Source organism: Nocardia arthritidis, from assembly GCF_011801145.1.
GTDB lineage: Bacteria > Actinomycetota > Actinomycetes > Mycobacteriales > Mycobacteriaceae > Nocardia > Nocardia arthritidis_A.
In genome coordinates, this window is record NZ_CP046172.1 from 7231731 (window position 1) to 7458160 (window position 226430).

Below are 226430 nucleotides of genomic sequence, written 5' to 3' on the forward strand. Positions count from 1 at the left end.
AACCCCTATTGCCGACCCGGGCGGGTGTACATGAGTCACCGCGATATCCCTTCGATACGTCCTTACCGCTCGGCAACGGCTTCATCATCGAGTCACCGGCGAAGGCAAAGGGCCCATGGCCACTCCCCTTTCGAGGTGCGGCACCGAAATCCGCGCCGGACTCGGCGGTCCGGCGTATGAGTTTGGCATACATCTAGCAATCTTGTACTTCACCGTACCAGATGAATGGATCGCGCCACACCCTCATGCCGCACCGACCACGCGGACGCCGATAGCCCACAGTGTTCGGTACGCTCGAATACCGAATCAGGGGCACGGCCAGACCCTGTCCAGTTCGAGCGCTGAGCGAAAGGGGTTGCCGACGTGGGTTCGCCGCCTCGACCTACGAAATCGGAGCGTGTGTATCAGGGCCTCAGCCATCACGACAGGGTGAATGAACGTCGGCGCCGCATGCTCGACGCCGGCATTCAACTGTTCGGCGACCGTGGGTTCACCGCGGTATCGATCACCGATATCTGTGGGCGGGCGCGGGTGTCGCGGCGGTCGTTCTACGAAGAGTTCGCCGGTCTGGATCGGCTGCTGATGTCGATCGTCGACGAGAAGGACATGATCGCGGTCGAGCGCGTCGCCGCGAGTCTGGCGGCCTCGACGGGTGAGCATATCCAGACGCGCGCGGCACGGGCATTCGAAGCCTTCCTGTCCGCGACATGTCCGGACCGGCTCACCGCACGGGTCTGCTTCGTCGAAGTCGTCCGAGTCGCGGATACGGTCGAGGCATGGCGGCGCGAGCGCCGCCGCCGCCTCGCGGCCCTCCTGGTCTTCGAGGCGGAATCCGCCGCACAACGCGGCGAGATCGCGCCCGGCTCATACGAATTCGCCGCGATCACGGTGGTCGGGGCAGTGACCTACGCAATCCAGGAGTGGACCGAATCGGCGCCCATCTACGGCGAATTCACCGATATGTCGATCGCACGCCTAGCCGAGCGGCTAGCCCAGATCTTCCTCGCCTGCGTGAATTCGGCCGCCACACAGCCATAGCGACCGGCCGACCCTCGGGCCGCGACCGGTATCCGGCGAGGACGCACGCCACAACCTACGAGATCCCGCCGGCGTCGGAATCCTTGTCCGGCACCGCGTTCGCGGGCTCGAAGAACAGGCGTTTGCTCAAAGTGGTTCGCACCGGCGAGCGTTCGATAGCCTCAGTGGGTGCCGCGGTGGCCGAGTCGGTCAAGGCTCGAGCAAACCATTGCGCCGCAATAGAATCCGCCTGTGCGCCCCGGCTCTCTGGTCCGGGACCGCACGATCAACGCGCGGGAATGTTCACCGCGATTTCCCCGCCGAGGTGATAGCCCTCGGCCAGACGCAGCTTGTCGCCGCTCCAAAACCGGCCCGGGTCATACCAATTCGGACGCTTTTCCGGCAGCAAACCCATGGCCTGATACGTCATGGCGACGATCTCCGCGCAGTACGCGTTCTCCAGACCGGCGGCGGATTCGCGCGGCCGCTTCGGCAGCGGCACCCGGCCCCGCAACCACCTGCCCGCCAGCGCGCTGGTGGACGGAAAGGGCATGCCGTCCAGCCGGGCCACCATCCGCAGCGCGGCATCCTCCATCTCGCGGGTCACCGGCCGATCGAGCTGGCGAAGCCATGCCTGCTGGCCGTACTCGTTGGCCCAGCGCATGGCCGCGGCCCGCAGATCGTGCAGCTGAGCGCCACGATGGTGATTGCCCGACCAGATATCCGGCAGCGCCCGGCCGAGTTCGGCATGCCAGATCAGAGCCGGTAGGTCATCGATGACCATCGCCATGCCGACGTGGTTGACCGGGCTGTTGGTCAACCCTCGAATCGCGCGGTCGGCGCCGGAATGCCCACGGAACAGCCATAAGTCACCCGTCCGCGTGAGCTCCACCGCTTCAGCCAATCCGATACTCGAGGACGCGTCACGTGGCACGGCGACTAGCCTAGGCGTATGCGCTGGTGGAAGGTACTCGGCTTGGCGGGGGCCGCGGGTGTCGCGGCGACCGGTGTGATCATCGTGCGTTCCGAACGCAAACGCCGCGCCTACACCCCGGACCAGATTCGAGACCGGCTACACGCCCGCCTCGGCGAGCAACCCGACCCCGGCACATCCGACGGCGACCGCTGATCCGACCCGCGATCAGCCGACAGCAGGACCGAGCGGTGATCAGCCGACGAGTTCCGCAGCGACGCGTGGCTCCTTGTGCGCGTTCGAATCCTGGCCTTCCTGCCAGCAATCGCGGATCAGCGCGGAGTGGCCATCCAGCAGCCCACGACCGAAACCCCGGAACACCTCGACAATATCCCCGAACACCGCTCGCACACCCGTCATATATCAACCATCGTTCGGGATACTGGGCGGTGTTTCAGAGGATCCTGAGCTAACCCTCTGAATCGTCCGGGTCGGCTGGGCCACCGCCGCGAATGGACCAGAGCAGGCCCTCGAGCTCATCGGGTTTCACCAGCACATCGCGCGCCTTGGAACCCTCACTCGGCCCGACGACGCCGCGGGTCTCCATGAGATCCATCAGGCGGCCCGCCTTGGCGAAGCCGACCCGCAGCTTGCGCTGCAACATCGACGTCGAACCGAATTGCGAGGTGACGACGAGCTCGACGGCCTGCACGAAGACGTCCAGATCGTCGCCGATATCCGGATCGATATCCTTCGCCTCGCCCGCCTTCGCGGTGGTGACGCCCTCCTGATACTCGGGTTCGGCCTGATTCTTGCTGAATTCGACGACGGCGTGGATCTCCTCGTCGGAGATGAACGCGCCCTGCAATCGGGTGGGCTTGTTGGCGCCCATGGGCAGGAACAGGCCATCGCCCATGCCGATCAGCTTCTCCGCGCCCGGCTGATCCAGGATGACCCGGGAGTCGGTCAGCGAGGAGGTGGCGAAGGCCAGCCGGGACGGCACGTTCGTCTTGATCAGACCGGTGACCACGTCCACCGACGGACGCTGGGTGGCCAGCACCAGGTGAATGCCCGCGGCCCTGGCCTTCTGGGTGATGCGCACGATCGCGTCCTCGACATCGCGCGGCGCGGTCATCATCAGGTCGGCGAGTTCGTCGACGATGGCCAGGATGTACGGGTAGGGCCGGTACACCCGTTCGCTGCCCAACGGGGCGGTGATCGCGCCGGATTTCACCTTCTTGTTGAAGTCGTCGATATGCCGGACCTTGTTGGCCTGCATGTCCTGATAGCGCTGCTCCATCTCCTCCACCAGCCAGGCCAGCGCGGCGGCCGCCTTCTTCGGCTGGGTGATGATCGGCGTGATCAGGTGCGGAATGCCCTCGTACGGTGTGAGTTCCACCATCTTCGGGTCGATCAGGATCATCCTGACCTCGTCCGGGGTGGCCCGCTGCAGCAGCGAAACCAGCATGGAATTCACGAAACTCGACTTACCGGAGCCGGTGGAACCGGCCACCAGCAGATGCGGCATCTTGGCCAGATTGGCCGCGAGGAAATCGCCCTCGATATTCTTGCCGAGCCCGATCACCAAGGGGTGGTGGTCGTTTCGGGTCGACGGGGATTTCAGCACATCGGCCAGCCGCACCAGCTCGCGGTCGGCATTGGGTACCTCGATGCCGACCGCGGATTTGCCCGGGATCGGTGCGAGCAGCCGAACGTTCTCCGTCGCAACGGCATACGCGATATTGCGGGCCAGCGCGGTGATCTTCTCCACCTTCACGCCCGGCCCGAGCTCCACCTCGTAGCGGGTGACCGTCGGGCCGCGGACGAAGCCGGTGACCGCCGCGTCGATCTTGAACTGCACCAGCACCTCGGTGATCGCCTCGATCATCGATTCGTTTGCGGCGCTGCGTTTCTTGGGCGGATCGCCATCGGTGAGCAGGGACAGCGGCGGCAGCGTGTAATCGCCCTCCACCACCCGCTCCGGCACGAATTCGAGCTGCTTCGGCGGCGGCGGGGTCTGATCCTTGACCTCGACCTTGGGCTGGCGCTTCTTCGGCTTGGGCGGCGCGGGCGGCTCCTCCTCGGCCTCGGTGCCGAAATTCTGGGCGGTGGCAATGGTTTTCGCGTCCCGCAGCGGCGGCTCGCCGATGATCTCGGTGACCGCGTCCGGATCGCCGTATTCGTCGGCCGGATAGTTCTCGGCCGGGGTGCCGCGCCGCCGCGACCGCTTGCGATGCACCGGGAAGCCGTCGGCGTCGTAGTTGGCCGGATCGTAATCGCCGTCGTAATCGCCGTATTCGTCGCCGCCGCTGCCGGTGCCGAAGTATTCGCGCAGCCGGGCAGGCACCTCACGCACCGTGGTGCCGGTGAGCAGCAGCACGCCGAAGGCGATGGCCAGCAACAGGATCGGCACCGACAGCCAGGCGGTGAGGCCGTCGGTCAACGGGCCGCCGACCACGAAACCGACGAAACCCGCCGCGCGCGAACGACCGTGCGCGTCGGTGGGCGTGCCCGCGGCGATATGCCAGAGCCCGAGCATGGGCAGGCCGACCAGCAGCCCGCCGAGCACCAGGCGCGGCCGGATCTCCGGATGCGGTTCGGTGCGCATCAGGATGACCGCGATGGCCGTGGCGACGAACGGCAAACCGGCCGAGGCCGAACCGGATACGGCCCGGATCGCCTCCTCCACCCAATGGCCGACCGGCCCACCCGCCGACAGCCACACCGCGGCGGCGATCACGGCGCTGAGCGCGATCAGGCCGAGTGCGATGCCGTCGCGGCGGTGGCCGTGCTCGATATCACCCGCCTTGCTCAACGTCCGCGTGGTCGCGCCGACGCCGCGCGCGAGCATGAGCCAGCCGTTGCTGACGCCGCGGCCGAATACGGCCAGCGGCGCGGTGTTCGACCGACGACGCGCCGGTCGGCGCACCGGAGCGGTGCGGCCGCGCGACGCGCCGGAACGCGCGGTGCCGGAACGGGACCGTGCCGCAGTGGTCCGCCCCCGCGCCGATCCCGCCCGCGCACGTGTGGTGGTGCTGCGGGACTTACCTGCCATGGCAATCAGGCTAGCGGCAAACGCCCCATAGAGACCATCCGCAACACAGGTATCGCCCGTCCCAGCGGGCGAAACCGGGCGGGATGCCCAGGTCGGAGACGATACCGGCCGCCACGCCGCACGGACGGCGTTTCGCCGTGTCGCGGGCGCGCCGCGGCGGCGATCCGTCAGACCGAGCGATCGAAGCGGGCCAGCGCCTCGACGGCGGCCGGTTCCCCGGTGATCTCGACGCGGACCTCGCCGCGCCCCATCGAGTACAGCGTCAGCTCCGAGGCCGGGGCCCGAAGCGTCACCGTCGCACCGGATTTCGCGCCGACACGGAGCTCGGACCCATCCGGCGTCACCAGCGCGACCCGCACCGGCGCCTTCCGGTAGCCGAACGATGCGGTGCGCCGCAACATATTCCACAGCTGCCGCTCATCGGCGACGGGCAGCACGCGTGGCTCCCAACCCGGTGCGCCACGACGCACATCCTCGTGATGTACGAAGTACTCGACGGAGTTCACCAGCGCGTCGACCGGACGCAGCGGCGACCACCACGGCGGCCCGGTGCGCACCAGCTCCAGCAGCTGCTGAAACGGCCTGCGGGCGTACGCGGTCCGCACCGCCTCCAGATATCCGGCCAGCGCGGGCACCATGACGCCGGGTGCGGCGTCGGGGCGGCGTTCGCGAACCACCAAGTGCGCGGCCAGATCTCGGACCAGCCAGGTTCCGCAGAGCGTCGGCGCGTCGGGCCCGGCGGCCGCCATCGTCGCCACCAATGCCTGACGTTCCCGCTGGGCCAGCGTCCGTTGTCCCGGAGTCACACGCTGAACATACCGATCATCCGCGTCACACGGGAGGTACGAAACAGGTTCAGCGCGCGCAGTTTCCCCGCAGGAGCTCCCCTGCCCGCGTGAGATCGCGCTCGATACCGGGCGATCCGGTGCATACCTTGGTGAACCAGGCATCGACCCTGGCCAGATCGTCGGCGGTCAGCACGCCGCCGTCGGTCGCCTTCGCGACATAGCCGTTGATGGTATTGACCATCGAACGATGGGTGCGCGTGCGCTGGCGATACCGGTCGGCCACGGTGGAATCGAAAGTTTCGCCCCAGAAGACGATTCCGTCGTTGCTGTGCATACCGCCGTGCAGATCACCGGCGACCGCGGCGAGCCGCTCCGGCAGCGATGCGTCGGGATCGGGCCGCCTGCGCCGCATGGCGGCGCGAACCTCGCCAAGAATGTCCAGCAACCTTGTCACATCCGGATCCGATAGGCCCGCCAGCCGATCGAACCGCCCGATGACGACGCCGACCTCGTCCAAACAGGCTGGCCAATCCCAGCCGTCCCCCGCTACCGGCGCCGCGCCTAAACCGGCAATAACCTTGTCGTACATAAAGATTCGCTGCAGGTATGCGTACAGCACCACCAAACCGTTGAGTTGCGCCTTGCCTTCCACCGGACGAGACTATCCAGCGGGCGCGCCGGTCGGAGGCCGATTCCGGAATGCCCGATTCGCCCGGAACCGCCACACACACCCGAATATCCGGGGTGGCGTTTGCTGGACCGGCTCTGTACCTTGACTACTCGGTCCATCAGGGTCGTGGACCTGTCAATACAGAGGGGAGTCCTTCCTTTGCGGAAATTCGTCACCGGTGCGGCCGCCATGGTAGCCGCGGCAGGCGCCACGCTGGCCGTCAGCGCGCCGCAGGCCAATGCGGCCGGCTACTACTACGGTGCCATCGCCATCTCGTACTCCACCGGTTACATCGGCTACTCGTACGACTACGCGGATTCGGGGACCGCGCAGTCGCGGGCGGTCAGCCAGTGCGGCCAGGCCGATTGCCAGGCCGTCGAATGGTTCGCCAACGGCTGCGGCGCGGTCGCCTACTCGCGCAGCACCGGCACCTGGAGCTGGGGCTATGCGGCCTCCAGGATCGGCGCGCAGAACAAAGCGCTGTCGTACAACAACGGCGGCGCCGCCATCGTGCACTGGAACTGCACGTCCAACCACGGCTGAGCTGGGATCGAGAGGAATTTTCGTGAAACACCGTACTTTCCGCACGGCCGTGGCCGTGGTGCTCGGCGCGGCCGCGCTCTGCTTCGGCGCCGCGTGCAGCACCTCCGACAACTCGGCGACGACCACGAGCTCGGCCAAGCCGTCCGGCGCGGGCGATGTCCAGGGCGGCTCCGACAAGGGTGACAAGGCCACCGGCGTCGCGCCGACCACGCCCGCCCCGCCGAACCTGGACACGCCGACCGTCCAGGAACTCAACGATCGCATCTCCAAGGCCTTCGATCCGTCGATCGGTAACAAGGAGAAGATCTCCTGGATCCAGGCCGCGGAACAGGATCCGTACCTGGTGCAAAACCTGGTAGAGGCGGCGAAGAAGAACAAGGTGAAGGTCACCGTCACCAAGGTCAACCCGCCGCAGGACGGCAAGCTGAAGGCCGACGCCGATGTCACCATCGACGGCAAGCCGCTGGAGGGCGGTTCGTTCATCGAATTCATCGCCGAGGGCAAGGAATGGAAGGTCTCGCACGTGTTCGCCTGCAACATCGTGAAGACCGCGAAGATCGAGTCCGCCGCCTGCCAGGAGTGAGCCGCTGACCGAAAAGCCGCTGGGAGATCTTGTCTCCCAGCGGCTTTCGTTTGCCTAGGCCCACCCGTCGCCCGACCACCACCCCCCACCGAATCGCTCCGCGATGCTAGACGCCTATCACAGTGGGCACGATCATCGGCCTGCGCCGGTAGGTCTCGGCCACCCAGCGACCGACGACGCGGCGCACGCCCTGCGCGATCCGGTGCGTATCGGTGACGCCCTCGGTGGCCAGCCGCAGCAGTTCGGCCTCCACGAGCTCGGCGGCCTCGGTGAGCGCCGTCGGATCGTCGGAGAAGCCGCGACCGTTCACCTCCGGCGTGCTCACCGCCTTACCCGTCGTCTCATCGATGGCGACGGTGATCGCGATGAAACCGCCCTCGCCGAGCACCAACCGGTCCGACAGCGTCGACTCGCCGACATCGCCCACCGAGAGCCCGTCGACGTACACATGCCCGACCGGCACCCGGCCGACGATCGATGCGATGCCGTCGACCAGGTCGACGACCACACCGTCCTCGGCGAGCACCACCCGCTCCTCGGGCACACCGGTGGCGACGGCCAGCGCCGCATTCGCGCGCAGATGCCGCCATTCGCCGTGCACCGGCATGGCATTGGTGGGCCGAACCGCGTTGTACAGGTACAGCAGTTCGCCCGCGGACGCGTGACCGGAGACGTGCACCTTGGCATTCTGCTGCGTTATCACCGTCGCCCCGAGCCGGGCCAGACCGTTGACCACCGCGAACACCGAATTCTCGTTGCCGGGAATCAGCGAGGAGGCCAGCACGACCAGATCGTCGGCGCGGATATTGATCTGGCGGTGGTCACCGCGCGCCATCCTGGACAGCGCCGACAGCGGCTCGCCCTGCGAACCCGTCGAGATCAGCACCAGCCGGTCGCCCGGCAGCGTCGCGGCGACGTCCAGATCCACGACCACGCCGTCGGGCACCGTCAGATAGCCGAGGTCCTGGGCGATCTGCATATTGCGGACCATCGAGCGGCCGACGAAACACACTCTGCGCCCGTACTTCTGGGCCACGTCGACCACCTGCTGGATGCGATGCACGTGGCTGGCGAACGAGGCGACGATCACCCGGTTGCGCGCCTTGCCGATGACGTTGTCCAGCACACCGCCGATCTCCCGCTCCGGCGTCACGAAACCGGGCACCTCGGCATTGGTGGAGTCGACCAGGAACAGGTCGACGCCCTCGTCACCCAGCCGGGAGAAGCCGGCCAGGTCGGTGAGCCGCCCGTCCAGCGGCAGCTGGTCGAGCTTGATGTCACCGGTATGCAGTGCGACACCGGCCGGGGTGCGGATGGCCACCGCGATGGCGTCCGGAATGGAGTGGTTGACCGCGAAGTATTCGCATTCGAACGGACCGTGCTCGGTCTTCTGGCCCTCGATCACCTCGATGAGCTTCGGCTGCTGGCGGTGCTCCCGGCATTTCGCCGCGACCAGCGCGAGGGTGAACTTGGCGCCGACCACCGGGATATCGCCGCGCATGCGCAGCAGGAACGGCACCGCGCCGATGTGATCCTCGTGACCGTGCGTCAGCACGATGGCCTGTACATCGGCCATCCGGTCCTCGATGGCCCGGAAGTCGGGCAGGATCAGGTCGACACCCGGCTGCTGATCCTCCGGGAACAGTACGCCGCAGTCGACGATGAGCAGTTTGCCGCCGTATTCGAAAACGGTCATATTGCGGCCGATTTCGCCGATACCGCCGAGCGCGAATACGCGCAGGCCGTTCTTGGGCAGCGGCGGCGGTGCGCCGAGCCGATCCTGCGGGGCCACCGCGGCCCGCGAATCCTGCTGCGCCACCGGCTGTTCGGCGCGCCGACCGGGCTGGCGGCCGCGCCCCCTGCGCGACTGCCCGTTCCCCTGCTGGGCCGAATCACCGCTCGGCGCGGACATTTTCGGTTCGGCGGCCTTGGCCTTCGACCTGGTCTTCCTGGGTTCGGTCCGCTGCGCGGGCTTATCGGGCGTCGCCTGTTCGGCATGCATCGCGGCCTCGGCATGCGGTGCGGCGGCGGCCTTTTCGGCCTGCGCGGCCCGCTCGAAGCGCTCCGTCTGCGGCGCGGGCGGACCGGCGGTGCGGGTCGCGGTCCGGCGCGGCCTGCGCGCCACTAGCTCACCATTGTCGCTCACGCGCTCACCTCCGCCGCGGCCAGATCCGCGGCCAGCGCATCGAGTTGTTCGGATGTCGGCATGAGTTGCGGCAGGCGGGGCTCGCCCACCTCGACGCCGAGCAGGCGCAGTCCGGCCTTGCTCAACGCGACACCGCCCAGGCGCGCCATCGCGGCGTTCAGCGGCAGCATGCTCGCGTTGATCTCCCGGGCGCGAACCACATCGCCCGCGATGTACGCCGCGTGCAGCGCCCGCAGCCGCTCGGGCACGAGATGTCCGATGACGCTGATGAATCCGGCCGCGCCGACCGACAGCCACGGCAGGTTGAGCCCGTCGTCACCGGAATAGAAGGTCAGGTCGGTGTCATGAATAAGGCCCGCACCCGCGTTCAGGTCGCCCTTGGCGTCCTTCACCGCGACGATGCGCGGATGTTCGGCCAGGCGGCGCAGCGTTTCGGTGGCGATCGGAATCACCGAGCGCGGCGGGATGTCGTAGAGGGTGACCGGCAGGTCGGTGGCATCGGCGACCGTGGTGAAGTGCGCGAACAAACCCTCTTGGGTGGGGCGCGAGTAATAGGGCGTCACCACGAGCAAACCGTGGGCGCCCGCGCGCTGGGCGTTGCGGGCCAGCTCGACGGAGTGCGCGGTGTCGTAGGTGCCCGCGCCCGCGATCACGGTGGCGCGCTTGCCGACCGCGTCGACCACGGCGTGCAGCAGATCGAACTTCTCCGAATCGGTGGTCGTCGGCGATTCTCCGGTGGTGCCCGAGATCGCCAGCAGATCGACGCCGCGATCGACCAGGCGCGCCGCGAGCGCGACGCCACGGTCGACATCGAGCTTGCCCTCGGCCGTATACGGGGTCACCATCGCGACACCCACCGTGCCTGACGCGCGCAGCCTAGTCTGCGTCGAATCACCGATCGTCATGGTCGGAAAGGCTACCCGGTCGTCGGATCCGTCTCGACACGCGGCGGTTGCTTCGGCTATTGCTTCGACGGCACCTTGACATCAAGACTTTCCTTGAATGACATCAACTATGACGTCACACTGGTGTCATGGATCTGAGCAAATACACCGACCGCCTACGCGCGGATCTGGAGTCGGCCGCGGCCCTCGGCGATGAGAAGACGCAGGCCACGGCCGCCGCCCTGGCCGCGGCCACGGAGAGTTCGGCGCGGTTGGTGCTGCTCGCCGCGCTGTCCGAACTGGCCGCCGAGATCAGCGGCGCCCTCGACGATCACACCGTCCGCGTCGCACTCGACGGGACCGATGCGATCGTCGACGTGCGCGAGACCAAGGCCACCTCGGCCGACGACCACCCGAGCTTCGAGGAGATGACCGGCGATATCAGCCGGGTGACGCTGCGCCTGGTGGAGCAGCTCAAGGCGCGCGCCGAGGAGGCGGCGGCGCAGAGCGGGCAGTCGCTCAATTCGTGGCTGTCCGGCGCGGTGAACGGTGCGCTGCGCGAACAGATGCGGCGCAACTTTCCCCGCGACAACTGAATCGGCGACCGTCCGTCTCAGCGGCTGAATACGCTGTACCGCAACGCTTTTCGAGCAGACACGCTACGCTTCGTGCGTATTCCGCCGTCCCACAACGCCTTCGAACGGATTCACACCAGCCGAACGGATTTCACAGCAGCGCAGCGAGATCCCCGCGCTCGCCGACGACGATCTCGTCCAGCTCCAGCCAATCCGCCAGCTCGCGCAGCGCGCCGTTCAGCGCCTCGGCCGTCCGCGGCGTGCACCGGCCGGGCTCGGCGAACGCGCCCGGGACCAACAACCGGCCGGTGGCGCGCTCGGCGCGCAGGTCGACTCGGCCGACGAGTTCACCGTCCAGCAGGAACGGAAATACGTAATATCCGTGCACCCGTTTGGGTTCCGGCGTGTAGATCTCGATCCGGTAGTGGAAGTCGAAGATGCGCTCGGTGCGCGGGCGGAAGAAGATCAGCGGATCGAACGGGCACAGCAGCGCCGCACCCTCGATCCGGCGCGGGGTCGCCGCACCGGCGCGCAGGTAGGCGGGCTTATCCCAGCCGTCCACCGTGACCGGGATGAGCTCGCCCGCGTCGACCAGGTCGGCGATGGCGGGCTCGGTCTGCGAGCGGTGCAGGCGGTAGTAGTCGCGCAGATCGGCCTCGGTGCCGACGCCGTGCGCGGTGGCCGCGCGCAGCACCAGCTCGCGCACCGCATCGTCCTCGGATACCTTGCGGGACAAGATATCCGGTGGGATCACCCGCTCGACCAGATCGTAGTGCCGCGCGAAGCCGACCCGCTTGTCCACCGAGAGCGCGCCGTAGGCGAACATCGCCTCGCAAATCACTTTGGTATCGCTGCGATTCCACCACGAACCCTTCGGGCGCGGCCGGTCCAGCTCCAGATGCTTCTCCACCTCGCCCGCGGTGCACGCGCCGAATTCGGCGATCACCTCGAGAATGTCCTTGCCCAGTGAGGGATTTCGGTCGAGCACCGATTGCACACCGCCCCCGCCCCAGCGACCGTGCTCGTAGCGCGCCATCCGCCAGCGCAGCAGCGGCCAGTCCTCGACCGGGATCAGCGCCGCCTCATGCGCCCAGTACTCGACCAGTTTGCGTGGGCGGCGGGCGCCATCGCGCCACGACGCCGCGTCCAGGATCTCGCGATCGTAGGCACCGATCCTGCTGAACACCGGCGCGTAGTGCGCCCGCACCACCGCCGACACCGAATCCAATTGCAGCAGTTGGGTTCTGCCCAAAACATCCATGACCGCCCGCCGGGTCGCGGCCGCGGGTCTGCGCCGCCCGAACCCCTGCGCGGCCAACGCGGTCCGTCGCGCGGCCGCCGCACTCATCACTCGCATCCCAGCAACGATGCCACGGGCCACCGACAAGGCTTGGCTTGTCCGCCTCCCCGGGTATTCAGGCCAGACTCAGGTGCCGCGAGACCTGCGTTGGCGGCCGACGGTATGGCTGTCGGTGAGTTGGCCCGTCCCCGGTGAGTTACCCATGTACTCACGAAATCAGTTGCCCTGTCGCGATCGCAGTGCGTTCGTTCTGTACCGATCGCACTAGGTGGATACGGTGACCGCGCCCGCCGCGTCGATTTCGGTGCGACGATCCTGTTCCGGCGAGTTCGCCAGCACGGTGGCCAGGATGCGCCTGCCCACCGGCAGCACCCGGATGGTGACCGAACCCGTATTGGCGGCGTCGAGTTCATGGGTCGCCGCCTCGATCACCTGCTGGCGCACCCAGCGCGGCACTCCGGCGAAACCGCCGTCGTCGAGCAGCACCACCTCGACGCCGCGCGAGCGCGCGCCGCGGGCGGCACTGTTCAGCTCGTCGCACACCAGTTGCGGGGCCCGCAGCCCGTCGCGGAGTTCGGCCTCCAGCAGCCGGCACTGCTCGCGCTCGGCCGGGCTGAGTTCGGCGCCGTCGGCGATCCGCTCCAGAATCGGGCGGGCCACCTTGTCCAGCCGGGCCAGCTGCCGATCGCGCTCACCCTGCTCGGCGGCCATGGTCGCCTCCGCGGCGGCCCGCATGGTCGCCTCCTCGCGCAGCAGCCGCAGCTGACGCTGCGTCGGCCGCATGATCGCCGCGAACAGCGAGATACCCGTCACCGTGACGAGCGGAACGACCGACCCGACAAGCAATCCCGGCCGGGTGCCGCCCACCAGGCTCACCGCCAGGATCACCGCCGCGACACCGCCGACGCCGACCCACGCCGCGCCGACCCGGCCGCGCAGCACGAGCACCGCGAGCACATAGGAGGACGCGAAGGCCGTCCACACCTGCCTCGACGTCGAATGATCGATCGCCGCGGTGGTCAGTGCCGTCGCGACCGGCGCCGACGTCATTACGAAAATCGTTGCGGGCCAAGGCAATGGATCGATCGGAAGCACCAGCACCAACACCCCGGCCAGCGCGAGCAGCCCGAGCGCGGCCACCGCGAGCACCAGCGGCGATTCGGCGAAATTGCGAACCATGTACAGCGCGATGGTCGCCTCGAGCATCAAGAGGAACAGCCAGGCCGATCGGTCCCGCAATCCGAGCAGATCGCGCAGCCCGAATTCGCTGTCGCCCTCACCCATCACTGCCCCACACCAAGGTCACGGTGGTGCCCTCGCCGGGCGCCGACTCCACGAAACCCGCACCGCCCGCGAGCTGACGCATCCGTCCGAGAATGCTCACCGAGATGCCGAGCCGGTCGGCCGGCACCTGGCTCAGATCGAAACCCGCACCGTCATCCCGGAATACGACCCGGATACCGCCCGCGCTCACCGTCACGGTGACGCTGCGCTGCACATGACGTCCCGCCACCGTGGCGTGGCGCAGGCTGTTGCGCACCGCCTCGGCCAGTGCGGCCGCGATCGCCCCCGCCGCGGATACCGGCAATCGGAGATCGTCGAAGCCCGCCCAGCGGCGCGCGGCGAAGCGGATACCCGGATTCACCTCCAACACGGCCGAGCGCAGGAAACCGATCGCCGATTGGGCGTCGAGCCGATCGGGTTCGATATCGCCGACCCGGCATTCGTCGAGTTGTTCGAGGGTCCGCTCGGCCTGCTTGCGCAGCACCGGCGATTCCGTACCCGCCCGCGACGCGTCCAACAGCGTGGACAGCACCGCGTCGTGGATCAGCGCTGCGAAACGCGCGCGCTCGCGATCCCTGGCGGCCGCGCCCGCCGCCGCTGCCGCCCGCCTACTCTCCAACGCGGACTCCCGGTCGACCCGGGCCGCGGCCGCCCTGGCATAGATGGCGCACCACAGGAACAGGGCGGCCAACCCGATCGCCCTGCTGAAATCGCCGACCAGCGACCAGCCCGAACCACCTTGCGTCACAAACTTGTTCGCCATGGTGACCAGTCCGGCGCCGAACACCAGATATGCGACGGCGACCCGCGGCGGCCAGGCCAGCGCCGCCATCAGCACGCCGAGCGCGAATACCCGGTACAGCCAGACGTAATGGGTGCCCGGCATCGGCTGGATATACGCGAACGGGATCAGGGCGATCGCGATCAGGAAGCCGACGGCCGCGGCGCGGACCGCCGCCGAGATCACCCGCCTGCTCATACCCACCGAAACCACCGCGACCACCGGGCACAGCCCGAACGCCAGCGCCATGGTCAACACGGTCCAACCGATCGAGATACCCCGGCTATCGCTCAGGATTTCCGGCAATTCGACCACGGCGGCCAACATGCCGCCGATGCCGATCGCCAGGCCCATCCGCCGCTCGATGCGGTCGGAGGCCGCCTCGGAAATATTGTCCTCGGACACCACCGCGTCACCCTGCCGGTTCATGCGGAATCGGTCGAGCAGCGCGGTTTGGGTGACGGTGGTGTCCAGCAGGCTGGACACGCTCATGCGTAATCCTCTCGGCCTGCCCCCGGCCCCGTCGTCATCATGCTCACCCGCGCGGATGCCGCTCGGGAACCGGCAGCCAGCCATCCTCCACCGCCCGCTTGTACAGGTCGGTCTTGGTCGGAGCCGGGCGACCGGCGTCGGCGTACTTCTGCCGGATCCGCCCGAGATAGTCGTTCACGGTCTGTTCGGAAAGACCGGTCAACCGCGCCACCCGGGATGCCTTCTCACCGGAGGCATAGAGCGTCAGCACCTCTTCCTGACGCGGGCTCAAACCCACGTCGGACAGCTGCGGATCGCCATCGATGGCGGCAGCCCAGTCGGTGGTCACCACCTGCTCGCCGGAGGCCGCGCGGCGCACCGCCGCGACCACCGTCGGCACATCCTCGGACTTGCGGACCACGCCGAGCACGCCGGCCCTGGCCGCCGAGCGCACCAGGAACGCGTTATCCGCGCCGGTGAACACCAGCACCTCGATACCGCGATCGCGCAGCGCGCGCACATTGTCCTCGGGCGATGACCCATCGGCCAACCGCAGATCGAGTACGACCAGATCCAGCTGCGGTTCGCCCTCCGCCGCGGCAAGTAATTCCGGCACGGTGCCCGCGGTCAAGACCAGATTCAAGTCCGACTCCGGCGCCAACATCGCGGCCAGCCCAATCGCGACGGATTCGTGGTCTTCCACCAATCCGATCCGGCGTGGGGTGCCCTCGCCCCCTTCGGCCCTCGTCACCTCGACTCTCCAATCCCGAGCTACTCGGTTCACATCCCCACCGGAACACTGTTCGTGTCAGTATGCCGGTTGGCCACTCGACGTGGTCAGACACCAATATTTGGGGGGACGTGTCAACTGTTGTCGCACCCGTCCCGCGACCCGGCATCGTATAACAGCAATCCGATGGAATTGCGGCGACGATACCCTCACGACATCAACTGTGCGGCCACCGATGCGCCGAGCTCCCAACATTTTTCGAGATCCGGCTTGGCCGGCGGCCCCGAGACCAGCACCGGCGCCGCGGTCTTTTCCCATCCGAGCCCGGTGGTGATGCTCGCCACCGCCCGCTCCGCACCCTCGGTCCCCTCATTGCCGTGCAAATAGAAACCGAACGGACGGCCGCGCGTCGAATCCAGACACGGGTAATAGAACGTGTCGAACGCATGCTTGAGCGCACCCGAGATATAACCCAGATTCGCCGGACTGCCGAGTAAATACCCGTCGGCCGCCAACACGTCGACGGCGGTTACCGCGAGCGCCGCCCGCCGCACCACCTCGACACCCTCGATCTCCGGATCGGTCGCACCGGCCACCACCGCCTCGAACATCGCCTGCATATGCGGCGACGGGGTGTGATGGATGAGCAGCAGTCGGGCCACGAAGTCGAGGGTAGTCCGCGCGGCTCATTCGAATTCGACGGAGATGGCGGCGCGTTCGGCTACCAGTTCGGCGCGCACCAGTTCCAGCAGCTGGGCGAGGCGGGTGGCCCAGAATTTCGAGCCGAGGGTGTCGTTCGAGATGATCTTCGCGTCACCGGTCGCGATCAGCTTTTCGGCCAGGTTCGGGTAGCGCTGGAATTTGGCGCGCAGCAGTCCGGCCATGACGGCGTGCCTGGCCTCGGGCCAATGCGGGCGTCGCGGCACATCCTGCGCTAATTTCTCTGCCTCGTAAGGGTTTTCAGTGTCGGAGATGCGCGAACGGATATCGTCGTCATCGATGCTGAGCGCCCAGTACGCGTGCGTCACCGACGGATAGGTCAGCCCGTCGACCATGATGGGTGCGGGGTAGGAGTTCTGCAGCACCTCCCAACCCGGGTCCGATGGCCAGCCGCTGCGATAGACCGTGCCGCGGATCGTAATCGGCTGTGCGAGCGGCTCATCCGGGCCGTCGGCGGGCGTCCACCGCGCCCACTCCTCGGTGATGCGTTCGGCTGCGGCGAAGTATTCGACGGCTCGTTCGCGGTCGGATTCGTTATCGGAGAACAGCGCCCGCAACGGGGCGTCCTTGCAGTCCATATCGCCCAGCGCGTAGAGCCGCAGATGCTCCGGAATCGCCTCGTACGCCGCACGCACCCGCATCCGGTTCGGCTCGGTCCGGTCCGCGATGTAGGCGTGCGCCGCCGCCAAACAGCGTTCGGTCGAGTCCGGGCGGCCGTTGAGCCGGTCGATCTCGTCGGCGACCTCGCCGATCAGCGCGGCCTCGTCCACCCACATCGCCGGTTCGGTCAGCCGCCAACTCGCCAGATGGTGGGCGCTGACCCGTGCGCCTTCGGGCAGGCTGGTCGCGACCCAGCCGGAACGCACCTTCGCCGTGAACTCGTCCAGGTTGACCAGCTCCCAGCAATCGATCATGCCGTCCGCGTAGATCTTCAGGTCGGCCAGGAAATATGTGTCACCGTTGCGGATGAACACATGCCGCCACGTCCCCTCGATGCGCTGCCCGTCGACATCCCGGTAGGTCCGGTTGAATCGCCCCATGCCGCGCAGCGTAGCGGGTGCCGCGGCGACGGCGGCGCGGGACACCGAATCGGCTGTGCGGCAACGAATCCGGCGCGGATTCAGCGCTTGCGTTCGACGCGTTCCAGTTCGACGGCGCGGCGCATGGCGGCCCGGGCGCGGGTACGGTCGCCCGCGTAGTCGTAGGCGCGGGCCACCCGGTAGGAGTTGCGCCAGTTGTGCGGGTCGGCCTCCCATTCCTGTTTGACCTGTTCGAACAGTTCGTCGGCGGCCGCGCGTTCGATGCGGCCGGACGGGCGGCGGGGCAGTTCGGAGACGTCGAGCTCCAGGCCCTCGTCGGCGATGCGGCGGGCCAGGTGCTGATGGGCGAGTGCCGCCCGCACACTGGTGGCCACCACCCAGATGCCGATGAAGGGCAGGATCAGGATGCCGATGCCGAGCAGGATCGATACGGCATCGCCATACCCGAAGAGCTCGAACGCTTTTCGGCCGAGCCTGATGAAGTAGTACCCGAGCACCACCACCAGCACCGCGATGAAGGCGACGATCCGCACGACCTGACCGTTGTTCGACCGCGTGCGATCCGCTTCGGCGTTCACAGGTCCAGCAGCGGGTCGAGCCCGACGGTGAGGCCGGGACGGTCGGCGATCCGGCGCACGCCGAGCAGGACTCCGGGCACGAAAGAGGTGCGGTCGATGGAATCGTGCCGGATGGTGAGGGTTTCGCCCTGGGTGCCGAACAGCACCTCCTGATGTGCGACCAGCCCGGCCAGCCGAATCGAGTGCACCCGGACACCGTCGACGTCGGCGCCGCGCGCACCCTCGAGCTCGGTGGTGGTGGCGTCGGGGCTGCGGCCCACACCCGCGCGGTCCCGGGCGGCGGCGATCAATCCCGCCGTCCGGTAGGCGGTGCCGGAGGGCGCATCGGCCTTGTTCGGATGGTGCAGCTCGATGACCTCGACGGATTCGAAGAATCGGCGGCCTGTTCGGCGAAGCGCATGGACAGCACGGCGCCGATGGCGAAGTTGGGTGCGATGAGCACACCGGCCCGCGGGCGGCCCGCCAGCCAGCCGCGCACCTCGTCGAGCCGGGCCGCATCGAATCCGGTGGTGCCGACGACGGCGTGAATTCCGTTCTCCACCAGGAATTTCAGATTGCCCATCACCACATCCGGATGGGTGAAATCGACGACGACCTCGGTGCCGGCCGCGGTGAACGTCTCCAGCGCATCGTCCTTGTCGACGGTGGCGACCAACTCCAGATCGGGGGCCGCCTCGACCGCCGCACAGATGGTCTGGCCGACTTTGCCGCGTGCTCCGAGCACTCCGACCCGAATGGTCACCGCACCTCCCAAGTTCCGCTATCCGATGAGGTCAGCCTAATGGGCACTGTCGGCGAAGCCGTCCGCAGACCCACATCGCCTGACTGGCTCCCGCTCGCTCCACGGACGAACGGGAGCCAGCCCGCCATGACCGATCGCCTCCGGTCGCACCGAACCTATTCGTCGGACCACGGGCACAGCACCCGAACTCCGGTCGGCCCGAAATGTTTCACATTCCGGGTAACGACCTCCAGCCCATACGATTCGGCCGTGGCCGCGATCAGCGCATCGGCCGCGTCCATCCTGTCGCGGTTTCTCTCGGTACGCGCGACCATGCGACCCCAGGCCTGCGCGACCACCGCATCGACCGGGAGTATTCGATCCCGGAACCGCACGGTCAGCGAATCCGTCAGCCAGTCCACCAACCGCTGTTTCTTGGCCGAATCGGGCAGCATCTCAATGCCTTTGCGGATCTCCCCGAGGCTGATCACGCTCAAATGCAATCGATCTTCGTCGGCCAGATGCAGCCACCGGATCAGCCCGCGATTCGGGCGTGGCTTCGTCCACTCCGATACCGTGCAGGTGTCGAGCAGATAATTCTTCACAGTTCGACGTCGCTGAAGTCGACTTCACGCGGATCGAGTTCGATACGCGTGATCTCGATGTCGACGCCACGCAGTGGCGACGAGGCAAGGAACTCCGCGAAACTCCCTTCCCGTGCCGACTTCTGCCGCCATTCGTCGACCGGTACGACGACAGCCACCTCACGTCCATGCTTGCTGATCACCTGCGGCCCCTCCCTTTCCACTCTGTCGATCAACTCGGAGAACCTTGCCTTGGCCTCGGCGAGCGGCCACGCGATATCGATCTCGACCCGCTGCTCACTGTCATTCCGTTTGCGCGCCATCGTAACCGCCCATTCGACCACTTTGACCACTCTGGTCAATTCAAGATAACAGCTCCGCCGCCGTAGTGCTAGCGCATATTCGCGGCCATCCGCTCCAGCGTCCGCACCGTCGCGACGTACTGCTCGTCGGTCAGCCCTTTCATCAGGTCGGCACGGCGCCGCTCGTTCAGACCGAGCATCCGCCGATGGGTATCGCGGCCCGTGTCGGTCAGCTCGAGCAGACCCGCCCGCTCGACCACCCAATCGCGGCGGATCAGCTCGGCGAGTTCGGCATCCCATTCGCCCGGTTCGGTCCAGAACGGCGTGAGCCCGTCGCGTACCTCGGCCGCCGGATGCGGGCCGTCGGCCAACGAATTCAGCATCTGCCAGTGCCTGCGGATGAGCCCGCCGGCGGCCATATCCGCCTCGAAGCGGGCGTTGATCAGCCGATCGAGTTCCTTGAGCCAGTACCCGATCGGGCGCAGTTCGGTCATGATGTCCACCAATCCATGTAAAATGACAACTAAATGTAGTTTTACATGAATGTGGAGACAGATGGAAGATCAGGACGCGGTCGCCGCGGCGGTCGAGCGGGCGATGGTGCGAATCCGGCGGCGTCAGACCCGGGGCGCACTCGCCGCGCGCTCCCCCGTTCCGGTAGCCGTATTCGGTGTGCTCGACGCGGTGGCAGCGGCCGAGGAGGCCACCGTCGGAACGCTCGCACCGGCACTGGGCGTGGATCAGCCGCGCGCGAGCCGCCTTGTCGCCCAGGCCGTTTCGGAAAACCTGCTGGAGCGGGTCGCGGACCGGCACGACGGCAGGCGGGCCGTGCTGCGACTCACCGCCGATGGACGCGCGCTGGTGGACGCGGCCCGCGCCGGCCGCCGCCGCGCGATGGCCGCGGCGATGTCGGACTGGACCGACCGCGAGCGTGCCGAATTCGCAAGGCTCCTGGTGCGTTTCGTAGACGCGATGGATGCGCCCGATGCTCAGCCGAAGACGATCACCTGACGCAGCGCGTGCCCGGCCGCGAGTTCGTCCATGGCGCGGTTGATTTCGTCGAGGCCGATATGCGCCGAGACCAGTCGCTCCACCGGCAGCCTGCCCTCCCGCCACATCCGGACGTACTCCGGAATGTCCCGGGACGGAACGGCCGAACCCAGGTAGCTGCCGACGATCGAACGTCCCTGCGCCACCAGGGCCAGCGGCGAAATGCTGGCCCGCGCGTCGGGTGCGGGCAGCCCGACGGTGACCGTCGTGCCGCCGGGAGCCGTTGCGGCGACCGCGGTTTCGAACGCACGGACGTTGCCCGCCGCCTCGACCACCACCTCGGCCTGTACGCCCAGCTCCGCCACCTCGGCCGGGGTGTGCGCGGCGCTCGCGCCGAGTTCCTTTGCCAGCGCCAGCTTTTCCGGCACGGTGTCAACCGCGATCACCTCCTTGGCGCGCAGCGACAGCGCCACCAGCACCGCCGCCATCCCCACGCCGCCGAGCCCGACCACCATGATCCGGTCCGCAGGCCCCGGTTTCGCCGAATTCAGCAGTGCCCCACCGCCGGTCAGCACCGCACAGCCGAGGACGGCGGCCACCTGGGGCGGCACGTCGGCGGCCACCGGCACTACCGAGCGCCGATCGACGACCGCATGCGTCGCGAACGCCGAAACACCCAGGTGGTGTTGGATTTCCGCGCCGTCCCGCCGCAATCGCCGTCCGCCGCCGAGCAGTTCACCCGCATTGTTCGCGATACTGCCCGGCCCGCACGGGGTCCGGCCGTCGCTGGCACAGCCCGCGCATTCCCCGCAGCGCGGCAGGAAGGTCATCACCACGCGCTGACCGACCGTGAGATCGGACGGGCCCGGTCCGATCTGCTCGACGATGCCCGCCGCCTCATGCCCGAGCAGCATCGGCACCGGGCGCACCCGATTGCCGTCCACCACAGACAGATCCGAATGGCACAGCCCGGCCGCCTCGATCCGGACCAGCAGCTCACCGGGGCCCGGCGCGGCCAGGTCCACATCGCACACGGTGATCGGCGCCGATTCGGCGAACGGCGCGGGCGCCGCGATCCGCTCCAGGACCGCACCACGAATCCTCATGCCCCGACGCTACCGCGCCGGGCGGCTCGGCACCGGCCCAACTCCCCCGGATCGACTTGTCCGATTCCGCCATCGCCGACTAGGCTCGAATGACGTGGCGGTGCTCCCGTTGGCCGACTTGTACCGGTCCGGGGTCGGGGCCGTCACGATTCGAGGAGATATTTCCCTGTCTGTACAGTTCAATCACACCATTGTCGGATGCAGTGACAACCGGGTGACCGCCGAATTCTGGGCGGATATGCTTGGTTTGACGATCGGTAAGCCATGGGGGCCGTTCATTCCGATCCCCACGGCCAATGGCGTCACCTTCGATTTCGCGAATGTGCCGCCGCACATCACCGAAATCCAGCCCCAGCACTACGCATTCCTGATCTCGGAGGCCGAATTCGATGCGGCCTACGCCAAGATCCAGCGCTATCAGCTGGATCATTGGGCCGATCCCCGGCAGCAGGGCGTGAACCAGATCAATCACAACGACGGCGGCCGCGGCGTCTACTTTCTCGACCCCAACGGCCACTTCATGGAATTGATCACGGTGCCGTACGGCGGCTGGCCCGAATAATGACAATGGGGCGGCGCGACATAGCGCCGCCCCTGCTCAGCGTCTCAGTTCGGTCGGGGTCGGCGGCCATGGATTGGGTTTGACCGCGGTGGGTTTGCGAATCGGATTGTCATCCCAGTCGAAATGGGTGCCGACCCAGGCCTTCGGCCGGTCGAAGCGGATCTCCCCGGCGGCGAATCTGGTGTGCTCGAAGGAGATCTCCCCGAAGAAGTCCGCCTCGGTGAAGTCCACCGAGCGGCCGCCGAGCACCGTTCTGGCGAAGGTCAGGCTGCCGTGGAATTCGGCCTTGCGAAAGTCCGTCTCCCTGGATCCCTTGCCGCGCAGCCGGTTCGGTGCGCCGAACCGGGCCTCGTCGAAGGTGATCATGCCCGCGTAGAACTGGGCGCCCGCGAAAACGACCTGGCCGCCGTTGAATTCGGCACTGTGGAAGGTGACGTGCTCACCGTCCAGGGTGGCCCGCTCGAAACAGGTGCGATCGGCCCGGAACTTGGCTTCCAGGAAGGCGGTTCGCGGGCCGGCGAATCGGGCGCCGAGGAAGGAGGTGCGCGGACCACGGAAGACGCACTTCTCGAAGGAGGCCGAGCTCTCGAACACGGCCTCGTCGAAGGTCGTTCCGAGCGCCTGGATTTCGACCTTCTCGGCGCGAGCGCTGCCGAACAGCGCATTGTCGAAGGTCACCGCGCCGTCCCGGAACACCGCGCCGCGGAATGTGGTGTGCGACCCCTCGAACGTCGTGTATTCGAAGGAGGTGGGCCCGAGGAACCGGCAACCGGTGAAGTGGGTGTGCCGCCCGGCGAACACCGCGGACTGGAATTCGGCCTTCTCCAGCACCGCTCCGGTGAAGTCGAAGTCGCAGTGCGACCACGAAATATCCGCGGATCGCCGCAGATGGGCGGCGATCACGCGGACTATGGTCCGGCGCACCTCATGGTCGTTCTGCCGGTATTGATAGACCCGCTCGACCGAACCATCCTCATCCGGGCGCGATTCCTTGCGCGACACCAGATGATTCGCCCCGTCGTCGGGCTCGTAGGGCAGCCGCAGATAGCCGCACAGCACGTCGATGCACTGCTGACGACGGCCGGGTGCGGAGAATTCGTCGGCGACCCCGGCCATCGCGAACACCCCGGCGACACGCACCGCGACATCGGTATCGCCGAGTTGTTTGGCCGCGGCGCCGAACAACTCGGCGAAACGTCCACGTTCCAAATCGCGTTGGCGGCGGTACGCGACCACCAGGGCGACCGCGCCGCCGACACCGGCCGCCACCGATAGCGCGATCTTCGTCAGGTCGACCTGATTCGGCGTCTCGGCCTTCGCGCCGAATGCCCACCACAACAACCACCAGGTGAGTGCGGCGATGCCGAGCCCGCCGACCACCACGGTGACCACCGCGAGCAGGAGTGCCGCGCGGTGCAAGCGATCGCCCAACCTCCCCCATGTCATGAGCGCATAGTAGCCGGATTGTCGCTCGCGGCGGACAAGATCGACGGACCTCGATATCACAAACCAACCGGATGGTCCTTTATGTCACATTTGTTGTGCCGCTTGAGATTTGGAACCTTGTCCAGTTGAACCGAGGTCCAACACCATCTCGACCTGAACCATCGCCGCGTCCCGCTCCATCGCCTCGCGCCGCCCGGTGCGCCGGAAGCCGTTGCGCAGGTACACCCGCTCGGCGGGTTCGTTGCCGTCGAGCACCCACAGCATCACCTGTCCGTACCCACCGTCACGCGCCCAGTCGAGCACCGCGCGCACCAACTCGTCGGCGGTGCCCTTGCCCCGCGCCACCGGATCCACCCACATCGAAACCAATTCCGGCAGTTCGCCGTCCAGTTTGCCGCCGGCGAGGCCGACCGGAACGTCGTCCAGCCACGCCCCGAACAGCACCGACTCGGTGAGCTTGGCCTGCCACTGTAATTCGGTGCGCAGCGCCGCTTGGTCGTAGGTCAGCCGGGCCGAGTACGGCGCCACGCGTAGACACTCCAATAGCAAATCCCGGTATGTCCGCCAATCGGATTCCGTCAATCGCCGCACCATGATCATGAACGCATCGTCCGCCTCCCGACGCGCCGGGCGCAATGTCAATTCCGAACATCCTGTGCCGCAACGCATCAGCGATGGCGAACCCGACGCGGCATTCGACGACAAGATCACTCGGGCCACGCCGAGTTGGACCGCCGCGGCACGACAACATCGAAAGGCAACGCCGACATCCGGGGCCGAGCGAGCGAAAACGGGTGGCGCACCGCGGTATTCACCACCCGGCCGACATCACCCGACGGCAGCCTGGCGTTTCTGCCGCACGCCCATACCGGCGGCGAGCAGGCAGGCGATCGCGACCAGCACCACGAACCACGGAAAGACGCGGCTCAACCCCCAGGTGGTGGCGGCCCAGCCCGCGGCGATCGTGGGCAGCGCCATCGCCGAATACGCGAGCAGATAGTAGGCCGACATGGTCTCGCCCCGCTTGTGCTGCGGCACCACATCGGCGAGGTGCCGCAGCGATCCGCCGAACCCGAGTCCGAAGGTGGCGCCGAGCACAATGCCCGCCGCCAGCACCGCGACCCAGTTGTGCGTCGCCAGCGCGGGCACGGTGGCCAGCAGGGCGATCGCCATTCCGGCGTCACCGAGGATGGCGGCCCACCGCGCGGGCACACCGGTGGCGAAGTACTGCACCGTCGCACCCGCGGTCGCGGTCGACGCCACGACCGCGCCGCCGAACACCAGATTGTGGATGCCGGTCTGCTGCGCGGCCAGCGACGGGTACAGCGAGAGCAACACCCCGAGCACCGACCAGGCCGCCATCACACCGATCGCGGCGAACCAGAAATCGCTGCGAATCTCTTGCGGCACGGCCGGTTTCGCGATGGTGATGCGGCCGCTGACCCGCGCGGTGTGCGGTTCGCGCAGCACGAGCACGCCGACGCCGATGAGCAGGCACAGCACGGTGATCACCAGATACGGCGTGCGCAGCGGATGCGGCACGTACTGGGCCAGCAGGGCCGAACCCAGGATCGCGACGGCCATACCGACATTGAAGGCCACACCGCTCAACTGTCCGGACCGCGCGCCGTGCCGCGGGCGCAGATCGAGCAGCGCCGCGGCGCCCGCGACCACTGTCGCGCCGACCGCCAAACCGTGTAATGCCCTGGCCAGCAACAGCATTGCCACCGACTGCGCGAACACGAAGACAATCAGACCGACGACCATGATGCCGAAGGAGCCGAGCAGCACCGGCTTGCGGCCGACGACGTCGGAGATCCGGCCGGAGACCAGCACCGCGACCAGCGCGGCGACGGCGTAGACGGCGAAGACGAAGGTGGTGGTGAGCGGCGAGAAATGCCACTCGCGTTGATAAAGACCGTAGAGCGGCGCGGGTGCACCGGATACGCCGAGGGCAACGCCGCTCGCGGCCAGGATCAGTGCATAGGCCCACGGTTGCGAAGTCCGTTCCTCGGCAGGTGCCGCGGTCGTCGCTACCATCGAAGCTCCCATCAGGTAAGTTTGATGCTGATCGAACCTCATCGACCCTACAGCCGGTACGATGATCATCAAACCCCTGAGTGAGGTAGATCATGATGGACGCCACATCGACAACACCGGATCAGGCAGCGCCGCTCCAAGAAGGCCCCGCACCTGTCGGCCCGGTTTCGGTGGTGCTCGGCGCGCTACAGGACCCGGTTCGCCTGGAGATGGTGCGTCGGCTCAGCAACGCGGGCACGCCCATGCGCTGCGCCACGCTCTACGACACCATCAACAAATCCACCGCCACCCACCATTTCAAAATCCTGCGCGAGGCGGGGGTGACCGAAAAACTCCTCATCGAAGGCCACACCCATATGCGCCTGCGCACCGCGGAGCTGGAATCCGCGCTCCCCGGACTGATCCCCTCGGTCGTCGAGGCGGCCAACCGCGCCGCGCCGGACACGGTCTAGCCCCCGGTCGGGGGCAACGCGAACGACCTCGGCAATTCGGGCAGTGGATACCGGCTCGCGGCGACCGCCGGATCGTCCCCGATTTCGGCGATCAAATGGCCCGCGCTCCAACGGAATCCGAGCACGACCAGCCCGAGCACCACCGCGAGGGTCACGACGTGCGCGACCGGCCTGACCCAGTCGCCCCAATCCAGAAAGCCGATTATCAGCATCTCCACCAGCATCGTCGCGCCCGCAACACAGCAGATCGCGACGAATGCCCAGAACGCCGCCGGTTCACGCGACCAATGCCGCAGTGCCGCAAGCAGACCCGTCAGCACCAGGCCGAGGCCCAGCGCCAGCCCGAGCCCGTCGAAGGCGTACTCGTACGCCGCATCGCGATCGTCCTCGTCACCGCGGCGGCGCAGCCAGGCCAGCATCAGCAGCAGATGCGCCACCGCCGCGCCGAGCGCACCGATGACCAACAGCAGATAACCGCCGATGACGAGCGTCGACGACCGCAGCGCGACCGCGCCCAGATCCATGATCAGGCTCGCGAACACCGTGACCGCCAACCCGAGCACCGCCGCGGGCCGCCGCACCCTGGCCCACAGATATCCGGGCGGCAATTGCGGGCGCAGCCGCCGGAACACCCGGAACCACGCCACCGGAATGATCCAGAACAGCACCGGCGTCATGAATCGCAGTACGGACGGGCCGAACCACATCGAAAGCACGGCGACCGCGGCGGCGTAGAACCAGGCCCAGGCCACCAGGCGAAGCAGTGCGCGCCAAAGGATTTCGGCAAGTAGCAGGCGCGCCGTCCGGTCGCCGGGGCGGGTGCCGAGCAGGCCGCGCAGGGTCGCGACCGCCTTGCCGCGACCGCCGAATTCGGAACTCTCGAACTCCATCCGCGCCTGCATTCGCAGCAGTCCGGCATTGGTCGGATCCACTGCGAGACCAGCGGCAATGAGCCGTTCCACCGCAGGACGGTCGCGCAACCGCCGATAGGTTTCGGCGGCGTGCGCGAGAGTGGGCACATAACCGGGTGACCGCTCCACCGCTCGCTCCAGCAGCGAACGCGCCTCGGCCCGCGTTGCATCGGTCGCGGGCGCATTGACCAGCAGCCGAGCCAGGACGAGCAGGCCCCGGCCGTCACCGTCGAGCGCCACCGCGATCCTGGCGTGCCGCAACGCATCTCGATGATCGCGCCGCGCATCGTAGGCCAAGGCCGCCGTCAGGTGGGCGTCCACCGATCGCGGATTCGCGGTGATGGCCATACCCGCGTAGCGCAGCGCGTCGTCGTACCGTTCGAGCTGGTAGACGATATCGGCGAGCCGCTCGAGCAACCGCGGCTCATTCGGCGCGGCGACCAGCGCCTCGCCGAGGATCCGGTGCGCCTCCTCCAGGCGGCCCAATTCCTCGGCGATCCGCGCCCGACCGATGACCGGTTCGATGTCCAACATGCCGACCCCCAATCATGTTGACCCGCAATATCTTTCGCGGAAACTAGCCGCCGTCGACCAACTTCCGCACTGCCGCGGGCAGCTCCCTGGTGCGCCGGTACGGCCCGGTGACCGAGGCCGCGAACGGCCGCGCCAGCAGCGTGCGCGCCACGGCCGTGACCTCCTCGGTGGTCACCGCATCGATCCGGCTCAGCGTCTCCGAGACGGTGCGATGATTGCCGTAGCTGAGTTCGCTGCGACCGATCCGGTTCATCCGGGACGCCGAATCCTCCAGTCCCAGCACCAGTCCGCCGCGCAGCGAACCCTTGGCCCTGGCGCATTCGGCGTCGGTGATCCCGTTGGCGGCAACCTCTTCCAGCACGCCGCGCGCCAAACCGGCCACCTTACCGAGATTTTCGGGCTGGCAGCCGATGTAGACGGAGAACGCGCCGGTATCGGAGAAGGTGTCGACGCTCGAGTACACCGAATACGCCAGCCCCCGCTCCTCCCGGATCCGCTGGAACAGACGCGAGCTCAGCCCACCGCCCACCACGGTGTTCAAAACCGAAAGGGGCCAACGACGTTCACCCTCGTGCCGACCGAATGCCCGCACCCCGAACGCCAGATGCGCCTGCTCGCTGTCGCGGTGACTCCAGTGCAATTCCGGCACGCTGTGCGGGCGGAACCGGCCCTCCCGGCGCGGCGCCGGTTCGGTGGCGGGTTCCAGCCGGTCGGCGAACGCGCGATACACCAGCTCCACGGTGTGATCGTGTTCGACATTGCCCGCCACCGCGACCACCATCCGGTCCGGCCGGTACCGGCGCTGATGGAATCCGCGCAGCTGGGCGGCGCTCATCGATTCGATGGATTCGATCGAACCGATCACCGGGCGCCCGATCGGATGATCGCCGAACAGCGCGGTCAGGAACGCGTCACCGACCAGATCCTCGGGATCGTCGTCGCGCATGGCGATCTCCTCGAGCACCACCTGGCGTTCGACCGCGACATCCTCGGACCGGCACAGCCCGCGCAACACCACATCGGTGACGAGATCGACTGCCAGCGGCAGATCCTCATCGAGGACATGCGCGTAATAGCAGGTCTGCTCCTTCGCGGTGAACGCGTTGAGCTCCCCGCCGACGGCATCCATGGCCTGCGCGATATCCAGCGCGGATCGCGTCGGCGTCGCCTTGAAGAGCAGATGCTCCAGGAAGTGCGCCGCACCCGCGACGGTACGGCCCTCGTCGCGCGAGCCGACCCCGACCCAGACCCCGATCGATGCCGAACGCACGCCGGGCACATGCTCGGTCACCACCCGTAATCCCCCGGGTAGCACCGTGCGCCGGATGCCGGCGTCGATGGCGCGCGCGTCGTCGGTTCGCAGCTTCTTCAGTTGCTGCTGCCTCGCGGAACGCTCCGGTGCGGAACGGTGGTCGGGCGACGGGAGGGCCGAACCCCCCTGCCCACCACGGAGCAGAGGGGTTGCCGTCTTCTTCTTCGTCACAGAGACAAGTACTACTCGGTCCCGGCCGCCGCCGCATCGACAGTTTCGGCTTCGGTACCTTCGTCGGCGTTTTCGTCGACCGGCACCAGCGAGATCTTGCCGCGGTTATCGATATCGGCGATCTCGACGCGCAGTTTGTCGCCGACGTTCACCACATCCTCGACCTTGGCGACGCGTTTGCCGTTGCCCAGCTTCGAGATATGCACCAGACCGTCGCGGCCCGGCAGCAGCGAGACGAACGCGCCGAAGGCGGTGGTCTTGACGACCGTGCCGAGGAAGCGCTCGCCGACCTTCGGCAGCTGCGGGTTCGCGATGGCGTTGATCTGATCGATCGCCGCCTGCGCCGACGGGCCGTCGGTCGCGCCGATGTAGACGGTGCCGTCGTCCTCGATGGAGATGTTGGCGCCGGTCTCCTCGGTGATCTGGTTGATCACCTTGCCCTTCGGGCCGATCACCTCGCCGATCTTGTCCACCGGAATCTTGATCGCGGTGACGCGCGGCGCGTACGGGCTCATCTCGTCCGGGGTGGCGATGGCCTCGGCCATCACGTCCAGGATGGTGGTGCGCGCGTCGTGCGCCTGGCTCAGCGCACCGGCCAGCACCTGCGAGGGGATGCCGTCCAGCTTGGTGTCCAGCTGCAGCGCGGTGACGAACTCACGGGTGCCCGCGACCTTGAAATCCATGTCGCCGAAGGCATCTTCGGCGCCGAGGATATCGGTGAGCGCGACGTAGCGGACCTCGTCCTCACCCTTGTCGTTGGTGACGGTGTCGGACACCAGACCCATCGCGATACCCGCGACCGGCGCCTTCAGCGGAACACCGGCGTTCAGCAGCGACAGGGTGGAGGCGCACACCGAACCCATCGAGGTGGAACCGTTGGAGCCCAACGCCTCCGAGACCTGACGGATCGCGTACGGGAATTCCTCCTGGCTCGGCAGCACCGGCATCAGCGCCCGCTCGGCCAGTGCGCCGTGGCCGATCTCACGGCGCTTCGGCGAACCGACCCGGCCGGTCTCACCGGTCGAGAAGGGCGGGAAGTTGTAGTGGTGCATGTAGCGCTTGCTGGTCTCCGGGCCGAGCGAGTCGACCTGCTGGGCCATCTTCACCATATCCAGCGTCGTAATGCCGAGGATCTGGGTCTCGCCGCGCTCGAACAGCGCCGAGCCGTGCGCCCGCGGCACCACGGCGACCTCGGCCGACAGCGCGCGGATATCCGCCAGGCCGCGGCCGTCGATGCGGAAGCCGTCGGTCAGGATCCGCTGGCGCACAAGCTTTTTGGTGACCGAGCGGAACGCCGCGCCGATCTCCTTCTCCCGGCCGGTGAAATCCTCGGCCAGGCTGGACAGCACGTCGAGCTTGATCTCGTCGATCTTCTCCTCGCGCTCCTGCTTGGCCGCGATGCTCAGCGCCTCGGCCAGCGGACGCTTCGCGGTGCCCTCGACGGCGGCGTAGACATCCTGCTCGTACGGCAGGAAGACCGGGAACTCCTCGGTCGGCTTGGCGGCCAGCTCGGCCAGATCCTGCTGGGCGCGGCACAGCCGGGCGATGAACGGCTTTGCGGCCTCGAGGCCCTGTGCCACAACGGCTTCCGTCGGCGCCTGCGCGCCGCCGTCGATCAGTTCGATGACCTTCTCGGTGGCCTCGGCCTCGACCATCATGATCGCGACGTCACCGGACTCGACGACGCGGCCCGCGACCACCATGTCGAAGACGGCGCCCTCGAGCTGCTCGACGGTCGGGAACGCCACCCACTGGCCCTCGATCAGCGCGACGCGCACGCCGCCGACCGGGCCGGAGAACGGCAGACCCGCGATCTGGGTGGACGCGGACGCGGCGTTGATCGCCACCACGTCGTACAGATCCTTCGGGTCGAGGCTCATCACCGTGACGACGACCTGGATCTCGTTGCGCAAGCCGTCGACGAAGGACGGGCGCAGCGGGCGGTCGATCAGGCGGCAGGTCAGGATCGCGTCGGTGGACGGGCGGCCCTCGCGGCGGAAGAACGAACCGGGGATGCGGCCCGCGGCGTACATCCGCTCCTCGACATCGACCGTCAGCGGGAAGAAATCGAACTGATCTTTCGGGGACTTGCCCGCGGTGGTCGCGGACAGCAGCATGGTCTCGTCGTCGAGGTAGGCGACAACGGAACCGGCGGCCTGCTTGGCCAGCCGACCGGTCTCGAACCGCACGGTGCGAGTGCCGTAGGTCCCGTTGTCGATCAGCGCGACGGATTCGAATACGCCTGGTTCGACCTCGATGGCCGTGGACTTGCGTTCAGTTGTTTCGGACATTCTCTCTTCTCAACCTCTCGTCTTCGCCGGCTCGAGCGCGGGTGGGCGCGATCCGGCTGTCGTCAGCCGTACCTGGGACGGGCGCGCGGCAAGGATGTTTGCGACGCGCACACCCGGCCGAATCCCCTTGGATACGGCGACGCGGAGGCGGTCATCGATCGAAGCCCGCCGGCGGACGATCCCTGCCGAAAGGCCACTACCGAAGACCGACGCCACGCGGCGCGGGTGCATACGGCTGTGCAATGTTGTCGTGCAAATGGGGCCTATAACCCCTCATACACAAATAGCCAACGGGGAGATTGTACGTCTCCCCGTCGGCTGGCTTGCCGACTACCTCCGGCAGTCGTGTGTCGAGCCGCTCAGCGGCGCAGACCCAAGCGCTCGATCAGCGAACGGTAGCGCTCGATGTCCTTGTCCTGCAGGTACTTCGAGAGCCGCTTGCGACGACCGATCAGCGCCATCAGACCGTGGCGGGTGTGGTGGTCGTGCTTGTGCTTCTTGAGGTGCTCGGTGATGTCGGCGATCCGCTTGGACAGCAGCGCGATCTGCGCCTCCGGCGAACCGGTGTCCTTCTCGTGCAGGCCGTACTCGGCCAGAATCGTCGACTTCTGCTCGGTGGTCAGCGCCACGTGGCATCCACTCCTATTTCCCAGTTCCGCGCTCGGAAACCCCGGCATCCGGGGCGGGCGCCACCGCGGACCGCAGCAAACCCGAGGATCCACCTTACCGGACCCCCGCCCAACACCCCGAATCCGGGTCGCGCGTATCCGCTGTGCTCAGTGGCCTTCCGCGGCCTGCAACATCTTTCGGGCGGTTTCCACGTCGCGACCCATGGTCACGATCAGCTCGTCGACCGACTCGAATTTGCGCTGGCCGCGGACGTGTTCGACGAAATCGACGGCGACGTGTTGGCCGTAGAGGTCGGCTTCGCCGTCGAGAACATAGGCCTCGACGGTGCGGGCCCGGCCGGAGAAGGTGGGGTTGGTGCCGACCGAGATCGCCGCCATCGCACGCTCACCGGGGGTGACGGTGCCGATGGTCGGCCCGGGACCGAGCACGGTGAACCATCCGGCGTAGACGCCGTCGGCGGGGACCGCCGCATGCATCGGCGGCGCCACGTTCGCGGTGGGATAGCCGAGCTGGCGGCCACGGCCGTCACCGTGCACGACCACACCCTCGACCCGATGCGGTCGGCCGAGCGCCTCGGCGGCCGCGGCCATATCCCCCGCGTCGACGCAGGCGCGGATATAGGTGGAGGAGAAGGTCACCGCGTGTTCGCCGACCAGCTTCACCCCGTCGACCTCGAAGCCGAACCGGGCGCCGAGCTCACGCATGGTGGCGACGGTGCCCGCGGCCTTCTTGCCGAAGGTGAAGTTGTCGCCGACCACCACCTCGGCCACGTGCAGCCGCTCGACCAGCAGATCGTGCACGTACCGGGCCGGTGTCAGCTTCATGAATTCCTGGGTGAACGGCATGACGCAGAACACGTCGACGCCGAGTTCCTCGACCAGTTCGGCGCGGCGGGTCAGCGTGCTCAGCTGCGCCGGATGTGAACCGGGCCGCACCACCTCCATCGGGTGCGGATCGAAGGTCATCAGCACCGACGGAACACCCCGCGCCGCCGCCGATTTCACGGCCCGGCTGATCAGCTGCGCGTGACCGCGGTGAACGCCGTCGAATACGCCGATCGTGAGAACACACCGACCCCAATCCGCGGGCACCTCGTCGAGACTTCGCCATCTCTGCACAGTGGCGAGCCTAATGGGCGCAGCCGTCGGAGACGACTTCAGACCGCGCCGGGCCGAGCTCCTGTGCCGAGCCGCACATGCCGAAGGCACCCAACGCTTCCCGACCGTAAACCGGAGGTGAAACCCTGGTTCGGCTCGCGGCGGGATGTGTGAATCGGGCCAGGTGTGCCTAAGCTCGAGTACGTGCCCGGTAAACGAGACATCGCAACCCGACGCGAGCTGGAGACCGCGCCGGGCAGCACCGCGACGATAGCTCCGCTCTCCTCGGTCGCCCAGGATTATCTGAAGGTGATCTGGACCGCTCAGGAATGGTCGCAGGAAAAGGTGTCGACCAAACTGCTCGCCGAACGCATCGGCGTATCCGCCTCCACCGTCTCCGAGGCCGTCCGCAAACTCGCTGACCAGGGCCTGGTCGAGCACGCCCGCTACGGCTCGATCACCCTCACCGAGGGCGGCCGCCGTGCCGCCGTCGCCATGGTGCGCAGGCATCGGCTGCTGGAGACCTTCCTGGTCAACGAGCTCGGCTACGGCTGGGACGAGGTGCACGACGAGGCCGAGGTGCTGGAGCACGCGGTCTCCGAACTGCTCATGGCCCGCATCGACGCCAAACTCGGCTACCCGGACCGAGATCCGCACGGCGACCCGATCCCTTCGGTGGACGGCGCGGTGCCGACCCCGCCCGCCCGGCAACTCAGCGATTTCGGCGCGGGCGAATCCGGAAGAGTGGCAAGGATTTCCGACTCCGATCCGGATATGCTGCGCTACTTCGACTCGGTCGGTATCGCATTGGACACCGCCATCGCCGTGGTAGAGCGGCGCGATTTCGCCGGAACCATCGCGATCAGGATCGGCCAGTCGGAGACGGCCACGGATCTGGGTCGTCCTGCCGCGGAAGCGATCTGGCTCACCGTCTAGGGCGACAACGATTTATCGTGCAGCACAACACCGTTCGCATTTACTGGAGGTCGAGGTGCTGACGATCGGGCAGCTGGCCGCGCACGCCGGCGTCACGGTGCGCGCGGTCCGGCACTATCACCAGCGCGGGCTGCTACCCGAGCCGGACCGCGACGCCTCCGGCTATCGCCGCTACGACGCGCAGGCCGTCGTCGATCTGATTCGCATCAAGACGCTGGCCGAGGCCGGAGTTCCGTTGGCGCGCATCGAGGAACTGCTCGGCGCGGGACCGGAGGATTTCGCCGCCGCGGTCGCGCGGATCGATGCCGCACTGCGCGGGAAGATCCGCCAGCTCACCGATCATCGCCGCAAGATCGCCGAATTGACCGGTGGCGAAAGGCTTTTCCTGCCCGCCGAGGTGGTCGACATCCTCGATCGCGAACGCGCGCTGGGCATCGGTGAGCGAATGATCAGGATGGAGCGCGACGGGTGGATCATGCTGGTCGCGCTGGCCTCCGACGAACTTCCGCATTGGATCGCGGAAAAGCATGCGGCACTGGATGATCCCGATTTCGTTCGAATCCAGCGCAGGCTCGGCGACGCGCTCGACTGGCGGCCGGGCGATCCGCGGCTCGCCGCGCTGGCCGACGAGATCATCGCCTGGCATTCGCGCACCCGGCCGGACGCGGTGGAGCGATCGCCGCTCGGCAGCCTGCCGACCTCGTACGTCGGCACGACGCCCGCCTGGCAGCGGCTGCTCGAACTGGTCGGCCGACGGCAGCGCGCCAAGATCGGATAATCCTGCGCCGCAGGGTGTTTCAGCAGTTCATGAAGTACTGCCGCAGCTGGGTAGGCGCGCCGTCCGCACCGGCTCGGCTCCAACAGATGTTGTGCGCCATGAACGCGTAGGTCTGCCAGCCCTCGATCGGGTCGCGCCGGATGATCCGCCGGGTGTCGCCGACCGGATCCCAACTGATCATCGCCCAATTTCCGTCGCAGTCGGTGACGGTGGCCCACGCGGTGTCGAAAACACCGACGATGCCGAGGTCGTGCGCGATGATCTGGGCGGTGCAGAACTGGGTGGCGGTCTCGCTGGCTTTGGCCACCGTCGCGACAACGGGCGGGGACAGATCCGATCCGGGCAGATCCGATGCGCGGGTCGGTAGCCCGATCGCGCATGCCGCCATCAGTGCCGCGACAGCGAATCCCGCTGCCGCACGGACCAATCCGCGTATACCCATCGCCGCCTGGCCTCCACCGCCTTCGTATCGACCCGCTACCCGAGCGAGCCAATACCTTACTCGGAATATCCGAGATATCCAGGATTCGGTTAACGAAACGCGCAGGTGAGTCGCGGCGGCGGATCAGGACGCGGTCGAAAGCCGGGACGGCGCGCGCGATCCGGCCTCCTCCACCGGGCCGGACAGCCAGAAGAACAGCGGCGGCAGCACGACCTCGCTGGCCGTCAACAGGTATACGAACCAGTGCGGTGAACCGTGTACCGCGAGCGAGATGAAACGTCCGACGGCGCCGAGCGCGAGGATCCCGGACAACCAGCGGATGGCCGGTATCGCGATCGGCGTCTGCCGTGCGGCCCAGATATAGGCACCGCCGTAGCCGACGAAGATGGCGCCGAAGAACCGGCTCTGACTGTCGGCGGCGACGCCGGAGAAGTTCATGCCGGGTACCGCGGCATCGCCGAGCGCCATATGGAGGAACCCGATGCCGACGCACGAGACGCCCATCGCCATCGCCAAACCCTTCAGCCATTTCCGTTTCAGCATGCGATCCCCTCCGTCTTAGTAGACGTAAATCTACTAAGACGCTACGGCGTGTAGTAGATGCGCGTCAACTAGTGTTTCCGGAATGACCCGCCGCCGCCTCACCCCCGACGAACGCCGCCGCCTCCTCGTGGCGGCGGGCACCAGGCTCTTCGCCGAGCGCAGCTACGACGCGGTGCTGATGGACGATGTCGCGTCGGCGGCGGGGGTCTCCCGCGCCCTGCTCTATCGGCATTTCCCGAGCAAACGCGATCTTTTCATCGCGGTGTACGAGCAGGCCGCCGAACAATTGCTGGTCGACACCCCGCTCGACACGAAAAGGCCGCTGGCCGAACAACTTTCCGACGGGCTCGACGCGCACTTCGACTATTTCGAGGCGAATGCGCACGCCGTGCTCGCGGCCAACAAGGTGCTGGCGAGCGATCCGACGGTGCAGGGCATCATCGCCGGTGAGCTCGGCGAACTCCGGCGCAGGCTGCTGGACGTCATGGGCGTCGAGGGGCGGACGCGGGAGGTGGTGTCGGGCATCGTGGCGAGTTGGCTGATCTTCGTCCGGGTGCTCTGCGTCGACTGGCTGGAGCACCACACGTACACCCGTGACGAGATGCGCGCGATCTGCCTCGAGGCATTACTCGGCGCGCTGCGGCCGATCCTCGGGCCGGTGCCGCCGCCGACCGGGAATCGCGGCTGATTCACCGAATGGCATGAGGGCGCGGCTCAGAGGTTGGCCGGACGCACCACCATCACCGACGACGCCCGCTTGCCGCTCTCCCGCAGCAGCGCGATCGCCCGCCCCTCGGGATCGAAGGCCGCGTAAACCCCCGGTATCCCAACGGGTTCCAGCCAGCGCCCGTTGCGCAGGTCGTCCGCCTGCGCCGCGGTGACCTCCCGGGCGGTGAACGCGACGCGCACCGCGGCATCGATATCGAGGCCGAGCAGCGGATCGCCCGCCTCGGCGGCCGCCGCCAATTCGTCGAGCGTGCGCGCGTGTTCGAGGGTGAACGGCCCGACCCTGGTGCGGCGCAACGCCGTCAGATGTCCGCCGACGCCGAGCCCGGCCCCGAGATCGCGGGCGAGCGCCCGGATATACGTGCCGGACGAGCATTCGACCACGACATCCAGGTCGACGAAATCCGAAACATCCCGGCGGGCAAGCACATCGAACCGGGATACGGTCACCGGCCGCGCGGCGAGCTGCACCTCCTCACCGGCCCGATGCCTGGCGTACGCGCGCTCCCCGTTCACCTTGATCGCGCTCACCGTCGCGGGCACCTGCTCGATATCGCCGGTGAGTTTCCCGATATGCGCGGCGATTTCGTCGTCGGTGAGATGGGTGGCCGGTTCGGTCGCGAGCACCTCGCCCTCGGCGTCATCGGTATTCGTCGCCTGGCCGAGCCGGATGGTCGCGGTGTACGCCTTGGTGGTCAACGTCAGCAGACCGAGTAGTTTGGTCGCCCGCTCCACGCCGAGCACCAGCACCCCGGTCGCCATCGGATCGAGGGTGCCCGCATGCCCGACCTTTTTGGTGCGCAACAACTTCCGGCACTTCGCCACGACATCGTGGCTGGTCCACCCGCCGTCCTTGTCGACGACGAGCAGCCCGCCGAGGCCGAGTGCCTGCCGCTCGGCCATCAGCCGTGCACGATCGCGGTCAGGATGAGCCCGTCGGTGATCAGCCAGCGGCCATCGAACGAAATCAGCGGAGCCCCACCATCATTCACCCCACCAGGGACCAGGATTCGGCTGTGGAAGGTGCCGGAGCCGAAACCCGGTGCGCTCTCGGCGATCTCGAAGGTGATGTGCGCGTCCTCGAAGCCGAGCCAGCGCGTGGTGAGCGGCCACCATGCTTTGAAGGTGGCCTCCTTGGCGCAGAACAGCAAACGGTCGAGATGCAGGCCGGATGTGTTGGTGCGCAACCACTCCCGCTCAGGCGGCAGACTCACCGAATCCAGCACGCCCTCCGGCAGCTCGCCGTGCGGTTCGGCGTCGATTCCGATGGACCGGAATCGCAGCCGGTGGGCCAGCGCCGCCGCCCGGTAGCCATCGCAGTGGGTGAGGCTGCCGACGATGCCGCGCGGCCACACCGGCGCGCCCCGCTCGCCCTTGCCGATCGCCACCGGCGGCTCACCGAGCTCCTCCAGCGCGAGCCGGGCACAGTGCCTGGCGCCGATGAAATCTCGGCGCCGCTTCTCCACCGACTTCGCGATGAGATGTTCCTCGGCCGGATGCGGTTTCAGATCCTCCGGATAGTCCAGCAGCTCGGCCGACGCGACACCCGCGGGCAGAATTCTCTCGATCACCTTGTCCGCCTCCCCGTACCGGTCGACACTCGCACGTCAACGGCAGTGGCGGGGTCGATGACGCCGGGACCCGACGAGTCACCCATCCACTCACCAACCATCCATGCCCAGGTCGACGCCAGCATCCGTCACCGACAGCCACTTGCCATCCAGTCACCTTAAAGGCGCGGCAGATCCAGGACCAACGGCACCCCCGGCATAGTGCCGGACAGTGCAATACCGTCGTTGGTTGTCTCCGGCGCATCGGCGGTAAGCCGCTGAGGTCTTCGACAGCGCCCATCAGGCGAAGTCGGTGGCGGGTTCGGTCGCATAGTGGCTCATCACTTCGATATTCACCTGCGGTGTCAGTTCCCCGCCGTCGACGATCACGTCCTGTAGGTCGCGGAAGTACCGCACATACAGGTCGGGTGTGAAGGTGCTGAGCATGACGGCCGGTTCGCCAGTGACGCCACTTCGGGCGCGCCGCCGCCCGGCTGCATATGAGCCAACCGCCGCTGAGCCGCGCCATCCGGCAACTGGAATCGGAGGTCGGCGCGGCCCTTTTCGACCGATCGCCCACCGGTGTCGGTCTCACCCGGGTCGGGGCGGTGCTGCTCGACGAGGCACGGGCACTGCTTGAGCAGGCCGACCGCGTCAGCACGCGGGTCGCGGCCGCGGCCGGAAACGCGAACCTCACCATCGGCATCCTGGGTGACGCCACCGACCCCGGCATCGCCAGGCTGGCCGCCGCCTACCGCCATCGACATCCCGAGGTCGAGATCCGCATCCGCGATACCGATCTCACCGACCCCACCTGCGGGGTGAAGGCCGGACTGGTCGACGTCGCCGTCACCCGCGCACCGTTCAACCACACCGCCCTGACCGTGCGCGAACTGCGCGCGGACCCGGTCGGGGCGGTGCTGCGCGCCGACGATCCGCTGGCCCGCCGCGACCACCTGAAGCTGGCCGACCTGGCCGGGCGTCGCTGGTTCCAATTCCCCGACGGCACCGACCCCATCTGGCAGACCTACTGGAACGGCGGCGAGCCGCGAGAAGGCCCGATAGTTCGGGTCGTTCAGGAATGCGTGCAGGCCGTGCTCTGGAACGGCACCGTCGGCATCACTCCCCTCGGGCACACCGTGCCCGAGGGATTGGCCACGGTCCCGCTGATCGATATGGCGCCGAGCAGGGTGGTGGTGGTTTGGAACGAGGGCGACACCAACCCGTTGATCCGGTCGTTCGCGCAAGTGGCGGCGGCCGCATACCGCGATTCCCCACCTCGGCGGTGAACGCGCCGGTCAGGCGGATCCGAGGCCGCGCCGCTGCTGGGCGCGGCTGCGCATTTCCGCCGCGGCGGCCTCCATCTCCGGCGTGACCTTGAAATGCCCGCCCCACGAATTCAGCGAACCCGGCGGGTAGTCCGGCGTCGGCAGGATCTGGCGCAGCAGCCGGTCCGGCAGCCCGCGGCGCTGCCATTCGCGCGGATAGCCGAGGGACACCTCCTCGAACCGGACGCCGTCGTAATAGGAGGTGCGCGGAATGTGCAGATGACCGTAGACCGAGCACACCACGTTGTAGCTGGTGTGCCAGTCCGCGGTCAGATCAGTCCCGCACCACATGGCGAACTCCGGGTAGAACAGCACGTCGGTGGGCTGGCGGACCAGCGGGAAGTGGTTGATCAGCACCAGCGGCGCATCGGCGGGCAGCGCGTCCAGCTTGCGCTGGGTGTACTGCACCCTGGCGTGGCACCAGGCGTCACGGGTCAGATACGGGTCGGGGGTGAGCAAGTATTCGTCGGTGGCGACCACATTGCGCTCCCGCGCGATGGCCAACCCCTCGGCCTTGGTGGTGGCGCCCTCCGGCAGGAACGAATAGTCGTAGAGCAGGAACATCGGCACCAACGTCACCGGCCTGCCGAACTCCTCCGCGCCCACGCCCGTCCACTCGGGAAAGGGGTCCTCGGGCGTGAGCACGTCGAGGTCGCGGCACATCGACACCAGATAGTCGTAGCGGGCGGCGCCGTGTATCTGCACCGGATCCTTCGCGGTGGTCCACAGCTCGTGGTTGCCCGGCACCCAGATCACCTTGGCGAAGCGGCTGCGCAGCAACTCCAGCGCCCACCTGATGTCGTCGGTCTTCTCCCCCACATCACCGGCGACGATGAGCCAGTCCTCCGGCGAGTCCGCTCGGATCTGCTCGACGACCGGTCGATTCCCCTGGTGCCCGACATGAATGTCGCTCACCGCCATCAACTTGGGTATCACCAGATCTACCTTGGCACATCAACCCCACCGCCCGCAGACCACCCTGCGTCGGTCCATCTCGAATTACCGCCGAATCGCCCGGCAAAGGCGGCTATACCGCGTGGACCCGAGGCACTCGCGAAGACCAAGTCGCCTGCGGTACTTAGGATTCCGGTGTGAATACCGTGTACCGCACCTGGGATTGGCCCGCCGACGCCGCCCGTCTGGCCGAGCGGTTGGTGGCCGACCTGCCCGCACTGGAGTTGGATTTCATACCCATATCGCTGGAGCGACTGGAAGCCGAACTCCTGCGCCGGTTTTCCGACCCCGCCCAGCTGACCGCGCCCGAGGCGCGAACCTGGTACGAAGGGGCTTCCGCCTACTTCGGCGAGGTGATGGTCCGCGGCTGGGGCAAATGGGGATGGTCCACGGAATGGGACGATACCGATCCGCCGGAGGTGATGCCGCCCGAGGAGACGGACCTCGAACCCCTGTCGCCGTGGGAGGCGGTGCTTCGGGCAGTCAGTTCGCGCACGGGCGACGAGCTCATCACGGTCTGGTGCAGGTGGGATGACGCGATGATGGATTGGGTGGCCGAGTCGGTCGAGGATGCGGACTGGGAGCCCTATCAGGACGCGGACTGACGCCGCCCGAGGGCTCACGCACTGTGCGCCGGGATTTCCGCGCCCGCGCGCGCCCAGCGGCCCGAAAGTGCGCGGGCGATAACCGCTATCAACCGCAGCAGCATGAATCCGGCCAAGCCGCACCAGATTCCGGCGATGCCCCAGTCGAAGGCGAGGGCGAACCAGGTGAGCGGGAGGAAGCCGACAAGCGCCGAGCCCACGGTGATATTGCGCAGGTAGGCCGCGTCACCGGCGCCGAGCAGCACCCCGTCGAGCGCGAAGACGACGCCGCCCACCGGAATCAGCACCACGAAGAACCACCAGACCACGTACACGCGGTCGAGCACGGCCGGATCGGCGGTGAACAGATGCGGGATGAGCGACACACCGGCCGCGCAGCCGAGCGCGAGCACCACCGCGAAGAACAGTGACCAGCCGGTGACCCGGCGGGCCAGGCGGCGCGCCCCCGGCGCGTCGCCCGCGCCGAGGGTTGCCCCCACCAGGGTCTGGGCCGCGATCGCCAACGAGTCCAGCATCAGCGTGAGGAAATACCAGAGCTGGATCATCAACTGATGCGCCGCGACGGAGGCCGCGCCGAACCGGGATGCGACGGCCGCCGCGGAAATGGTGCAGGCCTGGAAGGCGAGGCTGCGCACGATCAGATCTCGCCCGAGCACCAGCTGCGCCCGTATCACCGTCCACCGCGGCGCGAGCGGGATACGTTGTCGCACAAGAGCGTTCAAGAACAGCGCGGCCATCACCAGCTGGCCCGCCAGATTCGCGACCGCGGACCCGGACAGGCCGAGCCGGGGCACGCCGAGCAGCCCGTGCACCAGCACCGGGCACAGCACACCCGAAACCGCAAGTCCGGCAACCACATACAGCAGCGGCGCCCTGGTCTGCTGGATGCCGCGCAGCCACCCGTTGCCCGCCATCGAGATCAGGATCAGCGGCACGCCGAACAGCGCGATCCGCGCCCAGGTCAGGGCCTGTGCCGCGATATCGCCGCCGCCGGCGATCGCATCGATCAACGGCACCGCGAACAACTGGATCACCGCGAGGATCAGCAGCCCGACACCGATCGCGATCCAGGTCGCCTGTACGCCCTCCGCGACGGCCCCGCGCTCATCGCCCGCGCCGTGCCTGCGCGCCGACCGCGCCGTCGTCCCGTACGACAGGAACGTCAGCTGCGAACTCGACTGCGCCAGAATCACTCCGCCCACCGATAACCCGGCCAGCGGCAGCGCGCCCAGCCGACCGACCACCGCCAGATCGAACAGCAGATAGATCGGCTCGGCGACCAGCACCCCGAGCGTCGGCAACGCGAGCGCGAGCAGACGCCGCGGCCCCGCATCGGCGGCACCCTGCAAGGTCGCCTCGCTCACGACGCCTCCTTGCCAGCGCTCATAGCTCCCCTATGTATGGCGCGCGGCACGGATGGCTCATCGGCAAGCTCACTCATTGCTCCCCCTCGCCAGCGCTCACCCACACCATGCGCGACGCGTACACCGCCCGGCAGCTCGTCATCATCAAGTACGTACCTCCACCACAGCGGATCATCCGATCATCACAATGGCATGCCGGGCCGACAACTGGCGCGAGATTTCACACCGGCGAATAGGATTGGCGCGCGTCATCTTCGGCAAGCGCCGCCTCATGGCTTGCTTCCCGCCACCACAGCCCGGCCACGAACGCGATCGCCGCGGAAGGTGGGTCCTCGGCGCGGTAAGTGCGGTGGCCGAAGCCGTGAGCCGCGCGAATCAGGCGAGCGCCGCCACCAGCGCGGCGACGAGCTGCTCCGGCTCCCCATAAGCCGTATATCCGGCCGCGAACCGATGACCGCCGCCGCCGAGCCCGGCCGCGACCGTCGCGACATCGACGCCGTCGTGCGCGCCCGGCTCGCTGTCGCGCGAGCGCAACGACACCGTCCAGCGGCCGGGTACGGTGCGGGATTCCTTGAACACCGCGGCGATTCCGGCCTCGGCGGTGGTGCGCACGATATCGATGACGCTCTCCACCTCCTCCGAATGCAACTCCCCGGCATCGGCCCGGCGCACGAACGCGTACACCAGTCCGACACCGCACACCCCCGGTTCGAGCCGGGCGCTGCCGAGCACCCTGGACAGCATGGTCAGCCAGCCGAACGGGTGGGTGTCGAGCAGGGCGCGCGCGATCTCCGCGCCGTCGATGCCGGTGGCCAGTAACCGTTCCGCCAACCGATGCGTGCCGGGCCGCACCCAACGGAACGACCCGGTGTCGGTGACGAGTCCGGCGTAAAGGCAGTGCGCCACTTCGGAATCGATCGGCACATCCCAGGCGTCGAGCAGCCGCACGATCAGGCTCGTGGTGGACTCCGCGGCCGGGTCCACCATGTTGACGGTGCCGAATCGGGTATTGGATCGATGGTGGTCGATCACCAAAGTCGTTGCGGCGCCGTCGATCCGGTCGGCGAGCGCACCCAGCCGGTTCACTCCGCCGCAGTCGACCGCGACGAGCACGTCCACCGTGCGCGGAACATCAACGGGCGCAACGATATGCGTGACACCGGGCAGGGTGCGCATCGAAAACGGCAGATCGGCGGGTTCGGCGAACGACACCCACACCGGAACTCCGCGCCGATGCAGCACCAGCGCCAGCGCCAGCCCGCTACCGACGGTATCGGCGTCGGGTTGTACGTGGCAGACGACGGTGACCGACCGCGCGGCCGTGAGCGCCGCGACCGCGGCCGTCACCTCAGCCGGATCGAGCTCGCCGACCTCGGACATCGCGGCCTCCTTCCAACGGCGCACCGTCAGCAACTCTAGGCCTGCCCGTCATCCGACCACCACCCCATCGAATCGCTCCGCTACGGAGTCGGGTCACTCCTCGTCGGGGCGCTCGACCTTATACGGGTCCGCCTCGCCCGCATGCGTCGCCGTCGCCGCCACCCGGGCCACCGCATCGTCGGAGGCGCGGGCACGGGCCAGCAACTCCTCCATCTGACGCGCCGCGTCCGGCACCGTGTCGAGCACGAAGGACAGCGTCGGGGTGAATTTCACGCCGGTTCCCGCGCCCACCTTGGACCGCAGCACGCCGGTGGCCTTGGCCAGGCCCGCGGCGGCCGCCGGATAGTCCGGTTCGGCGTCGACGGTCTCGCCCATCACCGTGTAGTAGATGGTGGCCTCCCGCAGATCCCCGGTGACCTTCGCATCGGTGATCGTCACGAAACGCAGCCGCGGATCCTTGATCTCGTATTCGATCGCGGTGGCCACGATCGAGGAAATCCGCTTGGCGAGTCGGCGTGCCCTGGCTTGATCCACCATGGCCTTGCCCTCCTCCTTCTCATGCCCTAGCTAATCTTCGGGTCCGAAGATCCGGCGGCGTACTGCCAGCAACTGTAACTCCGGACGTGCGGCGACGTGCCGTTCGCATCTGTCGAGTACCTCGGTCAGATGTTCCATACCGGAACTGACCATCGCCACTCCCAGCAACGACCGCCGATGCAGATCGTGTTCCCCGCCCTCGGCCGCACTCACCCCGAAGCGCTGCAATTCGGCCAACACCGGCCGGATCAGCGAACGCTTCTGCTTGAGCGAGTGCACATCACCGAGCAAAATATCGAATTCGAGTGCGCCCAAATACATTTCCCCACCTCCACGACTCGGATTGCGGACATCCGAGCTCGGCAGGTCCGTTCATCCGGGCGCAACACCCGGATGAACGGACCACACGAACTCGGCGCCTACCGCCCGCGACTAGTCGCGCGGCTTCTCGCGCAGCTCGTACGCCTCGACGACGTCGCCTTCCTTGATGTCGTTGTAGGTCAACGTCATACCGCATTCGTAGCCCTCGCGGACCTCGGTGGCGTCGTCCTTCTCCCGGCGCAGCGAGGCGATCGTCACGGTCTCGGCGATCACCACGTTGTCGCGCAGCAACCGCGCCTTGGCGTTGCGCTTGACGCTGCCCGAGAGCACCATGCAGCCGGCGATATTGCCGAACTTCGAGGAGCGGAAGATCTGCCTGATCTCGGCGCGACCCAGCTCGACCTCTTCGTAGATCGGCTTGAGCATGCCCTTGAGGGCCTTCTCGATCTCGTCGATGGCCTGGTAGATCACCGAGTAGTAGCGGATGTCCACGCCCTCGCGGTTGGCCAGCTCGTTCGCCTTGCCCTCGGCCCGCACGTTGAACCCGATGATGATCGCGTTCGACGCCGACGCCAGGTTGACGTTGGTCTCGGTGACACCACCGACACCCCGGTCGATCACCCGCAGGCGCACCTCGTCGCCGACCTGGATACCCATCAGGGCCTCTTCGAGGGCCTCGACGGTACCCGAGTTGTCGCCCTTGAGGATCAGGTTCAGCTCCGAAGTCTCCTTCAGTGCGGCATCCAGATCTTCCAGGCTGACCCGCTTGCGGCTGCGCGCGGCCATCGCGTTGCGCTTACGCGCGCTGCGGCGGTCGGCGATCTGGCGGGCGATCCGGTCCTCGTCGACGACGAGCAGGTTGTCACCGGCGCCCGGCACCGACGTGAAGCCGATGACCTGGACCGGCCGCGACGGCAGTGCCGCCTCGACGTCGTCGCCGTACTCGTCGACCATGCGGCGAACGCGACCGTAGGCGTCGCCCGCCACGATCGAATCGCCGACGCGCAGCGTGCCGCGCTGGATGAGCACGGTCGCCACCGGACCACGGCCGCGGTCGAGGTGCGCCTCGATGGCGACACCCTGTGCGTCCATATCCGGGTTGGCGCGCAGGTCGAGTGCGGCGTCCGCGGTCAGGATCACGGCCTCGAGCAGCTGCTCGATATTCGTGCCCTGCTTGGCGGAGATGTCGACGAACATGGTGTCGCCGCCGTACTCCTCCGCGATCAGGCCGTACTCGGTGAGCTGCTGCCGGATCTTCTGCGGGTTCGCACCCTCCTTGTCGATCTTGTTGACCGCCACCACGATCGGCACGTCGGCTGCCTGCGCGTGGTTGATCGCCTCCACCGTCTGCGGCATGACGCCGTCGTCGGCGGCGACCACCAGGATCGCGATATCGGTGGCCTTCGCACCGCGGGCACGCATGGCGGTGAACGCCTCGTGACCCGGGGTGTCGATGAAGGTGATGAGCCGGTCCTCGGCGTTGACGTGGGTCAACACCTGGTAGGCGCCGATGTGCTGGGTGATGCCGCCGGCCTCGCCCTCGCGGACGTTGGCCTTGCGGATGGTGTCCAGCAGTCGGGTCTTACCGTGGTCGACGTGACCCATGACGGTCACCACCGGCGGGCGGACCTGCAGGTCCTCCTCGCCGCCCGCGTCCTCGCCGTAGGTCAGGTCGAACGATTCGAGCAGCTCGCGGTCCTCGTCCTCCGGGCTGACCACGTGCACGACGTAGTTCATCTCGCTGCCGAGCAGCTCCAGGGTCTCGTCGTTCACCGACTGGGTCGCGGTGACCATCTCACCCAGGTTGAACAGCGCCTGCACCAGGGCGGCCGGGTTCGCGTCGATCTTCTCCGCGAAATCGGACAGCGATGCGCCGCGGGCGAGCCGGATGATCTCGCCGTTGCCGCGCGGCAGCCGAACGCCGCCGACGGCGGGCGCCTGCATCGAGTCGTACTCTTGCCGCTTCTGCCGCTTCGACTTGCGACCGCGCCGGGGGGCGCCACCGGGACGACCGAACGCGCCTGCCGCGCCACCGCGACCGCCGGGACCACCCGGACGACCGCCGCCACCGCCACCGGGACGGCCACGGAAACCACCGGCGGCACCGCCACCGGCACCGGGTGCGCCGGTTCCGGCTCCGGCGGGTGCGCCGCCACCGCCGCGGTAGTTACCACCACCGCCGCCACCGGGACGACCGCCGCCACCGGGGCCGCCGCCGGGACGTCCGGGACGACCCGCGCCGGCGGGACCCGGACGCGGCGAACGCGCGGGCATGGCACCGGGGTTCGGCCGCGGCGGCATCGAACCCGGGCTCGGGCGCGGACCACCCGGACGCGGGCCGCGATCGCCGCCCTGCGCGGCCGCCGGACGCGGACCACCCTGGCCGGGGCCGGGGCGCGGACCGCCCTGGGCCGGGCCCGGACGCGGGCCGCCCTGCGGGGCCGGGCGCGGCGCGGGACGCCGCTCCTGCTCGGGCGCGGAAGTGAAGGGATTGTTGCCGACGCGCGGGGTCTTCGGACCCGGCTTCGGGCCGCCACCGGGACGCGGGCCACCTTGCTGCTGCTGACCGGGACGCTGCTGCTGACCGGGACGCGGACCACCGGGGGTCGGGCGCGGACCGGCGGGCGCCGGAGTGGCCTTGGCCGCGGGCGCGGCGGGGGCCGGAGCCGGTGCGGGGGTGGCAGGTGCGGCGGGCGCGGCGGGCTTGGCCACCGGGCCGGGCTTCACGGCCGGACCCGGCTTCGCGGATTCGGCCGGACGCGGTGCGGGCGCGGCGGTCTCCCGCGGGGCCGGAGCCGCCGGGGCCGGGGTAGCGGCCTGCGCGGGCACCGGGGTGCGGGGACCCGGCCGCGGACCGTTCGCGGCGGGTTTCGCGGCCGGTCGGGCCGCGGAGGGTCCGGGGCGCGCCCCGGATTTGGTGCCGTTCGACGGCGCGGATTTGGTCGCGAACGACTCACGCAGCCGACGGGCGACGGGTGCCTCCACCGTCGACGACGCCGACTTCACGAACTCGCCCTGCTCCTTGAGCGTTGCGAGTAGTTCTTTGCTCGTGACACCGAGTTCTTTGGCCAACTCGTGCACGCGGGCCTTGCCTGCCACTGCTCTCCTCACTGAGAGGTCGAGCGCGACAGCCCGTCTGCAGGGGACGGGTGGCCCGCACGACCTCGGGTTATCTCCGATGGACGTTCATCGTTGGTACTTCACGGTGTGCTCATGAGTGCTCGTGCCTGTTCTCGAGGTAACGCTCCAGGGCCGAGATATCCAGATGTCCGGACACTCGTAGTGCTCTGCCGAAGGCTCGGCGCCGTTCTGCCGTGCTCAGACAAGCCGAAAGGGGGTGCAACCAGGCACCCCGTCCGGGAAGTCTGCGCCGCGGATCGGGAACGATCGCGACGACGTGTGCACCGTCTCCGGTCTCACGCTCCTGCGCCACGATCCGCAACAGATCGGCGGCCAACTCGCGTTTCCGGCATCCGATACAGGTTCGAATCGGAGACGCGTGCTGAACCTGTGACCACTCTACCGCTGCCCCGGTCGGAACGCCGAACCCGTCCCCCGAGGAAGTTACCAACCTGTCATCCGCGGCGGCCGTACCACGGGATTTGCGGTCGCCCCGAGGGTTTCGGTGATCATCCGCCACCGGTGGTACGGCACGAGTCAGGTTCAACTGCGATGAGCCTCCGTCCGCACACTGCCGCCCATATCCGGCGCGGCGTCGCTGCGGATATCGATCCGCCAGCCGGTGAGCCGCGCGGCGAGCCGGGCGTTCTGGCCCTCCTTGCCGATGGCCAGCGACAACTGGAAATCCGGGACGACCACCCTGGCGGCGCGCGCCTCGGCGTCGACGATCGTCACCGAGACAACCTTCGACGGGGACAGCGCATTCCCAACGAAGGTGGCCGGATCGTCGGCGTAATCGATGATGTCGATCTTCTCCCCCGCCAACTCGCTCATCACGTTGCGCACACGCTGGCCCATCGGCCCGATGCACGCGCCCTTGGCGTTGACGCCGGACACCGTGCTGCGCACCGCGATCTTGGACCGGTGCCCGGCCTCGCGGGCCACCGCGACGATCTCGACCGAGCCGTCGGCGATCTCCGGCACCTCCAGCGCGAACAGGCGGCGCACCAGATTCGGGTGGGTGCGCGAGAGGGTGATCTGCGGACCGCGCGGACCGCGCGAAACCCCGACCACGTAGCACTTGATCCGGTCGCCGTGCTCGTAGGTCTCCCCCGGCACCTGCTCGGCCGGCGGGATCAGGCCCTCGGTGCCGTGTAGCTCGCTGCCGATCCGGACGACGACGGTGCCTCTGGCGTTGGCGCGCGCGTCGCGCTGCACGACACCGCCGACGATATCGCCCTCGTGGGTGGAGAATTCGCCGAACGATTTCTCGTTCTCGGCGTCACGCAGCCGCTGTAGGACGACCTGGCGGGCGGTGGTCGCGGCGATCCGACCGAAACCCTCCGGGGTGTCGTCCCATTCGGAGATCACGTTGCCGTCGGCGTCCAGCTCGCGGGCCATCACCCGCACGACACCGGACTTCTGATTGATATCGATGCGCGCGTTGGGCTGATGGCCCTCGGTGTGGCGATACGCGGTGAGCAGCGCCGACTCGATCGCGGAGATCACCGTCTCGATCGAGATCCCCTTATCGGCGACGATCGCGCGCAGGGCTTCGATTTCGATGTTCATTCCACGATCCCTTCGGTCGAATCGAACGCTGTCAATGCTTCGGATAGTGCCTCGTCGTCTTCGTCTTCCAGACCCGGCCGCGGCCGACCGGGAACCACTCCGCCCGCGAGTTCCAGTTCGCGGGCGCCGGGCGGGGCGAACTCGACCTGGACGACGGCCTCGGCGATATCCGCCAGCGGTACCGTCACCCGGCGCGGGTTCTGCTTGCCGCCGAGCACCAGTGCCACCGAGCCCTCGGCGCACGCACCGATCCTGGCGTCGAATCGGTCCTTCATTCCGGGGTCGGGTGCTGCCACGCCGGGACGCAGGGTGATTCGTGCCTTGCGGCCCTGTGCACGGCGCCAGTGCCGATCCGCGGTGAGCGGACGATCGATACCGGGGGTGGTGACTTCGAGGAGGTAGGGCGTTTCACCGAAATCGCCCGCGTCGTCGAGCGCGTCCGAGAGCTCGTTGCTCAGTACGGCAATGGTATCCAGATTCGAACCGGTGTCGCTGTCGACGGTGACCTTCACCCGAGCTTGCGCGCCCGCATTCTTTCCGGCCGTCGAGATCTCGACGCCCTCGAGGTCGAATCCTCGGCGTGCGACGAGTCCAGCAACGAGCTGGCTCACCCTTTCCTCGGTCGGCATCGGCATGTGGGGCGGCTCCTGGTTCAGTTGTGACGCGGCGGGAAAATTCTCTACCGAAGGTCTAGCGTAACGCGCCCAGAGAGTGTAAAGGACCAGCGGGCAGCCCATCCGCGCGCCACGACGGTGCCGCGGCACCGCGCGGGCGGCGGCGCGGACGCCGGTCCGAGGCCGGTCGGCGAATCTGGCACGATGGTCCCGTGCCCATCCGCCTCACCACGCCGTCGGCCGCCCCGTATATTTCCGGCATCCTTCTCGATACACCGAATCGGCGCAGCGTGCTACGACTGTTCGGCGGAACGACGGCAGGTTTGCTCGCGCTGGGCGCGGCGTCCGGATGCGCCAGGGAGGATCCGGTGCACGATCCGGATCCGCTTGCCGCACAAGAGGTTCTGGCCCGCGCCGACGCCGATGCGGCGAAGGCGGCGATCGCGCTGGCCCCGCAGCGCACGGCCGCGCTCACCACCATCGCCGCCGAGCGGTCCGCGCACGCCGACGCCCTGCGCGCCGAAATCGACCGCGTCATCGGGGTTTACGGCGACGGCACCATTCCGGTGCACCGGACCAGGTCGATGGAGCCCGGCTCGACCGGCGGCGCGAGCGCATCGGAAACTTCCGGTACGCCGGTACCAGCTTCCCCACCGCCGAGCGTCGACGCTCTGCGCGATCGGCTGAACCGGGCCCGGCAGTCCGCAGCCGACCTGGCCCGCACCCAGACCGGCTACCGGGCCGGGCTGCTCGCCTCGATCAGCGCGGCCTGCGCGGCCCAGGCGGGGGTGCTGCTCGCATGACCGACGCGGAGAACCAGGCGCTGCTCGCGGCGCTGCACGCGGAATACGCGGCGATATACGCCTACGGCATGGTGTCCGCGTACGCCTCCCGGGAGCGCGTCAGGTTGATCGCGCAGAGCGCGGCCGCGCACCGAGCCCGCCGGGACAGCACCATCGATGCGCTGAAGGCCGCCGGTGTCACCGTCCCGCCGCCGGATGCCGCCTACACCATGCCTTTTCCGGTGAACGATCCGATTCCGGCCGCGAAACTCGCCGTCGCGATCGAGCAGGACGGCGCCGTCGCATGGCGCGGGGTCGTCACCGCGGCCGAATCGGAATCGGTGCGGCGCAATGGAATCGACGCACTCACCGACTGCGCGGTGCGGCTGGCCACCTGGCAGGCGATTCTCGGAACGAACCCGCCGACAACGGCTTTCCCCGGTAAGGCGTAGCGCCGTCTGCCATCCGCACCGGGTGCTTTGTCCTGCCCCGGCCAGGCACGGCATCGCCCCCCATGTCTGACCGGAGCCACGAGGGTCGACGGCTTCCCCGGCACGAACGCAGTGCCGCCCGCTGTCCCGCGCCGGAACCGCGAGGCCCCACGGCTTCCCCAGCACGGGCAGAGCGCCGCCCGTCATCCTGTGGCGTGCCAGGACGACGGGCGTGCGTCCGGCTTTACGGACGCATTTCGTATGCGCCGTCGTAGGATTCGACGCGCGACCACACGCGGTCGAAGCGGCCGCGGTCCGCGGCGGGACCGCGCAGCGCGGCGATGGCCCAATCCCGTTGTGCGGCAGTGGCGGACGGCTTGCCGTACAGGGTGGTCGCGTAACCGTTGAAATCGCGGACCTGGAAGTCGAAGATCTGGTCGATCAGATCGCGGTCCAGTCCGGTGATCGCCGCCTGTTCCAGGATCAGCTGGCCGTACACCACCAGCGAGAACAGGTGGCCGATGGTGAGCATGAAATCGAGGTCCAGCTGCTGTTCGGCATCGGGCGCCGCGGTGGCGAGCAGCGTGCGCAGCGCCTGGGCCTGTTCGTAGAAGCGGGCGACATTCGGTATGTCCGAATGCTTTTCGTACACCGGAGCCCAGTCGGCGAACTGCACCTTGCCCGCGCCGCGAGCCGGGCCCTGCCGCCAGAAGAATTCGTCGTCGGCAGCGTCGCGCCGGGTGCCGATCTCCGGGTAGTCCTTCGGGTTGAACAGGTAGTTCGGCATGAACTTCAGGATCTGCCCGACGTTGACGTGCACCGTGCCCTCCAGCCGGGGCAGGGTGTTGATCAACCGCTGCACCTCGGCGAAGTAGGTGTTCTTCTCGAATCCCTTGGCGGCCAGCACATCCAGCAGCAGCGTCATGACCGTCTCACCCTCGGAGGTGACCTTCGACTTGGTCATCGGGTTGAACAGCAGGTAGCGCCGGTCCTCCAGGCTCGCGCTGCGGAAGTAGTCGACGGCGCGATCGCTGAACAGCTTCATCGCGACGGTGCGCGCGTACGCGTCCACGAAATTGGTTCGCACGTGCGGGAAGTCGGTGACCCGCTTGCCGTACAGGATCCGGTTGTGCGCGTGGGTGATCGCCTCGTAGAAGGAGTGCTCCACCATGCCGATGCCGCCGTGGCACAGGTTGAACTTGCCGACATTGACGGTGTTCAGCGCGGCCGAGAAGGCCTCGGGGCCGGTGTGCAGGATGTCCTCGGCGCGTACCGGGTAGTCCTCCAGCCGGAAGGTGCTGACGTACATCTGCTGATGCACGACATTTCCGAGCAGATGGTAGTTCTCGTGCCTGCTGTCCGCGGCGAACCACACATAGCCGTCGGCGCCTTCGATATCGGCCCGGCGGGAGAACACCGAAACCATGCTCGCCACATTGCCGTTGCCGATGTAGTACTTGGATCCGTTGGCGCGGAACAGGATTCCGGCCTCGGCGTCGGCACTGCCCGGTTCCGTCGGGGTGAGCACCAGGTCGGTGTTGTAGATATCGGCGCCGTGTGTCTGCTCGGACAGGCCGAACGCCATCACCTCGCCCGCGGCCAGGTCGGCGGCGGCGCGCTTCTTGGCGGTGGCGTTATCGCTCTGCCAGATCGGGCCGAGGCCGAGGATGGTCACCTGTTCGGCGTACCAGTACGCCAACCCGTAGAAGCCGAAGATCTCCGACAGCGCCGCATTGCGGGCGGCGTCCCAGCGCCGGTTCGGATCGCCGTCGGCGTGCGCGGCGGGGGTCAGGAAGGTCGCGAACAGCCGCTCCTTCTTGACGAAATCGAGGAAGTCCGCGGTCCAGACCGCATCCGCGTCGTCGGCGAGCAGCCGCACCTTGCCGCGCGACTCGAACCACTCGATGGTGGCCCGCAGCAGCCGCCGCGTCTCGGCGTCGAAGTGCTGCGGGTCGTAGGTGTTCGGATTGAACAACAGCGCGTCGGTGCTTGTCATGACGGTTAACTTACCAGCGAGTAATAGCAGCACCAGCCCCATCTACCGATGCGTGACCAGCAAATCTCGCCTACGGAACCGTAGGTGACACGGTCGGTCTCACCCGGGGGTCTTTTGTTTCACTGAATCAAATGATATGTTTGTTTCATGGAAGCAAATAAAGATCAGGTATCCCGCCTGGTACGCGCCACCTCCCGCTTCGCGGAGGCATACCGGCAGGGCACCGCCCGCGCATTCGACCCGGTGCGGGTCGGCGTGCTGCGGCTGGCCGCCGAATCCGGCCCACTGCGCGCCGGTGAGATCGCGGAGCAGTTGGATGCGCTCCCCTCCTCGATCACCCGGCATGTCCAAGCACTGGTCGAATCCGAACTGGTGTCGGCGGCCCCCGATCCCAACGACCGGCGCGTCGTGCTGGTCGAGGCCACCGACGCGGGTCGCGCCGAACTCCAGAAATTCCAGGATGTGGGCAATCAGGTGTATGCCGAGGTGATCGCCGACTGGTCCGCCGAGGATGTGGAAACCCTAACCCGCCTGCTCGACCGGATGATCGATTCCTGGTCCGCCGTGGGCTCTTCCCGGCAGCAACAGGCAAACAAACGTCACTCCCGCCAATTCGGCTGGAGCCGAATCTAATTCAGCGATTACGAAGGAAAAACCATGCCTACCAACGAACCACTGAAGGTCATCGTCGCCGGCGGCGGCATCGGCGGACTCGCGCTGGCCAACGGCCTGCGCCGCGCCGGTGTCCAGGTCTCGGTCCACGAACGGGATACCCTGCGCACCGACCGACTCCAGGGCTTCCGCATCCACATCAGCCCGCACGGCAGCCGTGCGCTCGCCGAACTGCTCTCGCCCGAGATGTATTCGACCTTCGTCGCCTCATCGGGCAAGGGCGGCAACGGACTCGGCTTCATGACCGAACAGCTGAAGACACTGTTGCAGGTCGATCCGGAAGAGCCGGACGAGAATCCGGCCGGCGGTGGGCATTTCGGCATCAGCCGGATCACGCTGCGACAGATCCTGCTCGCCGAACTCGGCGATACGGTGCGCTACGACAGCATGTTCGAGCGCTACGAGCGGCTGCCGGACGGCCGCGTGGTGGCCCACTTCGCCGATGGCGGTTCGGAAATCGGCGATGTGCTGGTCGGTGCGGACGGTGGCACCTCGCGGGTGCGGGCGCAGTATCTGCCGTACGCACAGCGGGTCGAGACCGGAATCGTCGCAATCGCGGGGAAATACGCGCTCACCCCGGAATCGCGCGAGCGGCTCGACGCCCGGCTGCTGGCCAACCCGACGAGCATCATGCCGCCGAGCGGTTGCGGAATGTTCATCGCACCACACGAATTCGACATTCCGGCGCGAGCCGGAATCGGCGAAACCGAGGCCGGCGCCGAGCCCGGTCTGCTGTTCGACAACACCCAGCCGTACATCTTCTGGGCGTACGCGGCCAAACGCGAGCGCTACGGCGTCGACCTGGATGCGCTGCGCAGCGCCGAACTGCACGAGCTGGCGGGCGGGATGACTGCGGACTGGGCACCGGAGCTGCGCTTCCTGATCCGCGCGTCGGACAGTGACGCGACGACTCTCATCCCGATCAAGACCTCCGTCCCGATCGAGCCGTGGCAGACCACCAATATCACCCTGCTCGGCGACGCGATCCACAGCATGACCCCGTTCCGCGGGATCGGCGCGAATACCGCACTGCGCGACGCGCGGCTGTTGTGCCGCAACCTCATCGCCGCCGACCGGCGCGAACTCGCCCTGCTGGACGGTATTCGCGACTACGAACGCCAGATGATCGACTACGGGTTCCAGGCCGTGCGCGACTCGCTGACCGCCGCCAACCAGACCGTCTCCGACAGCCGATTCGGCCGCCATGCGGGCAAGGTCTTCTTCCGCACGGCGAACGCGATACCGGCGATAAAGCGAAAGATATTCGCGGACTTGGACATCGAATGATCCGAAACGCATCGCGGCCCCGACGGCGCACCGTCGAGGCCGCGACGGTTCAGCCGCGGATCTTCGCGACGACCGCCTCGACCGCGGTTTCGGCAGGAATCTCCACGCTCTCACCGCTGAAACGATCGCGCAGTTCCACCTTGCCCTCCGCCCAGCCGCGGCCGATCACCAGAACCCAAGGCATACCGAGCAATTCGGCATCCTTGAACTTGACGCCCGGCGAGGCGGTGCGGTCGTCGAACAGCACGTCGAGGCCCTGGGCGTCCAGCCCGGCCACGACCTGCTCGGCGCCGGCGCGGGCGGCGTCGTCCTTGTTCGCGATCACCACGTGCACGTCGTATGGCGCGATCTCGGACGGCCAGCGCAGACCCTTCTCGTCGTGCTGCTGCTCGGCGACCACCGCGACCATGCGCGAGACGCCGATTCCGTAGGAACCCATGATCAGGCGGACCGGCTTGCCGTTCTCGCCGAGCACGTCCACCTCGAAGGCGTCGGTGTACTTGTAGCCGAGCTGGAAGATGTGGCCGATCTCGATGCCGCGCGCCGCGACCAGCACCCCGCGCCCGTCCGGCGACGGATCGCCGTCGCGGACCTCGGCGGCCTCGATGGTGCCGTCGGGGGTGAAGTCGCGACCGGCGACCAGTCCGACGACGTGCTTGCCGGGGGCGTCCGCGCCGGTGATCCAGGCGGTGCCGGTGCCGACCCTCGGGTCGACCAGATAGCGAATACCGTTGTCCTGCAATGCCTTCGGGCCGATGTAACCCTTCACCAGGAATGGGTTCGCGGCGAAATCCGCCTCGGTGAGCAGATCCACCTCGGCCGGTTCGACGGCGGCGCCGAGCCGCTTGTCGTCCACCTCGCGGTCGCCGGGGACGCCGATGCCGAGGATTTCGGTCTTGCCGTCCGGGTACCGCAGCTTCACCATCACGTTCTTCAACGTGTCGGCCGCGGTCACCGGGCGATCCAGCACACCGGCCGCATTCGCCCAGTCGACCAGGGTCGCGATGGTCGGGGTGTCGGGGGTGTCGTGCACGACGGCCGCGGGCAGGCCGTCGACCGGCCGCGGTTCGGGCGCGGGGGTGACGACGGCCTCCACATTCGCGGCGTAACCGGATTCGCGGCAGATGACATAGGTGTCCTCGCCGACCGGGCTGTCGGCCAGGAATTCCTCGGAGGCACTGCCGCCCATCGCGCCCGCGGTGGCCGCCACGATGACGTATTTGACGCCGAGCCGGTCGAAGATGCGCTGGTAGGCCTCGCGGTGCGCGTTGTAGCTCGCCTTCAGGCCGTCCTCGTCCAGATCGAAGGAGTACGAATCCTTCATGATGAACTCGCGGCCGCGCAGGATGCCCGCGCGCGGACGGCCTTCGTCGCGGTACTTGGTCTGGATCTGGTACAGGATGACCGGAAGGTCCTTGTACGAGTTGTATTCGCCCTTGACGGTGAGCGCGAACAACTCCTCGTGGGTGGGGCCGAGCAGATAGTCGGCGCCCTTGCGGTCCTGCAGCCGGAACAGCGTGTCGCCGTATTCGGTCCACCGGTTGGTGGTCTCGTACGGTTCGCGCGGCAGCAGCGCCGGCAGCGAGATCTCCTGCGCGCCGATCGCGTTCATCTCCGACCGAACGACATCCTCGACCTTGCGCAATACCCGCAACCCCAGCGGCAGCCACGAGTAGACGCCCGGGGCGACGCGGCGGACATATCCGGCGCGGACGAGGAGTTTGTGGCTGGGCACCTCTGCGTCGGCGGGATCGTCACGCAGGGTACGCAGGAACAGTCGGGAGAGGCGGGTGATCACGACAGCACAGGGTAGTCGCTGGCCGGAGGGTGTTCGCAACGCATTACCGTATTCGCTCGTGCTGGTGTTGCTGCCTCCCTCAGAAACCAAGTCCGACGGTGGTTCCGGCGCGCCGCTGGATCTGGCCGCGCTGACGATGCCGCAGCTCACGGGCGTGCGCGAGCGACTCATCGACGAGTTGGCCAAGCTGGCCGCCGAACCGGACACCGCGCGGACGGTGCTGGGTCTCGGCAAGGGGGCTGATGCCGAGATAGCCAGGAACGCCGCACTGCGCACCTCGCCGACCCGGCCCGCACTGGAGCGCTACACCGGCGTGCTCTACGACGCACTGGACGCGAAATCGTTCACCAAGGCGCAGCGGGCAAAGGCGCTGGCCCGGCTCGGTATCGGTTCGGCGCTGTTCGGCGCGGTACGGGCGGGCGATCCGATTCCGGCCTACCGGCTCTCCGGCGGCACGAAACTGCCCGGGCAGCCGACACTTTCGGCGATCTGGCGGGATTCGCTCGCCGACGCGCTGGTCGCCGAGGCCGACGGCGACCTGGTGATCGACCTGCGGTCGGGCAGCTATCAGCAGCTGGGCCGGGTGCCGGGCGCGATCACCGCGAACGTGCTCACCGAACATCCGGACGGCAGCCGGACCGTGGTGAGCCACTTCAACAAACATCACAAGGGCCTGCTGGCCAGGGCACTGGTGCTGACCAGGGCGGAGCCGGGCGATATCAGGGCGGTCGCGCAGGTGGCGCGCAAGGCCGGGTTGCGCGCCGAAATCGCCGGGCCGGCCGAACTGCTGATCATCACCTGATCCGGGGCCCGAAATCGGCTCCCCCACACAACCTTTGATCAATACCGTATCCGACAGTATTCTGCCGCGGTGGGCTTCTACGACTACCGGTGCATGATCAGCGGCGTCAGTCTGAAGGGCGCGGATGCGGTAGCCGTCGCGGTGCACCCCGCCGAAAACGGTTACCGGCCGCTGAGTCTCGGTGTCACCGGCCAGTACGACCGCTTCGGATCCGTCGACGGCGTGCTGGAGGACCGCGGCACCGAGGTGCTCGCCGAATACTTCCTGGCCCGGCTGCGCGACGGGCGCTTCGCGGTGGACCCCAGCTGGATCGGGTTGTCCCGCACCAACGAACGACTACATATCGAGGACCTCTTCCAGTCCTTCGAACGCAACTACGGTGCGCTGGAGACGGTGGACGCCGCGGTCGCGACCCTGGACGGGACGCCGATCTTCCTCGCCCTCATCGCCCGCGCCGTATGGGACGCGTTCGCCGAATCCGATGCCGAGGCCGCGGAAGACGATCTGACACAGGTCTTCCGAAGCTCGCCGATCGCCACCGAAATCTACGGTCCGCACCGGGCGGATCTCGCGCCGCAGCTGCGGCGGCTACGCACCGTCGACGAATTCCTCACCGCCAACGGGCTGCACTGGGCGCCGGAGTGCGATCCGAACCAGCGCTATGCCGAAAAGCCCGGCACCCAACATTTCTCGGACGATCTGCGGGGATTCCTGGAGCAGGCCGAACTCGATTACGCCGAGGTGCCGGTGATGCGGCGAGCGCTCGCCGCCTATGCGGAATCGATTCGGGACCTGCTCGACGACGAGTGACCGTGTTGCGCGCCGACCTGGCTGTCAGCTCCACGCGCGAGTGGGGCGGCCGGATTCGTAGCGGTCGAGACCGGCGCTGAACTCCCCCGTTTCGAGAGTGTCGGTGCCGTGCCGGAATTCGTTGAGCAGCGCGTCGTCGAGGTCGCGCGACCACTGCTGATAGCTGGAGAGGCGGTCGCTGCGCAGCGCCGCCTGCGGCCGGGCGGCGATGCCCGCGGCGAGTTCGCGTGCGGCGGCGAGGGTTTCGCCGGGTGCGGTGAGCCGGTTCGCGATGCCCATCCGCTCGGCCTCCGCACCGCTGACGCCGCGGCCGGTGAGGATGAGATCCAGCGCGTGCGAGTGGCCGATGAGCCTTGCGATGCGCACCGTCCCGCCGTCCATGAGGGGTATTCCCCAACGGCGGCAATAGATTCCGAAAACGGCGTCCTGGGCGGCCACCCGCAGATCGCACCAGGCGGCCAATTCGAATCCACCCGCGACGGCATGTCCTTCGACGGCGGCGATCACGGGTTTGCCGAGCAGCAGGCGGGTCGGCCCGACCGGACCGTCGCCGTGCGCCGCGATCCGGCTGAAGCGTTCGGGATCGCGCATGGCCTGCAGATCCGCGCCCGCGCAGAAGGTTTCGCCCGCGCCGGTGAGCACCGCGACCGACAGTTCCGGATCGGCGTCGAAGCGGCGGAAGGCGTCGGCAAGTTCGGTCGCGGTCGGCCGGTCGATGGCGTTGGCGACCTCGGGCCGGTTGATGGTGATGACGACTATCGGGCCGTCGGTCTCGTATTCGATCGGCATGAACATTCCTTCGGATGTGTTGGTTGATCAGCGGAAGTTATTGCGGCAGAGCGCGTTCGATAATGGCGGCGGTGTCGGTGCCGGATGGCAGCGTGCCGTAGGCCAGGCCGCGGTCGGGGCCGAGCCGCCCCGCGCAGAAGGCGTCGGCGACGGCGGGAATCGAATACCGCACCAGCAGGCTCGCGTAGAAGGCCAGCGCCAGATCCTCGACCAGTCGCCGTGCCTCGGCTGCGGGTGTCGCGCCGTGCAGTACGGCCGCCGCGCGGGTCGCGGTGCGCTCGAGGTGGTCGTCGAGGAGCCGGTTGCCGCCGCGGGCCGCCGCGCATTCGCCGAGGAACGCGTCCAGCGTTTCCGGGTTCTTCCCGATGCCGCGCAGCACGTCGAGCGCGGTCACGTTGCCGGAGCCCTCCCAGATGGCGTGCACCGAGGCATCGCGCAACAGCCTTGCCAGACCGAATGATTCGCTGTACCCGTTACCGCCCAGGCACTGCATGGCCTCGGCGATGTGACCGGTCACCCGGCCGCACCCCCAGTACTTGATGATCGAGGTGGCCAAGCGGCGCAGCGGGGAGCCGAAATCGTCGTACATCGCGGCGAGCCGCAGCATGCCTGCCGTGGCGGCTTCCGACTCGATGGCCAGATCGGCCAGCACATTCGCCATCGCGGGTTGGTCGACGAGCCGCTGTCCGAAGGCGCGGCGGCGACGGCAGTAGTCGATGGCCGTCGCAACGGCGGCGCGCATCTCCGGCGCGACGGCCGGACCCAACCGGGCGTACCCGAGGTTGTGCACCAGCGGCGCCATACCCTGGCCCGGCGTGCCGACCAACCACGCTCGCGCACCGCGGAATTCGACTTCGGCGGTGGGCAGCGACCTGGTGCCGAGCTTGTCCTTCAACCGGATCGGTCGTACACCGGGGCCGCGCTCGACGAGGAAGCACGACAGTCCATCGGATGTCTGGGCGAGCGTCAGGAAGATATCCGCCATCGGCGCCGAGACGAACCATTTGTGGCCGTGCAGTTCCCACGCGCCGTCACCGCGGTCTACGGCGGTGGTCAGCGTCGCGCGCAGGTCCGAGCCGCCCTGCTTCTCGGTATATGCCTGTCCCGCAAGGGCATTGCGGCCCGGTCTCGGGTCGGTGAGCCGAGGAACCCACAGCGCCGCGAGTTCCGGAGCGAAACGCTCCAGCACCGGAACGGCCGCGAGCGTCATGATCACCGGACACAGCACACCGGTATTCACCTGTCCCCAAACGTATCCCAGCGCATTGCGGACGACGAAGGCGCCCGCCCTTCGCTCCCGCCAAGGCAGCGAAGGCATTTCGTGCTCGACCGCGGTGTCCAGCAGCCAGGACCACGACGGATCGCATTCGATGTGATCGATCCGGCCGCCGTCGCGATCCAGACTGTGCAGCCGTGGCGCGTTGCGTTCGGCGCGTGCGGCGTGTTCGGCCGTCTGTTCGGCGGCGGCGATGCGGGCCAGCCGCTCCACCCGCGGCAGGCCCCACGGCGCGTGGCGGGCCAGCCCCTCGCGCAGCGCGACATCAAGTTCCAGCGGATTATCTTCGGCGGCAACAGTTACGACGGATACGGCAGCGCGGGTCACGGCGCACCTCCCTGTGGCGAGTGATGTACATCATCCGAACACAAAAAGTGATGTGACGTCAATTCTTTTTTGTCTAGACTCCCCGTCATGGAGACTGTGGTGCATGGACACTGTCGCGGCACCGTCGACGAGTAAGGGTCAGGCCACCCGCGAGCGCCTGCTCGCGGCGGCCCGCGCCGAGGCGGTCGAATCCGGCGGACATATCGAGGTGGCCGCCGTCGCCGCGCGCGCGGGCGTGGTGCCCAGCCTGATCAACCGCTATTTCCGGTCCAAGCCCGGCCTGGTCTGCGCGCTGGTCGACGAATTCTTCGACCGATTCGAGACCGAGGTGCTGCGGCTCGACCTGGACGCGACCGGCACCTGGGCCGAGCACGAATACGCGCGCCTGATCAAGGGCGTCGAATTCAATTACGCCGATCCGTTCGCGGTGGTGCTCTACGGACAGCTCACCCGCGATCCGCTGGTGGCACAGACCGAAACGGCACGCATCGAGGCGATCATCCGCGGCACCGCGGCCGGTATCCGCCGGGCCCAGCGCCGCGGCGAACTTCCGGCGCGAATCGATGCGGAACTGGCCGGCGCCGCCATGTTCGGCGCCATGCGCCAGGTGATGGTCGCCGCCCTGCGACGCACGCCGCCACCCTCCCCCACCGCCGTCGTCGACATCCTGTGGCCACAGGTGGCGGCGTCGGTCGGGCTCGCCGCCGCGGCCCGGAATCCCTTGAACGACAAGTGACTCAGGTGGTCGGCTCGGCCAGTTCGCCCGCCAGATTCACCCTGGCCCGCGCCTCGAACCGAGCACGGCCGGTTGCGGTCCGGAACAGCGTCGGCGCGGCGGCGAGCGCGCGCAGTATTTCGGCCCGGCCCAGCCGGAACGCCTCGTCCGGAACTTGCGCGTACTCCGCGCGGACGGCCGCGGTGTACGCCGCGTAATCGGCCGGGCTCGCGGCGAGGATCGCCAGATCCGCGTCGCACAACACATTTCCGTTGCGATCACCCGGCTCCGGCGCGTGCTTCGCGGTCAGCCGGACGAGGCGGCCCACCTCCGCGATCAAGCCCTTTGCGACACCGATGGATTCGAGCGCCGACTCGGCCAGCTCGGCGCTGCGTTCCTCGTTGTCGGGACGGCCGATCTCGTAGATCGCGTCGTGGAAGTAGGCGGCGAATCGCACCGCGTCCAGATCGTCCGCGTCGGCGGCCAGCTCATCGATGACGTGCAGCATCGCGGACAGATGCTCGACCGTGTGGTACCGCCGATGCGGCTCCTGATACCGCCGCACCAAATCGGCTCCCACCGACCATGTTTCGGGCCCGGCCAGGTCGGTCCACCGTTCGAGCAGATGCTCCGCGGTCGTACTCATTCGCCCAGTCTCGCGAACGGTCCCGCCGCGGGCAATACTGCGCGACCGCGTCGTTGGGCACAGCGCGATTCAGCAGCGCAGCCACAGCACCGAGACGGTGGGATCGGTGGGGCGCGAGTTGGCGCGCGGGCGCGGGCGGACGCCGGGAAGGCGGATCCACCGTGGGCGAACGATTCTCATCATCCGAACTCCGAGACGACGGACGACATGTGCTGTGTCCAGCGGATTTCGGCCGCGGATGCGGCCTGGGAATACGATAGCCGACGTCGCGGCCGGATCGTGCCCGATCCACCGGCGATCAAACCTCGAATCGACGTGATGTCTCTCACATTCCGCGCCCGATTCGAATATCGGAATACCTGCACGACAATGATATTCGTGGCCGTCGAACCGAATTCGCCAATCATTCAACTATTTCACTCAGGTTTGTCTCAGTCTCGATTGCTTTCCTCGATTCCGGCGCCGCAAAGTGTGAGCGCGACAGATCACAAAGGTGCGATTTGCCTGCCATGCACAATGTTTCCCGAAAAACCGCATTGCGAATTACCGCGGCCTCGATGGCGGCGGCGGCCCTGGTCGGACCCGCCGTCGTCGCGACGGCCGGACCGGCCCTAGCGGCAAACGATCCCGGCGTCAGCGAGCAGCGACGTCTTGTCGCGGATGAGTACGACAAAGGCGGATACGACCGTTGGGGCTACGACCGGAACGGTTACAACAAATCCGGCTACGACCGATCCGGCTACGACCGGCAGGGTTATGACAAGGACGGCTACAACAAATCGGGTTATAACCAATCCGGTTTCAACCGTTCCGGCTATGACAAGAATGGGTTCGACAGATTCGGAAATGACAAGGACGGTTACGACAGGTCCGGCTACAAGTCGGGCTACGACAAGAACGGTTACGACCGCCGCGGCTATGACAAGGACGGTTACGACCGGTACGGCTTCAACAGCGCCGGGTACAACCGGTGGGGCTACGACCGAAAGGGCTTCGACCGCAACGGATTCGATCGCGCCGGCTTCGACCGCAACGGCCTCGACCGCAACGGCGATCCGCGCCCGGCGCCCGCGCCGCCCAAGCCGCTGCCCGAGCCGGTCGAACAGTTCCTGCGCCAGCTCCCGCCGCCGGTCGAGCAGGCGGTGCGCCCGCCGGTGACCGCCATCTTCCAGCTGCTGCCGTAGACGTTTGCGGGCCTGCCCTTTCAATGGATGAAAAGGGCAGGCCCGCAGCCGATCACGCGAGTCCTACAGTCTGTCGGCGACCGTCGGCGTGGTCGCGATCAGATCGCGGATGAGCAGCGCCGCGTGCAGCGAGGTGCGCGACTCGCCGTCCTCCAGGTCGACATCGAGGATGCGTTCGATGCGGGCGAGCCGGTCGTACAGCGTCGGCCTGCTGATGTTCAGCCGGCGCGCGAGTTCGGTCTTATTGCCCGCCAGATCCAGGAATTGGCGCAGCGTGCGCGTCAGGTCGGCCGAATGCCGGATGTCATAGCGCAGCAGCGCGCTCAGCTCGGTTTCGGCGAACCGCTGCACGCCCGGTTCGTTGCGGATCAGCGAGAGCAGCCCGCGCAGCCGCACATCGCCGCTGCGGTAGAACGGCCGGTTCGCGGCCATGGAGAGCGCCACCTCCGCGACGTGCGCGGCGTGCGCGAGCTCACGTGCGGTGTCGAGTAGCGAATCCGATTCCGCCCCAACGCCTATCACCACCCGGTGCACCCCGTCGACGCGGCGCGCCTCGCCGGTGATGGCATTGCACACGCCCCGCAGCTGCGCATCCGGTTCGGGGCCGCGCGCGACGGCGAGGATCATGCTCACCCGGTCGCCGTGTTCGGCCGCGATCAGCGCCGTCGCCTTGGCCAGTCCGAGCCCGTGCGTCACCGCGTCCAGGATGCCCGCGCTGCGCCGCTGCGCGGCCACCGGATCCGATTCGGCAAGGGCCGCAACGTGTATCGCGAGCGGTACATAGGCGGCGCGGCGGGCGAGGCCGAGCGCGGCGGCCCTGGCCTGTGCCTCGCGTTCGTCGAGCACCCGGCCGTTGACCATATCGTCGATCAGGCCGGTCTGGGCCCGGCGATGCAGGCCGAACCGGTCCCGGTCGATCATCCGGTGCAGGGTGAGCGTCTGCGCGGCTCGTTCCAGCACCATCCTGGCGCGCGGTGTCGGCACCCGATGCGAGCGCAGGATCAGCCTGCCCCACGGCTGGGTGTGCGGGCCGACCGCGACCACGTCGTCGGCGGTATCGGGCAACAAGCGCGAGGTGGTCTCCCAGTTGTCCAGGACGGCCGAGGCGGTGGTGTGTTTGACGGTCAGCGCGAGCACCCGGTGCGCCAGATCCTCCAATACGACCGGCGCGTCGAGCATGCCCGCCGCCGTCTTCACGATTTCGCTCAGCGAGGCCCGGCGCACGCTGAGTTCGGTGAAGGTCTCGTGTACGGTGCGGGCGAATTCCAGCTCCGCGTACTGGTCGGCGACGATCATCCGGTGCACCGCCTCGGTGATCTCGACGAAGCGGGTCACCCGGTGCAGCGCGATGACCGGAAGTCCGAGCGCGTCGGCGGTTTTCGCGACAATGGGCGGCAATTCCGGGACGAACGAACCCAGTTCGACGACCAGCCCCGAAACATCCGCCGCCGCAAGAGCGTTCAGATAGTCGACGGTGGCGGCGTCACCGTGCGCGAGCGCCTGGCCGGTGGTGAGCACGAGTTCGCCGCCCACCAGCAGCTCGGCCACCGCGGGCAGATCGATGACGTGCACCCAGCGCACCGGACGGTCCAGCGCGCCGCCGCCGACCACCTCGGGCCGCGCGGCGCGCACCACCGGCATCGCCAACACGTCGGCAACGGAGGGCACCACCCGACGAATCGTAATACGAAACTCGAAATCGCATACAAATCGTCGATGCTCCGAGCATGCTCGATGCGGAAGAGTCGAGGTCGGTGGCGGCACCTGCCGACGAAGCGAATCGAGGAGATATGCAGACAATCGCGCATTGGATCGACGGCAAGGCGTTCGCGGGCGCGGGTGAGGGCACGCTGCCGGTGACGAATCCGGCCACCGGCGTGGTCACCGGGCAGCTGCGACTGGCCACCGCCGAGGATGTGCGGGCCGCGATCGCGTCGGCCGCCGCGGCCTTTCCGGAATGGCGCGACACCTCGCTGGCCCGGCGCACCCAAATCCTGTTCCGTTTCCGCGAGCTGCTCAACGCCCGCAAGGAGGAGCTGGCCGCGCTCATCACCGCCGAGCACGGCAAGGTACTCAACGATGCGCTCGGCGAGGTGACCCGCGGCCTCGAGGTGGTCGAATTCGCCTGCGGCATACCGCATCTGGTGAAGGGCAGCTTCACCGAGAACGCCTCGACCAAGGTGGACATCTTCAATATCCGCCAGCCGCTCGGCCCGGTCGCGATCATCTCGCCGTTCAATTTCCCGGCCATGGTGCCGATGTGGTTCTTCCCGCTCGCCATCGCCGCGGGCAATACCGTGGTGCTCAAGCCGAGCGAGAAGGATCCGTCGGCCTCGCTGTGGCTTGCCGAGCTGTGGCACGAGGCCGGGCTGCCCGCCGGCGTATTCAACGTGGTGCAGGGCGACAAGGTCGCGGTGGACGAACTGCTGGACAATCCGGGCGTCAAGGCCGTGTCGTTCGTCGGCTCGACCCCGATCGCGAAGTACGTCTACCAGCGCGGCACCGCGGCGGGCAAGCGGGTGCAGGCGCTCGGCGGCGCGAAGAACCACATGGTCGTGCTGCCCGACGCGGACCTGGACCTGGCCGCCGACGCCGCGGTGAACGCGGGCTTCGGTTCGGCGGGCGAGCGCTGCATGGCGATCAGCGTGGTGGTCGCGGTCGGCTCGATCGGCGACGAACTGGTCGCGAAGATCAAGGAGCGCGCGCTTACCGTCAAGACCGGCGACGGCACCCGCGGCACCGATATGGGCCCGTTGGTAACCCAGGCGCATCGCGACAAGGTCGCCGCGTACGTGGCGGCGGGCGAATCCGAGGGCGCCACCGTGGTACTCGACGGGCGCGGTATCGAAGCCGATGGCGCGAAGGACGGATTCTGGCTCGGCCCAACGATTCTCGACAACGTCGGCACGCAGATGAGCGTGTACACCGACGAAATCTTCGGCCCGGTACTCTCGGTGGTGCGAGTTGACAGCTATGACGACGCGCTGACTATGATCAACGCCAACCCCTACGGCAACGGCACCGCTATCTTCACCAACGACGGCGGCGCGGCCCGGCGCTTCCACAACGAGGTCGAGGTCGGCATGGTCGGCATCAACGTGCCGATCCCGGTTCCGATGGCCTACTACAGCTTCGGCGGGTGGAAGAACTCCCTCTTCGGCGATACGCACGCACACGGCATCGAAGGTGTGCACTTCTTCACCCGGGCCAAGGCGGTCACCAGCCGCTGGCTCGATCCCAGCCACGGAGGTTTGGAACTGGGCTTCCCGCAGAACAAATAGCAGACAAAGGATTTCGTTATGACGCTCCCGAACGGTCTGACGCAGGAGCAGGCCAGGCAGGAGGCGGCCCGCGCCTACGAGCTGGACCGCCTGCACGTATTCCACTCGTGGTCGGCGCAGCAGCGGCTGACCCCCATGACCATCACCGCAGCGCAGGGCTGCTACGTGTGGGACGGGGACGGGAACCGCCTGCTGGATTTCTCCTCGCAGATGGTGAATACCAATATCGGCCACCAGCATCCGAAAGTGGTTGCGGCCGTTCAGGAGCAGGCGGCGAAGCTGTGCACGGTCGCCCCGCAGCACGCCAACGGCGCGCGCTCCGAGGCGGCCCGGCTCATCGCCGAGCGCACGCCGGGCGAGCTGAACCGGATCTTCTTCACCAACGGCGGGGCCGACGCGGTGGAGCACGCGGTGCGAATGGCGCGGCTGCACACCGGCCGGTACAAGGTGCTCACCAGGTACCGCTCGTACCACGGCGGCACCGACACCGCGATCAACCTGACCGGTGATCCGCGGCGCTGGCCGAACGATCACGGCAACAGCGGCGCCGTGCACTTCTTCGGACCGTTCCTGTACCGCTCGCAATTCCACGCCACCGACGAAACCGAGGAAACCGCAAGGGCTTTGGCGCACCTCGAACAGACCATCCTGTTCGAGGGGCCGTCGACCATCGCGGCGATCGTGCTGGAATCGGTGCCCGGCACGGCCGGAATCATGGTGCCCCCACCGGGATATCTCGCCGGCGTGCGCGAACTGTGCGACCGGTTCGGCATCGTCTTCATCGCCGACGAGGTGATGGCCGGATTCGGCCGCACCGGAAAGTGGTTCGCCATCGAGCACGCCGATGGCGTCGTCCCGGATCTGCTCACCTTCGCCAAGGGAGTGAACTCCGGCTACGTACCGCTCGGCGGTGTCGCGATCGGCCCGGCCATCGCCGCCACCTTCGACGAGCGCCCCTACCCGGGCGGCCTCACCTACTCCGGCCATCCGCTGGCCACGGCCGCCGCCGTCGCCACCATCACCGCCATGCGCGACGAGCGCATCGTGGAGAACGCCGCCGATATCGGCGCCCGCGTCCTCGGCCCCGGCCTACGCGAACTCGCCGACCGCCACCCGAGCATCGGCGAGGTCCGCGGCCTCGGCGTCTTCTGGGCCCTGGAACTGGTGCGCGACAAGTCAACTCGCGAACCCCTCGCCCCGTACGGCGGCACCAGCCCAGCCATGACCGAGGTCACGGCCGCCGCCCGCCAAGCGGGCCTCCTCCTGTTCGTCAACTTCAATCGAATCCACGTAGTACCCCCATGCACCATCGACGAAGCCGAGGTCAAGGAGGGTCTGGCCATCCTCGACCAGGCCCTGACCATCGCCGACCGGCACACCGTCTGAGCGACGGTTCGTGATCGCCGGGCGCGGGCACACCGGCCCGTCGTGGTCTCGAGCACAGTGGCTGTCGGGTGTTGCGGCGCGGGAATAGTGTTGAGGCCGACGGCATCGGTGCCGGGCGAAGCCGTTGGACACTACTCGACCGGCGTTCTGCTGGGGGCCATCATGGCAGATCCTCGTCTCAGGGCCGGTGATGACGATCGGGCCGATACGTGTGCGGTGCTCGACAAGGCTTATGCCGCAGGGCAACTCGATATCAACGAGCACGAAACGCGGGTTCGGCAAGCCATCTCGGCGGCCACGGTCGGCGATTTGGCGGCGCTGGTCGCCGATCTGCGGGTACCGGAGCAGACACCGCCGCCTCGGCGCGGTATGCGGCGAGCCGTGCTGGCAACGGTGGCCGCCGGACTGGTGGTGGTGTCGAGCGTTGTGATCGGCTTTATGGCGGGCCGGGATTCGCGGCCGAGCCCACCCGCGGGTCCGGTGGGAATCGATGCGCGCATCGAGTTTCCGGTCCACGCATCGACGCCGCGTCTGGATACGGTCGACGGGCTTACTGCGCTGATTGCCGCTGCGCGTGGCGAATTCGGCCACACCATCGTCACACGCCTGGTCGTATTGCCGGATAAAGCCGATCTGTCGGTGTCCGCGGCCCGGAGTCGGATCCATATCGCGAGTGAATACGCCTACGCCGGTGGCCATTTCGGGCTGACCATCCGCGGTGTCGGAGCCGTGGACGGTCCCGAAGTCGACATCTCGCGAATCGATCTGCCCAAGATCGTCGAACTGCTGGCGCAGGCGCCGAAAACGCTCGACATCGCCGACCCGAACGCCGTGTGGTTCGAGGTTTCGGGAGCGGGCGGCGGGACGGTGACCATCCGCGCGACGAACGTGCACGGCAAGGCAGGCGCCATCGATTTCGGCCTGGATGGGACGCCGAAACGCTAGTTATGGCCGGGCACACGGCAGCGCTCGATCTCGTTCTCCGGCACGCGATCGATGCGGTACCTGGCGTATTCCAGCGACTTCTGGATGTTGCGCCGGAATCGGTCCGGGGTCAGCGGGGCGCGGGTCGCGTCCAGCAGGTCGCGGGTTTGCGGGCAGGTCATGGCGGTTCGGATCCGAGTCACCCAGCCCTCGTCCAGGAACCACGGCATCCACGGATGCCGGTCCACCATGCCCGCATCGACGACCGCCCAGTCCGAATCCAGATTCTTGTCGTGGCCGATGCGGGCATCCGGGAATCGAAACGTATGTGCGGCAAGCGGATACGCCAGACCCACCGGATCGATGACGCGAACGTCGAGCGGCATATTCATCCCGATCATGCCGAGGTTCACGTAGAACACGGTGTGTCCGGCGCCACCGTCCGGGACCGGCCGCGGTGGCGGGACGATATGCCAGTTCGTGAAGGTCGGCGAGTTGATCAGCAGGCCGCCGTTCGGGCTCGCGGCGATATCGCGGACCATGGCGCGCATCCGCGGATAGTCGAGGTAATCCTCGGCGCGAATCGGGTGCGCGCGGCCGGTGTTCTGGATGTAATAGAGTCGCTCGTCCGCTATACCGGCGGAACTGATCCTGCTGCCGGTCTCGATCGCGGTCGTATCGGCCGCGAACAGCGCCCACCCGGCGGTCGCGACCAGGGCCGCCGACATTATCAGCCGGGTTCGACGCGAATCCGCCTGGGCGGCAGAAGGTTTCAGCGGCAGCATCATGACGGGCAGCAGCAGGCAGAACAGCGGCGGCAGCAGCGTTCGGCCGTGCATGAAATCTCCGCCGACGCGAATCTCGTAGCCGGTCAACAGAACACCGCTACCGACCATGAGGGCGACCACCGCGGCCGGAGTCCGGAGCCACCCGCCGACCCGAGCCGGTTTCCGATCGAATCCGGCGGACCGCACCGCGACGATCGCCGCGACACCCAGTACGACGAGCGGAACCCAAAGCCAGTACGGCCCGACCAGATTCCACAGGTAGCCGAACCCCTGCCGCCATTTCGCACCGGCCGCATCCTTGGCGACGGCCGTATTCGGATACGGCAGACCGTAGTAGCCCATGCGCCAGATCTGATACGCGACCGGCGCCAGGCCCGCCACCACAACGATCAACGCTCGGAACGGCCACGCCCGCAACCGGATCCCCGTGGGCGGCGCGCAACAGATCATGAGCAGCGCGAGCGCGCCGACCACTGTCAGCTCCGGCCGGATCAGCGGCGCCAGACCCGCGACGAAGGACAAACCGAAAACACCTGCCGTGCCCGCCTTTTCGGTCCTACTCCAGCGGATCAGCAACCACCACAGCACCGCAAGCCAGCAGATGACCAGGCCGGATTCCAGCCCCGATGTGGCGTAGTCGCGGGCCGGCGGCACCGCGATATAGACGAGAGCGCCTGCGGGCAACAGCAATTGGGCCCCGCCGACACCCCACAACCGGGCCGCGCCCAGCATCGCGAAGACAATGGCCGTCACCGACAGCGTCAGCGCGACGCCGAGCGCGACGTACTCCAGTCGCGCCCCGGTCAGCCAGCCGAAGAACCAGATGAGGTAGGTCCAGGCCGTGCTGGTGTTGACCTCGACGCGCTCACCGGCATTGAAGACCGGCCCATTGCCCGCCAACAGGTTTCGCACCGTCCGTAGCACGGTCAGACCGTCATCGGCGATCCAGCGCCGTGCCCAGCCGCCGATCGCGAAAAGGGCCGCGGTGATTACGATTCCGCTGACGAAGGTTATGCGCGATCTCTTCGATACACCCGAAAGTTCGTTTACCGCAACAATTTCGGGCGAGATTGTCAGTGTCACCTAAGCGGGCCGAACACCAGCCGGAAGCCGAAGGATACGCCGAGCGCCATCCGGCCGCCCGCAAAGGTAACTCATGGGTTCTCCCGATCATTCTGGTACGGGCGAACCATACCGCGCGGCGCCGGTGCGACCACACCCCACAATCTTCGGGGCCGGATTCACCGGATCGGGAATCGGATCCGGCCGGAGTTTGTTCCGTGGAGGATGACCACCACCACAGCCGTGCTATCCGATGAGCTGAAGAAGTATCTGGACGAGAACAACGTGTTCGCGACCGCCGCGACCATCGGGCCGGACGGGCACCCGCATCTCACCGTCATCTGGCTGGAACGCGACGGCGACGAGCTGGTGTACTCCACCACCGTCACGCGTCAGCAGGCCAAGAACATCGCGCGCGACCCGCGGGTCACGGTGATGATCGCCCCGCCGGACAACCCCTACGCCTATGCCGAGATCCGGGGCACGGTCACCATCACCCCGGACCCGGAGAAGACACTGCCGAACAAGCTTTCGCTGAAGTACACCGGCAAGCCGTACCTCGAATTCAATCCGGCCTCGGTGGACGATTCCGACCGGATCATCGTGCGCGTCACCCCACGCAAGGTCACCGGTCGGCTCTAGCCCGGCAGCCGTTCGGCTACGGTGCGCTGAACGCGTCGAGTTCGGCTGCGGCGGGACCACTGACCGGAGCCCGCCGCCACCACCAACCGTCCAGCGTCTCGGGCAGATCGGCGAGCCGGATGAGCCGCCGGCGCGGATCCTCGACGGTGAACGAGCGATACAGGTCGTCCCATCGCACCAACCACCGCTCGACCGCCTGCCGCAATGGTTCGGGCGCGGAGTCGACCACCGCGGCTATTCGATCGCGCGTACGCAATGTCCCGACGACATCGTGCGCACCCCACGCCTGTGGGGCGTCGGCGGGCAGATCGCGGTCCGCATCCAGCTTCGACACCTTCTGTGCCCACGCGGCCAGCAGGCGATCGAGCGATATCTCCGAACCGGGGCGGTATCGGTAGGTGACGGAAGCCAGTTCGCGTCGCTCCTCCTCGCTGAAAGAGCCCAGCAGTTCGTCGTTCGACGACGGCATCACGACCACCCTTTACATCCGGTATGAGGTGCTGCGCAACGGATTACCTCGATTCACGATAACGCGGATCCCGTTGTATTCGTATTTCCAGGAATTCTGCCAAGTTCCGTCATCATTCTTCAGCTGCTCGGGTTTGGCATGGCGCAGGGCGTCCTCGATTTCCTGTTCGGAGGGCCGGTCGTCGTAGACCTCGCCCGCTCCGGTGTGCTGGTGGGTCAACTGCGCGAGTTCGTCGATCGGGAATCCGGTATCGAGGACATCATCCGGATCGTTCGCGTGTTCCTCGGCGCTCTTGACCTCCTCCTTGGACGGTCCCGATGTCCGTTCCTTGTCGTCGCCCGCGTCGGCGATCGCGATCGCCAACGCCGCGATGGCAGCGAGCGATGTCGTCGTGAAATTGCGCAGCTCGGGAACATTGTTGAACACCGTTGCCACCGCCGCCGCGCCCGCACCGACCGCGGCTACGGCCGCGACGATACGGATGAACCGGCAGGTATTCCATACTGTGCGAATCGCATTCAGGCAGTTGGCAATTGCCGCCGCAACTGTTCCGGCGGCCGCCGCGTCGCTGCCGCCGAAGGTGACGACGGTCAGGGCGAGCCCGACGACCACACTGGCCCCGATCACTATCTCCGCGGTCTCGATCGCCGACTTGATACCGCCGCGCATCTCGCCGAGCGAGGAATGGTAGTCGGCAACCGGTGTGGAAATGGCGGTGGCGGCCTGTGCGACCCGATCACTACCGGTGCGCAATGTGTGCAAATGGTCGACGATCTGCCGATGATTGGGATCGCCGCCGCGCTCGAAGATGGCGGTGATGGCGTCGATGCGGCCGCTGGCGCCGGTGATCGTCGGATGAGCGGCGAACGTCTTCCACGCGTTGCTGCCACTCGATAATCGGCCCATATCCCCGTTCGGCAACTTTCCGAAGTCCGCGACAACCCGCGTGACGAGTTCGTTGATATTGGAATCGATACCGTTGCCGTGATTGCCTTTTGCCGTAGGCGGTGCCGCCATGTCGGAGTCGTAGAGGGTTTCGGATACCGTCGGCCGCTGCGGCGCCGGTTTGGATTAGCATCCGCCGGTTGGTCTCGATCGCCGTGCCGTATCGTCCGTGCTGGTCACGGGCGGCCTTGCTCATATCGGCCACACCTTCGGCGAATTCCCTTGCCCCGGTGGCCCATTCGCGATGTGCGCCGGCGTATGCGCCGGCGCCGATACCGCGCCAGATGCCCGGCAGCTTGTTCACCTCGCCCTCGAGCTGGTCGACGTGCTCGTGCACGAATTCGGACAATCCCTTCAGGCGGGCGACGATATCGTCCAACTGGTCGAGGTCGACCTTGAATTTCGAGCTCATAGCCGCAACTCTGTGAACGGCATCGCGTTGCCGTGGTCATCGCCGCGATAGTTGTCGGCGCTCACACCCAACTTCTCGGCGATGCTCCGCAACGCGTGCACCATATGCTCGCCGCCCTCGCGAGTTTCGCGCCAACCGGTGGCGAATTCGTTTGCCGCGTCACCGGTCCAGCCGTCCGACAGCATCTCGCCCACCGCGCCCGCCGCCGAATCCAGTGCGGTACGCAATGTTTCGGCGATGCCGAATACCTTGCGGCCGTACGCGAGCACCTCGTCCGGAACGACGAAGACCTCGCGTTCACCCCCTGTGCCAGCCATGAATCGACGCTATCGCCGCGACGAGCGATCGGGGATGACAACAATCAGCCCTTGTCAGCCCTGCTGGGCCTCCTCCTGGGCGTGATGCGCCTCGGCCAGTTGGTCGGGGGTGTAGCGCAGGGTGAGCACGATGAAGCCGAGGATGATCGCCGCCATCGCGCAGAACAGCAGGACCAGGGTGTAGCCGTCGCCGAGTGCGGCGAGTTCGGTGGGGTCCAGTTCGCTCACCTTGCGGTCCGTATGGCCGCCGAGTGAGAGCGTGCGCGATGCGGCGACAGGCGTGAGGATGCCGATGGCCAGCGGGGTACCCAGATTCAACAGCATCTGCCCCACCGCCGAGAGCGGGCCGACCTCCGAGACCGGCACCCCGACGAGCAGGCACAGCGGCCCGATCACGATGACGAAACCGATGCCGAATCCGATGGCGACCAACAGCACCAGCAGGGTCGGATACCGCACGCTGCCGTCCAGCGTCGAACCGAACAGCAAGCCGCCGGTGATGATCGCGGCGGCCGACGCCAGAATCCAGCGCGGTTGAATCCACAGCGCCGCCTTGGTCGCGACGCCGGTGCCGATCCCGGCGCCGATGGTGAACGGCAGACAGGCCAGACCCGCCACCATCGGGGTGTACCCGATGACGTTCTGCAGGAACAGCGCGACGAAGTAGGTCATCGCACCGAGCACCCCGGATCCGAGGAACAGCGCGATGAAGGTCGCGACCCGGTCCCGGTTGTCGAACAGCGACCACGGCAGCAGTGGACTGTCGACGTACCGCTCGGCGATCACGAAGACGATCAACAGCACCAACCCGCCGACCAGCGAACCGATGATGACGGGGCTGCGCCAGCCCAGTTCCGGTCCCTCGGTGGCGCCGAAGACGATCGCCGCGCAGGCGAGGGTGCCGAGCACCGCACCGGTCACGTCGAGCGAAACCCGATGGTGGGCCGTATCCCTGAGTTTGAAGATCGCGCCGAGGATGATCAGCGCGCCGATCGGCACATTGATCCAGAAGATCCAGCGCCAGTCCACCTCGGTGAGCGCACCGCCGATCACCAGCCCGCCCACCGATCCGATACCCGCCATCGAACCGAAGATCGCGATGGCCTGGTTGCGCGCGGGCCCCGGCGCGAATGTGCTGACCACCAACGCCATCGCGGTCGGCGCGGCGATTGCGGCGCCGGTGCCCTGCACCGCACGCGCGCCGATGAGCATCGCCTCGTTCTGCGCCAAACCGCAAGCCAGCGAGGCGAAGGTGAAGAGGGTGACGCCGAGGATCAGCATTCGCTTGCGGCCGAACGCATCCCCGAGCCTGCCGCCGAGCAGCAGCAACCCGGCGAAGGTCAGACCGTACGCGGTGACCATCCAGGCGCTTCCGGAGCTGGACAGACCCATTTCCGCCTGTAGTCGGGGCAGCGCCAGGATGACGACGCTGCCGTCGAGCACCACCATCAGCTGCAGCCCGCTCAACACCAGAATGGCGAGCCCGAAGGCCCGCTGCTTCATCGGATGCTCCGGCTGCTCAACCGATTTCCGGAACGATGGGACGGCGAAGCCGACGGCGGGAATGGGAACCGTCGACAGGTTCTCCACGGTGCGGGGCGAATGCTCCACGGTGCGGGGCGAATGCTCCACCTTGCGGGGCGGGCGGATGGGGCGGGTCGACACAGAGAGCCACTGTAATTGATGACGCGCATGGGTCGACGCCGCGACGCCGCGCCGACAGCCCGCGCCGAACCGCGGTTCGGCACGCTGACCAGCGCTTCCCGGTGCATCGCCAAGAGGTTACCGCTCGGTCGGATCGGCGGAGAAGCCCGCCGTCGGACCGATCACCACGATGGCGGGCGGGCGGATGCCCTCGGTGCGCACCCGCGCGGCGACGGTCGCCAGGTCCGCGCGCAACACCCGCTGGGTGCGCAGCGTGCCCTCCTGGATGACGGTGGCCGGCGTGTCGGCGGGCCGCCCGCCGTCGAGCAGCGCGGCGGCGAACTGTTCGATCCGCTCCACCGCCATCATCAGCACCAGCGTGCCGCGCAGCCGGGCCAACGCGGGCCAATCGACGAGCGAATCCGGATGATCCGGCGCGACATGCCCACTCACCACCACGAATTCGTGGGTCACGCCGCGATGGGTCACCGGGATGCCCGCCGCCGCGGGTACCGCGATGGGGCTGGTGATGCCGGGCACCACCGTCACCGGGACACCGGCCGCGACGCACGCCTCGACCTCCTCGTAGCCGCGCCCGAAGACGTACGGGTCGCCGCCCTTGAGCCGCACCACGAATTTGCCCGCCTTCGCGCCCTCGACGAGCGCGGTGTTGATCGCCTCCTGCGCCATGGCCCGGCCGTAGGGGATCTTCGCCGCATCGATCACCTCGACGTCGGGGCCCAGTTCGGCGAGCAGTTCCGGCGGCGCGAGCCGGTCTGCCACAACGAGATTCGCCCTGGCCAGCAGTCTGCGGCCGCGCACGGTGATCAGGTCCGGATCGCCGGGGCCGCCGCCGACCAGCGCGACGCCGGGGGCGACCGGTGTCGAATCATCGCTCACCACACCGGATTGCAGCGCCTCCAGCAGCGCGTTGCGCACCGCGGCGGACCTGCGATGCTGGCCGCCGGCCAGCACGCCGAGGGTCATGCCGTCGTACCGGGCCGTCGCCGGGGTGACGGCGGTGCCGAGCCGGGCGGTATCGGCGCGCACGCAGAAGATGCGGCGGCGGGTGGCCTCGGCGACGACGGCCGCGTTGGTGTCCGGCTCGTCGGTGCAGGCGATCGCGTACCAGGCGCCGTCGAGGTCGCCGTCGGCGTAGGCGCGCAGCGTCAGCGTCAGTTGACCGGAGGTGGCCATCCCCTCGACCGCGGGCGTCGCCTCGCGGCTGATCACCTCGACGTCCGCGCCCGATGCGATCAGCAGGCCGAGCCTGCGCTGGGCGACGGTGCCGCCGCCGACCACGACGACGCGACGCCCGTTGAGATCGAGCCCGACCAGGTAGTTGGGGTCGCCGGTGGTGGGATCTGACGTGTTCTGCACAGCTGACGAGATTACGGTCCCGCTGTTCAGCGCCGGTACGGCACGTCCTGAACCCAGTGGAATCCGCGCGCTACCAGGGGGTAGCGGTTCAGGTCCACCTGGTCGAGCGTCATGCGCACCGGGCGGCCGGAGATCTGCCCGTCCAGCACCAGTTTGCCGTCCTCGGGCCGCTCGTACCGGAAGGTGCCGATCTTGAAGATGCCGGTGACGTCACCGGTGAAGACCACGGTTTGCTTATCGGGGTCGACGGTTGCGGGGAACCAGACCAGGGATTCGTCCATCCGCTGCACCGTCACCCCGTCGGCCGCGTCGAAGATGATGCGGCGCAGGCGCTGCGGGCCGAGGCTGGCATCGCCGTACTCGTGCGGCGGCGAGTTGTCGTCCACCAGCGCGGGCATCTCCTGGCCCGCCGTGGTGAATTCGGTGACATTCCAGATGCCGTACAGCGGCGACCGCGCCTGGGCGCTGCCGTAGTGATGCCAGGCATCCCAGCTCTGATAGACCTGATCACCGATCAGGAACAGGGCGAGCACCGTATAACCCACCGCGAAGATCCGCTTGCCGAGGCGGCCGGTGAACAGCGGCGTCGCCGGCTCCGCGGGCACCGCGCGGCCGAGCAAAACCCTTGTGATACGGCCGATTTGGGGTGCGACCAGCACCAGCGAGAGCAGCACCAGCTGACCCGAGTAGAGCTTCACCGGCACGTCGAAGCTCAGGTTCAGCAGGAAGATCTGCAGCGTCGCGACGAAGGAGAGCAGCGCGCCCGCGGTGACCGTCCACGGCAGGAACAGCAGCGCCGCCGCCGCCAATTCCGCTACGCCCAAAGCGATCTCGTAGGGTTCCGAGGCGGCGGTCTGCGACCACAGCGCGCCCATCGGGCTCATATCGCCGAACGGCTCGACGAGCCGCTGCAACTCGAACACCATCTGCGACGGCATCACCTTCACCGTGCCGTACAGCACCAGCGCCAGCCCGAGCGCGAAACGCAGTATCAGCCGGAACCATTCGTGTAGTCGCGGGTAGGCGGGCCGGCGCCGGTCCAGCACCGACCACACCGCGGCGACGACCGCCGCGACCACCAGCCAGGTGAACGCGGAGACCCAGAACACTTGGGTGTCACCGCTGCCCGTACCCACATAGTTGATCTTCTCGATGCCGAACAGCGCGCTGCCGAACCAGTTCGTCAGCGCGGGCAACTGCCACCAGTCCTGCACGTCGGCCACCGTGCGCAGCGGTACGTGCAACGCCTTCAGCAGGGCGATCGCCAACCATCCCGCGGCCAAACCGATTCCGAGGTAGACGAATACGAACCGGAACAGCACCCGCGTCACCGGATGCCAAGTCCGCGTTGCGATTTCCGGCATCTCCCGCATGTCTTCCCGAATCTCCTCGGCCACGGCCTGCGCCACGACTCCCACCCTTCATAAACACCCGGCAATCGCGTGGACCTTAGATGAGCCGCCGGAAATCGGGGAACCCCGGAAAAATGGTGCCCCGATAGTCCCTCCCCCGGACTTCATGGGCGGATCATGGCCCTGTACTCGGCATTTCTATACTTCGCGAATGAATCGCTGGAGCGGTGCGGCACTGGCCGCGGTGGTAACGATCACGCTGACGCTCGCCGGTACGGCCATCGGCCCGAATGTGGCGCAAGCCGCACCGCCCCCGTATGTGCCGACCGGACCACTCGAGGCGAAGTACCTGCAACCCGGCCCGTTCGGCGTCACCGAGCGGATCGGCTTCGGCTGCTGCGATGCGACCGGCGCGAAATACGACATCTGGTATCCGGCCGAACTCGGCGACTCCCGCCATCCGATCATTTTGTGGGGCAACGGAACCAATGCGGTGCCCACCCAATATGCCTACCTGCTGCGGCATTTGGCGTCGTGGGGATTCGTCGTCATCGGAACGGAGAACACGAATACCGGATCCGGGGCCGAGATCCGCGACTCGCTCGATTTCCTGCTGCGCACCGCCGACGATCCGGCCGACCCGCTGCACGACCGGCTCGACCGCGATGCCGTCGGCGCGATGGGGCATTCGCAGGGCGCGGCGGGCGTGCTGAACGCGCTGCGCGATGCGGGCGGCGCCATCAAAACCGCTGTGCCGGTGGAGGTTCCGGCGCAGCTGTGGTGCTCGTCGCCGATCCGGTGTGCCGATCCGCGCACGCTGGGAGCCGGATCGGTATTCCTGGTGAACGGGTCGGCCGACGGCGTCATCTCGCCTTCGTGGCAAGGGATTCCGTGGCAGGCGACCGGACTGCAATCGAATCAGGCCTATTACGAATCGATTCCGGCGTCGTCGCCGAAGGTGTGGGCGACGCTGAACGGTCCGAATCACAACGACGTACAGGGACAACCCGATTGCGCGCAGGCCTCGAGGCCGTGCACCACCGGCGTGTACGGGTACCTGGGGTTCCCGACGGCTTGGTTCCTGGCCGAACTCGGCGGCGACGCGCAGGCGCGGGCGGCCTTCGCGCCGGGCGGCGAACTGTTCACGCCGTCACCGAACTGGAGCAACCAGGTGAGCACCGTGCGCTGACCCGCGATAGGGTCTGATCAGCTCGAATCGCCGCCGGCACGAGGATGGTGAACCGATGGACGACACCGGCCTGCTGGATATCGCCTACGAGGAGGCCCTGCTCGGGCTCGCCGAGGGCGGCATACCGATCGGCGCGGCGCTGTTCGCCGCCGACGGGACGCTGCTCGGGCGCGGCCACAATCGCCGGGTGCAGTCCGGCGATCCCAGCGTGCACGCCGAAACCGATGCCTTCCGCGCCGCGGGCCGCCGCCGCGACTACCGCTCGACCATCATGGTCACCACGCTCTCGCCGTGCTGGTACTGCAGTGGTCTGGTGCGTCAGTTCGGGATCGGCGCCGTCCTCGTCGGCGAGGCGGAAACCTTCTACGGCGGTCACGATTGGCTCGCCGAACACGGCGTGCGGGTCACCGTGTTGAACGACCGGCGCTGTATCGATCTGATGAGCAAGTTCATCGCCGACCAACCGGCGCTGTGGTTCGAGGATATCGGCGTCTCCGACTGAAATACGCTGCGCGAGAGGAGCATTCGATGAATGCGATAGCCTCGATCGACCTGGACCGCTGGCGCGCGGGCGGATCCGGCGCCAGCGCCGAGGCGGACGCCGTCGACGCCGGGCTGCGGCAGGCCGGATTCCTGCTGGTGTACGGGCACGGCATCGCACCGGAACTGCCCGCCGCCGTCCGCGCCGCCACCCGCCGATTCTTCGCGCTGCCGGACGCGGTGAAGCAGCGCTACGCGGTCACCGTCGGCGGGCGCGGCTGGATCGGCCCGGGCAAGGAGGCCAACGGCTACGCCGAGGGCACCGCGACGCCGCCGGATCTGAAGGAGACCTTCGCCGTGGGCGCCGATACCGCCACCGGCGACCGCGGTGTCGACGAGCTGTGGTTCCTGCCCAACGTCTGGCCCGCCGAGGTGCCCGAACTGCGCGACCTGCTCACCGCGTACACGGCGGCCGTTCGTGCGCTGTCGGATGAGCTGCTCGCGCTGTGTGCGGCCGCACTTCGCCTGCCCGACAACCCTTTTCGTGACCTGGCCGCCCGGCCGACCTGGACCTGCAACGTGAACCACTATCCGCCGCTCACGGCGGTCGGCGCGCCCGAGCCCGGCCAGTTCCGCATCGGCCCGCACACCGATTTCGGTACCGTCACCGTGCTGGATCGCGAGCCGGGCGCGGGCGGGTTGCAGATCTACACAGAGTCCGGCGGCTGGGCCGACGCGCCGTACGATCCGGCCGCGCTCACCGTGAACATCGGTGACCTGCTTGCCTATTGGAGCGGCCACCGCTGGCTGTCCGGACGGCACCGGGTGCTGCCGCCGCAGGCGCACGCACCCGACGAGGATCTGGTGTCGCTGATCTACTTCTACGAATTGGATCACGACGCGGTCGTCACCCCGCTGGATCCGCCGCTCGGCCGGGTGCGCGGGCTGCCGCCGGTGATATCCGCGCAGTTCCTGCGCACCAGACTGGACGCGATCACCATCGGCTGATCACCGGAAGTAGGGATACTCCTGCCGCCAGTGGAATCCGCGTGCGCGCAGCGGAAAGCTGTTCGGATCAATCCGCCGCAGGCTCATCGTCACCCGGTGGCCCCGCAGCTCGCCGTCGAGCCGCAGGAGATCGGGCATCGGGCGCTCGAAAGTGAAGTGCGCCAATGGCGTAGGCGCCGCACCCGGCTGCTGCGGGAACATCACCATATCTATGCGGTTGGCATCGACGGCGGCCAGCACCGGAACGCCGCTCGAATCCATCCGCTGGATCGTCGCGTTCTGCTTATCGAAAATGACTCGCTGCCAACGGTTCTCATCCGTCGTCAGGGGCGGCGCCGGGGTGCCGTCGACGACGAATTCGGTGACGTCCCAGATTCCGTACAGCGCGGGCTCCGGCGCGCCGGGACCGCTGTCCCACCGTTGCAAGCCCAGCAGGATGCCGGAGGTGAGCAGCCAAATCCCCAGCGCCGCCTGCAGCAGTACCGCGATCCGGTTGCCGCGCGCGCTCGACAGCGGCGGGCGGGCGGGAGCCGGACCTGGCGTCCGATTCAACACCAGTACGTCGAACAGCCTGCGCGCGTGCGGCGCGAGCAGAATCAGGCAGAGCAGCACCAGGTGTCCGGAGATGATCTTCGCCGACACATCGTATGTCATATCGATGACGAAAACCTGGGTGCTGCACACCAATCCGAGCATGGCGCCGACCAGCGCGGTCCTCGGCAGGAAAAGCAGCAGACCGGCCGTCAATTCGGCGGTGCCCAAGAGGATTTCGTACGGCTGCGAGACCCCGATCTGATTCCACAGCACGGCCATCGGGCTGAACTGACCGTACGGCTGGACCAATCGGGCCAGCGGCGGTGGCGGCATCTGCGTCGGAATCACCTTGGCCAGCCCATACGCCAGGAACTGACCGGCCAGACAGAGGCGCAGAAACAGCAGCAGCCACGTATGCGCGCGGATATACGCGCCGCGCCGCCGGTCCAGCGCCGTCCATCCGATCGTGCCCACCAGTGCGACGCTCAGTATGAGCAACAGCAGCACCCAGAAGTAGGTCTGGTCGCCGCTGATCGAATCCTCGTGCGCGACAACGTCTATGCCGAACACCTGCGAACCGATCCAGGAAATGACCGGTTTCAGCAGCAGGGCCTGTGTGTACGACGCCGAGGTCGGGAACAGCTTGCCGAGCCTGCCGAGGAATTCGAAGACCAGGTCGGGATAGATCAGACAGAAAAGCCCGAAATACAGGAAGGTGAACCGGAACGCGATGCGCGTCAGCGGATTCCAGTGCGCGGTCGGTACATCCGCTTACGGTGGCCGATCCGTTCCTTCGGTGGATGCCATATCGGCCACGCTCATCGACGCCCTCGCTCTCGACCCCGTTCCGTTTCGGGGACAGTACTCGATTCAGGGCGTCCGGACCCTGTCCCACATGCCCTTTGGGCACCCCGCACCGGCCGCGCTCCGGTGCGAGGTGCGCATAAGGCATGCGGGACAGGACTACTCCTCCGCGTTGTGGATCCAGTGGAAACCTGGGCCTTTCAGCGGGAGGGAATTCAGGTCGAACTGCCGGAGGGCAATCGTGACCGGATGGCCGTTCAGGTCACCGTGCAGTGTCAGTCGGTCCGGCGCCGGACGGTCGAAGGTCAGGTCCGCGAGCTTGTGCGGCTGAACGTTCGAGGTTCGGGGTAGGTTCGATAGCGCCACGGTGTGCGCCTCGGTATCGACGGCGGCGCGCAACGGTACGAACGAATCATCCATGCGCTGGAACGCGGCGAAGTTCTCGATATCGAAAACCAGTCGCCGCCAACGACTCTCGTCCGTTACCAGCGGCGGGACGTCATGACCGTCGATGCTGAAATCGGTGACGTTCCAGATGCCGTACAGCGCCGGTTTCGGCGTCCGGAGGCCACCTTCGTACAGGTTCTTCCACTCGGCCTGCGCGAAACCGGCCGCGATCCAGATACCGAGTGCGACCTGCACCACCGCGGCTATCCGGTTCGCTCGCCGCCCCGAGAACAGTCGCGGTTGCGTCGCGGGCTCGGACGGACGTTCCAGCACAAGGATATTCGCCAATCGCCGGGCCTGCGGGGCCAACAGCACGAGCGAGAGCAGCAGCATGTGAAAGGACAGGATCTTGACCGGAACGTCGAAGGTCATGTTCAGGATCCACACCTGCGCCATGCTCACCATGCCGAGCAGCGCACCCGCGGTCGCGGTACGGGGCAGGAAGAGCAACAGTCCGGCGGTCACTTCGGCCGCGCCCAACAGACTTTGATACACCGGCACGGAACCGACCTGATTCCACAGCACGCCCGTCAGGTGCTGCTCACCATACGGCGACAGCAACGTGGTCAACGGCGGATACGGCATCTGGATCGGGATCAGTTTGGCGAAACCGTACAGGAGCAGCTGGCCGCCGAGGCACAACCGCAGGAAGGTCAGAAACCAGCCGTGCAAACGGGCGTACTCGGTGCGCCGCCGATCCAGCAGCGTCCACACCGCCGTGACGATAACGGCGGCGACCAGGATGTCGAAGACGAACACCCAAATGGCGGCTTGATCACCACTGCCGTTGAAGCGCAGCACGACGTCGGCCCCGAAAACCGTGCGGCCGACCCATTCGGTGACCGGTTCGAGGGTTTTCATCTGCCAGATGGTCAGATCCATCGGCAGCCACTGCGTCGCGATTCCGGCGAACGCGAAGAGAATCTGCGCGAAAAGCACGCAGAACAGGCCGAAATAGGCGAAGGTGAACCGGAACGCGATCCGGGTCAAGGGATTCCAGGTCGGGCGCGAGACCGCCTCCGGCGAAGCCTCCGTCGCATCGATATCTTCCGTGACCGTACTCACGACCGACACCTCATCATCCGCGAGACCCGCAACGTTCGGGCGAAATAGTCGAAGCACACGAAATCAGCTTCCACCGATCCGACGAGCCGCGAATCGGCCGGAGGATTGACGTCGCCTACCCATGAGGTCGTACGTGCTGGCACCACCGTGGTGCCTACGTACTAGCTCGAGTTCCCACATTTTGGGGGGTGCGCCGCGCGGCACCACCCCGGCTGCGCGGCGCCAACAGCCGCCGCTGCGGTAGCGGCGACATCATCGACTGTTGTTGCGAGACATCGCAGTAGCACAATGCCCCGATTCATCTGCGGAGGAAACTAGAACGCGTTACAGTCACGGCAGGGCTAACGTGCCAGAAGGAGATGTAATGGCCGACGATTCCGACCCGTCACAGCGGCGGCAACTCACCACGAGCGACCGCGATCTCGACGTCCTCGCCGACGATCTGGCCCGCTGGCTCGACTCGCGGGTCTCGGCCGACCATCCGCCGAAGATCTCGGCGCTGTCCCGGCCGCAGTCCGGCGGGATGTCGAGTTCGTCGGTGCTGTTCGACGCCGAATGGAGCGTGGACGGGCGGCTCGAGAGCGGCTCGTTCGTCGCCAGGATGGCGCCGGAGGCGGATGACTTCCCGGTCTTCGAAACCTACGATCTGGCAAGACAATACAAGGTGATGGCCGGGGTCGCCGAGGCCTGCGACGTGCCGATGCCGGAACTGTGCTGGCTGGAGACCGACGAAAACCCGCTCGGCACACCGTTTCTGGTGATGCGACGGGTGGACGGCCGAGTGCCCGCCGACAATCCGCCCTACGTCTTCTTCGGCTGGCTGTTCGACGCGACACCCGAGGAACGGGCCCGGCTCACCGCCGAGACCGTCGCGGTGCTCGCGAAGATCCACGCGATACCCGATCCGGCGGCCCGCTTCCCGATGCTCGCGGGCCCCGGCCAGGCGCTGCGCAAACATGTCGAGGCGCAGCGCGCCTGGTACCGGTGGGCGCTGGCCGCCGACGGCTATCGAATCCCGTTGATAGAGCGGACATTCGACTGGCTGGACGCGCACTGGCCCGCCGATCCGGGGCCGGACGTGCTGAGCTGGGGCGATTCCCGGCCCGGCAATATCATCTACCGTGAATTCGAGCCCGCCGCGATCCTGGACTGGGAGATGGCCGCGCTCGGCCCGCGCGAACTCGATATCGCCTGGCTCATCTTCATTCACCGCTTCTTCCAGGACATCGCGACCCGCTTCGACCAGCCGGGCCTGCCCGACTTCCTGCGCCGCGCCGATGTCGTCGCGAAATACGAAGAGCTGACCGGATATACGGTGCGCGACCTGGACTGGTACCTGGTCTACGCGGCGCTGCGGCACGCCATCGTGATGGCCAGGGTCAAGCGCAGGATGATCCATTTCGGCGAGGACACCGACGTACCCGACCGCGACGACTATGTGATGCACCGGGCGAGCCTGGAGGCACTGCTCGACGGAACCTACGAATGGGACTGAATATGCCTGCGCCACTTGACGAATACCCGATCCACCAGACCCCGCTGACCATGGCCCGGGTGGCCTCCAGCGACCGGAACTTCTACGACCGCAGCTATTTCAACGCACACGACCGCGACGGCGGCACTTTCCTCATCACCGGGCTCGGGGTGTATCCGAATCTCGGCGTCACCGATGCGTACGCGACCGTTCGGCGCGGCGACGTCCAGCGTTCGGTGCGGTTCTCCGACGCGCTCGGCGACCGCTCGCTCGAACAGCGGGTGGGCGGGTACCGGATCGAGGTCATCGAGGCGCTGCAACGGATTCGGGTGATCTGCGAACACGAGGATCTGTCCTTCGACCTCACCTGGACCGGGGCCTTCCCCGCCGTTCAGGAGCAGCCGCATCTCATCCTGGCGGGCAACCGGCCCATCATCGATGCCAGCCGCTTCGCCCAAGTCGGTTCCTGGGCGGGAACTTTGACCGTGGATGGTGCGGATTTCACCGTCGACCCCGCGGTGTGGACCGGAACCCGGGACCGATCGTGGGGCATCCGCCCGGTCGGCGAGGGCGAACCGGCGGGCCGCGCGGCGAGCGAGGGGTCCGGCGGCTTCTGGTGGCTCTATACCCCGCTGCGCTTCGAGGAATTCGCGATCATCGTCATCGTGCAGGAGGAGCCGGACGGCAGGCGCACGCTCAACGACGCGACCAGGATCTGGCCCGACGGCCGCACCGAACAGCTCGGCTGGCCCCGCGTGCACATCAAATATCGTTCCGGCACAAGGATTCCCACCGGCGCGCGGCTGGAACTCAGCACCCCCGACGGCAAACCGCTCGAGGTGGAGATCACCGCGGGCACCGGCGTCCCGCTGCACATCGGCTGCGGCTACGGCGGCGATCCGGACTGGCTGCACGGCCAATGGAAGGGCCGCGACTGGACCTCCAGCACCCGCTACGACCTCACCGACCCGGCCATCGCCGCCCGAATCCCCTACGGCGTCATCGATCACGTCGCCAGCGCCCGGTGCGGCTCGGCCGAGGGCTGGGGCCTCTTCGAACACGCCAGCCTCGGCCGCCACGACCCCACCGGCTTCGCCGACTGGGGTTCGGTCGCACCCTGATTCCGGTGGCCCGGCGCGGATCTCGCCGGGCCACCCCGGACCTCTTGGTTATGGTCAATACGACCAATAACTGATAGGCTGCGCCGAACACGAAGCGACCAAGGGGGAGGTTCATATGCTGGTCGAGTTGGCGGTCGGCGACGCGTACGGTGCCGGTTTCGAGTACGCCGACCCGGAATTCGTTGCGCGGCATAACAATCTGACGCATTACGTACAACACCCGACCCACCTGACCGTGCTGCCCGGTTCATATACCGACGACACCCAGATGACTCTCGCAGTCGCGGAACTGCTCGCTTCGGGCGAGCCATGGACCGAGGAGCGGCTGGCGGACCACTTCGTACGGGTCTACCACCGCGATCGGCGCGACGGATACGCCAGCGGCTTCCAACGCTTCCTCGACACGGTGCACAGCGGCGCGGAGTTCCTGCGGCGGATCCGGCCGGACAGCGACAAAAGCGGCGCCGCAATGCGATCCGCGCCGATCGGGCTGCTGCCGACCGTAGCCGACGTCCTGCATCACGCGCGCGTCCAAGCCCGGATCACGCACGACACACCCGACGGAATAGCCGCGGCCCAGGCGGCCGCGCTGGCCGTGCACTACTGCCATCGGCAGCTCGGTCCGGTCGCCGGGGTCGCGGACTGGGTGGGCGCGCAGCTCGGCGAGCGCTGGACGCAACCGTGGCGCGGTAAGGTCGGGTCGAAGGGGTGGATGAGTGTCCGGGCCGCGCTCACGGCCCTCACCAAAGGCGGTGATCTGAGCGAAATCCTGCGCACCAGTGTTGCTTTCACCGGCGATGTGGACACGGTTGCGACCATCGCGCTCGGCGCCGCGGCGCGCTCGCCCGAGATCGCCCAGAATCTACCGGAGGGGTTGGTCGCCGGTTTGGAGAACGGGACGTACGGCCGGGATTACCTGCGTGAGTTGGAAACCCGGTTGCTCGCGGCACTCGGTTGAGCCCCGGCACGGGATCGTCGGCCCGGTGCTCTAGGTTCGGGGTATGTCCAAGCTCCGGCGGCGGGTGGCCGAGGCCGCGGAAGCGGCGCTGGCTCAACGGAAGTATGTTTGCGCGATCGATGTGTTCACCGGGATCCGGTGGCTGCACTCCAGCGATGTCGACCGATGGCGGCAGGGGCGGGTGGATTCGCTGGAGCGGGTGGCCGCGGTGGACGGGCGCAAACTGCGCGACGCCGCCGACCTACTCGGCGACTGGGCGCGCGAACAAGGACTGACGCCGAGCGAAACGGCCTACCTGTCCGGCGGGCGCGATCGGCTGGCACTCAAATTCCTTGATGATCAGGACGATTCGGTATTCCGGATCCACTGGCTGTCACCCGAGCTGAGCCCGGCCCGGCGCAAGCAGTTGATCGAGCGGCAGAACAAGGCGCCCGATCTGGTCGTCATCGCCGCGGTCGAGCCGTGGACCTGCACCGAATGCTCCGAAACCGGCGCGTACCTGATCACCTCGACCGCCGGGCCGCTCTGCCTGACCTGCGCCGACCTGGACCACCTCGAATTCCTGCCCGCCGGCGACGCGGCGCTGAGCCGCCGGGCCAAGAAGGAAAGCACCCTCGCGGCGATCGTCGTCCAATTCAACCGGCGGCGGCGCAGGCACGAGCGGCTCGGCATCCTCGTCGAGGAACAGGCGCTGGCCAGGGCCGAGGAACTGTGCCTCGCCGATGAGGAGGCGCGGCTGCGCCGCCGGGAACGCGACCGGGTGCGCCGCGCCGAACAGGATGTCGAATTCGCCGGGCAGATGGCGGCCGAGATCCGGCGGCTGTTCCCGCGCTGTCCCGCCGACCGCGCCACCCGGATCGCCGAACACGCGGCGCTGCGCGGCAGTGGGCGGGTCGGCCGCAGCGCCGCCGCCAAAGTACTTGCGGCAGAGGCGGTTACCCTCGCGGTTATCGCCTCGGTGCGCCATCTCGACACCGAATACGACCGGCTGCTGATGCAGGGCGTACCGCGGATGGAGGCGCGCGCCGCCATCCGCGCCGACCTCGATCGCGTACTCGACTCGTGGCGCGCCTGATCGGTACCGCGTCGACAAACGATCGAATCCGCTTACGCCGGTGTGAATTCGAGATAGGCGAGCGGCATGTCGAGCTGTTCGCTCGCCCGTTCCAGACCGCGCTCCACCATCCGCATCGGCGCACTCCAATTCGCCGCGATCACCGCGTCGGCCGCCGCGGCCTCGGCTTCGGACAGCAGGCGGCCGAGGGCTGCGACGGCCGCACCTTTCGGCTTGCCGCGAAAGTCGCACGGCACCAACACCACCCGCGGATCGGCGCGCAGGCGACGGACCTTCGCCGAACCCAGCTCGGTCCGCATGTAGATCTTTCCGTCGGCGATACCGAAATTCATCGGCGATGGCATCGCCGCACCCGACCGCCGGAAGGTGATCAACAGGCACTGCCGCGTCGATCCGAACCCGGCGAAATCCCGGCCGGTGGGCGGATAATCCGCGACATCGAAAGCCCGGCGATCCCGGATCAGATCGGTCAAACGGTATGTCGCCCTGGCGATTCGCACGCTCCGGCGTTCCTGTTGCGCCATCAACCCCTCCCGATCCGGCGGACAGCCTACGACGACCGTAACGACGCTCGACCGGCCCGCGCATCCGCCCGGGGTAGGAATCATCACCGGTTACAGCTCGAGCTCGACATCGCTGACGGGTAGGCGACGCGGGAATGTGTATGGCCGAATCTCGTTCACCCGCGAGCCGCCTCGGCTTTGATCCGCTCGAACTGCTCCCCCATCCGCTCGGCCAGCGCCTGTGCGGCCGACAGCGGACGGACCATGACCATGAAGTCGTCGATCCTGCCGTCCGCGTCGAAGTGCAGGAAGTCGCAGCCGGTCAACTGCTTGCCATCGACCGTCGCCTCGAATACGAAGGCGTGGTCGCGCCCGTCGGCGATCTCCCGTACGTAGCGGAAGTCCTCGAACACGTCGATGACGGCACGCAGTATGGCCGCGGTGATCGCCTTGCCCGGGTACGGCTTGAACGCGACGGGACTGGTGAACACCACCTCATCGGCCAGCAACGCTTCGATCGCGGCATGGTCGCGGGCCTCGACGGCCGCTCGGAAGGGATGCATATCCGGCCTTTCATACCCAATTTGTCGACTGCTGTTCGATCAACATATCCGCACACCAACGTGTTACCCGCCCAGGGAATTGCTGGGAGCGGGTGGTGGCGTTTCGTGATTACAGTCCAGATCGTGGTGCATAGCAAGGAAAAGCCGACGTCGTTTCGAGCGTCGTCCCGCATCCATGTGTTCATGGTTGTCGCGGGTGTGGTGGCGGTCATCGCGCTCGTTCTGCTCCAGGTGAGCATGCCCGGTCCGCCGGTACCGGTGTCCGGCATCGCCGTGGGTGTGTTCGTGGCGCTGGTCGGCTCGTCCTATCTGCTCGACCGTTCGCCCGATGTGCTGGTCGATGACAACGCCGTGACGGTTCGGCCGTTCGGTCGAATTCCCTGGGAAGCGATATCGCGGGTGCATCTGGTCAGGGTGGGGGTACCCGCCGACCGGACGCGGTATCTGGCGATCGAGTTGGCCGGACGCACGCCGAAGCTCGACGAAAGGCGTTGGCCCCGAATGATTTATGGCCCGATCAACAGATTGACGACGGGTCATCGCATCTGCGTGTCGGAACGCTTGGTGCGTCCGGTGTCGCTGGACGACATCGTGTCCGAACTGCAGCGCCGACGCCCGGATCTGGTCGTCATCAGATCCGAACGGGGCTGGCTTCGCTGGATCCTGTGGTTCCTCTAGCTCGTCGATCATCCGCGCGCCGTCTGGCGTGTCGGTCGGCCGCACCCGCGCGGCGTCCCCGGTGTGACCTGGGTCTCGGGTAGCCTGCCCTGGATCGAAGCCGGGCCGTCGGCGGTCCGGTCGGCACAGCGAAAGGCGGGCACTTTTGAGCGGATTCACGTTTTCGCGCGGCGCGGCCGGTGCCGTGCTGGCGGCGGCATGTCTGGGAGCTCCGATCGCATCGGCGCCGCAGGCCGCGGCGGCGACCGCACCGCGGATCACCGTCGCCATGGCCGGTTCGGCGCTCGGCGCGGCCGGTACCGCGTCGGTCGGCTGCGCGCAGACCGTTGTCGCGACATTGCAGCGGCCCGACGGTTCCCCCGTCAACAACGGCAAGATCGACTTCTTCAGCCACCTCGCCGGGATCAGCGGCAATTTCGTCGGCACCGCGCCGGTGTCGGGCGGCACCGCGCATATGGTGTGGGCGCCCGATATCGCGGGCAGCCACGTCATCAGCGCCATCTACTACGACGGTGACCCGGATATGCAGCAGGCCGTCGGGTCCGTCGTCGTCAACGCGCTGAACCTCGGCGGTATTTGCCTGTAGCGCAACGTTATCCGGCGGGCCGGGTCGCGTTTTCCAGCGACCCGGCCCGCCGACGCTCAATCGCCGGGATCGAGCCGGACGCAGCGCGCCGTCGCCACCGTGACACCGTCGACGACACGTTTGGCGGTCAGCAGCGGACCACCGCCCGCCAGTAGCGCGGCCGCTTCCGCGACACTTCCGGTGCCGACGGCCGAACCTACCCGCTCGGACGGATTGGGCACCGGGACAGCTGCCATTTCCGCCGCGCTGTATCGCAGCACCGGAACACCGAAATACGCTGCCGCGTCGCATATTCCGGGCTCCTCCGCCCGCCGGTCGATCGTCGCGATGACAGCGACCACGCCATCACCCGCTACCTCTCGAATCGCACCGATGATGCGATCTGCCGAGACTCCCGCACGCAGCCCCAGCCCTACCGCGAGCTCGATTCGCCTTGGCGGCAAGGAGTCCGGGTCAGACACCGCCCCGACCCGGGGAGACCGGCCCGATCCGCGTTCAACGCCCGTCATCTCACGATCGAATCGTCTCGGGCCATCGATCCGCGGATCGTCGAGTTCACGACGGGCTCGCTCGATGGTCGGCACTGTGCGATGGTGAGACGGAACGATTGTCGGTGAGGTCCGGACCGTTCGGCGGCCGAACCGGCGAGGATCGGATCAGGCATCAGCGCGGGCGGCGTCGTAGGTGGCAGCCGCGGCGACGAAACGCATTGTCGCCTCCGGATTTCCGGCTGGGTGTGTGTGCAGGTAAGAGGCGTGCACCCGATGCACGAGCGCGCCCTCGCGGATGCGTTCGGAGCCCGAATGCCAGCCCCAAGCCTGGGCATCCGCGCCGGAGTCGATCAGCCGCGTGCGATGGAATTCGTGGCCACGCACCCGTTCACCAGCCCGCCACAGCGGAGAATCGGCCAGAGCGACGGCCTCTCGGTAACCGAGGGTGAGCCTGGGACCGAATTCTGCTGCGGCATCGACGATTCCGGCCATCGGATGGCTGTCCAGGGTGCGGGTCAGATAGAGCAGCCCCGCACACTCGGCATGGACGGGCATACCGCGCCGGGCCTGCTCCGCCACCTGGGTGAGCAGGCGCGTGTTCGCGGAGAGCTCGGCCGCGTGTTCCTCGGGGAATCCACCGGGCAGCACCAAACCCGCCGTATCACTGGGCAATTCATCGTGCAGCGGATCGAAGACAACAACCCGCGCGCCCGCCGCGACCAGCAGTTCGCGATGCTCCGCATAGCCGAAGGTGAAGGCGCGCCCGCCTGCCATCGCAATAGTCGGCGCGAAATCCGCTGCGGGTCCCGCCCCGGTCAGCGCCCGATCACCGTGGCCGGATTCGCCGCTACCGCGCCGCATAGCGGTCAGGTCGGCAACGCCGGATCCACGCGCACCGCACCATACTGCGACCGGATCGGTCGGACCATGGCCGCCACCACGCCGTTCAGCGTTCAGGTCGGTCGTGTCGAATTCCGCACCATCGCGCCGAATTACAGCCGAGCCGGATCCGGCCGAATAGCCATGCCGCGTGCCCGTGCGATCTCCGAGGGCGTGCAGCTCAGACTCCGGATCCCAGCTCTGCCCTTCGGCGGCAGATTCGGCCAAGGTCGCGACTGTGGCCAGATCCACATGCGCCGCAACGAGTTCCGTCATCGCATCGACCGCGGCGGTCGCGGCGGTACCGTGTTCCACGGCCGGGATGAGTCCGAGATGCCTTGACGGAACCTCCAATTCGCTCATTCGCGGCAGCGAGCCGAGCACCGGCAGTCCGACGCGGTCGCAGGCGGCACGCAACACCTGTTCGTGTCGCTCGCTGCCTACCCGGTTCAGGATCACCCCGCCGAGCCGGACGGAACTGTCGAAGGTCACGAACCCGTGCAGCAGCGCCGCCAGGCTCTGGCTGTGCCCGCGCGCGTCGACCACCAACACGACGGGCGCGCCGAGCAGCCCGGCGACCTGCGCCGTCGACCCCTCGGCCACCGGACCAGCGACATTTTCGTCGATGCGCCCGTCGAACAGACCCATCACGCCCTCGACGACGGCGATATCGCAGCCGTGCGCCCCGTGCCGGTACAGCGGAACCACCCGTTCGGCGCCGACCAGCACCGGATCGAGATTGCGTCCGGGACGCCCGGCCGCGAGACCGTGGTAGCCGGGATCGATGTAGTCCGGCCCCACCTTGAACGGCGCGACCCGGTGCCCGGCCCGCCGCAGCGCCCCGATCAACCCGGTCGCCACCGTGGTCTTCCCGCTGCCGGACGCGGGCGCGGCGATCACGACCGCCGGAACCGTCACGGCCGCAACCCCGTTGGCGTATCGCCACCCGGTGAGCGGGTCACCACTCGGTGCCCTGTCGGCGCGCACACGACCGTCCGCTTTCCGCCGCCGGAACCCGACCGCATGCGCGGGTCACCACTCGATACCCCGCTGCCCCTTGCGCCCGGCATCCATCGGGTGTTTGACCTTGGTCATCTCGGTGACCAGATCGGCCACATCCAAAAGTGCCTGTGGCGCATCGCGTCCCGTGATGACGACGTGCTGGTTACCCGGCCGGTCGCGCAGTGTCTCGACGACCTCGGCCACCTCGACCCAGCCCCATTTCAACGGGTAGGTGAACTCGTCGAGCACATAGAAGCGGTGCTGTTCGGCGGCGAGCCTGCGGGAGATCTCGCGCCATCCGGCGAGTGCGGCGGCGGCATGGTCCTCGTCGGTGCCCTGCTTACGCGTCCACGACCAACCCTCGCCCATCTTGTGCCACTCCACCGGGCCGCCCGCGCCGGTTTCCGCGTGCAGCCGCCCGAGGGTGCGAAATGCCGCCTCCTCCCCCACCTTCCATTTCGCGCTCTTCACGAATTGGAAGACCGCGACATCGAAGCCCTGGTTCCAGGCGCGCAGCGCCATCCCGAACGCGGCCGTCGACTTGCCCTTGCCCGGCCCGGTATGCACGGCGAGCACCGGCTGATTGCGCCGCTGCCGCGTGGTCAACCCGTCGTCCGGGACCGTCTCCGGCACTCCTTTAGGCATCGAAACTCCTTGTCCCCGCGCACCATTGCGCTGCATCTTCCCCGTCGACGAACCCCGCCGTCCCTGGTGCGACCCCGAGCCGACCGACTGAGTTCACAACCAGCCGGATCGAGTAACCACCCAATAGACTCACGCGGCCCGGTCCGCGAAAAGCGTTGCCTGCCCGGCGGATCCGGTGCGGACCAGATCGGCGACGGTATCGCCGGTCAACTCCGTCAGGCGCAGGTAGTCGCCGCGCAGGTCGCGGGCGAGGTCGGCGGCGAGACCGAGGCGGATCATGCCGCGTTCGCAGTCGACCACGATGGAGGTGACGCCGTCACGCGCGAGCAAACCCGCCGCGGCCCGAGCGCGCGGCACCGGATCGGCTCCTCCGGTAGCGCGACCGTCGGTGAGCAGCACCAGCATCGGGCGTCGGCGCGGATCGCGCACCCGCTCGCGGTGCACCACCTCACGCGCCTTCAGCAGTCCGGCGGCCAACGGCGTCTTGCCGCCGGTGCGCATACCCGACAGCCTGCGCACCGCGATATCCACCGAAGACGTCGGCGGCAGCGCCAATTCGGCCGTCGCGCCGCGCACCGTGATGACGGCGACCTTGTCTCGGCGCTGGTAGGCGTCGCGCAGCAGCGCGACCACCGCGCCGGTCACCGCCGAGAGCCGGTCGCGGGCCGCCATCGAACCCGAGGCGTCGACCACGAAGACGATCAGATTCCCTTCGCGCCCTTCGCGATACGCGCCGCGCAGATCCTCGGCGGTCAGTTCGAGCGGCCCGCCGAGCCTGCCGCGTGCCCGCTGATGCGGCGCGGCGGCGAATACGGTGCCGAGCAGATGCAGACCGGAACCGGCGTCGGTACTGGAGCGTACGACCCGGCCGTTGCGTGTCTGCGCCCGCGACCGACGGCCCGGTGCGCCTTCGCCGACACCGGGCACCTGCCAGCGGGGCGCGGCCACCGGCGCGGATTTCGCTGCCCCAGTACGACTTTCGCGAGAACGCCCACGCGGGCCGTCGGGTCCGCGATCGTCCGGGCCATCGTCATCGGGGCCGTCGGGCGGAGTACCGGGCCCACGGTCGTCCGGGCCATTGCCCTCGGGACCATCGGGCGGAGAATCGGGTCCGCGATCATCGGGGCCATTTCGCTCGGGACCATCGGGCGGCGAATCGGGTCCGCGATTATCCGGGCCATCGGACCCGTCGGATCCCAGGTCGTCGGGCGCGTCGGCCCCGTCGTCAGCATGAGGTCTCGAATCATCTCGAGGCTCAGCGGAATCCGGCGTGGAAGCCCGCTCCGCCTCGGCCGCCGCATCGCGCATCGCCTCGTCGAGCTGTTCCTCACTGATGCCCGGCTCGTCGAACGGATCGCGCCTGCGCCGGTGCGGCAGCGCCAATTCCGCCGCCACCCGCACATCGTCCTCGGTGACCCGGTCGCCGCCGCGCCATGCGGCATGCGCGGTCGCCGCCCGAGCCACCACCAGGTCGGCCCGCATGCCGTCGACGTCGAAGGACGCGCACAGCGCCGCGATCCTGCGTAGCTCCACATCGTCGAGCAGCACACCGGCCAACCGGGCTCGCGCGATCAGAATGCGTTCGGCGACTTCGTGATCCGCGGCGGCATAGCGTTCGGCGAAGCCGAACGGATCGGCCTCGTAGTCCAGTCGCGCGCGCACCACCGCGACGCGCACGTCGACATCGCGCGACGCGGCGACGTCGACGGTGAGCCCGAATCGGTCCAGCAGCTGCGGCCGCAGTTCGCCCTCTTCCGGATTCATGGTGCCCACCAGCACGAATCGCGCCGGATGCGAATGCGAGACACCATCGCGTTCGACGTGCACCCGGCCCATCGCGGCCGCGTCGAGCAGCACGTCCACCAGATGGTCGTGCAGCAGATTCACCTCGTCGACGTACAGCACGCCGTGATGTGCGGCCGCCAGCAATCCGGGCCGGAACGCCTGCTCCCCGTCGCGCAGCACCCGCTCGAGATCCAGCGAGCCGACCACCCGGTCCTCGGTGGCGCCGACCGGCAGTTCGACCAGCCGCGCGGGCCGCGCCCCCGCCTCGTCCACCACCGGCGGCAGCAGCTGGGCCAGCGCCCGCACCACCGTCGACTTGGCCGTCCCCTTCTCCCCGCGCACCAGCACCCCGCCGATCCCGGGATGCACCGCGCACAAAATCAGCGCCAGCTGCAACCGCTCCTGCCCGACCACCGCCGAGAACGGGAATCCGGGTTCACCGTCGGCGCGCATGCGGGCCGAATCCGATTGCGTCAGGTCGATAGAAGCGGACACGCCCCAACTCTATGCGTGCGCCGACGGCGGAGCCCACAGCGCCCCGTCACCAGGCGACCATCGCGTTCGATTCAAGCGACGGTGACAGCGTCGAAGCGGCTCGCCGCCGCCCGACTTGTCATCCGGCCCGACTCGAATACGCTGTGCCCGTGCGCGATCTGGGGTTGGGGTTCGGCTATTTGGTACGCGGCCAGCGGTGGGTGGCGAACCACGGCCGCTGGTTCGGGTTCGGGCTGCTGCCCGGTTTGCTCGCGCTGGTGCTCTATATCGCCGCGCTGGTCGGATTGGCTTACGGCGCGGACGATTTCGTCACCTGGGCGACGCCCTTCGCGAATCACTGGTCCGCCAGTGGGCTGTTCCGCGGCTTCCTGGCCGTACTGCTGTGGATTCTGGCCCTGTTCCTGGCGATCATCACCTTCACCGCGGTGACGCTGGTGCTCGGCCAGCCGTTCTACGAGGCCCTTTCCGAACACGTCGACAAATCCCTCGACGGCGCGGCGCCCGAATCGGGCCTGTCGGTCTGGCGGGAATTGTGGATCGGGATCCGCGACGGCATCCGCGTCGTCGTCCGTGCGGCCGTCTGGGGTGTGCTGCTCTTCGTCGCCGGCTTCCTGCCGGTCGTCGGTCAGACGGTGGTCCCGCTGCTCGGCCTCGGCGTCACCGGATTCTTCCTCACCCAGGAACTCACCGCGGTGGCGATGCTGCGCAGGCGCGTCGAATTGCGCGAACAGCTGACCCTGCTGCGATCACGACGAATGCTGGTGTGGGGCTTCGGGATTCCGCTCGCCGCGGTATTCCTGGTGCCGTTCGTCGCGGTACTGCTGATGCCCGGCGCCGTCGCCGGGGCCACCATGCTGGCCCGCGAGCTGACCGGCGGGCGCGAATATGTCCCCACGCACCCCGCATCGGGTGCGTGAGGAGTCGGCTCAGCCCTTGCGCATCGGCGTGTGCATGATGCCGTCGTCGTCGAATTCCTCGCCGTCGACCTTGAACCCGTGCTTGGCGTACATATCCGTCAGGTAGGACTGCGCGCTCAAACGCACTGTGGCCGAACCGACTTCGGCCAGCGCCGCCTTCACCAGCCGGGTGGTGTACCCGTGCCCGCGATACGGGGCCGCGGTGCACAGCCGACCGATCCGGTAGGTCTTCACACCGTTTTCGCGCTCCTCCAGCAACCGGAGGGTCGCGACGACCTCACCCTCGTCGTCGAGCCAGAAGTGCCTGGTCCGCGGCAGTAGGTCGAATCCGTCCAACTCCGGATACGCACACTTCTGCTCGACGACGAACACCTCGACGCGAAGTTTCAACAGCTGGTAGAGGGTGGCGGTATCGAGATCCTCGGCCCACGACCGTTTGAGAGCAACCGTTGACATCATCGCGTCTTGGTACCACACCTACGCGTTTGCCGCGACCCCCGCAGGTCCTGGCGTGTTGACCTTCACATCGGTCAGATTCAGCGCCTTGGAGGTCCACTCCCAGACCTCGTGGAACAGCGGCTGATTCTCCGAGAGCTTCACGCCGAGCGAGGGCACCATCTCCTTCAGCTTCGGCGTCCACTGCGCGTACTCGCGCGGGAAGCAGCGCTGCAGCACATCCATCATCGCGCTGACGCAGGTGGAGGCGCCCGGGGAGGCCCCGAGCAGTCCGGCGATGGTGCCGTCCTCGGCCGCGATCACGGCCGTACCGAGCTCGAGCACGCCGCCGATGCCCTTGCGGCGGATGATCTGCACCCGCTGGCCCGCGGTGATCAGCTCCCAGTCGTGGCCGTCGGCCCGCGGCACGAATTCGCCCATCGAGTAGACCTTGCCCGACTCCGACTTGAGCAGCTCGCTCACCAGGTACTTGACCAGGCTCATCTCGGTGAGGCCGACGCCGAGCATCGGCGAAACATTGCCCGGCCGAACCGATTTGAACAGATCGGAGTTCTTGCCGTCCTTGAGGAACTTCGGCGTCCAGCCCGCGTACGGGCCGAACAGCAGACCGGGACGGCCGTTGATGACACGAGTATCGAGGTGCGGCACCGACATCGGGGGCGCACCCACCGCGGCCTTGCCGTAGACCTTCGCGTTGTGCTGGGTGGTCAGCTCCGGGTTCGTGCAGCGCAGGAACTGGCCGCTCACCGGGAAGCCGCCGAACCCGGCGATCTCCTTGATACCGGACTTCTGCAGCAGCGGCAGCGCGCCGCCGCCCGCGCCGACGAAGACGAATTTGCTTCGGAGCGTACGGATTTGACGGGTGCGGGTGTTGCGCACCTTGACCAGCCAGCTGCCGTCGGACTGCTTGGTCAGGTTGCGCACCTCGTTGCCGAAGGCCAGCTCGGCGCCGCTGGCGCCGAGGTAGGCGAGCAGTTCCTTGGTGAGCGAACCGAAGTCGATATCGGTGCCGTAGTCGGTCCAGTTCAGCGCGACCGGATCGGAGAAGTCGCGACCGCGCGCCATCAGCGGTAGTCGCCGCGTGAACTCGGCCGGGTCGTCGATGTACTCCATACCCTCGAACAGCGGATGCCGCGACAGCGCCTCGTAACGCTTGCGCAGATACTGCACGTCGTCGGCGCCGTGCACGAAGCTGACGTGCGGAATCGGGTTGATGAACCCGGACGGGTCGCCGAGCACGCCGTTCTGCACCGCGTAGGCCCAGAACTGCCGGGACACCTGGAACCGCTCGTTGATATCGATCGCCTTGGACACATCGACCGAGCCGTCCGGCTTCTGCGGGCTGTAGTTCAGCTCGCAGAGCGCGGAGTGCCCGGTGCCCGCGTTGTTCCACGGGTCGCTGCTCTCCGGCGCGGCGGCGTCGAGCCGCTCGAACAGCGTGATCGACCAATCCGGCTGCAGCTGACGCAGCAGCGCGCCGAGTGTGGCACTCATGATGCCTGCACCGATGAGTACTACGTCGGTCTTTTCAGTCTGGGCAGCGTTCGGCACGGGTAGATCGACTTCCTTGTCTCCGCGCACCACCGGCGGGTGGCGCGCATGGCACGGGCGCTATGTGGTTGTGGGCTGTTTCCGCGACGCGGCGGGAGTAGGTTACCCACCGTTCACCTAAGGCCAATTGTGCACCTCACCGCTTGCAACCCCCGCAACGAACCGGCCGAATGTGACATAGATACCTTCGGCAACGAGTGAGACGCACAACCTTCAAACCCCTCCGTACGTCGCCTAGATTGGTGCTTGTGACGAACGAAACCGCGCTCGGCGTGTCGGATATCACGGGCGCACAGTGGCAACCCGATGTCCTCGGCACGGAGTACCAGCAGCGCACGATTCCGCTCGGCCCGGATCCGGACGGCGAGGGCGAGGCGGTAGCCACCCTCGTTCGCTATACCCCGCCGCAGCGGGTGGAAACCGAGGCGAGCGCCGTGCTGTACCTGCACGGTTTCACCGATTACTTCTTCCAGCAGCATCTGGCCGAACATTTCGCAGCGCGCGGGCACCGGTTCTACGCGCTGGATCTGCGCAAATGCGGCCGCTCCCGGCGGGAGGGCCAGACCCCGCACTATGTCAGCGATCTGGCGCTGTACGACGTCGAGCTGAATGCGGCACTGGATATCGTCCGGGCGGAGACCGGCGGCGAGGTGCTGGTGGTCGCGCATTCCACCGGTGGACTGGTGGCCGCGCTGTGGCTGGACCGGCTGAACCGGGCGCGCGGGACCGTGGCCGCGGGCGTCACCGGCCTGGTGCTGAACAGTCCCTGGTTCGATCTGCAGGGGCCCGCGTACTACCGATCCGTCGGCACGCCGATCATCAAGGCGCTCGGGCGTTTTCGCGCGAGGTTCGCGCTACCGGGCGCCGAGATCACCAGTTACGGCGACAGCCTGCACAACAGCGTCGCGGGTGAATGGGACTACAACCTGGATTGGAAACCGCTACAAGGGTTTCCGGTGCGCTTCGGCTGGCTGCGGGCGATCCGCAACGGGCACGCGCAACTGCACCGGGGGCTCGATATCGGTGTGCCCGCACTCATTCTGCGTTCGCGGATAACGACTTTCGCGCGCAAGTACGGTCCGGCCGTCGACGTCGCCGACGCGGTGCTCGATGTCCGGCAGATCCAGCGCTGGTCGGGCTGCCTCGGCGACCGCACGAATATCGTGCCGATCGACGGCGCCCGCCACGACGTGTTCCTATCCGCGGCCGCGCCGCTGGCGCAGGCCTTCACCGAGCTGGACAACTGGCTCGACTGGCTGGCCGGATACCGCTCACCAGAGGCTGGTGCGTAACACGATCTCGGTGGCCAGTTCGTGGTCGGCCTCGGTGGCCACATTGTCGACGTCGACCTGCACCACCCGGAATTCGCCGTAGACATTGCGCCCCGAGGCGTCCGCGATCGCCCGCGACAAACCCTTGGTGACCAGCATCGTCGTCGGCAACTCGACCGGACGGCAGGTCGGGTCCAGCACGATCCCGTCGGCGCCGGGCAGGGCCGGATGGCCGCGATCGGCCACGACCAGGCTCACGAAGCGACCCATCCCGCCCGCGGCCACCTGCCAGGCCAGCGTCGCGCCCGCGCCGCGCCCCGCGACGTTCACCCACGGCACCTTCAGCTCGTCCAGGATGGCGTGCACTCCGGCCTGGTCCAGGCCGTCCAGCGATTCGACCGCGATGGTGCGCAGGTCGGAATTGTGCAGTCGGGCGCAGACCCGGTCGTAGACGTCCACCGGATCCCCCGCGCCGGGCAGCAGCAGGACGGTATGCCGGGACTCCGGCCCATCGACCCGCACGGTCCAGGTCCGGTCACCGACCGTGATCCGCCGAGAATTCATGCCGTAGAACGCTACACGCCGGAGCTGAATCCGGCGTTTGGAACCGATGCACGTGTACGACCGACGGCGAAGACCCGAATAGTGAGCCCGACGCGTGGCGACATCCGTCACGAGGTTCGAATCACGGTGCCGGTCAGTGGATTCCGAGATATCGGCCGAGCGCGTCATCGAGTTCGGCCATGCAGTCGCGAGTGAGGTTGCCCACCTGCTCTTTCAGATAGTCGGTATCAATGGTGCGGATCTGATCGACCAGCAACCGTGTCTCCCGGCCGTCGATCTCGACCAACGGCCGATACACCGAGCCGCCCGCAGAAGTGGAAGTGGGGACGATCGTCACCGTCGATCCGAGCCAGTCCGACGGGCTGACCAGCACACCGAGGCGTCGGCCACGCTGTTCGTGCCCACGCTTGGCCTCCCCCAAGTCGACCTTGTAGACCGCGCCACGGACCAACATCTACCACGCCTCCGGCTCGTCGTTGAGGTCCTCGTCCCGCAGGCGGTCGGCGTCGGCCTGCGCCTGCTGTAGCCATTCCTGCCGGTCCAATAGGCGCAGGGCGCGACGAATCACGTCGGTGGTGTTCTCGTCGCCGCGACGGGCGCGGTCGATGATGCGCTCGTCGTCGGCACTGGGACGGAAGGTGATCGTTGCGGCCATACGACAAGTGTATGACACATGTAAGACATCTGCTAGGCGCTGAGCAGCGCCCGTGCAACGTCCACCCGGACGGCTTCGGCTCGTCAGAACCGGCTGGTCGATAGGCCGGGCAGGTCGGGGGTTGGGCCGTCGGTGATCAGGCGTTCCACCTGGGCGAGGTCCAGGTGTTGTTCGAGGAGGTCGGCCAGCAGGTCCAGTTGGGCGGTGCGGATGGCGGCGACCGAGATGTCGGCGGCGATGGTGAAGCCGGTGCGGCCCGCGCGGGCCGCTACCTCGCGCAGCCAGGCGCGGCGGAAATCGTCGGATTCCAGTAGGCCGTGTAGGTGGGTGCCCCAGATGGCGGCGCGCACACTGCCTTCCGGGGCGCCGTCGACGGTCAGCCAGGCGGGGTCGGCGTTGCGCGAGACTCGGCCGTGGTGGATTTCGTAGCCGTGCAAGGGGATTCCGGATGCGGCATGGTGTCCGGCGCTGCGCCGCAACACCTTCGGCTCGGCGAATTCGATATCCAGGTCGAGCAGGCCCAATCCGGGCACCGCGCCCGCACCGGATTCGACCGGGTCGACGATGTGTGTGCCGAGCATCTGATAGCCGCCGCAGATGCCGAGTATCGGCCCGCCCGCGGCGGCGCGTGCGGCGAGCGCGTCGGCTATTCCGTTGCGGCGCAACCATTCCAGATCCGACACGGTGGCCTTGCTGCCCGGCAGCACCACCAGGTCGGCGTCGGCGAGACGGGACGGCTCGGCCACCCAGCGGACGGCGACACCCGGCTCACAGGCCAGCGCCTCGACATCGGTCGAGTTGGAGATGCGGGGCAGCCGGACGGCGGCGACGGTGAGCCACTCGGTTCCGGCGGGTGGCCGGGGACGGCCGACCGGGGCGTCCGCGTCGACGCCGAGCGAATCCTCGGCATCGAGCCACAGCTCGTCCGCGTACGGGAGCACACCGAGCGTCGGACGGCCGGTGAGCTCGGCGAGCCGGTCCAGCCCGGGCCGCAGCAGCTCGGGATCGCCCCGGAACTTGTTCACGATGAAGCCGCAAATCAATTGCTGGTCTTCGGGTTCCAGGATCGCGAGGGTGCCGAACAGGTGGGCGAGCACCCCGCCGCGATCGATATCGCCGACGACGAGCACCGGGAGCCCGGCCGAGCGCGCCAACCCCATATTCGCCAGATCGGTTGCGCGCAGGTTGATTTCGGCGGGTGAACCGGCGCCCTCGCAGATCACCACATCGAATTCGGCGCGCAGCGCGGCCAATTCGGCATCGACGAGAGCGCGCAGCTCGCGCCGGTGCCGGAAATAGTCACGCGCGCCGACCGTGTCGACCGCCCGGCCGCGCACCACCAGTTGCGAGCGCCGGTCGCTGCCCGGCTTGAGCAGCACCGGATTGAACCGCACGCTCGGCTCCAGCCCGCACGCCCGCGCCTGCAACGCCTGCGCCCGGCCGATCTCGCCGCCGTCGAGGGTGACCACCGAATTGTTGGACATATTCTGCGCCTTGAACGGCGCCACCCGAATACCCTTGCGCGCCAACAGACGACAGAGCCCGGCCACCACCACGCTTTTCCCGGCGTCGGAGGTGGTCCCGGCGACCAGCAGCGCACCCCTCACGGAAGCGTGAGGATCTCGGCCCCCGTTTCGGTGACAACGAGTGTGTGCTCGAACTGAGCCGTCCACTTGCGATCCTTGGTGACCACGGTCCAGCCGTCGTCCCAGATCTCGTAGTCGATGCCGCCGAGGTTGATCATCGGCTCGATGGTGAAGGTCATGCCGGGTTCGATGATCGATTCGATCGCGGGCTGGTCGTAGTGCAGGATGACCAGGCCGCTGTGGAAGGTCGGCCCGACACCGTGCCCGGTGAAGTCGCGCACGACGCCGTAACCGAACCGGTTCGCGTACGACTCGATCACCCGGCCGATGACGTTCAGCGCCCGGCCCGGCCGCACCGCCTTGATGGCCCGCATCGTGGCCTCCTCGGTGCGCTCGATGAGCAGCCGCACCTCCTCGTCGACCTCGCCGGCCAGGAAGGTCTTGTTGGTGTCGCCGTGCACGCCGTTTATATAGGCGGTGACGTCGATATTGACGATGTCACCGTCCTCGATCACGGTGGAGTCCGGAATGCCGTGGCAGATCACCTCGTTCAGCGAGGTGCAGCAGGATTTCGGGAAACCCTTGTAGCCGAGCGTCGAGGGGTAGGCGCCGTGGTCGCACATGAACTCGTGCGCGATGCGGTCGAGTTCGTCGGTGGTGACGCCCGGCGCGACGGCCTTGCCCGCCTCTTCCAGCGCCTGCGCGGCGATCTTGCCCGCGATGCGCATCTTCTCGATGGTCTCCGGCGTCTGGACCCAGGGTTCGTGGCCCTCGTTGACGGTCTTCTTCCAGGCGTACTCCGGGCGCTCGATCGCGCGCGGGACCTCACGGGTTGGCGAGAGTGTGCCGGGAACGAGCGGCTTGCGGGTGCGCACAGACATGTTCCACAGCGTAATCGGACGCCGGTCCGAGTCGTCACCGCTACCGCCGGTTCGGTTCCGAACGCCCGATCCCGGCCGTACCGCCACGCCGCGCACCCGGCGGCTCACAGCTCGCCGAACCACCGGAATTCCGCTGTGCCACGGACCTTTTCACGGCTGGCAAGGGCCGCGCGAGGCCGCCGCGCTCACACTTGTCGGTGGGAAGGATGGCAATGTACGAATACGAGTCTTTGAACAAGCAATTCATCGATGGCGAATGGGTTTCCGGGACGGGTACCACCGTCCTCGTGGACACCAACCCGTACGACGACACGGTGCTCACCAAATTGCAGGGCGCGACGACGGCCGATGTCGACCGGGCATACGCAGCCGCCGCGGCGGCCCAAACGGCCTGGGCGGCAACGAATCCCTTCGAGCGGCGGCTGGTGCTGGAGAACGTGGTGCGCGAGGTCGAGACGCACCGGGCCGATATCGCGCGGCTGATCACCGAGGAGACCGGCGGCACCGTCATCAAGACCGCGGTGGAGATCGACCTGGCGCTGCAGATGTTGCGGGAGGCGGTGACGCTTCCGGTCCGGATGGAGGGCCGCATCATGCCGTCACCGCTGCCGGACCGGGAGAACCTGGTGTACCGGGAGCCGGTCGGCGTCGTTTCGGTGATCGGGCCGTTCAACTTCCCGTTCCTGCTGGCGCTGAAGTCGGTCGCGCCCGCGCTGGCCGTCGGTAACGCGGTCGTGGTCAAACCGCACGAGCAGACCCCGATCCTGGGCGGGACCATCCTGGCGGAGATCTTCCGGCGGGCCGGTCTGCCCGACGGCGTGCTCAACGTGATCGTTGCCGATATCGCCGAACTGGGCGATTCGTTCATCACCCACCCCATCCCCCGGGTCATCTCCTTCACCGGTTCGACGACGGTGGGCGCGCACATCGGCGAGGTCGCCGCCCGGCACTTCAAGCGTTCGGTGCTCGAACTGGGCGGCAACAGCGCATTGATCGTGCTCGAGGACGCCGATCTGGAATTGGCCGTCGACGCGGCGGTGTTCAGCAGGTTCACCCACCAGGGTCAGATCTGTCTGTCGGCAAATCGGCTGGTGGTCGCCAGGCCGGTATACGACCGGTTCGTCGAGGGTTATCTCCGCAAGGTCGAATCGCTGCCGGTCGGGGATCCAAGGGATCCGGCCACCATCGTCGGACCGCTCATCAGCGACCGCCAGGCCGATACCGTCGAATCGCTCATCGAACAGGCCATCGCCGGTAACGCGACCGCCCTGGTGCGCGGCGTCCGCAGCGGCCGCGTGCTCGCACCGACGGTCCTGGCCGAGGTGACCACCGATATGCCGATCTCCCGCGAGGAACTGTTCGGCCCGGTGGCCCTCGTCATGGCTGCCGGCGACGAGGACGACGCGATCCGCATCGCGAACGCGACCCCCTTCGGCTTGAGCGGCGCCGTGCATTCCCGCGATATCGACCGCGCCATCAGGGTGGCTCGCCGGATCGACAGCGGGATGGTCCATGTCAACGACGGCACCATCCACGACGAACCGAATGTGCCCTTCGGCGGCGAGAAGTCCTCCGGGGTCGGCAGGCTCAACGGCGAGTCGTCGCTGGCGGAATTCACCACCCTCAAATGGATCTCGGTCAACCGCGGTCGTCGTCAATTCCCTTACTGATAACGCATTTTCACGGCCGAGAGCGCGGCACCGTCATGGTGTCGCGCTCTCGGCTTTTTGAATTAGCCAACTGGATGCTTTTGGGACATCCGAGTAGTCGAGTCGCGTGTCCATATCACTCACCGGACCGGTCGGTTCATCCAGCGGACCAGCACCAAACGATGCGTATACGGCTACGCGTGTCACTGCTGATATCCACGGCGACCGTTGTGGATCGGGTTTGCCAGAAGGGGCGACCCGACGTCGAAGGAGGAAATATGGCCGACATCGCAGGACTGGGCGCGCTGCAAAAAGCGCTCCTGTCCGCAATTGATCAAGTGGGAGCGGTGATTTCGGATTCACTGCAGAACAATCCGGGAACGGTGTTCGTCTACCAGAAGCCGGGGCTCGCCGTGGATCCCAAGCGGTACCTGAACCCGTGGCTGCCGGAAGGGGATGTCTACGCGCTGATGGACAGTACCGGCCACACCGTGCCGGGCGCCGGATCGACGCCGGGTAAGCCGGGCACACCCGATCCGAATCTGCAGGCGTCCATTGCCGCCGCGGCGGCGACGGCGGATCTGGTCGACGACCATCTCGCGCTCGCTTCCCCCTTCGCGGCGAAGTCACTCGGCAGCGCGTCCACGGCCTGGGGGGTCGTGCAGCAGGCGATCAGCGGCGATCCGCCGACGGCGCCGTCGAAGGATGTGCAGGACAAGATCAATATGGCCAGGAACCTGCTGTATGTGAACGGCAGGGTCGGCAGGCCCACCCAGGGATACCAGGACTATCAATTCGCGGTGGACGCGCTGGCGAAGGCACGGAAGGCGAAGTCCGACGCCTTCTACAAGGCGATGGCCGATCCGGCGCTGGGGCAGGCGTGGCCGATGGACAGCGCGTCCTACGACAACGACATCCACCGGGCCGAAACCGATATGGCGGCCGCCGACCACGCCGATTCGAGCATGGCGTACTCGGAGGCAGCCGATTTCCTGTACTCGCAGGGCACCAGCATCATCGATGCCGCGGTTCGCGGGGTCAAGGATCGCTGGTCCACCTACGGCGAGCTCGGGACCGCACGCGGCACCTTTCCGTTGACCATTCTCGATCCGCCGTCCTGGTGTGATGTGACCGATGACAGCTTCGGCGCGATGCAGCTCTCGGTCAGCAATTTCAGTTATGAGAGCGCCTCGGCGAACGGGTTCAGCGACAACTCGACGTCGTATTACAATGACTCCGGATCCAGCAACGGCGGTGGCGTCGGCATCGTCTGGGGACCGTTCAGTGCGACCGCCGGTCTCGACACCACCAGCGCCGACTACTACAACTCACAGTCGGCATCGCAGTCATCGGGCGGCGTGAACTGGGATCGTTCCCAGAGCGCATCGATCACCGGCGAGTACTTCGTGGTGAATGTCAAGCGGCCGTGGCTGTTCGAGGAGATCTTCCGGATCAACAGCGGCTGGTACGTCAAGGACCAGCCGAAGAACTACATCAGCGATGGCACCAATAGCGCTGCCAACAACGGTAATTGGATGCCATCGCTGATCGTGCAGCTGCTCGTGGCCCGCAACCTGACCATCACCTGCGATGACTGGGGCGATGTCGGCACGCACTTCGCCAACGCGGCACAGTCGTCGAGCAGCAGCAGCCATACGGATTCGACGAGCTTCGCCGGTTCGGTCGGCATCTTCGGACTCGGCGGCACCTACAACCACAACGATTGGAACGCCAACGGCCAGTATTTCCAGCACGACGATGGACAGCAGAGCTGGAGCTATCAGCAGTCGGGCAGCGGCGGCACGCTCGTCGTGCACGGCACCCAGATCGTCGGCTGGTTGGTGCGCGTCGTGCCCGCCTCCCCGCCGAAGGCGAGCAACTGATGGCCCACAGCATCAACGAAATCGGCCAGCTGCTGGTGTCGGATCTGGCCACGGCGTACGGCATCGCCAATGCCCCCGACAAGGCCATGGCCTTCTTCCAGGGCGTTCCGGTGGACGACAAGATCGTCCAGAGCGGCAGGATCAACCCACTGCGGTTGGGGCAGTGGCTGGCTCTTTTCGACACCACGCCGATCCTGACCCCGGCGACGGCGGCCATCACGCCGCCTCCGGGCGGGGAGAGCGCGACGAGCTGGTATTCGGCGATCATCACCGGCGCACAGCCGCTCAATGCGACAAATCTTGCGGGACAGCAGTTCTCGACTCGATTGAATCACGACAAATCGCTGTTCGGACAGGTCAGCGTCGATGAGCCGCTGACCTGCGAGCCACCGGATTGGCCGATGCCGGGTACGCCGTATTGGCAGACCTGGAATTCGGCATCGCACACCACCACGACGACCGCACCGGGCAAAAATCTTGTGGCGGGTAGTGATTGGGCGATTCGCACCACGGAACCGGCCGCGACCGGCGGTGGTGGCGGCAGCAGCGGCGGTAGCGGTGAAATGCTGATGTCGGTCGCAGGCGGACCGCCGATCATCTGGAATCCCGGTCCTGGACACAACTTCGTCAACGACGACGGGCTGCTGCACGACGTCGGCCAGCCAACGACCGGCACCACGACGGACACCACAACGACGACGACCTCGGATATCACCATCCAGTTCGACTACATGCTGGTGAGTCTCACGCGGCAGGTCGCGGGCACGACCTGGTGGGATGACGTGCTGCTGAACGATCCCGCGTGGTATCTGCCCGGCTATCAGGCGGGCAAGTTGCTCGGGAGAGGGTCGGGCGGCGCGGTGCCCGTCCTGCCGTACGCACTGGTGCTCGCCAGGAACGCCGTCGTCACCGGCACCTGGGACAACCAGCAGAACACGACCCGCGTTGGCCCGCTTCGGGTTTCGGTCACCACCAGCGGCGACTCGGTCGCGGTCGGCTGGGCGGGCATGCAGGCCATCGCGCTGCTCGCCGATGTCCTGCCCGATCTGCCGCCCGAGGACGATCCGGCCTCATGAACGAAATCGACTGCTACACAATAAGAAGGAGGTGCCGGTGATGACCGTCGAATTCGGCGACCACGCCTGGTACTGGAACGGCAATGTCTCGTCCACCAAGAACATCCCACGCGCGCAATGGTTTCCGGGTAGCAATCCGAGCGACCCGACCGACTATCAGGGCCACGGCGTGGAGATCTACAACTACGTGTTCTACGACAACAACGTGATCCTGCGGGGGCAGCCGCATCTGCGCCACGGCACCGGCAGCTACGCCTGGCTGAACAACAATCCGGGCAATCTCACCGGCGTCGCGGGCGGCCCCGACTACGGCCAATATCCGGGAAAGTTCAACTGGCACAACTTCTTGATCTTCCCGGACTACGACACCGGATTTCTGGCCATCGGGTTGTTCCTGCAGAGCCCGGCCTATATCGACCTGTCCATCCAGGCGGCCTTCCGGAAATATGCCCCCGCCTCGGACGGTAACGATCCGGACACCTACGCCGCCGATGTCGCCGCGGCGGCGGGCGTCGACGTGTCCACCCCGATCAGCGACCTCACCGCCGAACAGATGTCGCTGCTGCAGAACAAGATCGCCCAGATCGAGGGCGCCGTGCCCGGCGACACCCTCGCCTACGATTCGGACGACCTGCCGCAGGCGATCAAGGACCTGATCGCCTGAACAGCCGAGAGCGCGACACCGCTGTGGTGTCGCGCTCTCGACCTTTGTTCACCTGCCCAGGCGACGACCTTCCAGGACCGCGGCGACGGCGTAGGCGGTGCCGCCCGCGATGGCCAGGACCCAGTAGAGCCCTGGGGTGCCGAAGAAGATCGCGGCGCCCCCGATGAGGGCGAGGCAGCTGCCGAGACCGTAGTGCAGCGTATTGCGGCGGGCCGCGCCCTCGGCGAGGTAGATCAGGCCGACGACGAGGGTGGCGCCGGTCGGCCAGAGCATGCCCTGCAGCGCGGGCGCGTCGACGGCGGCGCTCAGGCCGGTGATCATCGCGAACAGGGCGGTGAAGCCGACGATCCAGGACAGTCCGAGCAGGTTGGCGCCGAGCCGCTCGGGCTTGCTCGCGCCGCGCTGAGCGCGACCCGCCGCGATCATGGTCCGCACGGTGCCGACCGCGAGTCCGATGGCGAGCAGCGCGGTGGGCAGCCAACCGGGTAGGGCGAGCAATGGGTCGGCGCCTTTGGCGAGTGCGGCCGCACCGTGCCCGAAAAGGTAGGCGAAGGCGAAACCGATGTAGGCGGAACGGTTGTCGATCCGGCCCGATGGGCGGGCGGGTGCGGTGATCGGAGTGCTGAGGGCGGTGGCGTGCATGGCGGAATCTCCGGGTGAGAGGTGGTTGGGCTCGAGGCGGCTGGCTAATCGCGGCATTGAGCAGGCACTGCCGGGCATTTCGTGCTGGTGACTCAGGCCTCGGGGACGATGACGACCTTGCCGAGGACGGTCCGCGACTCGGCCAGCGCCAGCGCGGCGGCGGTCTCGGCCAGCGGGAACCGTGCGGCGATCTGCGGGATCAGTGCGCCTTCCGCCACCAGCCGCAGCACCTGGGTGAGGTCGTCTGCGAGGCGGCGGCGGAAGGCGGCCGGGTTGGTGCGCTTGCCCGCCCAGAAGTTGTAGAAGTGCGCGCTCTTGCCGTTGGGCAGGTAGTTCCAGGCCAGCAGCCGGCCGAAAAGGGCCAGGATCGGCAGTTTCGCCGCACCCGCGTCATCCTTGGTCGACGCGGACCCGTAGTTGACCAGGGTGCCGCCCCGGCGCAGCAGCCGCCACGATTCCGTCAGGCCCGCGCCGCCGACGTGGTCGAAGACGGCGTCGACGCCATCGGGGGCGATCTCCCGAATCCGCTGGTACATATTCGGGTCTCGGTAGTCGACCGGGATCGCGCCCAGCTCGCGCACGGTGTGGTGATGACGGGCCGACGCCGTGCCGATCACGGTGATCCCGGCATGACGGGCCAGCTGAACCAGGGTGGAGCCGACGCCGCCGTTCGCCCCGAGCACCACGATGGTCGAACCGGCTCGGACACCGGCCGTGCGGTGCAGCATCTGCCAGGCGGTGACGCCGTTGACGACGACCGTCTCGGCGGCGGCCGCGTCCACCTCGTCCGGCACCGGCACCAGGTCCGCCGCGTCGATCAGCAGATGGCTGGCCCAGCCGCCGACCTTGGTGACCGCGGCGAAACGACGGCCCACCAGCGCGGTCGCCACACCCGGCCCGGTGGCGACGACCGTGCCGACCACGTCGTAGCCCGGCACGAACGGGAACGGCGGCTGATCGAAGTACTTGCCGAGCCGCATCTGCTGTTCGGCGAACGACACTCCGGTGGCGTCCATCCGCAGCACCACCTGCCCATCGGCCGGGGCCGGGAGCTCACGTGTCCGAACCCGCAGGCCGTCCGGCTCGACCTTGCCGGGCAGGACGATCTCGGTGACGCGGGTGGCGGTGGTGCTGTTCATCGGGTTCCCCTAAGGATTCATCCGTTTGCTTACAGTCGTAAGGTAACTGATGTAAGCCAACTCACGCAAGGACTTACAGCTGTAAACTTCACGATGTATGGTTACGGCATGAAGAAGACGGAGTCCGCCGTATCGACGCCCACCCGCGTCCGCAACCGCCGGGGCGAGGGGGCCAAGCTGCGCGACGAGATCATCGCCGCCGCCGCCGAAATACTCGATGAGGAAGGCGACGAGCGCGCGGTCACGCTGCGCTCGGTCGCCCGCAGGATCGGGATCGCCGCCCCATCGATCTATCCGCATTTCCCGGACCAGCCGGCCATCATGCTCGCGGTGGTCCGCCAGGAGTTCGACCGGCTCGCGGTCACCCTGCGCACGGCCGCGGACACCGGCGGCCGCGACCCCCGGCGACGACTTCTGGCCGCGTGCCACGCCTACTTGGAGCTGGCCCGAACCCACCCCGAGCGCTATCGCACCATGTTCGGCGGACTGTGGGTGCCGACCATCGGCGACAGCTCGATCAACGAGGAGGACCTGACCACCCTGGGTTCGGAAACACTGCAAATCATCGCCAACGAGCTCGGCGCCTGCGTCGCCGCCGGTCAGGCCACCAGCGATGATCTTTTCGCCGACGCGGTCGCGCTATGGCTCGGCCTGCACGGCCTGGCCCACCAGCGCGCCGTCACCGCCAGCTTTCCCTGGCCGGACGATATCGCCGAACGCATCATCGGCGCGCTGGCCCACCTCGAGACCGCCTGAACGCGCGCCGATCCCAAGCCCCGCAGCAGGATTCGATGCCTGTACAACCTTCCGGGAATACGATCGGACCACGGTCCGTTTAGTCGAGAGGTTGACATAGAAACTTCTTCCAGGGAAGGGCTCGAACAGTGGAACTGGGACTCACGACGTTCGCCGAGCGGTATCCCGCAGGCGACCGGCCCGCGCCGACCGCGGCCGAGCGGCTGCGTCAGGTGGTTGCGGAGGCGGAGGCCACCGAACGGGCCGGGCTCGATGTCTACGGCGTCGGCGAACATCACCGGAAGGATTTCGCCGCGTCCGCGCCCGCGGTGGTGCTCGCGACGATCGCCGGACGCACCGAACGCATCCGGCTCACCAGCGCGGTGAGCGTGCTCAGCTCGGACGACCCGGTCCGGGTGTATCAGGAGTTCGCCACGCTCGACGGTCTGTCCAACGGCCGCGCGGAGCTGATGGCCGGACGCGGAAGCTTCACCGAAAGCTTTCCGCTCTTCGGCTACAACCTCGCCGACTACGACGAGCTGTTCGAGGAAAAACTGGCTCTGCTCTTGCACATTCGAGACGAGGGCCCGGTGACCTGGTCCGGCAAATTCCGCGCGCCGCTGCGCGACGCCATCGTCTATCCGCGCACCGACGACCGTCCGCTGCCGGTGTGGATCGCGGTGGGCGGCAGCCCCGAATCCGTCATCCGCGCAGGGCTTCTCGGCCTGCCACTGGCCATCGCGATCATCGGCGGCGAACCGGCCCGCTTCAAACCGCTTGTCGATCTCTATCACCGCGCGCTGGCGGAAGGCGGGCACAAGCGGCAGCCGGTCGCGGTGCACGCGCACGGTTATATCGCCGATACCGAGGAACAGGCGATCGCGGACTTCTACGAGCCATATGCGTTGGCGATGAGCACAATTGGTCGCGAACGCGGCTGGGGCCCGATGACCCGCGCCCAGTTCGACGGATTGCGTTCGCCGCAGGGCTCGCTGTTCCTCGGCACCCCGGATTATGTCGCCGAGAAGATCGCCGATATCCGCGACACCCTCGGACTGGATCGGTTCATGCTGCACAGCAGCGTCGGAACCATTCCCCACGAGAAGGTCCTCCGCAATATCGAACTTCTCGGTCAGAAGGTTGCGCCGCAAGTTCGTTGACGCCAGCCGTCCCCCGTGTCGGGTGTCGAACCGTCTGGGGACTCGGCGGAGACCGATCGAGTGTGATTGGCGGACAGCACAATCAATCATTCCGGGCGGGTATTCGCTTGGTGCAGAACATAACTGGGGATTAAACGCCCCCGTGGCGCGGATAAAGTTACAGAGCGCCCGGGGACGGCTCCGGTGCCCGGCGTGATGAGGACGACCCGCCGAGTGGTCTGAATCCCTTTCCGACACAAGAGGGAGTTGTGTGATGGCCGAGTATCTCCGGACCGCCGAACAGCGGGCCACCATGCCCAAGAACCGGTTCATGAACCTGGCCGTCGCTTCGGCGTCGGCGCTCGCCGGCACGATCATGCTGGCGGGTCCTGCCACGGCGGACCCCACCCTCACCCTCACGGTCGACAGCAACCAGCATCTCAACGCCGACGGCACTGAAAAAATCACAGGCACCTATACCTGCACCGCTGTCGGCCGGGTCAACAGCACCAGGAACAGCTACCTGAGACAAGGTGAGGTCCAGCCGATCGTGCCCGCGAGTAAGGCGATGGTTACCTGCGACGGCGCCGCGCACCCCTACACCACCGACATCCCGGCGCCGGAGACTTACCCATTCCAGCCCGGCCCCGCCACATTCAATATCACCTGGGATTTGTACAGCGCGGATGGGAGCACCGAGGTCAGACTCACCGATCTCCCCGTCACCCTGCAATAGAACAGACATCGTGCCGCTGGATGATCAAATCACTGACGGAGCGCAATATCGAATTGCTCGGCGAAAGGTTGCCCGCAGGTCCGCTGAAATCCAAGCCGCCGCACGCCTTTCGGCGCGCGGCGACCCGCTCCCTGCAATCGATTACTGTTCTTCATCCAAATCGGCGGTCAGCCACTGACGCGCGGTATCGATGTCATTGTGCTGCAACGGGAATCGCCCCGCGAGCCGGTCGCCGATCGCGGCGGCACATCCTGTGTGTCGCTAGTCCTCGCCTAGATCGCGCACGAATTCCAACGTCCACGCCTCCTGGAATGCAGCCTGGACTGCCGACTGAGGTGGATGCAACTCGATCTGTGCGCCGCGGTGGCCGGCACGCCAGACCAGTCCCTTCTCCGAGAGGATTTTGACCCCGCCGATGACCCGCTCGAAGGTGAACTTCGCCCACTGCTCACGCGGCACGTTGTTGACCCAGAGCCTGTCCTGATCGACCAGCAGACCTCCGGTTTCGTGGAAGGCGAGGTGCATCACGTAGGGTGCGCCAGGCATGGGTTCGACCGGCACGATGGCCCATTCTTGCTCGAGCGGCATCGGATTGAGGTGGTCGGTGATGACGGGAGCGCCTTTTTCTATTGCGTGTTCGGTGGCCGTCACCAGGGACGTTGCGCCGATTAGATGGGCGTGGATCTTGTAGATGCCGGGCCGAATCGGAACTGGTGGCATGGCCGATCTCCTTCTTCTTCACGCGATTCACCCACCGCGGCCGGAGCCGACATCGCGGATACTCCGATGTGCCGCAATGCGCACGATACGACGAGAAATATGAGCAACGCCCAATTCCGGCGCGGCCGGGATGGAATTCGATAAACGAACCCCATTCAAGGCAATGCATTGATTGCCGATCCCGATGAACCGCTCGGTTTTTCGGATGACATGTAATATTGTCCGCCGAAAGCCGTTGTGCCGTCAACCCTTTCACCCCACCATACATAGGGGTTTCATTAATCCTGTCGTCATAACAACCGGTTTCGTTCTTTCGCGTACGGATACGCTTGGCGCACAACCGAATTAGTGCAGAATTCAACCGCTATTCGACGAGCCGGGCCTCGAAGGCGATCCGATCGCCGCGGTACAGCGAGCGCACCCGCTCTATCGGCCGCCCCTCGGTGTCGACGCTGCGCCGGTGCAGCAGCAAAAGCGGTAGGGCCGTGGAGCATTCGAGCAACCCCGCCTCACGGGGGGAGGCGAGGACGGTTTCGATGCGCTCGATCGCATGATCGAAGACCACGCCCAGCTCGCGCATCGCGCGATAGAGGGAGGTGGTCGGGTCGTAGGTTTCGCGCAGCGCACCGAACCGGTCCAGGCGCATGAAAGTGCTTTCCAGGCCGATGCGTTCGCCGTCGGCGAGCAGCACCCGCTCCAGGTGCATCACCGAAACGCCAACGGGCACTTCGAGATCGCGCGCGGTGTCGGCGTCGGCGGGCACATCCTCCCAATTCACCAGGATGCGTCCCGGCACCCGACCGTACGCGAGCGCGCCCTCGGTGTACGAGCGCAGCTGCATCGGCTGCACCATCTTCGGCCGGGATACCACCGTGCCGCGGCCTTGGCGGCGAATTCGCCCCTCCACCAGTAAATCTCGCAAAGCCTGTCGCACGGTCTCGCGGGCCACCTCGAAGCGGACGGCCAGATCCCGTTCGGAGGGAACGGGATCGCCCTCGGTGAGTTGATCGAGGATCCGCTCCAATTCGGTGCGCACCAGGTACGACTTCGGCAGCCTTCCCACCCCAGCGACATCCGTGGCCTCCATGCCAACAGCGTACCGGCCAGTGGTCTATACCAAATGTTCACCAGCCGTTTACAGCCCCAACACACGTTGGTCTAGACCATTCGTCAGCATGGCTGCCATGCGTTTGGTCGTCATCGGCGGTGGCATTCTCGGCACCGCACACGCCCTGGCCGCGATCGACCGGGGTCACGAGGTGGTGCAGCTGGAACGGGAGCCCGAGGCGCGCGGCGCGACGGTGCGCAACTTCGGGCTGGTGTGGGTATCCGGGCGGTCGGCAGCCGAACTCGAGCTGACGCTGCGTTCGCGACAGCTGTGGGAGGAGATCGGCGGCCGCATACCGGGCGTCGGATTCCGCCCCGCCGGTTCGATCACGCTGATCCGCACACACGCCGAACTCGCGGTCGCCGAGGCCGCCGCGGCGGGCCCGACCGCAGGCGCCCGCGGCTTCGAATTGCTGGAACCGGAGCGGGTCAGCGCCATCAACCCGGCACTGCGCGGCAAATACCTTGCCGGACTGCACTGTTCGACCGATGCCGCGGTCGAGTCGCGCCAGGCGCTGCCCGCCGTCCGCGCGTATTTGGCCGCCACCGGCCGCTACACCTTCCATCCGAGCACCGAGGCGCGCAGCGTCACCGACACCGGTTCGGGAGCCGTCGTCGTCGACGATCTGGGCCGCCGTCACGAGGCCGACCTGGTATTGCACTGCCCGGGCGCCGCGCATACCGGCCTGACCCGCGAACTCGTCGGCGCCATCCCGGTGCGCCGGGTCCGGCTGCAGATGATGCAGACCGCACCGCTCGGCGAACCGCTCACCACCGCCATCGCCGACGGCGACAGCTTCCGCTACTACCCGGGCTTCGCGGGCGCCGAACTCGACGCGCTGAATCGCGAACAGTCCCAATCGGCTACGGCCGCGGAGCACAAGATGCAGCTGCTGTGCGTGCAGCGGTTGCACGGCGGGCTCACCATCGGCGATACCCATGAATACGCCGAACCGTTCGCCTTCGATGTCGACGAGGCGCCGTACGAACACCTCACCGCGGTGACCGAGGAATTGCTGGGACGTGAACTGCCGCAGGTGATCCGGCGCTGGGCCGGGGTGTACAGCCAGAGCGTCGACCCGGACACCATCGTCACCAGGGCGAAGGCCGATGAGCACGTGTGGGTGGTGACCGGCCCCGGCGGGCGCGGCATGACCCTCGGACCCGCGATCGGCGCCGAAACCGCCGATCTGCTGAACCTGTGAGGAATCCGTTGAGCGACAACACGATCGACCTGGCCGTGCTGGACATGGCGGGCACCACGGTGTCCGACGGCGGGCTGGTGCAGCGCGCCTTCGACGCGGCGGCCACCGCGGCGGGCATGGAAACCGAAGGCCCGCGGCGCGATTCGGCGCGGCAGTACGTGCTCGACACCATGGGCCAATCCAAGATCACCGTATTCCGCGCCCTGTTCGACACCGAGGACCAAGCCCAGCTCGCCAATCGGGCCTTCGAATCCGCGTACGACGAGCTGATCGACGAGGTCGGCGTCGCGCCGGTGCCCGGTGCGGCCGATGCCATCGAAGCGCTGCGCACCGCGGGCGTAAAGGTGGCGCTCACCACCGGTTTCAGCCGAGCCACCCAGGACCGGTTGCTGAATGCGCTGGGCTGGAACGAAATCGCCGATCTCACCCTGGCGCCCGCCGACGCCGGACGCGGCAGGCCCTACCCGGACCTGATCCTCACCGCACTGTTGCGGCTGCGCGTCGACGCGGTGGATCGCGTTGCGGTGCTCGGCGATACCACCAGCGATATCGCCAGCGGACTCGCCGCGGGCGCGCGCATCGTCGCGGGCACGCTCACCGGCGCGCACGACGAACCGCGGCTGCGCGCGGCGGGTGCGACCCACGTCGTCGCCTCGGTCACCGAATTCGCCCGGCTCGTACTCGCGACCCGCGCATGACGCGGCCATCGACCGCCCGGCAGCGCCGGGACCTGTCCCTACGATCCACCATCGCAGTACCAACCCGAAAGTTGTTGTAACGTGCGCACTTCCACCACGCGCCTGTCCCGTACCCTCACCAAATCGGCACTGCTCCTCGCGGCCACCGCGACCGCGGCGACATTCACCGCGGCCTGCGGCGGCACCGGGAACTCCGGCTCCGGCGACAAAACCGTCACCGTCTACTCCGCCGACGGCATGGAGGACTGGTACAAGGGCCAGTTCGACAAGTTCAAGGCCAAGACCGGCATCTCGGTCAACGTGGTCACCGCCGGCTCCGGCGAGGTGGTCAACCGGGTGGAGAAGGAGCAGTCCAACCCGCAGGCCGACCTCGTGGTCACGCTGCCGCCGTTCATCCAGAAGGCCGACGCGGCAGGGCTTCTCCAGCCGAGCGGGGTCGACACCTCGGCCTATCCGGCCACCGCGAAGGATCCGAACGGCAAGTACGTCACGCTGGCCGACAACTACCTGAACTTCATCGCCAACACCTCGGTGGACGCGGGCAAGCTCACCTGGGACGACCTGCTGAAGCCGGAATACAAAGGCAAACTCCAGTATTCGACCCCGGGCCAGGCCGGTGACGGCACCGCGGTACTGGTGCTGCTGCAACAGCTGCGCGGCAAGCAGGGCGCGCTGGACTACCTGAAACAGTTGCAGGCCAACAATGTCGGCCCGTCCTCCTCCACCGGCAAGCTGCAACCGAAGGTGGACAAGGGTGAGCTGCTGATCGCCAACGGCGATGTGCAGATGAACTCCGATTCGGTCAAGTCCGGTTCGAAGTTCACCATCTTCTTCCCGGCCGGCGCCGACGGTAAGCGCTCGACCATCCCGGTTCCGTATGTGCTGGGCCTGGCCAAGGGTGCGCCGCACACCGACGCGGCCAAGAAACTGATGGATTACCTGCTGTCCAAGGAGGTTCAGGCCACCCTGGGCCCGGACGCGACCGCCGTCTCGGACCGCACCGACCTGCGGGATGCGGCAGGCGGCCCGGCCGCGGTGATCAAGGGCGTCGAGGTGTTGCACCCGGACTGGAACGAGGTGCTCGCCGACCTGACCGCCGATATCGACGCATACAACAGGGCAATCGGAGGCTGATATGTCACCCGGCGACACGCTCATCGAATCGGCAACGGCCGCAGCCACTTCCGGTGCCGACGAACCCGCCATCGTCTTCGACAGGGTCGGCGTCCGATATGGGACGGGCCGCAAAACCACCGTCGCCCTAGCCGATTTCACGCTGCGCGTCGCCGCGGGCGAAACCGTCGCGCTGCTCGGACCGAGCGGCTCCGGCAAGTCGACCGCGCTCAAGGCGCTGGCCGGATTCGTCCGGCCGACCTCGGGTGCGGTCCGGCTGGCCGGACGCGACGTCACCAACCTCTCCCCCGCCAAGCGCGGCATCGGCGTCGTCGTGCAGTCCTATGCGCTGTTCCCGCATATGACCGTGCACGGCAATGTCGCGTTCGGGCTGAAATCCCATCGGGTGCCGCGCCGGGAGATCGACGGCCGGGTACGCGCCGCGCTCGATATGGTCGGGATGGCCGACTATGCGAAGCGCCTGCCGCGCGAGCTGTCCGGTGGACAGCAGCAGCGGGTGGCCATCGCCAGGGCGCTGGCCATCCGGCCCAGGGTGCTGCTGCTGGACGAGCCGCTGGCCGCGCTCGACGCCCAGCTGCGGCAGTCGATGCTGGGCGAACTACAGCAATTGCGGAAAGCGCTGCCGGACACCGCGATGCTGTACGTCACCCATGATCAGTCCGAGGCGCTGGCGCTGGCCGATCGCATCGCGGTGATGCGCGATGCCCGGCTCGTCGATATCGACACCGCCGAAAATCTGTGGCAGCGGCCGCCGACCGGATTCACCGCCGCCTTCCTCGGCGGCGCGAATCTGTTGCCGTGCACCGTGAACCGGGTATCCGGCGGGACCGGCCTGGTCACCGCGGGAACGCGGACGCTGCGCGCGCAGGCGCCCGACCCGGGTGTCGGACAGCTGGATTGGACGCCGGATTCGCCCGCACTGCTCTGCGTGCGCCCGCATACGGTGCGGATCGGCGCGGTCGGCGAGCGGGATGCGCTGCGCGGCAGGGTGGTTGCCAGCGTGTGGCGTGGGGCCTCGACCCGGCTGAGCATCGCGGTGGACGGACTGCCCGGCGAACTCGCGGTGGACGTGCCGGGGCATGCGGCCGCCGCGGTGGACGCGGTGGTCGGGGTGCTGTTCCCCGATCCGGCGGGTGTACTCATCCCGCAGGCGGTCGGCGCCGAATCACTGGCTGGCGCCGCCGATTCCGCCGTCGGTGCATCGGAAGCGCGGGCATGAGGGGCCCGCGGTTCCGCGCCGCACCGCGAAAGGCGCCGGGCCACATCGCGACCCGTCGGTCCGAGGTGGGCAGATGAGCACGGTGCTCGAAGTATCCCAGGCCGCGGCCGCTCCCCCTGCCCCGGAACGACATTGGCGTCCAGTGGTGTGGACGCTGCCGCCGCTGCTCGTGGTGCTCGCCATCGCGGTCTATCCGATTGCCAGGGTGCTCGCCGAATCCACCGTCACGCCGAGCGGGCGGGGCACCGGAGTGTGGGCCGACACGCTGACCTCGGCCGCCTTCCGTAATGCGCTGTGGCGCACCGTATCCATCGCCGTCGCATCCACCGCGGGCTGCCTGCTGCTCGGCACCTTCCTCGCCGTCGTACTCGCCTTCGTACCGTTTCCGGGCTCGGCGCTGGTCGGCAGGCTGATCGATACCGTGCTCACGCTACCGTCGTTCCTGGTGACGCTGGCCTTCACCTTCCTGTACGGCACGGCGGGCGCCGTGAACGCGCTGATCACCGAAATCACCGGCCGCACAACGCCGGTGCTGGATTTCCTCGGAACACCGTTGGGCGTGATCGCTGCGGAGACCACCTTCTTCACCCCGTTCGTGGTCCGGCCGCTGCTGGCCGCATTCGCCCAGCTGCCGCGCGAACAGCTCGATGTGGCCGCGAGTCTCGGCGCATCGCCGTGGCGGGTGCTGCGGCAGGTGGTGCTGCCGGAGGCCTGGCCCGCGCTGGCCGCGGGCGGCAGTCTGGTACTGCTGTTGACGCTCAACGAATTCGGCATCGTGCTGTTCACCGGCGCGAAGGGCGTGCTGACGCTGCCCGCGCTGATCTACACCCGCGGCATCGTCACCTTCGACCTGCCGGGTGCGGCCGTGCTCGCCTCGGTGCAGGTGGCGCTTTCGCTCACGCTCTACACCGCCTACCGGGTGGTCTTCGCCCGCTTCACCGCCGCGAGGGGACGCTGACGTGCTGGTTTGGACGCGCACCGGAAAAGCGGTGCTGCTCACGGTATTCGGTCTGGTGGTGACGGTCGTGTTCGTCGCGCCGATCGCCACCGTGGTCGCCGCGGGCCTCGCGGGCCGATGGACCGGACCGCTGCCATCGCGGTTGGGGCTGGCGAACTTTCGGCAGACGCTGTCCGGCGAGGATGCGGCGAGCCTTTCGGTGAGCCTGCAAACCGCCTTGCTGGCAGGCGCTTTCGCGTTGGTGCTCGGAACATGGGCGGCACTCGCCGCGCGGGAGGCGCCGGGCTGGTGCCGACGGATCACCGATGCGGTGTTCCATCTGCCGGTCGCGGTGCCATCGGTGGCCATCGGCCTCGGCGTGCTGATCGCGTTCAACGAGCGGCCGCTGCTGCTCGGCGGCACCAAATGGATTGTCGTCCTGGCACATTCGGTGCTGGTGCTGGCCTACGCGTTCAGTGCGGTGTCGGCGGCGCTGGACCGGCTCGATCCGACCTTCCGCCAGGCCGCGGAATCGCTTGGCGCGGGGCCGATTCGGGTGCTGTGCCAGGTGACGCTGCCGCTGCTGTTGCCGGCGCTGGGCGCGGCGGCCGGGCTGTCGGTCGCGTTGTCCATGGGTGAGCTGGGCGCGACGATCATGATCTATCCGGCGACGTGGCGCACACTGCCCGTTACCATTTTCGGCGAGACCGATCGCGGCGCGGTTTTCCTCGCCGCGGCCAATACCACGCTGCTGGTGTCGGTGACGTTGTTCGCGCTGGTCCTGCTCGGCCGGTTGAAAGGCCGGGCGGCGTTGCGCTGAAACAATTAGCCGGAGATCGATCCGGCAAAAATATTCGGAAGCCGGTGCGGCAATTGATATTTGATGCCAATGTGGCGGAAACCGACCGGGCGAGGGAATTTGCGGGACCGCGAATTGGATATCGACGAGTCAGGCGCAGACTCCGGCAAATCGGGCATCGAAAATGGTGGCGGCGCGGGCGTTAACCGCCCGAGACGACACCGTTTCGTGATTCTTGATCTTGTGGCACCGCCGCGCGGAGCGAATAGGGGTGTTGCCTGTTCCTTGCCCCGCACCGGAATTCAGGGGCGGGCGTGCCGCGCCAGTCGACCACGCGGCACGCCGGGCGGGGCGCCCCGTTGCGCCCGCCGTCACTGTGGTGGCGACGAATGCATTCGGGCGAAGTCACTGGTCGGATGACTCAGCGCCCGGAACGTCGTCCATCGGCAATGCCAGCGAGTCATTGCTCGGGCAAACGACGGCGGCCACCGGCCACATCGGTTACGAGATCAGTGTACCCGTCGACGAGTTCGGCCAGGTGATACCAGTGTTTATGGGTGTTGTCGCTGCTGACGCCGTCACTGTCTATAGCCTTGTTCGCGTCGACCCAACTGCGCGCCATTCGGTCGACAACGGCGCCGAGACTTTCGGTGTGCAGCGAGGCCCCGTTGCGATGCTGCGGGATCTCCTGCGCGATCCAATCGTTGATATCGTCGACGAGTTCGCCGCGCCGGCAATCTATTTCGGCGACCAGCGCGGCGTCGCGGACCTGCGCGCGGCGCGCGTGCAATTCGGCGAGGGCGTGGGCGGATCGCAGCATTTCCCGGTCCTGGAAACGGCGACCCTGGAAGGCGCACAACAATTGCGGCGCAGTTGGCAAAATCCCCACGGTCGGCGCGCTCATCGCAACTCCCCGAGTTCACCCGACACCAACGCTCTTTGTACCAACATGATTGGCTCTCGATTCGGTTATCCCGGTCATCGGATCGGTTGTTCAAAACTAGGCTAGGTGGATTCTGCGCTTACAGATGCAAGAACGCAAGATTGCATCCGCAATGCGGGCGTCAAGGTCTGGCGACAGCTCGGCGGCGGCAAAGCTAATCTGCCGCAACGGTTTCACATCACCCCGATAGCGAATCCGCCGCTACATTTTCGCACCCGCTACGGCGCGTCGCCAACAACTATCGCTACAGTTTGTAGCCGATTTGTCGCAGCAATTGTTTGCGCGCCGCCTGGTCTTCGGCGGTTTCCACGCCGAGCGGGCCGGATCCGTCGATCACGCCGACGATGCCACGGCCCTGTTCGGTCTCGGCGAGCAGCACCTCGACCGGATTCGCTGTGGCGCAGAAGATTCCGCAGACCTCGGGGACATTGCGGATCGCATTGAGCACATTCACCGGATAGCCCTCGCGCAGGAACACGATGAACGTATGTCCGGCCCCGATGGCCAGCGCGTTCTTCGTGGCGAGTTCGACAAGGTCGGCGTCGTTACCGGAATGCCGGACCAGCCGCGGTCCGGACGCCTCACAGAACGCCAGCCCGAAGCGCAGATGTGGGCTGACCCCGGCCAGCGCCTCGTGCAGATCCTCGACCGTCTTGATGAAGTGGGCCTGTCCGATGATGACGTTCAGGTCCTCGGGCTTCTCGATGCGCGCCGCCGTCAGCTCCATTGATACATAGTGCGCCGCATCGCGATGCAGCCGCCGGGAATCGCGGGGATCACCCGATCACCGACGCGATCCAGTCGCGCACTGCGTGCTGATAGTCGACGGTGTTCGGGGCGACGTTGAGCGCGTGGCCCGAACCGGGCAGCACGAACGTGCGCAGCCGGGCCGCGGGCGCGCAGTACGGCGCCTCCGCCGCGTACAGGGTTTCGGTGGTCGCGCAGACCAGGCATAGCCGGTCCAGGCTGCCGTCGACGACGAGCACCGGCGCGGTGATGGATGTGCTCAGCGCGGTGACGGTCGAGGTGAGGCCGTCGGCCAGCGCGGATATCCGCCCGCGGGCCGGAGCGCCGACGCCGCGACGCCAGCGAGAGATGTTTCAGCGCAATAGGTTTCAACGTGGAACCACCGTCACCGGGTTTGCTGGAATCACGAATTATTATCTGTGCCAGCGGATTACGCGAAGTTGTTGCGGCACAGCGCATTTCGATACATCGCCCGCGATGCCACACCCTCGTCCGACGCCAACCGCTCATTCTCGATATTGCGATCGCCATACGGAGTCATTGCCGTACGCGGTCCGGAATGAGATATTTGCCACGTCGCGATCGAGTGGCCCGTCCGGCCTCTTCGAATTCATTCGATATCTACTGGCCGCTCCCGCGCACCGGGGCCAAAGCCCCATTCGATTCAATAAATGGCTAGGAGCAGTGATGCGTTATACAGCCTTGCCCGCCGCGATGGCATTCGCGTGCGGTGTCGCGATTGTTTCGGCCGGGTTCGCGACCGCGGATCCGCAGCCGCAGCAGGCACCGGATCCGGAAATCTCGCAGTTCGTCTTCGGTCTCGACAACCAGACGGCCAAGCAGAATTTGGACAGGGATACCAGCGACGGCGACGCGTTACCCGTCCGGGTCGGCGATCTCGGCGCGCCGCCCGCGACGTATTCGCTGAAGCAGTACGCGAATCCGGCCGGGAACCAGGGCCGCGTCGGTTCGTGCGTCACCTGGGCGACCGGCTACACCGGCTACGGGATCCTGATGAACGAGCAGGGCATCTCCGGCGGGCCGATGGCGCCGATGTTCATCTACTCGCAGATCGCCAAGGGCCACGACCGCGGCACCTGGGCGGGCGTCGCGCTGCCGATGGAGCGCGACCAGGGCATCGACACCAAATCCGATTACTGGCAGGGCGATTTCGACTACACCACCCAGCCCGACGCCAACGAGCGGGCCAATGCCGCCCACTACAAGCTGTCCGGCGCGAAGGATCTCTCCTCGGGTGATCGGATCCTCAATATAAAGAAGGCGATTTCCTCCGGCCTGCCCGTACCCATCGGCTTCGATGTGCGGGAGAGTTTCCGAAACCTGAACCGCAATAATTCCTACTATGACCCGGATCCGAGCGAGCGTGTCCTCGGCGGACATGAGGTGACGATCGTGGCGTACGGCGAGGACGGCGTCACCATCGAGAATTCCTGGGGAAGCAAGTGGGGAGACAACGGATTCTTCACCGCGCCCTGGTCCTTCATAACCGGCGATGATATCGATGAAATCCATTCGATGGGCCGGTTGGTCACCGAATAATCGGATGTGCCCGTCTGGGGACGTACCCCAGACGGGCGCCTGAATCAGGGTCGCCGCACGCGGTCCGCGGTGTATTCGTCGTCGTCCGCGGGCGGTTCCGGATCCTTCCACTCCTCGGCCCGGCTCGATCTGTTGCCGCGCAGCGTGCCCTCCAGTTCGTGCGCGAGCTCTTCATCATGCACCGGGCCGTGTTTGGTGTTTCCGCGTTCCATATCCCTTGACTCCCTTGTTCGTTCGTCGGGCTACTGATGTCTCAGCAATGCTCCGACGCCATCGGCGGGCGCCTGCTGTTCGTCGACCGGCGTGATATCCGCGCCGATGGACAGCGCGGCGACCGGCACCGCCTCGTCGGCCCGGCGCAGATCCGATGCGTCGCCGAGATTTTCGACATCCTCCAGGGCCTGCAAGGCCGGACCCGCCAGTTGCGTCGGCCCGTCGCCGACCCGGACGATGCGGTCGCCCAGCGCGGGGCCGCTGATCAGCAGTCGGTGCACATTCGCCGTGCGCAGTGCGAAAGTCGTTGCGGGCAGGCCCTCGACGGCCATACCGTGCCCCAGCTCGACGGCGAACCGCTCCAACGCGGCGCGCCCGCGCTCGTTCGCGGTGCGGCGCAACACCTCCGCCACCTGCTCGGCGAACGCGGACCGGTCACCACCGGCCGCCCTGGCGCCGGAGGTGATCTCCACGATGCCGCCATCGCGGTCGAATCGCCGGTCCCGCGACGCCAATTCGGCCCGCAGCGCGGCCCGCGCCTCCACTTCGCCCGCGACGATCACCACTGCGGCCCGGACCGTATCGGCCAGCCGGGCGACCTCGCGCGCGATCTCGATCATGTTGCGCCGCACCGTTTCATCGGTCCGGTGCCGGATCGACCAGTGCGCGAGCCCACCCTGGCGCACCTGGTGCACCGGATGTTCCCGGCCGTGCATCGTAAAGCTCGTCTCGGCGCCGTCGGCATCGACAGCGCGCAGGTCGGCGCCGATCCGATCCACCACGGCAAGCACATGCGGCACCCGCCGCGCGGCCCGCTCGGCCAGCGGCAGCAGGTACGGCAGCGCCGACACCCGGATCGTCTCGCGGTCGGGCGGCCGCGGCAAGGTCTCGTCCACCAGCAGCTCGGTCCGATCCGCGATCAGCAATCGGCCCGACCGGCCCTGTGCCGGTGGACCTTCGATGATCGCCTCGTCCAACGCCCGCATCGACCGCGCGGGCGCGGCGCGGGCCAGCAGCTGGTCGCGGATCGAACGCCAGCGCAATTCCTGCTGCCGGGCCGCGTCCTCGGTGTCGTGCGAATCGTCGAAACATACCGAGACGAACGGCCCCTCGTGTTCGGCCACCCGGCGGATATCCACGGCCGTCACCGGAATCGCCCGGCCGACTCGGCCCGCGCCTGTCCGATGAACTCGTAATACCGCATGCTGTTTCTCCTTTCGCGACTCACCCCGCGGTCTGAGCGAATACGGGGTTGTGGTGCCGCCGGTGTCCAACCATCCAGCGCAACACCGGATCGGGCCCGAGCGGCGGTAGCGGCGGTTCCACCGGATCCGGGCCCGGCTCACGCGGCACCGGATCCCGGCCCGGCGGACGCAGCGGCCGCGGATCGGGTCCCGGTGGTTTCGGCAACCGCGGCACCGGATCGGGTCCGGGTGGGTGCGGCAGCGGATCGGGTACCGGACCGGGATGGGGTGGGAACGGCGGAGTCGGCGGCCGGTCCGGGTCCGGCGGCGCCGGTTCCGGGTCGGGATGCGGCGGTTCGGGAGTCGGCGGGGCCGGATCGGGCACCGGGATGGGCGGCACCGTCATCGCCGGTTCCGGTCCGAACATCTTGTGTGCATGGATCATTCGCTTCTCACCTCCCGGCGTGACCGGAATGCCCCTACACAGCACGGCGCACGGCCTCGATCACGCCACGCTGTGCGGATACCCCTTGATCGATGGCCGAATCGTGATCTGATCCGCGGTTACATCACCGCCCGATTCGATTGATCCGCCGGTGGCCGGGTAGCCGCAGAATGCTCGGCCGACAGGGCCGGGCACCGAAGAATGCAGGGAAGGAGACAGCATGGTCGACTATCCGCAACACGCTGCGGCAGGCACACCGCGGACCTCGACTGTTGGCGAACTCGACGGCAGCAGGCTGGGTGGGCCGCCCGCCATCACCGTCGACGGCCTGGTGCTGCTCGCCGGGCTCTTCACGGCGATAACCCCGTGGGTCGTCGACAGATTCACGGGCGAACAACGGCTCACGATCCAGAATCTGGTGCTGGGCCTGGCAGTCGCGACAGTGGGACTGGTCCTGACCGTGTTCCCGACGCGCGGCTACGCGCTCAGCTGGGTGCTGATCCCGATCGGTGTCTGGGAGTTGATCACCCCGTGGGTGATCGGCCCGCGGCCCGACGCCATCATCTGGACGAATGTCGTCATGGGCATCGTGATCGGCGTCCTCGGCCTGGCGGCCACCGGCCTGCTGGTGTCCGCCGCGACCAACCTGCGGAAGGCCGGCCCGGCTCCGCAGGCCAGAACCGCGCCGAGCTGATCCGCCACGAGTGATCTGTCAATCGAAACCCCCTGCGGTGCACAAACATCGCCGGGGGTTTCCCGAACCATCGGGTTTCGATCGAGACAACCCGGGCATGCCGAGCCCATGAGAGTCGCGATGGTGTCCGAACAGGCCAGCCCGCTCACCGCGTCGAGCGGGCAGCATCGGCACGTCGCGGCGCTGTCCGGTGCGCTGGCCGGGCGCGGGCACGACGTGACGGTATATACCCGGCGCGAGGATCCGCGCGTACCCGATGAGGTGGATTCCGCCGACGGCTACCGGGTGGTGCACGTGCCGGCCGGGCCGCCGCGACACCTGCCCGAGGACAAGCGGCTGCCGTTCCTCGGCGAATTCGGCTCCTATCTCCGGCGGCGCTGGTCGCTCCGGCCGCCGGATGTGGCGCATGCCCACTTCTGGCTGTCCGGGCTGGTGACCGAGCTGGCCGCCCGCGATCTGAAAGTGCCTGTGGTGCAGACCTTTCACACCTTGGGCAGTGTGCGGCAACGGCACCGGATCGCCGAGCCGACACCGCGTCCGCGCATCCGGTTCGAGCGGTTGATCGCGCTGCGCGCCTCCCGCGTGCTCGCGGGCAGCGGTGACGAGCTGCTCGAGCTGACCCGAATGGGCGTGCCGCGCAATCGGATATCGGTGGTGCCGTGCGGGGTCGATTTGAATATCTTCACCCCCTACGGCCGCGCCGCCGATCGCACCGCTGCGCTGCACCGGCTGGTTTCCGTCGGTGATCTGGTGCGGCACAAGGGATTCGATACCGCCATCGAGGCGCTCGCGCACCTTCCGGTCACCGAGCTGCTGATCGCGTGCGCCGCGGCGCCCGAACCCGACGAGGAGCGAAGGCTGTATCGGCTGGCCACCGAAACCGGTGTCGCGGAACGGGTTCGGATCGTCGACCGGTTGTCGCGGCCGCGGATCGCCGAACTGCTGCGCTCGGCCGATGTGGTGGTGTGCACCCCGAGGTACGAAAGTTTCGGCATGGCGCCGCTGGAGGCGATGGCCTGTCGCCGCCCCGTGGTGGCGACAGCGGTCGGTGGAATGACCGATACCGTCGTCGACGGCGTCACCGGCCGCCTCATCCCGGCGCTCGATCCGTCCGCGCTGGCCAGAGCGGTGCGGCCGCTGCTGGAGGATGCCACGCTGCGCGAGGTCTGGGGCGCCGCGGGCCACGCGCGGGCGCGCACCCGCTACTGCTGGCCGCGCATCGCGGGCGAAACCCTCGGCGCCTACCGCCGCGCGGCGCCACTGACCGTCGGCGAGCCGGCATCGTCGGCGCACTGACCGAGACAGGAAGGGCCGATGGATCCTCGGCCGCGACAGCCATAAATCCATCGTGGCCGGTCTGGTGTTCTCCGGGCTGCGGCCGTACTGGATCGCGCCGAGATGGGATGCGGCCCGGCATTTTTCGTATCCGCCGTCACCGGAGCAGGTCGGCGCGGCGCTGACCGGTGGTCGACTGTCTGCGATCCGGGGTGGCCGCCGGGATGAACGTGCCGGATCCCGCCGATCCGGAGCTGAGGACCCTGCGCGTGGTGGCCAGAACCTGAGCTCAGAGTTCGGCGCACACCCTGCGCAGATCGGCGAGGAAGGCCGCGTACGCCTGCTCGTAGTCGGGGGCGCGCAGCACCGCGGACGGGTGCACCGTCGCCATCACCCGGTATTCCGCGAGCGACACCACTTCGCCGCGCCGCTCGCTGACCTTGAAATCGGGGCCCAGCAACGCTTTCGCCGCGATAGCGCCCAGGCAGACCACGAGTTTCGGTGTCACCAGCCGCAATTCGGCGGCCAGCCACGGCGAGCACGCGTAGATCTCGGTGCGGCCCGGCTGCTTGTGGATTCGTCGCTTACCCCGTTCGACAAATTTGAAATGTTTGACCGCGTTCGTCAAATAGACCGTGTCCCTGTCGATTCCAGCCTCGGCGAGTGCGCGATCGAGCAGTCGGCCTGCCGGGCCGACGAACGGCCGCCCCTGCCGGTCCTCCTGGTCGCCGGGCTGCTCGCCGACCAGGACGAGCGTCGCATCGGGCGGCCCAGCGCCGAAAACGGTCTGGGAGGCGCCGATATACAGCGCACAGCCATGGCATCCGGCGGCCGCCGCGCGCAGCTGCGGCAGATCGGCGTCCGCGGGCACGAATTCGGCGGCACCCGGTGCTTTCACAGTCCACCTCCGGCGTCTGGGTACGGTCCGGATAGCCCGCGACGACCGTCGCGAAACCGATCTTTACTCCCGTTCCTTCGGGGTAGCCGGGGAATATGACGATCTCGACGGATATGACGGCCCCCGCGCTGCCCGCACCGCGCGGCGAACTGTCGGCGGCGCTGATCGAGCGCCTGCGGGACAGCCCGGGCCGCCCGCTGTGCCGGGTCGGCGATACCGACCCGTACGGCGAAGACCTGCACTGCGCCCTGCACACCTGCTACGAACTGCACTATCACGGCTTCTCGACGGTGGATCCGGATTGGGAATGGGATCCGGAGCTGCTGCGATTCCGCGCCGCGCTGGAGACCCGATTCGGTGCCGCGCTGCGCGCCGATGTCGCGGGCGGCGACGATCTCGCGACCGAGCTGGACCGGATGCTCACCGAACCGGCGGAACCGGGCGGCCTCAGCGAATATCTGCGCGCGGAGGGCGAATTGTGGCAATTGCGCGAGTATTTCGTGCACCGGTCCATCTACCACCACAAGGAGGCCGATCCGTATATCTGGGTGGTGCCGCGGCTGACCGGTCAGCCGAAGGCCGCGCTGGTCGCGGTGGAATTCGACGAATTCGGCGGCGGGCGGGGCGACCGGGTACACGCCAGACTGTTCGCGGATCTGTTGGCGGGCACCGGATTACACGACGGCTACCTGCACTACCTCGATGCCGTACCGGCGCCGATGCTCGCGGTGGTGAACATGATGTCGCTGTTCGGTCTGCATCGCGGCCTGCGCGGCGCGCTGATCGGGCATTTCGCCACGGTGGAGATCACCTCGCCGCCCGGTGCGCGGCGCATGGTCGCGGCGCTGGAGCGGCTCCATCCGGATCCGGCGTGCCTGCGGTTCTATCGGGAGCACGTGACGGCCGACGCCGTGCACGAACAGGTGATGCGCCACGATGTGCTCGGCAATTTGATTGCCCAACAACCGGATTCGATCACCGATCTGGTATTCGGGATACAGGCGACCAACCTGCTCGAGGACCGCTTCGCCGCCCGGGTGCTCGACAGTTGGCGGGCGGGCCGCAGCTCGCTGCGCGAACCGGTCCGGGGTGCGGTATGACCGCGCCCGACCGAGACCGCAGGCGGGTGCTGTTCACCCCCGACGGACCCGCGCTGATCCAGGGTCCGGTGGAACTGGTGCTGCCGGACGGCAAAACGATCTGCTCCGATCGCTTCATGGTCGCGATCTGCCTGTGCAAGCGGTCGCGGAACTACCCGCTGTGCGATACCAGTCATCGCAAGCGGCGCAGAGGCGACTCGTAACAGGCCGCGCCGCACCACGATCGCCGACGCGACAACCGAATCACCCGCGCTGCCGAGTGATTCGATCGGCCCGCACCACCACCAGCTCCTCCGTCCGCTGTCCCGGTGCGATACGGCCCGTCGCCTCCAGCCAACGGGCGCGCCTGCGCAGCACCGGACCGAACGGAACCGTCCGGCGGGCCACCACGGCGGTCTTCAACCCACCGGCCCGCAGCAGCGCGATGGTGCGGTCGCAGTCGCACAGCGCCGACTGCACCAGCAGCGCGATCCCGTCCGCGGCGAGCAGGGTCGGCAATTTCAGGCACAGCCGGTCGAGTACCGCCCGGCCGTCGGAGCCCGCGTCCCAGGCGACGGCGCGGCCGAGCGCGGGCGGTTCGGCGGCCGACGGCACATACGGCGGGTTGGCGACCACCACGTCGAAGCGCCGTCCCGCCACCGCCTCCGCGAAATCGCCGCGCAATAGCTCGAGGCGCACACCGTGCAGCCTGCCGTTGAGCCGGGTAGCGGCGATGGCCGCGCGCGAGAGATCGACGGCGGTGACCGACCCGGCGCCGAGCCGTGCCGCGTGGATGGCCAAAACGCCACTGCCGGTACAGATGTCGAGCACGCTGCCGCCCGGTGGCAGCGCGGCGCCGCACATCGCGGCGGCGAGCAACCAGGTATCGGCCTGCGGGCGGTAAACGGTGGGTGGTCGGATGAGGCGCACGCCTCCGGAATAACTCGGAATCGCCCGGCTAATCCTCGGCGCGCCGGACGAGTCGGCGTTTACCGCCGCGCTTGCGCGGTACTGCGGTGCGGAAACACCCGACCCGAGGAGGCATGATGAGCAAGGTCAACCCGATCGAACTGCAGAAATCGCTGCACGGCGTCGACTACCCGTGCGACCGCGACGGCCTGGTCAAGGCGGCCGAGAAGAACAAGGCGCAGCGGGAGATCATCGACTTCCTGCGCGGCATCCCGGACCGCACCTACGAGAGTCCGAGCACGGTCAGCCAGCAGGTATCGGGATCGTAATCCCGTGAGCGGGCCGCACTGGATACCGAACCCGCAAGGGCGGCAAACGAATTGACCCGCACCGACTGGGATCCGGTCTCGAAGCAGCTGTTCGAATCCGGGGCGGCGCGCCTGCGCCCGTCACGTGCGTAGCCGTGCCGAGACAGGGTAAGCGCGAGGCAGGAGGTACAACACAATGATTGCACTGCTACTCGTTTTACTGCTCGCGCTGATCCTCTTCGGTGCGGGCTTCGCACTCAAGGCACTGTGGTGGGTCGCCATCGCCGTCCTGGTGATCTGGGCGCTCGGCTTCGTCTTCCGCAGCGCGGGTGCGAACGGCGGCGGCGGCCGCTGGTACCGGTGGTAGACCGCTAATTCCGCCTGTCTCGACCATCTGCCGTGCTGCCCGGCACCCTTTCGTGCGCGGTCAGCAGCAGATGGTCGAACTGGCTCTGGATATCGGGTGGCACCGGATCGATCGTGTCGAGTTCGTCGATGATCTGCGCGGCGAGCACCCGCAACTTGGTGTTGGTCTCCTGGGATCGCCAGGACAGCACCCGGAAGGCCTGTTCGGCATTGATCCGGTAGATCCGCATCAGCACGCCTTTCGCCTGTTCGATCACCGCGCGCGCCGCCACCAGCTCCGGCAGCGTCTGCTGCAGCATCTCGTTCTTGGCATCGGCCAGCGTTCCGGTCAGATCCACGTAGTATCCGTGCGTGCCGACCAGGGCGTCCGATTCATCGAACATGCGGTCCGCGACCACGAGCATGTGGTGCACGTTGCCCGCGGTGTCGACGATGCGGTGCCGGCTGGAGAAGGGCGCGCCGGTCCGCAGGGCCAGATCCAGTACCTCGGTCACCGCCGCGCGGTCCTCCGGATGTTTGTGTGACAGTACGAGTTCCGTCGTCACTCTCACGCTTCCCGGCTGGTAGCCGTGCATCCGAGCGACCTCGTCGGACCACTCCCACCGCTGATCCGAGAACCGAAAACTGAACGTGCCCATGGTCTGCGGCGGAACCCCGTCATCGGATACGCAACGATCGTCGTGCCGTGTGCGCTCAGGTGGAATCGTCACCACTGCCGCCACTCCCCTGCCTTGTCGGAATGGATTTAGAGGATCCACCGGGGTCTGGGGCGGACGGGACGGCCGAATGAACGTCGCTACCGCGACACACACCCGACCTGCCTAGAGCATACCGACGATAAGCGATGCAGCGGCCATCGGCAATGAAGATGCCCAGCCGCACCGGATCCACGCGGCACGCTCAGATCCGCAGCCCGACCTCGACGATGGCAAATGATACCGCGTGCAGCGAAGTCTGCTGTGCGCGTGCGTATTTGCGAATCAGGGCGAAGGCGTCGTCGAGGCCGACGCCGTGCCGGTTGGCGATAATGCCCTTCGCCTGTTCGATGACGATCCGGGAATCCAGCGCGTGCCGCAGTTGCTCGGTGAGCTGCTGTTGCTGGTTGCGCAGGTTCGCGTTGACCACATATCCGGTGGCCATATCCGCGAGCAGTTGGGCGGCCTCCAGATCGCTTTCCGGCCATCCTCGGGGCTCGTGCTGATACAGGTTCACCGCGCCGATCTTGTTGCCGCCCAGATGCATTGGGATTCCGGCCACCGCACAGATCCGATTCTGCAGCGCGACGGCGGTGTACTGCGGCCACCGTGCGAGCTCGGCCTCCAGGTCCGGTGCCGCGATCACCTGCCCCGACCTGTGCGCTTCGACGCACGGGCCCTCCTGCGTGAGCTCCTGACAGCGCTCCAATTCGGCGACGGCCTCGCTGGCCGCCGTCACGAACCGCAGTTTGCCATCGGATTCGAGCGTGACGCCCGCGCCGATCAAGCCGAGCACCGAGGTCACGCTGCCGACCAGTTCGTCCAGAGCGGTACTTACTTCGTAGGAGGTCGGCAGCAGCCGGGCGAACCGGGACAGGGCCGCCATCAATGCCTCACTGTCGTATGCCATTTCCGCACCTCGCTCTCGCGAAGCGCTTACCCCGCCGACGGACAGGAAAACGTGTTCACGCCCGTTCACCCGCGCGGCGCACCGCGTAGCCGAGCAGTCGCTCGGCCTGTTCGATGCCGCCCTGCAGATCGCCGACGGCGTCCATCTTCGACAGATCCAACCCGAGCGTGACCAGCGTCAACGGGATCTCCGACGACAGGCCGGTGATGATCACGCTCGCGCCCATCAGCCCACACGCGTCGACGGTCTGCACCAGGTGGTTCGCCACCGTCGTATCGATCGTCGGCACACCCGTGATGTCGATCACGACGACCTTCGCCCGATTGAGCCGGATGGCCCGCAGCAGCTGTTCGGTGAGCTGTTTGGCGCGTTGACTGTCCAGTACGCCGATTATCGGCAGGATCAGCAGTTGCTCGCGCACCTGCAACACCGGGGTGGACAGCTCGCGGATCGCCTCCTGCTGCTGGCGGATGATGCGCTCGCGCTCCTCGACGAACGAGACGCCGACGGTGTTCGCGATCCGGTTGGCGGCGGGCTCATACGCGTCCAGGATCCGGTACAGCAGGCCGAGATCGAGCTGGTACTTCTCGAACAGCGAGCGGGCCAGCACATCGCGCAGCAGCAGGACGATGCCGAGCACCTCCTCGGTCTGCACCCCGCGCGGGACGATGCGTTCGGACAGGTCGCGGGCGTAATCCTGCAGCGCCTCGACCGAACCGGTCTCCAGCACCGCGACATAGTTGTCGTAGACGCGGGTGGCCTCGGAGAACATCTGCTCCGGAGTCATCGCGGTGAGCAATTGGGCGGCGGTGATCCGGCGCGCCCACTCCTCCCGCAAGACGGTGCGGTTCTGCCGCAGGTGCCGGACGAGCTGGGACAGCAAATCCTTGCTGAGGCGGTCCGACTCGATCTCGAAGGGCTCGCTGACGAGCGACAAGGCGATGACCTTCCGGTACACCGGGACTCGGCGTTGTCGGCAGCAACCAGCCGCTTTCTTGACCGGGCACTGCCGTGCGTGAATCGTATACCCCCACGGAGTGTTTACGGTTCAAACGCCGTCACGAGTCGGCGACGCGGTTGCTGCGGTTGCGTCGCGAATCCGGCAAACCCGGACGGTCAGTCCGGTTGCCCGGGTTCGATATCGGGTTCCTCCTCGGCCAACCGGTCGCCGAGGCTCGGCCCGGCCCGCAGGTCGGCGGGCGGCACGGCGTAGCGGTCGGCGCCGGACCATTCGTCCGGCGGGTCCATACCCTCCTCCAGCGGGTCGACGCCGAGTTCGTCCTCGTCCAATTGCTCTGTGGCCGAGATGGTTTCGTCGGACCAGAGTTCCTGATCCGGTTGTTCGCCCCGCGCCGTCACAGCGGCTCCGGCCACTGCGGCGCGTCCACCGGGCGCACGACGGCCGCGGCCCGGCCGTGCGGGCCGAACTCGCGGCGGAACAGCACCTGCTGTCCCTCGGTCAGCGTGCGATAGCCAGGTAGATCGATATGGTCGAATTCCACGAAGACCGGGGCCTGCCGGACACCGTCCGGCGCGATGAATCCGAACCCCTTCTGCGCGTCGAACCAGGCGACCGAACCGGTCAGCCAGTCGGTGGTTTGCGGCGTCAACGAAGTGGTCATGGAGTCTCCTCCGTGCTCGTCCGGGATTGGCCGGAGCCGTTATGTAGGGTTCCCGCCCCGATCGGCGGGAAACTAGACCACCGCGACCAGAATCGCCGGGCCGGTTGGCCCGGGCGGCCGAACGGATTTCGTCGCTGAAGTGCTTCACCTGCTCGGCAGGCATGGTCGACGGCAGGTCGTCGTTGCCGCTCTACCCGCGAAAGTGAGTGGTAAACAATCGTTTTCGGATTCACGCCGGTCCGCGATCCAATGCGGGAAGCACCGTTTCCCGCAGGATCAGCAGCAGCGCGGCGGCCACCGGTATGGCCAGCAGTGCACCGACGATGCCGAGCAGCGCGCCGCCGAGCAGCACCGCGACCACGGTGACCACCGCGGGCACCTGCACGGTGCGCCCGATGATCGGCGGCACCAGCAGATAGTCCTCGACCAGGCGCAGCGCGATGAAGAAGGCGACCGTCGCGATGGTCACCGGCACCGAAACCGTCAGCGCCACCAGCGCGACGACGATGCCCGCGGCGGTCGACCCCACCACCGGGATCAGATCGAGCACGGCCACCAGCACCGCGAGCACCAGGGCGTACGGCACATCGAAGATCAGCAGCCAGATGAAGGTCAGCGTGCCGGTGATCAGCGAGATCAGCAGGTTGCCGAGGATATAGCCGCCGACCTTCGCGAAGATCTGGTCGCCGATGAGGATGGCCCTGGGCCTGCGCGCCCGGGGGAACAGGCGGTAGATGACGGCGCGCACCCGGCGGAAATTCGCCATGAAGTAAACGGTGAGCACCAGCACGATCACCGTCGAGGTGACCGCGCTGAACAGCGCCCGCCCGACATCGAGCACCCCGCCCGTGAGCCCCGACGATTCCGAAAGCCAGTGCTGCACTTTGTCTTCCAGATGGAAGCGGGAATCCAGATCGTGGATCACCGGATACCGCTGCGCCAGATGGCTGACATAGTCGGGCGCCTTGTGCGCCAAGGCCGTTCCCTGTTCGACCAGCGGCGGTATCAGGATCGCGAGGAATCCGGCGAACAACCCGAGCGCGACCAGGCAGACCAGCGTCACCGCGGCCCAGCGCGGGAACCAGGGCCGGACCAGCCAGGAGATGGCCGGTTCCATGCCGATCGCCAGAAACAGCGCGACCAGGATCAGCGTCAGCACCTGCCCGGCGGCGAGCACCGCCTGGATCAGCGCGTAGGTGGTGGCGACGCCCGCGGCGCCGGTCAGCCCGATCATGAACGGGGAGCGCCGGTCGAACGGGCGGCCGGGACGGCCGAGCGGATGCGTCGGCGTGCTGTCCTGTGCCGCCTGCGCCTCGGCCTCCAGCAGCGGACCACCCTCGGCGGCGGTATGCGGCTGACCGACGACATCATCGTGCCCGGCTTCGGCACCGCCGTCCGCCGCCGCGCGGGTTGAACGTTTCATGACCGGGCTATAGCCGAGCGGCGGTTTCCGAAACAGCCGTTTACCGGTCACAGTGGGGGTCGACGCGTTCGTGCAGGGTGAGCAGCATGTGGTCGAACGCGGTCTGCTCCTCCGCGGTCGACGGCGGCATCGTGGTGAGTTCGGCGATCAACTGAGCCGCAAGCGCACGCAGTTTGACGTTGGTTTCCTGGGAACGCCAGCGCAGCACCCGGAAAGCCTGCTCGGCATTGATCCGGTAGACGCGCATGAGCACGCCCTTGGCCTGCTCGATCACCGCTCGGGCGCTGACGACGTCGGCGATGGTTTCGTCGAGGGATTCCTGGATGCGCTCGTCGACGGTGTCGGTCAGGTCGACGTAGTAGCCCTCCAAGCCTATGACCTTGCCGTCCGCGTCCAACATGCTGCTGCTGAGAACCAGCACCTGATGCACCCGGCCCGCGGTATCGATGATCCGGTGACTGCTGCTGAACGGCCTGCCGTTCGTGACGGCCTCGGTGATGGCGTCGGCCACCTGTTCGCGGTCGTCCGGATGCTTGTGCTTCAGCATCAATTCGGTGGTCGGCGTGACGCTTCCCGGGCTGTAGCCGTGGATGGCCATCACCTCGTCCGACCATTCCCAGCGATGGTCGGTGAACCAGAAACGGAAGGTACCGGTGGTGCGCATCCCATCGGGACCGACCACCGCCGCCAACACCCGGGCCGACTCATCGGCCGTACTGTCCGTCACCTTCTAAGTATGAGGCGTATCAGTCGATTTCGATGGGTCCAGGGGATCGATCAGGGGGCCGGATAGTTGTCGGCGGCCAGCAGCCGAGCCAGGTGCGCCGCGTTGCGCGCCACCGTGGCGTTGGTTTTCCCGACGGCCTCCGGCACCTCGTCGAGGTCGCGGTAATCCGTGCTGCCCATGGCGTGATCGTTCCAATAGGTGCAGCCTTGCGCGGGAATGGAGAACCCCAGGTCGTTCAGGGCCTGGAACACATCGGCGACGATCTTGTGCGCGCCGTCCTCGTTGCCGACCACCGCGACGACGCCGACCTTCCCGGTCAGCGCGGGGCGGCCCGCCTCATCGGTCCGGGACAGCTCCGCGTCGAGCCGCTCCAGCACCCGCTGCGCGACCGACGACATATGGCCGAGCCAGGTGGGTGTGGCGAGTAACACGATTCGCGCCGACCGGATCTGCTCCAGCAGCACTGGCCATTGGTCGCGCGGGCCCTCATTGTCCGTGACGCCGGGATGGACGTCGTAGTCGACTACCCGGAGCACCTCACCTTTCACGCCGTAACCGACCAGTTCGTCGAGCACCTGACGCGCGATCAGATCGGAACTCGAATCCGCCGGCGACTGCTTCAGCGTGCACACCAATGCGACGGCGGTCAGCTCGTTCATGCGTCGCGAATACCCGCGCACCACAAAAGAAACCGATCGGCAACCCCCTGATTGACAACCGGCTCCGGGGGTAGTGCGGACATGTGGTCCGAACCGGGGCCGCAGCTAGTTTCAACTACCGAAGAGGAGAGGGCACCATGCCAGATCCGAAGAACCCCGGTCAGTTCGGAAACCGTCCGGATACTCAGGAGCAGGCCAGCAAGGGTGGCAAGGCGAGCAGCGGCAGCTTCGGCTCGGAAAACGCCGCCGACCCGCACGAGGCGGGCCGCAAGGGCGCCGAGGCGCAGCCTACCGAGGCCAAGCAGAAGGGTGGCCAGCACAGCCACAGCGGCAGCCAGAGCTGACCTCTTCGATCGGAGCGGGCCCGTGCGGTGACGCCCGGGCCTTCTTCGAATTATGCTGTAGCACTACCGGTTTCGGGGAGGTCGCGTGGCGGGAGCACCGGCTTGTGATCCGGCGGCCGCCCCTCCTCGATACCGCGTCCGCGCACCAGCTCCGCATCGAATTTGGCGCCGAGCAGCACCGCGAGATTGGTGAGCCACAGCCAGACGAGGAAGATGACGGCGGCCGCCAGCGAACCGTACACCCGGTTATAGGAGCCGAAATTCGCTACATAGACCGCGAATCCGGCCGAGGCCGCGATCCAGACCAGCACCGCGAGCACGCTTCCCGGTGTCAGCCAACGGAATCCGGGCTGACGCACATTCGGCGCCACCCAATACAGCACCGCGCAGACGACACTCACCAGCAGCGCGAGCACCGGCCACTTGAGCACCTCCCACAGCCACACGCCCGCCGATCCGATACCGAGCCAGCGCCCGACGCCGCGCGCCAGATCACCGGTGACGACGACGCCGATCGCACAGGCGGCGACCAGCACGACCATCGCGGCGGTCAGGCCGAATCGCAGCGGCAGCGTCTTCCAGATCGAACGCCCCTCGCACACCTCGTAGAGTGAATTCGCGGCACGGATGAACGCGCCGACATATCCGGAGGAGGTCCACACCGCGGTACCGAAGCCGGCGATCGCCAGTGGGCCGGAAAGCGAACGGGCGCCGTGCAATTCGTTGATGGCGTCCACCATCAACGCGGTGCCGCTACCGGGGCCGAGCCGATGGACGGTGTCGATCAGCGAATCGGTCGCGCCGTGGCCGAGCAGACCCAGCAGCGAGGTGAGCAGCAGCAGTCCTGGAAACAGTGACAGCACACTGTAATACGTCAGCGCGGCGGCCCAGTCGGTGAGTTCGTCCGACCACACCGCCATCAGCGTGCGCCCTAGTACCCCACGCCAAGTGCGCCAACGCAATTGGACCGGATTCGATATCCGACGGCGTGCCATCTTTCGACCCCTCGGCCGGAGAGACCGTGCGGGTCCCGGTGATGATCACCGAGACCCGCACGGCCGCAACCACTCTCGCCCCTTCCGGGCGGTTGCTGTATTCAGCGTCAGCGACCCTGACGAGCCCGCTCGCGCTGCTCGTCGATATCGGCCTGCGTGCGCGCCTTCTCGGCGGCGGCCTCCTTGGCGGCGGCCGCGCGCTGCGACGCCGCCTTGTCCTGCTGGGCGCGGCCCTCACCCTCGAGACCCTCGTCGCCGGTGACGATGCCAGCAGCCTCCTTGGCCTTGCCCTTGACGTCCTCCACGACGCCTTCGATACCTTCGCGAGGCCCGCTGCGGTGTTCGGACATGTCCGATCTCCTCGAAATCGATTGTCGGCTGACATAGGCCGCATACCCGCCGTACCGTGCCTCAACCGGATACGGCGGCAGGTTTTGCCCGGGTCACAGCGGCTATGCCCGGAGCATGACACCACTGTGGTTGACCGACGTATCGACACCGGCCCGGCTGCGGGTCACGCCGGGGCTGCGCTTCGACACCGTCGTCATCGGCGGTGGGCTCACCGGGCTGGTGACCGCGCTGCTGCTGGCGGAGAACGGCATCGAGGTCGCGGTGGTGGAGGCACGGCGCATCGGGGCGGGCACGACCGGTGCGAGCACCGCGAAAGTGAGTCTGCTGCAAGGTATTCGAGCTCAGCAGATCCGGCGGCATCGGTCCGGCGACACACTGCGCGCCTACCTGGACGCCAATCTGGCCGCGCAGCGCTGGATCGTCGACTACTGCGACACCCGCGGCGTGCCGTTCCAGCGGGCCGACGCGTTCACCTATGCCCAGTCCGAATCCGAAATCGACTCGGCCCGCGCCGAATACGAGGTGCTGCGCGCGGCAGGCGTGCCCGTCGAATTCGTCGAACGCCTCGATGTGCCGTTCCCGGCGCACGGTGCGGTGCGGCTGGCCGATCAGGTGCAGCTCGATCCGATGACCCTGCTCGCGGCCCTGGCCGCGGATATCGAGGCGCACGCCGCGCCGATCTACGAATCCAGCCCCGTGCGCTCGGTGCGCAACGGTGCCGACGGCGACTTCGTCATCGGCACCGAACATGCCGAGCTGCGCGCGGGCGCCATCGTATTGGCCACCGGCACACCGATTCTCGACCGCGGCGGCTTCTTCGCCCGGCTGGTGCCGCAGCGGTCGTATCTGACCGCGTTCCGGGTGGCCGAGCCGATTCCGCACGGCATGTACATCAGCGCGGGCGAACCGACCCGCTCACTGCGCTACACCCCGGCCGCGGACGGTGCGATCCTGCTCGTCGGCGGTAACGGTCACGTGGTGGGCCGCGCGACGAATACCGCGGAACTCATGGACGATCTCGTCGCGTGGACCCGGCGGTGGTTCCCCACCGCCGAACCCGTAACCGCCTGGTCCGCACAGGATTACGCGCCAGCCGACGAGCTGCCCTATATCGGGCCGCTGCTGCCCGGCAACGACGGCATACGCCTGGGCACCGGCTACGCGAAGTGGGGTATGACCAACGGGGTGGCGGCGGCGCTCGCGCTGGCCGGCCACAGCATCGGCAAGACACCGGAGTGGGCGGGTGCGCTGGCGAGTTGGCGCCCCGCGGAGGTCAAGGCACTGCCCGCCGTGATCTCCGCCAATGCCTCGGTGGCTCAACAGTTTTCGAAAGGCTGGCTGTGCGCGGGCCGGGCCGATGCCCAGCCGCCCGCCGAGGGCTGTGGCCGGATCGAGCGGCACCTCCCGCATCCCACCGCCGTAGCCACGGTCGACGGGACCGCCACCGAGGTGTCCGCGGTCTGCCCACACCTGTACGGCATTGTGCGCTGGAATTCGGCCGAAAAGTCCTGGGACTGCCCGCTGCACGGCTCCCGCTTCGCCGCCGACGGCACGCTGCTGGAGGGTCCGGCGACGCGATCGCTGCCGCAGGTCTGCCCGCCCATACCGGTTCTCGAACATCGCTGATCAACCCGTCATCAGCAGGCCGGTGACAGCGGCGGCGCCGAACAGCAGCCAGGCCGCGTAGTCACCGAGGTGTCCGCTGTGCGCCCGGTGCAGCGCGCCGATCACCGCCGAAAGGCGAGCCGGTGTGTCGGGCAACAGTTTTCGCCCGTAGAGCGCGAGCGCCGCCACCAGGACCGCGAGCACGGTCGACAGTCCGCCGAGCAGGACTCCCCCGGTGCTCCATTCGATATGCGTTCCGGCCGCCGTGGCGGGTGTCGTCCCGAGCAGCGCCGCGGCGCGGTAGCCGGTCGGCTCGGTGAACTCCGTTGCGGCGGAGCCGATCGCCGTGGTGAGCGCGGACGGAAACCCGAGCGCGAGCGCGACGAGCAGCAGCGCGCAGATCGAGGCGAACATGGTGGCCGGGACCCGGCCGCGCGGGGTCTCGGTGTCGGGGTGTTCGTGCGCACCGGTCGTCTCATCGGCCGCCGACTGCGCGGAAGGCTTTGCGCCGGAACCGAAGTAGATCCGCAGCCCGGCCCGGAGCACCGCGCCGCCAGTGAGCGCGGAGACCAGGACGACCAGCGCGATCGACCACATCGAGCCCGCCGACTCCTCCAGCAGCGCCTTGCCGAGCCCGGCCCCGGAGATCGGCAACCCGGCCAGCAGCAGCGCGGCGAGTACGAACAGCGCGCCGAGCACGCGATGCCGGGAGCCGCGATGGTACAACCGGTGCTCGTCGAGGGAGCTGTAGTGCGACAACAGGATTCCGGCCAGCAGGAACAGCGCGCCCTTCACCGCCGCGTGCCCGGCGAGGTACAGCGTCGCGGACGCGACGCCCGCGGCGGACAACGAGCCGACGCCGAGCAGGAACAACCCGATGTGCGCGATGGTGGAATACGCGAGCAACCGCTTGATATGCCGCTGTAGCAGACACATCACCGTGCCGAGCAGTGCCGTCGCCACCGCGAGCACCATGATCATCCGGTGCACGCCGGGCCGCGGCAGCACCACATCGAAGGCGCTCCAATAGATCCGGGCCAGCCCGTAGACGCCGAGCGGGGCCATCACCCCGGAGAAGAGCACGCACACCGGCGCGGGCGCGACGGCGTGCGCGTCGGCCAGCCAGAAATGGAACGGCGCCGCGGCGGCCTTCACCAGCCAGCCGGTGGCGATCAATCCGAAGGCGATGAGCGCGAGTAGATCCCGGTGTTGCCCGGCGAGCGCGACACCCAGCTGCGGCAGGCCCAGCTGTCCGGTATGCGCGTAGAGCAGCCCGATCCCGAACAGGCACAGGTACGCGCCGAGCGAGTTGATGACGCCGAAATTCAGCCCGCCCTGCACGGATTCGGGATCCTCGACCTCCATGCCGGTGAGCGCGTACGCGGCGACGCTCATCAACTCGAAGAAGACGAACATGTCGAAAAGGTCGCCGGTGAGCGCGAATCCGGTCATGCCCGCGGTGAACAGCAGCACCAGTGCCGGATAGTGGGCGCGCAGGTTGTCGAAGTAGTGCCAGCCGAACAGCAGCGCGACGGTGGTGAGCCCGGTGATGAGCAGGACGAGTACCGCGCTGAGCCGGTCGGCCACCAGCACGATGCCGACGGTCGCACCCGGGGCGGGCCGCCAACCGCCGGCCCAGGTGACCACCGCACCGCCGCCGGTGGCGCGCACCAGCAGCACGGCCAGCGCCGTGACGGCCACCGCGGCCGCGAGCGCGATGCTGTCGATCGCCGCGCGGGGCAGCAGCCTGCCGAGCGCCAGCAGTGCGCACGCACCACCGATCGGCAGGGTAATGATCAGCGGCGCAAGCGAATCCGCTGACATCAGCCGCGCAGCGCGTGCAGTTCGTCCGGCACGACGGTGCCGTGCCGCTTGGCAGTCTGGATCACCAGCGCCAGCAGCAGCGCGGTCACCGTCGCCGAGACGACGATGTCGGTGAGCGCCATCGCCTGTACCACCGGATCCACCACGGGCGAGCCGGGCGGGTTCGCGGAGCCGAAAATCGGTGCGGTGGCGCCGCGTTGGTAGCCGATGGCCAGCAGCAGCACATAGGTGCTCGACTGCGCGATCGAGACGCAGACCACGGTGTGCACCAGGTGCCTGCTGCGCACCACGCCGAGGATGCCGAAAAGCAACAGCCAGACCGCGACGACGTATGGGAAGACGGTCATCGCGATTCCCCTGTCGCCGAAAGGTATTGGCGGAAGAACTGGGCCAGCAGCACGATCATGCCGCTGCCCACCGCGAGCCCGACCGCGATGCTGAAGACCGGCACGGTGCCCGCCGAAGCGAGCTGACCCGTCGAGCCCAGCGGCAGGACGTTGGCCAGGAATCCGGCCCCGCTCAGCACACCGGCGATCCCGAGCAGCACCACCGCGCCCATACCCCCGGATTCGCCGAATTCGTACCACGGCAGCGGTCGCATCCGCCGCAGGGCGGGGTAGTCGCCCGCCACGTACAGCAGATGAATTCCGGTGGCGAGTACAACACCGCCCTGGAATCCGCCGCCGGGTGTCAGATGCCCGTGCACCACGACATCCGCGCCGACCAGCAGGGTCACCGGCAGCAGCAGGTATCCGGACAGCTTGGTCGCCGCCAGCAGCCGCGGCTTTTCCGTCGCGCGGCTCACCTCTTCGCTTTCATCGCGATCCAGCCGCAGCAGCGTGGCGGCGCCGACCACCGCGGCGACGAGTATGGCCTCCTCGCCGACCGTGTCGAAGCCGCGCTGATCGAAATTGATGGAGGACACCACATTCGGTGCATGCTGCCGCTGCGCGACCGCGACGGTGGCGTCCCGGTAGGGGTGTTCCCGCGCACCGAATTCGGGCAGCCGGACCACCGCGAGCCCGAGCAGCACCGCGATACCCGCCGCCCCGGCGAGGAATACGATCAACCGCACCGACCACCTCATGGCCGCTGCCATTTCCGGATGGCGCGCACGGTGAGCAGCACCATGAGCGGCACGATGGCGGTGCCGACCGCGATCTGCGAGAGCGCGACATCGGGCGCGCCGAGCAGGACGAACGCGGGGGCCAGCAGCGCACCGTACACCGCGAGCGAAACCGCCTGCCGCTGTGGACGATCCGTGAAGACGATCACCGTCCCGGCGACGGCGACCAGCAGCAGCGCCAGCACGATGAGTACGCTCACGACTGCGCCTCGCTGACGCTCGGCTCCGTCGCGAGCGAGGCTGCTGTGCCTATGGTTCGCTCGCTACGCTCGCTCACGACTGCGCCTCGCCGACGCCTGTCCGCGCTGAAACACGCTCCGCGGTGTGCGCATTACGCTTGCCGATCGCCGCGGCGAGCACCGGATTGGTCACGGCCAGCAGCAGCACGATCGCCGCCACCGTCGCCGCGGTGAGACCCGGTCCGTACCAGAGCAATACGGCCAGCGCGAGCAGCGGACCGGTCACCGAGGTGACAATGCTCGGATAGTGCAGCCGGGCGTATACGCCGCGCGGGCGCAGTGCGGCCAGCGACGCCGCGACGGCGAGCAGCGCACCGACCGCGAGCAGCGCACCGGCTATTGCGTCAGTCATCGGATTCTCCTGCGAGCCTGGTGAATACGAGGGTGCCCGCGAAGCCGAGCAGCACGAGCACCAGTGGGACGATCAGGTAGTCGGGCCTGCCGACCCCGAGGCTCGCGGTCACCAGCACGATCACCACCACCGAACTCACCAGCTGTAGGCCGACCAGCCGATGTTCGGCCGGGCCGCGCGCCGAGAGCGCGAGTCCGGGCGGCAGTGCGCCCGCGAGCAGTGCGCCGGTGACGAGCAACCAGACCGGCATCAGTCCGCCTCCGCTCGGCGCAGCGAACGCGCCAAACGCGTCTCGGGCAGTGGAAATGCGTGTGCCACAAGCTTTTTCCCATCCTCCACGGAATCGACGACGATGGTTCCCGGCGTCGCCGAGAACAGCATGGTCGCCGCGGCCTCCCGGCCCGACCGGCGCGCACCTGAATCCGTTTCCGCCAGGGGTATTTCGGTGCGCTCACCGAATTCCCGCCCGGTGCGCACCGCCAGGCGCAGCGCACCGGCGCTGTCCGCGGCGACCGCCGCCACCAGCGCGGGCAGCAGCCGCGGCAACTCCGGGGGCGGGCGCCAACTCCCGCGTACCGCGAGCCGCGCCCGCTGCGCGACCAATGCGCACGGCACCCCGAATACGCAGGCGGCCAACAGCTCCTGCACCGTGAACACCGTGACGGTGGCCAGCCAGATGAGCACGCAGACCACCCACCACGCCCCCGCCTCCACCGCGCTTGCGATGCGGCTCATTCACCCTGCGACTGCCGCCAGTCGCGCACGGCGTCGCGCGCCCGGTCGAACAGTGCGAGTGGCGGTCCCACAACGAGATTCGCCATCCTCGATTCGCCCGCGTGCGGATGCGGACGGGTCGGGGCCACCGCCTCGGCGGCCCGCAGCGATCCGGCCATCCGCTCCAATTGCGTCGCCGAGTACTGCTTGCGCAGCAGCGTGAACTCCTCCCGCTCCTCATGCGCGGCGTGCCTGTCCACCGCATCGGCGAATTCGGCCAGCCTGGCGTCGAATTCGGGATGGTCGACGCCGAGGTCGTACAGTTCGGAGAGCGCGCGCTTGGCTTCGCTCTCCTCCTCCAGCCGCGGCTGCACCACCTCTTCGGCGCCGAATACGGCGCGCTTGGCCACCGGATGCACCACGCCCTCCTCGGCGCTCTCGTGCACCGCGAGCAGCCGCACCAGCTCGCTGAACAGCTCCTGTTTGTCCTCGTGCCCGCTGCGCAGCCGGCGCAGCAGCGTGCGGATCTCCTCGTGCTGCGCGGTCAGCAGATCGACCACGTCTTGTTCGGGTTTGGTTGCCATTGTCTGCTCCGCATCGGTCGATTCCGAGCGGGTGCCCGGAATGAGCTCCTGTGCCTTGGTTTTCGCGCCCTGGGTGATCAGATGCCAGGCGTTGGGGTCGCCGCGCAGTACGGCCTCGGCCATATCCCGCATCTGCTCCCAAGTAGCGTGCGGCGGGATCGGCGGGACCTCCGGATCGGTGCGGACATCGATCAGCGCGGGCCCGTCGGCGTGCAGCGCACCGTCCCAGGCCGCGCCGAGATCGGCCGGATTGTCCACCGCGAACGCCGCGAATCCGGCGCTGCGCGCGAAATCGGCGTAGGAGAAGTCCGGAAGCGTCTGGGATTCCTCGAATTTCGGCGCGCCGCCCATCGCACGCAGCTCCCAGGTGACCTGGTTGAGGTCGTTGTTGTGGAAGACGCACACGATCAGGCGCGGATCGGCCCACTGCCGGTGATACCGCGCGATGGTGAGCATTTCGGCCATGCCGTTCATCTGCATCGAGCCGTCGCCGACCAGCGCGATGGCCGGACGGCCCGGTTCGGCGAATTTCGCGCCGATCGCGTACGGCACGCCCGGGCCCATGGTGGCCAGGGTGCCCGACAGCGACCCGCGCATCTGCCCGCGCATCCGCAGACAGCGGGCGTACCAGTTGGTCGACGAACCGGAATCCGCTGTCACGATTGCGTTTTCGGGTATGCGCTGGGACAGCTCCCAGATCACCCGCATCGGGTTCACCGGCTTCGCGTCCAGCATGGATTGCCGCTCGACGGTCTGCCACCAGCGGGCGACATTGTCCTCGATGGTGGCCCGCCACGACCGGTGCTGCTTGCGTTCCAGCAACGGAATCAGTTCGGCCAGCGTCGCTTTCGCATCACCGATCAGGTTGACCTCGGTCGGGTAACGCATCCCGATCATGGTGGGGTCGATATCGATCTGGATCGCCCTGGCCTGCCCGGGCTCCGGAAGGAATTGCGAATAGGGGAAATTCGATCCGACGATGAGCAACGTGTCGCAGTCGCGCATCATTTCGTAGCTGGGTCTGCTGCCGAGCAGGCCGATCGGGCCGGTCACGAACGGCAGATCGTCGGACAATACGTCCTTGCCCAGCAAGGCTTTCGCGACACCGGCCCCGGTGAGCTCGGCCACCTCGGTGACCTCCCCGGCGGCGCCGCGCGCACCCTGGCCGACCAGGATCGCCACCCGCGAACCCGCCTGCAGGATATCCGCGGCGCGCATGATCTCGTCCGGCTCCGGGCGGGCCCTGGTCACCGGGGTCGCGGGCGGGCTGGACGGCACCTCCTTGAACGCGTGCCCCGGCGGGGTGTACTTCTCCTCCTGCAGATCCGAGGGAATGATCACCGCGGTGGGCGCGCGCCGGGCCAGCGCGGTGCGGATGGCCCGATCGAGCGCATTGGGCAGCTGACTCGATACGTTGACCTCGACGAGGTAATCGGAGGCCACATCCTTGTACAGGGTTTGCAGATCCACTTCCTGCTGGTAGCTGCCGCCCATGGCGCTGCGCGCCGTCTGCCCGACGATCGCGACCACCGGCACATGATCGAGTTTCGCGTCGTACAGCCCGTTCAGCAGATGGATCGCCCCCGGGCCCGAGGTGGCCGTGCACACGCCGACCCGGCCGCTGAATTTCGCGTAGCCGGTAGCCTGGAATGCCGCCATCTCCTCGTGCCTGGCCTGGATGAAGGCGGGCTCGTTGTCCGCGCGGCCGAAGGCGGCGATGAGCCCGTTGATCCCGTCGCCCGGGTAGCCGAATACGTACTCGACGCCCCACTCCCGCAGCCGCTGCACGACGTAGTCACCAACCTGTTGCGTCATCGTCTCTCCTGTCGTGTCTGGCGGTGGCTGACGCGGCGCGAGTACCCGGAGTGGCCGAACCCAATCAGATGCCGGGTGTGCCGCCGAAACAGCCGGGTATCCGCGCTCCGACGCATCGAACGGACGGCGAAGGAGCGCTGATGGCCGCAGGATCTGGCCGCGAGAAATTTCCGATGGACGCCCTCGCGCAGGAATTGACCCGCCGGTGCGCCGGCGAGGTGCGATTCGACCCCGGATCGCGGGCGACATATTCGACCGACGCGTCGAATTATCGTGCCGTGCCGCTCGGTGTCGTGGTGCCGCACACCCCTGACGACGCGGTCGCGGCGATCGCGGTGTGCCGGGAGCACGATGTGCCGGTGCTGTCCCGCGGCGGCGGCACCAGCCTGGCCGGCCAGTGCTGCAACAACGGGGTGGTGCTCGATTGGACGAAGTACTGCCACCGGCTGATCGCCGTCGATCCGCAGGCGCGCAGCGCGATCGTGGAGCCGGGTATCGCCTTGGACGACCTCAATCGTCAACTGGCGCAATACGATCTGATGGTGGGCCCGAAGCCCGCCACCCATGTGAGCTGCACCATCGGCGGGATGATCGGCAACAACTCCTGCGGCTCCACCGCGCAGGCGTACGGCAAGATCGTGGATTCGGTGCTGCGCATGGAGGTGCTCACCTACGACGGCGTCCGCGCCTGGGTCGGCGGCCCGAAGGCGGACTGCGACAACGAATTCGCGGAACTGCGCGAGCGACTGCTGACGCTCGGCGACCGCTACGCCGACGATATCCGCGCCGCGTATCCGGATATCCCGCGCCGGGTTTCGGGCTACAACCTGGATTCGCTGCTGCCCGAACGCGGTTGCGATCTGGCCAAGCTGCTGGTGGGCAGCGAGAGCACGCTGGTGACGGTGCTGCGGGCGGAGATCCAGTTGGTGCCGCGCCCCGCCGCGATCGCCATGGCGGTGCTCGGTTTTCCGGATGTGTACGCCGCGGCCGACGCGGTGCCGCTGGTGCTCGAACATCGACCGGCGGCGCTGGAGGGGCTGGATCACCGGTTGGTCGAGTTGGAGCACAGCCGCCACCTCGCCGAAAAGGCGATCCAGCAGCTGCCCGCCGGAAAGGGTTGGCTGATGGCGCAATTCGATGGCGCCGACCAGAAAGAGGCGGACGCCAAGGCGAATGCGATGATCGACGAACTGCGCGAGCGGACCGGCGCCGAGGCGACCATGCTCGACGATCCGCGCCGCGAGGCCGAGATCTGGGCGGCGCGTGAGGCCGGGCTCGGCGCGACGGCGTTTCCGCAGGACGGCCCGGAAACCCATGAGGGCTGGGAGGATGCGGCGGTGCCGCCGGAGCGTCTAGGCGACTACCTTCGCGATTTCGAGCGTCTGCTGAAGCAGTTCGGCTACGAATCCAGTTCGCTCTACGGGCATTTCGGCCACGGCTGCGTACACACCAGAATCCCGTTCGACCTGCGCACCAGCACCGGCATCGCGCGCTACCGTGAATTCGTCACCGCCGCAGCACATCTGGTGGCCGGATACGGTGGATCGCTATCCGGCGAGCACGGCGACGGACAGTCGCGCGGCGAGCTGCTGCCGATCATGTTCGGCGATACGGTGGTCGGCGCGTTCCGGGAGTTGAAGCGCATTCTCGATCCGCGCAACCGAATGAATCCCGGCAAGATCGTCGACGCCTACCCGCTGGACAGCAGGCTGCGTCAGGGCAGCGACTACCGACCGTGGGAACCGGTGACCCACTTCGCCTTTCCGGATAACAGCCACCGTTTCAGCGAGGCCGCGGGCCGCTGCGTCGGCATCGGCAAATGCCGGGGCGCGAGCGGCGGGGTGATGTGTCCGAGCTACCGGGCCACCCGCGAGGAGGAGCACTCCACCCGCGGCCGGGCCCGGCTGTTGTTCGAAATGCTCAACGGTGAGGTGATCACCGACGGCTGGCGGTCCACCGAGGTGCGCGACGCGCTGGATCTGTGCCTGTCCTGCAAGGGATGTCGCAGCGACTGCCCGGTCGATGTCGACATGGCGACCTATAAGGCCGAATTCCTGTCCCACCACTACCGGCACCGACCGCGCCCGCTGGCGCACTACTCGATGGGGTGGATCCCACTGTGGGCCCGGCTGGCGACGGGTATGGCGCCGGTGGCCAACGCGCTGGCGCAGGGGCCGACGCGTCGGCTGCTCGCCCGCGCGGGCGGTATCGATCCGCGGCGTCAGCTGCCGCGCTTCGCGAACCGGCGCTTCACCCGGACATTCGACGGCCCAACGGGTTCCGGTGCACGCGGCAAGGTGCTGCTGTGGCCCGACACCTTCACCAACAATTTCGAACCCGGCATCGCCGATGCGGCGGTGACCGTATTGCGTGCGGCCGGATTCGATATCGAAATCCCGGCCCGCACCGTGTGCTGCGGGCTCACCTGGATATCCACCGGACAGTTGCCGACCGCGAAACGCGTACTGCGCCGGACACTTCGGCAGCTGGCACCGCAGCTGCGCGCCGGAACGCCGGTGGTGGTGCTCGAACCCAGCTGCGCGGCCGTCTTCCGCGCCGATCTGCCGGAGCTGCTGCACGGTGACGAGGACGCGCACCGGCTGGCCGGGCAGACCCACACGCTGGCCGAATTGCTCGCCGAGCGGGCACCGGAGTGGAAACCGCCGTCGCGGGCGGGATCCGCACTGCTGCAACCGCATTGCCATCAGCACGCGATCCTGCACCATCAGCACGAGCAGGACCTGCTGTCCGGGATCGGAGTCGACGTCGACGTGCTCGACGCCGGATGTTGCGGCCTGGCCGGTAATTTCGGTTTCGAGCGGGGACACTACGACGTTTCGGTGGCCTGCGCGGAGGACAAGCTGCTGCCCGCCATCCGGGCGGCCGATCCCGAAACCATGGTGCTGGCCGACGGTTTCAGCTGCCGCACCCAGATCCGCCAGCTGACTCCGGGTGCGCGGCCGCGGCATACGGCCGAGGTGCTCGCGGATGCGATCGGCGGTGCGTCATGAACGACGACCTGCGCATCGGCGACGCGATCGACGTTGCGGCATACCGTTTCCCGACCCCGCAGCCGGAGGCCGACGGCACCCTCGCCTGGGATCAGACCACCGCCGTCGTCGTCACCATCGATGCGGGCGGCCGTCGCGGAACCGGCTGGACCTACAGCGGTCCCGCGACGGCCGCGGTGATCGAGACCGAACTGGTCCCGGTGCTGCGCGAGCTGTCCCCGTTCGATATCGGCCGCTGCCGGAACCTGATGTGGCGGCACTGCCGCAATATCGGCAGCACCGCGCTGGTGGCGCATGCGCTCAGCGCGGTCGATATCGCGCTATGGGATCTCAAGGCCCGCCTGCTCGGCGTCGCGCTGACCACCCTGTTCGGCGCGGTGCGGCCGGTGACGCCGGTGTACGGCTCCGGCGGCTTCATCAACCTCGACGACGATCAGCTCGGCGAACAGATCGATGGCTGGCGCGCTGCGGGCTGCCGGGCGGTGAAGATCAAGATCGGCGCCGATCCCGGCCGGGATCTCGCGCGAACGGCGTTGGCCACCAAGCTGATCGGGCCGGACACCCAGCTGATGGTCGACGCGAACGGCGCCTACTCGGTCGGGCAGGCCCGCCGGGTGGGCGCGGAACTCGACCGGCTCGGCGTCAGCTGGTTCGAGGAGCCGGTCACCAGCGACGATCCCCCCGGTCTCGCCCAGGTCCGCGCCGCCGTCCACTGCGATATCGCCGCGGGCGAATACGCATACGGCGCATACGATGCCGCCGCACTGATCGGCGCGGTCGACTGCCTACAGCTCGATGTCACCCGCTGCGGCGGCTACACCGGCTTCCTCGCCTGCGCCGCCGTAGCCGCCGCACACGGACTGGACGTCTCCGCCCACTGCGCCCCCGCCCTCAGCGCCCCCGTCACCGCCGCGATACCGAACCTGCGCCACATCGAATGGTTCATCGACCACGCCAGGTTGGAGCCGCTGCTCGCGGAAGGGGTGCCCCGGGTGGCCGCGGGCGCCATCCGCCCGCATGCCGACGACCCGGCCGACCCCTGCGGCCACGGCATGCGCATCGCGGAAACCGCAGCGCCGTACCGCCTTCCGACGCACGGGTGACGCGAGATCGCGGGGCTACGGCTGCGGGATGCTCAGGCAGGCGACTCGCGCGCCGGCCATACCCGCCTTGCCGTCGGTCGTGTCGGTCTTCTTCTCGTGCACGACGATCGAACCCGGCTCGCCATCGCGGAAGACCCAATCGACATTGGAAACCTGTGTGGCGCTGCCTGATTCATCGGTGGTGAAGTCGAGCCAGAGTTCGTTCTGCGGGTTGGCGTATCGCGCGTCCGTCGACATCTTGCCCTTGGCATTCGGATCTTCCACATTCTGATAGTGGAAGCCGGAATCGGCCGGCTTCGCACCGCACGCCTTCGTGTGCGCATGCGTACCGTAGACGCGGTTCGGCAGCAGTCCGCTGACGGTGAAAGTGGCGGTGGTGGTCTGCCCGTCGTTATCGATCTCGATCCTGGCACGGCTGCCCGCAGGAGCGAGCGTCGTATCGTATGTGACCGCGACCATCCCTTCCTGCCAGGGCTCGAAAGTCCCTTCGGAGACAACGGGATCGCAGGCATTCGCGGGTATCGCGGGACTCAAGAGAACGGCGGCAACGGCACCTAAGAAATATGGCTTGCAATTCATGCGACCAGGCTCCGCCCCAGGTAACGAACCGGTCAACGCTTCCATATGGGGATTTCCGCGCTGCCGACCAAAGCCCTGCTCGCGCGGATACAACGAGAGACGTTGCGCAAGTGGGGGCCGACGCGAGAGAGGCCTACGTGTCGGCGAGACGGGTTTGGGCGCGGCCGACCCCTGCGGCCACGGTATCCGCATCGCGGAATCCGCCGCGCCGTACCGGATGTCCAATAGGCCGCCTCAGCGGCGTCTCAACGAACCGGCTATCGATTCGACCCGCTGAGCGAGCCAAGTCTGTGGGCTGCGGCGGTGTGCTCTGGCGTCGAAATCGCCGTGTGCGCCGTAATCGGCGCCGTCCGGGCGGTCCAGGGGGTGCCAGAGGTTGTCGGCGCGGGGTTCGGCGGCGAGATCGGTTTGCTGGGAGCGGTATCCGGTGCGGGCCAGGTAGCGGTCCAGTAGGGCGGGGCGAGGCGTTGGGCCAGTACCGTGCCGACGGTGCTCGCGCCGACCCAGTACTGTTTGCGGCGGGGGTGGGTGGCGGCGAAAGCTATTGTGTCGGCAATGATTTCGGGCTGGTAGATGGGTGGTACGGGCTGTGGGCGCTTCGGCAGCCTGGACCGCACCCAGGAGAACTGGGGCGTGTTCACCGCGGGCGCTTGCACGATGGTGATGTGCACATTGCTGTGGTCGTGCAGCAGCTCCACTCGCAGCGATTCGGTGAAGCCGTTGATCGCGTGCTTGGCACCGCAGTACGCCGATTGCAGCGGAATCGCCCGCTCCCCCAACGCCGAACCGACCTGTACGATCGCGCCGCGGTCGCGCTCGCGCATGCGGGCCAGCGCGGCCATGGTGCCGTGCACCGCGCCGAGATACGTCACCTCGGTGACCCGGCGGAACTCGTCCGGCCTGATCCGCGCGAAGGGCGCGAACACCGAGACGAATGCGGCGTTCACCCACACGTCGATCGGCCCGAATTCGGCCTCCAGCTTGCCCGCCGCCGCGTCGACGGCGGCGAAATCCGATGCGTCACAGGGCAATATCAGTGCCTCACCACCGAGTGCGCGCACCTCGGTCGCGGCCGCGGCCAGACCCTTCTCGCCGCGGGCGAGCAACCCGATCCGCGCGCCGTCGGCCGCGAACCGGCGGGCGGTCGCCCGCCCGATCCCACCGCTGGCCCCGGTGATCATCACCACTGTCATATCGCTTCCTTCCCATGTATCGGACGCCCGACGGCCGGTTCCGGATCGGGCCATTCCTGTAGCGGCGCAAGGCGAATCGCGGATTCGAGCAGCAGCGCGTGCACGAAGGCCTGCGGCAGGTTGCCGCGCAGCTGCCGCTGGGCGACGTCGAACTCCTCGGCGAACAGGCCGGGTGTGCCGCAGGCCGCGCGATTGCGTTCGAAGAACCGCAGCGCCGTCACCGGCTGTCCGAGTTGTGCCGCGGCGAGCGCCATGGTGAAGCCACAGAACAGGAACGCACCCTCGACCGACTCGAGCGGCCGGTCGTCGTGCCGATACCGATAAACATGGAAATCCACGGTCAATTCGCGCCGGATCGCGCGAAAGGTGGCCATGCTGCGTGGATCATGCGGCGGCACCGCACCGCGGATCATCGGCAGCACCAGCGCCGCGTCCACACCGGGCGTATCGGGGGCGCGCTGCCACCGCCCGGTCGGGTGCACGCTGTCGAGGGAAACCTCGGCCACCAGCGAATCCGCAAGTGCGGCACAGCGACCCGCGTCGACGCCGGTGGCGGTGCAGGCGGCCACCGCGCGCAGCCCGGCCGCGCAGGTGAGCCGGGAGTGCGCCCATCGGCGTTCCTCGATCTCCCAGATGCCCGCATCGGGCCGATTCCGATGTTCCGCGATGGCCGAGATCGCCGCACCGATCGCGCGGCGGTGTTCCTCGGTGAGCCGATCGTGGCGGCCCGCGGCGGCGAACAGCAGCAGCGCCTCGCCGAAGATGTCGAGCTGGAATTGGTCGCGCACCTGATTCCCGACGACGGTGAATCCGCCCGGATAGCCGGGTAGGTCGAGTTCCCTTGCGCGAGGGACAATTTCACCGGACATCGTGTACGCGGGCGCCAGCTTCGGCCCGTCGGTGAGCAGCCGCGCCGCGGTGAATTGCACCGCATCGTCCAGCAGCGGATGCGGGCCGTGCGCGGCGGCCGCCTGCCCCGCGAAACATTGGTCCCGGATCCAGACGTAGCGGTAGTCGTAGTTCTCGCCCTGATCGGCCCGTTCGGGCAGGCTCGTGGTGGCGGCGGCGACCATCCCGCCGCTGCGCCCGGTCATCCCGCGCAGTACCGCGTACGCCTGCATGGCATCGCGCGGCGCGGCCGCATCCGCTAGGTCGGGCACTTCCCGGTGCCATGCGGATTCTGTTGCCGCCCAGAGGTGTTCAGGGTCCGGCGGTTCGTCCGGCAGTTCGGTGTCGGCCAGTTCGAGTACCAGGTCGTGCCGCTCGCCCGCGGCGATCCGCAGGTGATCGGTCCAGCACCGATCACCTGGTGGGCCGGACAGTCGCGCCGATCCCGCACCGGTCCAACGCAATCGGATCGGCCCGAGCCGGGCGCGCCAGCCGCGCTGGACACGGTGCGCCGAGCGCAGCTTCGCCGTACCGAAATCGGCTGCGGGACGCAGTAATACGTCCACCTCGGCGTCCTCGTGCAGCGCGATGATCCGGCGCAGCAGCACCGCCCGCCGCGGATCGCCGGGAAAGGCCAGCGCCTCACGGCATTCGATCAATGCGGATCCGGCCACCCAGTGTGAATGCCAGATGAGGCTGCCGGTCTCGTAATAACCGCCCCACACCGACCGGCGCGCCGGTGTCACCGTGTACATCCCGCGTCCGCCCAGCAACGTCGCGAAAACGGCGTCGCCGTCCCAGCCGGGCAGGCACAGCCACGAGATATCGCCGCGCGGGCCGACCAGCGCACCGCGCTGCCCGTCGGCCAGCAGCGCGTACTCTCGCAGCACATGCGGTTCGCTCGCCGAATCCGGTATCACGATCGCCGAATACCACCATCGGCGCGGGGTAACCGCCGGGCATGGTGAGCTTCGGATACTTTCTAGCCAGCGAACAATTCGGACCGAAAGAACTCGTCGACCAGGCCCGACGCGCCGAACGCGCCGGGTTCGAGCGGCTGTGGATCTCCGACCATTTCCACCCGTGGACCGACGCGCAGGGTCACAGTCCCTTCGTGTGGGGCACCATCGGCGCGCTCTCCCAGGCCACCGCGCTGCCGGTGACCACTGCCGTCACCTGCCCCACCGTGCGCATCCATCCCGCGGTCATCGCGCAGGCCGCCGCCACCGCGGCGGTTCAGCTCGACGGCGGGTTCGTACTCGGCGTCGGCAGCGGTGAGGCGCTGAACGAGCACATTTTCGGCGATCGATGGCCCGCGCCCGCGGTGCGCTTGGAAATGCTGGAGGAGGCGGTACAGCTGATCCGCAGGATGCACCGCGGCGGCACGGTGAATCACCGGGGCAAGCACTACGAGGTGCAGGACGCGCGCATCTATACCCTGCCGGACCAGCCGGTGCCGATCTACCTGTCCGGATTCGGCCCGCAGGCAACACAATTGGCGGCCCGGATCGGCGACGGGTTCTGCACCGTTGTGCCGGACGCGGATCTGGTGGAGACCTTCCGCGCCGCGGGCGGCGGCGACAAACCGGTGCAGGCGGGCACCAAACTCAGCTGGTCGCGGGACGAGGAATCCGGCCTCGACGCGGCGCACCAGCTGTGGGCCACCGACCTGCTGCCCGGCCAGCTCAACCAAACCCTGCCGCGCCCAAGGGATTTCGAGGACGCGATGAGTCTGGTGGACCGCGAGACGGTGCGCACGAATATCGCGAGCGGACCCGATCCGGAACGGCATATCCGCCAGCTCCGGCAGTACCTCGACGCCGGAGTCGACGAACTCTACGTCCAGCAGATCGGGCCCGATCTCGACGGCTTCTTCACCGCGTGGGAGAAGGAGATCATGCCCGCGCTGCAGTGAATCGGTCAGGCGGGCACCGCCGCGGTCGCGCGCTGCCAAACCCGGTGCTGGGCAAGCACAGCCGCGAACTCACGGATGAAGTCCTCCGGAATCCCGCTGCCCGCGACCGGCGTGGTGATCACCCCGTTGGCGACACCGACGTCGCCATCGGTCGATCCGTCCGGCACGACGCCCGCGAGCCGCAGCACCGTGACCCCGCCGCCGAAACCGCCTACCGGCTTGCCGTGTTTGAACGCGCCGAGCACGAAATGCACCGCGGTACCGGCACTCGCGAGAATGTCGGCGGCCTGCGGCCCGCCCGCGACGATCACCCCGTCGTACAGCACCGACGCCATGGTCGGCAAAGCCCGGTCCACCTTCAGGGTTTCACCGTTGTCCCCGTCGCCGCGCAGCGTACCGCCGTGTGGCGCAAGGATTTCGGTGACCGCGCCGTGCTCGGTGAGCCAGGCCCGCACCCGGCGCACTCCGGCGGCGTCCACCCCGTCGGCGGCCAGAATGGCGACCTTCCTGGTGGCGATCGTGTCGGCCACCTTGTTCATGGCCAGCTGGGACAGCGCGGGCGACACCACGGCGTCCTCGGTGCCCGGCACCGGCGGCGGCGCTGGCAAACCGAGCTCACCGGCGACGCGCACCGCCAGATCAGCATCGATGAACGCCAGATGTTCGACGATGCGCAGCCTGATCGCCTCCCGCTCCACCTTCCCGAGTTCGAAGGCGAAGGCCGCGACGATATGGTCGGCCTCCGGCGCCGACATGCTGCGCCAGAACATCCGCGGCTGCCGGTAGTACTCGCGAAAACTGCTGGCGCGCTGACGGATAGCGGCCCCGGTCACCGGTTCGGCGTAATGGCTGAACATGCCGGCGTCGGCGAGCGCCGGGCATCCGCCGCCGATGGTGTTCTTCGTGTACGCGGCCTCCCCGCGCGGAATGGCGTGCTGGCCGTAGCCGTCCTGCTGGTGGTTGCGCACGTCGGCGATCGGCCGGTTGATCGGCAGCTGCGCGAAATTCGGCCCGCCCAAACGGATCAGCTGGGTATCCAGGTAGGAGAAGTTGCGCAGCTGTAGCAGCGGATCATCGGTGAAGTCGATCCCCGGCACCAGATTCGCCGTGTGGAAGGCCACCTGCTCGGTCTCGGCGAAGAAATTGTCCGGGTTGCGGTCGAGCACCATCGAGCCCACCGGTTGCACCGGAACTTGTTCCTCCGGAATGATTTTCGTCGGATCGAGCAGATCGAAGTCGAAGGCGTACTCGCGTTCGTCGGAGACCAGCTGCACGCCGAGCTCCCACTCCGGATACTGTCCGGCCTCGATGCAGTCCCACAGGTCACGCCGGTTGAAATCCGGGTCGTAGCCCGCGATCTGCTGACATTCGTCCCACAGCAGCGAGTGCACGCCGAGTTTCGGCTTCCAGTGGAATTTCACGAAGGTCCCTCGGCCCTCACCGTTCACCAGCCGGAAGGTGTGCACGCCGAAGCCCTGCATCATCCGGTAGCTGCGTGGCAGCGCCCGGTCCGACATCAGCCACATGATGGCGTGCAACGTCTCCGGCTGCTGCGCGACGAAATCCCACAGCGTGTCGTGCGCGGACTGGGCCTGCGGAATCTCGTTGTGCGGCTCGGGTTTCACCGCGTGCACGAAATCGGGGAATTTGATGCCGTCCTGGATGAAGAACACCGGGAAGTTGTTGCCGACCAGATCGTAATTGCCCTGTGCGGTATAGAACTTCGTGGCGAACCCGCGCACGTCGCGCACCGTGTCGGCCGAGCCGCGAGATCCGGCGACGGTCGAGAAGCGCACGAACACCGGCGTTTCCACACTCGGATCGATGAGGAAGCGGGCCGAGGTGAATTCGGCGAGCCAGCCGTTGTAGGGCCGGAAGTGCCCGTAGGCGCCTGCCCCTCTGGCGTGCACCACCCGCTCCGGAATGCGCTCGTGGTCGAAGTGAGTGACCTTTTCCCTGGCGTGGAAATCCGCGAGCAGGGTCGGCCCGCGCTCACCGACCTTCACCGCGTCGTCGGTGCTGTCCACCCGGACGCCCTGCTGGGTGGTCAGGTATCCGGTCTCCCGGTCGACGCGGTAGTTGTCGAGCTGTCGCTGTTTCTCGTTCTGGGCGCCATCGCCCCGATCCTTCGCGGCTCCGTCCATACCGTTCACTCCTCGGTCTTCCTGCGCCAATCGCGCACCGCGTCGCGCACCCGGTCGAACAGCGCCAGCGGCGGGCCCGCGATGATATTGGCGATCGCGGATTCACCCGCGTGCGGATGCGGCCGGGTCGGCGCGACGGCCTCGGCCACCCGCACCGCATCGCTCAGCTTCTTGCGTTCGTCGGCGGAGGTCTGCTGGGCCAGCTGACCGAACTCCTCCTTCTCCTCCATTTCGGCGTGCTCGACCACCGAATTCGCGAATGTCCGGAATTTGGTGTCGAATCCCTCGTGCAGCACACCCATGTCGTACAGCTCGGACAGCACGTGTTTGGCCTCGTTCTCCTCGTGCAGCCTGCTGTCGACGACGCTGTCGCTGACCGAAGCGCGCCGCGACGCCGGATGCACGACCTCCTCCTCGGCGGTCTCGTGGATGGCGAGCATTCGAACCAGATCCTCGAACGCCTCACGCTTGGCCTCACCATGCGTGGTCTCCACCCGCTCGATGAGCCCCTTGATCTGTTCATGCTGCGCGAGCAACAGCGTGACCACGTCTTCTCGCTGCTCTGTGGTCATGTCGGAACTCCTCCCTCGGTGACCGGAACCCCTGCGGTTCCACAGGTCGCGCGTACCCGTGCGCCGGTGCCTCACACCTGACCCGGTCAGGTGTTCAACGCGGTGTCCGGCGCCAGCGCCACGGCATGATCAGCCAGACGGCCGCGAACAGCACGGCCGCCACCGCACCGGCGACCACCGCGGCCACCGGCCCCAGCACGGTGTGGAAAACGAGCAGGATCACCCCCGTCATCGCGACGCCGAGCAGGCCGAGCCCGGTCATCGCGCAGCGGTGCGCCGTGCTCACCACATGGCCTAATCGATGGCGGCGAAACAGAATTCGATGCCAGGACACCGGCGCGACGATGAACACCGTCGCCCCGATCGATGCGCCGACGGTCACCAGATACACCAGGCGCAGCGGATGCGACAGCACCGCGAATCCGGTCTGGAACGGCAGCACCAGCAGGAAGCCGGTCAGGAACTGCACGCCGGTCTCCACCACGCGCAGCTCCTGAATGAGACTGCCCCAATTGCGGTCCAGCCGTTCGGTATCCGTCTCGTGGCGTTCGTCGACCGTCACCGCTTGCCCGGCCTGCTGTGCGCCGTCTCCTGTCGGTTGCGCCGCTCGATCGCCGAAATCAGTTCGTCCTTGGTCATTTTCGAGCGGCCGGTGATGTCGAGCCGCTTCGCCACGTCGAGCAGATGTCGCTTGGACGCGTTGGCATCGACGCCTTCGGCGCTCTCCCCCTTGGGATTCGGGCCACCGCTTTCCGCGCGCTCGTCCGACGGTCCGCGCCTCCCCTTGGGTTCCCAGTGATCGCCGACCTTCTCGTAACCGTGCTTCAACGCGTTGAAGGCGACCCGGTGCGCCCGCTCCTCGCTGCCGTAGTGATCCAGTGCGGAATCGTGCACCTCGGCGAACATGCGCTGCGCCTTCTCCTCCGAGCGCTGGATGGTGCTCGGCAACTCCGACTTCTTCGGTTCTCCGGTCCTGGTCGTCTTCGGCATTTCGCACCGCCTCCTTTCGGCACCAGATGCTCCGGTACTGCCGCGCGTACCCGCTGCACCGCCGATTAATCGGGATCGATCCGGGTATCACGCGCACATGATCCCGTCCATCGATCGACTACTGCACGCGCTCACCCGCGCGGCAAATGCGCTGACGGACGCGGAGATCCGCTTCGCGGTGGCCGGCGGCTGCGCGGCGTACGCGCGCGGCGGCCCCGCCTCCGAACACGATGTCGATTTGTTCATAAAACCCGACGACGTCGGGCGGGCCCGCAGTGCGCTGGCCCGGTCCGGCCTGCGGGTCGCCGACGCCGCCGAGGATTGGCTGACCAAGGCATACGACGGCGAGACCCTGATCGATGTGATCTACCGACCCAACCAGCGCGAGGTGACCGACGAAATGCTCGACCGTGCCGAGGTGATGCGGGTCGGCGCCACAGTGGCGCCGGTCGTCAGCGCCACCGATCTGATGATCGATAAACTGCTCGTCTTCGACGCGCACCGGCTGGACCTGAGCCCGCTGCTGCGCATCGCGCGCGATGTGCGCGAACAGGTCGACTGGTCCGAGGTGCGCCGCCAGACCGGCGAATCACCTTATGCCAGAGCCTTTCTCGGCCTACTGGAAGATCTCGACGTGATCGCGCGGGTGTCGTGATGGACCGCCCGCAGTATCTGGTCGCACATCTGCGCCGCGCACTCGCCGAGGATCCGCGCACCGCCGAACTCGGTGTGCAGGTGACCATCCGTGGCGATGTCGTGGTCCTCGGCGGCGACGTCACCAGCGACGACCGCAGAGAACAAATGGAAACCGTTGTGCGCGAGCTGCTTCCGCAGGCACGCATCCACAACGACGTGCATGTCACGCCGCCGGTGCCGCCCGGCGACGTCGAGGAGTTGCCATGCGAATAGCCGCCGTCGGCGATGTGCACCTGGGTGCGCAATCGCACGGACAATTCCGTCCCGCCCTGCGCGACCTGCGCGAGCGAGCCGACGCGCTGCTGCTGGCCGGTGATCTCACCCGCTGCGGCACCGTCGACGAGGCACGGGTGGTGGCAACGGAATTCGCCGATCTCGGGGTGCCGGTGGTTGCCGTGCTCGGCAACCACGACCACCACGCCGACGTACCGGACGAAATCGCCGCACTGCTCACCGACCACGGCATCACCGTGCTGGAGGGTACGGCCGTCACCATTCCGGTGAACGGCCGCACCTTGGGCATCGCCGGCACCAAGGGATTCGGCGGCGGTTTCGCCGGTAAGTGCGCGAGCGTTTTCGGCGAACGGGTGATGCGCGAATTCGCCTCGCACACCGTCGATCTGGCCGATTCCCTGCGTACCGCGCTGGCGACGCTGGATACCGACGTCAAGGTGGTGCTCACCCACTACTCCCCGATCAGCGATACGTTGCACGGCGAACCACGGGAGATCTACCCGTTCCTCGGCTCATATCTGCTCGGCGAGGTGGTCGACGAGGGCGGCGCGGACCTGGCGGTGCACGGGCACGCGCACGCGGGCGCCGAACGCGGGACGACGCCGGGCGGCATTCGCGTTCGCAATGTCGCCCAGCCCGTCATTCGCGCGGCATACGCCGTCTACGACCTGAATCCCGCGCTGGCCCAGGTCGATTAGCCGTTCTTGGAGATGTCCTCGACCAGGCCGCCGGTATCGGTGTTGCCCAGCGCGTTGGCCACATCGGCCTGCGCCACGATGCCGACCAGCTGGTTGCCGTCCAGCACCGGCACCCGGCGCACCTGATGCTGCTTCATCGTGGACAGCACCTGGCCGGCGTCATCGTCCACCTGCACGGTGACCGGGGTGCCCTCGGCCAGTTCGCTGGCGTGCACACCGGTCGGATCTTTGCGCTCCGCAATGACTTTCACGACGATGTCGCGATCGGTGAGCATGCCCTTGAGCCGGTTGTCCTCGCCGCAGATCGGCAGCGCACCCACATTCAGGTCACGCATCAGCCGGGCCGCGTCCACCACGGAATCGCTGGACCGAACGCACTTCACGCCCTCGGTCATCAGGTCGCGTGCGGTTGTCATCGGATACCTCCTCGCCATTTTCGTCCGACAGCTTCCGGCATCGCGTTACCCGCAACGACCTGGGCTACACACGGACGCGCCGCTGATTGGATCGGCCCGCACCGGGTATCCGCTACCACGGCAGATCCGCTCGACCCGAGAGGACGCAACCATGTTTCCCGGACCTGTTCAACCAACCGACCCCCTCGGCCATCACACCGACCCGCTGGCCTCCTCGGAGCCCGTCTCGCCGGAGCCCCTCTCATCGGATCCGGCCGCCAGGAGACGGCCGCGCGCCGAATTCCCGGATCGCTTCAGGACGAACCGCAATCGCGCGGGCGAGCTGATCGAGGACGGCCGGAATTGGCCGGGCATCATCCTGATCTTCCTCGGCGTCGTGGCCGCCGCGCTCACACTCACCGCGGCGGGCTACGGATTCGCGGGCTGGGCCGTGATCGCGGCCATCGTCGCCGCGGTGTGCCTGATCGGCGGCGCCGCGATCGTGCTCGCCGAACACCGAAGGGTCAAGGCCAAATCGGGCGACCTGCCCGATCCCGGCGGGCACTGATGTCCCCCGTTCGCGGCGCCGCCGCGCTCGGCGCGCTGGCCCTGCTCGCCGCGCTCACCGGCTGCGGTAGCGGCGACAACTCGAATCCGCTGCCCGCCACCCCGACGACGCATCCGGATTTCAGCATCACCTTCAGCTCGCCGTCGGCCACCAAGGACCGGATCAACCTGGATCAGGTGACGCCGGAGGCGGAGAAGCAGCTCTGCGACATGATCGGTCCGGAGACGGGTAACTGGCGCAACCAGGAACCCGGCGTGGGCAAGGTGAGTTTCAATGTCACCGTGCACGATTGGGCGGCACGCAACGGCGGCCTGAACGATCTGGTGATCAAGGACCGCACCGTCGTCGACCGCATCACCGACCAGATGTGTCCGGATATCCGGCGGCAGGCGCTCAGCGCGCTACAGGTCGGCGAACTCGCCGACGCTCTGGCCGGATTCGGCCGCTGACAGGAGTATTCCCATGCGCGACAATGCCTTTCGCATTACAACGGCGTCACTGGGTCTGACCGCCGCACTGCTGCTCGGCGCCTGCGGCACGGCCGAGAAGGCCGTCAATCCGGGCGGCGACACCAAATGCAGCGATTATGTGAACCAGGACACCGGCAAGAAGCGGGTGACCGTGACGAAATTCCTGGAACAGCAGCGAAACGGCCGCGCGCCGACCGATCAGGAAATCGATACCGCGACCACCACCGTGGATCTCATGTGCCAGGCGCAGCGCAATCCCGACACGCCGATAAAGAACGCCGACCTCACCGGGGTCTTCGTACCGAAATAACATACTGAAATGGGGCGCCCGACAACGTTGTCGGGCGCCCCATTTCTATCTCCCGGGTGATACCGCCGGATTACTGCCGGCGGTCCTGGTAGCCGCGCTGCTTGGCCTCGTCCAAGCCGGCCTCGGCGCGCTCACGCTCCGCCTGGGCCTCCTTCTTCGCCGCCTCGCGCTGGCTGGAAGCCTTGTCCTGCTGCGCTTTTCCCTCTTGGCGCAGCTGCTCGTTGCCGAAGACGGTGCCGGCGGCCTCCTTGGCCTTGCCTTTCACGTCCTCGACGACGCCCTCGACGCCTTCGCGGGGGCCGCTCTTGTGTTCGGACACGATATTTACCTCCGAAATATCGGCGCTTGTGTTTCGGACATACTCGACGTACCCGGGAAACGGCCGTCGAATCAGTCGCGCAACGCCTCTTCACGCAACCAGGTGAGCGTGCGCGACAGAATCCGCGAAACATGCATCTGCGAAATACCCAATTCCTCGGCGATCTGGGATTGGGTGCGCGATTCGAAGAATCGCATGACGAGTACCCGCCGTTCCCGGTCGGGCAGTTCGGCCAGCAGCGGGCGCACCGCGTCGAACTGGTCCACCAGCTCGTAGCCGTGTTCGGGACTGCCGAGCACCTCCAGCACCGGCAGCGGCGCGTTGTCGATATCGCCGCCCGCCACCGAATCGATCGAATCCAGCTGGTAGGCGTTGCCGGCGATGAGCGCCTGAGTCACCTCTTCGATTTCAACGTCCAGTTCGGCCGCGATCTCACGCGCCTTGGGCAATCGGCCGATCCGCTGGGCCAGTGCCTCCACCGTCGGACCGATCCTGAGTTGAATTTCCTTGGTGCGCCGGGGAACCCGCACGCCCCAGGTGCTGTCGCGGAAATGCCTGCGCACCTCGCCCATGATGGTCGGCACCGCATACGACAGGAACGACGAACCGCGCTCGACGTCGAAGCGGTCGACCGCGTGCACCAGTCCCAGCCGGGCGACCTGCAGTAGATCGTCGAAAAGCTCACCGCGCCCGGCGAATCGACGCGCGATATGTTCGGCCAGCGGGAGACATCGCCCGATCAGTTGCGCGCGCACCGCCGCTCGCTGCGGATCGGCCCCGTCGAATCCGGCCAGCTTCTCGAACATCGGCTCGATATTGTCGTAGCTGTCGGTACCGCGGGCCGCGCGCGAGGCGACCGACGCGGTCGGTTCATCCGTCATCTGCGTCGCTCCGTATCCGGCTGAAGATCACGGTGGTCGGATATCCGGAGACGGCCTTGTCGAACGGATCTCGCTCTACCGCAAGTGTTTCGGTGATCGTCCTGAGGACATGCCAGCCGAAGCCGCCCTCGTCGATGACATCGTGCGCACCGGCCGCGACGCGCATGCGCACGGTCATCCGGCGCGCGTTGTAGCCGAATTCGCATTCGAGCTCGGAATCGGGCGCCGCGCCGCGCATCAGCGCCGTCGCGATCTCGTCCACCGCGACCCGGATATCGGTGACCTCGTCGAGTGCGAAATCGCCGATGAGCGCGATGGTTTCGGCGATGGCCCGGAGCATGACCAATTGGTCCAACTCGGCGGGCACGCGGATGCCGATGGTCGAGGTGGTCGCCGGTGACTTCGAGATGCGTTCGCCCATGATCACTTCCGCCTGTTCTACCCCGGACGACCACGCGGCCGGGATCCGCCGGTCGGTCGAGCCGTTCACTGGATGTCTCGTCATCATCGACCACACACCTGTGTCGGCGATACCCGGGCGCGGGTACCGCCGGAAGCGGTATCGGCGGTAACAGCACTGGAAGTTTCCACCAATCAACCTCCTTCGGTGACGTCCGTCAGCCGCATACCCGCCCGCCACCCACCGAAACACCATTCGGGTGATTGACGACGGGATGGGAAGGCCGGTGCGAAACCCGCCTTCCCATCCCGTCTCCCGATCAACTCTCGGCGGCCACCTGCAAGGTCGGGTAGTACTCGAACAGCGGACGCAGACCGGTCACCGCGAGCACCCGTTCGATTTCCGAGCGCCCGGCCACCACACGCAGGTCGATACCGACCCGCAGTGCTGGTTCCCGAGCGGCGGCGAGTTCGGCGGCGCAACCGATGCTGAGGAATCGTGCCCGACGTAGGTCGACCACGACAACGCGTGCGCTCGCCAGCACCGCTTCGTGCAGCGCGTCGCGGAACTCCGCGATCGCGGTGGCGTCGAGTTCGCCCTCGATCTGCACGATCGCACAGTGCCTGCGCCGATCTTCGCGTTGCGCTCGCGGCCTTTCGTCGGGCGGGCGCGCGTTCTCTTGCCCTTCTTCGACGCGGCGCTGCAGAACGGCGATTGCTGACATGACAAACCTCCCAAAACGGGGGGGTTACCAGCTACGAAACCGTGCGATGGACCACGACGGGAATCGGTTGCGCTTTCCAACCCGATCGGCCCGTCCGTCCGGACCACTGCGGTCGCGAACTGGGATCGGCTGTCGTCTCAACCTCGCTCCAGTGTGTCACGGTTCGTTATCCATGTCACGGCTCCCCGGCAACGAGAGCGGACGCGGGGGCGGGCCGCCGCGGCCCTTCCCGTCAATCCGGTTGCCCCGCTATCGGTTCCGGTGACTGTGCTCGCCACCGCGCCGCTTCGCCTCGGTCGGCTGGGCGGCAGCCCCCTTACGGCCCGCCGCGCGAGCGCGCTCCGGATCGTTGTCGAAACTGCCGCTGCTCGCCTTACCCCCCTGGCTGGCGATCCTGCGCTGCTTCTCGGGATCCATCGCTGCGAATCCCCTGCGACTGCTGGTCATTTCGTCCTCCTCGCCTGGTGCGGCCGGGTAGCGGCGCCTTTCTCGACCACTACCGCGGACCTACCCGGGTCGACCGGGCAGAAACATCGGCAACCACCGATTACCCATGCCAACGCCGGGTAGTTCCACTCCGCAACAAGCCGTCGAACCGAAATCAGGGAGCGTACGTGATCGGCAGTATTACCGGGCTCGCCGCCAGAGCGGTCCGGACCGGAACAGATCTGACCCGCACCGCGGCGGCTTTGACGGCCGCGGCCGTCACCCTGCCGGTGCGGCTGGCCGAATCCGGAATACATTCGGCCACAGAGCATTTCGATACAGCGACGGATATCGGCAGTCAGCTCCGGCACGATCTCGGCTCACTGCTGGACCCGACCTTGCACCGCGACCGCCGCATCGCGTCGATGGGCGAACGCGTCCTCGTCGAGGTGCGCGGGCTGACCTCCGACCGCGGCGCCGAGGTGGCCACCGCCGTGGAACGGCGCCTGCGCGCGGTATCCGGGGTGCGCTGGTCGCGGGTGAACGCGATCACCGGCCACGTGATCGCCGCGACCGAGGGCGATATCGAACCGGAGGAGCTGGTGGCCGCGGTCGAGGAGGTCGAGCGGCAGCTCGGCGTCACCGATGTCGAATGGGATCCGACCGCGAGCCATCCCGCCGACCTGGAGCCGGTGCTCTCGGCCGGGATCTCGCTGATCGGGGATCTGGCGGCGATGGGTCTGGCGGCGGCGGGCGCGATGGTGCCCGGCCGTGCGCCGGTGCAGCTGTTCCAAGCGGCCGCCGCACTGGTCGACACGCAGCCGCGGCTGCGCACCATGCTGGAGGAACAGGTCGGCCGCGCCCGGGCCGACCTGCTGGTCACCACCGCGAACGCGATCGGTCAGGCGGCGGGCGAGAGCGTGGCGAACCTGGCGGTGGACGCCGGGCTGCGCGCGCTGGTGCTGGCCGAGGCCGGCGCCCGGCACGTCCGGTGGCGGCAGTGGGAGGCCGAACTCGCCAGGGCGCGCAACCCGCGCGTCACCGAACCGATGACCGCCGAACCGCGCCCGGTCGAACTGCCGCCCGGGCCGGTGGAACGCAGCGCGGACGAGGCCGGGCTCGGTTCACTGCTCGGCACCGTCGCCACGCTCACCGGCCGTGGACCCGGCGACGCCGCATCCGCGATCGGTCTCGGCGCGCCGAAGGCGGCGCGCACGAGCCGGGAGAGCTTCGCCGCCGTGGCCGGGACGCTGCTGTCGATCGCGGGCGTCGTCACCATCGATCCGGAGCTGTGGCGCCGCCTAGACCGGCTGGACACCCTGGTGCTCGACGGTGAGGTGCTGCTCGGCCGACGCAGGCTGGTGCTGGATGCCGAAGCGGTGCACCACGATTGGCGCACCGGTCAGGTGTGGAGCACGGCACAGCGCCTGCTCTGGTCCACCGGCGTACCGGAATCCGATGCGGGACAGCCGGATTCGTTCGAGCTGGTACCGGAACAATCCGGGCGGGGCACCGAGCCGCGCTGGCACCGGTTATCCGCCGAGTCGCAGGTGGTGGGGCGGGTGCTGGTCGGCCGCGAATTGGACCGGCGGGCGCAGGCGGTGCTCGTCGCGGCCCGGCGGGCCGGATTGCGCGTCGTGCTCGCCGGCGACTCCTCTACCGACGAATTGCGGTCGCTGGTGGACGAATTCGTGCCCGCCGCGCGTTCGCGCCGCAAACTCGTGCGCGAACTGCAGCGCGACGGCAAGGTGGTCGCGCTGCTGTCGACGCACGCACACCGGGCGCTGGCCGCCGCAGACGCCGGAATCGGCGTGGTCACCACCGATCAGGACGGCGCGGTACAGGTGCCGTGGACCGCCGACGCGGTCTGCGCCGACCTCGACCAGGTGCAGCGGGTGCTCGCCGCCGTCACACCGGCCAGGCACGCCAGCGAGCGCGGGCGGGTGCTCGCGCTGTCCGCGTGCGCGCTGGGCGGGCTGCTCCTGGCCGCCACCCCGAAGCGTCACCGCGAACAGCTGCCGATCACCGCCGCACAGACCGCGGGCCTGCTCACCGGGGTGATCACCGGCTGGCAAGCGGCGCATGCCGAACCGGAGAGCCCGCTGTCCCCGCTATTGCCATGGCACAGTTTGGCTCCCGACGAGGTGCTGGTGCGGCTGCCGGAACCGGAACCGGTCACCGAACCCGAGGCGGGCCCGCTCGACCGGCTCCGCACCGGCGCCGAACGCACGCTGACCCCCTTGGCGCACTTCGCATCCCACGTCCGGCAGGAACTGGCCGATCCGCTGACGCCGGTGCTCGGCGTCGGCGCCGTCGCCTCCGCGATTCTCGGCGCGCCGAGCGACGCCATCCTGGTGGGCTCGGTGATCTCGGTCAACGCGGTGGTCTCGGCTCTCCAGCGGCAGCGCGCGGAAAACGCGCTGCGCCAACTCATCCGGGGCGAGGCCGTCACCGGCCGCCGAGTGCCGCGCCGGACCGAGACCGTCGACCCGGACGCCGTCGAGGAACAGCGGGTGCCCGCGGATCGGCTGCAGGTCGGCGATTTGATCGCGCTGCGCGCGGGTGACGTGGTGCCCGCCGATGCCAGGCTCATCGCCGTCGAAGATCTGGAACTGGACGAATCCGCACTCACCGGTGAATCGGTCACCGTCGAAAAGCGAACGGCCGCAACGCCGGGCGCACCACTCGGCGAGCGGGCCTGCATGGTGTTCGAGGGCAGCACCGTCGTCAACGGTGACGCGCTCGCCGTCGTCGTCGCGGTCGGCCGCGATACCGAGGCGCAGCGGGCCGCGGCCAGCGCCGTCCCGCCGCCGCCCGGCGGGGTGCAGGCGCAGTTGCACCGGCTCACCGGCCAGGCACTGCCGCTGACGCTGGCGGGCGGTGGCGCGGTCACCGCGCTCGGCTGGCTGCGTGGCCAACGGCTGCGCGCCGCGCTCGCCGACGGTGTCGCGGTCGCGACCGCCGCTGTGCCGGAAGGACTTCCACTGGTCGCCACCATCGCGCAGCTGGCCGCCGCGCGCAGGCTGTCCCGGCACGGCGTGCTGGTGCGGGCCAGCCGGACCGTCGAGGCGCTGGGCCGGGTGGACACCATCTGTTTCGACAAGACCGGCACCCTCACCCACGGCAGGCTGCGGCTGGCCGCGCTCGCCGATCTCGACGAACGATTCTCCCCCGACGCCGATTCCGAACGCGCCCAACATCTTTTGCGCGCCGCCGCCCGCGCCTGCCCGGATCCGGACGGCCCGGTCGTGCACGCGACCGATCGCGCGGTACTCGACGCGGCCCGCGACCACCTGCCGCCCGACGAACGCTGGGATCCGTTGGAGGAGTTACCGTTCGAATCGAACCGCGGCTACGCCGCGACCCTCGGCCGGGCCGCGCGCAGGCTGCGGCTGGCCGTCAAGGGCGCGCCCGAGGTGATCCTCGATCGCTGCGTCCGGCTGCGGCGCAATACCGGTGAGCCCAACGATATTCCGTTCACCGCCGCGGAACGTGAACGCGCCGACCAACTGGTCTACGATCTCGCCGCGGCGGGGCTGCGGGTGCTCGTGGTGGCCCGGCGCGACCTGAAATCCGCACCCGCCGATGTCGAGGACGCGGTGGAGGAACTCACCCTGCTCGGCTTCATCGGCCTGGCCGACACCCCGCGCCCGCAGGCCGAACCGTTGATCACCGCGTTGCGGCACAACAATATCGAGGCCAGGATCATCACCGGGGATCATCCGGTCACCGCGGCGGCCGTCGCCAGGCAGCTCGGCATCGATACCGCGACCGTCACCACCGGCCAGGACCTGGACCGGCTCGACGAATCGGCGCAGGCCGAACTCATCGAGCGCAGCGCGGTTTTCGCGCGGGTGAGCCCGCGGCACAAGGTCCGCATCGTCGCAACCCTGCAGCGGGCCGGACATGTGGTGGCGATGGCCGGCGACGGCGGGAACGACGCCGCGGCCATCCGCACGGCCGATATCGGAATCGGGCTCGCCGCAAGGGGTTCCGCGGCCGCACGCAATGCGGCGGATCTGGTGCTCACCGATCCGGATCCGCTGGTGCTGCTGTCCGCGCTGGCCGAGGGCCGCGGGATGTGGCAGCGGGTGAGCGACGCGGTCGGCGTGCTCGTCGGCGGCAATGCGGGCGAGGTGGCCTTCACCGCGCTCGGCACCGCGCTGTCCGGCCAGGCGCCGCTGGGTACCCGGCAGTTCCTGCTGGTCAACATGCTCACCGATATGTTCCCGGCGATGGCGGTCGCGCTCTCGTCCGAGCAGCAGCCCGACGACGGCCGCCCCGACGAGGATCAGCATGTGCGCGCCGAACGGCTGGCCGCCGAACTCGCCGCCCGCCCGCCCGCCGACCTCGGCGCCGATCTGCTGCGCACCATCGCGCTGCGCGGCGCGACCACCGCGGCGGGCGCGACCGCCGCGTGGACCATCGGCCGCTACACCGGAACGCGGCGGCGCGCCGAAACCATCGGACTCGTCGCGCTGATCGGCACCCAACTCGGTCAGACGCTCGTCGCCGCGCGGCACAGTCCGCTGGTCTGGGCCACCACGGCGGCCAGCGGCGCGGTACTCGTCACCGTCGTGATGACGCCGGGCCTGTGCACCTACTTCGGCTGCCGCCCGCTGGGTCCGGTGGGTTGGCTCGTCGCGAGCGGTTCGGCCGTCGCGGCCACCGGTCTCGGCGCGTTGCGCGGATAATTTTCGCTTTTCGAATCCGGATAAATCGGCCGGGTTTGACCGCCGACGAACCGGGCATTGCCGTCCCATAGGTTCCACCGACCGGAAGGATGAGGATTGCCATGATCGTCATCGGATTGCTTCTACTCATAGCCGCGGTGGTCGTCGGAGTTGCCGCGGTGAGCGCGAATATCGGTGCGGCACATGCGCTACCGAATGATTTCACGGTGTTCCAGCACCATTTCAGCGGCTCCACCGGCATGCTGTTCCTCAGCGGTGTCGTGGTCGGCGCGATCGGGATGTTCGGGCTGAGTCTCATGCTCGGCGGATCCTGGCGGTCGGCCCGGGGACACGCCGCCACCAGGCGCGAACTCCGCGAAACCCGGCGCAAGATGACACCGGCCCGGCCGGCGAACGCCGCACCGTCGAAATAACTACGAAGGCACTTGGAAAAGCACAATGATCATTCTCGGACTCGTATTGCTGATCGTCGGATATCTGATCGGCATTCCGCTGCTGACCACCGTCGGAATAATTCTGCTCGTCATCGGCGCCGCGCTGGCGCTGATCGGCACGCTGGGCAGCCCGATCGCCGGCCGCCGTCACTATTACTGACCGCCACGGAGTTCAACCCCACCATGGAGTAGAAAATGCTGCTGCGCAGAATTGCCCGTCCCCTGCTGGCGACCAATTTCATCGTCGACGGGTTGGATACGCTGATCCATCCGGAACCGCGCGCCAAGAGTACGGCCGCCCTGGTACAGCAGGGCCAGCGCAGTTTGCCGGATTCGGTCGCGACCAAACTGCCCGCGGACCCGACCCAACTGGTGCGGATCACCGCGGCGGGTCAGGTCGCGGGCGGGGTGCTCCTCGCGCTCGGGAAGGCGCCGCGATTCGGCGCGCTGATCCTGGCCGCGGCCGTGGTGCCGGTGCTCGTCACCGAACAGGATTTCTGGGCCGAGGACGACCCGGAGCGCCGGACCGCCAAACGCTCGGCATTCCTGAAGGACGCCGGGCTGCTCGGCGGACTGATGATCGCCGCGGCCGACACCGAGGGCAAGCCGTCGCTCGGCTGGCGCGGTAAGCGTGCGGCTCGCAATGCGGCACAGACGATTTCGTCCACGCTGCCGATCGGCGCACTGTCCCCCGACGAGGGCGCCGTCCGCCGCCGGGCGCACGACGCCGCGGAACTCGGCCGCACCCTGGCCGAGCGGGCGCGCGACGAGGCCGCCGAACTGGCGGACACCGTGCGCGAGCACGGCCCGGAACTCGCCGAGGCGGCCAAGGAGCGCGGTGCCGAAATCGCCGACACCGCAAAGGAATATGGCGCCCACTGGGCCGAGGTCGCCGCCCACCTCGCCGAGCTCGCGCGGGAACGCGGCCCGGTCGTCGCGGACACCCTCAAGGACCGCGGCGCCGAGATCGCCGACACCGCGCGACGCCGCGGCGCCCGGATCTCGCGAACCGCCAAGCACCGCGCAGGCACCGCACGCGAGCGCGGTGCCGAATTGGCCGACACCGCAAAGGAATACGGTTACCGCTGGGCCGATATCGCGGAGCATCGCGGTACCGAACTCGCCGACACCGCACGTCACCGGTTCGGATAGCCGTCCGTGGAATCCACTGCCGCACAGCTCGAGGCGGCAGTGGATCTCGGTGTGTGCCGGGTCAGCTCGGGTGATCCGGCCTTTCGGCATCGCACGGTTCGACGCCGTCGGCGGTGAAAACCAACTCGCGCACCCCGTGCGCCCGCAACCCCGAATCGAGCAGATCACGCGTCAATTCGGGTCCCAGGACGTCGGCGGCATCCGCGTGCTCGATGAAAAGCACACGCGTTACCCGCTTCTCGCCGTTCGAAGGGGAGCTGTCCGCGGCGGCGCGCCTACCACCGGCAGAATTGCTCATCGAAGCCTCCAACATCTGGCATCCAGATCCGGAGCCGCGCTTTTGGACTCGGAAAACAATAGCAACGGTACCGGCGTCGGCGCGAGGACTTTGGTCACCGCTGTCGTGGACTTAGGTCGATGTTTACCCGGCAGATCTTCGGCAACACTCGCTAGGTGATAGAGAATGGGCTGCCCCGTGTGCAGGAGCTCAGCATGCCCGAGTCGCTACGCTGGCTCGCGGGCGCTCCGTTCGGCCGGGTGGTCTTCACGGAGAACGCGTTACCCGCGGTGCGCCCGATGTATCACCTCGTCGACGACGACAGGGTGGTCATCCACGGTCAGCTCGGCAGCGTCCTGCCGCGCGGCCACGAACAGGTGGTCACCTACGCGGCCGACGAGATCGATCCCACCACCCGGCTCGGCTGGCTGGTGACGGTGACCGGTCTGGCGGGCCCCGTCACCGACCCCGCCGAAATCGAGCGCTACCAGTCCCTCCTAAACCGCCTGATTCCACTGCCGCACGATCAGGTGATCCGGATATCGTGCGAGTTCGTCGCGGGCATCGAACTGGTATCGAGCACCCTGCCGCGCGCGGCGGACTGAGCTCGACGCAGCTGGCGGGTTGTCTCGAGCGAACCGACGATGATCATCAATTACCCGCGGCCCCAAGATCTTTCACATTTCATACCGCAGGTCTACGGCCTGATCACCCCGCCGTCGACGCGATGAACGCCCCACGGGACCAACGGCTCTGGAACCGACGACAACCGGACCTGCCCCCGGTCCCGGCACCGGCGCAGGCTTGATCCATGAACTCGCTGCATATCGTTTCCGGAAGCGCCAACCCGGGGCTGGCCGCCGCCATCGCCGACCGGCTCGAGGCCGGTCCGGTCGCCGGTGCGCTGGAACGGTTTCCGGACGGCGAGCTGTGCCCGGTGGTCGAACATGTCGGCGGCGCCGACGTATTCGTGATCCAGCCGACCTCGCCGCCGGTAAACGACCATCTCGTCGAGCTGTTGCTCCCGGCTGCACAACGATCAGCCGGTCGGCCTGCCGCTCACCACCGCGTGAGCCGCCCATATCGAATATGCCGGGCGCACGGGTGAAATCGATGGATACGGGTACGCGGAAAACCATGGCATGCGGAATAGATCGACTCGGACGGATGGCATCGCGTTCGGTCGACGGCATCATCGACTGGGTGGCCGGAGAGGTGCGGTCGCTGGTGCCCGCGGCCGATCTCGGTGACCGCGATCCCGAGTTCATCTCCGGCACAGCGGGTCCGGCCTGGCTGCTGGTCCGGACCTACTTCCGCGCCGAGGTGCGCGGCATCGACAACATTCCGGGCGACGGGCCGGTCCTGCTGGTGGGCAACCACTCCGGCGGCAACGTCTCGCCGGAGGTGCTGATCAGCAGCCTCGCCTTCGTCCGCCGCTTCGGCCCGCACCGGCCGTTCTATCAGCTCGCGCACAATCTGGTGATGGCCTATCCGTTCGTCGGCACGTTCCTGCGCCGCCTCGGCACGGTGGCGGCCGAGCCGGCGATCGCCGCCGCCGCGCTGCGCGCGGGCGCGGCCGTGCTGGTGTATCCGGGCGGCGATTGGGAGGTGCACCGGCCGACCTGGGAGGAGGATCGGGTCGAATTCAACGGGCGCACCGGATTTCTCCGGCTCGCGTGGGCGGAGCGGGTGCCGATCGTGCCGATGGTCAATATCGGTGCGCAGGAGAGCGAACTGATCCTGGCCCGCGGCGACCGCTTGGCGCGGGCGCTGCGCCTGGACAAGATGTTGCGGCTGAAGGTTTTCCCGATTTCGCTGGCGCTGCCGTGGGGTCTTGACATCGGTGATCTCGCGGGGCACATTCCGTTGCCGGCCAAGGTCGTCGTCGAATTCCTGCCGCCGATCGACCTGCACGCCCTCCTCGGCCCCGAACTCGATATCGACCGCGGTTACCGGCACATCACCGGTGTGATGCAAGACGCGTTGACTCGATTGGCCGCCGAACGCCGATTCCCCATCCTGGGCTGACCGCACTCGGAACCAAAGAGTGTCTTCGCGATCCGTTTCCTTCGCACCGCATCGGGCAACGTCGCAAGTATGAACAGCAAGAGGCATTCCCGAGCTCTACTCGACGAGATCGAACGCCAACTGCTCGGCGTCTGGTTCGACGTGTGCTGGTCGCCGCTCGACTCGGCCTATCTCGCGTTCAGCGTCGAATTCCCGGCACTGACCGTCACCAACGCCTTGTCTCCGAGCGCGGCGATAGACACCCTGGACGACAAAATCCGCAAGGTGCTACTGGCCGAGGCGAATCACCGTACCCGGCGTTCCACCTCGACCGCTATCTCCTTCGCCCAGGCCTGAATTCGATCCCGATCGCGGTATCGCCCGCGCGCTTCTTCGCCATCGCGGCAGCGGGAAAACCGCGGGCGCTTTCGAGCCGCCCGCCGAAAATGGTGTAGCCGCGCGCATTCGGCCGCACGGCCGCCGGGGCGGGGTCAGCTCGGGTCCTCGAACGGGCCGACGTTGACGCCGAACAGGATGTCGCGGAGTTCGGCCGGGAATACCGCGAACGGGTCCGCTGGATACGACATCTTCCTGACTCCTAATCCGGGTGCACCACCATGACGGGGCAGAATGCTTGCTGTACAAGGGAATTGCTGGTCGAGCCGAGCAGCATGCCACGGAAACCGCCGCGTCCCCTGCTGCCGACGACGAGCAGTCCCGCCGACTTCGACCACTCCGTCAGCCGGTGCGCGGCGTCGAACGGATACACCTCGCACGTCACCGGCACCTCCGGATATTTCGCGCACCAATCGGCGAGCCGCGTTGTCAGCAGCGACTTTTCGGCGTCGGCCATGGACTCGGGCGGCACGTCGAGGAAGGAGTAGCCGGAGAATTCGGCCAGGTCGACATCGCTCCAGATGTGCACGGCCACCAGCTCGGCCCGCCGCTCGGACGCCTCGCGGAACGCCGCCGCGAGGGCGGCCTCGCCGACCGCGCTGCCGTCGACCCCGACCACGACGGGTCCGTCGCGTTCGATCGCGCCGCGCACCACCACGATGTCGCCGTGGCCGTGCGAAACCACGGCGAGCAGCGTGGAGCCCAGATGCAGCAGCGTTCCGATCCCGGGTGTCACGCCGAGAACCGTCGGATGCGCGCCCGCGGAATACCTGATCAGCAATTCGGCCGGTTTCGCGTCCGAAACCTCGGTGCGCACCGCGATCGACGGCTCCGCCGCCAGCGCGATTCCCCGCGCATCGGCAACGAATTCGGCGCCACGCGAACGTAATTCGGCGATGAGCGCGGGCGCGGTCGTGGCGTAGTTGCCGAGCGCGGCATGGACCGCGCTCAGGTCGAGACCGTGCGTGATCAGCAACTCCCGGCCGCCGCGCGCCGCCGTGGCGGCCGCCCAGCGCACGGCGGGCAGCGAACCCTCGGTGCCGTCCACCCCGACCACGACAGGCGACAAGGCGGATCCAGACCGGTCGTCTGTGGTCCGAACGGACATGGCGCGGCATCCCTTCGATTCGAATTACCAGCAGATTAGAAAGGCGTGACGGCTCGGCGCTCCGGTCATTGGTCCCGAACGCACGGGCCGAAAGCACACTGTCGAAGCCGGGCTCGCGCGCTGCTAGCGTTGGCCGGGAAAGGGATGAATCCGGCGACGAAGGGGATGCACATGGGCTCGACCGCGGAACTCGACCCGCAGGCACGCGAGGCGCTGGAATTCCTGTACAAGGATCTGCACACCCATCCCGAGCTGTCCTTCGCCGAAACCCGCACGGCGGGCAAGATCGCCGAACAGCTGACGGCGCTGGGGCTGCGGGTGATCGGCGGCGTCGGCCGCACCGGCGTCGTCGGCGTGCTGGAGAACGGGGCGGGCCCGGTGGTGCTGCTGCGCGCCGATATCGACGCGCTGCCGGTCCGGGAACAAACCGGGCTGCCATACGCGAGCACCGCGACCGGAACCGATCCGGACGGCAACGAGGTTCCGGTCATGCACGCCTGCGGCCACGATATGCACATCGTGTGCCTGCTCGGCGCGCTCGGCATACTCGACCGGAACAAGGACACCTGGTCCGGCACGGTCGTCGCGGTGTTCCAGCCCGCCGAGGAGGTCGGCAGCGGGGCGCAGGCGATGGTCGACGACGGCCTCTACGAGCGCGTCCCGAAGCCGGATATCGTGCTGGCACAACATGTCGGGCCGTTCCCCGCGGGTACGGTCGCCTATCGCGCGGGCGACACCTATTCGGCGGCCGACGCGTGGAAGGTGCGGCTGTTCGGCAGGGGCGGGCACGGCTCGCGGCCGGAGACCACGATCGATCCGGTGGTCATGGCCGCCGCCACCGTCATGCGGCTGCAGACCGTGCGTTCCCGAGAGGTCGCCGGAAACGAGCCCGCCGTGGTCACCGTCGGCTCGATCCGGGCGGGTACGAAAGCCAACATCATTCCCGACGAGGCCGAGCTGCTGCTCAACATCCGCTCCTACGACGCGAATACCCGCACCCACATACTCGACGCGATCCGGCGGATCATCGAGGCCGAGGCCGCCGCCTCCGGCGCGCCGAAGGATCCGGAGATCACCGTCATCGATTCGTTCCCGGTGCTGCACAACGACCCCGACGCCACCGCCAAGACCGCGGCCGCCCTGCGTGATGCGTTGGGCGACAAGGTGTTCGAGCTACCGACACCGGTCATGGCCAGTGAGGACGCCGGGACGCTCGCCACCGCGATCGACGTGCCGATCGTCTACTGGTTCTTCGGCGGGGCCGACCCGGCGGCATTCGCCGAAGCGTTCGCGAAAGGGCGTGTGGCGCAGGATATTCCGTCCAACCACAGCCCGAATTTCGCACCGCTCATCCAGCCGACGCTCGATACCGGCTGCGTCGCGATGGCGACGGCGGCGCTGGCCTGGCTGGGCTAGGCTAGGCTAGGGCACCATCACGACTTTTCCGATGGCCGCGTCGTTCTCCATGTATTCGTGCGCCGCGGCGATTTCGTCCAGGCCGAAGACGCGGTCGACGTTGGGGCGATAGACGCCCGCCTCGACCTCGTCGACGATCCGCCGCAATACGGCGGTGCCGCCCGCGAGATCGTTGCTGTGGAAGGTGGTGAGCCTGGTTCCGGACGGGATCATCGCGATCGGTTCGAAGTCCGAGATCAGCCAGCCGCTCAGCGAACCCGATACGCACACCGTTCCGCCCCGGCGGACCAGGTGCAGCGAATCCACCGCCGTGCGCGCCCCGACCAGATCCAGCACATGGTCCGGGCCATCGGGCCATACGGCGCGCACGCTCGCGTCCAGCGACCCGCCGTCGTCGATCAGCACGTGATCGACCCCGGCCGCGGTCAGCGCGGCGATCCTGTTGTGCTGCCGGGTCGTAACGGCGACCTCGACGCCGTGGCCGATCGCGATCGATGCGGCGGCCATACCCACCGAGGAGGTTCCGCCGCGGATCAGCAGCCGGTCGCCCGAACCGATTCCCAACGCGTCCAACGAACCTCGCGCGGTCAGGTACGTCTCGGGCAGTGCGGCCAGGACATCCCACGGCAGCGTGGTGGCGACCGGCATCAGCAGCGAATTCGGCAGCAGCGCGTATTCCGCGTATCCGCCGTCGAACGCCCGGCCCATCTCACCCATCACCGCCGCGACGACCGTCCCCTCCGGCATGGCGGGATCGGTTGCGGCCGCGACGATTCCGACGCATTCGATCCCGAGCACCCGCGGGAACCGCACATTCGGCGAATGTCCCTGCCGGGTCCGCAGCTCCGACCGGTTCAGGCCGGCGCCCTTCACCTGTACCAGACTCCAGCCCTTCCGCACGGCGGGCACCGGCAGCTCCCGGATCTCCAGCACCTCCGGGCCACCCGCCCGGACACAGACCGCTGCTCGCATCGTTGTGTTCATGCGTCAACTGTCGCCGGAAACCGGCGCGGCCGACTACCGATAGAATGCCAACTTATGCCTATTGGCCGCCAAGCTCCCGCGCCCGGTCCGACGTCGCGGCTGCTGCCCTCCGCCGGGGCGCACCTGTGGCCTTCGGGGGGAACGAGTTCGATGCATTCGCATCCGCGCGGGCATTTGGTGTACGCGGCCCGCGGCGTATTGGCGGTCAATACCGAACGCGGCACCTCGGTCGTCCCCGCCAATCGAATCGCCTGGACCCCGGCGGGTTTCATGCACTACCACCGCGCGCACGGCAATACCGATATGCGGATCGTCTTCCTGTCGGCCGCGCTGGCCCGGCTCGTACCGGACCGGCCCGCCGTATTCCTGGCCTCCGGCCTCGCCCGCGAAATCCTGTTATCCCTCACGGGCACACGGGATTACGATCGCGCGGCACGCACCCGCATGCATCGAGTCCTCGTCGACGAACTCCACGAAGCACATGAGCAGCCACTACAACTGCCGCAACCACGCGACGACCGTTTACAGGCCATCGCGCGGGCGCTGCACGAAAACCCAGGGGACAACACATCGTTGGCCGAGCTCGGGCGAAAAACCGGAGCCAGCGCACGCACACTCAGCCGCCTGTTCCACGACGAACTCGGCATGACCTTCTACGAGTGGCGCACCCAACTGCGCATCCACCACGCACTCGTCCTGCTCGCCGACGGCCACGACACCATCCGCGTCGCCAACGCCTGCGGCTGGTCGAATCCGAGCAACTTCATCACGGCCTTCACCAACATCATCGGCACCACCCCAGGCCGCCACCGCGCCTCCGCGCAACCGACGCGCTGAACGCGCCATCCCGATGGTTTCGAACAGAAGATCATTGGGTATCAATGCATTTGCTTCATTCTCGGCCGAACACGTCGGCCCACAACGGCGTTGCCGACGAAGCTCGACATCGAAGCTCCTTGTGTCACCGGGGCTTTCACCGCTCGCTCAACCGTGGTGATCGACCTTCCCGCTTCCGCAACAAAGTTCGATGGGAGAAAGAAATGCCTGTACAACAGGCCGTTTTCTGGCATTCGCGGCACGTCACCAATCCGCGGTCGAGATCGTATTACGGAGACCGCACCGACATCATCGAATACGCCCCGCAGGATCCCGATGCCGTCGTATTCGCCACCGCGGCATGGGATTCGCACGGGCCGGGCGGCCTCTACGTCGATGACCTGCCGAGCATCTTCTGGGATTCCGGGCCGCGATGCTGGTGCGTTTACAACGCCTCGGGCAACCAGATGGAGATCGGCTCGGCCTTCAATGTGCTGTATACACTCGGTGATCCGAACGCGTTCGTCGTCAAGACGCGGACTTCGGATCCGGCCGTGACGAACCGGAACGTCACGTATATCGACCACGACCTGACCGACCACAATCCCGATGCGTTGCTGCTGGTGAATGCCTGTCTGAACCCCGGAGCCACCGGTGTCACGCGGCAGTACCATCCGATCGGCGTGTGGTACGACCCGGTCCGGTCCAAGTGGGCCATCTTCAATCAGGATATGCACCCGATGGAGGACAATCTGGCCTTCAACGTCAAGGTATTCTCGCGCACCGGACCATCTTTCGGCAGTTACGCCGGATTCGTGCACATCGCGCAACCGATCAACAGCTGGAGTAATTTCTCCTACCTGACGCACGAATACTGTGACGGTTACCCCGATCGCCTGGTGTTCGTGACGCCGGTATGGGAAAGCGCCGATGCGCCCGGACCGACCGGCGGGGTGTTCTTCCCGTCCTACTACGGCGTTCGCTATGCGCCGAGCCTCGGCAAATGGGTTGTCTTCAACCAGGCGGGCGCCTTCAGCCAATATGTGCAGCAGGGCACCGTGGAAACCATCACCCTGGTGAACAAGAATTCCAATCTCCTGCCGGAACGCAACGCCATCCCGCCGATGGCGGCATTCCATGTGCTGGTCGTGAATCCGACGTGATGCGGTGGGGTGCAATCGTTTCCATTGCACCCGTATTCGGCGGTACGCTCCTCACCTCGCTAGACACCAGGAGTACAACTATGGTCCGCAAGTTAGCCGCCACAGCCGTCATCGCCGCAGCCCTCACCGGGGCGGGGGCGGGGGTCGCCGCAGCCGCCACCCCCAATGCCCCTGAGCCGCAACCCGTTCAGACCGTCGCGGCCGGTCAGACCCAGGCCCTCGCCGGCGGGCAGGTCGGAGCCGTCGTCGGCACGGTCGTCGGCGTCGGAGTCGGCGCCGTAGCCGGTGGCGCCTTCGCATGCGCGGTCACGGCACCCGTTTGCCCCGTCGGGGCGATCGTCGGTGTCGGAGCGGGCGCGGTAGCCGGCGGCGTCATCGGTGGCGCCATCGGCGCGGGCGTCGGCAGCGCGATCGGCGCACAGATCCCCGGCTGACCAGCACGGCACGGATAACAGTGGGCGGTCGACGGTTTTCCGTCGACCGCCCACTGCCGCATCGTAAGACGTCCACGCCCTCGATCGATGGGCCTAACGCTTCACAACCAGAACACGTCGGAAGGTGACGTCACCGCACAAGGTGACCACCGGGCCGGGGTCCGGGGGCTCGCCCCCGGCCGGGGGCGTGGGGGCTCGGCCCCCACAAAACACGACGATGATCGAACCCCGCGAAGGCGTGCCCGCCGAGCAGGACACGCCTTCGATCGGGTGGGGCGGGCGGGATTCGAACCCGCTCAGACACGCACTCGGTTTACAGCCGAGCCCGACTCTCCCACGTCGGCGCCGCCCCTGGTACTCGACGGCGCGGCGTTTCAGCGCGACCGGTCGAGCGGATGAGAACCGATATATCGCATATCCGATCTCCCCTCGGTACCTGTAGTCCCACAACTAGTTGTCATAGTGCCGGAGCCCGGTTACCGGTTCAACTCATTTTCGGCGTAACACGTTGACCAACAGCGCGATTCAGCCGATACAGGGCGAGGGCGGGACTGCGAGATGAACGTACGGCGAGAACGGCTGAGGCTGGTACGCCCGATAGTTGGTGTGGCTGCGGCACTGTCCATTGTCATCGGCGGATTGATGGCATTCGAATTCAACGAGCCTGACCCGGGTCCGCTCTGCTGCATGCCCCGCCTACTACCGGTTATCGGACCGCTGCCCCCAAGCCAAAGCCCGCCAACGGGTCCTGTGTCGGTGCACGGGAACTTGCGCTCGACCCCGTGCCCGGATGGGGTTCGGTGCGGCGACCGATGAGTAGATCCGCCTAAGGCCTGCGACAGACGCAGCCGATTATCACCGCGCGGGAGGTGAAGTCGGGATCGTCGAGCCATTCCTGGATGCGAACCACACCGGGGTCGAGGATTTCGAATCCGTCCAGGTAGCTTGTCAGCTCGTTCCTGGAGCGGTACGTGACCTGTATCGGGCTGTCCTCGATGGCGGCCCTGGCCTGTTCGACGAATATGGGGTCGGATTCGTCGGAGACATGAGTGACCACGAAATAGCTGCCCGGCACCATCTCGTCGCGGAAGCGGGCGATGATCCCGGCCGGGTCCGCGGCATCCATCACGAAGTGCAGAACGCCGACCATCAGCACCGCGACCGGCTTGTCGAAATCGATCAGTTCGTCGTCGCGCAATCGCTCGATGAGCTCACCGGGATCGCGGACGTCCGCGAGTATCGGTGTGACACCGGGCAATCCGGACAGCGACGCGGTGCAGTGCATGTATACGACCGGGTCGTTGTCGACGCACACGATCTGCGCGGACGGGTCGCGCCCCTGCGCGATCTCGTACACGTTCGGCGAGATCGGAATGCCCGCGCCGAGATCGATGAACTGGCGCACGCCCGCCTCGGCCGCCGTGCGAACGCCCTTGATCAGAAAGCCGCGGCTCGCCTGTGCCAGAATTCGGGAATCGGGCGCGACCGCCAGCACACGACGGGCGTACTCCTGGTCCGCCTCGTAATTGTCCTTGCCGCCGAGCATGTAGTTGTATGCCCGCGCCGAGTTCGGCTTGTATGGATCGACCCCGCGGGGCGCGCGTCCGCTGTTCGACACCGCACCTCCTGCCATCTGCGCCGATCCTAACAAGCCGCCTGTGCTGCTCGAACGGAACCGTGCGGGCGACAGGACCGCCTTCATCGCGTCGGATGGAAACGGACGCGAAAAACCAACCGCTGGTCGCACACTGGGGTCCGAATCAACCGGCGCGCAGTGTCGGTAAACCGCTGATCGAAAAGGGCATCATGAACCTCGCATTGTGGATCGCGGCAGGCGTACTGGCGATCATCTATGTGCCCGCGGGCACGATGGCGCTGATGACGCCGAAGGAAAAATTGGCCGAGAACCCGAAATTCGGTGGTGTAGCGGCCTTTTCGGCACCGGCGATCAAGGCGATCGGCGGTGCGGAGATACTCGGCGCGGCCGGTGTCGTCCTGCCGCAGGCCACGGGTATCGCCGCGATATTCACCCCGATCGCCGCCACCTGCCTGGCCGCATTGCAGTGCGGCGCCGCGACTTTACATTTCCGGCGCGGCGAATACCAGGTGCTCCCGATCAATTTCACCTTGATCGCCGTGGCGGCCTTCCTCGCGGTCGGCCGCTTCGCCGGCTGGCATTGATCACGAAACCCGTTGGTATTCCGCGAGCCACTCCTCGAACGACATCGCGATGATCCGCTCGTTGTGCACCTCGGCGGCCGCAGCGGAGGCCAGCCAGACGATGGGCGGTCCCATCACCTCCGGTTCCAGCACCGGCAGCCCGTCGGGCACCTCGTCCGGGAACATGCCGGTGCGAGTCGCACGGCCCGGCAACAGGATATTGACCCGGACCGGGGTGTCGGCGAGTTCGGCCGCCATGATCCGCGACAGCGATTCGGTCCCGGCCCGCGACGGTCCGTACGGCGCGAATCCGGCCCGGAGCATCGACATGTGGTTGACCGACACGTTCACGATCCGCCCGGCCCCCGCCGCGAGCATGCGCGGCGTCATCTCCCGCGCCACCAGGAAGTAGCCGGTCAGATTGGTCTCCACCAGATCCCGGAAGGCCGCGGGCGCGATATTCCAGAACCCGTGCGGCCGGACCAGGAATCCGGGATCTATTGTCCGCATGCCTATTCCGGCGTTGTTGACGAGCATATCGATACTGCCGAACCGCTCCCAAGCCTCGTCGACGGCCGCCGCCACCGACGCCTCGTCCCGCACATCCATACCCAATCCGATTGCGCCCGGCAGTTTTTCGGCGACAGCGCGGGCCCGCTCGGGATCGCGCCCGGTCACCGCGACGCGAATTCCGTTGTCCGCCAACGCAACCGCCATGGCATACCCGAGGCCGCCGGTCGCGCCGGTGATGAGAGCGGATTTCACTGAGTTCATTTCATCTCCTAGTGCAGGTTCGCCATGACGCTAGGATTTAGAGCGTGCTCGAAGTCAAGCAGCAGCCGATTCCCGCCGAAGGCCTCAGCATCGCCGAGGCCGCCCACCGCACCGGGGTCAGCGTGCACACCCTGCGCTATTACGAGCGTGCGGGCCTGGTCGTCACCGAGATCGATCGGACGGCGGGCGGCAGGCGCCGCTACCGTCGGCTCGACCTGGAGTGGATCACCATCTGCACCCGGCTGCGCGCCACCGGCATGCCAATCAAGGACATCCGGCGCTACGCCGAACTCGTCACCGCGGGCCGCGGCAACGAGGCGCAGCGGCTGGAGCTGATGGAGGCGCACCGGGCCGCAGTGATCGCCAAAATAGCTGAGCTGCAAGATAATCTGACGCTCATCGAGCACAAGATCGACATCTACCGCGGCAGACTCGTCGCGGGCGACGCCGACCGCCTCTGGGCGCCGCTGCCCGCCGATCAGCTCGACGGCTGATCGTCGACCTTGATATCGAATTTCACATCGGTGCCCTGCACGGCCGTGACGGTCACGGTGAGGCCGTAGACCCGTCCCGCCTCGTCCTGCAGCTGGCAGCGCATCTGAGTGCCGACCTGGGCGGGCAGATCACCCGGGCAGGACACCGCCTTCGGCGCCTGTCCGACCTCAGCCGCCAGCTGTGCGCGCACCTCGGATTCCAGATCCGGTTTCGATACCGCGGCGCCGCCCGCCGGACCGGTGCCGGGTTTCGCGTGATCGTCGACTTTGATATCGAATTTCACGTCCTTACCCTCGACCGATGTGACGGTGACGGTGACCCCGTAGCCGTATCCCTGGTTGTCGACCAGATCGCAGCGCATTACCGTGCCGACCTTCGCCGCCAAATCCCCGGGGCAGGTAACGGATTTCGGCTTCTCCCCCACCTGCGCCGCGAGTTTGTCGCTCACCTGGGATTGCACATCCGATTTGCTGACGGAGGAGTCGGAGCTCGCGCCGCATCCCGCCGCGCCGGCCACCGTCAGAATCATCAATGCCGTTGCCGCGGTTCGACGCATCGGAACTCCCTGAAACATGCGACAGCCCACCGGTGTTGCCGCGTTTTCTGCCGCCGGTGACGACGGCGGAATTCGAATGTAACCCCACTGTCCATACGGCACGATGAAATTCTTCCGATACCGGTGAACGGTCGGCCGAAAACCGACGCATCGCAATATGCTTGCGCCTCAAACGATTTCTGACCGTCGAATTTGCGGAAACATCGCCGAAACCAACCGCCCTGGCCGACTATTTCGGCCGAAAATACCGGCCGGGCCGGGATTTATTCCGAAGCCTCGAAAGCGGCCGCCACCGTGCGCCGCACCTCGTCCATATTCGCCGCGCCCAGTTCGCGGGCCACCGAGGTCATATCGACATCGGGCAGCCCGCAGGCCACGGCCCAGTGCCAGGGCTCCAGATCGCCGTCGACATTCATGGCGAAACCATGACTGGTGACACCGCGGCTCTGCCGCATCCCGATCGATACGATCTTCCGGCCGCTCACCCTGGTCCAGACACCGGTGAGCAGTTCGGAACCGGGCGGCGTATCCCGGCGCTCGGCCGCGACGCCGAGTATGCCGAGCGCATCGATCAGGCGATGCTCGACCTCGCGGATATAGTCCACGACGCCCTCGCCCGGGCCGAGCTGAACAATCAAATAACCGACCAGTTGGCCTGGTCCGTGATAGGTGAGCTGCCCGCCGCGGGTCGTCTCGATCACCGGAATGTCGTGGGCCGGATCCGGCAGATGCGCGGCCGGCGTGCGGCGGCCGACGGTGTACACCTGCGAATGGCTGAGCAGCCACAGCGTATCCGGCAGCGCGCCGCGTTGGCGCTGATCGACCAGCGCGACCATCCGCTCCATCGCCTTCTCGTAATCGACGAGTTCGTCATGGAGCAGGGTCAACGGCCGCGAGCGCATACCTCCGACCTTACGACGACGCCGTCCGAACCACCGGACCGCTCCGTCCGAATCGCCAATAGCGCTGACCCAGTGCGTAATTCGCCGATATGTCCGAAACACCGAAGCGGACGCCGCACGGATGTCCGAATACGGCGAGGTGAACCGCTCATGACGGCCGGGCCGGTGCGATAGTCTCTGATGGCATGGCAGGTAAGCGCACCGTCCTCACGGTCCGGTTGCGCCGGCTGGCGGCGCAGCTGTTCGAGCTGCGCGAACACGCCGGGCTCAGCAAGGAAGAGGTCAGCGGGAAGACCGGGATCAACGTCACCACGCTGTATCGCATCGAAACCGCGCAGGCCAGGCCGCAGCGGCGCACGCTGATGGCGATGCTCGACCTCTACGGCGTCACCGAACAGCAGCGCGGCGACGCGCTACAGCTGCTCACCGACGCGCTCAGGCCCGGTATGTCGCGTCCGTACGAGGGCAGCCTGTCGGAGGTATACGCGGCGTACATCAATTTCGAAGCCGAGGCGCTGTCCGCGCGGCACTTCGAAACCACGTTCATCCCAGGGCTTTTGCAAACCGAGCAATACGCCATGGCGGTAATCGACACGGCCATGCCGAAATTGGAGGCCTCGGTGCTCGAGCAGCGGGCCCGAGCCAGAATGGACCGGGCCGGCGTGCTGACCAAGGAGGACGCGCTCGAACTCTGGGTGGTGATGGACGAGGCGGCCATCAGGCGGGTGGTCGGCGGTCCGACGGTGATGCGCGGCCAGCTGGACCGCCTGCTCCAGGACACCAAGCGCAAGAACGTGATTCTGCAGATCCTGCCGTTCAGCGCGGGCGCGCATCCCGGCATGGCCGGTGCGTTCACCCTGCTCGACTTCCACGATCCGGCCGATCCGGAACTGGTGTACGTCGAGGGCATCGCGGGTGACGAGCTGATCGAGGGCCATCCGGAGATCCGGCGCTTCGGTGTGATGTTCGACCAGTTGCGGGCCATGGCGCTGAGCCCGCGCGATTCGATGGAGTTGATCATCGAGGCCGCGAAGGGGTTGCGTTAAGTGCGGCTGGCCCGCCCGTACCCTACCGCTGCCGGAATCGCGAAAACCACTATGGCGCCGAGGGAATAGGCGATCGTCACGAGCAGCGGCCCGCGTACCGGACCGCCGAGCGAGAGCCCGCGCATCGCGTCGATGGCATAGCTCATCGGCTGATGCGCCACGATCGGCCGCGCCCAGCCCGGATAGGCGGGCAGCGGAACGAATCCGCTGCTGAAGAACATCAGAATCGATGATCCGAGCGAAACCGCCTCCACCAGGGCGGCTTTCGCGCTGAATACGGCGATCGCGGTGACCATGGTCGCGAAGCCGAGTCCGAACAGCAGCGGCACCCCGAACAGCGCGACACCCGCGAGCAGACCCTGCCGGAACCGGAACCCGAGCGCGACGCCGACCACGAAAAGCACCATGGTGCACAAGAGGATCCGCACGCCCTCGGCCACGATCCGCGCCGCCAGGCCCGACGCGCGGTGCACCGGAAGCACCCAGAATCGCGCCAGCAGTCCGGCGTCGCGTTCCCGGCCCAGGGTGATCGCACCGGCCAGCGACCCGGACATCACACCGACCAGTGCGACCATCGGCACCGACCCGTACAGCGCGCTCGCCCCGGAAAACGCCGAAATCTGGCGTCCCAGCACGGTATTCAGCATGATCAGCAGCAGTGCCGGGAACACCAGCGACTGGATGACGGTGAGCGGATCGCGCCACCAACGGATCAGCAGCCGCTTGGTCTGGATCATCGTCTGCGGGAACAACAGCCGCAGCGTTTCGGTGCGGCCGGACACCACGGGCAGGCCGAATTCGGCGGGTGCGGCTACCTCGGTCATGCCGACCTCCTGAGCGAGACCACGACGGCGGCGGCGCCGAAAACCACTACCAGGCCGAGTGGCCAGGCCAGCGCCGGGCCCATGATCGGCCAATCCACCGCGCCCGCATTGGGTGTGGAATCACCGGCCAACGCGCGCAGCCCGTAGACGAACTGCGATACCGGCTGGTTGCGCGCGAAACCTTGTATCCACGTCGGAAATTGGCGAGCGGGCGCGAATCCGGTGGACACCATGCCGAGTATCAGCTGCGGCAGGATGAGCGCCTGCGTCGTGGCCTCGGGACTCTTGGACAGGCTGCCGAGCAGATCGGCACCCAAGCAGAGCGCCAACCCGATCAACAGCGCGAACCCGATGAATCCCACTGTGTCCCAGCAGCTTCCGTAGAAGCGGAAACCGATCACCCGGCCGCATACCAGTGCGGCGGCCAATGCGATCCCGGCCCGGTACAGCGCCGCCGTCAGCCGGGCGGCGAGCGGGATCACCGCCGCCATCGGCAGCGACCCGAAGCGCAGGTTCAGCCCGTCCCTGGCGTCGACCGCGGCCCGGAACGAGGCGGAGATGGCGCAGAACGCCACCGCCTGCATCACGATCATCGGCATCAGGAACTGTGCGTAGCTACTGAGTCCGTGCCCGTATAACGACATCACCAGGTTCAGCGGGACATAGAAACCGACGGTGAAGACGGTCGGCGCGAGCAGCGCGGTGACCACCTCGCCGTTGCGCAGCGACGGGCGGATCAGCCTGCGCGTCAGCACCCACCACTGCGCCAGGGTGGCCGTGCGCGGTGCCGGCGCGTCGACCAGCACCTCGGCCCGCATCCCGATGCTCACCCCGCCGCCGTTCGTCCGCACCCGTCCATGGTGCTCGACTTCCCCGCCGGAATCCGGCGATCCAGGTCCTTTCAGCATGTCGCACGCAGCTCCCGGCGATCCATCCGCGCGTGCTCCGCCAGCACCCTGCCGATTTCCGGCAGCGCGCGCGGCGCGGTCATCTCGTCGTGGGCGACCGGCAGCGAGTAGGTGGTGATCGCTCCGGTGACGTGCGGCCGCCACCGCTGGGCGGCCGCATCCGGATCGGTCTTCGGCGTACCGTCCGGCTCGTATGCCGCGGCGAAGAAGATCAGGTCGCCGTCGTAGCGGGACGGACGGTAGCCGGGCACCATCCGGACCGCCGCGTTGTAGGAGTCGGTGAGCCGGATCAGGTCGGCGGCGGTGACGTCGAGCGCGCCGGCCAGCGTCGCGCGGATGGCCGCGGCCGCGGCGTCGGCGGTCAGCTCCGGCGAATCGGTGTGCACGCCGAACACCGGTCCGAAGGCGTGCACGAATTCGCCGGGTGTCCACGGTTCGGGTGAATCCACCTGCCGCGCGGCGAGATCCGCGTCGAGCAGGGTCAGCCGCACCGATTCGCCCGCGCGCCGCAGCCGGGCGGCGATCTCGTGCGCGACGAAGCCGCCGAACGACCAGCCGAGCAGTTCGTACGGTCCGTGCGGCGCCACCTCGCGGATCTCGCGCACATACCTGCGCGCGTACTCGCGAATCGTGCTCGGCGCGAGTTCGCCTGCGGCGCCCGATAATTCGGGCGCCTGCAACCCGTAGACCGGGCGCCCCGGCTCGAGGTGCGCGGCGAGGCCGGTGTAGCTCCAGGCGAGTCCGGAGGCGGGGGCGACGCAGAACAGCGGCGGCAGTTCGGGATTCGCGACCGGACGGATCGGCAGCAGCACATCGAGCGCGGAGCGCGCGCCGCGGCGTTCGGCCGCGCCCGCCGTACCCGCGCCGATCTTCTCGGCCAGCCCACCGACCGTCGAATCGGCGAATATGGCCAGCACCGCCACCTCGGCCCCGAGCGCCTCGCGCAGGGCGCGTACCGCGCGCACCGCGCTGAGCGAATTGCCGCCGAGCGCGAAGAAATCGTCGTCCAGGCCGATTCCGGCCGGATCGATGTCGAGCACCCCCGCATACGCCGCGGCCACCGCCCGCTCGATATCCGTCTCGGCGGGCCGGAAGACCTCGGATCGGCGGCGAACCGGAACCTCGGTGCCGTCGGCCAGATTTCGCGCGGTGAGCGCTGCCTGCTCGGCCGGTGAGTCGAACAGGTCGATCGCGCCGACGCGAACCCGAGGATCGGCGAGCACCGCCCGCACGGCCCGATGCAGCGCCGCGCCGAATCCGGCAACCGTGTCCTCGTCGAAAAGCTCCGCGGCATAGTCGAAGTGGCCGTCGATACCGTCCGGGGCGCCGGAATCGCCGAGTTGCTCGGCGATATGCAGATGCAGATCGAACTGGGAGATCCCGGTTTCGATCTCCAGTGCCGCGAATTCCAGTCCGGGCAGCGCGAATCGGGTGGGTGCGAGGTTCTCGAACGAGAACGCCACCTGATACAGCGGATGCCATGCGGTGGACCGGACCGGGTCCACCGCCTCCACCAACTGTTCGAACGGCACATCGGTGTTGGCCAGCGCGCGCAGGTCGCGCTCCCGGATATCGGTGAGCAGTTCGATGAACGACCGATCCGCCCCCACCTCGGTGCGGAACACCACGGTGTTCACGAACATGCCGACCAGATCATCCAATTCGGGCGCGCCGCGCCCGGCCACCGGGGTGCCGACGGCGATATCATCGGTGCCCGACAGCCGGGCCAGCAGCACCGCGAACAGCGCGTGCAGCAGCATGAACAGCGAAACACCGCTTGCGCGTGCCAGTTCCGCCAGCGCGGCGTGGGTGGCCGCATCCAGTTCGAAGGGTATGCGGCCACCGCGCATTCCGAGCATCCGCGGACGCGGGCGATCGGTGGGCAGCGGCAGATGGCCGGGCAGGCCGGCCAGCTCCTGTCGCCAGAACGTGAGCTGTTGTGCCGCGACCGATTCCGGGTCGTCCGCCGAGCCGAGCAGATCACGTTGCCAGAGCGCGAAATCGGCGTACTGGACCGGCAGCGGCGTCCACTCCGGTGCGGTCGCGGCGGCGCGAGCCGCGTAGGCGACGGCGATATCGCGCGCCAGCGGGGTGAACGACCAACCGTCACCGGCGATGTGATGCAGCACCAACACCAGCACGTGTTCGCGCGGGCCGAGCCGCAGCACCGCACCGCGCACCGGAACCTCGGTCGTCACATCGAACGGCGCCATCGCCATTTCCCGGACACAGTGTCCGGCAACGGCTTCGGTGACGTCGCGAACGGGCAGTTCGACTTCGGCGGCGGGCCGGACCAGCTGTACCGGACCCTGCTCCGTCTCCGGATACACGGTGCGCAACACCTCGTGCCGCACCACCAGGTCGGCGATCGCCGATCGCAGTGCGGCCAGATCCAATTCGCCGGTGAGGCGCAGCGCGATCGGCATGTTGTACGCGCCGGAATCGGTGTCGAGCCGGTTGAGGAACCACATCCGCCGCTGTGCGAGCGACAGCGGGGCCGCGCCGGCCCGCTCGTAGCGACGCAAAGGCGGACGCGCGCTGTGCTGTTCGGTGCGTACGGCGGCCAACCGCGCGGCGGTCGGTGCGTCGAACAGGTCGCGCAGACCGACCGTGACGGACCGGGTCGCGTGCAACCTGCTCACGACTTTCGTTGCGAGCAGGGAGTTTCCGCCGAGTTCGAAGAAGGAGTCGTCGATGCCGATCGCTTCGACACCCAGCACCTCGGCGAACACCTCGACGATCGCCCGCTCCCGCGATGTGCGCGGGGCGCGGTGGGTCCGGCGCGCGGCCACACCGGGCACCGGCAGCGCGGCACGGTCGAGCTTGCCGACCGGCGTCATCGGAATGCTGTCCAGCACAACGATTGCCGAGGGCACCATGTAGGAGGGCAGGGTGGCCGCGAGCTGTTCACGTGCCCGGTCGGTGTCCACCCGTGCGCCGGGTGCGGGCAACACATACGAAACCAGCGTCGTACCGCTCGTCTCGACCGAGTGCCCGACCGTGACCGCGAAGTCGATTTCCGCGAGACCCATGAGGGCGCTGTCGATTTCGCCGAGTTCGACCCGCAGGCCCCGAATCTTCACCTGGAAGTCGCTGCGGCCCAGGTACTCCAGCGCGCCGCCGTCCAACGGCCTGCGCACCAGGTCGCCGGTGCGATACATGCGCTCACCCGGCCCGCCGAACGGGTCGGCGACGAAACGCCCCGCGGTCAAACCGAACCGGCCGAGGTAGCCGCGGGCCAGTGCCGCCCCCGCCAGGTACAGCTCGCCGACCGCGCCTGCGGGAACCGGACGCAACCAGCCGTCGAGAACCAGGGCGGTCGCGCCGTGGATCGGCCCGCCGATGGTGACCGGTTCGCCCGCCGTCAGCGGAGCGCTTCCGGTGGCCCAGATGGTGAATTCGCTCGGCCCGTACAGATTCGGCATGCGGCGGCCCGGCGCCCACCTGGCCACCAGCTCCGGTCCGCAGGCCTCGCCCGCGACGGCCAGCAGCCGCAGGTCCGGCAGCCGCTCCGGTTCCATGGTCGCCAGCGCCGACGGGGTGATCACGGTATGCGTGACCCCCTCGGCACGCAGCAGATCCTCCAGTGCCGCACCGGCGTACACGTCCGGGCTCGCCACCACCAGCCGCCCGCCGTGCGCGTGGGCGAGCAGGATTTCGAAGACCGAGGCGTCGAAGCTCGGCGACGCGACGTGCAGCACCCGGGCATCCGGGCCGGTGTTCAACGAATCATGCTGCGCGGCAACAACTCCGGCCAGGCCACGGTGCCCGAGCTGCACCGCCTTCGGCCTGCCGGTGGAGCCGGAGGTGTAGATCAGATAGGCGGTCTGGTCGAGGCGGATCGGCGCACCGCGCTCGATATCGCCGATCGGACCTGCGGACCGGGTCAGCGAATCGGCAACGGTGGCAACGTCGTCCAGCACCAGCCAGTCGACGGTCGCGGGCAGGTTGGCGCGGCTGCCGTCGACCGTCAGGCCGATTCCGGCGTGCGCGTCCGCGACCACGTTGGCGATGCGGTCGGCCGGATGGCCGGGATCCACCGGGACGAAGGCCGCGCCGGACTTGGCGACCGCCCACACCGCGACCACCGAATCGATCGAGCGGGGCAGGGCGAGCAGCACCCGGTCGTCCGGGCCGACACCGCGTTCGAGCAGCAACCTGGCCAAACGGTTTGCCCGGCGGTCGAGTTCGCGGTAGGTCAGCCGGATGCCGTTGTGCGAGAGCGCGACGGCCTCCGGATACGCCGCGACCGAAGCGGCGAGCAGTTCCGGCAGAGTACGTTGCGCCGGGGCGGCGGGACCGGGGATGACCGCCGGTTCGGCGGGTTCCAGTGCGGCGACACGGGTTTCGGCGTCGATACCGCCGATCCGCGCCAGCAGCGCCGCGAAGCGGTCCAGCAGTGCGGTCGCGGACTCCGCGTCTAGCACACCGGCCTGGTATTTGAGCGTCACATGCAGCGGACCTCCAGCGCCCCGGTGCGGCATGACCTGAAGGCTCAGCGGATAGGGGGTACCGTCGGCGCCGGTCACGTCGAGCACCCGCATCCCGGCGATATCCGGCATGGCGGCCAGCGCGTCGCGGTCCACCGGATAGGACTCGAATACCGTTGCCGTATCGAATAATTCGCCGAGCCCGGCGGCACGCTGAATATCCGCGAGCCCGAGATGCTGATGGTCGAGCAGGTCAGTTTGCGCGGCGCGGGTGCGGCGCAGCAGTTCGGCGACGGTCAGCCCGGGGGCCAGACGAACCCGGACCGGGACGGTGTTGATGAACAACCCGATGGTCTGCTCGACACCGGCCAGCTGCGGCGGGCGGCCTGCGACGGTACCGCCGAATACCACGTCGTCGCGACCGGTCCTGGCGCGCAGGATGAGCGCCCACGCCACCTGCACCGCGGTATTCAGCGTCGCGCCGCTGTCGCGGACCACATCCCGCACGGCCGCAACGGTTTCCGCGTCGATCACCGCGGTGATCGCACCGGCGGGCGCACCCGAGGCGGGTGTCGCGGCGGCGAGCGTCGGCGCGTCGATGCCCGAAAGCGCCCGCGCCCACGCGGTTTCCGCGGCGGCGCGGTCCTGGGCGGCCAGCCAGGCGAGGAAATCGCGGTAGGACGGTGCGGGCGGCAGGGCGCTCGCGTCGCCGTCGGTCGCGTAGAGGGTCAACAGCTCCTGTACGAGCAGCGGCGTCGACCAGCCGTCGAGCAGGATGTGATGGTTGGTCAGCAGCAGGCGGTAGGCGTCCGTGCCGGTCCGGATCAGGTGCAGCCGCAGCAGCGGCGGCTCGGTCAGGTCGAACGGCGTCGCTGCGTCGGCGGCCAGCAGTTCGGCGTAGGCGTCCGCGTCGGCGATTTCGCTGAACCGCCAAGGTATTTCGCCCTCACCGACAACGAGCTGCCTCGGCCCGTCGTCGGTGAGCGCGAATGCCGCCCGGAGACTGTCGTGCCGGATCAGCAGCGCGGTGGCGGCGCGCCGCAGCCGGGCTCGGTCGACGGTTCCGGACAGCGACAGCACGGTCTGCACCAGGTAGGTATCCGCGCCCGCCGCGAGGCCGGCGTGGAAGTACAGACCGAACTGCAGCGGGGACAGCGGCCACACCTCGGTGAGCGCCGGATACCGGCGCTCCCAGCCGTCGATATCGCGCTGCGCGGTCGCGACGAGCGGGAAATCCGACGGGGTGTGTCCGCCCGCGACAGCGGATTCGGCGTGCCGGGCGAGTGCGCGCAGCGCGGCGACCCACAGCCGAGCCAGCGCCGCCACCTCGGCCTCGGTGACGATCAGTCCGGCATACGTCCAGGTGGCCCGCAGCTGGTCGCCATCGGTCAGCGCGTTCACCTCGACCACGGCGGGCAGCGGCATCGCCGGATCCTGGGTGACCGCGAACGGCGTTGCCGCACCGGACCTTTCCCGGCTCGGCAGCCACGGCCCGGAGAACTCCGCCCGCACCCGGCCGAGATAGTTGAAACCCAGCTGCGGTGCGGGCCGCTCGGCGAGCACCGGGGCCGTCACCGAATTCAGATGGCGCAGCAGGCCATACCCGATACCGTTGTCCGGCACCACACGCAGCTGCTCCTTGATCAGCTTGATCGCCTGTCCGGCCGCGGAACCGCCCGCGAACGCCTCGTCGATATCGATCCCGGTGAGATCGAGCCCGACCGGGAAGATAGTGGTGAACCAGCCAACCGTCCGGCCGAGCTCGGCATGGGCCGAAATCCCCTGCCCCACCTGCTCCTCGCGACCGTGGCCCTCCAGCGCGACAACCACACGATCATGACCCGCCTCGCGCTCCCGCCGCCATCGGGCGACCGCCAGCGCCAACGCCGTCAGCAACATATCGTTCGCACCACCGTGGAAGCGCTCCACCAGAGTGCCGAGTACGGCGTTGGTTATCTCGGCGGGCACTTGAATGTCGATGCGCCCCATGGTTGCGACGGTGTCGATCGCGGGGTCGAGCTGCCGCACACCGAGGCTCAGCTCCGCCCCGTCGAGCATGCGCTCCCAGAGCGGACGCTCGGCGACCCGTTCCGGCCGCACCGCCTCGTCGACCAGCGCCTGCGCCCAGCGCCGCGCCGAGGTGCCGACATCCATCAGTTCAGGCGCGCGCCCGGCCGACACCTGCCCCCACGCGGTCAGCAGATCCGGCAACAGAATCCGCCAGGAAACCCCGTCCACCACCAGGTGATGCAGCACCAACCACAACGAACCCGGCTGTCCCGCGCCACGATCCAGCCACACCGCGCGCGACACCACACCCGAGCGCGGGTCGAGCAGGTCGGCCGCGGCCGCCAATTCCCGCTCGACCCATTCGGCCTCGGAAATATCTTCTCCGGTGATCGCGGGCGCGGTGCGCGGGCCGAGGTCAGCCGTAGGCGCGGCGCATACGGGAACGCCGAGATGCGCGTGCCGCAGCATGGTTTCGGCCCGGACGGCGCCGACAGGGCGAGCGGTGAGCGTCCATCCGTCGGCAGTTCTATCGAGCCGTGCACGCAGCATGTCGTGCCGATCGATGACCGCTTGCAGGGTGGCGACGAGGGTCGGCTCGTCGATGCCGACCGGCAGCTCCACCAGCATCGCCTGCGCGAATCTGTCGAAATGCCCGTGCGCGAGCAGACTTTCGGCGATGGGCAGTGGGCGCATCGGGCCGATGCCGCCGCCCGGCAGCTCGTCGAGTACCGGCGCGGCCGCCGCGATATCGGTGGCAATGGCGGCCAATCCGGCAACGGTCTTGCGCTCGAACACGTCTCGCGCGCCGAAGGCTATGCCCGCGGCCTTGGCGCGGGCCACCAGCTGCACCGAGACGATGCTGTCCCCGCCGAGTGCGAAGAAGCTGTCGTCGGCTCCCACCGAATCGATGCCGAGCACCTCGGCGAACAGACCGGCGATCAGCCGTTCGCGCTCGGTTGCCGGTGCGCGCGAAATGCGCTCGCGGACGGTGAAATCCGGTGCGGGCAGGGCCGCGCGGTCGATTTTCCCCGCGGTGGTGAGCGGGAATTCCGCGAGCGGCACGATCGCGGCGGGCACCAGGTGCTCCGGCAGGAATCCGGCGACGAAGCTCGTCAGCTCGTCTGGATCGACGCCCGGATCGACAACGACATAGGAGACCAGAACGGTGCCGCCCGCGGGAGTCGTCGTCGGCATCGTAAACGCCTGTGCCACAGCAGGATGCCGCAGCAGCCCGCCATCGACCTCGCCCGGTTCGACACGCAGCCCGCGCAGCTGCACCTGTGCGTCATCGCGCCCGAGGAACTCCAGAACGTAGCGTTCGCCGCGGACGACCCAGCGCACCAGATCACCGGTGCGGTACATCCGAGCGCCGGACGGTGCGGCGACGAAACGCGCCGCGGTGAGCGCGAATCGGCCCAGATAACCGCGGGCCACACCCGGCCCGGTCAGGTACAGCTCGCCGACCGCGCCCACCGGCATCGGCCGCAGCGCGCGATCGAGCACCACCGCCGCGACCCCGCGCATCGGACCGCCGATGGTGACCGGCTCGCCCGCGACCATCGGCGCGCTGTAGGTGGCGGCGACCGTCACCTCGGTCGGGCCGTAACTGTTGCTCAACCGCACCCGATTCGCCCACCGCGCAACCAGATCCGGCGGGCAGGACTCGCCGCCGACCACGACGGCCCGCAGCTCGGGCAGCAGCGCCGGATCCACGGTGGCCAGTACGGCCGGTGCGACGGACAGCGCGTTCACCCGGGAATCTCGCAGCACCGCCGCCAACTCCGCACCCGCATACGCCCGCGGCGGCACGATCACCGAGGTCGCCCCCGCCGCGAAGGCGACGAGCAACTCCTCGATCGAGGAGTCGAAACTCGGCGAATCCGCGTGCCCGACCCGGGAATCCGGGCCGACCAGCAATGCGTCCCGCGATTCCGCGACCAGATTGGCCAGCCCCCGGTGCGAAACCACCACGCCCTTGGGCATTCCCGTCGATCCGGACGTGTAGATGACATAGGCGGCGTTGTCCGGGCGAACCGGTACCGCCACCGGATCGGAAGACTCTGCGGCACACAGTGTTTCGAGATCGTCCAGGACCAGCCAGTCCACCTCGTCGGGTAATCCGGGCAGCACGGCGGCCACGGTGAGCCCGAGCGAAACGCCGGAATCTCGCACCATGTGTCGCAGCCGCTCGACGGGCATCGCCGGATCGATCGGCACGAACGCCGCGCCGGTCTTGGCGACCGCCCACACCGCGAGCACCGACGCGACGGACCGACCGACCGCCATCCCGACCATGGTCTCCGGCCCCGCACCGCGCGCGATCAGCACCCGCGCGAGTCGCGAAGAGCGAGCGTCGAGTTCGGCATAGGTCAGCTCGACCGTCCCGGCCAGTACGGCCACCCCGTCCCGGTTCCGCGCGACACCGGCCGCCAGCAGTTCCGGGAGGGTCGCCGGCGCAACCGATTCCGCCCCGGATACCGGTACGAGCGCGGCCAGCTCCGCCGGTTCCAGCAGTTCGATCTCCGAAACCCGTTGCTGCGCACCCGCTGCCAGGAACCGATGCAGGTAGCCGACGAAACGCTGATGATGGCGGGCCAATTCGGTTTCGGTGTAGCGATTCGGATTGGCCTGGAAGTCGATATGGGTGCTCTCCCCCGCGATTCCGGGATACAGGTTGACGAACAGATCCTCGATCAGCCCGGAGGTGAGCACGTGCAGCCGCCCCGTCGCCGTGCCGAGCACCACCTTGTTGTCGAAGGCCATGATGTTGACCGACGGCCCGAATCCGGCCATCCGGTCGGCGGCGAAGCCGAGATCGCGCAGGATATCCTCCTGCCGATATCGCTGCCTGCGCAGCGCGCCGGTGAGTTCGTGCTGGGTGGCGCGAATCGCCTCGCCCACCGTGGTTTCGGCCGTCCCGATGCGCAGCGGCACCACATTCGCCACCATGCCGCCCGAACGCCGCAGCACGGCCGTGGTGCGCGCCGAAACCGGCAGGCTCAGCAGCACCTCGTCGTGCGCGGATTTCCGAGCGCCACAGGTCATCCGGGAGAGATAGGCGGCGAAGGCCGCGACCAGCACCGGCGCCGCACTCGAATTCGCCTGGCGCGCGACCCGTTCCAGCAGTTCTGCGGTCTGCTTCGGCAGCGTCGCGCTGACCAGCAGCGGATGTGCGTCGGCGGGCGCGGTCGACGTGGAAAGGCTAGGCGCCGCGGGCGCGCCGTCCAGCCGTCGCGCCCAGTATTCGCGGTCGGCCCGGAATCGGTCCGAATCCCGGTACGCGGCATCGGCGGCCACGATCTCCGTCAGACATTGCGCGCGCGACGGCGGCTCCGGCTCGCCGTGCACCCGCGCGGTGTAGAGCTCGGCGATCCGCGCGACCATGGTCGCCGCGGCGTATCCGTCCAGCGCGATGTGGTGAATCCGGGTGTACCACAGGTATTTGCGGTCCGCGACGCGCAGCACCGCACCGCGCACCAGGCGGTCGCGCAGCAGGTCGAGCGGCGCGGTGTAGTCGGCCCGCATCCACTCCCGCGCGACATCGAGCGGATCGGGTGCGCCACGCAGATCGATGACGTCCAGTTCGGTCGCCAACTCGGGATCGACCTGCTGATAAGGGATTCCATCGATCTCGAGCAGCCGCAGATAGCCGGTGCCGAATTCGCGGCCGACCCGCAGCCCCACCTCGGTGAGCACATCCAGGTCCAGCTCGCCATCGATCTCGATGTACTGGGCCATCGAGATCGGCGCGGCGCCCGCCACCTGCTGGGCGAACCAGATGCCGCGCTGCGCCGCGGACAGCGGGAACGGTCCGGCCACCGAATCGCGGTATGTCATTTCGTCGGATTCCATGCGACGCTGGGCCATCGTTCCTCGCTCGAAGTCGTCCTACCCACCGAGTCCGGGCGTTCGCCACAAACGCGCCGGTCCTTCGGTTTCAAATCTCGCCCGAGCGGCGGCCTTTCGATACCGCCCCAAGTGTCCGGACGACCGCTCCGAGGGTCAACGGATCCACACCTGGGTGTAAGCGCTGTTCAGTCCCGGAAAAGCGGCCGGCTTCCGACCGGTCCGAAGCCGGATGGCCCGAATCCACTGCATCCCAGGTGATTACGCGACACTCCGGGGCGGCGGCGCGCAGCCAGGTGACGGCCGCCCCGCGGATGGGTAAGGTATGCGCCGATGACCAGCATGGAAGCTCGTTTCCGTGACGCGACCCGGATCGTGCCCCTCCCCAGCCCGTGGAGCCTGAACGCGTACCTCGCTCAGGTGGCCGCGCACCGGGGTAGGTCGATCGCGATCCGGCCCGTCCCGGCGGCGGTGCTGAACGAATCCGGTTGCCGCGGCAGCGGTCTGTGGATCGCCCGCAAACATGACGACATCATCGTGTACGACGAGGCCGCGACCGGCCGCAATGCCGACCACATCGTGCTGCACGAGGTGGGGCATATGCTGCTCGGCCACGGCCGGGCAGGCACCCATCCGGTGGACCGACTGGCCCCGACGCTAGCGACCCTGCTGCCGTCCATCTCCCCGCATTCGATCGAACATGTGCTGGGGCGCAACGAGTTCGGTGCGGAGTGGGAGCGGGAGGCGGAGGTGTTCGCGGATATGACGATGGTCTACGCGACGCTGCCGCGACGCAAGGTCCGCTCGTTCCGGCTGTTCGGGCGGCGTTAGCGCTACCAGGGTCCGGTGACGCCGTCGGGCAGGCGGCGGGTGCCGACGCGCAATTCCTCGACCAGGTCCTGATAGGTGTCGGCGAGTTCGACCAGACGCACCCAGGCGTCGTAGAACACCGGCTCGGGCGCCTGCGCGAGCGGAACGAACGCCTGGGCGGTGAGCCGCGCTAGTCGGTCCACCAGTTGTCCGACCGTCTCGGTATGTGGCTGCGCCGCGGCGTCCGGCACGGGCGTCGCCAGCGTCACCCAGCGGTCGATGGCCCGGATGAGCTGGGTGCGGCGGCGATCCAGCTTGTCCATCTCGCACATCGGGGTGCGTTCGCGGATCTCGTGCAGCTGGGCCAGTTCCCCCGCGGCCTCCAGCATCGGGTGATCGTCGTGGGGCAGCCCCCGGCACGCGGCGATCAGCAGCTCCTTGCCGGGCAGGATCATGCGCTTGTCGGGATACGTCATAGTCTTCGCTCCCCCCGGCCGGCTGCTCACCACCTGTCATCGCTCTCTGCCGCAGTATGCCACCCAGACACCGGCGTACCGACCGGATCCATCCACCTTCGATGGGGTCACCGATATGTCCTTATTTCGCCCTCCGGTTGCGGTCGGCTCGGGTTCGCGATAGCGCATCGGTCGCCGGATACCATGCAGGACAGGACATTTCGATCATCGGACCACAGCCAGGATCCGGTGGCTTACCGCGGCGAGCACCCGTCTGGGGCAGCGGCTCAGGACACGGCGACGAGGTAGTCGGGTCCGCCGATGTAGCTGGTGTGCCCGGACTCCCCGTCCGCAGTGGTGGCCGCGACGATCGCGGCGGCGAATTCCTCGATGGTGGGCAGCGCCGCCTGGTCGCGGCGCGTGGCGACCGCGTCCGGATCCCGGCGCTCCAGCAGGCGCACGATGATGGTGCCATCGATCATGTCGCCGGAGACCACCCGCAGGGTGATGCCGCGACCGGCCAGTTCCGGGATCAGCGCGCGCAGCGCGTCCTCGCCCGCTCGCTTGCTCGCCGCGATCGGTTCGTAGTCGGCCGGGACCGGTTTGCGGCCGTGGAAGTGCGCCTGGTGGCTGGTGATGAAGACGATGCGGGAGCCGGATGGCATGAGCGGCAACGCCGTTCGCACCAGACGCAGCTGCGCGTCCCGGTTCAGCGCCATCGCGTAGCCGGGCGCGGCGCCGCGTTCCAACCCACCGGATGCGTTGAGTACCAGCACATCCAGGCGGCCGAATTGTTCCGCGATCGAATCCATAAGCGCCCGAACCGAATCAGCGTCGGCAATATCGGCGCCGATGGCCACGGCGGCGCCGCCGGACGCGACGATCTCGTCGACGACGGATTCGGCGCGCTTGCGCTTCTCCCGATAGTTGACGATCACCTGATCGCCACCCGCCGCGAGCTGCCGCGCCGTCTCCGCACCGATCCCGCGCGAAGCCCCGGTCACCAGCGCGATCCGCCGTTCGGTCGTCATAGCTCACCCTTCGTTCTGCTTCTAATTTAGAATCACTATGGTAGTTCGAAATGAGAAGTGCAAGCCGGGCGGGCGACCCGTCACACGCGCCGATGCTGGCCGCCATGGACCTACTCGGCCAGCGCTGGATGTTGCGCATCCTCTGGGAGCTGGAACCGGGCCGCCTCGGTTTCCTGGAACTGCGCCGCCGCATGGACAATTGCTCGTCGAGCATGCTGTCGACTCGGCTTCAGCGACTGCAGGCCGCGGGCGTCATCGAAAAGCGCGCCGACAAGTCCTACGAACTCACCGTCGCCGGAAAAGATCTCGGCCGCGCCATGGAATCGCTGTGGGACTGGTCCGAACGCTGGTCCGCGAAACTCACCGATTCCGAATAGCCGCTCGGACTATCGATTTCGCGGTCCGGCACTGGAAAATCGCGGCGTCCCCAGGCAGCCGACCTGACGGTTCACAACGCGACCGGCACCGGCGTTTCGGCGGCAACTCGGCGCGGAATGACGAGATACGAGAGCCCGAGTCCCGCCAGGCTCAACAGCGCACCGGCGGGTCCGGTCCAGCGCAGTCCATCCACCGCGACCAGCGCGCCACCGAGCAGCGATCCGGCCGCCGCACCGAGGTTGAACGCTCCGACATTCACCGCCACCGCCAAAGTCGGTGCCGCACCGGCATATTCGAGGATCAGCCGCTGCAGCGGCGCGATGGTCGCGGTCGCGAGCAACCCGAGCACCAACACACCTACGACGGCCGTCGGCTGCCAGGCGATCAAGACCGGGAACAGCGCGAGCACGCCGGTGAGCCCACCGAACACCCCGCGCACCGTCGCGCCCAATGATCGGTCGCTGAGCCGGCCCGCAATGAGATTGCCCGCGAAGCTGCCGGCGCCGTATGCCAGCAGCAACGCCGAGACCACCCCGGCGGAAAAGTGGGCCAACCGCGTCAGCAGCGGTGCGATATAGGTGAAAACAGTTGATACACCGGCAAATCCCACTGCGGTCGCGACGATGACCAGCAGCACCGGGCGCCGCGTCACCACCCGCACCTCGGCGCGGATGCCGACCGGCTCGGCGGACAGCCGCGGGAAGAATACGGCCAGCACCACGACCGCCACTATGGCCAGCACCGTCAGCACCAGGAACGGCAACCGCCAGCCCGCGTGCTCGCCGAGCAGCGCACCGAGCGGCACGCCGAGCAACGTCGCGACGGTGAATCCCGACGCGACCGTCGCGATCGCTCGTCCGACCCGCTCCCTCGGCACCACCTGGGTCGCCGTCACCAAGGCCAAGGCCAGGAATGCCGCATGGCTCAGCGACGAAATCACCCTTCCCACAATCAATATCGCGAATACCGGCGCCCACGCGCTCAGCGCGCTGCCCGCCGCGAAGAGCAGCATCAGGCCCAGCGCGACCGCGCGGCGCGGCAGCCGTGCGGCGGCGATCGTCACCAGCGGCCCACCGACCACCACCCCGAGCGCGTACGCCGTCACCGCCTGGCCCGCAGTACCGACCGACACCCCCAGATCCGCGCCGAGTTGCGGCAGCAGACCGGCGACCAGATATTCCGACGTCCCGACCACAAAGACGCTGGCGCACAACGCCGCCAAGATCACGTAACCCTTTCGCATGGCCGAAACGCTAAACTTTGACATGGATGTCAGAGTCAAGCCCGGATGAACGAGATCACATGCGAATCGGCGAGCTTTCCCGCCGCACCGGCGTACCTGAGCGCCTGCTGCGCTACTACGAGCAGCAGGATCTGCTGCAGCCCATCCGCCGCCCCAGTGGCTACCGCGAATACGCCGAGTCCGATGTTGTCACCGTCGGCCGCATCCGCAACCTGCTTGCCGCCGGGCTGAACACCGCGACCATCGCGACAGTGCTGCCCTGCCTGCGCGAGGACGACCGCAGATTGATCCCGATCTGCGCCGATCTGGTCGCCGACCTCTGCCGGGAACGCGCCCGAATCACCGCCGCCATCACCGAGTTGCAAAGCTCCCTCGGCCTCCTCGATCGGGTGATCGACGCGGCGCCGCCGGATGTCGCCGCGCGCGCCGGTGCGTGACCGATTGCTCCATCGCCCTGCAACGGGACCCGGGCCGTGCCCCGCCGGGCGGCGTTCGAAACCCAACGCTTTTCCTGGCTGCCGACCATTCGTGGCGCCCGGCTAGCCTTGGCAACGAATTCGAGATCATCGCGGCGGCCCTTCGAACGGGGAGCCGGCGGACTCGTATTCGGTCAGCGAGCTAGGGAGGACTCGATGAATTCATTTGCTGCGAAACGAAATTCGGCACGCCTAGCCATATCGGCGCTGCTGGGCACGATCGCCGTGCTGAGCAATTCCGGCCCGGCGGCATCCGCCGATCCAGGTGCGCCGCGCGATCTCGGCTGCGCATTCGCGGTGTACAACAACGACGGCACGCACTGCTTCAACGATCAGGACCATCAGCAGCACACGGTGTACATCGACCAGGTGACCTGGGTTTGTGCCGCGCAGAACGCTTGGGCGGCCTTCCATTACCGCCCCAACCCGAACGATCCGGAGGTCGAGGGACGTCACCTCACCTCGGACGGAAGTTTCCCGGACTGCCAGGACTTCCGCGGCCTACCCGGCAATACCGTCGTCACCAGGTACACCATCGAAAACTGGTAGTACCTCGGGTCCGGCGCTGGCGTATCCGGCGCCGGACAACCAGACTGGGGCCATGAGCGAATTCGGGGCGGGCGATTCGGTGCGGGTGCGCGCCGAGCGGTTTCTGAAAGAGTGTGGCGCCGAGGATATTCCGCATCCGGGTGGCACGCTGCTCGCCCATCTCGGCCGGGTCGCCGACGTGCTGGCGGGATGGGGCGCCACGAGTGATATCCAGCTCGCCGGGCTGTGTCACGCCGTCTACGGCACCGACGGCTTCGACCGGTGGCTGCTGGACCCGGCCGACCGGCACCGGATGGTGGAGCTCATCGGCGAGCGCGCGGAGGCGCTGGTGTACCTGTACGGAAGTTGTGATCGCGCAACGGTTTACCCGCGGCTGACCGCGACGCCGGTGCTGTTCCGGGATCGCTTCACCGGCCGGGAATTCGAGCCGGACGATGCCGAACTGCGCGCCTTCCTCGAACTCACCGCGGCCAACGAGCTCGACGTCATGGCGCACAATGCCGAACTCGCCGCGAAACACGGTGCGGCGCTGTTCGGTCTGTTCGAGCAGACGCGAAACTACCTGTCACCGCGCGCCTGGTCCGCCTGTCGCGCCCAACTCGGTTCCGCCGCTTCGTGATCGGCCCTACGGCTCATCCGCATACCTGGCCCGCGCCCACGCGGCCTCGAACTCGTCGCGGCCGATCTCGAATTCCACCCATTCCGGGTCGTAGAGGTCGACGAGCGGCGGGTTGAACGCCCAGTCCTCGACGGTGCTGCGGATGGCGGGCCCGGCGTCGCGATCCTCCACCTGACGCAGGCGGCGGCCGTCCGAATCGACCTCCGAATAGTAGGTGGCGGCCTCAACGCCATCCGCGCCGTCCCAGTACCGCTTGACATAGAGGATGGTGCGATCGGCCAACGCGCCGAAGCCGGGCAGCGCGCGCTGACGGATCCGCACGTCGCGCAGCTCGCGCAGATCGGCCGGGATATCCGCGGTATCGCATGCTATTTCGATGAGACGCCAGGATTCGGCCGCCTCGACGGTATTCGGGTCCTCGACCACTTCGACCTCGGCGAAGGTCTCCCGGATCTCCCGGGCGGAATCGGCGGTGATCCACCACCACATACCGCCCATACCGTAGTCGTGCATGACCAGAAAACGCGTCCCCATATCGCACGAGTTTAATTGAGCGACAACGGAATACAAGAAATCGGTGGCGCATACACCGGAGCGTGAGCAGCCGCAAGGGTTTGGTTCGGCCGGAGTTCACCGCGACACGGCGACGGCCGAATTTCGCGAGTATCACCAACACCTCGGATAACTCGGGTTTAGGCTGTCCGCCGTGGTCGAACCCCAGCCCCCCGTCGCGCCCCACCCCGCTATCGCCCCGCTGGCGCCGCTGCTCGGCACCTGGCGCGGTGACGGGCAGGGCGAGTATCCGACCATCCAGCCTTTCGGATATTTGGAGGAAGTTCGGTTCGGCCACCTCGGCAGACCGTTCCTCACCTATCGGCAGCGCACCCGCGCCGCCGACGACGGACGCCCGCTGCACGCCGAAACCGGCTACCTGCGCTGCCCGAGCCCGGACCGGGTCGAGCTGATCCTGGCCCACCCCACCGGCATCACCGAAATCTGTGAAGGGTCATTGACGTTCGAGGACGGCGCGCTGCGGATGGAATTGGACTCGACCAGCATCGGCCGCAGCAGCACCGCGAAACTGGTCACCGCACTCGGCCGTTCGATCCGCCAAACCGGTGACACCATCGACTACACCCTGCGCATGGCCGCCGTAGGCGAACCCATGCAGCACCACCTGGCCGCCAGCCTCAAACGCGCCGACTGATCCGGACCCTCAGTCGCGCAAGGGATCCGGCCGCCACGGCAGTCCGGCGCCCGATCGCAGATAACCGGTTTCGAACAGTGAGATCACCATGGCCAGCAGGCTGAATGCCCGCGGATCGTCGTTGGCCCGCGCCATGAACGCGAATACCTCGATCTCGTTCTCCAGCGTGGTGCCGTACCCGGCCAGCACGTGCACCCAGTCGTGCTGGGCGAGCAGCGGCGGCGCGGAACCCGGCAGACCGGGCGTGACGAAGCCGCGATCGCGATAGAAGTCGGCGACGCCGCGCCCCAGCGTGCCGACCGGCAACTCCCACAGCGTCGCCCACCGCGCCGCGAGCTCCGGATCGTCGCCGACCTGACCCCACGAGGTATCGAGGGTGCCGGTGTGCAGCGCATGCAGCCGTTCGGCGCCGAGCCCGGCGAGGTAGCCGTTGCGGCTGAAATCGACCGCGGCCAGATCGACCGCGCCCGCCGCGTACTCCTGCGCGACCGCGATCATGTCGTCGTCGACGCCGAGCGCATCGGCGAATTCGCGGATCCTGGTGGCCACGGCCGCGGGCAGCGGGCGCACCACCAGCGCGGCCAGCAGCATCACCTGCACGACCCGTTCCCGGAAAATCCGGTTGCGCCTGGCCAATCCGGCAGCGAAGGCCGCGGGCTCGATCGGCCGCAGCGCGGCGAGCTCGATCCGGAATCCGGTCATGGACAGGAAAATGGCCGGAATCAGCAACTGCTGCAACGGCGTTAGTTCACCGCCCGCGCTCGCGGCCGCGGTCACCCCGCGCGCGACCAGCCGCGCCTCGACCGCGTCCGGCGGGGTGAGCAGTACGTCGTCCATCGGTCACACTCCATCGAAATCGCCTGTGCGGTACGGGCGCGAGCCCATTATTGATCCGAATCCCGCTGCACACGCGACGGTTTCGCCACGGGCGTACCCACATACCGCATCGAATGTGACCCATACCACTGCGTGGCGCGCGATGTGCCCTCGACCACTTCGGCTTGTTCGGCGCAAGTCGCCCGGTTTACCGTTCAACGGCAAGCTAATTTCCAGCAAATCTCACGGCGGGCCGTGGCGCTCAGCGCCGGGATCCTCCGCCGAACCCCTGAAGCAGTAGGGAGCCGGATATGAAGCGCTCGACCCTCATCCTCGCCTCCGCGGGCATGATCCTGGCCGGTGCGGCCGTCGTCCAGGTGCTCGGCGGCCCCGAGGCGAGCGCCGCCGTACCGATCCTCGACCCGCAGCACCTCCGGGTGGGCTTGTCGCTGTCCAACACCGAGACCGCCATGGTCGGTGCGAGCGCACTCACCGACGGCTTCGACGCCATCGTGCCCGGCAGCGCGGAAGGCATTGCGCTGCAACCGGACTCGCGAATACCGGCACAGGAGGGCAAGCTCATGGCAGGCACCGGCGCGGTGGCCGCCGAGGCCGCGAACCGCGGCGGCTACGTGAACATCTACGCCACCTACCCGGGCAACGCCGTCACCGCGGGCTATCCGCTGCTGATCGTCCAGCACTGGAACTGAACGTTCAGTACCCCGGCGGCAGCGCGGCCAACATATCGCGGGTCACCGCGACCGCGTGATCCGAACTGCCGCCCTTGACCAGCAATGTCGCGAAGGCCAGATCGCCGCGGTAGCCGACGAACCAGGAGTGCGATCCGCCCTCCACCTCGGCCTCCCCGGTCTTACCGAAGACCTCGCCCTGATCGGCGATCCGCTCCGCGGTACCGCCGACCACCACCAGCCGCATCATCGACCGCAGACCATCGACGATCTGCGGCGTCAGCCCCGGACGGTCACCGTCGACCGTGGTGGGGCGTCCCGCGATGAGATACGGAACCGGCGTCGACCCACGCGCGACGGTCGCCGCCATCAACGCCATACCGAACGGGCTCACCACCACCTTGCCCTGGCCGATACCGTCCTCGGTGCGCAGGGTCAGATCGTCGGCGCGCGGCACCGAGCCGCTGGCCGTCGGCAGCCCGTCGATCGAATAGTTCTGCACCACACCGAATTTCGCGGCCGCGGCGGGCAGCGCGTCGGGCGGCAGCTCGCTGGCCAGCTTGGCGAAGGCGGTGTTGCACGAGCGCTGATACGCCGTCGCCATCGGCACATCGCCGACGGTGAAGAGGTTGTAATTGGGAATCGTCCGCTCCCCGATGACGATTCGGCTCGGGCACGGCACCACGGTGTCCGGCATCGCCACGCCGGTGCTCATCGCCGCCGCCGCGGTCACCGTCTTGAACACCGAACCCGGCGGATACTGCCCGATGGTGGCCACCGGACCGTCGCGGTCGGCGGCCTGGTTCTGCGCGATGGCCAGGATCGCGCCGGTCGACGGGCGCAGCACCACCATCATGGCCTGGTCGTCGGGTCCGTCGACGGCCCGCTGCGCCGCGTTCTGCACATTGCGGTCGATGCTCAGCGAGAACGACGGCGCGGGCTGCGACGGCACCTCGGTGAGCACATCGGTGTCCACGCCGTCGGCGTTCAACGTGACGACGCTCCAGCCCGCCTTACCGTCGACCTCGTCGATCACCGTCTTGCGCACCTGCGCCAGCAAATCCGGGGCGAAATCCCGGTCGGTGGCGACCAGATCCCACTGCTGGGTCAGCGTCACCCCCGGCAGACCGATGAGATCCGTTGCGACATCGTTGTATTCGACCTCGTTGAGCAGTATGACGGTGTACCCGCCCTTGGCCGCCCGCGCGCCGTCGAGTATCGCGTCGGGGGTCAGCTTCGGATCGATACGCGCCAACCGGGCGGACAGCGCGGTGGCGACCGAGCCGGCGTCCGGCGCATCCGCCATATCGAAGGCGACGCGAGTTACCTTGCCCGGCACCAGCACATCGCTGCCGGACTGCTCGTTCACCCGGGCCCGCGGCGCCGGTTCGGTGCGCAGCGCCATGGTCTGGGTATCGCCGAGTTGCGGATGGATATCCGACGAGGACCACCGCACCACCCAGCGCCCGCCGGACTTCACCAGCTGCAATTGGCCGGTGTAATTCCAGACGCGATTCTTGGGCAGCTTCCAGGTGTAGGTGTAGTCGACGATGGCCGTGTCACCGGTGACCCTGGCCGCGCCGGTATGCGCGGACAGCTGTTCGGCCTGTAGCTTGTCCCACGCCGAACGCAGTGCGGCGCTTGCCTTTTCGGGTTGGTTGGTGAGCCGGGCCGCGGTGCTCACATCATGTCCGGCGAAGGCGGACACGAAGGCGTCCGCGGCGGGCGTCGGGCCCTGCGGGCCGCTCGCGCACCCCGCGGCGGGCACGGTCAACGCCGCGGCGGTCAGCACAACGGCGAATCTGCGTTTCGTCCGTATCGACATCGGGAGCGATGGTAATGGCCAATCGCGAGCAAACCCGGTGGGCACACCGGATCCGCTCGGCCGGAACGGCGTTCAGTCCAGCAACACCGTGGCGAAGGTGGCGATTTGCCGGAATCCGACGCGACCGTACGCGCGCCGGGCGATGGTGTTGTAATCGTTGACGTACAGGCTGGCGGTGCGGCCCGAGGCGACGACCGCATTCGCCACCGCCGCCGTGCCCGCGGTGCCGTGCCCGCGCCCGCGCCGATCCGGATGCACCCACACCCCTGGATCTGCCCGGTCCGCCGGGACAGCGAACCGATCTCGGCCTTGTACACCACCTCGCCGTCCTCGAAACGCGCCCAGGCCCGGCCGGATTCGATCAGGCTCGCGATCCGGCGGCGATAGCCGCGGCCGCCGTCGCCTGCCCGCGGATCGACGCCGACCTCCTCGATGAACATGGCGATGGCCGCGCAGAGGTATCGGTCCAATTCATCCGGCCGCACCCGGCGGACCTCCGCGTCCGGGGTGGCCAGCGGCGGCTGCGCGAGCGCGAGCAGCGGCTGCTCGCCGCGCACCTCGCGCTCCGGACCCCACCGGTGCGACAGCATCTCCCACAGCGGCAGCGCCAGCTCCTGCCTGCCGACCACCGACGAGCACACCCGCGGCCACCGCGCGGCCCGATCGGCGAAGGCGCGCAACGCATCGTGATCACCGCGCAGCGGCACCAGATTCGCGCCGGAGAAGCACAGCGACTCCGCCGGACCACCCCGGCTCCACAGCTCCCCTTGCCCGCCACGGCCGTCCAAACCGAATTCCTGCAACCGCGCCGCGACCATGCACGAGGCCACCGGGTCGGCATCCAGGACCCGCAGTACCTGTGCCAGATCCCGGTTCGCCAGCTGACGCGCCGGTGTGTATCTGGCCCGTCGCGTCGGCTCCAGCAGACTCCGCACACGCACAGCCTGCCACGAAAAACGCAAACGTGGTAAGTGCATGACGAAAGCCACCCCGCTATCTTCTGGGACAGCGGGGCGGCGCATCGTATTTCCGGTCAGCCGACGGTGACGACGGGGTCGCCCGCGCCCGCGGCATCGCCCATTTCCTCGGCGATCCGCATGGCCTCCTCGATCAGCGTCTCCACGATCTGATGTTCCGGCACGGTCTTGATGACCTGCCCCTTGACGAAGATCTGGCCCTTGCCGTTGCCGGAGGCCACACCGAGATCCGCCTCACGCGCCTCACCGGGACCGTTCACCACGCAGCCCATCACGGCGACGCGCAGCGGAACCTCCATACCCTCCAGGCCCGCGGTCACCTCGTTCGCCAGGGTGTACACGTCGACCTGTGCGCGACCGCACGACGGGCAGGACACGATCTCCAGCTTGCGCGGCCGCAGGTTCAGCGACTGCAGGATCTGCCCGCCCACCTTCACCTCTTCGGCGGGCGGCGCGGACAGCGACACCCGGATGGTGTCGCCGATGCCCTCGGACAGCAGCGCGCCGAACGCCACCGCCGATTTGATCGTGCCCTGGAATGCGGGCCCGGCCTCGGTGACACCGAGATGCAGCGGGTAATCGCAGCTCGCGGCCAGCTGCCGGTACGCCTCGACCATCACCACCGGATCGTTGTGTTTGACCGAGATCTTGATATCGCCGAAGCCGTGCTCCTCGAACAGGCTCGCCTCCCACAGCGCCGATTCGACCAGCGCCTCGGGGGTCGCCTTGCCGTACTTCTCCAGCATCCGCTTGTCCAGCGAACCGGCGTTCACCCCGATCCGGATCGGAATGCCCGCTGCCCCAGCCGCTTTCGCGACCTCTTTGACGCGGCCGTCGAATTCCTTGATGTTGCCCGGATTCACCCGCACCGCCGCGCAACCCGCGTCGATCGCGGCGAAGATGTAGCGGGGCTGGAAGTGGATGTCGGCGATCACCGGAATCTGCGATTTCTTCGCGATGGTCGCCAGCGCGTCGGCGTCCTCCTGTCGCGGGCAGGCGACGCGCACGATGTCACAGCCGGATGCGGTGAGCTCGGCGATCTGCTGCAGCGTCGCGTTCACGTCGTGGGTCTTGGTGGTGGTCATCGACTGCACGGAGATCGGGTGCTCACTGCCGACCCCGACATTGCCCACCATCAGCTGGCGGGTCTTGCGCCGGGGCGCCAGAACGGCCGCGGGTGCGGTCGGCATCCCCAATCCGATTGTGCTGGTCACGTTCGGCTGCCTACTTTCCTACGTTTTCGAGTGGGGCCGCTCGCCTACCGAGCTTAACCGCGTGCGGCAGGGGGCCACCTTGTGACGGCCATGACAGAGGGGCGGCAGTCAACTGTCCGCGACTGCCCGGGTCAGACTACCCGCGACTTATGGGAAAAGCTGGATCGGATTGACGATATCGGCGACCAAGGTCAATACCATGTACGCGCCGCCGATCACCACGAAGACATAGGTCACCGGCAGCAATTTCAGATAGTCGACCGGGCTGCCCGGTTGCTGTCCGCGCCAGCCGCGAATCGAGTTGCGCACCTTCTCGTAGAGCACCACCGCGATGTGGCCGCCGTCCAGCGGCAGCAGCGGCAGGATGTTGAACGCGCCGAGGAAGAAGTTCAGGCTGGCCAGCACCAGGATGAACAGATTCCACTTGCCGTGATCGGCCGTCTCGCCGCCGATCTTGCTCGCGCCGTAGACGCTGACCGGGGTCTCCGCATCGCGTTCACCGCCGGTGACCGCCGTGATCAGCGCGGAAACCTTGGACGGCAGCTGCGCCAGCGATTCGACGGTGCGCACCGCCATCTGGCCCGTGAAGGCGCCCGCGGCCGGAATCGCCGCCAGCACATTGTATTTCAGCGGCTCGTAGTATTCCTGGCCGACGCCGACGGCGCCCACCTCGCGGGCCGGGCCGTTCTTGTCCGCGTAGCGGGCGACCCGCTGCGGGGTGACCTGGATGTCCAATGTCTTGCCGTCACGATCGACGGTGTAGCTGAACGGGCCGGTCTGCTTCTGGGTCTCGGCCTGGAACTCCTTCCAGGTGCTCACCTTCACACCGGCGACGGCGTGCACGACATCGCCGCGCTGTAGACCCGCCTGCTGGGCCGGGCCGGGGCCGGTGCACGGCAGCAGCTCGAGGTTCGCCGGGTTCTGGTCGGCGGTGCAGCTCATCGCGCCGATGGTGGTGGCGGGCGGTTGATCGAAGCGCGGCAGCCCCCAGCCGACGGCGAGCACGACGATCAGCACATAGCCGAGCACGAAGTTCATCGCGATGCCGCCGACCATGACGACCAGGCGCTTCCAGGTGGCCTGCCGGTACATGGCCCGGTCCAGATCCTCCGGGTCCAGTTCGTCGAGCGCGGTCATGCCCGCGATATCGCAGAATCCGCCGAACGGCAGCGCCTTGATGCCGTACTCGGTCTCCCCGCGCCGGAACGACCAGATCCGCGGCCCGAAACCGATGAAGTAGCGCCTGACCTTCATACCCGTCGCCTGGGCCGCCCACATGTGCCCGCATTCGTGCAGCGCGATCGATAACGTGATCCCGAGGGCGAACAACACGAACCCCAACGCGAACACCATTAGCTCTACAGCCCTCCTGCTGTGTCTGACCCGCGACAGCACACGCGCGTCCGGTAGGCCGCGGGCACCTCGACCACAGTAACCGGACCCGGATCGACGCCGCGCCTTCAGTCTGACAGGCGATGGTCGCGCCGCGCGTCCGGTCCCCGGCGATCAGGCGGCGACACGCTGTCTGGCGAATTCACGCGCCCACGCGTCGGCGGCGAGCACCTCGTCGAGCGATTCGGGTTCGGCCCGCCACCGGTCGGCGGCGTCCACCGCCGCGGCGACGGTGCGGACGATATCCGGGAAGCGAATCGCGCCGTCCAGGAATGCCTGCACCGCGATCTCGTTCGCGGCGTTGTAGACCGCGGTCACGCTGCCGCCGGCCTGCCCGGCCCGGCGCGCCAGCTCGACCGCCGGGAACACCGCATTGTCCAGCGGTTCGAATTCCCAGGTGGACGCGGTGCCGAAATCACAGGCGGCGGCCGCGCCGGGCACCCGGTCCGGCCAGCCGAGGGCCAGCGCGATCGGCAGCCGCATATCCGGCGGGCTGGCCTGGGCCAGGGTGGAACCATCGGTGAAGGTGACCATCGAGTGCACGATCGACTGCGGGTGCACGGTGACATCGATGCGGTCGTACGGAATGCCGAACAGCAGATGCGTCTCGATCAGCTCCAGCCCCTTGTTCACCAGGGATGCCGAATTCAGCGTATTCATCAGGCCCATCGACCAGGTCGGATGCGCCTTGGCCTCGTCCGGGTTCACCGATTCCAGCATTTCGGTGGTCCAGCCGCGGAACGGGCCGCCGGAGGCGGTGAGCACCAGGCGCGCCACCTCGTCGGCGCGGCCGCCGCGCAGGCACTGCGCCAACGCCGAATGTTCCGAATCCACCGGGACGATCTGGCCGGGGGCGGCCGCGCGGGTCACCAGTGAACCGCCCGCCACCAGAGATTCCTTGTTGGCCAAGGCAAGTCGGGTGCCCGATCGCAGAGTCGCCAGGGTCGGTTCCAGGCCGAGCGAACCGACCAGCGCGTTCAGCACGACATCGGCCTCGGTGCGGCGCACCAGCTCGGTGACCGCGCCGGGACCGCTCAGCGCGACGCCGAGCCGGGCGCCCGCGGCCGGGTCGGCGACCGCGACGTTGCGCACCCCGGTGGCCGCCATCTGGGCGGCGAGCAGTTCGGTATTGCCGCCGCGCGCGGCCAAGCCGACCACGCGGAACCGGTCGGGGTTGGCGGCGATCACGTCGAGCGCTTGGGTACCGATGGAACCGGTGCTGCCCAGCAGCAGGACTCTCACGATGTCGGACACCCGCTCATTGTGGCCGACGCGGAAACCCCCGGAGACCGCCCCTGCTGGCTACGACGGACGGTCGTATGCCACGATTGATCTCAACCGGCGCCTGGCGCCCGAAACCGACAAGACCTAAGGAGCGATCGTGGCCTCCACGGATATCGAACCCGCCAACAACGAGCGCGCGGTCGTCACCCACGTGGATACCGCCGAGGTGCCCTCCGCGGAATGGGGTTGGAGCGGTGAATCCCGCCGGACCTTCCGCACCGCCGGCTGGATCGTCGCGATCATCCTGCTGTGCATGCTGATCGGTAACCAGAAGGGTCACGTCGAGGATATCTACCTCGTCGGCATCGCGGCCGCCATCGCGGTCGTCCTGATCCGCGACTCGATCCTGCGCCGCAAGCCCCGCTAACTCAGCGCAAACCAGAACCCAACGACCGGAACCGCTTTCCCGCGCCGCGGCGCGAAAACGGTTCCGGTCGTGTGTTTTCCGGGCGCGGGCTGCAGTAATGTGCTGCGCGGCAAGACCACACCACATCAGCTGTGAGGGGATACATGCGCAAGTCTTTGTCCGCAGCATTACTGACCGCCACCGCCGTCGGCACCCTGGCCACGCTGCCCGCCGCACCGGCCCAGGCGCAGTCGGCCGCGTGCGGCCAGGCCATCGACGCGATCAATGCCGCCGTCGCCGCCGCGAGCGGCAACCTGACCCCGGATATCGGTAAGACGCTATCGATCAAACTGCTCGCCATCGATGCCAGCGGCGCCGACCGGGACGCGATAGCCGCGTACGCGAAGGCCCTCACCGACGAGGACGCCAGCGCCGATATGACCGGGGCGACCAACGCGTTCAACGCCGCCTGCGCGAGCTGAGCCACAACCGGAACCCGTTCGGATCCAAGCTTTTCCGGTCGCCACCCGCGCGCCCGTCACCCGACACCACCGCAGAGGGAATTCATGCGTAAACTTCTGTCCGCCGCGCTGCCCGCCATCGCCGCGGGCACGCTGCTGACGCTACCGGCCGCTCCGGCGCAGGCGCAGACCGCCGCGTGTGAGATGGCGAGCGAGGTGATCCGCTCGGCCTTCATCGCCGCGCCGGACCACCGGCTCGATCGCGACGCCCAGCGGGCGCTCACCACCAAACTGCAATCCATCTTCGCGCGGGATGCCGAGCGGGATGCGATCGATGCGTTCGTCCAGGCGGTGAACGGCGGCGACGATCTGGATCAGGCGTACGCGACGTTCACCAGTACCTGCAAGGCCTGAATCGGCCGGGCCCGCTGCCGAATTCGGTATTCGGCGGCGGGCCTTGGCATTTCGGATGTCATCGGCCGCGGCGGCGCTGCTGCCCCTTCGCCGGTGTGCGCTTGGCCGGCGCCTTCCTACTTTTCGGCTCGGCCTGCTTCTTCGTAACAGGTTGCGGTGCCGCATTTTTCGAGCGTGAGCTGCGCTCCGAGCGGCCGCGCACGACGCCGATGAAATCCTCCACCTGCTCGGTGGTGTGGTCGGTGAGCCAGGCCAGCGCGACCTCGGTGCCGGGCAGGTCGGTGACGGTGCGGTAGATCAGGTCGCGGCGGTGGTGCAGCCGGGCGATCGAATGCGGGACGATCGCGAAACCGCCTATGGCGGCGACCATTTCGAGGGTTCCGGCGGCCGCGTCGACGGATTCGACATCCTGGCGGTCCTCATCGGACAGATCGGTCAGCGCGATCTCGTCGAACAGGGAGATCGGATGATCCTTCTGGACGACAGCGACCGGCAGCTCATGATAGAGCGGGATCGCGCTCAGGCCCGTACGGTCGATCGGCAGCCGGACGAAGCACATGTCGACCCGGCCTTCACGCAGCGCCTGCTCCTGGTCCGCCGCGGCGAGCTGGACCAGCTCCAGCGGAATCTCCGGGTAGCGCTCGGCCCAGATCCGACTCCACTTCGCGACGGTGACGCCCGGCACGTACCCGATCCGCAGCGTAACCGGCTCCGGCTCCGGCTCTTCCGCCGCTCGGGCAATGAATTCCTTTGCCTCACCGAGCAATTCGCGTCCATCATCGGTGAGTCGAGTGGGTTGGGCGCCCGGCACGAACAGCTTCGTACCCAGCTCGTTCTCCAACTCGATGACGGTGTTGCTCAACCGCTGCCGCGAGATGCGCAGCGCCTTCGCCGCCCGCGCGAAATGCAGTTCCTCCGCGACGGCGACGAACCAGCGCAGGCGCGTCACATCGATCGACTCCAACCGGCTCATTCATCGAAGCGTATTGCACGGAGTGTGCCGGGAACGCCCAGGCACCAGCCGCAGCGCAATCCCACTGCCCTCCACCCGGCCGCGCATCGAAGGGTGCGGCCAGGCCGGTGAGCCCTTCGACGGCCCGGACCGACCTTCGGGAGCACCGCGCCGACGACCGCGCTGACCTATGTAGACGCCAGGTCGTCGGGAAGTACGCGGAAGGCCTTGTGGTCGGTAAGCGGGGTGAGCGCCCGGAAATCACGTCGATCGATCGTGAGGATCGCATCTGTTTCGTAGTCGGCCGCCAACGTCACGTTGACGGCGTCGGCCAGGTCGAGCCGAAGCTTCGGATACAACCGGCGAATCAGGTTGGCTTGATCGAGGACATCGGGCGTAATCGCCGCGATCGCGAAGCGTGTTGTGCGCGCCTGCGTAGCCAGATCCTCGATCATCTCCACGGCGATCCGGTGACCGAGCGCTCTGCGCCCGACATGATCGAGTTCCGCGAGCACCATGGGCGACAGGACGATCAGACCTGCCTGCTCGAGCACATGAAATGCGCGGGCACTGTCCGGTGACGCCGTATCGAATGCCGCGATCAGGCCCGACGTATCCGCGATGACGATGCCCAACTCATCCGGGGCCACCGTCATGAACGCTCCGGGTTGTCACCGAAATCCTTACCGAGATACTCGTCTACCCGTTCGGCGAGGGTCGGGTCACCGCTGGAGAATCGCCTGAGACGCAACGGCTCGGATTGGCGACGCACCCGGAGAGCCGCCAAATGTATTGCGTTACGGATAATTTCGGCCTCGCTGATATTCCGCCGCGCGGCCGCCTCCTTGATCGCGGCCAAGTCGTCGGCGTCGGCGTAAACCATCGTGCGCTTCAGAGCCATATGTGTATTGTGACATATATTCCACATGCCTGCCGAGGCTGCTCGACAGATGACCTCGGCCGTGCGCGGCCGCGCCGACGGCGCCTACTAGGCTGTTGCGGTGACCGTGGAGAAGAAACCGCAGACCATGAAGCCGCTGACGGCGGCGAACAAGCTCGGCATCTATCTTCCGGCGGCGCCCGAGGAATTCCGGAACGCGTCGATCACCCGCGCCCAACTCGACGAGCTGCGGACCAATCCGCCCGAATGGCTGCGCGAGCTGCGCCGCACCGGGCCCTTCCCGCGCGATATCGTCGCGCGCAAACTCGGCGTATCCAATAGCGGCCTGGCCCGCGCCCAGGTCTCCGATGCGCTGACCGCCGACGAGATCGCCGCCCTGCTCGCCGACCCGCCGGAGTGGCTCGTCCGGGAACGCGAAAGCTACGCGGCGGTGCTGAAGGAAAACGAGCGCGTCAAGGAGAAGACCGCCGAGCGCCGCACCACCACCAACCGCCCGGCCAAGAGCTACTGACACCGGTCGCGGCGTCCACAGGACGATTTCACCGCCCGGCGGAGGTGCGGAAGATGGGCCAGCACACCTCGGTGCGCCATTGCGCCAGGTCGTCGGTATCGCGTTGGCCGACAAGGTAATACTCGCGGATGGGGCCGTCGACGGCGAGGGCGTGGCGGGCCACGTAGTCGGCGAGGCTGCCGTAGGCGCGGTCCACTTCGGCCGGGTCGCCTCGATGGGTGATGACGGCGAGTTCGGCCGCGGGCACGGTCAGCGCGGTGACCCGGCCCATCGGGCGGATCCGGGCGGAGCACGGGACGAAGATGGTGACCTGGCCGCAGTGGTGGGTGAAGACCTCGTCGGCGAAGATGCCACCCGCCGGGCCGTCGACCGAAAGTCGTTGTGCGGTAATGGTCGCGTACAGCTCGCCGAGCGCGCCCTGCAACCAGGCGGCGGAGTCCTCGACGTCGATCACCTCGACGATGGCGGCGGCCTCGGCCCGCGGCTGGCTGCGTAGCTCGATGCCCTCCGCCGCGGGTGCGGCCGGTTCGAGCAGGTCGCGCAGCGAGTCGACGGCGCGGCGGGTGCGGTCCAGTTCGTCCTCCAGCCGGGCCAGATGTTTGGTGATCAACTCGTTGCGGGTGGCCAGGTCCGGGGCGGCGAGCACAGCCTGGACGTCGTCCAATGGCATATCCAGGTCGCGGAACCGGCGGATGACCCGAGCCGTCGGCAACTGGTCGGTGGTGTAGCGCCGGTAGCCGGTGTGCGGATCGACATCCGCGGGTTCGAGCAACCCGATCTGGTGATAGTGCCGCAGCGTCTTCACCGTCAGATGGGTCGCGCGGGAGAAATCCCCGATGGACAGGTACGCGATCATGCCCACATTCTGCTGGCTCCCCTACGGGAGAGTTCGGTGCGGTATCGGCCTTGACTCTGCGGTGACGGCACCGCCGAACCTTTCTGCAGCGGCCGAAAACGGCCGAGTCAGAAAGGAATTCCCAGCATGACCGAAACCGCACTCGATCTCGACCGAATCGTCGCCCGCTATGTCGAGGTGTGGAACGAGCCCGACGCGGGCGCCCGTCGCGAGCTGATCGAGCAGTTGTGGACGCCCGACGGCGTCGAATTCGTCGACGGCGGCGTCCAATTCCGCGGCTACGCCGAGCTCACGGACCGGGTCACCGAGGCCTATCTCCAGTTCGTCGCCACCGGTGATTTCACCGTCGTGGGTGCGGGCGACGTCACGGTGCACGACGACATCGTGACGTTCACATCGCAGCTGGTCGCCAACGGGGACGCCGCATGGGCCGCCCGCGTCTTTCTGCTGCTCGACGATGACGGCCGCATCCGGGAGGACTACCACATCACCACGCTCCCGCTGCCGCCCGCGTAAGTAGCGACGGTCACACTTCCGCACCCAGCCGCTCCGGGTCTATGCTCCAAAAATCGGAGTCGACTCCGATTAGAAGTTCGACACTCACAAGGGAGTTGAGTTTCATGTCTGACCTCGGAGCGCGCCGGTGGTGGGCCGTCGGCGCACTCGTACTCGCCTCGCTCGTCATCGGATTCGACGTGACGATCCTGAACCTGGCCCTACCGGCCATGGCGGAGGATCTGCATGCCACCACCTCCGACCTGCAGTGGTTCATCACCGCGTACACGCTGGTCTTCGCGGCGGGCATGATCCCGTCCGGCATGCTCGGCGACCGCTTCGGGCGCAAACGGGTGCTGCTCACCGCGCTGGTGATCTTCGGCGCGGCATCGATCGCCGCCGCGTACTCCGATTCACCCGGCACCTTCATCGCGTCCCGCGTGCTGCTCGGACTCGGCGCGGCGGCGCTGATGCCGACCATCCTCGCGCTGCTGCCGGTGATGTTCGCGGAGGAGGAACGGCAGAAGGCGATCGGCGCCGTCGCGGGCGCGGCGATGCTCGCCTTCCCGATCGGGCCGATCCTCGGTGGGCTGCTGCTGGACCACTTCTGGTGGGGCTCGGTATTTCTCATCAATGTGCCCGTGGTGATCCTCGCGTTGCTCGCCGTCGCCATGTGGCTGCCGGAATCGCGCTCGGAGACGGCGAAGCGCATCGATTACCTCGGCATCGCGCTGTCCAGCGGCGCGCTCGCCGCACTGACCTACGGCGTGATCCAGGCGGGCGAAAGTGGTTGGGGCGCAACGAAAACGTACTGGCCGCTGATCGGCGGCGCGGTGGCGCTGGCGCTATTCGTGCTGTGGGAGAACCGAATCGATGATCCCATCGTCGATCTTTCGCTGTTCCGCACCGGAGGTTTCAGCGCGGGCACCGTGCTGGGCACCGTGGTGAACTTCACCATGTTCGGCGTGCTGTTCGCGATGCCGCAGTACTACCAGGCGATCCTCGGCACCGATGCGATGGGCAGCGGGCTGCGGCTGCTGCCCATGGTGATCGGCATGCTTTTCGGGTTGTCGAGTGCGGAGAAGCTGGCCGCGGCGATCGGCCAGAAGGCCGCGGTCGGCCTCGGCTTCGCGCTGCTGGCCGGTGGGCTCTGCGTCGGCACGCTGATGGATGTACACAGCGGCACCGGATTCGCCGCGATCTGGACCGCCGTCTACGGCCTCGGACTCGGCCTCGCCCTGCCGACCGCGATGAACGCGGCGCTCGGCGCACTCTCGGCGAATAACGCGGGCGTCGGGTCCGGCGTCAACCAGTCCATCAGGACCATCGGCGGCAGCTTCGGCGCCGCCATACTCGGCTCGCTGCTCAACTCCGCCTACCGCGACCGGCTCGACCTGGCCGGTGTACCGGATGCGGCGGCACACGCGGTGCGGGAGAGCGTATTCGGCGGGCTGTCGGTGGCCAGGGCGATCAATTCGCCCGCGCTCGCCGATACGGTGAGCGGCGCGTTCGTGCACGGGCTGACCACGATCCTGCTGGTCTCCGGCGGGCTCGGCATCCTCGGCACCGCACTTGCCGTGCTGTTGCTGCCGCGCCGGGTTGGTCCGGCGCCGGACCGGATCGCACAATCGGAGCATGAGCAGCCAGCCGTCTGACGATATGCCCCCGGCCCAGGGTCTGCGGGAACGCAAAAAGGCGCGGACCAAGGCCGCGATCCAGCGGGAGGCGGTGCGACTGTTCCGCGAACAGGGTTACGGCGCGACAACCGTCGAACAGGTCGCGGCCGCGGCCGAGGTCGCGCCCAGCACCGTCTTCCGCTACTTCCCGACGAAACAGGATCTGGTCATCGACAGCGACTACGACCACGTCTTCGAGGTGATGATGCGTGGCCAGTCGCCCGACCTGTCGCCGAATCAGGCCGAGCACAAGGCGATTCACGACATACTCGCCGAGATGACCGACGAGGAGCTCGCGGTGCAACGCGACCGGCTCGTCCTCATCCTCTCGGTGCCCGAACTGTGGGGCGCCAGCCTCGGCAGCGTCCGGAAATCCATGGCCGTCATAGCGGAACAGGCCGCGAAGCGACGCGGCGGCGACCCCGCCGACCCGCGCATCCGCGCCTACAGCGGCGCCGCCTTCGGCATCATGCTGATGGTCGGCCTCGACTGGACCCAGAACCCGGAGATGGACTTCGCCTCCGCATTGGAGCAGGCCCTCACCCACCTGCCCGAACTCGACACCTGACAAGCCTGCGGCGATGTCAGGCGTACCTCCGCATTCGCTCCGCCCGTGCGCGGGTCTGTGGAAGACTTCGTCGACTGCGTGCATTAGGGTCGCGGCATGACCGCCGGATCTCAGGCGTTGCGGATCGGCATCCTGGGTGCCGCACGCATCGCGCCCGCCGCACTGATTCGTCCCGCCGCGAGCAATGCCGAGGTGGTTGTCGCCGGGGTTGCGGCGCGGGATCGGGGGCGGGCGCGGGATTTCGCGAAAAAGCACGGTATTGCCCAGGTTTACGACGATTATCGGGCGTTGGTCGAGGCGCCCGATATCGACGCGATCTACAACCCGCTGCCGAACGGGTTGCATGGGAGGTGGACGCGGGCGGCGCTGGCGGCCGGGAAACATGTGCTGTGCGAGAAGCCGTTCACCGCCAACGCGGCCGAGGCGCGGGAAATCGCGCAGGTGGCAAGCGATTCCGGGTTGGTCGTAATGGAGGCCTTCCACTACCGGTACCACCCGCTGACGCTGGCGGCCGAAAAGGTCATCGCCTCAGGGGAATTGGGAAAGCTGATCAGGGTGGAGACCGCCCTGTGCTTCCCACTGCCGAAGTTCTCCGATATCCGCTACAACTACGGGCTGGCGGGCGGAGCCCTGATGGACGCCGGCTGCTACGCGGTGCATATGGCCCGGTTGTTCGGCGGCGAGACACCGGAGGTGGTTTCGGCGCGAGTACGGTTGCGCGACCCGCGGATCGACCGGGCGATGTCGGCCGAACTGCGGTTTCCCGCAGGACATTCCGGCCGGATCCGGTGCTCGATGTGGTCGCGGGATCTGCTCCGGATCGGCGCGCGGATCGTGGGCGAACACGGACAGATGCGGGTGGTCAATCCCGTTGCGCCGCAATTGTTCCACTGGCTGTCGGTGCGCTCCGAACAAGGTTCGCGGGTGGAACGTTTCACCCGCAGGCCCACCTACGCCTTCCAGCTGGACGCATTCGCCGACGCGGTGCTGCGCGGGCGGCCGGTCCGCACAACACCCGAGGACGCGATACTGAATATGACCGTGATCGACGCGATCTACCAGGCGGCCGGGCTGCCGCTGCGCGAGCCGAGCTGACACCTCGCCGGGGTGGCCCGGCGAGGTGACCCGTCAAACCAGAACGCCGACACCGGGAATCGCGTCGAGCAACTGCTTCGTGTAGCTGTCCGCCGGATCGTTCAGCACGGTGTCGACCGGGCCCTGTTCGACGACCCGTCCTTCGCGCATCACCAGGACCTCGTGCGCCAGCGCGCGCACGACGGCGAGGTCGTGCGAGATGAACAGGTAGCTCAACCCGAGCTGATCCTGCAGCGAGGACAGCAGCGCCAGAATCTGTTCCTGTACAAGAACATCCAGCGCCGAGACCGGTTCGTCGCAGACCACCAGGCGCGGCTCCACCGCAAGCGCTCGCGCGATCGCGACGCGCTGGCGCTGACCGCCGGACAGCTCGTTCGGATACCGGTGCGCCAACGCCGCCGAGAGCGCGACCTGATCCAGCAGTTCGGCGACCCGCTTGCGGCGGCTGTCCCGATCGCCGACACCGAAGGCGCGCAACGGTTCCGCGATCAACCGCTCGACGGTCCACATGGGATCCAGCGAGGCGTACGGATCCTGGAACACCGGCTGCATGGCCCGCCGCGCCGCCCGCAGCCGGTCACCGGTCAGCCCGATCACCTCGGTGCCGTCCAGCAGGATCTTGCCGGAGGTGGCGGGCACCAGCCCGAGAATCATTCGGGCCGTTGTGGTTTTGCCGGAACCGGATTCGCCGACGATCGCGGTGGTGCGGCCGCGGCCGATGGTGAACGTGACATCGTCCACCGCGCGCAGCACCCCGCCGCGGCCCCGGATCCGGTACTCCTTGGTCACATTCGTGACTTCCAGGATCGGCGTCGGCTTGTCGGCCTGCTGCGCCTTCTTGGGACCGGCCTTGCGTCCCGACTTCTTCTTGCCGTTGCCCGCCTGCTGCTTCGCGGTGCCGGAATCCGCTGCGGCACCGTTCGATTCGGCCCGGCGGCCCGGTCCCGAATGCGCGGGCGCGGCAGCCACCAATCGCTTGGTGTACTCCTCCTGCGGATCGGTGAGCACCGCGCGCGCCGGACCGGTTTCCACGACGCGGCCGTCCGACATCACCACCACCCGGTCCGCCCGTTCGGCGGCGAGGCCGAGATCGTGCGTCACCAGAAGCAGTGCGGTGCCGAGCTCCTTCGTCAACTCCTCGAGATGGTCGAGGATCTGCCGCTGCACGGTCACGTCGAGTGCCGAGGTCGGCTCGTCGGCGATGAGCAGGTCTGGGCGGCAGGCCAATCCGATGGCGATCAGCACGCGCTGGCGCATGCCACCGGAGAATTCGTGCGGATACTGTTTGGCCCGCCGCGCCGGATCCGGCAGCCCGGCCTGGCCGAGCAGTTCGATGGTCCGGTCCTTCGCCGTGCGGCGATCGCAAATCCGGTGGGCCAAAAGGGTTTCCGACACCTGCGTACCGACCCGCGACACCGGGTTCAGGTTCGACATCGGATCCTGTGGCACCAAACCGATTTCCCGGCCGCGCAGCTGGCGCAGCCGCTTCTCCCCGACCGCGGTGATGTCCTCGCCGCGCCAGCGCACGGAACCGCCGGTGATCCGGCCCGATCCGGGCAGCAGGCCCATAATGGCGTGCGCCATGGTCGATTTCCCGGATCCGGAGGCGCCGACCACCGCGACCCGCTCGCCCGGCGCGATCACCAGATCGGCGCCGCGCACGGCCGAGACATTGCCGAAGGACACCTGGAGATCGCGGATCTCCAAAAGAGGCTCACTCATGACCGAACCTTTCAGCGACTGGTCTTCGGGTCGAGCGCGTCCCGCAGGGCGTCGCCGAACAGGTTGAATCCCAAGCAGATCAGTGCGAGCGCCACACCGGGGAAGATACCCGGCCACGGCGTGCGCAGCAGGTACTGCTGGGCGTCGGACAGCATGATGCCGAGGCTGGGCGCGGGCGGTTTGATGCCGAGCCCGAGGAAGGACAGGATCGCCTCGCCGATGATCGCCGTCGGCATGATGACGGTGGCCTGCACGATGATCGGCGCGAGCGCGTTCGGCAGGACGTGTTCGCCGAGAATGCGCCACGACGGTACGTGCATGGTGCGTGCGGCCATGACGAAGTCGGTCTCCTTGAGCCGCAACGTTTCCGCGCGCACCACCCGCATCATCACCGGCACCTGCGCGATGCCGAGCGCGAGCGCGGCGTCGGTGAGCCCGCCGCCGTTGATCGCGGTCAGCGCCACCGCGATGATGATCGCCGGAAAGGCGAGCAGCACGTCGGACACCCGCGAGAGCACGGTGTCCAGCCAGCGCCAGTACCCGGCGAGCAGACCTAGCGGCACGCCGATGACCACCGCGAACAGCACCGAGAGCGCGCCGACCTCCAGCGAGGCCCTGGTGCCGTGGAACACCCTGGAGAGGATGTCGCGGCCCAGATCGTCGGTGCCCAAGGCGAATCCTTCGGTTCCCGGGCGCTGGAACGGGGTGGAGAAGTGCACCGCGGCCGGTGCGTACGGCGCGAGCAGCGGGGCGAATACGCCGACGAACACGACGATCAGCAGCAGTACCGCGCCGATCATGCCGAGCGGGTTGTGCCACAGCAGGCGCAGGATCCGGCGGCGGTCCGCGATCGGCGGGACCGGGGTCTCGGCCGCCTTCGTCGCCGCGGCATCGGCCTCGGCCACGATCGGATCCGTCGCGACCTCAACGGAACTCGCCTCGGCGGCGGATTCGCCGCCGTTGGTGGCCTTCGCCTTGGCGGCGGACTCGCCCGCCGCGGCAACGGATTCCGGCCCGGCAGCCGAATCCGCCTCCGCGAGGTCCGCTTTCGCCGTGGTCTCCGCCTCGGCAGCAGTGGATTCCGCCCTCACCGCGGAACCCGCCGCATCCGTTTCGGCCACGGTGTCCTTCTTCTTCGGAGTCTTGGGGTCCTCGGGAACTTTCGGGTCTTCGACCAGAGTCATCGTGCCCTCCCGGACACTCGAACGCGCGGGTCGATCACCGTGTAGAGCACGTCGACCAGCAGGTTGATCACGATGTATGACGTGGTGATCACCAGGATGACCGCCTGGATCACCGGATAGTCGCGGCTGAACACCGAATCCAGGGTCAGTTTGCCGATGCCGGGCAGGCTGAAGATGCGTTCGGTGACCACCGCGCCCGCGATGAGCAGGCCCAATTGCACGCCGACGATGGTGGTCACCACGATGAGGCTGTTGCGCAGCCCGTAGCGGAAGATCACCGCGCCGCGGCCGAGCCCCTTGGCGCGGGCGGTGCGCACGAAGTCGGCGGTGAGCGTTTCCACCATCGACGAGCGGGTCTGCCGTTGGATCACCGCGGCGTGGGTGATGCCGAGGATCACCGCGGGCAGGGTGAGGAAGTAGATGCCGCGCACCGGATCGTGCAGCGGCGAAACATATCCCGAGGCCGGGAACCAGCCGAGCTGCACGGACAGGTAGAGCACGCCGAGGATGCCGAGCCAGAACGTCGGCACCGAAAGGGCCAGCAGCGAAACGCCGTTGGCGGCCCATTCCGGCCAGCGCCCCCGGTAGACGGCGGCGACGACACCGCCGATGACACCGACCAGGATCGCGACCAGCATGGCGTAGACCGCCAGCTGGACGGTGACCGGCAGGGTCTGCCCGATCATGTTGCGCACCGGCGTCCCCGTCCGGATTGACCGGCCGAAATCGCCTGTCAGCGCGTGCTTTACGAACTCCCAGTACTGGATCGGCAGCGGCCGGTCCAAACCGAGCTTCTCGCGCATGGCGTCGATGGCCGCCTGGTCGCCCTGCTCACCGGCCATCACGCGGGCCGGGTCGCCGGGTAGGGCGCGCACGCCGAGGAATACCACGATGGATGCGATGACCAGCGTCACCGCGGATTGCCACAAACGGTGGAACAAGTACTGCAACAACGGTTTTCAGCCCTTCTGATCCGCTGTGAACGCGGCCTTGCCGAGCCTGATGACGCCATCGGGATACGCCTCGATGCCGGTCACCCGCGTGGAATGCACGGTGAGGACCCGAATGCGA

General features: G+C 67.7%; 235 protein-coding genes, 1 tRNA gene and 7 pseudogenes (2 of these 243 cut by a window edge). 99 read left to right on the forward strand and 144 right to left on the reverse strand.

The window, feature by feature from the left end:
• Positions 1–39: the 5' end (the start) of a Gfo/Idh/MocA family protein gene (locus tag F5544_RS32385; protein ID WP_167476698.1), read on the reverse strand. 1092 nt of this gene lie to the left of the window's left edge; the window shows 39 of its 1131 coding nt (coding positions 1–39); its start codon is at positions 37–39; its stop codon lies beyond the left edge, outside the window.
• A 390-nt stretch (positions 40–429) separates the two neighbouring features.
• On the opposite strand from F5544_RS32385, the gene F5544_RS32390 reads away from it, so the two are divergent.
• Positions 430–1038 carry a TetR/AcrR family transcriptional regulator gene (locus tag F5544_RS32390; protein WP_167476699.1) on the forward strand — a complete coding sequence of 203 codons (609 nt, stop codon included), beginning with the start codon at positions 430–432 and terminating at the stop codon, positions 1036–1038.
• Positions 1039–1303: 265 nt separating this feature from the next.
• Here F5544_RS32390 and F5544_RS32395 read toward each other — a convergent pair whose 3' ends face one another.
• Complete coding sequence (locus F5544_RS32395) at positions 1304–1951, reverse strand: hypothetical protein (RefSeq protein ID WP_174867450.1); 648 nt, start codon at positions 1949–1951, stop codon at positions 1304–1306.
• Between the two features lie 18 nt (positions 1952–1969).
• Between F5544_RS32395 and F5544_RS32400 the strand changes: the two genes are divergently transcribed.
• Positions 1970–2146: a hypothetical protein gene (locus F5544_RS32400; RefSeq protein WP_167476700.1), complete on the forward strand. Its 177-nt coding sequence runs from the start codon at positions 1970–1972 to the stop codon at positions 2144–2146.
• Between the two features lie 39 nt (positions 2147–2185).
• On the opposite strand, the gene F5544_RS32405 is transcribed toward F5544_RS32400, so the two are convergent.
• From F5544_RS32405 to F5544_RS32420, 4 genes are all read right to left on the reverse strand, one after another.
• A complete protein-coding gene (locus tag F5544_RS32405; RefSeq protein WP_167476701.1) occupies positions 2186–2350 on the reverse strand; it encodes a hypothetical protein in 165 nt (54 codons plus the stop codon).
• Positions 2351–2399: 49 nt separating this feature from the next.
• Entirely contained in the window at positions 2400–4985 is a 2586-nt protein-coding gene (locus F5544_RS32410) for a DNA translocase FtsK (RefSeq protein ID WP_167476702.1), read from the reverse strand.
• Positions 4986–5152: 167 nt separating this feature from the next.
• A complete protein-coding gene (locus tag F5544_RS32415) occupies positions 5153–5791 on the reverse strand; it encodes a TIGR03085 family metal-binding protein (RefSeq protein WP_275106983.1) in 639 nt (212 codons plus the stop codon).
• Positions 5792–5840: 49 nt separating this feature from the next.
• Positions 5841–6425: a hypothetical protein gene (locus F5544_RS32420; RefSeq protein WP_167476704.1), complete on the reverse strand. Its 585-nt coding sequence runs from the start codon at positions 6423–6425 to the stop codon at positions 5841–5843.
• A 177-nt stretch (positions 6426–6602) separates the two neighbouring features.
• Here F5544_RS32420 and F5544_RS32425 point away from each other — a divergent pair, with 177 nt between their 5' ends.
• On the forward strand, positions 6603–6986 hold the full coding sequence (locus F5544_RS32425) for a DUF4189 domain-containing protein (RefSeq protein ID WP_167476705.1): 384 nt from the start codon (positions 6603–6605) through the stop codon (positions 6984–6986).
• Between the two features lie 22 nt (positions 6987–7008).
• A complete protein-coding gene (locus tag F5544_RS32430) occupies positions 7009–7569 on the forward strand; it encodes a hypothetical protein (protein ID WP_167476706.1) in 561 nt (186 codons plus the stop codon).
• Positions 7570–7675: 106 nt separating this feature from the next.
• Here F5544_RS32430 and F5544_RS32435 read toward each other — a convergent pair whose 3' ends face one another.
• The gene (locus tag F5544_RS32435) at positions 7676–9481 is read right to left on the reverse strand and encodes a ribonuclease J (protein WP_174867637.1); all 1806 of its coding nucleotides are present in this window, start codon (positions 9479–9481) and stop codon (positions 7676–7678) included.
• 230 nt (positions 9482–9711) lie between these two features.
• Complete coding sequence (gene dapA / locus F5544_RS32440; RefSeq protein ID WP_167476707.1) at positions 9712–10620, reverse strand: 4-hydroxy-tetrahydrodipicolinate synthase; 909 nt, start codon at positions 10618–10620, stop codon at positions 9712–9714.
• A gap of 128 nt (positions 10621–10748) precedes the next feature.
• On the opposite strand from dapA, the gene F5544_RS32445 reads away from it, so the two are divergent.
• Positions 10749–11195 (forward strand): toxin-antitoxin system HicB family antitoxin, encoded by a 447-nt coding sequence (locus F5544_RS32445; protein ID WP_167476708.1) that lies wholly within the window; start codon positions 10749–10751, stop codon positions 11193–11195.
• Positions 11196–11325: 130 nt separating this feature from the next.
• Here F5544_RS32445 and F5544_RS32450 read toward each other — a convergent pair whose 3' ends face one another.
• From F5544_RS32450 to F5544_RS32500, 11 genes and pseudogenes are all read right to left on the reverse strand, one after another.
• Positions 11326–12531: a winged helix-turn-helix domain-containing protein gene (locus F5544_RS32450; protein WP_167476709.1), complete on the reverse strand. Its 1206-nt coding sequence runs from the start codon at positions 12529–12531 to the stop codon at positions 11326–11328.
• Positions 12532–12738: 207 nt separating this feature from the next.
• A complete protein-coding gene (locus F5544_RS32455; protein ID WP_167476710.1) occupies positions 12739–13758 on the reverse strand; it encodes a hypothetical protein in 1020 nt (339 codons plus the stop codon).
• Positions 13751–15031, reverse strand: a complete 1281-nt coding sequence (locus F5544_RS32460; protein WP_167476711.1) for an ATP-binding protein — start codon at positions 15029–15031, stop codon at positions 13751–13753. The genes F5544_RS32455 and F5544_RS32460 overlap by 8 nt, the downstream gene beginning before the upstream one ends.
• 43 nt (positions 15032–15074) lie before the next feature.
• A complete protein-coding gene (locus F5544_RS32465) occupies positions 15075–15761 on the reverse strand; it encodes a response regulator transcription factor (RefSeq protein ID WP_167476712.1) in 687 nt (228 codons plus the stop codon).
• Positions 15762–15949: 188 nt separating this feature from the next.
• Entirely contained in the window at positions 15950–16402 is a 453-nt protein-coding gene (locus F5544_RS32470) for a flavodoxin family protein (RefSeq protein ID WP_167476713.1), read from the reverse strand.
• Between the two features lie 24 nt (positions 16403–16426).
• Positions 16427–17500 carry an NADAR family protein gene (locus F5544_RS32475; RefSeq protein ID WP_167476714.1) on the reverse strand — a complete coding sequence of 358 codons (1074 nt, stop codon included), beginning with the start codon at positions 17498–17500 and terminating at the stop codon, positions 16427–16429.
• An 80-nt stretch (positions 17501–17580) separates the two neighbouring features.
• A complete protein-coding gene (locus tag F5544_RS32480; protein ID WP_167476715.1) occupies positions 17581–18078 on the reverse strand; it encodes a hypothetical protein in 498 nt (165 codons plus the stop codon).
• Positions 18075–18820 (reverse strand): annotated as a pseudogene (gene dapB / locus F5544_RS32485) (4-hydroxy-tetrahydrodipicolinate reductase). Before dapB ends, F5544_RS32480 begins: the two are co-directional and overlap by 4 nt.
• Positions 18821–18975: 155 nt before the next feature.
• A complete protein-coding gene (locus F5544_RS32490) occupies positions 18976–19404 on the reverse strand; it encodes a type II toxin-antitoxin system VapC family toxin (protein ID WP_167476716.1) in 429 nt (142 codons plus the stop codon).
• A complete protein-coding gene (locus tag F5544_RS32495) occupies positions 19401–19727 on the reverse strand; it encodes a type II toxin-antitoxin system Phd/YefM family antitoxin (RefSeq protein ID WP_238846775.1) in 327 nt (108 codons plus the stop codon). Before F5544_RS32495 ends, F5544_RS32490 begins: the two co-directional genes overlap by 4 nt.
• Positions 19728–19774: 47 nt before the next feature.
• Entirely contained in the window at positions 19775–20179 is a 405-nt protein-coding gene (locus F5544_RS32500) for a MarR family transcriptional regulator (protein ID WP_167476717.1), read from the reverse strand.
• 61 nt (positions 20180–20240) lie between these two features.
• Between F5544_RS32500 and F5544_RS32505 the strand changes: the two genes are divergently transcribed.
• Complete coding sequence (locus F5544_RS32505) at positions 20241–20696, forward strand: MarR family winged helix-turn-helix transcriptional regulator (protein WP_167476718.1); 456 nt, start codon at positions 20241–20243, stop codon at positions 20694–20696.
• Here the strand turns inward: F5544_RS32505 and F5544_RS32510 are convergent.
• Entirely contained in the window at positions 20675–21781 is a 1107-nt protein-coding gene (locus F5544_RS32510; RefSeq protein WP_167476719.1) for an alcohol dehydrogenase catalytic domain-containing protein, read from the reverse strand. The genes F5544_RS32505 and F5544_RS32510 overlap by 22 nt on opposite strands.
• A gap of 166 nt (positions 21782–21947) precedes the next feature.
• Between F5544_RS32510 and F5544_RS32515 the strand changes: the two genes are divergently transcribed.
• Complete coding sequence (locus F5544_RS32515) at positions 21948–22343, forward strand: VOC family protein (RefSeq protein ID WP_167479622.1); 396 nt, start codon at positions 21948–21950, stop codon at positions 22341–22343.
• A 36-nt stretch (positions 22344–22379) separates the two neighbouring features.
• On the opposite strand, the gene F5544_RS32520 is transcribed toward F5544_RS32515, so the two are convergent.
• The 3 genes from F5544_RS32520 to F5544_RS32530 form a co-directional block, all read right to left on the reverse strand.
• Positions 22380–23789, reverse strand: coding sequence for a pentapeptide repeat-containing protein (locus F5544_RS32520; protein WP_238846777.1), 1410 nt, complete (start codon positions 23787–23789; stop codon positions 22380–22382).
• A gap of 84 nt (positions 23790–23873) precedes the next feature.
• A complete protein-coding gene (locus F5544_RS32525; protein ID WP_203217399.1) occupies positions 23874–24431 on the reverse strand; it encodes a GNAT family N-acetyltransferase in 558 nt (185 codons plus the stop codon).
• A gap of 186 nt (positions 24432–24617) precedes the next feature.
• Positions 24618–25829 carry an MFS transporter gene (locus F5544_RS32530; RefSeq protein ID WP_167476720.1) on the reverse strand — a complete coding sequence of 404 codons (1212 nt, stop codon included), beginning with the start codon at positions 25827–25829 and terminating at the stop codon, positions 24618–24620.
• 95 nt (positions 25830–25924) lie between these two features.
• On the opposite strand from F5544_RS32530, the gene F5544_RS32535 reads away from it, so the two are divergent.
• Positions 25925–26281, forward strand: coding sequence for an ArsR/SmtB family transcription factor (locus F5544_RS32535; protein ID WP_167479625.1), 357 nt, complete (start codon positions 25925–25927; stop codon positions 26279–26281).
• On the opposite strand, the gene F5544_RS32540 is transcribed toward F5544_RS32535, so the two are convergent.
• The 5 genes from F5544_RS32540 to F5544_RS32560 all read right to left on the reverse strand — a co-directional run bounded on the left by F5544_RS32540 (position 26278) and on the right by F5544_RS32560 (position 33248).
• The gene (locus F5544_RS32540; protein WP_167476721.1) at positions 26278–27726 is read right to left on the reverse strand and encodes a hypothetical protein; all 1449 of its coding nucleotides are present in this window, start codon (positions 27724–27726) and stop codon (positions 26278–26280) included. The two genes, F5544_RS32535 and F5544_RS32540, sit on opposite strands and share 4 nt — an antisense overlap.
• A 43-nt stretch (positions 27727–27769) precedes the next feature.
• Positions 27770–29098, reverse strand: a complete 1329-nt coding sequence (locus tag F5544_RS32545) for a M16 family metallopeptidase (protein WP_238847510.1) — start codon at positions 29096–29098, stop codon at positions 27770–27772.
• A 122-nt stretch (positions 29099–29220) separates the two neighbouring features.
• The gene (locus F5544_RS32550; RefSeq protein WP_167476723.1) at positions 29221–31500 is read right to left on the reverse strand and encodes a polyribonucleotide nucleotidyltransferase; all 2280 of its coding nucleotides are present in this window, start codon (positions 31498–31500) and stop codon (positions 29221–29223) included.
• A gap of 359 nt (positions 31501–31859) precedes the next feature.
• A complete protein-coding gene (rpsO, locus tag F5544_RS32555) occupies positions 31860–32129 on the reverse strand; it encodes a 30S ribosomal protein S15 (protein ID WP_167476724.1) in 270 nt (89 codons plus the stop codon).
• Positions 32130–32276: 147 nt separating this feature from the next.
• Positions 32277–33248, reverse strand: a complete 972-nt coding sequence (locus F5544_RS32560; RefSeq protein WP_167476725.1) for a bifunctional riboflavin kinase/FAD synthetase — start codon at positions 33246–33248, stop codon at positions 32277–32279.
• Positions 33249–33467: 219 nt separating this feature from the next.
• On the opposite strand from F5544_RS32560, the gene F5544_RS32565 reads away from it, so the two are divergent.
• Together F5544_RS32565 and F5544_RS32570 are read left to right on the forward strand one after the other, a co-directional pair.
• The gene (locus F5544_RS32565) at positions 33468–34163 is read left to right on the forward strand and encodes a metal-dependent transcriptional regulator (RefSeq protein ID WP_167479626.1); all 696 of its coding nucleotides are present in this window, start codon (positions 33468–33470) and stop codon (positions 34161–34163) included.
• A 55-nt stretch (positions 34164–34218) separates the two neighbouring features.
• A complete protein-coding gene (locus F5544_RS32570; protein WP_167476726.1) occupies positions 34219–34941 on the forward strand; it encodes a MerR family transcriptional regulator in 723 nt (240 codons plus the stop codon).
• Between the two features lie 19 nt (positions 34942–34960).
• On the opposite strand, the gene F5544_RS32575 is transcribed toward F5544_RS32570, so the two are convergent.
• Positions 34961–35383 (reverse strand): hypothetical protein, encoded by a 423-nt coding sequence (locus tag F5544_RS32575; protein WP_167476727.1) that lies wholly within the window; start codon positions 35381–35383, stop codon positions 34961–34963.
• A 123-nt stretch (positions 35384–35506) separates the two neighbouring features.
• Entirely contained in the window at positions 35507–35926 is a 420-nt protein-coding gene (locus F5544_RS32580) for a DUF4345 domain-containing protein (RefSeq protein ID WP_167476728.1), read from the reverse strand.
• Between the two features lie 82 nt (positions 35927–36008).
• Between F5544_RS32580 and F5544_RS32585 the strand changes: the two genes are divergently transcribed.
• Positions 36009–36614, forward strand: coding sequence for a TetR/AcrR family transcriptional regulator (locus tag F5544_RS32585; protein WP_167476729.1), 606 nt, complete (start codon positions 36009–36011; stop codon positions 36612–36614).
• A gap of 26 nt (positions 36615–36640) precedes the next feature.
• Here F5544_RS32585 and truB read toward each other — a convergent pair whose 3' ends face one another.
• The 3 genes from truB to F5544_RS32600 all read right to left on the reverse strand — a co-directional run bounded on the left by truB (position 36641) and on the right by F5544_RS32600 (position 38649).
• A complete protein-coding gene (gene truB / locus F5544_RS32590) occupies positions 36641–37555 on the reverse strand; it encodes a tRNA pseudouridine(55) synthase TruB (protein ID WP_167476730.1) in 915 nt (304 codons plus the stop codon).
• Positions 37555–38223, reverse strand: coding sequence for a 4'-phosphopantetheinyl transferase Npt (gene npt / locus F5544_RS32595; RefSeq protein WP_167476731.1), 669 nt, complete (start codon positions 38221–38223; stop codon positions 37555–37557). The genes truB and npt overlap by 1 nt, the downstream gene beginning before the upstream one ends.
• A gap of 279 nt (positions 38224–38502) precedes the next feature.
• Entirely contained in the window at positions 38503–38649 is a 147-nt protein-coding gene (locus F5544_RS32600; protein WP_203217400.1) for a hypothetical protein, read from the reverse strand.
• Between the two features lie 32 nt (positions 38650–38681).
• Between F5544_RS32600 and F5544_RS47170 the strand changes: the two are divergent.
• Together F5544_RS47170 and F5544_RS32605 are read left to right on the forward strand one after the other, a co-directional pair.
• Positions 38682–38795 (forward strand): annotated as a pseudogene (locus tag F5544_RS47170) (helix-turn-helix domain-containing protein); the annotation flags it as partial.
• Positions 38796–38810: 15 nt separating this feature from the next.
• Positions 38811–39491: a LysR family substrate-binding domain-containing protein gene (locus F5544_RS32605; RefSeq protein WP_275107067.1), complete on the forward strand. Its 681-nt coding sequence runs from the start codon at positions 38811–38813 to the stop codon at positions 39489–39491.
• 9 nt (positions 39492–39500) lie between these two features.
• Here the strand turns inward: F5544_RS32605 and F5544_RS32610 are convergent, their stop codons facing one another.
• Positions 39501–40466: a metallophosphoesterase family protein gene (locus F5544_RS32610; protein WP_167476733.1), complete on the reverse strand. Its 966-nt coding sequence runs from the start codon at positions 40464–40466 to the stop codon at positions 39501–39503.
• Positions 40467–40621: 155 nt separating this feature from the next.
• Between F5544_RS32610 and F5544_RS32615 the strand changes: the two genes are divergently transcribed.
• Positions 40622–41089: a hypothetical protein gene (locus F5544_RS32615; RefSeq protein WP_167476734.1), complete on the forward strand. Its 468-nt coding sequence runs from the start codon at positions 40622–40624 to the stop codon at positions 41087–41089.
• 14 nt (positions 41090–41103) lie between these two features.
• On the opposite strand, the gene F5544_RS32620 is transcribed toward F5544_RS32615, so the two are convergent.
• The 8 genes from F5544_RS32620 to rimP form a co-directional block, all read right to left on the reverse strand.
• Positions 41104–42453, reverse strand: coding sequence for an MATE family efflux transporter (locus F5544_RS32620; protein ID WP_238846778.1), 1350 nt, complete (start codon positions 42451–42453; stop codon positions 41104–41106).
• 375 nt (positions 42454–42828) lie between these two features.
• Positions 42829–43833, reverse strand: a complete 1005-nt coding sequence (locus F5544_RS32625; RefSeq protein ID WP_167476735.1) for a DHH family phosphoesterase — start codon at positions 43831–43833, stop codon at positions 42829–42831.
• Between the two features lie 93 nt (positions 43834–43926).
• Positions 43927–44370 (reverse strand): 30S ribosome-binding factor RbfA, encoded by a 444-nt coding sequence (rbfA, locus tag F5544_RS32630; RefSeq protein ID WP_167476736.1) that lies wholly within the window; start codon positions 44368–44370, stop codon positions 43927–43929.
• A 30-nt stretch (positions 44371–44400) separates the two neighbouring features.
• Entirely contained in the window at positions 44401–44691 is a 291-nt protein-coding gene (locus F5544_RS32635) for a DUF503 domain-containing protein (protein WP_167476737.1), read from the reverse strand.
• Positions 44692–44802: 111 nt separating this feature from the next.
• Positions 44803–47790 (reverse strand): translation initiation factor IF-2, encoded by a 2988-nt coding sequence (infB, locus tag F5544_RS32640; RefSeq protein WP_167476738.1) that lies wholly within the window; start codon positions 47788–47790, stop codon positions 44803–44805.
• Positions 47791–47902: 112 nt separating this feature from the next.
• Entirely contained in the window at positions 47903–48181 is a 279-nt protein-coding gene (locus F5544_RS32645; protein WP_225726775.1) for a YlxR family protein, read from the reverse strand.
• Positions 48182–48354: 173 nt separating this feature from the next.
• Positions 48355–49383 carry a transcription termination factor NusA gene (gene nusA, locus F5544_RS32650; RefSeq protein WP_167476740.1) on the reverse strand — a complete coding sequence of 343 codons (1029 nt, stop codon included), beginning with the start codon at positions 49381–49383 and terminating at the stop codon, positions 48355–48357.
• Positions 49380–50018, reverse strand: a complete 639-nt coding sequence (rimP, locus tag F5544_RS32655) for a ribosome maturation factor RimP (protein ID WP_167476741.1) — start codon at positions 50016–50018, stop codon at positions 49380–49382. Before rimP ends, nusA begins: the two co-directional genes overlap by 4 nt.
• A 191-nt stretch (positions 50019–50209) precedes the next feature.
• Here rimP and F5544_RS32660 point away from each other — a divergent pair, with 191 nt between their 5' ends.
• Positions 50210–50800 carry a hypothetical protein gene (locus F5544_RS32660; RefSeq protein WP_342760393.1) on the forward strand — a complete coding sequence of 197 codons (591 nt, stop codon included), beginning with the start codon at positions 50210–50212 and terminating at the stop codon, positions 50798–50800.
• Positions 50797–51231 carry a ferritin-like domain-containing protein gene (locus F5544_RS32665; protein ID WP_167476742.1) on the forward strand — a complete coding sequence of 145 codons (435 nt, stop codon included), beginning with the start codon at positions 50797–50799 and terminating at the stop codon, positions 51229–51231. Before F5544_RS32660 ends, F5544_RS32665 begins: the two co-directional genes overlap by 4 nt.
• 223 nt (positions 51232–51454) lie before the next feature.
• On the opposite strand, the gene F5544_RS32670 is transcribed toward F5544_RS32665, so the two are convergent.
• Positions 51455–53206, reverse strand: a complete 1752-nt coding sequence (locus tag F5544_RS32670) for an acyl-CoA dehydrogenase family protein (RefSeq protein ID WP_167476743.1) — start codon at positions 53204–53206, stop codon at positions 51455–51457.
• Between the two features lie 147 nt (positions 53207–53353).
• Here F5544_RS32670 and F5544_RS32675 point away from each other — a divergent pair, with 147 nt between their 5' ends.
• Positions 53354–53839, forward strand: coding sequence for a MarR family winged helix-turn-helix transcriptional regulator (locus F5544_RS32675; RefSeq protein WP_167476744.1), 486 nt, complete (start codon positions 53354–53356; stop codon positions 53837–53839).
• 24 nt (positions 53840–53863) lie between these two features.
• Positions 53864–55165 (forward strand): FAD-dependent oxidoreductase, encoded by a 1302-nt coding sequence (locus F5544_RS32680; RefSeq protein WP_167476745.1) that lies wholly within the window; start codon positions 53864–53866, stop codon positions 55163–55165.
• A 49-nt stretch (positions 55166–55214) separates the two neighbouring features.
• Here F5544_RS32680 and F5544_RS32685 read toward each other — a convergent pair whose 3' ends face one another.
• On the reverse strand, positions 55215–56963 hold the full coding sequence (locus F5544_RS32685; protein WP_167476746.1) for a proline--tRNA ligase: 1749 nt from the start codon (positions 56961–56963) through the stop codon (positions 55215–55217).
• Positions 56964–57021: 58 nt separating this feature from the next.
• Between F5544_RS32685 and yaaA the strand changes: the two genes are divergently transcribed.
• Entirely contained in the window at positions 57022–57765 is a 744-nt protein-coding gene (gene yaaA / locus F5544_RS32690) for a peroxide stress protein YaaA (protein ID WP_167479629.1), read from the forward strand.
• A 69-nt stretch (positions 57766–57834) separates the two neighbouring features.
• Complete coding sequence (locus tag F5544_RS32695; RefSeq protein ID WP_167476747.1) at positions 57835–58575, forward strand: hypothetical protein; 741 nt, start codon at positions 57835–57837, stop codon at positions 58573–58575.
• Between the two features lie 24 nt (positions 58576–58599).
• On the opposite strand, the gene F5544_RS32700 is transcribed toward F5544_RS32695, so the two are convergent.
• Both F5544_RS32700 and F5544_RS32705 read right to left on the reverse strand, forming a co-directional pair.
• Positions 58600–59364 carry a crotonase/enoyl-CoA hydratase family protein gene (locus F5544_RS32700; RefSeq protein WP_203217401.1) on the reverse strand — a complete coding sequence of 255 codons (765 nt, stop codon included), beginning with the start codon at positions 59362–59364 and terminating at the stop codon, positions 58600–58602.
• Positions 59365–59401: 37 nt separating this feature from the next.
• On the reverse strand, positions 59402–60967 hold the full coding sequence (locus F5544_RS32705) for an acyl-CoA dehydrogenase family protein (RefSeq protein WP_167476749.1): 1566 nt from the start codon (positions 60965–60967) through the stop codon (positions 59402–59404).
• Positions 60968–61070: 103 nt separating this feature from the next.
• Here F5544_RS32705 and F5544_RS32710 point away from each other — a divergent pair, with 103 nt between their 5' ends.
• Positions 61071–61703: a TetR/AcrR family transcriptional regulator gene (locus F5544_RS32710; RefSeq protein WP_167476750.1), complete on the forward strand. Its 633-nt coding sequence runs from the start codon at positions 61071–61073 to the stop codon at positions 61701–61703.
• Between the two features lies 1 nt (position 61704).
• On the opposite strand, the gene F5544_RS32715 is transcribed toward F5544_RS32710, so the two are convergent.
• The gene (locus F5544_RS32715) at positions 61705–62328 is read right to left on the reverse strand and encodes an HD domain-containing protein (protein WP_167476751.1); all 624 of its coding nucleotides are present in this window, start codon (positions 62326–62328) and stop codon (positions 61705–61707) included.
• A gap of 509 nt (positions 62329–62837) precedes the next feature.
• Here F5544_RS32715 and F5544_RS32720 point away from each other — a divergent pair.
• The gene (locus F5544_RS32720; RefSeq protein ID WP_167476752.1) at positions 62838–63512 is read left to right on the forward strand and encodes a hypothetical protein; all 675 of its coding nucleotides are present in this window, start codon (positions 62838–62840) and stop codon (positions 63510–63512) included.
• 63 nt (positions 63513–63575) lie between these two features.
• On the opposite strand, the gene F5544_RS32725 is transcribed toward F5544_RS32720, so the two are convergent.
• Positions 63576–65183: a PucR family transcriptional regulator gene (locus F5544_RS32725; RefSeq protein WP_167476753.1), complete on the reverse strand. Its 1608-nt coding sequence runs from the start codon at positions 65181–65183 to the stop codon at positions 63576–63578.
• Between the two features lie 119 nt (positions 65184–65302).
• Here F5544_RS32725 and F5544_RS32730 point away from each other — a divergent pair, with 119 nt between their 5' ends.
• The 3 genes from F5544_RS32730 to F5544_RS32740 all read left to right on the forward strand — a co-directional run bounded on the left by F5544_RS32730 (position 65303) and on the right by F5544_RS32740 (position 69124).
• Positions 65303–66793: a CoA-acylating methylmalonate-semialdehyde dehydrogenase gene (locus tag F5544_RS32730; RefSeq protein WP_167476754.1), complete on the forward strand. Its 1491-nt coding sequence runs from the start codon at positions 65303–65305 to the stop codon at positions 66791–66793.
• Between the two features lie 18 nt (positions 66794–66811).
• The gene (locus F5544_RS32735) at positions 66812–68179 is read left to right on the forward strand and encodes an aspartate aminotransferase family protein (RefSeq protein WP_167476755.1); all 1368 of its coding nucleotides are present in this window, start codon (positions 66812–66814) and stop codon (positions 68177–68179) included.
• A 162-nt stretch (positions 68180–68341) separates the two neighbouring features.
• Positions 68342–69124, forward strand: a complete 783-nt coding sequence (locus F5544_RS32740) for a DUF1707 SHOCT-like domain-containing protein (RefSeq protein ID WP_167476756.1) — start codon at positions 68342–68344, stop codon at positions 69122–69124.
• Here the strand turns inward: F5544_RS32740 and zomB are convergent.
• Entirely contained in the window at positions 69121–70968 is a 1848-nt protein-coding gene (zomB, locus tag F5544_RS32745; protein ID WP_203217702.1) for a flagellar motor control protein ZomB, read from the reverse strand. The two genes, F5544_RS32740 and zomB, sit on opposite strands and share 4 nt — an antisense overlap.
• Before the next feature lie 210 nt (positions 70969–71178).
• Between zomB and F5544_RS32750 the strand changes: the two genes are divergently transcribed.
• Positions 71179–71595, forward strand: a complete 417-nt coding sequence (locus tag F5544_RS32750) for a PPOX class F420-dependent oxidoreductase (protein WP_167476758.1) — start codon at positions 71179–71181, stop codon at positions 71593–71595.
• 16 nt (positions 71596–71611) lie between these two features.
• Here the strand turns inward: F5544_RS32750 and F5544_RS32755 are convergent, their stop codons facing one another.
• The 7 genes and pseudogenes from F5544_RS32755 to F5544_RS32785 all read right to left on the reverse strand — a co-directional run bounded on the left by F5544_RS32755 (position 71612) and on the right by F5544_RS32785 (position 78171).
• On the reverse strand, positions 71612–72064 hold the full coding sequence (locus tag F5544_RS32755; RefSeq protein WP_167476759.1) for a hypothetical protein: 453 nt from the start codon (positions 72062–72064) through the stop codon (positions 71612–71614).
• Between the two features lie 12 nt (positions 72065–72076).
• Positions 72077–73081, reverse strand: a complete 1005-nt coding sequence (locus F5544_RS32760) for a hypothetical protein (RefSeq protein WP_238847574.1) — start codon at positions 73079–73081, stop codon at positions 72077–72079.
• 100 nt (positions 73082–73181) lie between these two features.
• Positions 73182–73421: pseudogene (locus tag F5544_RS46715) on the reverse strand (WXG100 family type VII secretion target); the annotation flags it as partial.
• Entirely contained in the window at positions 73418–73738 is a 321-nt protein-coding gene (locus F5544_RS32770; RefSeq protein WP_167476762.1) for a WXG100 family type VII secretion target, read from the reverse strand. The pseudogene F5544_RS46715 and the gene F5544_RS32770, both read right to left, overlap by 4 nt.
• Before the next feature lie 54 nt (positions 73739–73792).
• Complete coding sequence (locus tag F5544_RS32775; protein ID WP_167479630.1) at positions 73793–75241, reverse strand: MFS transporter; 1449 nt, start codon at positions 75239–75241, stop codon at positions 73793–73795.
• Between the two features lie 279 nt (positions 75242–75520).
• Complete coding sequence (gene cobA, locus F5544_RS32780) at positions 75521–76762, reverse strand: uroporphyrinogen-III C-methyltransferase (RefSeq protein WP_167476763.1); 1242 nt, start codon at positions 76760–76762, stop codon at positions 75521–75523.
• A gap of 26 nt (positions 76763–76788) precedes the next feature.
• A complete protein-coding gene (locus F5544_RS32785) occupies positions 76789–78171 on the reverse strand; it encodes a DoxX family protein (RefSeq protein ID WP_167476764.1) in 1383 nt (460 codons plus the stop codon).
• A 154-nt stretch (positions 78172–78325) separates the two neighbouring features.
• Between F5544_RS32785 and F5544_RS32790 the strand changes: the two genes are divergently transcribed.
• The 3 genes from F5544_RS32790 to F5544_RS32800 all read left to right on the forward strand — a co-directional run bounded on the left by F5544_RS32790 (position 78326) and on the right by F5544_RS32800 (position 80791).
• Positions 78326–79303 carry a hypothetical protein gene (locus F5544_RS32790; RefSeq protein WP_167476765.1) on the forward strand — a complete coding sequence of 326 codons (978 nt, stop codon included), beginning with the start codon at positions 78326–78328 and terminating at the stop codon, positions 79301–79303.
• Positions 79304–79373: 70 nt separating this feature from the next.
• The gene (locus F5544_RS32795) at positions 79374–79805 is read left to right on the forward strand and encodes a nucleoside deaminase (protein WP_167479631.1); all 432 of its coding nucleotides are present in this window, start codon (positions 79374–79376) and stop codon (positions 79803–79805) included.
• Between the two features lie 26 nt (positions 79806–79831).
• Positions 79832–80791, forward strand: a complete 960-nt coding sequence (locus F5544_RS32800; RefSeq protein WP_167476766.1) for an isopenicillin N synthase family dioxygenase — start codon at positions 79832–79834, stop codon at positions 80789–80791.
• Here the strand turns inward: F5544_RS32800 and F5544_RS32805 are convergent, their stop codons facing one another.
• Positions 80792–81895, reverse strand: a complete 1104-nt coding sequence (locus F5544_RS32805) for a DoxX family protein (protein WP_238846779.1) — start codon at positions 81893–81895, stop codon at positions 80792–80794.
• 393 nt (positions 81896–82288) lie between these two features.
• Positions 82289–83641, reverse strand: a complete 1353-nt coding sequence (locus F5544_RS32810) for a DoxX family protein (protein WP_238846780.1) — start codon at positions 83639–83641, stop codon at positions 82289–82291.
• Between the two features lie 364 nt (positions 83642–84005).
• Here F5544_RS32810 and F5544_RS32815 point away from each other — a divergent pair, with 364 nt between their 5' ends.
• The 4 genes from F5544_RS32815 (at position 84006) to F5544_RS32830 (ending at position 88269) form a co-directional block, all read left to right on the forward strand.
• Positions 84006–85136, forward strand: coding sequence for a phosphotransferase family protein (locus F5544_RS32815; RefSeq protein WP_167476767.1), 1131 nt, complete (start codon positions 84006–84008; stop codon positions 85134–85136).
• 2 nt (positions 85137–85138) lie between these two features.
• The gene (locus F5544_RS32820) at positions 85139–86236 is read left to right on the forward strand and encodes a hypothetical protein (protein ID WP_167476768.1); all 1098 of its coding nucleotides are present in this window, start codon (positions 85139–85141) and stop codon (positions 86234–86236) included.
• A gap of 115 nt (positions 86237–86351) precedes the next feature.
• Positions 86352–87194 (forward strand): ADP-ribosylglycohydrolase family protein, encoded by an 843-nt coding sequence (locus tag F5544_RS32825; RefSeq protein WP_167476769.1) that lies wholly within the window; start codon positions 86352–86354, stop codon positions 87192–87194.
• Between the two features lie 43 nt (positions 87195–87237).
• Complete coding sequence (locus F5544_RS32830) at positions 87238–88269, forward strand: DUF2293 domain-containing protein (RefSeq protein WP_167476770.1); 1032 nt, start codon at positions 87238–87240, stop codon at positions 88267–88269.
• 32 nt (positions 88270–88301) lie between these two features.
• On the opposite strand, the gene F5544_RS32835 is transcribed toward F5544_RS32830, so the two are convergent.
• Together F5544_RS32835 and F5544_RS32840 are read right to left on the reverse strand one after the other, a co-directional pair.
• Positions 88302–88793 (reverse strand): PPOX class F420-dependent oxidoreductase, encoded by a 492-nt coding sequence (locus tag F5544_RS32835; RefSeq protein WP_167476771.1) that lies wholly within the window; start codon positions 88791–88793, stop codon positions 88302–88304.
• A gap of 155 nt (positions 88794–88948) precedes the next feature.
• Positions 88949–89335, reverse strand: a complete 387-nt coding sequence (locus tag F5544_RS32840; RefSeq protein WP_167476772.1) for a nuclear transport factor 2 family protein — start codon at positions 89333–89335, stop codon at positions 88949–88951.
• Here F5544_RS32840 and F5544_RS32845 point away from each other — a divergent pair.
• Entirely contained in the window at positions 89297–90013 is a 717-nt protein-coding gene (locus tag F5544_RS32845) for a hypothetical protein (protein ID WP_167476773.1), read from the forward strand. The genes F5544_RS32840 and F5544_RS32845 overlap by 39 nt on opposite strands.
• A gap of 145 nt (positions 90014–90158) precedes the next feature.
• On the forward strand, positions 90159–90599 hold the full coding sequence (locus F5544_RS32850; protein WP_167476774.1) for a hypothetical protein: 441 nt from the start codon (positions 90159–90161) through the stop codon (positions 90597–90599).
• Between the two features lie 56 nt (positions 90600–90655).
• Here F5544_RS32850 and F5544_RS32855 read toward each other — a convergent pair whose 3' ends face one another.
• The 4 genes from F5544_RS32855 to F5544_RS32870 form a co-directional block, all read right to left on the reverse strand.
• Positions 90656–91108 carry a cobalamin biosynthesis protein gene (locus tag F5544_RS32855; protein WP_167476775.1) on the reverse strand — a complete coding sequence of 151 codons (453 nt, stop codon included), beginning with the start codon at positions 91106–91108 and terminating at the stop codon, positions 90656–90658.
• 147 nt (positions 91109–91255) lie between these two features.
• Positions 91256–92887, reverse strand: coding sequence for a cobyrinate a,c-diamide synthase (locus F5544_RS32860; RefSeq protein WP_167476776.1), 1632 nt, complete (start codon positions 92885–92887; stop codon positions 91256–91258).
• 114 nt (positions 92888–93001) lie between these two features.
• Entirely contained in the window at positions 93002–93616 is a 615-nt protein-coding gene (cobO, locus tag F5544_RS32865) for a cob(I)yrinic acid a,c-diamide adenosyltransferase (protein WP_167476777.1), read from the reverse strand.
• 129 nt (positions 93617–93745) lie between these two features.
• Entirely contained in the window at positions 93746–95854 is a 2109-nt protein-coding gene (locus F5544_RS32870; protein ID WP_167479634.1) for a VWA domain-containing protein, read from the reverse strand.
• Positions 95855–96045: 191 nt separating this feature from the next.
• On the opposite strand from F5544_RS32870, the gene F5544_RS32875 reads away from it, so the two are divergent.
• A complete protein-coding gene (locus tag F5544_RS32875; protein WP_167476778.1) occupies positions 96046–96813 on the forward strand; it encodes an EI24 domain-containing protein in 768 nt (255 codons plus the stop codon).
• A gap of 9 nt (positions 96814–96822) precedes the next feature.
• On the opposite strand, the gene F5544_RS32880 is transcribed toward F5544_RS32875, so the two are convergent.
• Both F5544_RS32880 and mqo read right to left on the reverse strand, forming a co-directional pair.
• Positions 96823–97272, reverse strand: coding sequence for a GNAT family N-acetyltransferase (locus tag F5544_RS32880; protein WP_167476779.1), 450 nt, complete (start codon positions 97270–97272; stop codon positions 96823–96825).
• Positions 97273–97290: 18 nt separating this feature from the next.
• Positions 97291–98820 (reverse strand): malate dehydrogenase (quinone), encoded by a 1530-nt coding sequence (gene mqo, locus F5544_RS32885; protein ID WP_167476780.1) that lies wholly within the window; start codon positions 98818–98820, stop codon positions 97291–97293.
• Positions 98821–99068: 248 nt separating this feature from the next.
• Here mqo and F5544_RS32890 point away from each other — a divergent pair, with 248 nt between their 5' ends.
• Positions 99069–100112 carry an alpha/beta hydrolase gene (locus F5544_RS32890; RefSeq protein WP_167476781.1) on the forward strand — a complete coding sequence of 348 codons (1044 nt, stop codon included), beginning with the start codon at positions 99069–99071 and terminating at the stop codon, positions 100110–100112.
• Here the strand turns inward: F5544_RS32890 and F5544_RS32895 are convergent.
• The 5 genes from F5544_RS32895 to map all read right to left on the reverse strand — a co-directional run bounded on the left by F5544_RS32895 (position 100092) and on the right by map (position 103777).
• Positions 100092–100655: an alpha/beta fold hydrolase gene (locus F5544_RS32895; RefSeq protein WP_167476782.1), complete on the reverse strand. Its 564-nt coding sequence runs from the start codon at positions 100653–100655 to the stop codon at positions 100092–100094. The genes F5544_RS32890 and F5544_RS32895 overlap by 21 nt on opposite strands.
• A 133-nt stretch (positions 100656–100788) precedes the next feature.
• Positions 100789–101109 carry a type II toxin-antitoxin system PemK/MazF family toxin gene (locus tag F5544_RS32900; RefSeq protein ID WP_167476783.1) on the reverse strand — a complete coding sequence of 107 codons (321 nt, stop codon included), beginning with the start codon at positions 101107–101109 and terminating at the stop codon, positions 100789–100791.
• The gene (locus F5544_RS32905; protein WP_167476784.1) at positions 101110–101310 is read right to left on the reverse strand and encodes a hypothetical protein; all 201 of its coding nucleotides are present in this window, start codon (positions 101308–101310) and stop codon (positions 101110–101112) included.
• Between the two features lie 83 nt (positions 101311–101393).
• Entirely contained in the window at positions 101394–102917 is a 1524-nt protein-coding gene (locus tag F5544_RS32910; RefSeq protein ID WP_174867452.1) for a cobyric acid synthase, read from the reverse strand.
• Positions 102914–103777 (reverse strand): type I methionyl aminopeptidase, encoded by an 864-nt coding sequence (gene map / locus F5544_RS32915; protein WP_167476786.1) that lies wholly within the window; start codon positions 103775–103777, stop codon positions 102914–102916. The genes F5544_RS32910 and map overlap by 4 nt, the downstream gene beginning before the upstream one ends.
• Before the next feature lie 212 nt (positions 103778–103989).
• Here map and F5544_RS32920 point away from each other — a divergent pair, with 212 nt between their 5' ends.
• The 4 genes from F5544_RS32920 (at position 103990) to F5544_RS32935 (ending at position 109049) form a co-directional block, all read left to right on the forward strand.
• Positions 103990–105447, forward strand: coding sequence for an aldehyde dehydrogenase family protein (locus F5544_RS32920; RefSeq protein WP_167476787.1), 1458 nt, complete (start codon positions 103990–103992; stop codon positions 105445–105447).
• 257 nt (positions 105448–105704) lie between these two features.
• Entirely contained in the window at positions 105705–107309 is a 1605-nt protein-coding gene (locus tag F5544_RS32925; RefSeq protein ID WP_167476788.1) for a hypothetical protein, read from the forward strand.
• Positions 107309–108385: a hypothetical protein gene (locus F5544_RS32930; RefSeq protein ID WP_167476789.1), complete on the forward strand. Its 1077-nt coding sequence runs from the start codon at positions 107309–107311 to the stop codon at positions 108383–108385. Before F5544_RS32925 ends, F5544_RS32930 begins: the two co-directional genes overlap by 1 nt.
• Before the next feature lie 40 nt (positions 108386–108425).
• Positions 108426–109049 carry a hypothetical protein gene (locus tag F5544_RS32935; RefSeq protein ID WP_167476790.1) on the forward strand — a complete coding sequence of 208 codons (624 nt, stop codon included), beginning with the start codon at positions 108426–108428 and terminating at the stop codon, positions 109047–109049.
• A gap of 48 nt (positions 109050–109097) precedes the next feature.
• On the opposite strand, the gene F5544_RS32940 is transcribed toward F5544_RS32935, so the two are convergent.
• Both F5544_RS32940 and F5544_RS32945 read right to left on the reverse strand, forming a co-directional pair.
• Positions 109098–109691, reverse strand: a complete 594-nt coding sequence (locus F5544_RS32940) for an ABC transporter permease (RefSeq protein ID WP_167476791.1) — start codon at positions 109689–109691, stop codon at positions 109098–109100.
• Between the two features lie 92 nt (positions 109692–109783).
• The gene (locus F5544_RS32945; RefSeq protein ID WP_167476792.1) at positions 109784–110830 is read right to left on the reverse strand and encodes a medium chain dehydrogenase/reductase family protein; all 1047 of its coding nucleotides are present in this window, start codon (positions 110828–110830) and stop codon (positions 109784–109786) included.
• Positions 110831–110938: 108 nt separating this feature from the next.
• Between F5544_RS32945 and F5544_RS32950 the strand changes: the two genes are divergently transcribed.
• The 3 genes from F5544_RS32950 to F5544_RS32960 all read left to right on the forward strand — a co-directional run bounded on the left by F5544_RS32950 (position 110939) and on the right by F5544_RS32960 (position 113440).
• Entirely contained in the window at positions 110939–111586 is a 648-nt protein-coding gene (locus tag F5544_RS32950) for a TetR/AcrR family transcriptional regulator (protein WP_167476793.1), read from the forward strand.
• Positions 111587–111714: 128 nt separating this feature from the next.
• Positions 111715–112725, forward strand: a complete 1011-nt coding sequence (locus F5544_RS32955; RefSeq protein WP_167476794.1) for an LLM class flavin-dependent oxidoreductase — start codon at positions 111715–111717, stop codon at positions 112723–112725.
• A gap of 253 nt (positions 112726–112978) precedes the next feature.
• Entirely contained in the window at positions 112979–113440 is a 462-nt protein-coding gene (locus F5544_RS32960) for a DUF6299 family protein (RefSeq protein WP_238847513.1), read from the forward strand.
• A 261-nt stretch (positions 113441–113701) separates the two neighbouring features.
• Here the strand turns inward: F5544_RS32960 and F5544_RS32965 are convergent, their stop codons facing one another.
• Both F5544_RS32965 and F5544_RS32970 read right to left on the reverse strand, forming a co-directional pair.
• Complete coding sequence (locus F5544_RS32965) at positions 113702–114160, reverse strand: hypothetical protein (RefSeq protein WP_167476796.1); 459 nt, start codon at positions 114158–114160, stop codon at positions 113702–113704.
• A 364-nt stretch (positions 114161–114524) separates the two neighbouring features.
• Entirely contained in the window at positions 114525–115247 is a 723-nt protein-coding gene (locus F5544_RS32970; protein WP_167476797.1) for a GntR family transcriptional regulator, read from the reverse strand.
• A gap of 97 nt (positions 115248–115344) precedes the next feature.
• Here F5544_RS32970 and F5544_RS32975 point away from each other — a divergent pair, with 97 nt between their 5' ends.
• From F5544_RS32975 to F5544_RS33000, 6 genes are all read left to right on the forward strand, one after another.
• Positions 115345–116472, forward strand: a complete 1128-nt coding sequence (locus F5544_RS32975; RefSeq protein ID WP_167476798.1) for a TIGR03364 family FAD-dependent oxidoreductase — start codon at positions 115345–115347, stop codon at positions 116470–116472.
• 8 nt (positions 116473–116480) lie between these two features.
• Positions 116481–117170, forward strand: a complete 690-nt coding sequence (locus tag F5544_RS32980) for a phosphonatase-like hydrolase (RefSeq protein ID WP_167476799.1) — start codon at positions 116481–116483, stop codon at positions 117168–117170.
• Positions 117171–117251: 81 nt separating this feature from the next.
• Positions 117252–118304 (forward strand): 2-aminoethylphosphonate ABC transporter substrate-binding protein, encoded by a 1053-nt coding sequence (locus F5544_RS32985; protein WP_174867454.1) that lies wholly within the window; start codon positions 117252–117254, stop codon positions 118302–118304.
• 1 nt (position 118305) lies between these two features.
• Positions 118306–119523, forward strand: a complete 1218-nt coding sequence (locus F5544_RS32990) for an ABC transporter ATP-binding protein (protein ID WP_167476800.1) — start codon at positions 118306–118308, stop codon at positions 119521–119523.
• A gap of 73 nt (positions 119524–119596) precedes the next feature.
• Entirely contained in the window at positions 119597–120481 is an 885-nt protein-coding gene (locus tag F5544_RS32995; protein WP_167476801.1) for a 2-aminoethylphosphonate ABC transporter permease subunit, read from the forward strand.
• Between the two features lies 1 nt (position 120482).
• Positions 120483–121280 (forward strand): ABC transporter permease, encoded by a 798-nt coding sequence (locus F5544_RS33000; RefSeq protein ID WP_167476802.1) that lies wholly within the window; start codon positions 120483–120485, stop codon positions 121278–121280.
• Positions 121281–121719: 439 nt separating this feature from the next.
• Here the strand turns inward: F5544_RS33000 and F5544_RS33005 are convergent, their stop codons facing one another.
• The 3 genes from F5544_RS33005 to F5544_RS33015 form a co-directional block, all read right to left on the reverse strand.
• Complete coding sequence (locus F5544_RS33005; protein ID WP_167479636.1) at positions 121720–122079, reverse strand: DUF4254 domain-containing protein; 360 nt, start codon at positions 122077–122079, stop codon at positions 121720–121722.
• A gap of 367 nt (positions 122080–122446) precedes the next feature.
• Positions 122447–122929 (reverse strand): adenosine-specific kinase, encoded by a 483-nt coding sequence (locus F5544_RS33010; RefSeq protein ID WP_167476803.1) that lies wholly within the window; start codon positions 122927–122929, stop codon positions 122447–122449.
• A gap of 49 nt (positions 122930–122978) precedes the next feature.
• Positions 122979–123188: a hypothetical protein gene (locus F5544_RS33015; protein WP_167476804.1), complete on the reverse strand. Its 210-nt coding sequence runs from the start codon at positions 123186–123188 to the stop codon at positions 122979–122981.
• A gap of 448 nt (positions 123189–123636) precedes the next feature.
• Here F5544_RS33015 and F5544_RS33020 point away from each other — a divergent pair, with 448 nt between their 5' ends.
• Complete coding sequence (locus F5544_RS33020; RefSeq protein WP_167476805.1) at positions 123637–124509, forward strand: C1 family peptidase; 873 nt, start codon at positions 123637–123639, stop codon at positions 124507–124509.
• Between the two features lie 44 nt (positions 124510–124553).
• Here F5544_RS33020 and F5544_RS33025 read toward each other — a convergent pair whose 3' ends face one another.
• The 3 genes from F5544_RS33025 to F5544_RS33035 all read right to left on the reverse strand — a co-directional run bounded on the left by F5544_RS33025 (position 124554) and on the right by F5544_RS33035 (position 126351).
• Positions 124554–124721, reverse strand: a complete 168-nt coding sequence (locus tag F5544_RS33025) for a hypothetical protein (RefSeq protein WP_167476806.1) — start codon at positions 124719–124721, stop codon at positions 124554–124556.
• Positions 124722–124751: 30 nt separating this feature from the next.
• A complete protein-coding gene (locus tag F5544_RS33030) occupies positions 124752–125870 on the reverse strand; it encodes a hypothetical protein (protein WP_167476807.1) in 1119 nt (372 codons plus the stop codon).
• A gap of 76 nt (positions 125871–125946) precedes the next feature.
• On the reverse strand, positions 125947–126351 hold the full coding sequence (locus F5544_RS33035; protein WP_167476808.1) for a hypothetical protein: 405 nt from the start codon (positions 126349–126351) through the stop codon (positions 125947–125949).
• A gap of 220 nt (positions 126352–126571) precedes the next feature.
• Here F5544_RS33035 and F5544_RS33040 point away from each other — a divergent pair, with 220 nt between their 5' ends.
• The 3 genes and pseudogenes from F5544_RS33040 to F5544_RS46720 all read left to right on the forward strand — a co-directional run.
• Entirely contained in the window at positions 126572–127045 is a 474-nt protein-coding gene (locus F5544_RS33040; RefSeq protein ID WP_167476809.1) for an SPW repeat protein, read from the forward strand.
• Positions 127046–127153: 108 nt separating this feature from the next.
• On the forward strand, positions 127154–128341 hold the full coding sequence (locus tag F5544_RS33045; protein ID WP_167476810.1) for a glycosyltransferase: 1188 nt from the start codon (positions 127154–127156) through the stop codon (positions 128339–128341).
• A gap of 22 nt (positions 128342–128363) precedes the next feature.
• Positions 128364–128501, forward strand: a pseudogene (locus F5544_RS46720) (ornithine decarboxylase); the annotation flags it as partial.
• 108 nt (positions 128502–128609) lie between these two features.
• Here the strand turns inward: F5544_RS46720 and F5544_RS33060 are convergent.
• Entirely contained in the window at positions 128610–129218 is a 609-nt protein-coding gene (locus F5544_RS33060) for a UdgX family uracil-DNA binding protein (protein WP_167476811.1), read from the reverse strand.
• A gap of 95 nt (positions 129219–129313) precedes the next feature.
• Between F5544_RS33060 and F5544_RS33065 the strand changes: the two genes are divergently transcribed.
• Both F5544_RS33065 and F5544_RS33070 read left to right on the forward strand, forming a co-directional pair.
• Positions 129314–130318 carry an iron-containing redox enzyme family protein gene (locus tag F5544_RS33065; RefSeq protein ID WP_167476812.1) on the forward strand — a complete coding sequence of 335 codons (1005 nt, stop codon included), beginning with the start codon at positions 129314–129316 and terminating at the stop codon, positions 130316–130318.
• Positions 130315–130521, forward strand: coding sequence for a CDGSH iron-sulfur domain-containing protein (locus F5544_RS33070; RefSeq protein WP_167476813.1), 207 nt, complete (start codon positions 130315–130317; stop codon positions 130519–130521). Before F5544_RS33065 ends, F5544_RS33070 begins: the two co-directional genes overlap by 4 nt.
• 40 nt (positions 130522–130561) lie before the next feature.
• Here F5544_RS33070 and F5544_RS33075 read toward each other — a convergent pair whose 3' ends face one another.
• Complete coding sequence (locus tag F5544_RS33075; RefSeq protein ID WP_167476814.1) at positions 130562–131227, reverse strand: HemK2/MTQ2 family protein methyltransferase; 666 nt, start codon at positions 131225–131227, stop codon at positions 130562–130564.
• 113 nt (positions 131228–131340) lie between these two features.
• Here F5544_RS33075 and F5544_RS33080 point away from each other — a divergent pair, with 113 nt between their 5' ends.
• A complete protein-coding gene (locus F5544_RS33080; RefSeq protein ID WP_203217403.1) occupies positions 131341–131535 on the forward strand; it encodes a DUF2795 domain-containing protein in 195 nt (64 codons plus the stop codon).
• Between the two features lie 175 nt (positions 131536–131710).
• Positions 131711–131881 carry a hydrophobic protein gene (locus F5544_RS33085; protein WP_167476815.1) on the forward strand — a complete coding sequence of 57 codons (171 nt, stop codon included), beginning with the start codon at positions 131711–131713 and terminating at the stop codon, positions 131879–131881.
• Between the two features lie 4 nt (positions 131882–131885).
• Here F5544_RS33085 and F5544_RS33090 read toward each other — a convergent pair whose 3' ends face one another.
• From F5544_RS33090 to F5544_RS33125, 8 genes are all read right to left on the reverse strand, one after another.
• On the reverse strand, positions 131886–132584 hold the full coding sequence (locus F5544_RS33090) for a PAS and ANTAR domain-containing protein (RefSeq protein ID WP_238847516.1): 699 nt from the start codon (positions 132582–132584) through the stop codon (positions 131886–131888).
• A 196-nt stretch (positions 132585–132780) separates the two neighbouring features.
• Positions 132781–133485, reverse strand: a complete 705-nt coding sequence (locus F5544_RS33095) for a GAF and ANTAR domain-containing protein (RefSeq protein ID WP_167476816.1) — start codon at positions 133483–133485, stop codon at positions 132781–132783.
• Positions 133486–133540: 55 nt separating this feature from the next.
• A complete protein-coding gene (locus F5544_RS33100; RefSeq protein ID WP_238846781.1) occupies positions 133541–134422 on the reverse strand; it encodes an STAS domain-containing protein in 882 nt (293 codons plus the stop codon).
• Between the two features lie 179 nt (positions 134423–134601).
• On the reverse strand, positions 134602–134844 hold the full coding sequence (locus tag F5544_RS33105; RefSeq protein ID WP_167476817.1) for a hypothetical protein: 243 nt from the start codon (positions 134842–134844) through the stop codon (positions 134602–134604).
• Positions 134841–135107 (reverse strand): cold shock domain-containing protein, encoded by a 267-nt coding sequence (locus tag F5544_RS33110; RefSeq protein ID WP_167476818.1) that lies wholly within the window; start codon positions 135105–135107, stop codon positions 134841–134843. The genes F5544_RS33105 and F5544_RS33110 overlap by 4 nt, the downstream gene beginning before the upstream one ends.
• 229 nt (positions 135108–135336) lie before the next feature.
• Positions 135337–136530, reverse strand: coding sequence for an AI-2E family transporter (locus F5544_RS33115; RefSeq protein WP_167476819.1), 1194 nt, complete (start codon positions 136528–136530; stop codon positions 135337–135339).
• 40 nt (positions 136531–136570) lie between these two features.
• Complete coding sequence (locus F5544_RS33120) at positions 136571–137194, reverse strand: PAS and ANTAR domain-containing protein (protein ID WP_167479640.1); 624 nt, start codon at positions 137192–137194, stop codon at positions 136571–136573.
• 113 nt (positions 137195–137307) lie between these two features.
• Positions 137308–137916 (reverse strand): flavodoxin family protein, encoded by a 609-nt coding sequence (locus F5544_RS33125; RefSeq protein ID WP_167476820.1) that lies wholly within the window; start codon positions 137914–137916, stop codon positions 137308–137310.
• Positions 137917–138053: 137 nt separating this feature from the next.
• Between F5544_RS33125 and F5544_RS33130 the strand changes: the two genes are divergently transcribed.
• Complete coding sequence (locus tag F5544_RS33130; protein ID WP_167476821.1) at positions 138054–138260, forward strand: hypothetical protein; 207 nt, start codon at positions 138054–138056, stop codon at positions 138258–138260.
• A gap of 50 nt (positions 138261–138310) precedes the next feature.
• Here F5544_RS33130 and F5544_RS33135 read toward each other — a convergent pair whose 3' ends face one another.
• Both F5544_RS33135 and F5544_RS33140 read right to left on the reverse strand, forming a co-directional pair.
• Entirely contained in the window at positions 138311–139255 is a 945-nt protein-coding gene (locus F5544_RS33135; protein ID WP_167476822.1) for a YihY/virulence factor BrkB family protein, read from the reverse strand.
• Between the two features lie 107 nt (positions 139256–139362).
• Positions 139363–139605: a CsbD family protein gene (locus F5544_RS33140; RefSeq protein ID WP_167476823.1), complete on the reverse strand. Its 243-nt coding sequence runs from the start codon at positions 139603–139605 to the stop codon at positions 139363–139365.
• Positions 139606–139720: 115 nt separating this feature from the next.
• On the opposite strand from F5544_RS33140, the gene F5544_RS33145 reads away from it, so the two are divergent.
• Complete coding sequence (locus tag F5544_RS33145) at positions 139721–141232, forward strand: FAD-dependent oxidoreductase (protein WP_167476824.1); 1512 nt, start codon at positions 139721–139723, stop codon at positions 141230–141232.
• On the opposite strand, the gene F5544_RS33150 is transcribed toward F5544_RS33145, so the two are convergent.
• From F5544_RS33150 to F5544_RS33190, 9 genes and pseudogenes are all read right to left on the reverse strand, one after another.
• Positions 141233–143035, reverse strand: a complete 1803-nt coding sequence (locus F5544_RS33150; protein ID WP_167476825.1) for a complex I subunit 5 family protein — start codon at positions 143033–143035, stop codon at positions 141233–141235.
• Positions 143035–143382 (reverse strand): sodium:proton antiporter, encoded by a 348-nt coding sequence (locus tag F5544_RS33155; protein ID WP_167476826.1) that lies wholly within the window; start codon positions 143380–143382, stop codon positions 143035–143037. Before F5544_RS33155 ends, F5544_RS33150 begins: the two co-directional genes overlap by 1 nt.
• The gene (locus F5544_RS33160) at positions 143379–144110 is read right to left on the reverse strand and encodes an MnhB domain-containing protein (RefSeq protein WP_238846782.1); all 732 of its coding nucleotides are present in this window, start codon (positions 144108–144110) and stop codon (positions 143379–143381) included. Before F5544_RS33160 ends, F5544_RS33155 begins: the two co-directional genes overlap by 4 nt.
• 8 nt (positions 144111–144118) lie before the next feature.
• Complete coding sequence (locus F5544_RS33165) at positions 144119–144361, reverse strand: Na(+)/H(+) antiporter subunit B (RefSeq protein WP_167476827.1); 243 nt, start codon at positions 144359–144361, stop codon at positions 144119–144121.
• Between the two features lie 73 nt (positions 144362–144434).
• The gene (locus F5544_RS33170; RefSeq protein WP_167476828.1) at positions 144435–144752 is read right to left on the reverse strand and encodes a monovalent cation/H(+) antiporter subunit G; all 318 of its coding nucleotides are present in this window, start codon (positions 144750–144752) and stop codon (positions 144435–144437) included.
• The gene (locus F5544_RS33175) at positions 144745–145002 is read right to left on the reverse strand and encodes a monovalent cation/H+ antiporter complex subunit F (protein WP_167476829.1); all 258 of its coding nucleotides are present in this window, start codon (positions 145000–145002) and stop codon (positions 144745–144747) included. The genes F5544_RS33170 and F5544_RS33175 overlap by 8 nt, the downstream gene beginning before the upstream one ends.
• Complete coding sequence (locus F5544_RS33180) at positions 145002–145487, reverse strand: Na+/H+ antiporter subunit E (RefSeq protein WP_167476830.1); 486 nt, start codon at positions 145485–145487, stop codon at positions 145002–145004. The genes F5544_RS33175 and F5544_RS33180 overlap by 1 nt, the downstream gene beginning before the upstream one ends.
• Positions 145484–146050, reverse strand: a complete 567-nt coding sequence (locus tag F5544_RS46725; RefSeq protein WP_167479642.1) for a hemerythrin domain-containing protein — start codon at positions 146048–146050, stop codon at positions 145484–145486. Before F5544_RS46725 ends, F5544_RS33180 begins: the two co-directional genes overlap by 4 nt.
• Positions 146051–146077: 27 nt before the next feature.
• Positions 146078–147865, reverse strand: a pseudogene (locus tag F5544_RS33190) (thiamine pyrophosphate-requiring protein); the annotation flags it as partial.
• A gap of 140 nt (positions 147866–148005) precedes the next feature.
• Between F5544_RS33190 and F5544_RS33195 the strand changes: the two are divergent.
• Together F5544_RS33195 and F5544_RS33200 are read left to right on the forward strand one after the other, a co-directional pair.
• The gene (locus F5544_RS33195) at positions 148006–150876 is read left to right on the forward strand and encodes an FAD-binding and (Fe-S)-binding domain-containing protein (RefSeq protein WP_167476831.1); all 2871 of its coding nucleotides are present in this window, start codon (positions 148006–148008) and stop codon (positions 150874–150876) included.
• Positions 150873–151979, forward strand: a complete 1107-nt coding sequence (locus F5544_RS33200; RefSeq protein WP_167476832.1) for an enolase C-terminal domain-like protein — start codon at positions 150873–150875, stop codon at positions 151977–151979. Before F5544_RS33195 ends, F5544_RS33200 begins: the two co-directional genes overlap by 4 nt.
• 15 nt (positions 151980–151994) lie before the next feature.
• On the opposite strand, the gene F5544_RS33205 is transcribed toward F5544_RS33200, so the two are convergent.
• From F5544_RS33205 to F5544_RS33215, 3 genes and pseudogenes are all read right to left on the reverse strand, one after another.
• Positions 151995–152603: a superoxide dismutase family protein gene (locus tag F5544_RS33205; protein ID WP_203217404.1), complete on the reverse strand. Its 609-nt coding sequence runs from the start codon at positions 152601–152603 to the stop codon at positions 151995–151997.
• A gap of 201 nt (positions 152604–152804) precedes the next feature.
• Positions 152805–153751: pseudogene (locus F5544_RS33210) on the reverse strand (SDR family oxidoreductase); the annotation flags it as partial.
• Positions 153748–155559 (reverse strand): glycoside hydrolase family 15 protein, encoded by a 1812-nt coding sequence (locus F5544_RS33215; protein WP_167476833.1) that lies wholly within the window; start codon positions 155557–155559, stop codon positions 153748–153750. The pseudogene F5544_RS33210 and the gene F5544_RS33215, both read right to left, overlap by 4 nt.
• Before the next feature lie 41 nt (positions 155560–155600).
• Here F5544_RS33215 and F5544_RS33220 point away from each other — a divergent pair, with 41 nt between their 5' ends.
• On the forward strand, positions 155601–156554 hold the full coding sequence (locus F5544_RS33220; protein ID WP_167476834.1) for a TIGR03557 family F420-dependent LLM class oxidoreductase: 954 nt from the start codon (positions 155601–155603) through the stop codon (positions 156552–156554).
• Positions 156555–156559: 5 nt separating this feature from the next.
• On the opposite strand, the gene F5544_RS33225 is transcribed toward F5544_RS33220, so the two are convergent.
• The 4 genes from F5544_RS33225 to F5544_RS33240 form a co-directional block, all read right to left on the reverse strand.
• Positions 156560–158698 carry a catalase gene (locus F5544_RS33225; RefSeq protein WP_167476835.1) on the reverse strand — a complete coding sequence of 713 codons (2139 nt, stop codon included), beginning with the start codon at positions 158696–158698 and terminating at the stop codon, positions 156560–156562.
• A gap of 5 nt (positions 158699–158703) precedes the next feature.
• Positions 158704–159270, reverse strand: coding sequence for a hemerythrin domain-containing protein (locus tag F5544_RS33230; RefSeq protein ID WP_167476836.1), 567 nt, complete (start codon positions 159268–159270; stop codon positions 158704–158706).
• Between the two features lie 94 nt (positions 159271–159364).
• Positions 159365–159832, reverse strand: coding sequence for a DUF6328 family protein (locus F5544_RS33235; protein ID WP_167476837.1), 468 nt, complete (start codon positions 159830–159832; stop codon positions 159365–159367).
• The gene (locus F5544_RS33240; protein WP_167476838.1) at positions 159829–160260 is read right to left on the reverse strand and encodes a ChaB family protein; all 432 of its coding nucleotides are present in this window, start codon (positions 160258–160260) and stop codon (positions 159829–159831) included. Before F5544_RS33240 ends, F5544_RS33235 begins: the two co-directional genes overlap by 4 nt.
• Positions 160261–160357: 97 nt before the next feature.
• Here F5544_RS33240 and F5544_RS33245 point away from each other — a divergent pair, with 97 nt between their 5' ends.
• The 3 genes from F5544_RS33245 to F5544_RS33255 are packed head-to-tail and all read left to right on the forward strand — an operon-like array spanning position 160358 to position 161888.
• On the forward strand, positions 160358–160915 hold the full coding sequence (locus F5544_RS33245) for a nucleotidyltransferase family protein (RefSeq protein ID WP_167476839.1): 558 nt from the start codon (positions 160358–160360) through the stop codon (positions 160913–160915).
• On the forward strand, positions 160915–161169 hold the full coding sequence (locus F5544_RS33250) for a BON domain-containing protein (protein ID WP_167476840.1): 255 nt from the start codon (positions 160915–160917) through the stop codon (positions 161167–161169). Before F5544_RS33245 ends, F5544_RS33250 begins: the two co-directional genes overlap by 1 nt.
• On the forward strand, positions 161160–161888 hold the full coding sequence (locus F5544_RS33255; RefSeq protein WP_167476841.1) for a metallophosphoesterase family protein: 729 nt from the start codon (positions 161160–161162) through the stop codon (positions 161886–161888). Before F5544_RS33250 ends, F5544_RS33255 begins: the two co-directional genes overlap by 10 nt.
• Here the strand turns inward: F5544_RS33255 and F5544_RS33260 are convergent.
• Positions 161885–162304 (reverse strand): CBS domain-containing protein, encoded by a 420-nt coding sequence (locus F5544_RS33260; protein ID WP_167476842.1) that lies wholly within the window; start codon positions 162302–162304, stop codon positions 161885–161887. The two genes, F5544_RS33255 and F5544_RS33260, sit on opposite strands and share 4 nt — an antisense overlap.
• 151 nt (positions 162305–162455) lie before the next feature.
• On the opposite strand from F5544_RS33260, the gene F5544_RS47355 reads away from it, so the two are divergent.
• Genes F5544_RS47355 through F5544_RS33275 form a run of 3 tightly spaced genes read left to right on the forward strand, consistent with a single transcriptional unit; the run spans position 162456 to position 163631 of the window.
• A complete protein-coding gene (locus F5544_RS47355) occupies positions 162456–162851 on the forward strand; it encodes a hypothetical protein (protein ID WP_342760394.1) in 396 nt (131 codons plus the stop codon).
• Positions 162851–163300 carry a hypothetical protein gene (locus F5544_RS33270; protein ID WP_167476843.1) on the forward strand — a complete coding sequence of 150 codons (450 nt, stop codon included), beginning with the start codon at positions 162851–162853 and terminating at the stop codon, positions 163298–163300. Before F5544_RS47355 ends, F5544_RS33270 begins: the two co-directional genes overlap by 1 nt.
• Positions 163301–163313: 13 nt before the next feature.
• Positions 163314–163631, forward strand: coding sequence for a hypothetical protein (locus F5544_RS33275; RefSeq protein ID WP_167476844.1), 318 nt, complete (start codon positions 163314–163316; stop codon positions 163629–163631).
• Between the two features lie 70 nt (positions 163632–163701).
• Here F5544_RS33275 and F5544_RS33280 read toward each other — a convergent pair whose 3' ends face one another.
• From F5544_RS33280 to F5544_RS33300, 5 genes are all read right to left on the reverse strand, one after another.
• A complete protein-coding gene (locus F5544_RS33280) occupies positions 163702–163950 on the reverse strand; it encodes a CsbD family protein (protein ID WP_167476845.1) in 249 nt (82 codons plus the stop codon).
• A 71-nt stretch (positions 163951–164021) separates the two neighbouring features.
• Positions 164022–164831, reverse strand: coding sequence for an RNA polymerase sigma factor SigF (locus F5544_RS33285; protein WP_167476846.1), 810 nt, complete (start codon positions 164829–164831; stop codon positions 164022–164024).
• Positions 164821–165321, reverse strand: coding sequence for an ATP-binding protein (locus F5544_RS33290; RefSeq protein ID WP_238846783.1), 501 nt, complete (start codon positions 165319–165321; stop codon positions 164821–164823). The genes F5544_RS33285 and F5544_RS33290 overlap by 11 nt, the downstream gene beginning before the upstream one ends.
• Before the next feature lie 229 nt (positions 165322–165550).
• The gene (locus tag F5544_RS33295) at positions 165551–165955 is read right to left on the reverse strand and encodes an STAS domain-containing protein (RefSeq protein ID WP_167476847.1); all 405 of its coding nucleotides are present in this window, start codon (positions 165953–165955) and stop codon (positions 165551–165553) included.
• Positions 165956–166204: 249 nt separating this feature from the next.
• Positions 166205–166402, reverse strand: coding sequence for a KGG domain-containing protein (locus tag F5544_RS33300; protein WP_167476848.1), 198 nt, complete (start codon positions 166400–166402; stop codon positions 166205–166207).
• A 167-nt stretch (positions 166403–166569) separates the two neighbouring features.
• Between F5544_RS33300 and F5544_RS33305 the strand changes: the two genes are divergently transcribed.
• The 4 genes from F5544_RS33305 (at position 166570) to F5544_RS33320 (ending at position 172661) form a co-directional block, all read left to right on the forward strand.
• Positions 166570–171075: a cation-translocating P-type ATPase gene (locus tag F5544_RS33305; RefSeq protein ID WP_167476849.1), complete on the forward strand. Its 4506-nt coding sequence runs from the start codon at positions 166570–166572 to the stop codon at positions 171073–171075.
• A gap of 101 nt (positions 171076–171176) precedes the next feature.
• Positions 171177–171488 carry a hypothetical protein gene (locus F5544_RS33310; protein WP_167476850.1) on the forward strand — a complete coding sequence of 104 codons (312 nt, stop codon included), beginning with the start codon at positions 171177–171179 and terminating at the stop codon, positions 171486–171488.
• Positions 171489–171513: 25 nt separating this feature from the next.
• Positions 171514–171669, forward strand: a complete 156-nt coding sequence (locus tag F5544_RS33315) for a DUF6131 family protein (RefSeq protein ID WP_167476851.1) — start codon at positions 171514–171516, stop codon at positions 171667–171669.
• Positions 171670–171704: 35 nt separating this feature from the next.
• Positions 171705–172661, forward strand: a complete 957-nt coding sequence (locus F5544_RS33320; RefSeq protein ID WP_167476852.1) for a DoxX family protein — start codon at positions 171705–171707, stop codon at positions 172659–172661.
• A gap of 61 nt (positions 172662–172722) precedes the next feature.
• Here F5544_RS33320 and F5544_RS33325 read toward each other — a convergent pair whose 3' ends face one another.
• Positions 172723–172959 (reverse strand): hypothetical protein, encoded by a 237-nt coding sequence (locus F5544_RS33325; protein ID WP_167476853.1) that lies wholly within the window; start codon positions 172957–172959, stop codon positions 172723–172725.
• Between the two features lie 194 nt (positions 172960–173153).
• Here F5544_RS33325 and F5544_RS33330 point away from each other — a divergent pair, with 194 nt between their 5' ends.
• The 4 genes from F5544_RS33330 to F5544_RS33345 all read left to right on the forward strand — a co-directional run bounded on the left by F5544_RS33330 (position 173154) and on the right by F5544_RS33345 (position 175302).
• Entirely contained in the window at positions 173154–173543 is a 390-nt protein-coding gene (locus tag F5544_RS33330) for a pyridoxamine 5'-phosphate oxidase family protein (RefSeq protein WP_167476854.1), read from the forward strand.
• 206 nt (positions 173544–173749) lie between these two features.
• Entirely contained in the window at positions 173750–174046 is a 297-nt protein-coding gene (locus F5544_RS33335) for a ribose-phosphate pyrophosphokinase-like domain-containing protein (protein ID WP_167476855.1), read from the forward strand.
• A 59-nt stretch (positions 174047–174105) separates the two neighbouring features.
• Positions 174106–174966, forward strand: a complete 861-nt coding sequence (locus F5544_RS33340; RefSeq protein WP_167476856.1) for a 1-acyl-sn-glycerol-3-phosphate acyltransferase — start codon at positions 174106–174108, stop codon at positions 174964–174966.
• A 69-nt stretch (positions 174967–175035) separates the two neighbouring features.
• The gene (locus tag F5544_RS33345) at positions 175036–175302 is read left to right on the forward strand and encodes a hypothetical protein (protein WP_167476857.1); all 267 of its coding nucleotides are present in this window, start codon (positions 175036–175038) and stop codon (positions 175300–175302) included.
• Positions 175303–175543: 241 nt separating this feature from the next.
• Here the strand turns inward: F5544_RS33345 and F5544_RS33350 are convergent, their stop codons facing one another.
• On the reverse strand, positions 175544–176410 hold the full coding sequence (locus F5544_RS33350; RefSeq protein WP_238846784.1) for a universal stress protein: 867 nt from the start codon (positions 176408–176410) through the stop codon (positions 175544–175546).
• Between the two features lie 210 nt (positions 176411–176620).
• Between F5544_RS33350 and F5544_RS33355 the strand changes: the two genes are divergently transcribed.
• The gene (locus tag F5544_RS33355) at positions 176621–177865 is read left to right on the forward strand and encodes an amidohydrolase (RefSeq protein WP_167476859.1); all 1245 of its coding nucleotides are present in this window, start codon (positions 176621–176623) and stop codon (positions 177863–177865) included.
• A 6-nt stretch (positions 177866–177871) separates the two neighbouring features.
• Here F5544_RS33355 and F5544_RS33360 read toward each other — a convergent pair whose 3' ends face one another.
• Positions 177872–178849, reverse strand: a complete 978-nt coding sequence (locus F5544_RS33360; RefSeq protein WP_167476860.1) for a zinc-binding dehydrogenase — start codon at positions 178847–178849, stop codon at positions 177872–177874.
• Positions 178850–178999: 150 nt separating this feature from the next.
• Between F5544_RS33360 and F5544_RS33365 the strand changes: the two genes are divergently transcribed.
• The 3 genes from F5544_RS33365 (at position 179000) to F5544_RS33375 (ending at position 181262) form a co-directional block, all read left to right on the forward strand.
• Complete coding sequence (locus F5544_RS33365; protein WP_203217405.1) at positions 179000–179686, forward strand: AraC family transcriptional regulator; 687 nt, start codon at positions 179000–179002, stop codon at positions 179684–179686.
• Between the two features lie 203 nt (positions 179687–179889).
• Positions 179890–180828, forward strand: a complete 939-nt coding sequence (locus F5544_RS33370; protein WP_167476862.1) for a DUF7452 domain-containing protein — start codon at positions 179890–179892, stop codon at positions 180826–180828.
• Between the two features lie 80 nt (positions 180829–180908).
• Positions 180909–181262, forward strand: a complete 354-nt coding sequence (locus F5544_RS33375) for a hypothetical protein (protein WP_167476863.1) — start codon at positions 180909–180911, stop codon at positions 181260–181262.
• 271 nt (positions 181263–181533) lie between these two features.
• Here the strand turns inward: F5544_RS33375 and F5544_RS33380 are convergent.
• Together F5544_RS33380 and F5544_RS33385 are read right to left on the reverse strand one after the other, a co-directional pair.
• Positions 181534–181614, reverse strand: a tRNA-Tyr gene (locus F5544_RS33380).
• Between the two features lie 474 nt (positions 181615–182088).
• Positions 182089–182880, reverse strand: coding sequence for an SAM-dependent methyltransferase (locus F5544_RS33385; RefSeq protein ID WP_238846785.1), 792 nt, complete (start codon positions 182878–182880; stop codon positions 182089–182091).
• Between the two features lie 92 nt (positions 182881–182972).
• Here F5544_RS33385 and F5544_RS33390 point away from each other — a divergent pair, with 92 nt between their 5' ends.
• Positions 182973–183443, forward strand: coding sequence for a DoxX family protein (locus F5544_RS33390; RefSeq protein ID WP_203217406.1), 471 nt, complete (start codon positions 182973–182975; stop codon positions 183441–183443).
• On the opposite strand, the gene F5544_RS33395 is transcribed toward F5544_RS33390, so the two are convergent.
• On the reverse strand, positions 183444–184196 hold the full coding sequence (locus tag F5544_RS33395; RefSeq protein WP_167476865.1) for an SDR family NAD(P)-dependent oxidoreductase: 753 nt from the start codon (positions 184194–184196) through the stop codon (positions 183444–183446).
• A gap of 44 nt (positions 184197–184240) precedes the next feature.
• On the opposite strand from F5544_RS33395, the gene F5544_RS33400 reads away from it, so the two are divergent.
• Positions 184241–184690 carry a MerR family transcriptional regulator gene (locus tag F5544_RS33400; RefSeq protein WP_167476866.1) on the forward strand — a complete coding sequence of 150 codons (450 nt, stop codon included), beginning with the start codon at positions 184241–184243 and terminating at the stop codon, positions 184688–184690.
• Here the strand turns inward: F5544_RS33400 and F5544_RS33405 are convergent.
• Together F5544_RS33405 and lipB are read right to left on the reverse strand one after the other, a co-directional pair.
• Positions 184675–185247, reverse strand: coding sequence for a DUF4333 domain-containing protein (locus F5544_RS33405; protein WP_203217407.1), 573 nt, complete (start codon positions 185245–185247; stop codon positions 184675–184677). The two genes, F5544_RS33400 and F5544_RS33405, sit on opposite strands and share 16 nt — an antisense overlap.
• A 263-nt stretch (positions 185248–185510) precedes the next feature.
• Entirely contained in the window at positions 185511–186149 is a 639-nt protein-coding gene (lipB, locus tag F5544_RS33410) for a lipoyl(octanoyl) transferase LipB (protein WP_167476868.1), read from the reverse strand.
• Between the two features lie 185 nt (positions 186150–186334).
• On the opposite strand from lipB, the gene F5544_RS33415 reads away from it, so the two are divergent.
• Complete coding sequence (locus F5544_RS33415) at positions 186335–187195, forward strand: helix-turn-helix domain-containing protein (RefSeq protein ID WP_167476869.1); 861 nt, start codon at positions 186335–186337, stop codon at positions 187193–187195.
• Here the strand turns inward: F5544_RS33415 and F5544_RS33420 are convergent.
• From F5544_RS33420 to F5544_RS33430, 3 genes are all read right to left on the reverse strand, one after another.
• The gene (locus F5544_RS33420; RefSeq protein ID WP_167476870.1) at positions 187192–188019 is read right to left on the reverse strand and encodes an ABC transporter permease; all 828 of its coding nucleotides are present in this window, start codon (positions 188017–188019) and stop codon (positions 187192–187194) included. The genes F5544_RS33415 and F5544_RS33420 overlap by 4 nt on opposite strands.
• Complete coding sequence (locus F5544_RS33425; protein WP_167479647.1) at positions 188016–188837, reverse strand: ABC transporter permease; 822 nt, start codon at positions 188835–188837, stop codon at positions 188016–188018. The genes F5544_RS33420 and F5544_RS33425 overlap by 4 nt, the downstream gene beginning before the upstream one ends.
• Positions 188838–188920: 83 nt before the next feature.
• On the reverse strand, positions 188921–199204 hold the full coding sequence (locus F5544_RS33430) for a non-ribosomal peptide synthetase (protein WP_167476871.1): 10284 nt from the start codon (positions 199202–199204) through the stop codon (positions 188921–188923).
• A 342-nt stretch (positions 199205–199546) separates the two neighbouring features.
• Between F5544_RS33430 and F5544_RS33435 the strand changes: the two genes are divergently transcribed.
• Complete coding sequence (locus tag F5544_RS33435) at positions 199547–200044, forward strand: hypothetical protein (protein ID WP_167476872.1); 498 nt, start codon at positions 199547–199549, stop codon at positions 200042–200044.
• A gap of 2 nt (positions 200045–200046) precedes the next feature.
• Here the strand turns inward: F5544_RS33435 and F5544_RS33440 are convergent, their stop codons facing one another.
• Together F5544_RS33440 and F5544_RS33445 are read right to left on the reverse strand one after the other, a co-directional pair.
• Positions 200047–200499, reverse strand: coding sequence for a DUF4254 domain-containing protein (locus tag F5544_RS33440; protein ID WP_167476873.1), 453 nt, complete (start codon positions 200497–200499; stop codon positions 200047–200049).
• Positions 200500–200765: 266 nt separating this feature from the next.
• Positions 200766–201509 (reverse strand): SDR family oxidoreductase, encoded by a 744-nt coding sequence (locus F5544_RS33445; protein WP_167476874.1) that lies wholly within the window; start codon positions 201507–201509, stop codon positions 200766–200768.
• A 50-nt stretch (positions 201510–201559) separates the two neighbouring features.
• Here F5544_RS33445 and F5544_RS33450 point away from each other — a divergent pair, with 50 nt between their 5' ends.
• Positions 201560–201886, forward strand: coding sequence for a winged helix-turn-helix transcriptional regulator (locus F5544_RS33450; protein WP_238846786.1), 327 nt, complete (start codon positions 201560–201562; stop codon positions 201884–201886).
• A gap of 71 nt (positions 201887–201957) precedes the next feature.
• Here F5544_RS33450 and F5544_RS33455 read toward each other — a convergent pair whose 3' ends face one another.
• A complete protein-coding gene (locus F5544_RS33455; RefSeq protein ID WP_167476875.1) occupies positions 201958–203130 on the reverse strand; it encodes an MFS transporter in 1173 nt (390 codons plus the stop codon).
• Positions 203131–203189: 59 nt separating this feature from the next.
• On the opposite strand from F5544_RS33455, the gene F5544_RS33460 reads away from it, so the two are divergent.
• From F5544_RS33460 to F5544_RS33470, 3 genes are all read left to right on the forward strand, one after another.
• Positions 203190–203567, forward strand: coding sequence for a MerR family transcriptional regulator (locus F5544_RS33460; protein WP_167476876.1), 378 nt, complete (start codon positions 203190–203192; stop codon positions 203565–203567).
• A 195-nt stretch (positions 203568–203762) separates the two neighbouring features.
• A complete protein-coding gene (locus F5544_RS33465) occupies positions 203763–204155 on the forward strand; it encodes a hypothetical protein (RefSeq protein ID WP_167476877.1) in 393 nt (130 codons plus the stop codon).
• Between the two features lie 52 nt (positions 204156–204207).
• Positions 204208–204774: a DUF6817 domain-containing protein gene (locus tag F5544_RS33470; RefSeq protein WP_167476878.1), complete on the forward strand. Its 567-nt coding sequence runs from the start codon at positions 204208–204210 to the stop codon at positions 204772–204774.
• A gap of 6 nt (positions 204775–204780) precedes the next feature.
• Here the strand turns inward: F5544_RS33470 and F5544_RS33475 are convergent, their stop codons facing one another.
• Positions 204781–205308, reverse strand: coding sequence for a hypothetical protein (locus F5544_RS33475; protein ID WP_167476879.1), 528 nt, complete (start codon positions 205306–205308; stop codon positions 204781–204783).
• Positions 205309–205480: 172 nt separating this feature from the next.
• On the opposite strand from F5544_RS33475, the gene F5544_RS33480 reads away from it, so the two are divergent.
• Positions 205481–205981 carry a peroxynitrite isomerase gene (locus F5544_RS33480; protein WP_167476880.1) on the forward strand — a complete coding sequence of 167 codons (501 nt, stop codon included), beginning with the start codon at positions 205481–205483 and terminating at the stop codon, positions 205979–205981.
• Positions 205982–205990: 9 nt separating this feature from the next.
• On the opposite strand, the gene F5544_RS33485 is transcribed toward F5544_RS33480, so the two are convergent.
• Positions 205991–206818 (reverse strand): hypothetical protein, encoded by an 828-nt coding sequence (locus F5544_RS33485; protein ID WP_167476881.1) that lies wholly within the window; start codon positions 206816–206818, stop codon positions 205991–205993.
• Between the two features lie 290 nt (positions 206819–207108).
• Here F5544_RS33485 and F5544_RS33490 point away from each other — a divergent pair, with 290 nt between their 5' ends.
• Positions 207109–207507, forward strand: a complete 399-nt coding sequence (locus tag F5544_RS33490) for a hypothetical protein (protein WP_167476882.1) — start codon at positions 207109–207111, stop codon at positions 207505–207507.
• 4 nt (positions 207508–207511) lie between these two features.
• Here the strand turns inward: F5544_RS33490 and F5544_RS33495 are convergent, their stop codons facing one another.
• From F5544_RS33495 to dxr, 5 genes and pseudogenes are all read right to left on the reverse strand, one after another.
• Positions 207512–209311, reverse strand: coding sequence for a penicillin-binding transpeptidase domain-containing protein (locus F5544_RS33495; RefSeq protein ID WP_167476883.1), 1800 nt, complete (start codon positions 209309–209311; stop codon positions 207512–207514).
• 72 nt (positions 209312–209383) lie between these two features.
• A pseudogene (locus tag F5544_RS33500) lies at positions 209384–210246 on the reverse strand (GNAT family N-acetyltransferase).
• A gap of 98 nt (positions 210247–210344) precedes the next feature.
• Positions 210345–211502, reverse strand: coding sequence for a flavodoxin-dependent (E)-4-hydroxy-3-methylbut-2-enyl-diphosphate synthase (gene ispG, locus F5544_RS33505; protein ID WP_167476884.1), 1158 nt, complete (start codon positions 211500–211502; stop codon positions 210345–210347).
• Positions 211503–211649: 147 nt separating this feature from the next.
• Positions 211650–212855, reverse strand: a complete 1206-nt coding sequence (locus F5544_RS33510; RefSeq protein ID WP_167476885.1) for a M50 family metallopeptidase — start codon at positions 212853–212855, stop codon at positions 211650–211652.
• Between the two features lie 153 nt (positions 212856–213008).
• On the reverse strand, positions 213009–214148 hold the full coding sequence (gene dxr / locus F5544_RS33515) for a 1-deoxy-D-xylulose-5-phosphate reductoisomerase (protein WP_167476886.1): 1140 nt from the start codon (positions 214146–214148) through the stop codon (positions 213009–213011).
• Between the two features lie 127 nt (positions 214149–214275).
• On the opposite strand from dxr, the gene F5544_RS33520 reads away from it, so the two are divergent.
• The 3 genes from F5544_RS33520 (at position 214276) to F5544_RS33530 (ending at position 215399) form a co-directional block, all read left to right on the forward strand.
• Positions 214276–214545, forward strand: coding sequence for a DUF2631 domain-containing protein (locus tag F5544_RS33520; protein ID WP_167476887.1), 270 nt, complete (start codon positions 214276–214278; stop codon positions 214543–214545).
• Between the two features lie 143 nt (positions 214546–214688).
• Positions 214689–215006 carry a hypothetical protein gene (locus F5544_RS33525; protein ID WP_167476888.1) on the forward strand — a complete coding sequence of 106 codons (318 nt, stop codon included), beginning with the start codon at positions 214689–214691 and terminating at the stop codon, positions 215004–215006.
• Between the two features lie 84 nt (positions 215007–215090).
• Positions 215091–215399, forward strand: coding sequence for a hypothetical protein (locus F5544_RS33530; RefSeq protein WP_167476889.1), 309 nt, complete (start codon positions 215091–215093; stop codon positions 215397–215399).
• A gap of 58 nt (positions 215400–215457) precedes the next feature.
• Here F5544_RS33530 and F5544_RS33535 read toward each other — a convergent pair whose 3' ends face one another.
• From F5544_RS33535 to F5544_RS33545, 3 genes are all read right to left on the reverse strand, one after another.
• On the reverse strand, positions 215458–216372 hold the full coding sequence (locus F5544_RS33535) for a LysR family transcriptional regulator (protein WP_167476890.1): 915 nt from the start codon (positions 216370–216372) through the stop codon (positions 215458–215460).
• A gap of 167 nt (positions 216373–216539) precedes the next feature.
• Entirely contained in the window at positions 216540–217007 is a 468-nt protein-coding gene (locus F5544_RS33540; RefSeq protein WP_203217408.1) for a PIN domain-containing protein, read from the reverse strand.
• Positions 217004–217252, reverse strand: coding sequence for a CopG family transcriptional regulator (locus tag F5544_RS33545; RefSeq protein ID WP_167476891.1), 249 nt, complete (start codon positions 217250–217252; stop codon positions 217004–217006). Before F5544_RS33545 ends, F5544_RS33540 begins: the two co-directional genes overlap by 4 nt.
• A 100-nt stretch (positions 217253–217352) precedes the next feature.
• On the opposite strand from F5544_RS33545, the gene F5544_RS33550 reads away from it, so the two are divergent.
• Positions 217353–217763, forward strand: a complete 411-nt coding sequence (locus F5544_RS33550; protein ID WP_167476892.1) for a DUF5997 family protein — start codon at positions 217353–217355, stop codon at positions 217761–217763.
• A gap of 28 nt (positions 217764–217791) precedes the next feature.
• Here the strand turns inward: F5544_RS33550 and F5544_RS33555 are convergent, their stop codons facing one another.
• Positions 217792–218619, reverse strand: coding sequence for a MerR family transcriptional regulator (locus tag F5544_RS33555; RefSeq protein WP_167476893.1), 828 nt, complete (start codon positions 218617–218619; stop codon positions 217792–217794).
• A 126-nt stretch (positions 218620–218745) separates the two neighbouring features.
• On the opposite strand from F5544_RS33555, the gene F5544_RS33560 reads away from it, so the two are divergent.
• From F5544_RS33560 to F5544_RS33575, 4 genes are all read left to right on the forward strand, one after another.
• Positions 218746–219135 (forward strand): hypothetical protein, encoded by a 390-nt coding sequence (locus tag F5544_RS33560; RefSeq protein ID WP_167476894.1) that lies wholly within the window; start codon positions 218746–218748, stop codon positions 219133–219135.
• A 104-nt stretch (positions 219136–219239) separates the two neighbouring features.
• Positions 219240–220769 carry an MFS transporter gene (locus F5544_RS33565; protein WP_167476895.1) on the forward strand — a complete coding sequence of 510 codons (1530 nt, stop codon included), beginning with the start codon at positions 219240–219242 and terminating at the stop codon, positions 220767–220769.
• Positions 220750–221358 carry a TetR family transcriptional regulator gene (locus F5544_RS33570; RefSeq protein WP_167476896.1) on the forward strand — a complete coding sequence of 203 codons (609 nt, stop codon included), beginning with the start codon at positions 220750–220752 and terminating at the stop codon, positions 221356–221358. Before F5544_RS33565 ends, F5544_RS33570 begins: the two co-directional genes overlap by 20 nt.
• 96 nt (positions 221359–221454) lie before the next feature.
• Positions 221455–222453 carry a Gfo/Idh/MocA family protein gene (locus F5544_RS33575; RefSeq protein WP_167476897.1) on the forward strand — a complete coding sequence of 333 codons (999 nt, stop codon included), beginning with the start codon at positions 221455–221457 and terminating at the stop codon, positions 222451–222453.
• A gap of 33 nt (positions 222454–222486) precedes the next feature.
• Here F5544_RS33575 and F5544_RS33580 read toward each other — a convergent pair whose 3' ends face one another.
• The 4 genes in view from F5544_RS33580 to F5544_RS33595 are tightly spaced (at most 11 nt apart) and all read right to left on the reverse strand, a layout consistent with a single transcriptional unit that may run on beyond the window.
• Positions 222487–224175 (reverse strand): ABC transporter ATP-binding protein, encoded by a 1689-nt coding sequence (locus F5544_RS33580; protein ID WP_167476898.1) that lies wholly within the window; start codon positions 224173–224175, stop codon positions 222487–222489.
• 11 nt (positions 224176–224186) lie between these two features.
• Positions 224187–225359 carry an ABC transporter permease gene (locus F5544_RS33585; RefSeq protein WP_167476899.1) on the reverse strand — a complete coding sequence of 391 codons (1173 nt, stop codon included), beginning with the start codon at positions 225357–225359 and terminating at the stop codon, positions 224187–224189.
• Positions 225356–226312: an ABC transporter permease gene (locus F5544_RS33590; RefSeq protein WP_167476900.1), complete on the reverse strand. Its 957-nt coding sequence runs from the start codon at positions 226310–226312 to the stop codon at positions 225356–225358. The genes F5544_RS33585 and F5544_RS33590 overlap by 4 nt, the downstream gene beginning before the upstream one ends.
• Before the next feature lie 6 nt (positions 226313–226318).
• Positions 226319–226430, reverse strand: partial view of an ABC transporter substrate-binding protein gene (locus F5544_RS33595; RefSeq protein ID WP_238846788.1) — the final stretch only. Its footprint extends 1496 nt past the window's final position; 112 of the gene's 1608 nt are visible here — the last part of the coding sequence; the start codon falls outside the window, past its right edge; its stop codon occupies positions 226319–226321.

What these genes read in the sequence shown, in the direction of transcription:
- F5544_RS32400 (WP_167476700.1), top strand. Translation starts at nt 1,970, where the DNA reads ATGCGCTGGTGGAAGGTACTCGGCTTGGCGGGGGCCGCGGGTGTCGCG.
- F5544_RS32405 (WP_167476701.1), bottom strand. Translation starts at nt 2,350, where the DNA reads ATGACGGGTGTGCGAGCGGTGTTCGGGGATATTGTCGAGGTGTTCCGG.
- F5544_RS32410 (WP_167476702.1), bottom strand. Translation starts at nt 4,985, where the DNA reads ATGGCAGGTAAGTCCCGCAGCACCACCACACGTGCGCGGGCGGGATCG.
- F5544_RS32435 (WP_174867637.1), bottom strand. Translation starts at nt 9,481, where the DNA reads ATGTCCGCGCCGAGCGGTGATTCGGCCCAGCAGGGGAACGGGCAGTCG.
- dapA (WP_167476707.1), bottom strand. Translation starts at nt 10,620, where the DNA reads ATGACGATCGGTGATTCGACGCAGACTAGGCTGCGCGCGTCAGGCACG.
- F5544_RS32445 (WP_167476708.1), top strand. Translation starts at nt 10,749, where the DNA reads ATGGATCTGAGCAAATACACCGACCGCCTACGCGCGGATCTGGAGTCG.
- F5544_RS32450 (WP_167476709.1), bottom strand. Translation starts at nt 12,531, where the DNA reads ATGCGAGTGATGAGTGCGGCGGCCGCGCGACGGACCGCGTTGGCCGCG.
- F5544_RS32455 (WP_167476710.1), bottom strand. Translation starts at nt 13,758, where the DNA reads ATGGGTGAGGGCGACAGCGAATTCGGGCTGCGCGATCTGCTCGGATTG.
- F5544_RS32460 (WP_167476711.1), bottom strand. Translation starts at nt 15,031, where the DNA reads ATGAGCGTGTCCAGCCTGCTGGACACCACCGTCACCCAAACCGCGCTG.
- F5544_RS32475 (WP_167476714.1), bottom strand. Translation starts at nt 17,500, where the DNA reads ATGGGGCGATTCAACCGGACCTACCGGGATGTCGACGGGCAGCGCATC.
- F5544_RS32500 (WP_167476717.1), bottom strand. Translation starts at nt 20,179, where the DNA reads ATGACCGAACTGCGCCCGATCGGGTACTGGCTCAAGGAACTCGATCGG.
- F5544_RS32505 (WP_167476718.1), top strand. Translation starts at nt 20,241, where the DNA reads ATGGAAGATCAGGACGCGGTCGCCGCGGCGGTCGAGCGGGCGATGGTG.
- F5544_RS32510 (WP_167476719.1), bottom strand. Translation starts at nt 21,781, where the DNA reads ATGAGGATTCGTGGTGCGGTCCTGGAGCGGATCGCGGCGCCCGCGCCG.
- F5544_RS32520 (WP_238846777.1), bottom strand. Translation starts at nt 23,789, where the DNA reads ATGACATGGGGGAGGTTGGGCGATCGCTTGCACCGCGCGGCACTCCTG.
- F5544_RS32530 (WP_167476720.1), bottom strand. Translation starts at nt 25,829, where the DNA reads ATGGTAGCGACGACCGCGGCACCTGCCGAGGAACGGACTTCGCAACCG.
- F5544_RS32535 (WP_167479625.1), top strand. Translation starts at nt 25,925, where the DNA reads ATGGACGCCACATCGACAACACCGGATCAGGCAGCGCCGCTCCAAGAA.
- F5544_RS32540 (WP_167476721.1), bottom strand. Translation starts at nt 27,726, where the DNA reads ATGTTGGACATCGAACCGGTCATCGGTCGGGCGCGGATCGCCGAGGAA.
- F5544_RS32550 (WP_167476723.1), bottom strand. Translation starts at nt 31,500, where the DNA reads ATGTCCGAAACAACTGAACGCAAGTCCACGGCCATCGAGGTCGAACCA.
- F5544_RS32575 (WP_167476727.1), bottom strand. Translation starts at nt 35,383, where the DNA reads ATGGGTATACGCGGATTGGTCCGTGCGGCAGCGGGATTCGCTGTCGCG.
- F5544_RS32580 (WP_167476728.1), bottom strand. Translation starts at nt 35,926, where the DNA reads ATGCTGAAACGGAAATGGCTGAAGGGTTTGGCGATGGCGATGGGCGTC.
- F5544_RS32585 (WP_167476729.1), top strand. Translation starts at nt 36,009, where the DNA reads ATGACCCGCCGCCGCCTCACCCCCGACGAACGCCGCCGCCTCCTCGTG.
- truB (WP_167476730.1), bottom strand. Translation starts at nt 37,555, where the DNA reads ATGGCCGAGCGGCAGGCACTCGGCCTCGGCGGGCTGCTCGTCGTCGAC.
- F5544_RS32600 (WP_203217400.1), bottom strand. Translation starts at nt 38,649, where the DNA reads ATGCTCAGCACCTTCACACCCGACCTGTATGTGCGGTACTTCCGCGAC.
- F5544_RS32625 (WP_167476735.1), bottom strand. Translation starts at nt 43,833, where the DNA reads ATGTCCGAGGTCGGCGAGCTCGATCCGGCTGAGGTGACGGCCGCGGTC.
- rbfA (WP_167476736.1), bottom strand. Translation starts at nt 44,370, where the DNA reads ATGGTGGATCAAGCCAGGGCACGCCGACTCGCCAAGCGGATTTCCTCG.
- F5544_RS32635 (WP_167476737.1), bottom strand. Translation starts at nt 44,691, where the DNA reads ATGTATTTGGGCGCACTCGAATTCGATATTTTGCTCGGTGATGTGCAC.
- nusA (WP_167476740.1), bottom strand. Translation starts at nt 49,383, where the DNA reads ATGAACATCGAAATCGAAGCCCTGCGCGCGATCGTCGCCGATAAGGGG.
- rimP (WP_167476741.1), bottom strand. Translation starts at nt 50,018, where the DNA reads ATGCCGATGCCGACCGAGGAAAGGGTGAGCCAGCTCGTTGCTGGACTC.
- F5544_RS32665 (WP_167476742.1), top strand. Translation starts at nt 50,797, where the DNA reads ATGACCGACGCGGAGAACCAGGCGCTGCTCGCGGCGCTGCACGCGGAA.
- F5544_RS32670 (WP_167476743.1), bottom strand. Translation starts at nt 53,206, where the DNA reads ATGACAAGCACCGACGCGCTGTTGTTCAATCCGAACACCTACGACCCG.
- F5544_RS32675 (WP_167476744.1), top strand. Translation starts at nt 53,354, where the DNA reads ATGGAAGCAAATAAAGATCAGGTATCCCGCCTGGTACGCGCCACCTCC.
- F5544_RS32680 (WP_167476745.1), top strand. Translation starts at nt 53,864, where the DNA reads ATGCCTACCAACGAACCACTGAAGGTCATCGTCGCCGGCGGCGGCATC.
- F5544_RS32700 (WP_203217401.1), bottom strand. Translation starts at nt 59,364, where the DNA reads ATGCCGATCGAATACGAGACCGACGGCCCGATAGTCGTCATCACCATC.
- F5544_RS32710 (WP_167476750.1), top strand. Translation starts at nt 61,071, where the DNA reads ATGGACACTGTCGCGGCACCGTCGACGAGTAAGGGTCAGGCCACCCGC.
- F5544_RS32715 (WP_167476751.1), bottom strand. Translation starts at nt 62,328, where the DNA reads ATGAGTACGACCGCGGAGCATCTGCTCGAACGGTGGACCGACCTGGCC.
- F5544_RS32720 (WP_167476752.1), top strand. Translation starts at nt 62,838, where the DNA reads ATGCACAATGTTTCCCGAAAAACCGCATTGCGAATTACCGCGGCCTCG.
- F5544_RS32730 (WP_167476754.1), top strand. Translation starts at nt 65,303, where the DNA reads ATGCAGACAATCGCGCATTGGATCGACGGCAAGGCGTTCGCGGGCGCG.
- F5544_RS32735 (WP_167476755.1), top strand. Translation starts at nt 66,812, where the DNA reads ATGACGCTCCCGAACGGTCTGACGCAGGAGCAGGCCAGGCAGGAGGCG.
- F5544_RS32740 (WP_167476756.1), top strand. Translation starts at nt 68,342, where the DNA reads ATGGCAGATCCTCGTCTCAGGGCCGGTGATGACGATCGGGCCGATACG.
- F5544_RS32750 (WP_167476758.1), top strand. Translation starts at nt 71,179, where the DNA reads ATGACCACCACCACAGCCGTGCTATCCGATGAGCTGAAGAAGTATCTG.
- F5544_RS32755 (WP_167476759.1), bottom strand. Translation starts at nt 72,064, where the DNA reads ATGCCGTCGTCGAACGACGAACTGCTGGGCTCTTTCAGCGAGGAGGAG.
- F5544_RS32760 (WP_238847574.1), bottom strand. Translation starts at nt 73,081, where the DNA reads ATGGCGGCACCGCCTACGGCAAAAGGCAATCACGGCAACGGTATCGAT.
- F5544_RS32770 (WP_167476762.1), bottom strand. Translation starts at nt 73,738, where the DNA reads ATGGCTGGCACAGGGGGTGAACGCGAGGTCTTCGTCGTTCCGGACGAG.
- F5544_RS32775 (WP_167479630.1), bottom strand. Translation starts at nt 75,241, where the DNA reads ATGAAGCAGCGGGCCTTCGGGCTCGCCATTCTGGTGTTGAGCGGGCTG.
- F5544_RS32790 (WP_167476765.1), top strand. Translation starts at nt 78,326, where the DNA reads ATGAATCGCTGGAGCGGTGCGGCACTGGCCGCGGTGGTAACGATCACG.
- F5544_RS32800 (WP_167476766.1), top strand. Translation starts at nt 79,832, where the DNA reads ATGAATGCGATAGCCTCGATCGACCTGGACCGCTGGCGCGCGGGCGGA.
- F5544_RS32815 (WP_167476767.1), top strand. Translation starts at nt 84,006, where the DNA reads ATGGCCGACGATTCCGACCCGTCACAGCGGCGGCAACTCACCACGAGC.
- F5544_RS32820 (WP_167476768.1), top strand. Translation starts at nt 85,139, where the DNA reads ATGCCTGCGCCACTTGACGAATACCCGATCCACCAGACCCCGCTGACC.
- F5544_RS32825 (WP_167476769.1), top strand. Translation starts at nt 86,352, where the DNA reads ATGCTGGTCGAGTTGGCGGTCGGCGACGCGTACGGTGCCGGTTTCGAG.
- F5544_RS32830 (WP_167476770.1), top strand. Translation starts at nt 87,238, where the DNA reads ATGTCCAAGCTCCGGCGGCGGGTGGCCGAGGCCGCGGAAGCGGCGCTG.
- F5544_RS32835 (WP_167476771.1), bottom strand. Translation starts at nt 88,793, where the DNA reads ATGGCGCAACAGGAACGCCGGAGCGTGCGAATCGCCAGGGCGACATAC.
- F5544_RS32845 (WP_167476773.1), top strand. Translation starts at nt 89,297, where the DNA reads ATGGTCGCGGGCCTCGACGGCCGCTCGGAAGGGATGCATATCCGGCCT.
- F5544_RS32840 (WP_167476772.1), bottom strand. Translation starts at nt 89,335, where the DNA reads ATGCATCCCTTCCGAGCGGCCGTCGAGGCCCGCGACCATGCCGCGATC.
- F5544_RS32855 (WP_167476775.1), bottom strand. Translation starts at nt 91,108, where the DNA reads ATGACGGGCGTTGAACGCGGATCGGGCCGGTCTCCCCGGGTCGGGGCG.
- cobO (WP_167476777.1), bottom strand. Translation starts at nt 93,616, where the DNA reads ATGCCTAAAGGAGTGCCGGAGACGGTCCCGGACGACGGGTTGACCACG.
- F5544_RS32870 (WP_167479634.1), bottom strand. Translation starts at nt 95,854, where the DNA reads ATGCGCGCCGACGGTGAACCCGGATTCCCGTTCTCGGCGGTGGTCGGG.
- F5544_RS32880 (WP_167476779.1), bottom strand. Translation starts at nt 97,272, where the DNA reads ATGATGTCAACGGTTGCTCTCAAACGGTCGTGGGCCGAGGATCTCGAT.
- F5544_RS32895 (WP_167476782.1), bottom strand. Translation starts at nt 100,655, where the DNA reads ATGAATTCTCGGCGGATCACGGTCGGTGACCGGACCTGGACCGTGCGG.
- F5544_RS32900 (WP_167476783.1), bottom strand. Translation starts at nt 101,109, where the DNA reads ATGTTGGTCCGTGGCGCGGTCTACAAGGTCGACTTGGGGGAGGCCAAG.
- F5544_RS32905 (WP_167476784.1), bottom strand. Translation starts at nt 101,310, where the DNA reads ATGGCCGCAACGATCACCTTCCGTCCCAGTGCCGACGACGAGCGCATC.
- map (WP_167476786.1), bottom strand. Translation starts at nt 103,777, where the DNA reads ATGTCTGTGCGCACCCGCAAGCCGCTCGTTCCCGGCACACTCTCGCCA.
- F5544_RS32920 (WP_167476787.1), top strand. Translation starts at nt 103,990, where the DNA reads ATGTACGAATACGAGTCTTTGAACAAGCAATTCATCGATGGCGAATGG.
- F5544_RS32925 (WP_167476788.1), top strand. Translation starts at nt 105,705, where the DNA reads ATGGCCGACATCGCAGGACTGGGCGCGCTGCAAAAAGCGCTCCTGTCC.
- F5544_RS32930 (WP_167476789.1), top strand. Translation starts at nt 107,309, where the DNA reads ATGGCCCACAGCATCAACGAAATCGGCCAGCTGCTGGTGTCGGATCTG.
- F5544_RS32935 (WP_167476790.1), top strand. Translation starts at nt 108,426, where the DNA reads ATGACCGTCGAATTCGGCGACCACGCCTGGTACTGGAACGGCAATGTC.
- F5544_RS32940 (WP_167476791.1), bottom strand. Translation starts at nt 109,691, where the DNA reads ATGCACGCCACCGCCCTCAGCACTCCGATCACCGCACCCGCCCGCCCA.
- F5544_RS32945 (WP_167476792.1), bottom strand. Translation starts at nt 110,830, where the DNA reads ATGAACAGCACCACCGCCACCCGCGTCACCGAGATCGTCCTGCCCGGC.
- F5544_RS32950 (WP_167476793.1), top strand. Translation starts at nt 110,939, where the DNA reads ATGAAGAAGACGGAGTCCGCCGTATCGACGCCCACCCGCGTCCGCAAC.
- F5544_RS32960 (WP_238847513.1), top strand. Translation starts at nt 112,979, where the DNA reads ATGGCCGAGTATCTCCGGACCGCCGAACAGCGGGCCACCATGCCCAAG.
- F5544_RS32965 (WP_167476796.1), bottom strand. Translation starts at nt 114,160, where the DNA reads ATGCCACCAGTTCCGATTCGGCCCGGCATCTACAAGATCCACGCCCAT.
- F5544_RS32970 (WP_167476797.1), bottom strand. Translation starts at nt 115,247, where the DNA reads ATGGAGGCCACGGATGTCGCTGGGGTGGGAAGGCTGCCGAAGTCGTAC.
- F5544_RS32975 (WP_167476798.1), top strand. Translation starts at nt 115,345, where the DNA reads ATGCGTTTGGTCGTCATCGGCGGTGGCATTCTCGGCACCGCACACGCC.
- F5544_RS32990 (WP_167476800.1), top strand. Translation starts at nt 118,306, where the DNA reads ATGTCACCCGGCGACACGCTCATCGAATCGGCAACGGCCGCAGCCACT.
- F5544_RS32995 (WP_167476801.1), top strand. Translation starts at nt 119,597, where the DNA reads ATGAGCACGGTGCTCGAAGTATCCCAGGCCGCGGCCGCTCCCCCTGCC.
- F5544_RS33005 (WP_167479636.1), bottom strand. Translation starts at nt 122,079, where the DNA reads ATGCTGCGATCCGCCCACGCCCTCGCCGAATTGCACGCGCGCCGCGCG.
- F5544_RS33010 (WP_167476803.1), bottom strand. Translation starts at nt 122,929, where the DNA reads ATGGAGCTGACGGCGGCGCGCATCGAGAAGCCCGAGGACCTGAACGTC.
- F5544_RS33020 (WP_167476805.1), top strand. Translation starts at nt 123,637, where the DNA reads ATGCGTTATACAGCCTTGCCCGCCGCGATGGCATTCGCGTGCGGTGTC.
- F5544_RS33025 (WP_167476806.1), bottom strand. Translation starts at nt 124,721, where the DNA reads ATGGAACGCGGAAACACCAAACACGGCCCGGTGCATGATGAAGAGCTC.
- F5544_RS33035 (WP_167476808.1), bottom strand. Translation starts at nt 126,351, where the DNA reads ATGATCCATGCACACAAGATGTTCGGACCGGAACCGGCGATGACGGTG.
- F5544_RS33040 (WP_167476809.1), top strand. Translation starts at nt 126,572, where the DNA reads ATGGTCGACTATCCGCAACACGCTGCGGCAGGCACACCGCGGACCTCG.
- F5544_RS33045 (WP_167476810.1), top strand. Translation starts at nt 127,154, where the DNA reads ATGAGAGTCGCGATGGTGTCCGAACAGGCCAGCCCGCTCACCGCGTCG.
- F5544_RS33065 (WP_167476812.1), top strand. Translation starts at nt 129,314, where the DNA reads ATGACGATCTCGACGGATATGACGGCCCCCGCGCTGCCCGCACCGCGC.
- F5544_RS33070 (WP_167476813.1), top strand. Translation starts at nt 130,315, where the DNA reads ATGACCGCGCCCGACCGAGACCGCAGGCGGGTGCTGTTCACCCCCGAC.
- F5544_RS33080 (WP_203217403.1), top strand. Translation starts at nt 131,341, where the DNA reads ATGATGAGCAAGGTCAACCCGATCGAACTGCAGAAATCGCTGCACGGC.
- F5544_RS33085 (WP_167476815.1), top strand. Translation starts at nt 131,711, where the DNA reads ATGATTGCACTGCTACTCGTTTTACTGCTCGCGCTGATCCTCTTCGGT.
- F5544_RS33095 (WP_167476816.1), bottom strand. Translation starts at nt 133,485, where the DNA reads ATGGCATACGACAGTGAGGCATTGATGGCGGCCCTGTCCCGGTTCGCC.
- F5544_RS33110 (WP_167476818.1), bottom strand. Translation starts at nt 135,107, where the DNA reads ATGACCACTTCGTTGACGCCGCAAACCACCGACTGGCTGACCGGTTCG.
- F5544_RS33115 (WP_167476819.1), bottom strand. Translation starts at nt 136,530, where the DNA reads ATGAAACGTTCAACCCGCGCGGCGGCGGACGGCGGTGCCGAAGCCGGG.
- F5544_RS33120 (WP_167479640.1), bottom strand. Translation starts at nt 137,194, where the DNA reads ATGCGCACCACCGGTACCTTCCGTTTCTGGTTCACCGACCATCGCTGG.
- F5544_RS33125 (WP_167476820.1), bottom strand. Translation starts at nt 137,916, where the DNA reads ATGAACGAGCTGACCGCCGTCGCATTGGTGTGCACGCTGAAGCAGTCG.
- F5544_RS33130 (WP_167476821.1), top strand. Translation starts at nt 138,054, where the DNA reads ATGCCAGATCCGAAGAACCCCGGTCAGTTCGGAAACCGTCCGGATACT.
- F5544_RS33135 (WP_167476822.1), bottom strand. Translation starts at nt 139,255, where the DNA reads ATGGCACGCCGTCGGATATCGAATCCGGTCCAATTGCGTTGGCGCACT.
- F5544_RS33140 (WP_167476823.1), bottom strand. Translation starts at nt 139,605, where the DNA reads ATGTCCGAACACCGCAGCGGGCCTCGCGAAGGTATCGAAGGCGTCGTG.
- F5544_RS33145 (WP_167476824.1), top strand. Translation starts at nt 139,721, where the DNA reads ATGACACCACTGTGGTTGACCGACGTATCGACACCGGCCCGGCTGCGG.
- F5544_RS33150 (WP_167476825.1), bottom strand. Translation starts at nt 143,035, where the DNA reads ATGTCAGCGGATTCGCTTGCGCCGCTGATCATTACCCTGCCGATCGGT.
- F5544_RS33155 (WP_167476826.1), bottom strand. Translation starts at nt 143,382, where the DNA reads ATGACCGTCTTCCCATACGTCGTCGCGGTCTGGCTGTTGCTTTTCGGC.
- F5544_RS33170 (WP_167476828.1), bottom strand. Translation starts at nt 144,752, where the DNA reads ATGACTGACGCAATAGCCGGTGCGCTGCTCGCGGTCGGTGCGCTGCTC.
- F5544_RS33175 (WP_167476829.1), bottom strand. Translation starts at nt 145,002, where the DNA reads ATGCCGGTCTGGTTGCTCGTCACCGGCGCACTGCTCGCGGGCGCACTG.
- F5544_RS33180 (WP_167476830.1), bottom strand. Translation starts at nt 145,487, where the DNA reads ATGAGCCGCATCGCAAGCGCGGTGGAGGCGGGGGCGTGGTGGGTGGTC.
- F5544_RS46725 (WP_167479642.1), bottom strand. Translation starts at nt 146,050, where the DNA reads ATGGCAACCAAACCCGAACAAGACGTGGTCGATCTGCTGACCGCGCAG.
- F5544_RS33195 (WP_167476831.1), top strand. Translation starts at nt 148,006, where the DNA reads ATGGCCGCAGGATCTGGCCGCGAGAAATTTCCGATGGACGCCCTCGCG.
- F5544_RS33200 (WP_167476832.1), top strand. Translation starts at nt 150,873, where the DNA reads ATGAACGACGACCTGCGCATCGGCGACGCGATCGACGTTGCGGCATAC.
- F5544_RS33205 (WP_203217404.1), bottom strand. Translation starts at nt 152,603, where the DNA reads ATGGAAGCGTTGACCGGTTCGTTACCTGGGGCGGAGCCTGGTCGCATG.
- F5544_RS33220 (WP_167476834.1), top strand. Translation starts at nt 155,601, where the DNA reads ATGGTGAGCTTCGGATACTTTCTAGCCAGCGAACAATTCGGACCGAAA.
- F5544_RS33225 (WP_167476835.1), bottom strand. Translation starts at nt 158,698, where the DNA reads ATGGACGGAGCCGCGAAGGATCGGGGCGATGGCGCCCAGAACGAGAAA.
- F5544_RS33230 (WP_167476836.1), bottom strand. Translation starts at nt 159,270, where the DNA reads ATGACCACAGAGCAGCGAGAAGACGTGGTCACGCTGTTGCTCGCGCAG.
- F5544_RS33240 (WP_167476838.1), bottom strand. Translation starts at nt 160,260, where the DNA reads ATGCCGAAGACGACCAGGACCGGAGAACCGAAGAAGTCGGAGTTGCCG.
- F5544_RS33245 (WP_167476839.1), top strand. Translation starts at nt 160,358, where the DNA reads ATGATCCCGTCCATCGATCGACTACTGCACGCGCTCACCCGCGCGGCA.
- F5544_RS33250 (WP_167476840.1), top strand. Translation starts at nt 160,915, where the DNA reads ATGGACCGCCCGCAGTATCTGGTCGCACATCTGCGCCGCGCACTCGCC.
- F5544_RS33255 (WP_167476841.1), top strand. Translation starts at nt 161,160, where the DNA reads ATGCGAATAGCCGCCGTCGGCGATGTGCACCTGGGTGCGCAATCGCAC.
- F5544_RS33260 (WP_167476842.1), bottom strand. Translation starts at nt 162,304, where the DNA reads ATGACAACCGCACGCGACCTGATGACCGAGGGCGTGAAGTGCGTTCGG.
- F5544_RS47355 (WP_342760394.1), top strand. Translation starts at nt 162,456, where the DNA reads ATGTTTCCCGGACCTGTTCAACCAACCGACCCCCTCGGCCATCACACC.
- F5544_RS33270 (WP_167476843.1), top strand. Translation starts at nt 162,851, where the DNA reads ATGTCCCCCGTTCGCGGCGCCGCCGCGCTCGGCGCGCTGGCCCTGCTC.
- F5544_RS33275 (WP_167476844.1), top strand. Translation starts at nt 163,314, where the DNA reads ATGCGCGACAATGCCTTTCGCATTACAACGGCGTCACTGGGTCTGACC.
- F5544_RS33285 (WP_167476846.1), bottom strand. Translation starts at nt 164,831, where the DNA reads ATGACGGATGAACCGACCGCGTCGGTCGCCTCGCGCGCGGCCCGCGGT.
- F5544_RS33295 (WP_167476847.1), bottom strand. Translation starts at nt 165,955, where the DNA reads ATGTCAGCAATCGCCGTTCTGCAGCGCCGCGTCGAAGAAGGGCAAGAG.
- F5544_RS33300 (WP_167476848.1), bottom strand. Translation starts at nt 166,402, where the DNA reads ATGACCAGCAGTCGCAGGGGATTCGCAGCGATGGATCCCGAGAAGCAG.
- F5544_RS33310 (WP_167476850.1), top strand. Translation starts at nt 171,177, where the DNA reads ATGATCGTCATCGGATTGCTTCTACTCATAGCCGCGGTGGTCGTCGGA.
- F5544_RS33315 (WP_167476851.1), top strand. Translation starts at nt 171,514, where the DNA reads ATGATCATTCTCGGACTCGTATTGCTGATCGTCGGATATCTGATCGGC.
- F5544_RS33320 (WP_167476852.1), top strand. Translation starts at nt 171,705, where the DNA reads ATGCTGCTGCGCAGAATTGCCCGTCCCCTGCTGGCGACCAATTTCATC.
- F5544_RS33325 (WP_167476853.1), bottom strand. Translation starts at nt 172,959, where the DNA reads ATGAGCAATTCTGCCGGTGGTAGGCGCGCCGCCGCGGACAGCTCCCCT.
- F5544_RS33330 (WP_167476854.1), top strand. Translation starts at nt 173,154, where the DNA reads ATGCCCGAGTCGCTACGCTGGCTCGCGGGCGCTCCGTTCGGCCGGGTG.
- F5544_RS33335 (WP_167476855.1), top strand. Translation starts at nt 173,750, where the DNA reads ATGAACTCGCTGCATATCGTTTCCGGAAGCGCCAACCCGGGGCTGGCC.
- F5544_RS33340 (WP_167476856.1), top strand. Translation starts at nt 174,106, where the DNA reads ATGGCATCGCGTTCGGTCGACGGCATCATCGACTGGGTGGCCGGAGAG.
- F5544_RS33345 (WP_167476857.1), top strand. Translation starts at nt 175,036, where the DNA reads ATGAACAGCAAGAGGCATTCCCGAGCTCTACTCGACGAGATCGAACGC.
- F5544_RS33355 (WP_167476859.1), top strand. Translation starts at nt 176,621, where the DNA reads ATGGGCTCGACCGCGGAACTCGACCCGCAGGCACGCGAGGCGCTGGAA.
- F5544_RS33360 (WP_167476860.1), bottom strand. Translation starts at nt 178,849, where the DNA reads ATGAACACAACGATGCGAGCAGCGGTCTGTGTCCGGGCGGGTGGCCCG.
- F5544_RS33365 (WP_203217405.1), top strand. Translation starts at nt 179,000, where the DNA reads ATGCATTCGCATCCGCGCGGGCATTTGGTGTACGCGGCCCGCGGCGTA.
- F5544_RS33370 (WP_167476862.1), top strand. Translation starts at nt 179,890, where the DNA reads ATGCCTGTACAACAGGCCGTTTTCTGGCATTCGCGGCACGTCACCAAT.
- F5544_RS33375 (WP_167476863.1), top strand. Translation starts at nt 180,909, where the DNA reads ATGGTCCGCAAGTTAGCCGCCACAGCCGTCATCGCCGCAGCCCTCACC.
- F5544_RS33390 (WP_203217406.1), top strand. Translation starts at nt 182,973, where the DNA reads ATGGAAACGGACGCGAAAAACCAACCGCTGGTCGCACACTGGGGTCCG.
- F5544_RS33395 (WP_167476865.1), bottom strand. Translation starts at nt 184,196, where the DNA reads ATGAACTCAGTGAAATCCGCTCTCATCACCGGCGCGACCGGCGGCCTC.
- F5544_RS33405 (WP_203217407.1), bottom strand. Translation starts at nt 185,247, where the DNA reads ATGCGTCGAACCGCGGCAACGGCATTGATGATTCTGACGGTGGCCGGC.
- lipB (WP_167476868.1), bottom strand. Translation starts at nt 186,149, where the DNA reads ATGCGCTCGCGGCCGTTGACCCTGCTCCATGACGAACTCGTCGATTAC.
- F5544_RS33415 (WP_167476869.1), top strand. Translation starts at nt 186,335, where the DNA reads ATGGCAGGTAAGCGCACCGTCCTCACGGTCCGGTTGCGCCGGCTGGCG.
- F5544_RS33420 (WP_167476870.1), bottom strand. Translation starts at nt 188,019, where the DNA reads ATGACCGAGGTAGCCGCACCCGCCGAATTCGGCCTGCCCGTGGTGTCC.
- F5544_RS33425 (WP_167479647.1), bottom strand. Translation starts at nt 188,837, where the DNA reads ATGCGGGCCGAGGTGCTGGTCGACGCGCCGGCACCGCGCACGGCCACC.
- F5544_RS33430 (WP_167476871.1), bottom strand. Translation starts at nt 199,204, where the DNA reads ATGACATACCGCGATTCGGTGGCCGGACCGTTCCCGCTGTCCGCGGCG.
- F5544_RS33435 (WP_167476872.1), top strand. Translation starts at nt 199,547, where the DNA reads ATGACCAGCATGGAAGCTCGTTTCCGTGACGCGACCCGGATCGTGCCC.
- F5544_RS33440 (WP_167476873.1), bottom strand. Translation starts at nt 200,499, where the DNA reads ATGACGTATCCCGACAAGCGCATGATCCTGCCCGGCAAGGAGCTGCTG.
- F5544_RS33445 (WP_167476874.1), bottom strand. Translation starts at nt 201,509, where the DNA reads ATGACGACCGAACGGCGGATCGCGCTGGTGACCGGGGCTTCGCGCGGG.
- F5544_RS33450 (WP_238846786.1), top strand. Translation starts at nt 201,560, where the DNA reads ATGAGAAGTGCAAGCCGGGCGGGCGACCCGTCACACGCGCCGATGCTG.
- F5544_RS33455 (WP_167476875.1), bottom strand. Translation starts at nt 203,130, where the DNA reads ATGCGAAAGGGTTACGTGATCTTGGCGGCGTTGTGCGCCAGCGTCTTT.
- F5544_RS33460 (WP_167476876.1), top strand. Translation starts at nt 203,190, where the DNA reads ATGCGAATCGGCGAGCTTTCCCGCCGCACCGGCGTACCTGAGCGCCTG.
- F5544_RS33465 (WP_167476877.1), top strand. Translation starts at nt 203,763, where the DNA reads ATGAATTCATTTGCTGCGAAACGAAATTCGGCACGCCTAGCCATATCG.
- F5544_RS33470 (WP_167476878.1), top strand. Translation starts at nt 204,208, where the DNA reads ATGAGCGAATTCGGGGCGGGCGATTCGGTGCGGGTGCGCGCCGAGCGG.
- F5544_RS33475 (WP_167476879.1), bottom strand. Translation starts at nt 205,308, where the DNA reads ATGGGGACGCGTTTTCTGGTCATGCACGACTACGGTATGGGCGGTATG.
- F5544_RS33485 (WP_167476881.1), bottom strand. Translation starts at nt 206,818, where the DNA reads ATGGACGACGTACTGCTCACCCCGCCGGACGCGGTCGAGGCGCGGCTG.
- F5544_RS33490 (WP_167476882.1), top strand. Translation starts at nt 207,109, where the DNA reads ATGAAGCGCTCGACCCTCATCCTCGCCTCCGCGGGCATGATCCTGGCC.
- F5544_RS33495 (WP_167476883.1), bottom strand. Translation starts at nt 209,311, where the DNA reads ATGTCGATACGGACGAAACGCAGATTCGCCGTTGTGCTGACCGCCGCG.
- F5544_RS33510 (WP_167476885.1), bottom strand. Translation starts at nt 212,855, where the DNA reads ATGGTGTTCGCGTTGGGGTTCGTGTTGTTCGCCCTCGGGATCACGTTA.
- F5544_RS33525 (WP_167476888.1), top strand. Translation starts at nt 214,689, where the DNA reads ATGCGCAAGTCTTTGTCCGCAGCATTACTGACCGCCACCGCCGTCGGC.
- F5544_RS33530 (WP_167476889.1), top strand. Translation starts at nt 215,091, where the DNA reads ATGCGTAAACTTCTGTCCGCCGCGCTGCCCGCCATCGCCGCGGGCACG.
- F5544_RS33535 (WP_167476890.1), bottom strand. Translation starts at nt 216,372, where the DNA reads ATGAGCCGGTTGGAGTCGATCGATGTGACGCGCCTGCGCTGGTTCGTC.
- F5544_RS33540 (WP_203217408.1), bottom strand. Translation starts at nt 217,007, where the DNA reads ATGACGGTGGCCCCGGATGAGTTGGGCATCGTCATCGCGGATACGTCG.
- F5544_RS33545 (WP_167476891.1), bottom strand. Translation starts at nt 217,252, where the DNA reads ATGGCTCTGAAGCGCACGATGGTTTACGCCGACGCCGACGACTTGGCC.
- F5544_RS33555 (WP_167476893.1), bottom strand. Translation starts at nt 218,619, where the DNA reads ATGATCGCGTACCTGTCCATCGGGGATTTCTCCCGCGCGACCCATCTG.
- F5544_RS33560 (WP_167476894.1), top strand. Translation starts at nt 218,746, where the DNA reads ATGACCGAAACCGCACTCGATCTCGACCGAATCGTCGCCCGCTATGTC.
- F5544_RS33565 (WP_167476895.1), top strand. Translation starts at nt 219,240, where the DNA reads ATGTCTGACCTCGGAGCGCGCCGGTGGTGGGCCGTCGGCGCACTCGTA.
- F5544_RS33570 (WP_167476896.1), top strand. Translation starts at nt 220,750, where the DNA reads ATGAGCAGCCAGCCGTCTGACGATATGCCCCCGGCCCAGGGTCTGCGG.
- F5544_RS33575 (WP_167476897.1), top strand. Translation starts at nt 221,455, where the DNA reads ATGACCGCCGGATCTCAGGCGTTGCGGATCGGCATCCTGGGTGCCGCA.
- F5544_RS33580 (WP_167476898.1), bottom strand. Translation starts at nt 224,175, where the DNA reads ATGAGTGAGCCTCTTTTGGAGATCCGCGATCTCCAGGTGTCCTTCGGC.
- F5544_RS33585 (WP_167476899.1), bottom strand. Translation starts at nt 225,359, where the DNA reads ATGACTCTGGTCGAAGACCCGAAAGTTCCCGAGGACCCCAAGACTCCG.